General features: G+C 70.5%; 185 protein-coding genes, 3 tRNA genes, 1 pseudogene and 1 riboswitch (2 of these 190 only partly in view). Of the genes and pseudogenes, 88 read left to right on the plus strand and 101 right to left on the minus strand.

Annotated elements, in window-relative coordinates; all coding sequences use genetic code 11:
* Both AB0B96_RS06745 and AB0B96_RS06750 read left to right on the plus strand, forming a co-directional pair.
* Positions 1 to 647, plus strand: partial view of a phytanoyl-CoA dioxygenase family protein gene (locus AB0B96_RS06745; protein ID WP_362896936.1) — the 3' portion only. It extends 223 nt beyond the left edge of the window; the window shows 647 of its 870 coding nt (coding positions 224-870); its start codon lies off the left edge, out of view; the stop codon is at positions 645 to 647.
* Entirely contained in the window at positions 634 to 1,941 is a 1,308-nt protein-coding gene (locus AB0B96_RS06750) for an MFS transporter (RefSeq protein ID WP_362896937.1), read from the plus strand. Before AB0B96_RS06745 ends, AB0B96_RS06750 begins: the two co-directional genes overlap by 14 nt.
* Before the next feature lie 32 nt (positions 1,942 to 1,973).
* On the opposite strand, the gene AB0B96_RS06755 is transcribed toward AB0B96_RS06750, so the two are convergent.
* The gene (locus AB0B96_RS06755; protein WP_362896938.1) at positions 1,974 to 3,185 is read right to left on the minus strand and encodes an ROK family transcriptional regulator; all 1,212 of its coding nucleotides are present in this window, start codon (positions 3,183 to 3,185) and stop codon (positions 1,974 to 1,976) included.
* Between the two features lie 147 nt (positions 3,186 to 3,332).
* Between AB0B96_RS06755 and zwf the strand changes: the two genes are divergently transcribed.
* The 7 genes from zwf (at position 3,333) to AB0B96_RS06790 (ending at position 11,179) form a co-directional block, all read left to right on the plus strand.
* The gene (gene zwf, locus AB0B96_RS06760) at positions 3,333 to 4,808 is read left to right on the plus strand and encodes a glucose-6-phosphate dehydrogenase (RefSeq protein ID WP_362896939.1); all 1,476 of its coding nucleotides are present in this window, start codon (positions 3,333 to 3,335) and stop codon (positions 4,806 to 4,808) included.
* A 74-nt stretch (positions 4,809 to 4,882) separates the two neighbouring features.
* Positions 4,883 to 6,778 carry a phosphogluconate dehydratase gene (gene edd / locus AB0B96_RS06765; RefSeq protein ID WP_362896940.1) on the plus strand — a complete coding sequence of 632 codons (1,896 nt, stop codon included), beginning with the start codon at positions 4,883 to 4,885 and terminating at the stop codon, positions 6,776 to 6,778.
* A 43-nt stretch (positions 6,779 to 6,821) separates the two neighbouring features.
* Entirely contained in the window at positions 6,822 to 7,778 is a 957-nt protein-coding gene (locus tag AB0B96_RS06770) for a glucokinase (protein WP_362896941.1), read from the plus strand.
* Complete coding sequence (gene eda, locus AB0B96_RS06775; RefSeq protein ID WP_362896942.1) at positions 7,775 to 8,386, plus strand: bifunctional 4-hydroxy-2-oxoglutarate aldolase/2-dehydro-3-deoxy-phosphogluconate aldolase; 612 nt, start codon at positions 7,775 to 7,777, stop codon at positions 8,384 to 8,386. The genes AB0B96_RS06770 and eda overlap by 4 nt, the downstream gene beginning before the upstream one ends.
* Before the next feature lie 115 nt (positions 8,387 to 8,501).
* Positions 8,502 to 9,743 carry a TIGR03118 family protein gene (locus tag AB0B96_RS06780; RefSeq protein WP_362896943.1) on the plus strand — a complete coding sequence of 414 codons (1,242 nt, stop codon included), beginning with the start codon at positions 8,502 to 8,504 and terminating at the stop codon, positions 9,741 to 9,743.
* 385 nt (positions 9,744 to 10,128) lie between these two features.
* Positions 10,129 to 10,785: an AAA family ATPase gene (locus AB0B96_RS06785; RefSeq protein WP_362896944.1), complete on the plus strand. Its 657-nt coding sequence runs from the start codon at positions 10,129 to 10,131 to the stop codon at positions 10,783 to 10,785.
* A gap of 67 nt (positions 10,786 to 10,852) precedes the next feature.
* A complete protein-coding gene (locus AB0B96_RS06790; RefSeq protein WP_362896945.1) occupies positions 10,853 to 11,179 on the plus strand; it encodes a cupin in 327 nt (108 codons plus the stop codon).
* A 40-nt stretch (positions 11,180 to 11,219) separates the two neighbouring features.
* On the opposite strand, the gene AB0B96_RS06795 is transcribed toward AB0B96_RS06790, so the two are convergent.
* The 3 genes from AB0B96_RS06795 to AB0B96_RS06805 form a co-directional block, all read right to left on the minus strand.
* Entirely contained in the window at positions 11,220 to 11,921 is a 702-nt protein-coding gene (locus AB0B96_RS06795) for an NAD-dependent deacylase (RefSeq protein ID WP_362896946.1), read from the minus strand.
* 11 nt (positions 11,922 to 11,932) lie between these two features.
* Positions 11,933 to 12,463: a hemerythrin domain-containing protein gene (locus AB0B96_RS06800; RefSeq protein ID WP_362896947.1), complete on the minus strand. Its 531-nt coding sequence runs from the start codon at positions 12,461 to 12,463 to the stop codon at positions 11,933 to 11,935.
* Between the two features lie 83 nt (positions 12,464 to 12,546).
* The gene (locus AB0B96_RS06805) at positions 12,547 to 12,999 is read right to left on the minus strand and encodes an Lrp/AsnC family transcriptional regulator (protein WP_362896948.1); all 453 of its coding nucleotides are present in this window, start codon (positions 12,997 to 12,999) and stop codon (positions 12,547 to 12,549) included.
* A 112-nt stretch (positions 13,000 to 13,111) separates the two neighbouring features.
* Between AB0B96_RS06805 and AB0B96_RS06810 the strand changes: the two genes are divergently transcribed.
* A complete protein-coding gene (locus tag AB0B96_RS06810; RefSeq protein ID WP_362896949.1) occupies positions 13,112 to 16,600 on the plus strand; it encodes an indolepyruvate ferredoxin oxidoreductase family protein in 3,489 nt (1,162 codons plus the stop codon).
* 106 nt (positions 16,601 to 16,706) lie between these two features.
* Here the strand turns inward: AB0B96_RS06810 and AB0B96_RS06815 are convergent, their stop codons facing one another.
* On the minus strand, positions 16,707 to 17,717 hold the full coding sequence (locus tag AB0B96_RS06815; RefSeq protein ID WP_362896950.1) for a carbohydrate kinase family protein: 1,011 nt from the start codon (positions 17,715 to 17,717) through the stop codon (positions 16,707 to 16,709).
* Positions 17,718 to 17,731: 14 nt separating this feature from the next.
* A complete protein-coding gene (locus tag AB0B96_RS06820; RefSeq protein ID WP_362896951.1) occupies positions 17,732 to 18,802 on the minus strand; it encodes a LacI family DNA-binding transcriptional regulator in 1,071 nt (356 codons plus the stop codon).
* A gap of 294 nt (positions 18,803 to 19,096) precedes the next feature.
* Here AB0B96_RS06820 and AB0B96_RS06825 point away from each other — a divergent pair, with 294 nt between their 5' ends.
* Entirely contained in the window at positions 19,097 to 20,386 is a 1,290-nt protein-coding gene (locus AB0B96_RS06825; protein WP_350949274.1) for an ATP-binding cassette domain-containing protein, read from the plus strand.
* Positions 20,387 to 20,452: 66 nt separating this feature from the next.
* Here AB0B96_RS06825 and AB0B96_RS06830 read toward each other — a convergent pair whose 3' ends face one another.
* From AB0B96_RS06830 to AB0B96_RS06890, 13 genes are all read right to left on the minus strand, one after another.
* Positions 20,453 to 21,178, minus strand: a complete 726-nt coding sequence (locus tag AB0B96_RS06830; RefSeq protein WP_362896952.1) for a hypothetical protein — start codon at positions 21,176 to 21,178, stop codon at positions 20,453 to 20,455.
* 228 nt (positions 21,179 to 21,406) lie between these two features.
* Positions 21,407 to 22,045 (minus strand): amino acid-binding protein, encoded by a 639-nt coding sequence (locus tag AB0B96_RS06835; RefSeq protein WP_362896953.1) that lies wholly within the window; start codon positions 22,043 to 22,045, stop codon positions 21,407 to 21,409.
* 94 nt (positions 22,046 to 22,139) lie between these two features.
* On the minus strand, positions 22,140 to 23,360 hold the full coding sequence (locus AB0B96_RS06840) for a right-handed parallel beta-helix repeat-containing protein (RefSeq protein ID WP_362896954.1): 1,221 nt from the start codon (positions 23,358 to 23,360) through the stop codon (positions 22,140 to 22,142).
* A gap of 296 nt (positions 23,361 to 23,656) precedes the next feature.
* Positions 23,657 to 25,216, minus strand: a complete 1,560-nt coding sequence (locus AB0B96_RS06845; protein WP_362896955.1) for a condensation domain-containing protein — start codon at positions 25,214 to 25,216, stop codon at positions 23,657 to 23,659.
* 28 nt (positions 25,217 to 25,244) lie between these two features.
* Positions 25,245 to 26,225, minus strand: a complete 981-nt coding sequence (locus AB0B96_RS06850) for a DUF6734 family protein (RefSeq protein ID WP_362896956.1) — start codon at positions 26,223 to 26,225, stop codon at positions 25,245 to 25,247.
* On the minus strand, positions 26,216 to 31,723 hold the full coding sequence (locus tag AB0B96_RS06855; RefSeq protein WP_362896957.1) for an amino acid adenylation domain-containing protein: 5,508 nt from the start codon (positions 31,721 to 31,723) through the stop codon (positions 26,216 to 26,218). The genes AB0B96_RS06850 and AB0B96_RS06855 overlap by 10 nt, the downstream gene beginning before the upstream one ends.
* Positions 31,724 to 31,727: 4 nt before the next feature.
* Positions 31,728 to 34,823, minus strand: a complete 3,096-nt coding sequence (locus AB0B96_RS06860) for an amino acid adenylation domain-containing protein (protein ID WP_362896958.1) — start codon at positions 34,821 to 34,823, stop codon at positions 31,728 to 31,730.
* Positions 34,824 to 34,884: 61 nt separating this feature from the next.
* Positions 34,885 to 37,455 (minus strand): AMP-binding protein, encoded by a 2,571-nt coding sequence (locus AB0B96_RS06865; RefSeq protein WP_362896959.1) that lies wholly within the window; start codon positions 37,453 to 37,455, stop codon positions 34,885 to 34,887.
* A gap of 191 nt (positions 37,456 to 37,646) precedes the next feature.
* The gene (locus tag AB0B96_RS06870) at positions 37,647 to 38,702 is read right to left on the minus strand and encodes a LacI family DNA-binding transcriptional regulator (RefSeq protein WP_362896960.1); all 1,056 of its coding nucleotides are present in this window, start codon (positions 38,700 to 38,702) and stop codon (positions 37,647 to 37,649) included.
* Positions 38,692 to 40,308 carry a glycoside hydrolase family 13 protein gene (locus AB0B96_RS06875; protein ID WP_362896961.1) on the minus strand — a complete coding sequence of 539 codons (1,617 nt, stop codon included), beginning with the start codon at positions 40,306 to 40,308 and terminating at the stop codon, positions 38,692 to 38,694. Before AB0B96_RS06875 ends, AB0B96_RS06870 begins: the two co-directional genes overlap by 11 nt.
* Positions 40,309 to 40,358: 50 nt before the next feature.
* Positions 40,359 to 41,237: a carbohydrate ABC transporter permease gene (locus AB0B96_RS06880; RefSeq protein ID WP_362896962.1), complete on the minus strand. Its 879-nt coding sequence runs from the start codon at positions 41,235 to 41,237 to the stop codon at positions 40,359 to 40,361.
* Entirely contained in the window at positions 41,234 to 42,250 is a 1,017-nt protein-coding gene (locus tag AB0B96_RS06885) for a sugar ABC transporter permease (RefSeq protein WP_362896963.1), read from the minus strand. Before AB0B96_RS06885 ends, AB0B96_RS06880 begins: the two co-directional genes overlap by 4 nt.
* Positions 42,251 to 42,253: 3 nt before the next feature.
* Complete coding sequence (locus tag AB0B96_RS06890) at positions 42,254 to 43,546, minus strand: extracellular solute-binding protein (protein WP_362896964.1); 1,293 nt, start codon at positions 43,544 to 43,546, stop codon at positions 42,254 to 42,256.
* 365 nt (positions 43,547 to 43,911) lie between these two features.
* Here AB0B96_RS06890 and pulA point away from each other — a divergent pair, with 365 nt between their 5' ends.
* The 3 genes from pulA (at position 43,912) to AB0B96_RS06905 (ending at position 54,970) form a co-directional block, all read left to right on the plus strand.
* A complete protein-coding gene (gene pulA, locus AB0B96_RS06895) occupies positions 43,912 to 49,791 on the plus strand; it encodes a pullulanase-type alpha-1,6-glucosidase (protein ID WP_362896965.1) in 5,880 nt (1,959 codons plus the stop codon).
* A 90-nt stretch (positions 49,792 to 49,881) separates the two neighbouring features.
* A complete protein-coding gene (locus tag AB0B96_RS06900; RefSeq protein ID WP_362896966.1) occupies positions 49,882 to 51,918 on the plus strand; it encodes a carbohydrate-binding module family 20 domain-containing protein in 2,037 nt (678 codons plus the stop codon).
* A gap of 82 nt (positions 51,919 to 52,000) precedes the next feature.
* Entirely contained in the window at positions 52,001 to 54,970 is a 2,970-nt protein-coding gene (locus AB0B96_RS06905; protein WP_362896967.1) for a carbohydrate binding domain-containing protein, read from the plus strand.
* Positions 54,971 to 55,055: 85 nt separating this feature from the next.
* Here the strand turns inward: AB0B96_RS06905 and AB0B96_RS06910 are convergent, their stop codons facing one another.
* The 3 genes from AB0B96_RS06910 to AB0B96_RS06920 form a co-directional block, all read right to left on the minus strand.
* Positions 55,056 to 57,488: a serine/threonine-protein kinase gene (locus tag AB0B96_RS06910; protein ID WP_362896968.1), complete on the minus strand. Its 2,433-nt coding sequence runs from the start codon at positions 57,486 to 57,488 to the stop codon at positions 55,056 to 55,058.
* A gap of 135 nt (positions 57,489 to 57,623) precedes the next feature.
* Positions 57,624 to 58,271 (minus strand): response regulator transcription factor, encoded by a 648-nt coding sequence (locus AB0B96_RS06915; protein ID WP_362896969.1) that lies wholly within the window; start codon positions 58,269 to 58,271, stop codon positions 57,624 to 57,626.
* The gene (locus tag AB0B96_RS06920; protein ID WP_362896970.1) at positions 58,268 to 59,377 is read right to left on the minus strand and encodes a histidine kinase; all 1,110 of its coding nucleotides are present in this window, start codon (positions 59,375 to 59,377) and stop codon (positions 58,268 to 58,270) included. Before AB0B96_RS06920 ends, AB0B96_RS06915 begins: the two co-directional genes overlap by 4 nt.
* A 112-nt stretch (positions 59,378 to 59,489) precedes the next feature.
* Between AB0B96_RS06920 and AB0B96_RS06925 the strand changes: the two genes are divergently transcribed.
* The gene (locus tag AB0B96_RS06925) at positions 59,490 to 60,473 is read left to right on the plus strand and encodes an ABC transporter ATP-binding protein (protein ID WP_362896971.1); all 984 of its coding nucleotides are present in this window, start codon (positions 59,490 to 59,492) and stop codon (positions 60,471 to 60,473) included.
* Positions 60,470 to 61,234: an ABC transporter permease gene (locus AB0B96_RS06930; protein WP_350943600.1), complete on the plus strand. Its 765-nt coding sequence runs from the start codon at positions 60,470 to 60,472 to the stop codon at positions 61,232 to 61,234. The genes AB0B96_RS06925 and AB0B96_RS06930 overlap by 4 nt, the downstream gene beginning before the upstream one ends.
* Positions 61,235 to 61,672: 438 nt before the next feature.
* Here AB0B96_RS06930 and AB0B96_RS06935 read toward each other — a convergent pair whose 3' ends face one another.
* From AB0B96_RS06935 to AB0B96_RS06945, 3 genes are all read right to left on the minus strand, one after another.
* Entirely contained in the window at positions 61,673 to 62,470 is a 798-nt protein-coding gene (locus AB0B96_RS06935; RefSeq protein WP_362896972.1) for a metalloregulator ArsR/SmtB family transcription factor, read from the minus strand.
* Positions 62,471 to 62,632: 162 nt separating this feature from the next.
* Positions 62,633 to 63,346, minus strand: coding sequence for an MgtC/SapB family protein (locus AB0B96_RS06940; protein WP_362896973.1), 714 nt, complete (start codon positions 63,344 to 63,346; stop codon positions 62,633 to 62,635).
* Positions 63,347 to 63,394: 48 nt separating this feature from the next.
* Entirely contained in the window at positions 63,395 to 63,667 is a 273-nt protein-coding gene (locus AB0B96_RS06945; protein WP_362896974.1) for a hypothetical protein, read from the minus strand.
* A 271-nt stretch (positions 63,668 to 63,938) separates the two neighbouring features.
* Here AB0B96_RS06945 and AB0B96_RS06950 point away from each other — a divergent pair, with 271 nt between their 5' ends.
* From AB0B96_RS06950 to AB0B96_RS06965, 4 genes are all read left to right on the plus strand, one after another.
* The gene (locus tag AB0B96_RS06950; RefSeq protein WP_362896975.1) at positions 63,939 to 64,901 is read left to right on the plus strand and encodes an alpha/beta hydrolase family protein; all 963 of its coding nucleotides are present in this window, start codon (positions 63,939 to 63,941) and stop codon (positions 64,899 to 64,901) included.
* A gap of 213 nt (positions 64,902 to 65,114) precedes the next feature.
* Positions 65,115 to 67,172, plus strand: a complete 2,058-nt coding sequence (locus AB0B96_RS06955) for an N-acetylneuraminate synthase family protein (RefSeq protein ID WP_362896976.1) — start codon at positions 65,115 to 65,117, stop codon at positions 67,170 to 67,172.
* Positions 67,173 to 67,388: 216 nt separating this feature from the next.
* Positions 67,389 to 68,321 carry a glycosyltransferase family 2 protein gene (locus AB0B96_RS06960; RefSeq protein ID WP_362896977.1) on the plus strand — a complete coding sequence of 311 codons (933 nt, stop codon included), beginning with the start codon at positions 67,389 to 67,391 and terminating at the stop codon, positions 68,319 to 68,321.
* Positions 68,321 to 69,643, plus strand: a complete 1,323-nt coding sequence (locus AB0B96_RS06965; RefSeq protein WP_362896978.1) for a polysialyltransferase family glycosyltransferase — start codon at positions 68,321 to 68,323, stop codon at positions 69,641 to 69,643. Before AB0B96_RS06960 ends, AB0B96_RS06965 begins: the two co-directional genes overlap by 1 nt.
* A 90-nt stretch (positions 69,644 to 69,733) precedes the next feature.
* Here the strand turns inward: AB0B96_RS06965 and AB0B96_RS06970 are convergent, their stop codons facing one another.
* Both AB0B96_RS06970 and AB0B96_RS06975 read right to left on the minus strand, forming a co-directional pair.
* Complete coding sequence (locus AB0B96_RS06970) at positions 69,734 to 70,942, minus strand: DUF6716 putative glycosyltransferase (protein ID WP_362896979.1); 1,209 nt, start codon at positions 70,940 to 70,942, stop codon at positions 69,734 to 69,736.
* 91 nt (positions 70,943 to 71,033) lie between these two features.
* A complete protein-coding gene (locus tag AB0B96_RS06975; RefSeq protein ID WP_362896980.1) occupies positions 71,034 to 72,074 on the minus strand; it encodes a hypothetical protein in 1,041 nt (346 codons plus the stop codon).
* Positions 72,075 to 72,802: 728 nt separating this feature from the next.
* Positions 72,803 to 72,941, plus strand: a riboswitch (cyclic di-AMP (ydaO/yuaA leader).
* An 18-nt stretch (positions 72,942 to 72,959) separates the two neighbouring features.
* Here AB0B96_RS06975 and AB0B96_RS06980 point away from each other — a divergent pair.
* The 7 genes from AB0B96_RS06980 to AB0B96_RS07010 all read left to right on the plus strand — a co-directional run bounded on the left by AB0B96_RS06980 (position 72,960) and on the right by AB0B96_RS07010 (position 80,975).
* Positions 72,960 to 73,655, plus strand: a complete 696-nt coding sequence (locus tag AB0B96_RS06980) for a CHAP domain-containing protein (RefSeq protein WP_362896981.1) — start codon at positions 72,960 to 72,962, stop codon at positions 73,653 to 73,655.
* Positions 73,656 to 74,085: 430 nt separating this feature from the next.
* On the plus strand, positions 74,086 to 75,435 hold the full coding sequence (locus AB0B96_RS06985; RefSeq protein ID WP_350943619.1) for an extracellular solute-binding protein: 1,350 nt from the start codon (positions 74,086 to 74,088) through the stop codon (positions 75,433 to 75,435).
* Positions 75,436 to 75,518: 83 nt separating this feature from the next.
* On the plus strand, positions 75,519 to 76,496 hold the full coding sequence (locus AB0B96_RS06990) for a sugar ABC transporter permease (RefSeq protein WP_350943621.1): 978 nt from the start codon (positions 75,519 to 75,521) through the stop codon (positions 76,494 to 76,496).
* A gap of 74 nt (positions 76,497 to 76,570) precedes the next feature.
* On the plus strand, positions 76,571 to 77,395 hold the full coding sequence (locus AB0B96_RS06995; protein WP_350944235.1) for a carbohydrate ABC transporter permease: 825 nt from the start codon (positions 76,571 to 76,573) through the stop codon (positions 77,393 to 77,395).
* A 35-nt stretch (positions 77,396 to 77,430) separates the two neighbouring features.
* A complete protein-coding gene (locus AB0B96_RS07000) occupies positions 77,431 to 78,816 on the plus strand; it encodes a GH1 family beta-glucosidase (RefSeq protein ID WP_362897159.1) in 1,386 nt (461 codons plus the stop codon).
* Between the two features lie 34 nt (positions 78,817 to 78,850).
* The gene (locus AB0B96_RS07005; RefSeq protein ID WP_350943623.1) at positions 78,851 to 79,858 is read left to right on the plus strand and encodes a LacI family DNA-binding transcriptional regulator; all 1,008 of its coding nucleotides are present in this window, start codon (positions 78,851 to 78,853) and stop codon (positions 79,856 to 79,858) included.
* Positions 79,859 to 79,973: 115 nt separating this feature from the next.
* The gene (locus AB0B96_RS07010; RefSeq protein WP_362896982.1) at positions 79,974 to 80,975 is read left to right on the plus strand and encodes a phosphotransferase; all 1,002 of its coding nucleotides are present in this window, start codon (positions 79,974 to 79,976) and stop codon (positions 80,973 to 80,975) included.
* A 113-nt stretch (positions 80,976 to 81,088) separates the two neighbouring features.
* On the opposite strand, the gene AB0B96_RS07015 is transcribed toward AB0B96_RS07010, so the two are convergent.
* Positions 81,089 to 81,520, minus strand: a complete 432-nt coding sequence (locus AB0B96_RS07015; protein WP_362896983.1) for a YkvA family protein — start codon at positions 81,518 to 81,520, stop codon at positions 81,089 to 81,091.
* Between the two features lie 201 nt (positions 81,521 to 81,721).
* Here AB0B96_RS07015 and AB0B96_RS07020 point away from each other — a divergent pair, with 201 nt between their 5' ends.
* The gene (locus AB0B96_RS07020) at positions 81,722 to 82,939 is read left to right on the plus strand and encodes an FAD-dependent oxidoreductase (RefSeq protein WP_362896984.1); all 1,218 of its coding nucleotides are present in this window, start codon (positions 81,722 to 81,724) and stop codon (positions 82,937 to 82,939) included.
* A 65-nt stretch (positions 82,940 to 83,004) separates the two neighbouring features.
* Positions 83,005 to 84,336: a class II 3-deoxy-7-phosphoheptulonate synthase gene (locus tag AB0B96_RS07025; RefSeq protein ID WP_362896985.1), complete on the plus strand. Its 1,332-nt coding sequence runs from the start codon at positions 83,005 to 83,007 to the stop codon at positions 84,334 to 84,336.
* Between the two features lie 93 nt (positions 84,337 to 84,429).
* On the opposite strand, the gene trxA is transcribed toward AB0B96_RS07025, so the two are convergent.
* Together trxA and AB0B96_RS07035 are read right to left on the minus strand one after the other, a co-directional pair.
* The gene (trxA, locus tag AB0B96_RS07030) at positions 84,430 to 84,801 is read right to left on the minus strand and encodes a thioredoxin (RefSeq protein ID WP_344748620.1); all 372 of its coding nucleotides are present in this window, start codon (positions 84,799 to 84,801) and stop codon (positions 84,430 to 84,432) included.
* A gap of 306 nt (positions 84,802 to 85,107) precedes the next feature.
* Positions 85,108 to 87,489, minus strand: coding sequence for an ExeM/NucH family extracellular endonuclease (locus AB0B96_RS07035; RefSeq protein WP_362896986.1), 2,382 nt, complete (start codon positions 87,487 to 87,489; stop codon positions 85,108 to 85,110).
* A 163-nt stretch (positions 87,490 to 87,652) separates the two neighbouring features.
* Between AB0B96_RS07035 and AB0B96_RS07040 the strand changes: the two genes are divergently transcribed.
* Positions 87,653 to 88,702: a pentapeptide repeat-containing protein gene (locus AB0B96_RS07040; protein ID WP_362896987.1), complete on the plus strand. Its 1,050-nt coding sequence runs from the start codon at positions 87,653 to 87,655 to the stop codon at positions 88,700 to 88,702.
* A gap of 81 nt (positions 88,703 to 88,783) precedes the next feature.
* On the opposite strand, the gene AB0B96_RS07045 is transcribed toward AB0B96_RS07040, so the two are convergent.
* The gene (locus AB0B96_RS07045) at positions 88,784 to 89,620 is read right to left on the minus strand and encodes an alpha/beta hydrolase (RefSeq protein ID WP_362896988.1); all 837 of its coding nucleotides are present in this window, start codon (positions 89,618 to 89,620) and stop codon (positions 88,784 to 88,786) included.
* Positions 89,621 to 89,786: 166 nt separating this feature from the next.
* On the opposite strand from AB0B96_RS07045, the gene AB0B96_RS07050 reads away from it, so the two are divergent.
* Complete coding sequence (locus AB0B96_RS07050) at positions 89,787 to 90,473, plus strand: permease prefix domain 1-containing protein (RefSeq protein WP_362896989.1); 687 nt, start codon at positions 89,787 to 89,789, stop codon at positions 90,471 to 90,473.
* Positions 90,474 to 90,492: 19 nt separating this feature from the next.
* Here the strand turns inward: AB0B96_RS07050 and AB0B96_RS07055 are convergent, their stop codons facing one another.
* Complete coding sequence (locus tag AB0B96_RS07055; protein ID WP_329083327.1) at positions 90,493 to 90,822, minus strand: helix-turn-helix transcriptional regulator; 330 nt, start codon at positions 90,820 to 90,822, stop codon at positions 90,493 to 90,495.
* A gap of 166 nt (positions 90,823 to 90,988) precedes the next feature.
* On the opposite strand from AB0B96_RS07055, the gene AB0B96_RS07060 reads away from it, so the two are divergent.
* From AB0B96_RS07060 to menC, 8 genes are all read left to right on the plus strand, one after another.
* The gene (locus AB0B96_RS07060; RefSeq protein ID WP_362896990.1) at positions 90,989 to 92,173 is read left to right on the plus strand and encodes a cytochrome ubiquinol oxidase subunit I; all 1,185 of its coding nucleotides are present in this window, start codon (positions 90,989 to 90,991) and stop codon (positions 92,171 to 92,173) included.
* A gap of 11 nt (positions 92,174 to 92,184) precedes the next feature.
* Complete coding sequence (locus AB0B96_RS07065; RefSeq protein ID WP_362896991.1) at positions 92,185 to 92,955, plus strand: cytochrome d ubiquinol oxidase subunit II; 771 nt, start codon at positions 92,185 to 92,187, stop codon at positions 92,953 to 92,955.
* Between the two features lie 16 nt (positions 92,956 to 92,971).
* On the plus strand, positions 92,972 to 94,768 hold the full coding sequence (cydD, locus tag AB0B96_RS07070) for a thiol reductant ABC exporter subunit CydD (protein ID WP_362896992.1): 1,797 nt from the start codon (positions 92,972 to 92,974) through the stop codon (positions 94,766 to 94,768).
* Positions 94,765 to 96,531 carry a thiol reductant ABC exporter subunit CydC gene (gene cydC, locus AB0B96_RS07075; RefSeq protein WP_362896993.1) on the plus strand — a complete coding sequence of 589 codons (1,767 nt, stop codon included), beginning with the start codon at positions 94,765 to 94,767 and terminating at the stop codon, positions 96,529 to 96,531. The genes cydD and cydC overlap by 4 nt, the downstream gene beginning before the upstream one ends.
* Positions 96,532 to 96,690: 159 nt before the next feature.
* A complete protein-coding gene (locus AB0B96_RS07080) occupies positions 96,691 to 97,017 on the plus strand; it encodes a membrane dipeptidase (protein ID WP_362896994.1) in 327 nt (108 codons plus the stop codon).
* On the plus strand, positions 97,014 to 98,228 hold the full coding sequence (locus AB0B96_RS07085; protein WP_362896995.1) for a M20 family metallopeptidase: 1,215 nt from the start codon (positions 97,014 to 97,016) through the stop codon (positions 98,226 to 98,228). Before AB0B96_RS07080 ends, AB0B96_RS07085 begins: the two co-directional genes overlap by 4 nt.
* On the plus strand, positions 98,225 to 99,007 hold the full coding sequence (locus tag AB0B96_RS07090) for a GNAT family N-acetyltransferase (RefSeq protein WP_362896996.1): 783 nt from the start codon (positions 98,225 to 98,227) through the stop codon (positions 99,005 to 99,007). Before AB0B96_RS07085 ends, AB0B96_RS07090 begins: the two co-directional genes overlap by 4 nt.
* Positions 99,008 to 99,246: 239 nt before the next feature.
* A complete protein-coding gene (gene menC / locus AB0B96_RS07095) occupies positions 99,247 to 100,347 on the plus strand; it encodes an o-succinylbenzoate synthase (RefSeq protein WP_362896997.1) in 1,101 nt (366 codons plus the stop codon).
* Positions 100,348 to 100,491: 144 nt separating this feature from the next.
* Here menC and AB0B96_RS07100 read toward each other — a convergent pair whose 3' ends face one another.
* Together AB0B96_RS07100 and AB0B96_RS07105 are read right to left on the minus strand one after the other, a co-directional pair.
* On the minus strand, positions 100,492 to 100,638 hold the full coding sequence (locus tag AB0B96_RS07100; RefSeq protein ID WP_362896998.1) for a hypothetical protein: 147 nt from the start codon (positions 100,636 to 100,638) through the stop codon (positions 100,492 to 100,494).
* Between the two features lie 298 nt (positions 100,639 to 100,936).
* Entirely contained in the window at positions 100,937 to 102,178 is a 1,242-nt protein-coding gene (locus tag AB0B96_RS07105) for an RNA-guided endonuclease TnpB family protein (RefSeq protein ID WP_362896999.1), read from the minus strand.
* A gap of 27 nt (positions 102,179 to 102,205) precedes the next feature.
* On the opposite strand from AB0B96_RS07105, the gene AB0B96_RS07110 reads away from it, so the two are divergent.
* Positions 102,206 to 102,328, plus strand: a complete 123-nt coding sequence (locus AB0B96_RS07110) for a hypothetical protein (RefSeq protein ID WP_362897000.1) — start codon at positions 102,206 to 102,208, stop codon at positions 102,326 to 102,328.
* A gap of 53 nt (positions 102,329 to 102,381) precedes the next feature.
* Here AB0B96_RS07110 and AB0B96_RS07115 read toward each other — a convergent pair whose 3' ends face one another.
* Positions 102,382 to 102,924, minus strand: coding sequence for a GNAT family N-acetyltransferase (locus tag AB0B96_RS07115; protein ID WP_362897001.1), 543 nt, complete (start codon positions 102,922 to 102,924; stop codon positions 102,382 to 102,384).
* Between the two features lie 154 nt (positions 102,925 to 103,078).
* Between AB0B96_RS07115 and AB0B96_RS07120 the strand changes: the two are divergent.
* Positions 103,079 to 103,400 (plus strand): annotated as a pseudogene (locus tag AB0B96_RS07120) (IS982 family transposase); the annotation flags it as partial.
* On the opposite strand, the gene AB0B96_RS07125 reads toward AB0B96_RS07120, so the two are convergent.
* From AB0B96_RS07125 to AB0B96_RS07135, 3 genes are all read right to left on the minus strand, one after another.
* Complete coding sequence (locus AB0B96_RS07125) at positions 103,316 to 104,155, minus strand: serine hydrolase domain-containing protein (RefSeq protein ID WP_362897002.1); 840 nt, start codon at positions 104,153 to 104,155, stop codon at positions 103,316 to 103,318. The pseudogene AB0B96_RS07120 and the gene AB0B96_RS07125 sit on opposite strands and share 85 nt — an antisense overlap.
* Before the next feature lie 9 nt (positions 104,156 to 104,164).
* Complete coding sequence (locus AB0B96_RS07130; RefSeq protein ID WP_362897003.1) at positions 104,165 to 105,490, minus strand: serine hydrolase; 1,326 nt, start codon at positions 105,488 to 105,490, stop codon at positions 104,165 to 104,167.
* A gap of 327 nt (positions 105,491 to 105,817) precedes the next feature.
* Positions 105,818 to 107,179 carry a trypsin-like peptidase domain-containing protein gene (locus AB0B96_RS07135; RefSeq protein ID WP_362897004.1) on the minus strand — a complete coding sequence of 454 codons (1,362 nt, stop codon included), beginning with the start codon at positions 107,177 to 107,179 and terminating at the stop codon, positions 105,818 to 105,820.
* Between the two features lie 361 nt (positions 107,180 to 107,540).
* Here AB0B96_RS07135 and AB0B96_RS07140 point away from each other — a divergent pair, with 361 nt between their 5' ends.
* On the plus strand, positions 107,541 to 108,116 hold the full coding sequence (locus AB0B96_RS07140) for a PadR family transcriptional regulator (protein WP_362897005.1): 576 nt from the start codon (positions 107,541 to 107,543) through the stop codon (positions 108,114 to 108,116).
* Complete coding sequence (locus AB0B96_RS07145; protein WP_362897006.1) at positions 108,113 to 108,919, plus strand: SGNH/GDSL hydrolase family protein; 807 nt, start codon at positions 108,113 to 108,115, stop codon at positions 108,917 to 108,919. Before AB0B96_RS07140 ends, AB0B96_RS07145 begins: the two co-directional genes overlap by 4 nt.
* A 120-nt stretch (positions 108,920 to 109,039) precedes the next feature.
* Here AB0B96_RS07145 and AB0B96_RS07150 read toward each other — a convergent pair whose 3' ends face one another.
* The 9 genes from AB0B96_RS07150 to AB0B96_RS07190 form a co-directional block, all read right to left on the minus strand.
* Positions 109,040 to 109,645, minus strand: coding sequence for a hypothetical protein (locus AB0B96_RS07150; RefSeq protein ID WP_362897007.1), 606 nt, complete (start codon positions 109,643 to 109,645; stop codon positions 109,040 to 109,042).
* 168 nt (positions 109,646 to 109,813) lie between these two features.
* Positions 109,814 to 110,470, minus strand: a complete 657-nt coding sequence (locus AB0B96_RS07155; RefSeq protein WP_350943662.1) for a methionine ABC transporter permease — start codon at positions 110,468 to 110,470, stop codon at positions 109,814 to 109,816.
* Positions 110,467 to 111,429, minus strand: coding sequence for an ATP-binding cassette domain-containing protein (locus AB0B96_RS07160; protein ID WP_362897008.1), 963 nt, complete (start codon positions 111,427 to 111,429; stop codon positions 110,467 to 110,469). The genes AB0B96_RS07155 and AB0B96_RS07160 overlap by 4 nt, the downstream gene beginning before the upstream one ends.
* Before the next feature lie 331 nt (positions 111,430 to 111,760).
* Positions 111,761 to 112,903, minus strand: coding sequence for a Fic family protein (locus tag AB0B96_RS07165; protein ID WP_362897009.1), 1,143 nt, complete (start codon positions 112,901 to 112,903; stop codon positions 111,761 to 111,763).
* A gap of 136 nt (positions 112,904 to 113,039) precedes the next feature.
* Positions 113,040 to 115,409 (minus strand): endopeptidase La, encoded by a 2,370-nt coding sequence (gene lon, locus AB0B96_RS07170; RefSeq protein WP_362897010.1) that lies wholly within the window; start codon positions 115,407 to 115,409, stop codon positions 113,040 to 113,042.
* Positions 115,410 to 115,741: 332 nt separating this feature from the next.
* A complete protein-coding gene (locus tag AB0B96_RS07175; protein WP_362897011.1) occupies positions 115,742 to 116,467 on the minus strand; it encodes a GntR family transcriptional regulator in 726 nt (241 codons plus the stop codon).
* Between the two features lie 117 nt (positions 116,468 to 116,584).
* Complete coding sequence (locus AB0B96_RS07180) at positions 116,585 to 118,282, minus strand: dihydroxy-acid dehydratase (RefSeq protein WP_362897012.1); 1,698 nt, start codon at positions 118,280 to 118,282, stop codon at positions 116,585 to 116,587.
* 53 nt (positions 118,283 to 118,335) lie between these two features.
* On the minus strand, positions 118,336 to 119,310 hold the full coding sequence (locus tag AB0B96_RS07185; RefSeq protein ID WP_362897013.1) for a cyclase family protein: 975 nt from the start codon (positions 119,308 to 119,310) through the stop codon (positions 118,336 to 118,338).
* A 29-nt stretch (positions 119,311 to 119,339) separates the two neighbouring features.
* Positions 119,340 to 120,437: a carbon-nitrogen hydrolase family protein gene (locus tag AB0B96_RS07190; protein ID WP_362897014.1), complete on the minus strand. Its 1,098-nt coding sequence runs from the start codon at positions 120,435 to 120,437 to the stop codon at positions 119,340 to 119,342.
* On the opposite strand from AB0B96_RS07190, the gene AB0B96_RS07195 reads away from it, so the two are divergent.
* The 4 genes from AB0B96_RS07195 to AB0B96_RS07210 all read left to right on the plus strand — a co-directional run bounded on the left by AB0B96_RS07195 (position 120,358) and on the right by AB0B96_RS07210 (position 126,002).
* Complete coding sequence (locus AB0B96_RS07195) at positions 120,358 to 121,113, plus strand: SDR family oxidoreductase (RefSeq protein ID WP_362897015.1); 756 nt, start codon at positions 120,358 to 120,360, stop codon at positions 121,111 to 121,113. The genes AB0B96_RS07190 and AB0B96_RS07195 overlap by 80 nt on opposite strands.
* A gap of 59 nt (positions 121,114 to 121,172) precedes the next feature.
* Positions 121,173 to 122,219, plus strand: a complete 1,047-nt coding sequence (locus AB0B96_RS07200; RefSeq protein ID WP_350943672.1) for an ABC transporter permease — start codon at positions 121,173 to 121,175, stop codon at positions 122,217 to 122,219.
* A gap of 52 nt (positions 122,220 to 122,271) precedes the next feature.
* Positions 122,272 to 123,438 (plus strand): substrate-binding domain-containing protein, encoded by a 1,167-nt coding sequence (locus AB0B96_RS07205; RefSeq protein ID WP_362897016.1) that lies wholly within the window; start codon positions 122,272 to 122,274, stop codon positions 123,436 to 123,438.
* A 71-nt stretch (positions 123,439 to 123,509) separates the two neighbouring features.
* Positions 123,510 to 126,002, plus strand: coding sequence for an ATP-binding cassette domain-containing protein (locus AB0B96_RS07210; RefSeq protein ID WP_362897017.1), 2,493 nt, complete (start codon positions 123,510 to 123,512; stop codon positions 126,000 to 126,002).
* Positions 126,003 to 126,166: 164 nt separating this feature from the next.
* Here AB0B96_RS07210 and AB0B96_RS07215 read toward each other — a convergent pair whose 3' ends face one another.
* Positions 126,167 to 126,829, minus strand: coding sequence for a cellulose-binding domain-containing protein (locus AB0B96_RS07215; protein ID WP_362897018.1), 663 nt, complete (start codon positions 126,827 to 126,829; stop codon positions 126,167 to 126,169).
* Between the two features lie 514 nt (positions 126,830 to 127,343).
* On the opposite strand from AB0B96_RS07215, the gene AB0B96_RS07220 reads away from it, so the two are divergent.
* The 5 genes from AB0B96_RS07220 (at position 127,344) to AB0B96_RS07240 (ending at position 132,340) form a co-directional block, all read left to right on the plus strand.
* Positions 127,344 to 128,666, plus strand: coding sequence for a histidine kinase (locus AB0B96_RS07220; protein ID WP_362897019.1), 1,323 nt, complete (start codon positions 127,344 to 127,346; stop codon positions 128,664 to 128,666).
* Between the two features lie 37 nt (positions 128,667 to 128,703).
* The gene (locus AB0B96_RS07225; RefSeq protein WP_362897020.1) at positions 128,704 to 129,480 is read left to right on the plus strand and encodes a response regulator transcription factor; all 777 of its coding nucleotides are present in this window, start codon (positions 128,704 to 128,706) and stop codon (positions 129,478 to 129,480) included.
* 123 nt (positions 129,481 to 129,603) lie between these two features.
* Entirely contained in the window at positions 129,604 to 130,344 is a 741-nt protein-coding gene (locus AB0B96_RS07230) for an alpha/beta hydrolase (protein ID WP_362897021.1), read from the plus strand.
* On the plus strand, positions 130,337 to 131,626 hold the full coding sequence (locus AB0B96_RS07235; protein WP_362897022.1) for an acyltransferase: 1,290 nt from the start codon (positions 130,337 to 130,339) through the stop codon (positions 131,624 to 131,626). The genes AB0B96_RS07230 and AB0B96_RS07235 overlap by 8 nt, the downstream gene beginning before the upstream one ends.
* A 60-nt stretch (positions 131,627 to 131,686) precedes the next feature.
* A complete protein-coding gene (locus AB0B96_RS07240) occupies positions 131,687 to 132,340 on the plus strand; it encodes a biliverdin-producing heme oxygenase (protein WP_362897023.1) in 654 nt (217 codons plus the stop codon).
* A gap of 185 nt (positions 132,341 to 132,525) precedes the next feature.
* Here the strand turns inward: AB0B96_RS07240 and AB0B96_RS07245 are convergent, their stop codons facing one another.
* Positions 132,526 to 132,900 (minus strand): DoxX family protein, encoded by a 375-nt coding sequence (locus tag AB0B96_RS07245; RefSeq protein ID WP_362897024.1) that lies wholly within the window; start codon positions 132,898 to 132,900, stop codon positions 132,526 to 132,528.
* A gap of 293 nt (positions 132,901 to 133,193) precedes the next feature.
* On the opposite strand from AB0B96_RS07245, the gene AB0B96_RS07250 reads away from it, so the two are divergent.
* Positions 133,194 to 133,853, plus strand: a complete 660-nt coding sequence (locus AB0B96_RS07250; RefSeq protein WP_362897025.1) for a TetR/AcrR family transcriptional regulator — start codon at positions 133,194 to 133,196, stop codon at positions 133,851 to 133,853.
* Between the two features lie 146 nt (positions 133,854 to 133,999).
* On the opposite strand, the gene AB0B96_RS07255 is transcribed toward AB0B96_RS07250, so the two are convergent.
* From AB0B96_RS07255 to AB0B96_RS07275, 5 genes are all read right to left on the minus strand, one after another.
* The gene (locus AB0B96_RS07255; protein WP_362897026.1) at positions 134,000 to 134,863 is read right to left on the minus strand and encodes an STM4011 family radical SAM protein; all 864 of its coding nucleotides are present in this window, start codon (positions 134,861 to 134,863) and stop codon (positions 134,000 to 134,002) included.
* A 123-nt stretch (positions 134,864 to 134,986) separates the two neighbouring features.
* Positions 134,987 to 136,417 carry an STM4012 family radical SAM protein gene (locus AB0B96_RS07260; RefSeq protein WP_362897027.1) on the minus strand — a complete coding sequence of 477 codons (1,431 nt, stop codon included), beginning with the start codon at positions 136,415 to 136,417 and terminating at the stop codon, positions 134,987 to 134,989.
* Positions 136,408 to 137,214: an STM4013/SEN3800 family hydrolase gene (locus tag AB0B96_RS07265; RefSeq protein WP_362897160.1), complete on the minus strand. Its 807-nt coding sequence runs from the start codon at positions 137,212 to 137,214 to the stop codon at positions 136,408 to 136,410. Before AB0B96_RS07265 ends, AB0B96_RS07260 begins: the two co-directional genes overlap by 10 nt.
* A gap of 1 nt (position 137,215) precedes the next feature.
* On the minus strand, positions 137,216 to 138,370 hold the full coding sequence (locus AB0B96_RS07270) for an STM4014 family protein (protein ID WP_362897029.1): 1,155 nt from the start codon (positions 138,368 to 138,370) through the stop codon (positions 137,216 to 137,218).
* Positions 138,343 to 139,293, minus strand: coding sequence for an STM4015 family protein (locus AB0B96_RS07275; protein ID WP_362897031.1), 951 nt, complete (start codon positions 139,291 to 139,293; stop codon positions 138,343 to 138,345). Before AB0B96_RS07275 ends, AB0B96_RS07270 begins: the two co-directional genes overlap by 28 nt.
* A gap of 128 nt (positions 139,294 to 139,421) precedes the next feature.
* Between AB0B96_RS07275 and AB0B96_RS07280 the strand changes: the two genes are divergently transcribed.
* Positions 139,422 to 140,849, plus strand: a complete 1,428-nt coding sequence (locus tag AB0B96_RS07280; protein ID WP_362897032.1) for an MFS transporter — start codon at positions 139,422 to 139,424, stop codon at positions 140,847 to 140,849.
* An 18-nt stretch (positions 140,850 to 140,867) separates the two neighbouring features.
* On the opposite strand, the gene AB0B96_RS07285 is transcribed toward AB0B96_RS07280, so the two are convergent.
* Positions 140,868 to 142,097, minus strand: coding sequence for a cytochrome P450 (locus AB0B96_RS07285; RefSeq protein WP_362897034.1), 1,230 nt, complete (start codon positions 142,095 to 142,097; stop codon positions 140,868 to 140,870).
* A gap of 95 nt (positions 142,098 to 142,192) precedes the next feature.
* Between AB0B96_RS07285 and AB0B96_RS07290 the strand changes: the two genes are divergently transcribed.
* Positions 142,193 to 143,626 (plus strand): FG-GAP repeat protein, encoded by a 1,434-nt coding sequence (locus tag AB0B96_RS07290; RefSeq protein ID WP_362897035.1) that lies wholly within the window; start codon positions 142,193 to 142,195, stop codon positions 143,624 to 143,626.
* Between the two features lie 189 nt (positions 143,627 to 143,815).
* On the opposite strand, the gene AB0B96_RS07295 is transcribed toward AB0B96_RS07290, so the two are convergent.
* The 3 genes from AB0B96_RS07295 to AB0B96_RS07305 all read right to left on the minus strand — a co-directional run bounded on the left by AB0B96_RS07295 (position 143,816) and on the right by AB0B96_RS07305 (position 147,108).
* A complete protein-coding gene (locus tag AB0B96_RS07295) occupies positions 143,816 to 144,361 on the minus strand; it encodes a hypothetical protein (RefSeq protein WP_350943696.1) in 546 nt (181 codons plus the stop codon).
* Positions 144,362 to 144,404: 43 nt separating this feature from the next.
* A complete protein-coding gene (locus tag AB0B96_RS07300) occupies positions 144,405 to 145,940 on the minus strand; it encodes an alkaline phosphatase D family protein (protein ID WP_362897037.1) in 1,536 nt (511 codons plus the stop codon).
* A gap of 334 nt (positions 145,941 to 146,274) precedes the next feature.
* On the minus strand, positions 146,275 to 147,108 hold the full coding sequence (locus AB0B96_RS07305; RefSeq protein WP_362897038.1) for a hypothetical protein: 834 nt from the start codon (positions 147,106 to 147,108) through the stop codon (positions 146,275 to 146,277).
* A gap of 163 nt (positions 147,109 to 147,271) precedes the next feature.
* On the opposite strand from AB0B96_RS07305, the gene AB0B96_RS07310 reads away from it, so the two are divergent.
* Positions 147,272 to 148,096, plus strand: coding sequence for a PaaX family transcriptional regulator C-terminal domain-containing protein (locus tag AB0B96_RS07310; RefSeq protein WP_350943699.1), 825 nt, complete (start codon positions 147,272 to 147,274; stop codon positions 148,094 to 148,096).
* 24 nt (positions 148,097 to 148,120) lie between these two features.
* On the opposite strand, the gene AB0B96_RS07315 is transcribed toward AB0B96_RS07310, so the two are convergent.
* Entirely contained in the window at positions 148,121 to 148,630 is a 510-nt protein-coding gene (locus tag AB0B96_RS07315) for a flavin reductase family protein (protein ID WP_350943700.1), read from the minus strand.
* 95 nt (positions 148,631 to 148,725) lie between these two features.
* Between AB0B96_RS07315 and AB0B96_RS07320 the strand changes: the two genes are divergently transcribed.
* Entirely contained in the window at positions 148,726 to 149,223 is a 498-nt protein-coding gene (locus AB0B96_RS07320) for a hypothetical protein (protein WP_362897039.1), read from the plus strand.
* On the opposite strand, the gene AB0B96_RS07325 is transcribed toward AB0B96_RS07320, so the two are convergent.
* From AB0B96_RS07325 to AB0B96_RS07360, 8 genes are read right to left on the minus strand one after another with little or no spacing between them, the layout of a single operon-like run.
* Positions 149,213 to 149,974 (minus strand): SDR family oxidoreductase, encoded by a 762-nt coding sequence (locus AB0B96_RS07325; protein ID WP_362897040.1) that lies wholly within the window; start codon positions 149,972 to 149,974, stop codon positions 149,213 to 149,215. The genes AB0B96_RS07320 and AB0B96_RS07325 overlap by 11 nt on opposite strands.
* Positions 149,971 to 150,993: an LLM class flavin-dependent oxidoreductase gene (locus AB0B96_RS07330; protein WP_362897041.1), complete on the minus strand. Its 1,023-nt coding sequence runs from the start codon at positions 150,991 to 150,993 to the stop codon at positions 149,971 to 149,973. The genes AB0B96_RS07325 and AB0B96_RS07330 overlap by 4 nt, the downstream gene beginning before the upstream one ends.
* Positions 150,980 to 151,267: a TIGR04076 family protein gene (locus AB0B96_RS07335; RefSeq protein WP_362897042.1), complete on the minus strand. Its 288-nt coding sequence runs from the start codon at positions 151,265 to 151,267 to the stop codon at positions 150,980 to 150,982. The genes AB0B96_RS07330 and AB0B96_RS07335 overlap by 14 nt, the downstream gene beginning before the upstream one ends.
* Complete coding sequence (locus AB0B96_RS07340; RefSeq protein ID WP_350943705.1) at positions 151,264 to 151,563, minus strand: TIGR04076 family protein; 300 nt, start codon at positions 151,561 to 151,563, stop codon at positions 151,264 to 151,266. Before AB0B96_RS07340 ends, AB0B96_RS07335 begins: the two co-directional genes overlap by 4 nt.
* Positions 151,560 to 152,768 carry an acyl-CoA dehydrogenase family protein gene (locus tag AB0B96_RS07345; RefSeq protein ID WP_362897043.1) on the minus strand — a complete coding sequence of 403 codons (1,209 nt, stop codon included), beginning with the start codon at positions 152,766 to 152,768 and terminating at the stop codon, positions 151,560 to 151,562. The genes AB0B96_RS07340 and AB0B96_RS07345 overlap by 4 nt, the downstream gene beginning before the upstream one ends.
* Before the next feature lie 59 nt (positions 152,769 to 152,827).
* Entirely contained in the window at positions 152,828 to 153,619 is a 792-nt protein-coding gene (locus AB0B96_RS07350; RefSeq protein ID WP_362897044.1) for an amino acid ABC transporter ATP-binding protein, read from the minus strand.
* A complete protein-coding gene (locus AB0B96_RS07355; protein ID WP_350943708.1) occupies positions 153,616 to 154,488 on the minus strand; it encodes an amino acid ABC transporter permease in 873 nt (290 codons plus the stop codon). The genes AB0B96_RS07350 and AB0B96_RS07355 overlap by 4 nt, the downstream gene beginning before the upstream one ends.
* Before the next feature lie 9 nt (positions 154,489 to 154,497).
* Complete coding sequence (locus tag AB0B96_RS07360) at positions 154,498 to 155,487, minus strand: transporter substrate-binding domain-containing protein (protein WP_362897045.1); 990 nt, start codon at positions 155,485 to 155,487, stop codon at positions 154,498 to 154,500.
* Positions 155,488 to 155,960: 473 nt separating this feature from the next.
* On the opposite strand from AB0B96_RS07360, the gene arfB reads away from it, so the two are divergent.
* Together arfB and AB0B96_RS07370 are read left to right on the plus strand one after the other, a co-directional pair.
* Positions 155,961 to 156,383, plus strand: a complete 423-nt coding sequence (arfB, locus tag AB0B96_RS07365; RefSeq protein WP_350943712.1) for an alternative ribosome rescue aminoacyl-tRNA hydrolase ArfB — start codon at positions 155,961 to 155,963, stop codon at positions 156,381 to 156,383.
* Between the two features lie 202 nt (positions 156,384 to 156,585).
* Complete coding sequence (locus AB0B96_RS07370) at positions 156,586 to 157,029, plus strand: NUDIX hydrolase (RefSeq protein ID WP_350943714.1); 444 nt, start codon at positions 156,586 to 156,588, stop codon at positions 157,027 to 157,029.
* A 55-nt stretch (positions 157,030 to 157,084) separates the two neighbouring features.
* Here the strand turns inward: AB0B96_RS07370 and AB0B96_RS07375 are convergent, their stop codons facing one another.
* The 3 genes from AB0B96_RS07375 to AB0B96_RS07385 all read right to left on the minus strand — a co-directional run bounded on the left by AB0B96_RS07375 (position 157,085) and on the right by AB0B96_RS07385 (position 160,646).
* Positions 157,085 to 158,560 carry a glycosyltransferase family 39 protein gene (locus tag AB0B96_RS07375; protein WP_362897046.1) on the minus strand — a complete coding sequence of 492 codons (1,476 nt, stop codon included), beginning with the start codon at positions 158,558 to 158,560 and terminating at the stop codon, positions 157,085 to 157,087.
* A 167-nt stretch (positions 158,561 to 158,727) separates the two neighbouring features.
* A complete protein-coding gene (locus AB0B96_RS07380) occupies positions 158,728 to 159,471 on the minus strand; it encodes an HAD-IIA family hydrolase (RefSeq protein ID WP_350944241.1) in 744 nt (247 codons plus the stop codon).
* Positions 159,472 to 159,746: 275 nt separating this feature from the next.
* The gene (locus tag AB0B96_RS07385; protein WP_362897048.1) at positions 159,747 to 160,646 is read right to left on the minus strand and encodes a TIGR03619 family F420-dependent LLM class oxidoreductase; all 900 of its coding nucleotides are present in this window, start codon (positions 160,644 to 160,646) and stop codon (positions 159,747 to 159,749) included.
* Positions 160,647 to 160,703: 57 nt separating this feature from the next.
* Between AB0B96_RS07385 and AB0B96_RS07390 the strand changes: the two genes are divergently transcribed.
* Together AB0B96_RS07390 and AB0B96_RS07395 are read left to right on the plus strand one after the other, a co-directional pair.
* The gene (locus tag AB0B96_RS07390) at positions 160,704 to 161,618 is read left to right on the plus strand and encodes an aminoglycoside phosphotransferase family protein (RefSeq protein ID WP_362897049.1); all 915 of its coding nucleotides are present in this window, start codon (positions 160,704 to 160,706) and stop codon (positions 161,616 to 161,618) included.
* Positions 161,619 to 161,662: 44 nt separating this feature from the next.
* Complete coding sequence (locus tag AB0B96_RS07395; protein WP_350943721.1) at positions 161,663 to 161,953, plus strand: zf-TFIIB domain-containing protein; 291 nt, start codon at positions 161,663 to 161,665, stop codon at positions 161,951 to 161,953.
* Positions 161,954 to 162,098: 145 nt separating this feature from the next.
* Here AB0B96_RS07395 and AB0B96_RS07400 read toward each other — a convergent pair whose 3' ends face one another.
* The 14 genes from AB0B96_RS07400 to AB0B96_RS07465 form a co-directional block, all read right to left on the minus strand.
* Entirely contained in the window at positions 162,099 to 163,076 is a 978-nt protein-coding gene (locus tag AB0B96_RS07400; protein WP_362897050.1) for a hypothetical protein, read from the minus strand.
* Between the two features lie 174 nt (positions 163,077 to 163,250).
* The gene (locus tag AB0B96_RS07405) at positions 163,251 to 164,702 is read right to left on the minus strand and encodes a phosphatase PAP2 family protein (RefSeq protein ID WP_362897051.1); all 1,452 of its coding nucleotides are present in this window, start codon (positions 164,700 to 164,702) and stop codon (positions 163,251 to 163,253) included.
* A 167-nt stretch (positions 164,703 to 164,869) separates the two neighbouring features.
* Positions 164,870 to 165,655 carry a UDP-galactose-lipid carrier transferase gene (locus tag AB0B96_RS07410; RefSeq protein WP_362897052.1) on the minus strand — a complete coding sequence of 262 codons (786 nt, stop codon included), beginning with the start codon at positions 165,653 to 165,655 and terminating at the stop codon, positions 164,870 to 164,872.
* A 104-nt stretch (positions 165,656 to 165,759) separates the two neighbouring features.
* Entirely contained in the window at positions 165,760 to 166,401 is a 642-nt protein-coding gene (locus AB0B96_RS07415) for an ATP/GTP-binding protein (protein WP_350943728.1), read from the minus strand.
* Entirely contained in the window at positions 166,382 to 166,768 is a 387-nt protein-coding gene (locus tag AB0B96_RS07420) for a DUF742 domain-containing protein (protein WP_350943730.1), read from the minus strand. The genes AB0B96_RS07415 and AB0B96_RS07420 overlap by 20 nt, the downstream gene beginning before the upstream one ends.
* Entirely contained in the window at positions 166,765 to 167,208 is a 444-nt protein-coding gene (locus tag AB0B96_RS07425; RefSeq protein ID WP_350943732.1) for a roadblock/LC7 domain-containing protein, read from the minus strand. The genes AB0B96_RS07420 and AB0B96_RS07425 overlap by 4 nt, the downstream gene beginning before the upstream one ends.
* A 101-nt stretch (positions 167,209 to 167,309) precedes the next feature.
* Entirely contained in the window at positions 167,310 to 169,850 is a 2,541-nt protein-coding gene (locus AB0B96_RS07430; RefSeq protein WP_362897053.1) for a nitrate- and nitrite sensing domain-containing protein, read from the minus strand.
* Between the two features lie 210 nt (positions 169,851 to 170,060).
* Complete coding sequence (locus AB0B96_RS07435) at positions 170,061 to 171,710, minus strand: prenyltransferase/squalene oxidase repeat-containing protein (RefSeq protein WP_362897054.1); 1,650 nt, start codon at positions 171,708 to 171,710, stop codon at positions 170,061 to 170,063.
* A 2-nt stretch (positions 171,711 to 171,712) separates the two neighbouring features.
* The gene (locus AB0B96_RS07440) at positions 171,713 to 172,669 is read right to left on the minus strand and encodes a terpene synthase family protein (RefSeq protein ID WP_362897055.1); all 957 of its coding nucleotides are present in this window, start codon (positions 172,667 to 172,669) and stop codon (positions 171,713 to 171,715) included.
* Positions 172,666 to 174,054: a cytochrome P450 gene (locus tag AB0B96_RS07445; protein WP_362897056.1), complete on the minus strand. Its 1,389-nt coding sequence runs from the start codon at positions 174,052 to 174,054 to the stop codon at positions 172,666 to 172,668. Before AB0B96_RS07445 ends, AB0B96_RS07440 begins: the two co-directional genes overlap by 4 nt.
* Positions 174,055 to 174,520: 466 nt before the next feature.
* Positions 174,521 to 175,507 carry a methylmalonyl Co-A mutase-associated GTPase MeaB gene (gene meaB / locus AB0B96_RS07450; RefSeq protein WP_362897057.1) on the minus strand — a complete coding sequence of 329 codons (987 nt, stop codon included), beginning with the start codon at positions 175,505 to 175,507 and terminating at the stop codon, positions 174,521 to 174,523.
* The gene (gene scpA / locus AB0B96_RS07455; protein WP_362897058.1) at positions 175,491 to 177,704 is read right to left on the minus strand and encodes a methylmalonyl-CoA mutase; all 2,214 of its coding nucleotides are present in this window, start codon (positions 177,702 to 177,704) and stop codon (positions 175,491 to 175,493) included. The genes meaB and scpA overlap by 17 nt, the downstream gene beginning before the upstream one ends.
* Complete coding sequence (locus AB0B96_RS07460; protein WP_362897059.1) at positions 177,701 to 179,563, minus strand: methylmalonyl-CoA mutase family protein; 1,863 nt, start codon at positions 179,561 to 179,563, stop codon at positions 177,701 to 177,703. The genes scpA and AB0B96_RS07460 overlap by 4 nt, the downstream gene beginning before the upstream one ends.
* Before the next feature lie 227 nt (positions 179,564 to 179,790).
* Positions 179,791 to 180,558, minus strand: a complete 768-nt coding sequence (locus AB0B96_RS07465) for an N-acetylmuramoyl-L-alanine amidase (protein ID WP_362897060.1) — start codon at positions 180,556 to 180,558, stop codon at positions 179,791 to 179,793.
* Between the two features lie 394 nt (positions 180,559 to 180,952).
* On the opposite strand from AB0B96_RS07465, the gene AB0B96_RS07470 reads away from it, so the two are divergent.
* Positions 180,953 to 182,416, plus strand: a complete 1,464-nt coding sequence (locus tag AB0B96_RS07470; protein WP_362897061.1) for a serine/threonine-protein kinase — start codon at positions 180,953 to 180,955, stop codon at positions 182,414 to 182,416.
* Here AB0B96_RS07470 and AB0B96_RS07475 read toward each other — a convergent pair.
* The gene (locus AB0B96_RS07475; RefSeq protein ID WP_362897062.1) at positions 182,382 to 183,344 is read right to left on the minus strand and encodes a DMT family transporter; all 963 of its coding nucleotides are present in this window, start codon (positions 183,342 to 183,344) and stop codon (positions 182,382 to 182,384) included. The genes AB0B96_RS07470 and AB0B96_RS07475 overlap by 35 nt on opposite strands.
* 69 nt (positions 183,345 to 183,413) lie before the next feature.
* On the opposite strand from AB0B96_RS07475, the gene AB0B96_RS07480 reads away from it, so the two are divergent.
* The 4 genes from AB0B96_RS07480 (at position 183,414) to AB0B96_RS07495 (ending at position 186,407) form a co-directional block, all read left to right on the plus strand.
* Complete coding sequence (locus AB0B96_RS07480) at positions 183,414 to 184,298, plus strand: LysR family transcriptional regulator (protein WP_362897063.1); 885 nt, start codon at positions 183,414 to 183,416, stop codon at positions 184,296 to 184,298.
* Positions 184,299 to 184,352: 54 nt separating this feature from the next.
* A complete protein-coding gene (locus AB0B96_RS07485; protein ID WP_362897064.1) occupies positions 184,353 to 185,483 on the plus strand; it encodes a DUF5925 domain-containing protein in 1,131 nt (376 codons plus the stop codon).
* 167 nt (positions 185,484 to 185,650) lie between these two features.
* On the plus strand, positions 185,651 to 186,094 hold the full coding sequence (locus AB0B96_RS07490; RefSeq protein WP_362897065.1) for a DUF1622 domain-containing protein: 444 nt from the start codon (positions 185,651 to 185,653) through the stop codon (positions 186,092 to 186,094).
* On the plus strand, positions 186,087 to 186,407 hold the full coding sequence (locus tag AB0B96_RS07495; protein WP_362897066.1) for a hypothetical protein: 321 nt from the start codon (positions 186,087 to 186,089) through the stop codon (positions 186,405 to 186,407). Before AB0B96_RS07490 ends, AB0B96_RS07495 begins: the two co-directional genes overlap by 8 nt.
* On the opposite strand, the gene AB0B96_RS07500 is transcribed toward AB0B96_RS07495, so the two are convergent.
* Together AB0B96_RS07500 and AB0B96_RS07505 are read right to left on the minus strand one after the other, a co-directional pair.
* Positions 186,389 to 189,178, minus strand: coding sequence for a DUF6493 family protein (locus AB0B96_RS07500; RefSeq protein ID WP_362897067.1), 2,790 nt, complete (start codon positions 189,176 to 189,178; stop codon positions 186,389 to 186,391). The two genes, AB0B96_RS07495 and AB0B96_RS07500, sit on opposite strands and share 19 nt — an antisense overlap.
* A complete protein-coding gene (locus tag AB0B96_RS07505) occupies positions 189,175 to 190,542 on the minus strand; it encodes an SWIM zinc finger family protein (RefSeq protein WP_362897068.1) in 1,368 nt (455 codons plus the stop codon). The genes AB0B96_RS07500 and AB0B96_RS07505 overlap by 4 nt, the downstream gene beginning before the upstream one ends.
* 1,281 nt (positions 190,543 to 191,823) lie before the next feature.
* Here AB0B96_RS07505 and AB0B96_RS07510 point away from each other — a divergent pair.
* The 6 genes from AB0B96_RS07510 to AB0B96_RS07535 all read left to right on the plus strand — a co-directional run bounded on the left by AB0B96_RS07510 (position 191,824) and on the right by AB0B96_RS07535 (position 199,362).
* The gene (locus AB0B96_RS07510; protein ID WP_362897069.1) at positions 191,824 to 192,207 is read left to right on the plus strand and encodes an Lsr2 family protein; all 384 of its coding nucleotides are present in this window, start codon (positions 191,824 to 191,826) and stop codon (positions 192,205 to 192,207) included.
* A gap of 159 nt (positions 192,208 to 192,366) precedes the next feature.
* The gene (locus tag AB0B96_RS07515; RefSeq protein WP_362897070.1) at positions 192,367 to 193,635 is read left to right on the plus strand and encodes a M20/M25/M40 family metallo-hydrolase; all 1,269 of its coding nucleotides are present in this window, start codon (positions 192,367 to 192,369) and stop codon (positions 193,633 to 193,635) included.
* 302 nt (positions 193,636 to 193,937) lie between these two features.
* Positions 193,938 to 195,464, plus strand: a complete 1,527-nt coding sequence (locus tag AB0B96_RS07520) for a hypothetical protein (RefSeq protein ID WP_362897071.1) — start codon at positions 193,938 to 193,940, stop codon at positions 195,462 to 195,464.
* A 75-nt stretch (positions 195,465 to 195,539) separates the two neighbouring features.
* Positions 195,540 to 196,694: a DegT/DnrJ/EryC1/StrS family aminotransferase gene (locus tag AB0B96_RS07525; protein WP_362897072.1), complete on the plus strand. Its 1,155-nt coding sequence runs from the start codon at positions 195,540 to 195,542 to the stop codon at positions 196,692 to 196,694.
* A 345-nt stretch (positions 196,695 to 197,039) separates the two neighbouring features.
* Positions 197,040 to 198,131 (plus strand): GNAT family N-acetyltransferase, encoded by a 1,092-nt coding sequence (locus AB0B96_RS07530; protein ID WP_362897073.1) that lies wholly within the window; start codon positions 197,040 to 197,042, stop codon positions 198,129 to 198,131.
* 19 nt (positions 198,132 to 198,150) lie between these two features.
* Positions 198,151 to 199,362 carry a DegT/DnrJ/EryC1/StrS family aminotransferase gene (locus AB0B96_RS07535; protein ID WP_362897074.1) on the plus strand — a complete coding sequence of 404 codons (1,212 nt, stop codon included), beginning with the start codon at positions 198,151 to 198,153 and terminating at the stop codon, positions 199,360 to 199,362.
* 34 nt (positions 199,363 to 199,396) lie between these two features.
* Here the strand turns inward: AB0B96_RS07535 and AB0B96_RS07540 are convergent, their stop codons facing one another.
* The 4 genes from AB0B96_RS07540 to AB0B96_RS07555 all read right to left on the minus strand — a co-directional run bounded on the left by AB0B96_RS07540 (position 199,397) and on the right by AB0B96_RS07555 (position 202,514).
* Positions 199,397 to 199,831 carry an ATP-binding protein gene (locus AB0B96_RS07540; RefSeq protein ID WP_362897075.1) on the minus strand — a complete coding sequence of 145 codons (435 nt, stop codon included), beginning with the start codon at positions 199,829 to 199,831 and terminating at the stop codon, positions 199,397 to 199,399.
* Between the two features lie 165 nt (positions 199,832 to 199,996).
* Complete coding sequence (locus AB0B96_RS07545; RefSeq protein ID WP_362897076.1) at positions 199,997 to 200,815, minus strand: DUF1206 domain-containing protein; 819 nt, start codon at positions 200,813 to 200,815, stop codon at positions 199,997 to 199,999.
* 37 nt (positions 200,816 to 200,852) lie between these two features.
* On the minus strand, positions 200,853 to 201,785 hold the full coding sequence (locus AB0B96_RS07550) for a Ppx/GppA phosphatase family protein (RefSeq protein WP_362897077.1): 933 nt from the start codon (positions 201,783 to 201,785) through the stop codon (positions 200,853 to 200,855).
* Between the two features lie 12 nt (positions 201,786 to 201,797).
* Entirely contained in the window at positions 201,798 to 202,514 is a 717-nt protein-coding gene (locus AB0B96_RS07555) for a methyltransferase domain-containing protein (protein ID WP_362897078.1), read from the minus strand.
* Between the two features lie 456 nt (positions 202,515 to 202,970).
* On the opposite strand from AB0B96_RS07555, the gene AB0B96_RS07560 reads away from it, so the two are divergent.
* Positions 202,971 to 204,803 carry a tetratricopeptide repeat protein gene (locus AB0B96_RS07560; protein WP_362897079.1) on the plus strand — a complete coding sequence of 611 codons (1,833 nt, stop codon included), beginning with the start codon at positions 202,971 to 202,973 and terminating at the stop codon, positions 204,801 to 204,803.
* Between the two features lie 431 nt (positions 204,804 to 205,234).
* Here the strand turns inward: AB0B96_RS07560 and AB0B96_RS07565 are convergent, their stop codons facing one another.
* Positions 205,235 to 206,020 (minus strand): helix-turn-helix transcriptional regulator, encoded by a 786-nt coding sequence (locus tag AB0B96_RS07565; RefSeq protein ID WP_362897080.1) that lies wholly within the window; start codon positions 206,018 to 206,020, stop codon positions 205,235 to 205,237.
* An 86-nt stretch (positions 206,021 to 206,106) separates the two neighbouring features.
* Between AB0B96_RS07565 and AB0B96_RS07570 the strand changes: the two genes are divergently transcribed.
* Positions 206,107 to 206,964 (plus strand): NAD(P)H-binding protein, encoded by an 858-nt coding sequence (locus tag AB0B96_RS07570; RefSeq protein ID WP_362897081.1) that lies wholly within the window; start codon positions 206,107 to 206,109, stop codon positions 206,962 to 206,964.
* A 197-nt stretch (positions 206,965 to 207,161) separates the two neighbouring features.
* On the opposite strand, the gene AB0B96_RS07575 is transcribed toward AB0B96_RS07570, so the two are convergent.
* Positions 207,162 to 208,163, minus strand: a complete 1,002-nt coding sequence (locus tag AB0B96_RS07575) for a phosphotransferase (RefSeq protein ID WP_362897082.1) — start codon at positions 208,161 to 208,163, stop codon at positions 207,162 to 207,164.
* A gap of 243 nt (positions 208,164 to 208,406) precedes the next feature.
* On the opposite strand from AB0B96_RS07575, the gene AB0B96_RS07580 reads away from it, so the two are divergent.
* Together AB0B96_RS07580 and AB0B96_RS07585 are read left to right on the plus strand one after the other, a co-directional pair.
* Positions 208,407 to 208,826: a heme-binding protein gene (locus AB0B96_RS07580; RefSeq protein ID WP_350943779.1), complete on the plus strand. Its 420-nt coding sequence runs from the start codon at positions 208,407 to 208,409 to the stop codon at positions 208,824 to 208,826.
* Between the two features lie 142 nt (positions 208,827 to 208,968).
* Entirely contained in the window at positions 208,969 to 209,112 is a 144-nt protein-coding gene (locus tag AB0B96_RS07585; protein WP_350943780.1) for a hypothetical protein, read from the plus strand.
* On the opposite strand, the gene AB0B96_RS07590 is transcribed toward AB0B96_RS07585, so the two are convergent.
* Genes AB0B96_RS07590 through AB0B96_RS07600 form a run of 3 tightly spaced genes read right to left on the minus strand, consistent with a single transcriptional unit; the run spans position 209,086 to position 211,919 of the window.
* Positions 209,086 to 209,988, minus strand: a complete 903-nt coding sequence (locus tag AB0B96_RS07590) for a ribokinase (protein ID WP_362897083.1) — start codon at positions 209,986 to 209,988, stop codon at positions 209,086 to 209,088. The genes AB0B96_RS07585 and AB0B96_RS07590 overlap by 27 nt on opposite strands.
* A 42-nt stretch (positions 209,989 to 210,030) precedes the next feature.
* The gene (locus tag AB0B96_RS07595; RefSeq protein ID WP_350943783.1) at positions 210,031 to 210,678 is read right to left on the minus strand and encodes a response regulator transcription factor; all 648 of its coding nucleotides are present in this window, start codon (positions 210,676 to 210,678) and stop codon (positions 210,031 to 210,033) included.
* On the minus strand, positions 210,669 to 211,919 hold the full coding sequence (locus tag AB0B96_RS07600; protein WP_350943784.1) for a sensor domain-containing protein: 1,251 nt from the start codon (positions 211,917 to 211,919) through the stop codon (positions 210,669 to 210,671). Before AB0B96_RS07600 ends, AB0B96_RS07595 begins: the two co-directional genes overlap by 10 nt.
* A 335-nt stretch (positions 211,920 to 212,254) precedes the next feature.
* Here AB0B96_RS07600 and AB0B96_RS07605 point away from each other — a divergent pair, with 335 nt between their 5' ends.
* The 3 genes from AB0B96_RS07605 to AB0B96_RS07615 all read left to right on the plus strand — a co-directional run bounded on the left by AB0B96_RS07605 (position 212,255) and on the right by AB0B96_RS07615 (position 216,897).
* Positions 212,255 to 213,655, plus strand: coding sequence for an acyltransferase family protein (locus AB0B96_RS07605; protein ID WP_362897084.1), 1,401 nt, complete (start codon positions 212,255 to 212,257; stop codon positions 213,653 to 213,655).
* Between the two features lie 127 nt (positions 213,656 to 213,782).
* On the plus strand, positions 213,783 to 216,275 hold the full coding sequence (locus AB0B96_RS07610; RefSeq protein WP_362897085.1) for a DUF3516 domain-containing protein: 2,493 nt from the start codon (positions 213,783 to 213,785) through the stop codon (positions 216,273 to 216,275).
* A gap of 103 nt (positions 216,276 to 216,378) precedes the next feature.
* The gene (locus AB0B96_RS07615; protein WP_362897086.1) at positions 216,379 to 216,897 is read left to right on the plus strand and encodes a DUF2087 domain-containing protein; all 519 of its coding nucleotides are present in this window, start codon (positions 216,379 to 216,381) and stop codon (positions 216,895 to 216,897) included.
* Here AB0B96_RS07615 and AB0B96_RS07620 read toward each other — a convergent pair.
* Positions 216,864 to 217,826, minus strand: a complete 963-nt coding sequence (locus AB0B96_RS07620; RefSeq protein WP_362897087.1) for a YafY family protein — start codon at positions 217,824 to 217,826, stop codon at positions 216,864 to 216,866. The two genes, AB0B96_RS07615 and AB0B96_RS07620, sit on opposite strands and share 34 nt — an antisense overlap.
* 63 nt (positions 217,827 to 217,889) lie before the next feature.
* On the opposite strand from AB0B96_RS07620, the gene AB0B96_RS07625 reads away from it, so the two are divergent.
* Positions 217,890 to 220,142 carry an excinuclease ABC subunit UvrA gene (locus AB0B96_RS07625; RefSeq protein WP_362897088.1) on the plus strand — a complete coding sequence of 751 codons (2,253 nt, stop codon included), beginning with the start codon at positions 217,890 to 217,892 and terminating at the stop codon, positions 220,140 to 220,142.
* A 92-nt stretch (positions 220,143 to 220,234) separates the two neighbouring features.
* On the opposite strand, the gene AB0B96_RS07630 is transcribed toward AB0B96_RS07625, so the two are convergent.
* Entirely contained in the window at positions 220,235 to 221,299 is a 1,065-nt protein-coding gene (locus tag AB0B96_RS07630) for a sulfite oxidase (RefSeq protein WP_362897089.1), read from the minus strand.
* A gap of 269 nt (positions 221,300 to 221,568) precedes the next feature.
* Positions 221,569 to 222,690: a tRNA dihydrouridine synthase DusB gene (gene dusB, locus AB0B96_RS07635; protein ID WP_362897090.1), complete on the minus strand. Its 1,122-nt coding sequence runs from the start codon at positions 222,688 to 222,690 to the stop codon at positions 221,569 to 221,571.
* Between the two features lie 90 nt (positions 222,691 to 222,780).
* Here dusB and AB0B96_RS07640 point away from each other — a divergent pair, with 90 nt between their 5' ends.
* The 4 genes from AB0B96_RS07640 to AB0B96_RS07655 all read left to right on the plus strand — a co-directional run bounded on the left by AB0B96_RS07640 (position 222,781) and on the right by AB0B96_RS07655 (position 223,897).
* Positions 222,781 to 223,443 carry an amino acid-binding protein gene (locus AB0B96_RS07640; RefSeq protein ID WP_362897091.1) on the plus strand — a complete coding sequence of 221 codons (663 nt, stop codon included), beginning with the start codon at positions 222,781 to 222,783 and terminating at the stop codon, positions 223,441 to 223,443.
* Between the two features lie 195 nt (positions 223,444 to 223,638).
* A tRNA-Gly gene (locus AB0B96_RS07645) sits at positions 223,639 to 223,710 on the plus strand.
* Between the two features lie 25 nt (positions 223,711 to 223,735).
* Positions 223,736 to 223,806, plus strand: a tRNA-Cys gene (locus AB0B96_RS07650).
* 16 nt (positions 223,807 to 223,822) lie between these two features.
* A tRNA-Val gene (locus AB0B96_RS07655) sits at positions 223,823 to 223,897 on the plus strand.
* A gap of 108 nt (positions 223,898 to 224,005) precedes the next feature.
* Here AB0B96_RS07655 and AB0B96_RS07660 read toward each other — a convergent pair.
* The gene (locus AB0B96_RS07660; RefSeq protein ID WP_362897092.1) at positions 224,006 to 224,902 is read right to left on the minus strand and encodes a methyltransferase domain-containing protein; all 897 of its coding nucleotides are present in this window, start codon (positions 224,900 to 224,902) and stop codon (positions 224,006 to 224,008) included.
* A gap of 216 nt (positions 224,903 to 225,118) precedes the next feature.
* Positions 225,119 to 225,631, minus strand: a complete 513-nt coding sequence (locus AB0B96_RS07665; protein WP_362897093.1) for a hypothetical protein — start codon at positions 225,629 to 225,631, stop codon at positions 225,119 to 225,121.
* Positions 225,632 to 226,015: 384 nt separating this feature from the next.
* On the opposite strand from AB0B96_RS07665, the gene AB0B96_RS07670 reads away from it, so the two are divergent.
* From AB0B96_RS07670 to AB0B96_RS07685, 4 genes are all read left to right on the plus strand, one after another.
* Complete coding sequence (locus AB0B96_RS07670; RefSeq protein WP_362897094.1) at positions 226,016 to 227,689, plus strand: metallophosphoesterase family protein; 1,674 nt, start codon at positions 226,016 to 226,018, stop codon at positions 227,687 to 227,689.
* Between the two features lie 78 nt (positions 227,690 to 227,767).
* Positions 227,768 to 228,442: a hypothetical protein gene (locus AB0B96_RS07675; protein ID WP_362897095.1), complete on the plus strand. Its 675-nt coding sequence runs from the start codon at positions 227,768 to 227,770 to the stop codon at positions 228,440 to 228,442.
* Positions 228,439 to 229,230, plus strand: a complete 792-nt coding sequence (locus tag AB0B96_RS07680) for a hypothetical protein (protein WP_362897096.1) — start codon at positions 228,439 to 228,441, stop codon at positions 229,228 to 229,230. Before AB0B96_RS07675 ends, AB0B96_RS07680 begins: the two co-directional genes overlap by 4 nt.
* Before the next feature lie 407 nt (positions 229,231 to 229,637).
* A protein-coding gene (locus AB0B96_RS07685; RefSeq protein ID WP_362897097.1) for a Cmx/CmrA family chloramphenicol efflux MFS transporter crosses the window boundary here: on the plus strand, positions 229,638 to 230,686 show its 5' portion. It continues 130 nt past the right edge of the window; only the first 1,049 of its 1,179 coding nucleotides appear in the window; it begins with the start codon at positions 229,638 to 229,640; its stop codon lies beyond the right edge, outside the window.

Raw genomic sequence — 230,686 nt, forward strand, 5'->3', positions numbered from 1 at the left:
TCAAGCCGGGGACCACCCCCGAGGAGGGCGTCTTCTCGGGCCGCCCGCCGGAGGGGCTGCCCTCCCACGGGGTGAGGGACCACCCCGCCTACGACTTCGTGCGTACCGAGCGGTTCGCCTCGTTCGCCCGGCAACCGGCCCTGACGGAGCTCGCCTCGACCCTGCTCGGTGGCCCCGTCCGGCTGCTGCCCCGGGGCATCCTGCGCCACTTCTACGCGGGCTCGCTGCGGGCCTCCCGCGCCCACACCGATCACGCGTACATGTCCCAGGGCAGCGACCGCGTCCTGACGATGTGGATACCCGTCGGCGACTGCCCGATGGAGACCGGGGGCCTGGTCTACCTGGAGGGCTCGCACCGGGAGTCCGCGGAGCGGTTCGACCCGGCGCGGCTTCGAACCGATCGGGCCCACGACTCCCGGCCGATCAGCCACGACCTCCAGACGACGGCCCGCGTCGTCGACCGGCGATGGCTGTGGAGCGACTACGAGGCGGGCGACCTGACCGTGCACAACCCGTACGTGGTGCACGCCTCCCTCGACACCGTGACCGACGTCATGCGTGTCTCGGCCGACGTGCGGTTCATCCGCGAGGAGGACGAAGTGGACCCCAGGTGGATGAAGGAGTGGGCCGGCGATGACGGCGCCTGAGAACATGACCGAACCCGCCTCCGGAGGACGGCCTCCCAACGAGCCGCCCGGGGTGGACTCTCCCGCCGGTGAGCCGCCGGGGACGCCTCCCGAAGCGGTGATGTCGCGGGCCGCGGGCCTGACCCGCCTCGCCGCGATGTCGGCGTTCCTGATCGTGGGGATCTCCTACGCCAGCTTCCTGATCAGGGTCCCCTCGCTGAAGGTGGAGCACGGCCTCTCCGCCGGGCAGCTCGGTCTCCTGCTCGTCGTCCCCTCCGTCTCGGCCCTGATCGCCATGCAGCTCGCCGGTGGCCTGGTGGCCCGGTACGGCAGCGCGCCGATCGCCCGGGTGACCGGGGTGGCGCTGCCGCTCTCCCTGGTCGGCCTCGCGCTGGCCTCCGATCCGATCCAGCTCGCCGTCGCACTGGTGATCTTCGGTCTGATCGACGGGCTTCTCGACGTCTCCATGAACGCCCACGCCATCGCGGTCGAGCGCGCTCACAAACGGTCCGTCATGAACCGCTGCCACGCCGCCTGGAGCATCGGCGCGATGATCGCCTCCGTGCTGGGCGGCCTCGCCATCCAGGCCGGCCTCACCCCCATGTCGCACTTCCTGTGGCTGGGCGTGGCCGTGGCCCTCTTCTCGCTGGTCACCGGGCTGTGGATGCTGCCGGCCTCGGCCGACCGGCACACGAGCCGGGAGGGTGAGAAGAAGGTCCGGGTGAAGTGGCGGGACGGGTGGACCCCGCGGGTGCTGATGTTCGGCGCGATGGGCGCCGTCATCCTGATCCTGGAGGGCGCGGTCGGTAACTGGAGCGGTGTCTTCCTCCTGGAGGATCGCGGCGCCACCCTCGCCGTCGCCTCGCTGGGATACACGTTCTTCAACCTGTGCCAGACCGCGGGCCGCCTCGTCGGTGACCGCCTCCACGAGCGGTACGGCGCGCCCGCCCTGGTCAGGGTGAGCGGTGGCATCGCCCTCTGCGGCCTGCTGATGGTCGTGCTCAGCCCGGGGATCGTCGTCGCGATCGCGGGTTTCGCGGTGGTGGGGATCGGTCTCTCGGTCCTGCTCCCCCTCATCTTCAGCGCGGTGGGGCACGGCGGCGCGGAGGGCCTCGGGGCGGCCGCGGCACTGGCCAGGTTCACCACGCTGACCTACTCGGGACTGCTGCTGGGCCCCGTCCTGGTCGGCTGGTTCGCCGAGTTCGTGGGCCTGGCCGCGACCTTCGCCGGGTTGCTCGTCCTGCTGGCGCTGGTGGTGCTCAACGCCAGGTCCACGGGCACGGCGGATCGCAGGGAGAGCCCGCAGGAGGCGTAGCAGGCGACGAGACGGGCTCCAGACGAGAGGGCTCAGACGAGGGAGCGGACGGAGCGGACCGAGCGCGGCGGTTGCCAGCCGGCGGAGTCGACGGCCTCGGGCGACAGGATGTGGTCCAGGACCATGTGGGCGCAGCCGATGATCCCGGCGCTCGGGCCGAGCCGGCTGCGCTCTATCCGCAGGTTGCGGGTGGCCAGCGCCGTCGAGCGGCGGTAGATGACCTCGCGGACCCCCGAGACCATCGGCTGGAAGGTCTCCGCGACGTCTCCGCCGAGAACGACCACCGAGGGGTTGAGCAGGTTGACCGCGCTGGCGACGACCTCGCCGAGCATCCGGGCGGCGTCGCGGACCACGGTCATGGTCTCCGCGTCCCCTGCCCTGACCAGGCTCACCACGTCGGCGAGACTCGTGACCTCGTGCCCCCTGGCCCGGAGCTGACGCAGGATCGCGGTGCCGCTGGCGACGGAGTCGACGCAGTCGATGTTGCCGCAGCGGCACAGGACGCCCCCGCCGTCGCGGACCGGGATGTGCCCGATCTCCCCCGCGGCGCCCAGCGCCCCCCGCAGGATCTCGCCCCCGGCGATCACTCCGGAGCCGATCCTGGTGGACACCTTGATGAACAGCAGGTCGTCGGCCTCGCCCGCGTAGACCTCGCGGTGCTCACCGATCGCGATGACGTTCACGTCGTTGTCGAGGAAGACGGGGGCGGGGAAGCTCTCGGCGATGATCGGCGGGATGGCCACACCGGTCCAGCTGGCCATGATCCGGGCGCTCTCGGTGCGACCGGCCGCGAACTCCACCGTGGCGGGGACCCCCAGGCCGACGCCGCGGACCAGGGAGACGGGGCGGTCGCCGAGCAGCTCGCTCCAGCTCCGCATGACCAGCGGCAGGACGACGTCCGGCCCCTCCTCCACGTCCACCGAGAGGGCGGTGTCGGCCAGCACCTTGCCCGCGAGGTCGCAGACGGCGACCTGTGCGCGGCTCGCGCCGAGAGAGCCGACCAGGACGACCCCGCCTGAGGCGTTGAAGACCAGGCGGGTGGGCGGGCGGCCTCCGGTGGAGGGGCCCTCACTGTCCTCCACGACGAGGCGCCGCTCCAGCAGCTCGGTGACGCGCAGGGACACGGCGGGTCTGGACAGGCCGGTGACACGCCCTATGTCCGCTCGGGTGGCGGCCTCGCCCGAGCGGATGAGGCGCAACACCTCACCGCTGGTGGCCAGCGCGGCAGCGGGACGTCGAGGCATCCGCCAAGTGAATCACACCCACTTAGGAAATGAAAACTTCCTACTTTCTCATCTCAAATTACAAAACTCCGCTTGTGTAGAGCGCAAGATCTAGCTAGTGTCCGATCTATCCCCAAATTCGATAGATCATCACGGAGAGTTCCCCCGATGTCCGAGACCCCGCAACCCGCCGACCTCATCGTCTTCGGCGGCACCGGCGACCTCTCCATGCGGAAACTCCTCCCGGCGCTCTACCACTCCGACCGGGACGGACGTCTCGCCCCCGAGACCCGCGTGATCGCGATGTCCCGCGGCGGGCTCGACGACGCCGACTTCCGCGGCAAGGTGGACGCCGCGATGCGCGGCTCGGTGCCGCAGGACGACCTCGACACCTGGCGGCGCTTCCTCGGCCGCCTGCACCACGTCACCATCGACATCAGCGGCCAGGACCCCACGGGGTGGACGAGACTCGCCAGGACGCTCGACGGGCACGAGCGCCGCGACCGGGTGTTCTACCTGGCCAGCCCGCCCATGACATTCGGCCCGTTCTGCCGCGAGGCGCACCGCGCCGGCCTGGTCACCCCCGCCTCGCGGGTGGTGCTGGAGAAGCCGCTCGGACGCGACCTGCGCAGCGCGATGCGGATCAACGACGAGGTCGGCGCCATCTTCGACGAGCGGCAGATCTACCGCATCGACCACTACCTGGGCAAGGAGACGGTCCAGAACCTCCTCGTGCTCCGGTTCGCCAACGCGTTCCTGGAGCCGATCTGGAACTCCCTGTGGATCGACCACGTCCAGATCACCGTCGCCGAGACCGTCGGCACCCCCGGCCGTCGCGGCTACTACGACCACGCCGGCGCGCTGCGCGACATGGTGCAGAACCACCTGCTCCAACTGCTGTGCCTGGTGGCGATGGAGCCGCCGTCGCGCAACGACCGCGAGTCGATCCGCGACGAGAAGGTCAAGGTCCTCCAGGCGCTGCGGGCCATCACCGGCGGCGAGGTGGACCGTTTCACCGTGCGCGGCCAGTACACGGCGGGCGAGTCCGGCGGCGTCCCGGTACCCGGCTACCTCGACGAGCCCGACAACACCGCGCCCACCGACGACTCCCGCCGGGTGGAGACCTTCGCCGCGATCCGCGCCGAGGTGAGGAACTGGCGCTGGGCCGGGGTTCCGTTCTACCTGCGTACGGGCAAGCGCATGCCGCAGCGCTGCTCGGAGATCGTGGTGCAGTTCAAGGACGTGCCCCACTCGATCTTCCCCGGCAGCACGCCGAACCGGCTCGTGCTGCGGCTGCAGCCGAGCGAGGGCATCCAGCTGAACATCATGGCCAAGGAGCCCGGCGCGGGCGAGGTGGCGCTCAAGCCCGTCCCGCTGAGCCTCAGTTTCGCCGAGACCTTCACCGGCCGGGTGCCCGAGGCCTACGAGCGGCTGCTCATGGACGTCCTCGCCGGCAACCCGACCCTGTTCATGCGGCGCGACGAGGTCGAGGCCGCCTGGCGGTGGATCGACCCGATCCTCGACGAGTGGGAGTCCAGGGGAACCCCGCCCGAGCCGTATCCGGCGGGCAGCGCGGGACCCGCCACGGCCCACGAGCTCGTCGGCCGCAGCGGCCGCGTCTGGCACGAGGAGGGGGCGGAGTGAGCACGCGAGCCGACCGCCCTGCCCGAAGCGACCATCCCGGCAACGATGACGCCGACCACGATCGAGGAGTCCGGATGCACCCCGTGATCCAGGAGGTGACCGACCGTCTGGTCGAGCGCAGCCGCCCCAGCCGCACCGCCTACCTGAACCGGCTTCACGCCGAGGCCGAGGCGGCCCGCCTGCGCGGCCCCGCCAGGGCGAGCCTGGGCTGCGCGAACCTCGCGCACGGCTTCGCCGCCGTGGGCGAGAGCGACAAGCGGGACCTGCGCGCCAACGTCAAGCCCGGCGTGGCGATCGTGTCGAGCTACAACGACATGCTGTCGGCGCACCAGCCGTACGAGACCTACCCGGCGATCCTCAAGGCCGCCGTCAGGAAGGCCGGCGGCGTCGCGCAGTTCGCCGGGGGCGTGCCCGCGATGTGCGACGGCGTCACGCAGGGCCGGGCGGGTATGGAGCTCTCGCTCTACAGCCGCGAGGTCATCGCGATGGCCACCGCGATCGCGCTCTCGCACGACATGTTCGACGCCTCCCTCATGCTCGGCGTCTGCGACAAGATCGTTCCCGGCCTGCTGATCGGGGCGCTGCACTTCGGCCACCTGCCCGCGGTGTTCGTCCCCGCCGGACCGATGACCTCCGGCCTGCCCAACAAGGTCAAGGCCCGCACCCGGCAACTGTTCGCCGAGGGCAAGGTCGGCAAGGGCGAGCTGCTGGACGCCGAGGCGAAGTCGTACCACTCCCCCGGCACCTGCACCTTCTACGGCACCGCCAACTCCAACCAGGTCATGATCGAGGTCATGGGCCTGCACCTGCCGGGCTCGACGTTCGTCAACCCGCGCACCGAGCTGCGCGAGGCCCTGACGAAGGCCGCGGGCAGGCGGGCGGTCGAGCTGACCGCGCACGGCTCCGAGTACACCCCCGTCGGCGAGGTCGTCGACGAGAAGGCGATCGTCAACGCCTGCGTGGCACTGCTCGCGACCGGCGGCTCGACCAACCACACCATGCACATCGTCGCCATCGCCGCGGCGGCCGGCATCGAGCTCCTGTGGGACGACCTGGCCGCGCTGTCGAAGGCGGTGCCGCTGCTGACCCGCATGTACCCCAACGGCCACGCGGACGTGAACCACTTCCAGGCCGCGGGCGGCATGCAGGTGCTCATCGGCGACCTGCTGGACGCCGGACTGCTCCACCGCGACGTGCTCACGATCGCCGGGCGCGGGCTGGACCACTACCGCTCGGCCGCCGAACTCAAGGAGGGCGAGCTGGTCTGGCAGGAGCGCACCGAGGGCAGCACCGACCCCGACGTGCTGCGCCCGGTCTCCGAGGCGTTCTCCGCCGACGGCGGCATCCACATGCTCGACGGCAACCTGGGCCGCGCGGTCAGCAAGGTCTCCGCCGTCAAGGACGAGCACCTCGTCATCGAGGCCCCGGCCAAGGTCTTCGACGACCAGCTTCAGCTGCTGCGCGCCTTCGACGCGGGCGAGCTGGACGGGCAGGACTTCGTGGCGGTCATCCGCTACCAGGGGCCGAGCGCGAACGGCATGCCGGAGCTGCACAAGCTCACCCCGCCGATGGCGGTGCTGCTGGACAGGGGGCAGCGGGTGGCGATCGTCACCGACGGCCGCATGTCCGGCGCGTCCGGCAAGGTCCCCGCGGCCATCCACCTGTCGCCCGAGGCCGCCGACGGAGGCCCCATCGCGCTGGTGCGCGACGGTGACCCCATCCGCCTCGACGCCGCCGCGGGCACCCTGGAGCTGCTGGTCGACGCCGAGGAACTGGCCGCCAGACCCCTTCAGGGCGCGCCGCTCACCGACGCCCAGTGGGTCGGCACCGGCCGCGAGCTGTTCGGCGCCTTCCGCCGCGCGGCGGGCCCCGCCGAGCGCGGCGCGGGCGTCTTCGCGCTGAACGGCCACGCCGAGGCCGTCGCGAACGGCACCCGCCCGGCGACCGCCCAGAGCGGGATCCGGGCGTGAGCGCGCACATCGTCTCCTTCACACGGTCCGCGAAGGAGATCTCGTGAGCCTTCCCTGGCTCGTCGCCGACATCGGCGGCACCAACGCCCGGTTCGGGCTGGTCACCGAGCCCGGTGGACAGCCCGAGGCGGTGGCCGTGCTCGCGGGCGCGGAACACGATGGCCTTCCCGAAGCCGTAGCCGCCTATATCGCAGATCATGCGGGCGGAGTTCAGCCGGGAGCCGCGTGCGTCGCGATCGCGGGGCCCGTGGAGGGCGACTGCTATCGGCTCACCAACTCCGGGTGGACCGGGTCGGTACGCGACCTGGGCATCCCGAACGCCTGGCTGCTCAACGACTTCGAGGCCCTGGCCGCGTCCCTGCCGTACCTGCGGGGCGACGACCTGGTCTCGCTGGGCGGTCCCGAGCCCTCGCACGGCGTCAAGGCCGTGCTCGGGCCGGGGACGGGTCTCGGCGTGGGCGGTCTGGTGCCCTCGGCCGAGGGATGGGTGCCGATCCCCGGGGAGGGCGGGCACGTCACGGCGCCCGTCCTCGACAGGCGGGACCACGAGATCGTCCGGGCACTGCGCGGAGACGGCCTGGAGCACGTGGTGGCCGAGCACCTGCTGTCCGGGCCGGGGTTGTCACGTCTGCACCGGGCCCTCGCGCTCGTCCACGGAACGGACGCGCCGGCACTGTCCGCCTCCGACATCGTGGCCCGGATGGACGACTCACTGTGCGCGGAGACCGTCGAGGTCTTCTGCGCCATGCTCGGCACCTTCGCCGGGAACGTCGCCCTCACCCTCGGCGCGCGGGGTGGCGTCTACCTGGGCGGCGGCGTGCTGCCGCGTATCGTGGACCGGGTCCGCTCCAGCGACTTCCGCCGTCGCTTCGAGGCCACCCCGACCCTGAACGACTACCTTTCCGACATCGCCACGGTGCTGATCGTGGCCCCTCAACCCGCCCTCACCGGCGCGGCGGCCTGGCTGAGCCGGCGCCTGTCCACCATGGAGTTCGCATGAGTCTGCTCGACATCGCCCCGGTCGTCCCGGTCGTCGTGATCGACGATCCGGAGACCGCGGTCCCCCTGGCCCGAGCCCTGGTCGCGGGCGGCCTGCCGGTCATCGAGGTGACCCTCCGCACCACCGCCGCCCTGGACTCCATCACGCGCATCGCCGCCGAGGTCCCGGAGGCGGTGATCGGCGCTGGCACCATCCGCACCCCGGCCGACGTGGCGGCCTCCGTCGCGGCCGGTGCCAAGTTCCTGGTCAGCCCGGGAACCACCCCGGGGCTGGTCGACGCCATGGAGGTGAGCGGGGTGCCGTTCCTGCCCGGTGTGGCGACCGCCTCCGAGGTCATGGCGCTCGCCGACCGCGGGGTGACCGAGATGAAGTTCTTCCCCGCCGAGGCCGCCGGCGGTCTGCCGTACCTGAAGGCACTCGGCGGCCCGTTGCCGCAGGTCACGTTCTGCCCGACGGGTGGCATCAAGCTCGCGACGGCCCCCGACTATCTCGCGTTGCCGAACGTCGGGTGCGTGGGCGGCACCTGGCTCACCCCGGCCGACGCGCTCGCCGACGGCGACTACTCGCGCATCGAGAAACTGGCCGCCGAGGCGGCCGCCCTCCGCTGACTCCCCCGTCCCCGCGAATCCTCCCGGGTGCCGGCCCTGGAGAAGCGGACTGAACCGCGCACGGACCCCACGCGTATCTCGCGGCGAAAGGCACTCCCTCACAGAGGAGCCATGAATGCGAGTACGCACCGTCACGATCTGCGCCACGGTCCTGGTCATGGGCGTCGCCGGTACGGCGTCCGCCGGGACCCATCAGGCGCGGGCCGGAGCGAAACAGGCCGGGACCGCGAGCGGCCCCGAGAAGGCCGGTCAACAGAGCCTGCGAAAGCATTTCGCGGTCACCAACCTGGTCTCGGACGTCAGCGGACGGGCCGCGGTCACCGACCCCGCGCTGGTCAACCCGTGGGGACTGGCGATGGGCAAGACCCTCTGGGTCTCGGCCACGGGCACCGGCCTGGCCACCGTCTACTCCGGCGGCGCGGGCACCGTGAAGCAGGAGAAGACCCAGGTCCGCGTCCCCGGCGGCAGGCCCACCGGGCAGGTCGTCAACATGGGCGAGGAGTTCGTCGTGAAGGGGCCCGGTGGTTCCGGGCCGGCCACGTTCATCTTCGCCAGCCCCAGCGGGGCGATCACCGGCTGGAACGCCGAGGCCGACCCCGACGACGCGATCATCAGCGCGTTCGTCAAGGGCGCCGACTTCAAGGGCCTCGCCCTCGCCCAGACGAACCGGGGGCCGATGCTGCTCGCCGCCGACTTCGCCCGCAACCGGATCCACGTCTTCAACGGCGACTTCGACCGGATCTCGATGGGCCGCCGCGCGTTCCAGGACCCCGGCCTGCCGGAGAACTACGCGCCGTTCAACGTGGAGGTCGTGGGCAACTCCGTGCTCGTCGCGTATGCCAAGCGCGACCCCGAGACCGGCAAGTCCGTGGCCGGGCAGGGCAAGGGGTTCGTCAGCCAGTTCAACGGCTCCGGCCGGTTCCTCGGCCGCTTCGTCGCGCGCGGAGCCCTCAACGCCCCCTGGGCGATGACGCTGGCCCCGAAGAACTTCGGCAACCTCTCCGGCGCCCTGCTGGTCGGCAACTTCGGCGACGGCCGCATCAACGCCTACAACCCGCGCAACGGCCGCTCGCTCGGCCCGCTGCGCTCCTCCGACGGCAGGCCCATCACCCTCGGCGGCCTGTGGGACCTGGAGCCAGGTACCGAGACCGTCGGCGGCACGAACTCCCTGTGGTTCAGCGCGGGCAGCGACGGCGGTACGCACGGCCTGCTCGGCCTGATCAGGCCTGGCGGAGCGGCCACCTCGACGACCTCTCCCACGGGCGGTTCCTCCCCCACGCCCTCCTCGCACCCGAGTTCCCACAACTCCGGCAACTCGAACAACTCCGGCTCCAACAACTCCGGTTACAACTACTGACGGACCACCGACGGGCGTCAGGCCCAGGGCTTTCCCGGCGGCGCCGGCACCCCTGCACCAGCGGACCACGAGGCCGAGCCGGCAGATCGGCCCGTACGGATCGCGGGAGGGGTGCCGGCGCCGCGGCGCGTCCGGAAGAGTCACCCTCCATGAACGCGAGATCGCCCGCTTTCCTTTAACCTTGAACGAACGAGGGGAGTACTTCCCAAAGACCGACCCGGTCAGTACGGACGCCCTGTGGCGTCCCCGGACGGTCGCCCGCGAGCCGCGGGTGAAGGAGACCTCGAATGGCCGAGCGCATTCGAGGAGCGAGCATGCCCCCTGACACCCCCTCCCCCTCCGGGCGCCGTCCCACCGGTGTCTCCCCCGGAACGCGGGACACGGCATGAGTGAAGCCCCCCACACCAGCGAGGTGCACGTGATGGCCACCACACCGGCCAGCGGGCCCTCCGCCGGGGATCTGCGCTATCCGGCCGGATCGCTGGTGCTCCTCGCGGGGATCCCCGGCGCGGGCAAGAGCACCCTGCTCGACCGTCTGTACGGGCTGCGCGGCGACGAGAGGGAGCCGGTGCGCGCCGGTGACGCCTTCGTCATCGACTCACGCCAGTCCCGCAACTGGTGGGCCCCCTACCTGGGACCGATCCCGCAAAGAGCCCGCGTCCCGCTCGTGCACACCACCCACGCGGTGCGGATCGCCCGCGCCATGTGGAAGGGGCACGCCGTCGTCGCGCACACCCGCGGCACATGGCCGCACATCCTGTACGGGTTCGCCTGGCTGGCCCGCAGGGCCGGTAACGAGGTCCACCTGATCCTGCTCGACGTGGAGCCGAGGCTCGCCCGCGAGGGGCAGCTCTCGCGCGGCCGGGTCGTCACGAGCGCGACCTTCGCCCGGCACTGCCGCCGCTGGCGGGTGCTCGTCGAGCGTGCTCGCGGCGGCTCGCTCCCCCCCGCGGCGAGCGTCACGATCCTCGACCGTCCCGCCGCGGACCTGCTTCGGACCATCCGCTTCGACGGGCGGCCCTCCGCCCGGCGGGACGGATGACTTTACCTTCGCCTGGCTCTGCGCCTCGTCCGGCCAGGGCAGGTACACAGCGACCGGAAGGAAACCGATGACCGACGTACTGGCTCTCGCCCAGGAGCATCTCAGCCTCGCCAGGGCGAGCGCGCACGGCCGCAGCGCCCACACCTACCTCAACGAGGGCACCCTGCGCCAGGCGGTCATCGCGCTGACCGCCGGGACGGCCCTCGGTGACCACGAGGCCGCGCCGGCCGGTAGCCTGCACGTCCTGATGGGGCGGGTACGGCTCGTCGACGACGAGCGGACCGTCGAGCTCGGCGAGGGCCACACGGCCCCGATCCCGCAGCGGCGGCACTCGCTGGAGGCCGACGAGGAGTCGGTGGTCATCCTCACCAGCGTCGTCAACATCGGCGACTGAGGAGGTTCACGCCCGCCCTCCTCGGGTGGGCACAGCTCTCTCAGGTGAGGGACGAGCACAGGCGCGGGACGGCGGCGCCGATGGGGTCGTGGATCACCTCGTCGGCCAGGTGGTCGTACGGGGTCGGCTCGGCGTTGACGACGACCAGCCGGGCACCCGCGCGCACCGCCACCTCCACCAGTGAGGCCGCGGGCTGCACCCGCAGCGAGGAGCCGACGGCGAGGAACACCTCGCACTCCTCGGCCGCCTCGACCGCGCGGGTGAGGACGACCGGGTCGAGGGACTGGCCGAACATCACGGTGGCCGTCTTGACGACGCCCCCGCACTCGTGACAGGCGGGGTCGCTCTCGCCCGCGTCGATCCGGTCGATCGCCTCGCGTGTGGTGGAGCGAGCGCCGCAGGCGGTGCACAGTGCGCCGAACATGTTGCCGTGCAGTTCCAGCACCCGTTCGGGCGGCGACCCGGCCCGCTGGTGCAGGCCGTCGACGTTCTGCGTGACGATCCACGCGTCCGGCAGGGCGGCCAGGGCACGATGAGCCGCGTTCGGCTCGGCCTCCCACGCGGGGTTGTCGCGGCGCATCAGCCACGAGCGCCGCCGGATCTCGGGATCGGCCATGTAGTAGTCGTAGGTGACGAGTTTCTCGTGGTCAGGGTCCCTGCGCCACATGCCGTTCGGCCCGCGGTAGTCGGGGATCCCCGACTCGGTCGAGATCCCCGCACCCGTCAGCACCGTCACCCTCATGACGAGTGATCCTAGCCAGCCGCAGGCTCGTCCTCGTCGTCGATCAGCAGGAAGTCGGGCCGGTTCTCGCGCCACTCGGGCACGTCCATCGAGTTGAACACCGAGATGAGCTTCTTCTCCTCATAGATGAAGTGCGTCTGCATGATCGCCGACAGCGCCCCCACCTCCTCGCGGACCTTGGCGGCCGTGACCGGGTCCGGTTTCTCCGGGAGGGCTTCGAGGAGTTTCCGCAGATTCCCCAGCAGCCAGTCCAGCTGGTTGTGGTCCGCGCGCAGCTCGGAGAGCACCTTGCGCAGCTCGGGGAACTCCTCGGCGATCATCGGGAACGCGCCCCTGTCCTCACCGGTGTGGTGGCGCGTCAACGCGGTGCAGAAGGAAAGACAGTGGGCACGCAGGTCCCGTGGCGGGAGCCCTTTGCCGTCGAAGTAGTCGTCGACGCTGTCCTGGAGGTCCTCCAGCATCTCGCGAAGCCAGATGTGCACTTCGAGCAACTGGGTGCCCATGGCGGTGAGACGGTCGCCCGCCCCTGAACGTGCGTTCACACTCCTCCTTTTCTACGGGTACTTCCCCGGGAAGCCCTGGGGAGGATGGCGCATTCCGGGTGGTCCTGACGGCGGCCGGAAGCTCAAAGGGGCAGGATGCCGCCGGGCTTGAGGGCTTTCATGGCGATCTGGGAAGTGAGCTTGTCGAGACCGGGCAGGCGGCCGAGCTTCTCCAGGCACAGCTGGCTGTAGGCGTCCATGTCGGGCACCGCCACCCGCAGCACGTAGTCGGGGCGGCCGAACATGCGCAGGCACTCCACCACGTCGTCGATCTCCATCACGGCGGCCTCGAAGGCGGTGACCGTCTCGGCGTCCTGGCCCTCCAGCTCGACGTAGGCGACGACCTGGAAGCCCCGCCCCACGGCCACCGGGTCGATCACGGCACGGTAGCCGGTGATCACTCCGGTCTCCTCCAGGTTGCGGACCCGGCGCAGGCACGGCGAGGGGGTGAGCCGCACCCGTTCGGCCAGCTCCAGGTTGCTCAGCCGCCCCTCCACCTGCAGGAGACCGAGAATTGCGCGATCCGTCACATCCATGACATCGGATGCTAACGGGAGGTCCTCCCCCCGGAAAGTTTGACATCGAATTTTGTTCTACCTGGCATAACCTTGCGGCACTGCAGGAGCGCCGACGACGGGACGACAAACCATGACGATCTTCGCAGACGCCCGTGAGATCTCCCCCGACGACCGCTACCTGCTCGACGAGAGCCAGGTCTTCATGACCGGCACCCAGGCCCTGGTGCGGGTCATCCTCGACCAGATGCGCGCCGACAGGGCCGCGGGCCTGCGTACCGGCGCGATGGTGTCCGGCTACCCCGGCTCCCCGCTCGGTGGCTTCGACCAGGAGCTGGCCCGCTCCCACCGGCACGCCGAGCCGCTCGGCGTCGTGCACCGCCCGGGGCAGAACGAGGAACTCGGCGCCACCGCCGTCTGGGGCAGCCAGCTCGTGCCCGCGCTTCCCCGTCCGCGCACCTCCGGCGTGCTGGGCGTCTGGTACGGCAAGGCGCCCGGTGTCGACCGCGCGGCCGACGCGTTCCGGCACGGCAACTTCGTCGGCGCCCACCCCGAGGGCGGCCTGATCGCGCTCTGCGGCGACGACCCCACCTGCAAGTCCTCCACCCTCCCCTCGGCGACCGAGGGCACACTCGCCACGCTGGGCATGCCGATCGTCCATCCCGGCAGCGTCCAGGAGCTGCTCGACCTGGGACGCCACGCGATCGCGGCGTCCCGGGCCAGCGGCCTGTGGGTCGCGGTGAAGGCCGTCTCCAACGTCGTGGACGCCACCGGCACCGTGGACGTCGGGCGTGACCGGGTCGTCCCGGTCACGCCCGTCGTCGAGTACGAGGGCAGGCCGTACCGGCACGTGCCCGACGCCACCCTGCTCACCCCGTGGTCGCTGGAGATGGAGCGCACGCTCGTCGGCCCCCGCCTCGACCTGGCCCGCGCCTACGCCCGCGAGAACGGGCTCAACCGCGTCACCGCCGATCCCCGCGACGCCTGGCTGGGCATCGTCGCCTCCGGAACCGCCTACCACGACGTCCGCGAGGGCTTCCGCAAGCTCGGCGTCACACCGGAGGAGGCCGGTGTCCGCCTCCTGAAGATCGGCATGCTCTGGCCGCTGGACCCCGAGATCGTCCGGACCTTCGCCCGAGGACTGTCGGAGATCCTCGTCGTGGAGGAGAAGGCCCCGCTGCTGGAGACCTCGATCAAGGACATCCTGTACGGGACCGCCGACGCCCCGCGCGTGCTGGGCAAGCTCGACGAGAACGGCGCGCGGCTCATTCCCCCGCACGGCGCGGTCGACGCCGACCTGGCCGCCAAGGCCGTCGCCTTCCGGCTGCGCCGCAGGGGGCTGACCGACCTCGGCGAACGGGTGGCGAAGGGGCTCTCCGTCATCTCGCGCCCGGCACCGCTCACACTGCTCGCGCCCAAGCGCACCCCCTTCTTCTGCTCGGGCTGCCCGCACAACCGCTCCACCGCCGTCCCCGACGACGCGCCCGTCGGCGCCGGGATCGGCTGCCACACGATGGTGGTGCTCAACCGCGAGGGCAAGGGCACGCTCACCGGCCTGACCCAGATGGGCGGCGAGGGGGCGCAGTGGATCGGCCAGGCACCGTTCACCGACACCCCGCACATCTTCCAGAACCTCGGCGACGGCACCTTCCACCACAGCGGCTCGCTCGCGGTGCGGGCCGCGGTCGGAGCGGGCGTGAACATCACCTACAAGCTGCTCTACAACAGCGCGGTCGCGATGACCGGCGGCCAGACGATCACCCCGGCCCTGTCGGTGCCCGACCTGACCCGCTGGCTGGAGGCCGAGGGGGTGCGCAGGATCGTCGTCACCACCGACGAGCCGGAACGCTACCGGGGGGTCAGGCTCGCGGGCATCGCCGAGGTCCGCGACAGGACGGCACTGGAGGACGCCCAGCGCGAGCTGGCCGCGATCCCCGGGGTGACCGTCCTCGTCCACGACCAGCAGTGCGCGGCCGAGAAACGGCGGCTGCGCAAGAAGGGCGACCTGCCCGACCCCGTCAGGCGGGTCGCGATCAACCAGCGCGTCTGCGAGGGCTGCGGCGACTGCGGGCAGAAGTCCGAGTGCCTGTCCGTGCTGCCGGTGGAGACCGAGTTCGGCCGCAAGACCGAGATCCACCAGTCGTCCTGCAACAAGGACTACTCGTGCGTGGAGGGCGACTGCCCGTCCTTCCTGACCGTGCTGCCCGCCACGAGGAAGGCCGCCTCCCGCGGGCGCGCATCAGTGCCCGCGCCGCCGGACATGCCCCTCCCCGAGGCGCGCACCGGGGACGCCTCGATCAGGCTGGTCGGCATCGGCGGCACCGGCGTGGTGTCGGTCGCGCAGATCCTCGGCACCGCCGCGATGCTCGACGGCAGGCGCTCGCGAGGACTCGACCAGACCGGCCTCGCCCAGAAGGGCGGCACGGTCGTCTCCGACATCCTCATCTTCGACGGTGACGGTGAGCGCTCGGCGCGGGGCGGGGCGGCCAGCGTGGACGCCTACCTGGCGCTGGACCTGATCGGCGCCACCGACCCCGCCCACCTGGCCGCCGCCGATCGTGACCGTACCGTGGCGGTGGTCTCCACCAGCCTGGTGCCGACCGGTTCGATGGTGCTCGACCCGTCCACCCACCTGACCGACCCCGGCTCGCCGATCGCCGCGCTGGAGTCGCGGACCCGGCGCGAGCTGAACGTCTACCTCGACGCCGAGGAGCTGGCCCAGGCACTGTTCGGCGACCACATGCCGGCCAACACGATCATCGTCGGGGCCGCCTGGCAGCGCGGGCTCATCCCGCTCGGCCTGGAGTCGGTCGAGCGGGCCATCCGCGCGGGCGGAGGCAGGGCCGCCGAGCGGACCGTCGCCGCCTTCCACTGGGGCCGCGCGGTGGTCGCCGCCCCCGAGGCCGTGGCGGCGGTGACCCGCCCCGCCGTCCCCGCCGCGCCGCTCCCCGACAGGTCGGCGGCACAGCTGGTCGACGCGGTCGCCGAACCCGGCGGCGAGCTGCACCGGATCCTCACCGTCCGGGTCCCCGACCTCGTCGCGTACCAGAACGCGCGCTACGCCGCCGGGTACGTCGACGCCGTCCGCGCGGTCCTCGCCAGGGAGCGCGAGGTCTTTCCGGACGGCACCGCCGTCACCGAGGCCTACGCCAGGCAGCTGCACCGGCTGATGGCGTACAAGGACGAGTACGAGGTGGCGCGCCTGCACCTGGACCCGGCCGAGCGGGCGCGGATCGCCGCCGAGTTCGGAGAGGGCGCGAAGGTCTCCTACAACCTGCACCCGCCGTTCCTGCGCGCCCTGGGCATGAGGCGCAAGCTCCGCCTCGGCCCCTGGTTCGACCCGGCCTTCCGCCTGCTGTACGGCATGCGCGTGCTGCGCGGCACCCGGCTGGACCCGTTCGGCCTGGGCGGGGTTCGCGCGACGGAGCGGGAGCTCGTCGCCGAGTACACCCGCGACGTGCACCGGGCGCTGGACCACCTGCGCCCGGCGACCGAGGAGCGGGTCCGCGAGCTCGCGGAGCTGCCCGCCATGGTGAGGGGGTACGAGCACGTGAAGCTGCGCAACGTGGCCGCCTACCGTGAGCGCGTGACCGCGCTCCTCGACGACCTGCGCGAGGGCTGAACGTCAGGGCGTGGGGACGACTCCCGTGCCGCCGGCGGGGGGCGACTCCCCGCCGGGCCGCTCGCGCGGCCTCACGGGGACCGGCTTCCCTGTCCGGCCGAGGAGGTCAGCGAACTTGTCGCGACACCTGAGCTCCGTCACCGAGCGCTCCCGCGCGGCCGAGGAGGTCCGGCTCGGTGATGGGGTTCTCGTGGGTGCCCTCCGACGTGCAGGCGTGGGCTCCGGCGACGGCGCCGAGGGGGATGGAGTCGTCGAGGGAGCGGCCGGAGAGCAGCCCGTACAGGACCCCCGAGACGAACGCGTCCCCGGCGCCGTTGCTGTCGGCCACCGGGCCCGGCAGGGGTGCGGCGGGGAAGGCGCGCGGTCCGTCCGCGTCCAGGACGTGGCAGCCCTCGGCGCCCTCCGTGCAGACCACGGCCCTCGCCCTGCCGCGCGCCAGGATGTCGCGCATGACCTCGTCGCGGCGCGGGCCGAGTGCGGTGGCCGACAGGAAGACCAGGTCGGAGGAGTAGGCGAAGTCCCTGTGGTGGTCGTTCTCTCCGTCCCAGTCGTGCAGGTCGGTGGAGACCGACCCGGCGCCCAGGGCGATCCCCGCCGCCGGTCCGGCTCCCGTCCCGGTGCCGCGGACCGGCTCGGGAGCGGTACGCGGGCCGGACCCGTCGCACAGGTCGGGGTAGACGTGCCGGGAGAAGTCGGTGATCGACACGTGGACGTGCCGGGCCGCGCGGACCGCGTCCAGGTAGAGCTCCCTGGGCAGTCGCTCGCCCGCCGCGGCGCGCGGGTCGAACAGCGAGGTGCGCCGCCCGTCCGGGCCGACGAGCAGGACGCTGCGCCGGGTCCCCTGCGGGGCGAGCGCCCAGCCGGTGTCCACCCCCTTCTCCTCGAAGTGGGCCCGGATGAACCTGCCCTGCGGGTCGTCGCCGATCAGGTCGACCAGCTTCACCCTCAGCCCGAGCGCGTGACAGCCGAGGGCGACACCGCTGCCGGTGTTGCCGATCCGGTCGATCACCGGGGGGACCGGGTAGGTGTCGGCGTACGGCAGGGGGAGCGAGGGCACGTAGGCGGTGGTGTCGACGCCGGTACCGCCGATGACGACGACGTCGTGGACAGCGTTCACCGTGTTCACCGTGTTCACCGTGTTCCCTTGACCAGGGGGCCCGAGCCGGTGGAGCGGCGGACGACGAGTTCGGGCTGGAACATCAGCTCGACGTGTTTGGCGCGGACGCCGTTGATCTCCTCCAGGAGGGTCGCCACCGCCGCCGAGGCCATCGCGCCGATGGGCTTGCGCACGGTGGTGAGCGGCGGATCGGTGAACGCGATCAACGGCGAGTCGTCGAACCCCACCACCGACACCTCCCCCGGCACCGACAACCCCCGATCCCGGCACGCCCGGATCGCCCCCAACGCCATCAGATCCGACGCGCACACGATCCCCGTACACCCCCGCGCCAGCAACTGCGCCGCCGCCGCCTGACCACCCTCCACCGAGAACAACGAATGCGAGATCCACTCGTCGACCTCCGTCACCCCCAGCAACTGCGACATCGCCTGCCGATACCCCTCGATCTTCCTGATCACCGGCACGAACCTGCGCGGACCCACGGCGAGACCGATGCGCTCATGCCCGAGGTCGGCCAGATGCTGCACGGCCAGCCGGGCCGCGGCCCGGTCGTCCGGAGAGATGAACGGGGCCTCGACGCGCTCGCTGTAGCCGTCGAGCAGGACGATCGGCAGTCCGCGTTCGATCAGGCGGCTGTAACGGTCCATCTTCGCCGTGGTGTCGGCGTGCAGCCCGGAGACGAAGACGATGCCGCTCACCCCGCGGTCCATCAGGAGTTCGGTGAACTCGTCCTCGGGGGCTCCTCCGGGCAGCTGGGTGCACAGCACCGGGGTGTAGCCGTGCTGGGTGAGCGCCTTCTCGATGGCCTGGGCGAAGGCGGGGAAGATCGGGTTGTCCAGCTCGGGGGTGACCAGGCCGATCAGCCCGTTGCTGCGCTGACGCAGCCGCTGGGGGCGCTCGTACCCCATCAGGTCCAGAGCCGTCAGCACCGCCTGCCTGGTCGACTGCGAGACACTGGGTTTGCCGTTGAGCACCCGGCTGACCGTGGCCTCGCTCACCCCGGCCTGCGCGGCGATGTCGGCCAGCCGTATCGTCGTCCCGTCGGAGCGGGATCGCGAGTTCTGAGGGAGCTCATCGTCCATCAGGAAGTCACCCCACCATGCGGCTGAACCGGGCGCGAACCGATCGGCGTCCGGCACCCTCCATGAAATTCGTTTCTGCAACTTTTCGCAAACTGTAACATTTCAACCCTCGTCTGGCGGTCTGGTCAGGGCTCCCTGTCACTGCTGGTCGTCACGTCGGGGAGCGGAGAAGTAACTAACAGATGAGCGATTTCTAACGACATCTATGGACACGCGGGTAAGTGTCGCGATGTACTACCTCATCAATCACACAGCTGGGATCCGGGCGGGGGCGCCCGGGAGGAACGAGCGCGCATGAGTACCGTCGTTCTCGACAACGTGAGCAAGGTATACCCGGGCGGATACCTCGCGATCGACCGCATGAGCCTGCGGGCCGAGAACGGGGAGTTTCTCGTGCTGCTTGGCCCTTCGGGCTGCGGTAAATCCACCCTGCTCCGGATGATCGCGGGCCTGGAGGAGGTCACCGAGGGAGACCTGTGGCTGGGCGGCACGCTCGCCAACGATCTGGCTCCCCGCGACCGCGACGTGGCGATGGTGTTCCAGAACGGTGCGCTCTACCCGCACCGGACGGTACGCGGCAACCTCTCCTTCCCCCTGGAGATAGCCAAGGCCGACCCCTCGCTGGTGAAGGAGCGGGTGACGGAGCTGTCCAAGGCGTTGCACATCGACGAGACCCTGGAGCGGCGTCCTGGAACGCTCTCCGGCGGCCAGCGCCAGCGGGTGGCGATGGGCCGCGCGATCGTCCGTCAGCCCTCCCTCTTCCTGATGGACGAGCCGCTCTCCAACCTGGACACGGGCATGCGCACCGAGCTCCGGATGGAGATCTCGTCGCTGGTCCGCTCCCTCGGAGTGACCACGATCTACGTGACGCACGACCAGGTCGAGGCCCTCACCCTGGCCGACCGGATCGCCATCATGAACCGCGGCGTCCTGCAGGACGTCGGCACCCCCGCACAGGTCTACAACGACCCGGCGACCGCCTTCACCGCGGCCTTCCTCAGCTCCCAGCAGATCAACCTGCTCGCGGCCACCGTCCGCACCCCGCAGAACCAGTTCATCCTGCTGGACTTCGGCCCGCACCAGATCATGATCCCCTGGACCGATCCCAGGGCGTACGTCATCTCACAGCACGTGGGCCGCCAGATCATCGTCGGCCTGCGTCCCGACTGCCTGGCCCCGGTCCCCGACAGCTTCGAGGGACCGACCTTCCTCGGCCGCGTCCGCGCCCTGGAGTACCACGGCCACGAGTGGCTCGCCTACGTCGAGAGCGGGCTCACCTCCGTGACCGTCCCCGAGCCTCCCGACCCCCGGCAGAAGATGAACGGCATGGGCGTCCCCCTCGTCGGCGGGCGGGTCCGTTCGGTGTTGCGGAGGCTGATGCCCAGTGCCATGTTCGACGAGGACGAGCCCCAGCCGGAGCAGGAGCAGGAGCGCTCCGGCGGCCACCGCCGGGCCGACCTCATCGTCCGTCTGGGCTCCCGGCCGGTCTGGCGGGCGGGAGAGCCCGCCAGGGTGGGGGTCGACGTCACCCGCCTGATGCTCTTCACCATGGACGGCGCCCGCATCGACCCGCCGCAGCGCTGAGACGACACCCACCCCGGCACCACCCCGGCACCGTCGTGGCGGCGGTCGTACGGGCGGGGGCGCCGGTCAGACCGTCCTGATCGTCTCGCCGATCCGGTCGAACAGCGCCTGCTCGCCCTCGGTGTCGGTGCTGAGCGTGACGATGCAGGTCTTGTCCTCGGCGGGCACGTAGTACTGGGTGCCCCGGATGTGGACGCCGTTGGTCTCGAACGAGTAGACGAGCCGTGCCGCCTCCTTGGAGCCGATCGGCACCCTCCTCGCCTCGACGACCTTGGCGCCGAGCTGTTCGAGCTGGGTTCTGGTCTCCTTGATCAGCTGCTCCGTCGAGATCTGCCGGCCGGCCTGGCAGAAGGCGTTGAGGTTGGTGGGAAATCCGTTCGCGGAGGGCCCGGCCGAGGCGCCGCCCGAGGCCCAGAGGCCCTTGTTGTCGACCAGGGTCTGCAGGCTCTCCTTGGCCTGCTCCAGCATGGGCCCCGACAGGCCGCTGTTCCTCAGTCCTTTGTCGAGGTCGTCCTTGGCCAGGTCGAGCGCGACCCAGTCCTTGGGGACCGCGACGACGACGCCGTTGGCGGGCCCTCCGATCAGCTTGAATCCTTCGGGCACGGATGCGGGGCTTCGCGTGGCGGTGGCACCGGGGGTCGCGCCCTGCCCGGGACCGGGGCTTCGCACCGTCTCCAGGCCCCGCGCGGGGGCGGCGTCCACGGCGACCGGTCCCCCGCTCCCGCAGGCCGTACTCACCCCCAGACAGAGCCCGAGCAGGCTCGTCGTCACGACGTGATGGCGCTTAGGCATCAGGCTGCCCTCCTCCCGGACCCGCGAGGGCCCGGTACCGATACGACCTGCGGCGTCTGTCGGGGGGAGAGCTGATGCGGGTGTGGGCGGCGACCATCGCCTCGCCGGGGAGCCGGCCCGCGACGGGCGGGACGGGGCACGACGGGCGGGAATGCCCGGTCACGGGAGTGGCATCAGGCCACTCCTCGTCTTCCTACCCCATAACCGACATATCGGAAACGCTGGCACTCAAGGAGTACGTCCCATGATGGAGACGATCTCCAGGACACGCATGGCACGGTCCAGCTCCGCGCGGTGGAAGGGCGGGCCGTCGGCCCTGGCCAGGATCAGGTGCCGGCTCGTCCCAGGCACCGGCAGGCTCATCAGCTGGTGCCGCCCCGAGCCGAGGACGGCGGGCCTCAGCGTGGCGAGATCGGTCACCTTGACACCGACGAGACCGCTCCCCTCGTCGAACGCCTCGGGTGCCTGCCAGCTGCGGTGCAGGAGCTCTCCGCTCTCCGGCGACACGATCACCGCCCAATCGGCGCTCACCAGGTCGGGCACGGCGTCCACGAGGGTGGCGAAGGCTCTGCCCGGATCGGCGGCGACATGCTTCAGCAGGTCGTAGTCGGGGGCGGCGCCGGGAATCTCCCGGGTGGGCCAGACGCCCTCGACGCGCATCCCGGGGACGCCGGAGAGGCGGTCCCGCACCGTCTCCGCGTCCACGGTGCCGGGCCAGGAGACGGTGAAGTCGTCCATCGCCCGGCCGAGTTCACGTTCCAGCACCGTCACCTGGAGAATGTCCGCGCCCAGCGTGCCGAGCACCCGGGCCGCCTGCCCCAGGGCGCCTGGCCTGTCGGGGAAGGAAACGCGTAGCCGCAACATCATGCCGATCACCTCACTCTGCGCACCAGACTGTCCTAGCCAGGTTTCACGGAGGTTCCAGGGAGATGTCCAAAATAAGACCTGAAATGGGTATAAGTCAGGACTGATAGGCCCCGGCGGCGGGAGACGCGGACAGCGCGGCGCCGGAGAGGTCACGGGCGAGCCCCGTGCCCCCGTACCAGTCGGGGCCGAGCTTGACACCGCGGCCGAGCGCCGGGGAACCGGGGCGCAGGCGCAGGTCCGTCCGGCTCCTGAAACGCGGATCGGCCATGATCGACCGGGGGCCGAGCTTGAACTTGCGGGAGCGGCCCTTGTAGACGCCCGCGTCCTCGTCGGCCCCCTTGCCGTCCTCGAAGCCCACCTCGCCGCCGACCACGATGATGTTGTTGCGCAGCTTCAGGATTCCCGGGGAGCAGCCGTCGTGACAGATCCAGCCGAGGGTTTTACGTGCGGGCAGGTAGACCGAGTTGTGCACCGCGACGGTGCCCTTCACCGGCCCGACCACGTGGCGGGCGCCTCGGGTGACGAGGAAGGCGGCCCTGCGCGAGGAGGTGACCACATTGTGGGCGAAGACATTGTCCGCGGCGGTTTTGCCCTTCTGCGCGCCGAGCTCGACGAAGGTCTCGTTGTTCCTGGCGATGTTGTGGGTGACCCGGTTGCGGTCGCCGTTGAACACCTCGACGGCGGCTCCGTCGGTGCCGTAGTCCTTGCTGGCGGCGTAGCTACCGGTGATCACGTTTTCCGTGACGAGGTTGTCGTCGCCGTTGAGCAGCACCCCGAACGCGCCGGAGTCGTCGTCGCCGCCCTCGGTGTTGACGCTCATGCGGTTGTTCTCGCTCAGCAGGCTGTTCTTGACGACGTTGTACCTGCCCATGAGGTGGACGCCGGTGATGTTGCGTTCGGCGATCACGCGGTCGAGCTCGTTGCGGTTGCCGCTGACCTCGAAACCGGCCCACCGGCAGTTGACGGCCCTCACCCCGACGACCCGCACGTAGGAACCCGTGATCACCACGCAGTCCTCGTCCCTGCCGCTGATCCTCGGAGCCGTGCCCCTGCCGTAGGGCTCGACCACGATGGGGGCGGCGGCGGTGCCCCTGCCGGACAGCGTGAGCACTCCCGGCCAACTGCCGCCGCGCTTGAGACGCACGGTGTCACCGGCGCCCAGGGTGGCGGCGTTCACGTTGTCCAGGCTGCGCCAGGCCGTCGCGGCCGAGGTGCCTGCCGCGGCGTCGTCTCCCGCCCTGGAATCGACGTAGTAAACGGTACCCGCCGCCGCCACGGTGGCCTCGGGTAGTGCGACGAGTATGCCTCCCGCCAAGAAAGCCCCTGCCACCGGAGTGGCCCATCGTCTCGTCGATCTCATCCTGGTACGCTCCATCACCGTCACCACGGGGTGTGTCAGGCGCAGATCTTCGCACACCCGGGGTTTGGTCAGCGATCCCAAGGACGGACCCACAGCCAGCCGTTACTTTCGCTTCAACTGCGGGCTCCTGACAGGTCGGCGACGGTGTGGCTCCCGGCGGCCCAGCCGCCGGGAGGAGCGTCCGTCACGGTCGGGGCGGAGCCACCGGCCCGCCTACCGGCGGCTGCTGCCCGCGCAGCACGCGAGCGCCGCTAGGCCGCCCCCAGCGCGGGGAGGGGCTCGTCGGGGTGCTCGACCGCGATGCGGACATAGCGCTGGAAGGCCCCGGCGAGTTCGGCGGCTGTCCCGGGATCGTACCCGTAGTGGTTGTAGACCACGGCGGCGAACAAGGAGCCATCCCGCTGCTCCTCGACGATCAGCTCGGGAGCGCTGAGGTCGAGTTCGCCCGGGTTCGCCGCCCAGTCGAGCCCCTCCTGTTCGCGGGGGAAGGGGAACGCCTCCGACATCAGGCCGGGGAAGTGCGGGGCGCCGAAGCTCTCGTAGTGGATCCTCGAGGGGAACGGCACCCTCAGCCTGGTCTCCAGGTAGGAGTGGAACTGGTGCGTCACCGCCCCCACCGACACCTCCCTGACCCGGTCGAGCAGCTCGGAGTAGGCGGGCTCTCCCGAGGCGTCGAAGCGCAGGACGAGCGACTGCACCAGGCAGCCGATCAGCGCCTCATGTTCGGGCGCGGTACGGCCCGGCACGGGTGACATCACCACCAGATCCGTCATCCCCGTCCACTGACGAAGCAGCCAGGTCCAGCATGCCGCCACCGCCATGAACGTGGTCGCGCCCCGCGCCTGGGCGGTCTCCCGCAGACCGCGGGCCAGCCCCGCGTCGATCTCGAAGGCGTGCCTGCGCCGGGAGAACAGGGCGGTGTCCCGGCGACCGGGGAACGGCGTGAGGTCGCGGGGGGCGCCGTCCAGGACCCGGTCCCAGTAGGCCCGGTTGCGCGGCCATTGCTCCCGGGCGAAGACGCAGTGGTCGGCGTAGGTCATGGGCAGCGGGCGCAGCGGGCTGGGATGGCCGGTTCGCAACGCCGAGTAGACGACACCCAGTTCCCTGAGCATGACGCCCAGCGAGAACCCGTCGAAGGCGAAGTGGTGCACGGCGAGAACCAGCACGTGGTCGTCCTCGCTGACCCGCACCACCAGCGCCCGGACGAGCGGGCCGCGCAGCACGCTGTCCAGACGCATGCGCTCCTGCCAGACGATCCGCTCTGCGTCGCGCTCGCGCTCCGACGGCGTGTCACCGGAGGCCGCGACCTCGGCTACCTCGGGAGGCAGCTCGTCCGCGACCAGGACCTGCCCCGACGCGGTGACGACGGTGCGCAGCGGCTCGTGCCGGGCGATCACCGCCTCCAGTGCCCGGGTGAGGAGCGGCACGTCGAGGGCGTCACGGATACGGATCGCGGTGGCGCAGGATCCTATGTCGCGGACCGGATCGCCCTCGAACATCCAGTGCAGGAACTCCTCCTGCTGGGTGCTGAGCACCGTTCCTTCGCCCGTCTTCGGAGCGGCCGCGGCCGGGGTGGCCGAGGCGCGGGCGTCGTCGATCCAGCGGGCCTGTCCTCCCAGTTCAGGCCGGTCGAAGGCGAGGGCCGGGGTGACAAGCACCCCCAAACGGTCACCGATCAAGGAGGCCAGCTGGGCGGCCCTGAAGGAGTCGCCGCCCAGCTCGAAGAAGTTGTCGCCCGGGGCCACCTCGGAAACACGGAGCACCTGACGCCACAGGGCGCCCAGCTCCGTCTCTGTGCTCTGCGCGGTCATTCTTCCTCCAGCAGGTCTCGGCACGGGGTCATGGCCTCTTCCAATCGAGGACGGTGGGGCCGTGCGCGGCCAGGTCGCGCCGGACGGCCCGGATGAGGTCGGCGCACTCTTCGAGCGCGGGCACAGACAAGAGCAGTTCGGCGGCGGAGGGGTGGTTCCAGAGCAGATCCTCCAGCAGGTAGCGCCAGTAGGCCGGACGCAGCTCGGGGAACTGGCGCAGCAGGCGCTTCTGATTCCAGGTGTGGTGGAACCGGTCGGCGTAGGAGGGCCCGTCCCACTCCTCGGTCTCCACGATCCAGAAGCGCTCGGTGACCGGGCGCGGGTCCACGCCGAGGGAGCGGGCGACCGCGGGGGCGATGCGCTGCTCGGCGAAGGTCTGGCGGACGATCGGGTCGGTGCTCGAAGGGCCCGCGTTGCCGGTCATGAACGCCATCGCCGCCTCGGCGTACTCGGCGCGGTGCCGGTCGTCGAGAAAGACCGAGACGGCCATGTTCGCGGCCGGGGTGTCGAACGTCCAGCGGGACAGGTCCAGGCCCGCGGGATTGGGGATCTCCTCGATCGGCGGGTAGACGGAGTTGCCGACCGACTCCCAGTGCGCGAAGACGAACCCCCCGCGCTCCAGGTGGTCGATGGGTCGGCGCAGGTAGAAGTCGGTGTCGACCACGGCGAACGGCGCGGCTCGCGACAGGGCCGCATGGCTCTTGCCCGCCGCGAAGTACAGGAGCGGGTCGACGTCAAGGGCGTCCAACTCGTCCAGGTGGGTGTCGACCCGGTCGTAGAGCACGTCGAGCCCCTGCGCGGCGGTGTAGGAGGCTCCCAGCTCGTCGGTCACCAGTTCGACGCCTCCGTGGAAGGTACGCCAGGCATGGACGCTGTGCACGCAGGTGAGGATCTCCTCGACCGGCACCCCATAGGGGCCGTTCTCCAGCGCCCGGTCCCGATGGCGGCGGAGGCCGGCCCGGTACGGGCCGGTCCAGTTGACGTGGACTGCGGGGACGGTCAGGGACACTGGACCGGCTCCTTTCTCGTCGTTCTTGCGTCCGGTCCGGCCCTTCGGCTCAGGGCCTCGATACCGACGAGGTCGTCTGCCACGGCGTCCGGCACCTCGTCGTCGAAACGGGAAAGCGCCCGGCTGCGCAGCGCGCCGGCCACGATCAGTGCGACCAGCAGGCCGCATACGATGTACATGAACGCGATGCCGCGACCCGGCCCCACCCCGATGACCGCACCCGCCGTATCGGCCAGCAGGCCGCCCGGCAGGAACATCGGCTCCAGCAGGCGCTCGCCGAACGGCGCGATCAGGACCACGCCGAGCGGAATCGTCGACAGCGCGACCATCTGGTTGAGCGCGAAGACCCGGCCGTGAAACCGCTGGGGCACCTTGACCTGGACGATGGTGGCGTAGACGCCGTTGACGAGCGCGAGCGAGCAGGACACCCCGAACGCACCGGCTCCGACGAACAGCAGCGACTCGTGCGCACCGGTCACCAGGCAGCAGGCCGCCAGCGCCAGCGTCCCCATCAGCACGCCGAACATCCGGCGGCGCGCCGGTCCACCCCACACGCTCATGACCAGGCCGCCGGTCACCGCGCCCGCGCCGCCGAGCAGTGCTACGAACCCGGCGTCGCCGAGCGTCCCGAAGGAGAGCACCAGCGGTGAGAAGAGCAGGAACACCGGGGAGAGCACCAGGTTGAAGAGCGCGAAGAAGACCAGCATGGCCCGGAAGCCGGGCCGGCCCATCTGCAGCCGGAATCCCCCGGCGATCTCCGCCGCGACGGACTCGTGGCGCTCACCGGCCAGCCTCGCGGGAAAGGCGACGCAGAGCAACACGATCACCCCCGCGACGTACCCGGCGACGTCGAGCACCAGGATGCCTCCCAGCCCGGTGAGCGCGAGCAGTCCCACCGCGCCAAGCGGCGCGATGAACTGCGCCACGCCTGTGGTCGCTTGGACCACCCCGTTGGCATGCCCGAGATAGCGTTTGGGGACCAGTTGCGGGATGGCCGAGATGTAGGCCAGTCGCTGGAAGGTCAGCGCGACGGACAGGGCGGTGAGCAACGGGTACAGGTGCCAGACCTCCAGGCCGCCGCTCCACACCAGGATGCCGGTGATCAGCTGTACGACGAGCGCCGCGACGTTGCCGCCGAGCATGACGGCCCGCCTGCTCGATCGGTCCACGATCGCTCCGGCCAGCGGGGCGACCAGGATTCCGGGAATCAGCGCGAGCATCTGAAGCACGGCGAACCGGGTGAGCGATCCGCCGTCCAGGTAGGTGGAGATGGGAATCGCGAACTCGGTGAGCGTGGCGCCCACGATGGTGACCAACTGCCCGACCGCGATCGTCAGGAATCGCGCCAGGCTCGGTTCGGGCGCTTCCCCATCTCCCGCCCCGCTGGAGCGATCCAGGCCAACCGGGGCGTCCGGGGCGCCGGAGGTGGCGGCGAGGCGCCAGGTACCGCTGGTGGATTCCGGCGGCCCCGCCCCTGGCGCCGGAGGTTCCACGAGGGCCGGGTGGACCGTGGTGACGATCTCGGCCAGTTCCTCGGCCCGGTACTTGAGGAAGTAGTGGCCCCCCTCGTCGAGCACGGCGAGGGCGGTACGGGGCGACAGGAAACCCCACTCGGTGTAGCGCTCGCGGTGGAACTCGGTGCTGGGGTCGCGCTCGCCGACCACCGAGACGATCGGGGCCCTCAGCGGTTCCGCCCCCTCCTCGACCAGCCGGGTGAAGTAGTCCTCCGCCTCGCGGGAGTCGTGCCGCATGTTGCGCACGACGAACGCCAGCTGCTCCTCGGTCAGCCCGGTCAGGTCGGCCCCCATGCCGGTCAGCCAGTTCACCTGGCCCCGATCGGCGCGCAGCCGTTCCAGCCTGGTGAGACGTGCCCAGCGACCGAGCACGCCGCGGGTGGGCCGGGCGAACGGGAACAGCCCTCCGAGGTAGACCGCCTCAAGCGGACGCCCCGCGGCCTCCACCTGGCGGGCGATCTCGACGGTCAGCGCGCCGCCCACCCCGCAGTGACCGTAGAGCACCAGTGGCCCGGACACCTTGGCCAGGATCTCGGTCACGCACTCGGCGGCAACCTCGGCCAGCGGGCGTGGCTCCTCGGCCAGCCCCAGGTCGTGTCCGGGCACCGCCACCGCGTGCAGCGCGCACCCTGCGGGCAGGGCGTCGGCGAGCGGCTGGTAGACCACCGCACTGCCGCCGCCGTACGGCACGCACACCAGGGACAGCTCGGGGGTGGCGATCGAAGGTGTCAGCTCGTACAGCAGGCCGCGCGGCCCGCTGTCGTCCGACTCGACGAGGGCGGCCAGGGCTCGCGGGCTCGGATGGCCGAACAGGTCCATCACACTGATCGGCCGCATGCCGTCCAGGCTCCGGCGGAGCCTGGCGACCACCCGCACGGCGAGCAGCGAGTGCCCGCCCAGGTCGAAGAAGTCGTCCACGGCACCGACCCGTTCCACCTCGAGCACCTGCGCGAACGCCGCCGCGACGGCCTCCTCGACCATCCCGGAGGGCGGCTCGAACTCCCCGGTCCGATCCGGTCCGGTCGCCCCGGGGTCGGGGAGCGCGGCCCTGTCGACCTTTCCGTGCGACTTCAGCGGCAGCCGCTCCAGCCAGACGTAGCGGGTCGGCACCATGTAGTCGGGCAGCACGGTCCGCAGCCGCCCGCGCAGCTCGGCCACGCCCGATCCGGCGGGTGCCTGGCCGGCCCCCTCGGCCTCGGGTGTCCCGGATGTCCCGGATGTCCCCGCCGCGACCAGGTAGGCGACCAGTTCCAGTGCCCCGGGCCGGCCGCGGGCGTCCACCACCGCGTGAGCGACGCCGGGGAGGGCGCGGAGTGCCTCGTCGACCTCGGCCAGCTCGACCCGGTACCCGCGGATCTTGACCTGGAGGTCGCGGCGGCCCAGGAACTCCAGGTCGCCGCTGGGTAGCCTGCGTACCAGGTCACCGGTGCGGTAGAGCCTGCCCCCCGGCTCGCCGTAGGGATCGGGGACGAAGGCGGCGGCGGTCAGGTCCGGGCGGCCGAGATACCCGCGTGCCAGCCGGTCGCCGCCGAGGCAGAGCTCACCGACCACGCCGATAGGCACCGGCCTGAGGCCGGCGTCCAGGACGTAGGCCCGGACATGGCCGAGCGGTCGCCCGATCGGGGTGATCGGCCCCCGGACGTCGTCCTCGGCCCCTACCTCGTACGTGGTCACGCCGACGGTCGCCTCGGTGGGGCCGTAGTGGTTGACCACCCGGCAGACGCCGAGGGCAGCCAGCTCGCGGGTCCACTCCCAGGCCGAACCCTCGCCACCGAGGATGAGCATGCGGCGGGGCAGGATCCGGCGCGGGTCGACCTCGGCGGTGAGCGCCCCCAGGTGTGAGGGGGTGATTTTCAGGTAGTCGATCCCCACCCGGTCCGCGTAGTCGGCGAGGTCAGGGCCGGAGATCCGTGACGGGACGAGGTGCAGGCATCCTCCCGTAGCCAGGGCCAGGTAGAAGATCGTGACTCCGAAGTCGAAGGAGAGCGACTGCAGCAGGGCGTACTGGGCGCCGTCCACGATCTCGAATCGCTCGCGCACGTCGGCGAGGTAGTTGAGGACCTGCCTGTGCTGCACGGCGACGCCCTTGGGCAGGCCGGTCGAGCCCGAGGTGTAGATCACGTAGGCCAGGTCGTCCGGCCCCGTTCCCCCGGGCTCCCGAGGATCCGCGAGAGCCGCGGGATCTTTGGGGTCCACGACCTCGCCCCCATCGAGCAGAACCGTGACCTGGGCGCGGAGCGGATCCGTCAGCGCCGGAGCGGTCACCAGCACCGTCGCCCCCGAATCGGCAACCAGGTGGGCGAGCCGGTCCGCAGGCTGCTCCGGGTCGAGCGGCAGGTAGGCGCCCCCCGCCTTGAGCACGGCCAGCACGGCCACCGCCAGGTCAGGGGAATGCTCCAGGCAGACGGCGACGCGGGTGTCCCTGCCGACCCCGTGACCGCGCAGCACCCGGGCGAGCCGGTCGGCTCGGGAGTCGAGTTCACCGTAGGTCAGCTCGGTGGCGCCGAAGACGACCGCGACGGCCTCCGGTGAGCGGGCCGCGGCACGCTCCACGAGCCCGTGCAGGGTGGTGACCCCCTCGGCGGCGCCCCGGCCTGAGGCCCCGCCGTTCCATCGTTCCAGGATGAGCTCACGCTCGTCCTCATCGAGCAGTTCCAGCTCCGACAGCCGGGTGTCCGGGGCACCGGTCGCGCAGCGCAGGAGGTTCTCGAAGTGGGCGGCGAGCCGTTCGGCGGTGCCGGGTTCGAACAGGTCCGCGTTGTAGGAGAGGTGCGCCCGCAGCCCGTCGCCCTCGTGTCCGATCTCCAGGGAGAGGTCGAACTTGGACAGGGCGAAGCCGCCCTCGAACAGCTCGGTGGTGATCCCGGGCAGCGGTAGCCCCTCCTGGTGCCGGCCGTGCAGGACCAGCTGGGCCTGGAAGACCGGGGTTCGCGACAGGTCCCGGTCCACCCCGAGCTCGTTGACCAGGACGTCGAAGGGCGTGTCCTGGCGCTGGTACGCCTCCAGCGCCATCGCGCGGGTACGGCGCAGCAGGTCGCGGAAGGTCGGATCGCCCGACAGGTCGCCCCGCAGCACGAGCGTGTTGACGACGAAACCGATCATTCCCTCCAGCTCGGGCCGGTCCCTGGCCGCGACCGGGGTGCCCAGGCAGATGTCCTCCTGCCCGGTATGGCGGGCCAGCAGTGCCTGGAAGGCCGCGGTGAGCGTCATGAACAGCGTGCAGCGCTCGTGCCTGGCCAGCCCGGCCACCTCGGCCGCCAGCGGCCCCGAAATGATCCGCGAGACGTAGGCGCCGCGCGCGGTCCTGATCCGGGGACGCGGGCGGTCGGTGGGCAGCGCGAGAACCGGCGGATCGGCGAGCTTGGCCCGCCAGTAGCCCAGGTCCTCCTCGGCGAGGGCCTCGCGGCGGGCCACGGCGTACTCGGCGTACTCGGCGTACTGTAGTGCGGGCGGCGGAAGCGGGGAGGGCAGCCCCGCAGCGAACGCCTCGTACAGGGCGGTCAGCTCGCCGCGGAGTACGCCCAGTGACCAGCCGTCCACCGCGATGTGGTGGACGACGAGGCAGAACACGTGGTCGCCGGCGGCCAGCCGGAGAAGGACGGCGCGCAGCACCGGCCCTGCCGCCAGGTCGAACCCCCGGTTGGTCAGCTCGGCCACCAGCTCCCGCGCTCGAACGACCGGGTCCGGCACGGACTCACCGGACAGGTCGACCCGCTCCAGGCCGGGGCCGGACTCCTCGGCGACCTGGACCGGCCGGCCTTCCACGCTCGGGTAGCGGGTGCGCAGCACCTCGTGCCTGGCCACGACCTCGTCGAACGCGCCGGCCAGCGCCGCGGCGTCCAGCGGTCCGCGCAGCCGTTCCGAGACGTAGACGTTGTAGGCGGCGTCACCGGGGTTGAGCTGATCCAGGAACCAGAGCCGTTCCTGGCCTGGCGAGAGCGGGACGCCGTCGGAGCGGGCGGCGTCCCGCAAGTGGGTCAGCACGTGCTCAGCCCTCCCCGCGCAGGCGCTCGACCGCGGCGGCGACCGCCTGGATCGTGGAGTCGTCGTAGTAGACGTGGAGCGGCAGGTCGGCGCCCAGGCGCAGACGGACCCGTGAGGCGATCTGGGTGATGGTGAGCGAGTGCCCGCCCAGCTCGAACAGGTCCTCCTCAGGACCGACCTCCGCCACCCCCAGCACCTCGCACCAGATCTCGTGGAGCTCGGCGGCCACGCCGCTGTAGGTGACCGGTACCGCCGAGGCCGCTTTCGCCTCCCGCTCCCCTCCCGTGTCGAGGGCGGGTAGCGCGCTCCGGTCGAGCTTGCCGTTCGCGGTGAGCGGCAGCGGGGACAGGTGTACGAAGTCGCTCGGGACCATGTACGGCGGGAGCGTCCTCGCACAATGCTCCCGCAGGTCAGCGGGGACGGCCTCGGCCTCCAGATAGGCGACCAGCCGCCGCTCGCCCTTGTCGTCCTCCCTGGCGAGCACGGCCGCGCGGCGGATCTGAGAATGTTCGAGCAGCCGGGCCTCGATCTCGCCCGGCTCGATGCGATGGCCGCGGAGCTTGATCTGGTCGTCCAGTCTGCCGATGAACTCGATCAGGCCGTCGGCTCTCCTGAGCACCCGGTCGCCGGTGCGGTAGAGCCGTCCGGGGCCGAACGGATCGTCCGCGAACCGCTCCGCGGTCAGCTCGGGCCGGTTCCGGTAGCCGTCGGCGATGCCGTCGCCCGCGACGCACAGCTCACCCGGCACCCCGACGGGGAGCAGACCGAGCCGTTCGTCGAGCACGTGGACCCGAGTGTTGGCGAGCGGCTCGCCGATCGGCACCGTCGTGACAGGTTCGGTGATCTCCGCGCTCATCGACCAGATCGTCGTCTCGGTGGGACCGTAGACGTTGATCAGACGGCCGGTCCTGCGCAGGATCTCGCGAGCCAGCGGGGCGGGCAGTGCCTCCCCACCCGCCAGCGCCGTCACGTGCGGCAGGTCGAGCCCGGAGTCGAGCAGCATCCGCCAGCCGGACGGGGTGGCCTGCACGTGGGTCACCCCGCACCCGGCGATCCTGACGAGTTCGCGCCCGTCCCTGACGGCGTCGCCGGGGGCGATGATGACCCGGCCGCCGGTGATCAGCGGCAGGTAGAGCTCCAGCGCGGAGATGTCGAACGACAGCGAGGTCAGGGCGAGCCAGCCGTCCCCCCTGCGGGAACCGAGCCGGTCGCGCATGGCGAGCAGCAGGTTGGTCAGTGCCCGGTGCGGGATCTCCACGCCCTTCGGGCGTCCCGTGGAGCCGGAGGTGTAGATGACGTAGGCGAGATCCTCCGGCGATGGCCGGCCGAAACCGGCCGGCTCGGCCACCTCAACCGGGATGACCAGGTCTTCGAGGACAATGATGGGGAGCTCGAATCCGGCCAGCCGGTCTCGTGTCGCCGGATCGGTCAGGAGCAGTCCGGCGCCGGAGTCCTCCAGCACGAAACGGAGCCGCTCCTCGGGGTGTCCTGGATCGAGCGGCAGGTAGGCTCCCCCGGCTCGCGCCACGGCCAGCAGCCCGACCAGGGTCGCCTGCGAGCGCTCCGCGCAGATCGCCACCAGCCTCCCCCGGCCCACTCCCTCGGCGCGCAGCCGCAGGGCCAGGCGGTCGGTGGCCGCGCTGAGCTCCGCGTAGGTCATCGAGTCCGTGCCACACTCGACGGCCGTGGCGTCCGGGGTACGGGCCGCCTGCGCGGCCACCAGCTCGGGCAGGGTGAGCTCGGGGTAGTCGACCGATGTGTCGTTCCAGTCCGACAGCAGCAGCTCGGTCTCCTCGGCGCCGAGCAGCGGCAGCCCGGTCAGGGGCGCGTCCGGTTCGGCCGCCACCGCGGCGAGCAGCGTCCGCCAGTGGGCGGCGACCCGCTCGGCGTCGTCGCGGCCCATCGCCTCCGGGTTGTACTGGAGGGCGACACCGAAGCGGTCCGGCCCGTCCACGATGTGCATGCGCATGGCGCCGCGGACCGTGTGGTTGAAGAGTGCCCACTCCACATGGGCGTCCACGCCGAAGAAGGTGGGAGCGGCCTCGCGCCTGCGGTAGCCGAGCGAGACCGGCGCGAGCGAGACGCCGGGCCGTACGCCGCTGACCGCCCGTGACAGCGGCACCTCCCTGACCCGGTAGAGGCCACGCAGGTCGGAGCGGAGCCCGTGGACGAACCGCTGGTCGGCGACGAACCGGCGGAAACTCCAGTCCGGCTGGATCCTGGCCGTGACGGGCAATTCGTTGACGAAGGCGCCGAGGTGGTGGCGGGTCTCCGGCGATCGGGTCCCCAGATCGACCGCGACGGTCGGCTCGGCGTCGCCGTACCGGTACAGGAGCGCGTGCAGCGAGGCGAGCACGATCTCAAACCTGCTGGCACCGATCTCCTGCGACAACCGGGCCAGTGCCTGCCGTGCTTCCTCCGCCAGCGCGAACTCCACGGCCGCGCCCTCGGACGCGCCCCCTGCCGAGATGGCCGTCTCTCCCGACAGTCCCGGCAGGGTCACCTCTGCCGGCTGGCGCCACCGCGAGTGCCAGAACTCCCTGGCGAAGGAGAGCCCGGCTTCGACACGCCCGGCGTCCGGCTCCTCATGGTTCAGCTCGGGCAGGTCCGCGGCGGTTCCGGTGACCTCGGCCCGGTAGAGCTCGGCGAGGTCGCGCAGGAACACCGAGGTGGACTCGCCGTCGAAGACGATGTGGTGTGCCACGACCAGCAGCGTCGCCCTCCCCTCGCCCTCCCGGTACAGGACCGCCCGCGCCAGGGGTCCGGTGGACAGGTCGAAGGTGCGCAGGATCTCGGCCCGTACCGATTCCGCGAGCCGTTCCCGCGAGGTGTCCACCACCTGCAGTACGGGCTGGACCGCGGGTACCAGATAGGGCACGCCCTGCCGCTCCTCGACCGCGCGGGCCAGAACGGGATGGCGGGCGACGAGCCCTTTCCAGGCGGCGACCAGGGCAGCCTCGTCGAGGGGACCGTCGAAGGTGACGGAGAACGGCATCGTATAGACGGTTCCGATGCCGCCCAGTCGTTCGTTGAACCATATTCCCTGTTGGGCGAGCGAGGCCCGAACGGGTGTGGAGTCTATCTCGGACGTCACCGGCATCACTTCCGATCTCAGATGAGGGCTCGGCGAAGAGGGCTCATCAGGGGAGTCAAGGGGTCGATCAGGGAGCGAGGAGATCGCACAGGCGCTGGAACCCCCGGCCGAGGTCATCGGCGGCGGGCCCCGCGCAGACGCCGGACATGGATCCGTCCGGCTGTTCGACGAGGGTGAGGAACGGGCCGCCGTCGACGGGCGGAGCCACGGGCAGCGGGTACGGTTCGGCCTTCAGGCCGGGCAGGTACGGCTCAGGGCGGAAGCCTTCGAAACGGAACCGGCCGGCATGCTCCACCGCCTCCGGCACCGCTTCTGCGAGGCCGATCAGCGCAGCGGGATCGACGGGGTCGCCGGGGATCGTGATCCGGACGGGCACGTCCAGCGCGAGTGGGCCGACCAGCGTGGCGTGGGCGGGTTCCGAACGCCCCGGCTCGCGCACGAGCACCGTCGGCTCGGGCAGGCCGCCCCTCCGCGACAGCACGGCCGCCCAGCAGGCCAGGGCCACCTCGGCGGGCGCCACCCGGCGGGCCCGCGCCACCTGCCGCAGCCGCCCGGCCGTCTCGGGCGGCAGGCTGAAGCCGTATGCCCCGGAGACATCGGCAGGAGGGTGCGGGAGCGGCGACGGGAACCGAGCCGACGGGCCACCGGGGACCGGAGGACGGGTGGCGGCCCAGTCGGCGTAGCTCACGGTGGCCTGCGGGGCCGGCGCCGTACGCCCGGCGAGAGCCGCGGCGTAGGCGGTGCCGAGCTCGTACAGGACCGTCTCGAGTGACCAGTCGTCACAGGCCAGCGCGGAGGCGCAGAGCACCAGCAGGGACCCATCGGGGGTGAGATCGGTGAGGATCGTCCTGAGCAGCGGTCCCCTTTCGAGGTCGAACCCCCGGGACAGCTCGTACTCGACGGCGGCCTCCGCCGGGACGCGGACGAGTTCGGGCTCCGCCTCCGGCGCGATCTCGGCGACGCGGGTGCCGTCCAGCACGGGGAAGGTGAGCCTCAGTGCCTCGTGGGCGGCGGCGACCTCGCGGAGTGCCCTGCGCAGGAGCCCCGGGTCGACGGTGTCGCGCACCCGCATCGCCACCCGGACCGTCTCCCCGTGGGCCGGTGCTCCGGCCTGCCCCGCGGTCAGCGGGACCCGGCGGCCCCGCGCGGCGAACAGCTCGCGGACCTCGGACTTCAGGATCTTCCCGAGGTCGTTGCGGGGGAACTCCTCGACCGGCACGATCCTGGTCGGCAACTCTTGACGGGCCAGCCGCCCGGACAGGAAGTCGCGGATCTCGTCCATCGGCACCGAGTGCGCCAGCCGTACGGCGGCGGCGGGCAGCGCGCCCATCACGGGGTGGGGAACGCCGACGACGGCGGCCTCCGCCACTGCGGGGTGCTCATGCAGTACCGCCTCGATCCGCACGGTCGAGACCTTCAGGGCACCCGACTTGATGACGTCCGTCTCCCTGTCCGACAGGTAGAGGTAGCCGTCGGCGTCGAGGTGGCCGACATCACCCATCCGAACCCAGCCGTCGCGGAAGACCAGCGCGCTGCCCTCGGGGTCGCCCACGTAGGAGCGCGGCGGCGCCGGGGAGCGGAGCCAGACCTCACCCGTCTCACCCAGAGGCAGCCTCTCCCCGTTCTCACCGAGGACGCGCAGGTCATCGGAGTCGGTGGCGCGCCCCAGGGAGGTGGGCCTGGCGGGATCGACGATCATGGTGGTCTGGGCGGGGACCGCCTCGGTCGAGGTGTAGTAGTTGACCAGCGTCGCCCCGGGGAAGGCGACGGCCAGGTCCTGGGCGACGGAGGGGGGCAGCGCGGCGGCCGAGGAACTGAGCAGCAGCACCCCGGACAGGTCGTACCTGCGATGAGCGCCGGAACCGAGCAGTTCGATCGCCATGGACGGGACGAGGAAGACGGTGCCCGCACGGTGGGTCTCGATGAGGCGGCAGAACTCCTCGGGCTCGAATCCGGGGAGGGTGAGCGCGGCCGGGTGGGCGGTGAGGGCGTCCATCAGCATCATCTGCGCGGCGTTCGTCCCGATGGGAAAGGCGTGCAGGAAACGCTCGGAGTGCGCGTAGGCCCGGCGGCGAGGACGTAGCGGGCGGCCGTGGGTCAGGTTGGCGTGGGTGGCACCGACGCCCTTGGGGGTGTCGGTCGTGCCGGAGGTGTAGATGATCTGAGCGAGGTCGCCCGGCCGTACCTCGACGCCGTCGATCGGTGAGCCGTCGCCGTTGTCCGGCACCGGTGACCACCACCGGCCGGGATCCTTCTCGGCGAGTACGGGGGGCTGCCGCCCGTGCAGCACGCCCACGGCGGCGCAACGTCGCAGGCTGTCGCGTATCTCATGGCCGCCGAGGCGTGCGGAGAGCGGCACCGCCACGCCACCGACCTTGAGTACGGCGCAGAAGGCGACGGCGAAGGCGGGCCACTCGTCCCCGCCGAACAGCAGGCCGACGCGGTCTCCGGGACGGAGGCCGCGCGCGAGCAGACCACGGGCGGCGGCGTTGGAACGCCGTTCCCACTGACCGAAGGTCAGGTCGCCCGATCCGTCGGCGGGCTCACCGGCGACGAGGGCGGGGCGGTCGGGATCGGTCTCCGCCCGTGCCGCGAGCAGCCGGGGAACGGTGGGAGGAGCCGGGTCGTGCACACTCATGCCGACCTCCTGGGCGGGCGCGAGATCGATGGATCGAAAGAAAAAGAGGGAGATCCCGGACTGTGGGCGGTCCGGGTGGTGCACATGCCGGGAAGAGGGACCGGCGGTCGATGCCGGTCCCCACGCGGGGAAGGGAGGGGATGGATTCGAGCGAAGGGAAGGGGAGCGGGGAGGATCGAGGGATCAGGCCGTCACCGGATCACCTTGGGGCCGGATCCCGTCGATCCCCTGACGATGAACTCGGGCTGGAAGATCAGTTCGGAGTGCTGTCCTGGCGTGCCCGCGACGGCCTCCAGGAGGGTGTGCACGGCGGCGGTGACCATCGGCTGCACGGGCTGGCGCACGGTGGTGAGCGGCGGATCGGTGAACGCGATCAACGGCGAGTCGTCGAACCCCACCACCGACACCTCCCCCGGCACCGACAACCCCCGATCCCGGCACGCCCGGATCGCCCCCAACGCCATCAGATCCGACGCGCACACGATCCCCGTACACCCCCGCGCCAGCAACTGCGCCGCCGCCGCCTGACCACCCTCCACCGAGAACAACGAATGCGAGATCCACTCGTCGACCTCCGTCACCCCCAACAACTGCGACATCGCCTGCCGATACCCCTCGATCTTCCTGATCACCGGCACGAACCTGCCGGGGCCGACGGCCAGGCCGATGCGCTCATGCCCGAGGTCGGCCAGATGCTGCACGGCCAGCCGGGCCGCGGCCCGGTCGTCCGGGGAGATGAACGGGGCGGGCACGTCGGCGGCGTGTCCGTTGAGCAGGACGATCGGCACGCCCTGCCCGATCAGCTGGGTGTAGCGGTCCGAGCGCGCGGTGATGTCGGCGTGCAGTCCGGAGACGAAGATGATCCCGCTCACCCCGCGCTCCACGAGAACCTCGGTGAACTCGTCCTCGACCGCCCCGCCGGGCAGTTGGGTGCAGAGCACCGGGGTGTAGCCGTGCTGGGTGAGCGTCTTCTCGAAGGCCTGGGCGAAGGCGGGGAAGATCGGGTTGTCCAGCTCGGGGGTGACCAGGCCGATCAGCCCGTTGCTGCGCTGGCGCAGCCGCTGGGGGCGCTCGTACCCCATCAGGTCCAGAGCCGTCAGCACCGCCTGCCTGGTGAGGGCGGACACGCCCGGCTTGCCGTTGAGCACCCGGCTGACCGTGGCCTCGCTCACCCCGGCCTGCGCGGCGATGTCGGTCAGCCTGGCGGTTCCGTTGCCGGCGCCGAGTTGCCCGGTGCTATGCGACATCGGGTTCCCACCAGACGGCGGAGTCGGGGGCGAGCCGTACCACGCCGTCCTCGACGGCCGTCTCCGTGCTGGCCAGCAGGATCCGCCCGGGGGCGGGCAGTTCCACGGGCTCGCCGGTGAGGTTGAGCGTGCAGGCGAAGCCTTCGCCCCTGGAGAAGGCGAGGGTGCCCTCCGGGGAGTCGAGCCAGGTGAGCGGGGCGTCGTCGAAGGAGCGGCGCTCGCGTCTGATCCTCAGCGCCTCCCGGTAGAGGTTCAGCGTGGAGAGCGGGTCGTCGAGCTGGGAGGCGACGCTGAGCGGCCCCCAGGAGGGCGGCATGGGCAGCCAGGTCGCCTCGGCGCCGGGCAGGCTGAAGCCGAAGTGCGGCTCGTCGTCGGCCCACGGGAGCGGCACCCGGCAGCCGTCGCGGCCGTGGTCGGGGTTGCGCAGGCGCTGCGGGTCACGCTGGAACTCCTCCGGCAGGTCGAGGACCTCGGGCAGCCCGAGCTCCTCGCCCTGGTAGACGTAGGCCGAGCCGGGCAGGGAGAGCGTCAGCAGGGCGGCGGCGCGGGAGCGGCGCAGGCCGATCTCGCCGCCGCCGTACCTGGTGAGATGGCGTTTGACGTCGTGGTTGGAAAGCACCCAGGTGGACGGCGCGCCGACCATTCCCGCCGTCGTGAGCGACTCCTGGATGACCGCGCGGAACGGAGCGGCCTCCCAGGGAGTGACGAGGAAGTGGAAGTTGAACGCCTGGTGCATCTCGTCGGGGCGGACGTAGTTGGCCAGCCGCTGCGAGGACGGCGCCCACGCCTCGGCGACGCCGATCCGCTCTCCCGGGTAGGAGTCGAGCAGTTTGCGCCAGGCGCGATGGATCTCGTGCACGCCGTCCTGGTCGAAGAACGGCACCACCTCGGTGCCGATCATCCCGACCTGGTCGGCGTGGCCGACGTCGGGCAGGCCCTCGGCCTTGACCATGCCGTGGGCGACGTCGATACGGAAGCCGTCCACGCCCATGTCGAGCCAGAACCGCAGGATCGACTCGAACTCCGCGTGAACTTCGGGGTTCTCCCAGTTCAGGTCGGGCTGCTGCGGGGCGAACAGGTGAAGGTACCACTCGCCGTCGGGCAGCCGGGTCCACGCGGGGCCGCCGAAGACCGACTCCCAGTCGTTGGGCGGCAGTTCCCCGCCGACCCCCCGGCCCTCGCGGAAGATGTAGCGCTCACGCGCGGGGTCTCCCGGAGGCGCCGCCAGGGCCTCCAGGAACCACGCGTGCCGGTCGGAGGTGTGGTTGGGCACCACGTCCACGATGACCCGCAGGCCGTGCCGGTGCGCGTCGTCGATCAGTGCCCCGGCGTCGGCGAGCGACCCGAAGATCGGGTCGACGTCCCGGTAGTCGGCCACGTCGTAGCCGAAGTCGGCCATCGGCGAGGTGAAGAACGGGGTGAGCCAGATCGCGTCGACCCCGAGATCCGCCAGGTAGGGGAGCCTGCCGCGCACGCCGATCAGGTCTCCCACGCCGTCGCCGTTGCCGTCGGCGAAGCTGCGCACGTAGACCTGGTAGATCACCGCGTCGCGCCACCATCGGGTGACGGCCCCGGCAGCGAGGCCCGCCCGGACAAGCTCGGTCATATTAAATCCCCCGATCAGATGACATACCAGGATGTAGTAGCACGGTGGTGTTACGACTTCGTGGCGCCAGCGGTAAGTCCGGCGACCAGGTGCCGCTGGACGAGCAGGAAGACCACCGCCGCGGGCAACGCGATCAGCACCGCCGAGGCGGTGAGCAGGCCCCAATCGGCCCAGAACTGCCCGACGAACTGCTGCAGACCGGCGGCGAGGGTGCGCTTGTCGTCCCCCGTCATGAAGACCGAGGCGTAGGCGACCTCACCCCAGGCCGTCATGAAGGAGTAGAACGCGGTGACCGCGATGCTGGGCCGGGCCAGCGGCAGGATGACCCGCCAGAACACGCCGAACGGGGTCAGTCCGTCGATCATGCCGGCCTGGTCGATCTCGCGCGGGATGGAGTCGAAGTAGCCCTTCATCATCCACGCGCAGAACGGCACCGCCACGGTCATATAGGCGATGACCAGTCCCGGAATCTGGTTGAGCAGTCCGAGGCCCGCCATCAGGTTGTAGAGCGGCACGATCAGGATCGCCACCGGGAACATCTGGGTGATCAGCAGCATCCACATGACACCGCGGTAGCCGGGAAAACGGAAGCGGCTGATGGCATACCCGGTCGTGGAAGCCAGGAAAACACCGATGATCGTGGTCAGTCCCGCGATGATCACGGAGTTGAGCAACCAGGTCGGGAACTGTGTCTCGGTCAGCACGCGGACGTAGTTGTCCAGCGAGGAGTCGTCGAAGAACTTCAGTTCGCTGGAGAGCCAGCCGTCGCGTGGCTTGAGCGAGGTCAAGATCAGCCACACGATGGGGAACAGCGAGATGACGGACGCGATGATCAGCGTCCCGTGCAAAAGGATCGAGCTGCCGATGCCGCGATCCTCGCGGCCGCGGGCGCGCCCGCGCCTCGCGGAACCTGCCGTGACGGTGCTCACCAGACCTCCCCTTGCTTGCGCAGCGCGCGGCGGTAGACCAGGGCCATCACGACGAGAAGCAGAAGGATGATCACTCCCCATGCCGCCGAACCCGAGTAGTTGCGGATGCCGGTGAATGCCTCACGGTAAGCGTAGGTCACCAGGATCTCCGTGGAACTGCCCGGACCTCCGCCTGTGATCAGGAAGATCAACGGGAACATGTTGAACGTCCAGATCGTGCCCAGCAGGACGATGGTGCTGGAGACGGTTCGCAGGCCGGGGACCGTGATGTGGCGGAAGCGCTGCCACGGCGTGGCACCGTCCACCTCGGCCGCCTCATAAAGCTCACCGGGGATCGACTGGAGCCCGCCCAGCAGGGCCACCATCATGAACGGCACGCCTACCCAGACGTTGACCGCGATGACCGCGATCTTCGCCGTGGTCGGGTCGTCGAGCCAGCCGACCGCGCCCAGGCCCGTGGCCTTCAGCATCGCGTTGATGACGCCGAAGTCGCTGTTGTAGAGGTAGCGCCAGATGAAGGCGGCGACGAAGGGAGGGATCGCCCACGGCAGGATCAGCATCAACCGGTAGGCCGAGCGGAAGCGCAACTTCCGGTTGAGCAGCAGGGCCAGACCGAGGCCGAGGCCGTAGTGCAGCCCGACACAGGCGACGGTCCAGATGACCGTCCAGGTCAGCTTGTCCCAGAACAAGCCACCGGTGAGGATGTCGAGGTAGTTGCCGATCCCGATGAACTCGTAGGTCGAGGGGATGACGTTGACGCCGATCGTCCGCCCCATGGTGGCCTCGGTGGCGTCGGTCAGGGACAGATACACACCCCGGACCAGCGGCCAGCCGATCAGGATGGCGGTGACCACGACAACCGGGGCCACCATGGCCCAGGCGTACCAGTACTGCGACATCGACCGCCGGATCGGGCCGACCTTCTTGGGGCGGCCCCGGCCGCGGGCGCCGTCAGCGGCGCCCGCGGCCCGGTCCCTGGCCGTGCCGGTTACACGTCCAGTGGAAGTCGCCACGGATCAGCTCCAGTCCTTGAAGATGCCGCGATACTTCTCGTCCACCGTCTTGACCATGTCCTCGGGTGAGGTCTTACCGCCGACCAGGGACTGGTAGCTCTCCAGGAGCGGCTGGAAGAGCTGGCCTCCCTCGGGAATCCACGGACGCGCGACCGCGGTGTCGATGATCGGCTTGAAGGTGGCGACGTCCTTGTTGCCCTGGACGTCGGGGTTGTCGTAGGCGGAGGTACGGGTCGGCAGGAGACCGATCTCCTTGGCAATCTTGGCCTGGGCCTCGGGGGTGCTCATGAAACGGACGAACTCATAGGAGGCGTCCAGGTTCTTGGAGCCGGCGTAGATGGCGTAGTTCCAGCCGCCGGTGGGCGCGCCCGCCTTGACCGACCCCGCGGGGACGGGGGCGATACCGAGGTTCTCCTTGTCCGCGAACTCCTTGCCCTGGTAGACCTCCGCCAGCGCCCAGGGGCCGTTGTAGATCATCGCGGCCTTGCCGTCCTTGAGGGCGGTCATCGCGTTGGCGTAGCTGTCCTGGATGGCGGGCTTGGGCGCGGCCCCGGAGGTGATCAGGTCAGCGACCGAGGCCATGGCCTTCGCGTTCGCCGGGGAGTTGACGGTGATCTTCTTGTTCTGCACGTCGAGGAGGTCGCCGCCCTCGCCGTAGATGAAGGGCAGCAGGAAGTAGGCGTCGACGTTGAGCGCGAGGCCGTTGACGCCGGTCTTCTCCTTGACGTCGAGCGAGGCCTTCTTCAGCTCCTCGACCGTGGTGGGCGCCTTGTCCCAGCCGGCCTCCTTGAGCAGCCTCTTGTTGTACAGCAGCGCCAGGGTGTCGGTGACCTGCGGCACCGCGTAGGACTTGCCGTCGTACTTGGTACTGCTCAGCGGGCTGGCAAGGAAGTCGGACTCGTTCTCCACCGCGCGCGTGCCGTCCAGCGGCTGGAGGTAGCCGAGGGAGGCGAACTGGGAGGTCCAGGCGACCTCGGAGCGGACCACGTCGGGCGCCCCGGTACCGGCCTGCGCCGCGGTCTGGAATTTATTCTGCGCCTGGTCCGAGGGGACGTTGACGTAGTTGACCTTGATGTTGGGGTACTTCGCCTGGAACTCCTTGATGAGCGCCTGGAACGTCGGGCCCTCGCTGTCGGGCCTGACGGTGTCCCACCAGGTGATCTCACCGGTGATCTTCGACGGATCCGTCGCCGCGGGCTGGGCGGGGGCCGCCGTGCCGGCGTCACCGCCACCGCAGGCGGAGACCGCCAGGGCGAGGGCCGCGACAATCGTCGCGGCCGAGAAGGCTCGCCGCATGTTCTTCTCCTCGTGTTCAAGGGACGACCGGGACCGAAGAGCCGCCCGGCCGGGTCTGGAGTAAGCCGGACGTTACGCCTACGTGAACCCCATTGGAAGAAGTTTCTGCAAGAGTCTGCAAAGTCGTTACAAAGCCACCCCAAACCCAAGGAGCCAGGCCTTCCTCTGACGGGATTTCAAGTGGCGATATTCACCACTTAAGAGCTGAAAATCCCTTTTGTCGCGTTTTTTCCCCACGACCACCCCCCTCCTGGAGGCCTGAGAATTGCCAGGATTCAGAAATTTGCCGCAAGGGATTGCATAGAACACCGCTAGTGAGTAATTTCCGGGCAATACTCTCGAAACAACTCCCGTGGAGGCCCACCGTGGTCTGGCCGCTCCCCCCACGGCGCGCGAGAACGACCCTCCTGACGGGCGCCGCGCTCGCGGTAGCCCTGATCGCCACCCATCTCGCCGCCACCCCGCCCCCCGCCGCCGCGTCCACCTCCCTCGCGTCCGCGCCCCTCGCCGCACCGGTCCTCGCAGCGCCCTCCGCAGCGCCATCCCCAGGGCCCTCCGGCGCGTCCGCACGGGCGTCCGGCGATCCCGTGGTGTCCGCGCTCAGCCGCACCGCCGAACCCTCCGACAGGGATCTCGCCCGCGACGCGCTCCGCGCCGACCTGAGCCGCGAGCGCTTCTACTTCGCGATGACCGACCGGTTCGCCAACGGCGACACCCGCAACGACCGGGGCGGCCTGTCCGGCGACCGGCTCACCACCGGCTTCGACCCCACGCACAAGGGCTTCTACCAGGGCGGCGACCTCAAGGGCCTGCTCGGCAAGCTCGACTACGTCAAGAACCTGGGCAGCACCGCGATCTGGATCACCCCGGCGTTCGTGAACCGTCCCGTGCAGGGCACCGGCGCCAACGTCTCGGCCGGCTACCACGGCTACTGGATCACCGACTTCACCAGGATCGACCCGCACCTGGGGACCAACGCCCAGATGAAGGAGCTGGTGCGCGAGGCACATCGGCGCGGGATGAAGGTCTTCTTCGACATCATCACCAACCACACGGCCGACGTGGTCGACTACGCGGAGAAGACCTACTCGTATCGCTCCAAGGGCGCCTACCCCTACGTCGACACCCGCGGCACGCCGTTCGACGACCGCGACCACGCGGGCAAGGACACCTTCCCCAAGGTGGACGCCGACTCGTTCCCGTACACGCCGGTCGCGCCGAAGAACGCCAAGACCCCGTCCTGGCTGAACGACCCGACGATGTACCACAACCGGGGCGACTCCACCTTCAGCGGCGGTGAGAACGACGAGTACGGCGACTTCTTCGGCCTCGACGACCTGTGGACCGAGCGCCCGGAGGTCGTCAAAGGGATGATCGACATCTACAGGACGTGGGTGCGCGAGACCGGCCTCGACGGCTTCCGCATCGACACCGCCAAGCACGTGAACATGGAGTTCTGGGAGAGGTTCTCCCCCGCCCTGCGCGGCTACGCGGCCCAGCAGGGCAACAAGCGGTTCTTCATGTTCGGCGAGGTCTACTCCGGCGAGCCCTCCTTCACCAGCCGATACTCCACCCGGGGCGGTATGAACGCCACCCTGGACTTCCCGTTCCAGGAGGCCGCCCGTTCCTTCAGCGGCGGCACGGCGGACGCGTCCAGGCTGGCACGGCTGTACGCGGAAGACGACTATCACACCGACGCCGACAGTAACGCCTCGTCGCTGCCGACCTTCCTCGGCAACCACGACATGGGCCGCATCGGCCGTTTCATCTCCCAGGACAATCCCGGTGCCCCCGACTCCGAGCTGCTGCGCAGGTCGCTGCTCGCCCACGAGCTGATGTATCTCACCCGCGGCCAGCCTGTCGTCTACTACGGCGACGAGCAGGGCTTCACCGGCAAGGGCGGCGACCAGGACGCCCGCGCGTCCATGTTCGCCTCCAGGACCGAGAGCTACCTGAGCGACGACCTGATCGGCACCGACTCCACCCACGCCAGGGACAACTTCGTCCCCTCCCACCCGCTCTACCGGGGAATCTCCGCCCTGGCCGCGCTGCGCGACGCCCACCCGGCCCTCGCCGACGGCGCCCAGATCGAGCGGCTCGTCTCCGACGGCGTCTACGCCTTCTCCAGGATCGACGCCGCGCGACAGATCGAGTATCTGGTGGCGGTCAACAACGCCGAGCGGCCCGCGACCGTGAGCGCGCCCACCTTCTCGGCGGGCGCGGCCTTCACCAGGGTGTACGGCGAGGGTGCCGCCACGCTCACCACCGGCGCGGACACGAAGCTGGCGCTCACCGTCCCCGCCCTGTCGGCGGTGGTCTACAAGGCGCCCGCCAAACTCGCCGCCCCGGCCACGGCCCCGGCCGTCTCCATCTCCCTGCCGGGGGCCGAGATCAGGGGCACCGCCGAGGACGGCCGGATCCCGGTCGTCGCGACCGTGCCGGGCACCGGCTTCGACCAGGTCACCTTCGCCGCCAAGGTGGGCGAGGGCCCCTGGCGGGCGATCGGCACCGACGACGCGCCGAACACCTCCCCCGCGGGCCGTACCTTCCGGGTCTTCCACGACCTGCGCGGTATCGCGGCGGGTACGAAGATCTCCTACAAAGCGGTGGTGAAGGACTCCGCGGGCCGCTTCGCCTCGGCGAGCGCGGCGGCGACCGTCGGCGCCGCGCCCGCCCCCGAGGAGCCGGGCGCGGTCAAGCGCGACTGGCTGGTCGTGCACTACCAGCGCGAGAACTACGACGGCTGGGGCCTGCATGTCTGGGGCGACGTCGAGAATCCCACGGAATGGGCCGAGCCCCTCCGGCTCACCGGCGAGGACGCCTATGGCCGTTTCGCCTGGATCAAGCTCAAGCCCGGCGCGTCCAACGTCGGGATCATCGCCCACAAGGGTGACGAGAAGGACGGCGGCGACCGGGTCGTCAACCCCGCCAGGAACGGCGAGGTCTGGCTCGCGGAGGGGAAGGCGGAGACGCACCTGTCCCGCGCGGCCGCCCAGGGCTACGCGACGATCCGCTACAACCGGCCGGACAAGAACTACGACGGCTGGGGTCTGCATCTGTGGGGTGACGGACTCGCCGACGGAGTGCCCACCGAGTGGGCCACCCCGCGCCCGCCGGACGGCACCGACTCCTACGGCGCGTTCTGGAAGGTCCCGCTGAAGGACGCCTCGACACCGGTGAACTTCATCATCCACAAGGGCGACACCAAGGACCCCGGCCCCGACCAGTCGTTCACCCCGGCACTCCAACCGGAGGCCAACGTCGTCTCGGGCGTGGCGAAGACCCACCCGACCCGGGCCGCGGCCGAGAACGTGGCGATCCTGCGTTACCACCGCCCCGACGGGAAGTACGAAGGCTGGGGACTACACCTGTGGGGTGACGTGGCCCAGCCCACCGAGTGGGCCACCCCACTTCAGCCCGCGGGCGAAGACGCCTTCGGTGTCTACTTCCGCGTCCCCCTGACCGAGGGGGCCAAGAACGTGAACTACATCATCCACAAAGGTGACGAGAAAGACCTCCCCGACAACCAAACGCTGGACCTGACCGCGACCGGCCACGAAGCCTGGCGGATCGCGGCCACCGAGGGTTACCTGCTGCCCCAGCCGGCGGCCCGTGGCGCGGACGCCGACCTGTCGAAGTCCTCGGCGCACTGGATCGACCGCGGTACCGTCGCCTGGAAGGTCGAGCCGTCGTCCTCGCTCCGGCACTCGCTGGCCTTCTCCGAGAAAGGCGACATCACCTACGACAAGGGCGACCTGACCGGCGACCTCCGGATCATCCGCCTCCTTCCCGGAGTGCTCACCGAGGCGCAGAGAGCGAAGTGGCCGCACCTGGCCGGGCACGCCGCGTTCACGATCGATCCGCGTGACGCCGACCTTGTCAAGAAGGCGCTGCGCGGACAGGTCGTGGCCGTCGAGCGCGACGCCTCGGGCACGCTGCTGGCCGCCACCGGCGTGCAGTTGCCCGGCGTACTCGACGACCTGTACGCCAAGGCGGCGACCGCCGGCCTCGGCTCCTCCTGGAACGGCGGGACGCCCGGCCTGTCGGTCTGGGCGCCGACGGCGGGCAAGGTCGAACTGGCGCTCTACCGCACCCCCTCCGGCGGCGACCGCACCGTCCACGCCATGCGGCGCGACGACGGCACCGGCATCTGGTCGGTCCGCGGGCAACCGAGCTGGAAGAACCGCTACTACACCTTCCTGGTCACTGTCTACGTTCCCGCCGAGGGCAAGGTCGTCGTCAACGAGGTGACCGACCCCTACAGCCTGTCGCTGGCCGCCGGGTCGGGCCGCAGCCAGCTCGTCGACCTGTCCGACCGTTCCCTGCGGCCCGACGGCTGGTCGTCCCTCGCCAAGCCCGCGGCGGTGCCGCAGGAGAAGGCGTCGATCTACGAACTGCACGTGCGTGACTTCTCCGCCTCCGACGCCACGGTCCCCGCCTCCAGACGCGGCACCTACTCGGCCCTCACCGGCGACTCGGCGGGGATGAAGGAACTGCGCGGGCTGGCCAGGGACGGCCTGACCCACGTGCATCTGCTTCCCGTCTTCGACATCGCGACGGTCCCCGAGCGCAGGGCGGAGCGGACCGAACCCGACTGCGACCTGGCCTCGATGCCCCCCGACTCCGAGGAGCAGCAGGCCTGCGTCGCGCGCACCGCGGCGAAAGACTCCTTCAACTGGGGCTACGACCCGCTGCACTACACGGTGCCCGAAGGCTCCTACGCCGCCGACCCCGAGGGGACCTCGCGGATCAGGGAGTTCCGGAGCATGGTCGGCGGACTGAACGGGGCGGGACTGCGAGTGGTGATGGACGTGGTCTACAACCACACCCACGCCGCCGGCCAGGACTCCACCTCGGTGCTCGACCGGATCGTGCCCGGCTACTACCACCGGTTGCTCGACGACGGCACCGTGGCCACCTCCACCTGCTGCGCCAACACCGCCCCCGAGCACGCCATGATGGGCAGGCTCGTCGTCGACTCCGTCGTCACCTGGGCCCGCGAGTACAAGGTGGACGGCTTCAGGTTCGACCTGATGGGCCATCACCCCAAGGCGAACATGCTCGCGGTCCGCGCCGCCCTGGACAGGTTGAGCGTGGCCCACGACGGCGTGGACGGGAAGTCGATCATCCTGTACGGCGAGGGCTGGAACTTCGGCGAGGTCGCCGACAACGCCCGCTTCGAGCAGGCCACCCAGGCCAACATGGCGGGCACCGGGATCGGTACCTTCAGCGACCGGCTCCGTGACGCGGTCCGCGGCGGCAGCCCGTTCGACCCCGATCCGCGAATCCAGGGTTTCGGCTCGGGCCTGGCCGGGGCACCCAACGGGTCGCTCGCCAACGGCGACGAGGCGCAGCAGCGGGCCCGGCTGTTCGGCTACCAGGACCTGATCAAGGTCGGGCTCGCCGGTAACCTTCGTGACTACACTTTCACCGCCTCGAACGGCAAGGAGGTCAAGGGCTCGCAGGTCGACTACAACGGCTCCCCCGCCGGATACACCGCCTCGCCGGGCGAGGTCGTCACCTACGTCGATGCCCACGACAACGAGACGCTGTTCGACGCGCTGGCCTACAAGCTTCCGCAGACCACCACCATGGTCGACCGGGTGCGCATGCAGTCGCTCTCGCTGGCCACGGCCGTGCTCGGGCAGGGCACCTCGTTCGTGCACGCCGGCAGCGAGCGGCTCCGTTCCAAGTCGCTGGACCGCAACTCCTACGACTCCGGCGACTGGTTCAACCGTCTGCTCTGGGACTGCTCCGCGGGCAACGGCTTCGGCGCGGGCCTCCCCCCAAAGGCCGACAACGAGGACAAGTGGCAGTACGCCAAACCGCTGCTCGCCGACCCGGCGCTGAAGCCGGACTGCGCGGCGATCGGCACGGCCCGTGCCCGTTACGGCGACCTGCTGAAAATCCGCTCGTCGTCCCCGGTCTTCGCCCTCGGCAGCCTGGCCGAGGTGCAGAAGCGCCTCACCTTCCCGACCAGCGGCGTCTCGGAGATTCCGGGCGTCGTGACCATGCACCTGGACGCTTCGGGGATCGACCCCCGCTGGAAGTCGGTCACCGTCGTCTTCAACGCGACCCCCGAGGCGCGGGCGCAGACCGTCGCCGCGCTGAAGGGCACCCAGGTGACGCTCCACCCCGTCCAGACGGCCGGCGACGACGCCGTCGTGAAGCAGTCGACGTTCGATTCCGCCACGGGCACGCTGACGGTCCCGGCACGCACGGTCGCCGTCTTCGTCCAGCCCTGACCCCACATACCCCGGAAAGACGGCCGGGCCGGGTGTTGCAGCACCCGGCCCGGCCAGGGAACCCGTCCATCGATCCTGGAGGACCCACTCATGAAACCCTACAGAGCCATGGTTGCCACAGCGTTAAGCGCGCTGGCAGCCGCCACGGTCGTGGTGCCCGTCGCGCTGAGCGCCCCTGCCCAGGCTGCGCCACCCACCCCAGGCCCGATCGTCAAGCTGTGGAACTGGAACTGGAACTCCGTCGCCAGGGAGTGCACCGACGTCCTCGGCCCCGCCGGGTACGGCGCCGTACAGGTCTCCCCTCCGAGCGACTCGATGTCCAAGGGCGGGTCGGTCTGGTGGGACATCTACCAGCCCGCCCGCTACACACTCACCAGCAAGTTCGGTGACGAGAACGCGTTCAAGAACATGATCAACGCCTGCCACGCGGCGGGCGTCAAGGTCCACACCGACGCCGTCATCAACCACATGACCGGCCAGGGCAGCACCAGCTACGGTGGCTACAGCTTCGGCAAGTACAACTATCCAGGCCTCTACTCGTCCGCCGACTTCCACTCCCCCACCTGCGGGATCAACAGCTCCGACTACAAGAACGACGGCTGGCGGGTACAGAACTGCGAGCTCGTCGGCCTGTCCGACCTCAACACCGGCTCCGAGTACGTTCGCAACCAGATCGCCGGCTACCTCAACAACCTGACCTCCCTGGGCGTGGACGGCTTCCGCATCGACGCCGCCAAGCACATCAACCCGAGCGACCTGGCCGCGATCAAGGGCAAGCTGACCGGCTCGCCCTACATTCACCAGGAGGTCATCGAGGGCGATCAGGAGGCGATCACGCCGAGCCAGTACACCGGGATCGGCGACGTGCACGAGTTCGTGTACGGGCGCAAACTCAAGGAGCAGTTCGGCGGCGGCCAGATCAAGAACCTGCAGTCGTTCGGGCAGAGCTGGGGTCTGTCGGTGCCCAGCGACAAGGCCGTGGTCTTCATCGACAACCACGACACCGAGCGTAACGGCTCGACCATGAACTACAAGTACGGCGACGCCTACAAGCTGGCCAACGTCTTCATGCTCGCCTGGCCGTACGGTACGCAGCGCGTTTACTCCGGATTCACCTGGAGCGACGCCGAGGGCGGTCCGCCCTCGGCGGGCGGCGGCTTCGTCACCGACGCCAACTGCGGCAACGGCCAGTGGACCTGCTTCCACCGCCAGATGAGCGGGATGGTCGGCTTCAACCGCGCCGTAGCCGGCACCTCGGTCGGCAACTGGTACGACAACGGCAACAACGTGATCGCCTTCAGCCGCGGCGACAAGGGCTGGGTCGCGATCAACAACGAGGGCGGGAGCGTCACCCGTACCTTCTCCACCGGCCTGCCCGCCGGAACCTACGCCAACGACGTGGGCGGCGGCACGGTGACCGTCGGCTCGAACGGCTCCGCCTCAGTGACCGTCCCCGGCAAGAGCGCGGTCGCCATCCACGTGGGCGGCGTACGGCCCACCGACCCGCCGCCCGGTGAGGCGACCGTCTACTACTCCACCACCTGGACGGCCGCCAACATCCACTACCAGCCCACCGGCGGCGCCTGGACCACCGTCCCCGGCACCCCCATGAACGAGACCGCCTGCACCGGCTGGAAAAAGAAGACCATCGACCTCGGCACCGCCACCGGACTCAAAGCCGCCTTCAACAACGGAAACGGCACCTGGGACAACAACAACGGCACCGACTACACCATCGGCCGCGGTGTGAGCACGATCAAGAACGGCGTCGTGACCGCCAACGCCACCTCCCCCTGCGGCCCCGAACCCAGCCCCACCCCGACGGTGAACCCCGGTAAGGTCGCCATCTCCTTCAACGCGAACGTGACGACCTCCTACGGCCAGAACGTCTTCGTGGTCGGCAACATCGCCGAACTGGGCGCCTGGAACCCCGCCAACGCGGTGGCGCTCTCCTCGGCCGACTACCCGGTCTGGAAGGTCACGGCCAATCTGCCGGCCAACACCGCGGTCTCCTACAAGTACATCAGGAAGAATCCCAACGGCTCGGTGACGTGGGAGAGCGACCCCAACCGGTCCTTCACCACCCCGGCGAGCGGCACCGCGACGCGCGACGACGCCTGGCGCTGACCTTCGGGCCGCCCCGGCCCACCCCCTCCCGGGCGTCCACCGGCGCCCGGGTTCCCCCTTCACCTCGCACAGAGGAACCTTCATGCGCTCGTCTCTCAAACGCGCCCTCAGACTGCTCGCCGCAGCGGCCATCGGCCTGACCTCCGCCGTCGTCCCGCTGTCCGCGGCGCTGGGCGCCAACAGCGTCACCGTCTACTACTCCACCACCTGGTCGAACGCGAACATCCACTACCAGCCCACCGGCGGCGCCTGGACCACCGTCCCCGGCACCCCCATGAACGAGACCGCCTGCACCGGCTGGAAAAAGAAGACCATCGACCTCGGCACCGCCACCGGACTCAAAGCCGCCTTCAACAACGGAAACGGCACCTGGGACAACAACAACGGCTCCGACTACACCATCGGCACCGGAGTCGTGACCGTCTCCGGCCGCACGATCGGCTCCGGTAACCCCTGTGACCCGGGCTCCGGCAACACCGCGACCGTCTACTACTCCACCACCTGGTCAGACGCGAACATCCACTACCAGCCCACCGGCGGCGCCTGGACCACCGTCCCCGGCACCCCCATGAACGAGACCGCCTGCACCGGCTGGAAAAAGAAGACCGTCAACCTCGGCACCGCCACCGGACTCAAAGCCGCCTTCAACAACGGAAACGGCACCTGGGACAACAAAGGCGGCTCCGACTACACCATCGGCACCGGGGTCAGCACGGTCAAGAACGGCGTCGTGACCGGCAACGCCGCCGGCCCCTGCGTCCCCGAGATTCCGGACACCGAGAAGCCCAGCACGCCGACCGGCGTGACGGCGACCGCGAACGGCGTCTCGATCGCACTGGCCTGGAGCGCCTCCACCGACAACGTCAAAGTAACCGGCTACAAGGTGACCCGCACCGGCGGCACCGGGGGAACCAAGGTCGTCGACGTGACGGCCACCACGCACTCCGACACCGGCCTGGCGGAGAACACCCTCTATCGCTACACCGTCCAGGCCAGGGACGCCGCCGGCAACCTCTCCGGGGCGAGCGAGGAGGCCACCGCCACCACCGGGGAGAAGCCCGAGGCGCCCGAGGGCGGCACCCCGCTCGGCGGCGACCCGCGTGAGGACTCCATCTACTTCGTGATGACCGCCCGTTTCGCCGACGGCGACACCTCCAACAACCGGGGTGGCAGCCAGCACGCGAAGTCGGGCAACGCCGCGAACAACGACCCGATGTTCCGCGGTGACTTCAAGGGCCTGGTCGACAAGCTCGACTACATCAAGGGCCTCGGCTTCTCCGCCCTGTGGATCACCCCGGTCGTGCTCAACCGCTCCGACTACGACTTCCACGGCTACCACGGCTGGGACTTCTACCGGGTCGACCCCCGCCTGGAGTCCGCGGGCACGTCGTACCAGGACCTGATCAACGCCGCCCATGCCAAGGGCATCAAGATCTACCAGGACGTCGTCTACAACCACAGCTCCCGCTGGGGCGCCAAGGGCCTGTTCACCCCCACCGTGTGGGGTGCGCGCGACGATCAGTGGAAGTGGCTCTACAACGAGAAGGAGGCGGGCCGGGAGTACGACCCGATGCGGGAGCATCAGGGGAACGACCCGAGCCTGACAGCCGCGCAGAACGCGATGGCCAAGGGCAGGCCGTACAACGGCGACCAGTGGTCGACCACCGAGCCGGCGGGCAACACCTGCCGTAACTGGGGCACTCCCACCCAGTGGAGCAGCCCCGAGGGGTTCCGCATCCACAACTGCCAGTGGCCGAACCCGACCTCCGGCATGTTCCCCGCGAACTACTATCACCAGTGCTGGATCGGCAACTGGGAGGGCGAAGACTCTCGTAGCTGCTGGCTTCACGACGACCTGGCCGACTTCAACACGGAGAGCAAGGTCGTCCAGGACTACCTGATCGACGTCTACAACAAGTACATCGACATGGGCGTGGACGGCTTCCGCGTCGACACCGCCGTGCACATCCCCAGGGTCACCTGGAACCGCCGGTTCCTGCCCGCGATCCGCGAGCACGCGACCGCGAAGTTCGGCGCGGAGAAGGCCAAGGACTTCTACGTCTTCGGCGAGGTCGCCGCGTTCGTGCACGACAAGTGGAACCGCGGTTCGGTGAACCACTCCGCCCAGTTCTTCACCTGGAAGGAGCGCAAGGAGTACAGTCCCGACGACGTCAGGGCGGCGATCGAGCAGTACGACTACGAGAACCTGATGGGCTCGGGCAATCAGCCCACCAGCACCAACGCCACGCTGAACGGCAACACCTACCACGCGCCCGACCACAGCAGGTTCTCCGGCATGAACGTCATCGACATGCGCATGCACATGAACTTCGGCGAGGCGTCCAACGCGTTCCACAGCGGCAAGGACTCCGACGACAGCTACAACGACGCCACCTACAACACCGTCTACGTCGACTCCCACGACTACGGCCCGAACAAGTCCTCGGTCCGCTACGACGGCGGCACCGACGCCTGGGCGGAGAACATGAGCCTGATGTGGACCTTCCGCGGCATCCCGACGCTCTACTACGGCTCGGAGATCGAGTTCCAGGCGGGCAAGCGGATCGACTGCGGGCCGACCTGCCCGCTGGCCACGACGGGACGCGCCTATTTCGGTGACCACCTGGCGGGATCGGTCACCGCCTCGGGCTTCGGCACGGTCTCCAACGCCTCGGGCACGGTGGCGCAGACCTTCGACAAGCCGCTGGTCAAGCACGTGCAACGGCTCAACCGGATTCGCCGGGCCATCCCGGCGCTGCAGAAGGGCCAGTACTCGACCGAGGGCGTCACGGGCCAGATGGCTTACAAGCGCCGCTTCACCCAGGGGACCGTGGACAGCTTCGTGCTGGTCTCGGTCACCGGGGGCGCCACCTTCACCGGAATCCCGAACGGCACCTACGTCGACGCGGTCACCGGCGACAGCAGAACGGTGACCAACGGGACACTGTCGATCGCCGCGAGCGGCAAGGGCAACATGCGCGCCTACGTGCTGTCCCTGCCGGGCAACCCGGCCCCCGGCAAGATCGGCGACGCGGGGCCGTACCTGAAGTAACCCATGTCTGGCTCCGTCCGGAGTGGTGACCCGACCCCTCCGCTCCGGACGGAGCCTTCCACCGGCCCCGCGGGCCACCTTCCAATCAGCCCAGGCGCCAGACGCGGACGGTGTCGTCGCCGCCGCCGGTGACCGCGACGGGACGCCCGTCGAGTTCGGTCACCGCGGCGGCGAACACGTTGTGGTCGTGGGCCTTGAACGGCCGTCCCGCCCGCTTCCCGGTGTCGAGGTCGTGGACCTGCGCGGTGGCGTCGTTGCTGCCGGAGACGACGACGGTGAGCGACCCCACCCGGCCGACCGCGAGGGAGTAGATCCAGCCGCTGTGGCTCTGGATGGGCGGGCGGGCCTCACCAGCACCGGCGGCGTCGTCGATGTGGATGTCCTGCGCGCCGCCGGCGGAGAGCACCACGAGCCTGCCGTCCAGTTCGGCCGTGGTGACGGCGGTGACCTGGGCGCGCTGGGTGAGGAGCGTCTCGCCCGCCCCCGAGCGGAGCGGCCAGCGACGCACCGTACCGTCGCCGCCGCCGGTGAACACGACGGGCTCACCGTCGAGGGTGGCCGTGGCGAGGCCGAACACGGCGCCCTCGGAGGCGCGACGGGCCTTGCCGATCGCGGCGCCCGTCCTCAGGTCCCACACGCGCAGGCTCCCGTCGCGGCCTCCGGTCACCACGACGGGCTCGCCGTCGAGGGTGGCGAGGGCAAGGGAGAAGACGGGCACAGCGGCGTCGAAGGGCTTGCCGACCGGCTTGCGGGTGGCGAGGTCCCAGCGGCGTACGGTGCCGTCGTCGCCGCCCGACACCGCGATCGTCCTGCCGTCCAGCTCGGTGACCGCGACGGAGCGCACCCAGTTGGTGTGCCCGGTGAGGGTGGCCAGCGGCTTGCGGGTCGCGAGATCCCACAGGCGGACGGTGCGGTCGTTGGCACCGGAGACGATCACGGACCTGCCGCCGACCTGGGCGATCGCCACCGACTGCAGATCGTCGCGATGGCCGCGCAGCGGTCCGCCGACCGGTGCGCTCTTCCAGTTCCCGGTGACCGCGGTGGGGGTGGCGGCGGGGGACGGCGATCCACTGGAAGAGGGTGAGGCGCTGGGAGACGGTGAGGCGCTGGGCTGCGTGGACTCGCCGGGTGAGGGGGAGCCGCCGGAGATCGAAGGGGAGCCGGTCATCGCGACGGGAGTGGGGTCAGCGCCCTCCTCCCCGGTCCCCGCCAGCAGTGGCGGAAGCACGAAGACGCCCGCGGAGACCGCGACGGCGCAGACGGCGACGGCGGCCCCGATCCGCCACGGGCGCGATCGTCCTGACCCGCCCGGCGCGGTCGCGCCACCGGCCCCCTCCCATGGGGCACCAGGAGAGGTGGAGACCCCGTGGCCCTGCCGGTGCCACTGCCCGGGCTCGGTGCTCGGACCCGTCGGTGACCACCCGGCGTACGGCGGCAGCGAAGGTGCCGCGCCCGGCTCGAACGGCGGCGACGGCCGGGATGGCGGCCGCTGAGGGTCGGCCTCCCACCCGGGTGACGGCTGTCGTTGCGACGAGGGCGGCCGGTCGTGGAGCGGTGATTGCGAAGACTGTGGCTGAGAAGACTCGGGCTGCGAAGGCTGCGGGGACGGGGACGGCTGCTCGGTCCGCGACGGCCGCTGGGACGGAGAGGGCTGGACCTCGGCCGACTGACCGGTCTGCGGCGACTCCGCGGGCGGCATGGCGGTGCCGGCCGACGGCTGGCGGATCAGCCGGAACAGCAGGTCGGAGGCGACCGGCCGATCGGCGGGATCCTTCGCCAGGCAGGCGCGCAGCAACGGGCGCAACCCCTCGGGAACCCCCGACAGGTCGGGCTCGGTGGTGAGGATGCGGTGGAGCACGGCCGGGATGGTGTCCCGGCCGAACGCGGGGCTGCCGGTGGCCGCGAACACCATCGTCACGGCCCAGCTGAACACGTCCGAGGGGGCGGCGGCGGGCTGGCCGTGGATCTGCTCGGGCGACATGTACGTCGGGGTCCCGACGGCGCCGCTGGTCTGGGCGAACCCGGCGTCGAGTGCCTTGGAGATGCCGAAGTCGATGACGCGCGGGCCGTCGAAGCCGAGGAGCACGTTGGCAGGTTTGAAGTCGCGGTGCGCGATGCCCGCCTGGTGGATGGCGACGAGCGCGGTGGCCGTGCTGATCGCGATGCGCTGCAGGGCGGCGCCGTCGCGCGGCCCCTCCCTCTCGACGGCCTGCTGCAGCGAAGGCCCGTCGATGAACTCGCTCACCACGTAGAGATGGTCGCCGCTCTCCCCCGCGTCGAGCACCCGGGCGGTGCAGAACTCGGCGATCTGCCGGGCGACGGCGATCTCCCGCTCGAAGCGCGTCCTCGCGACCTGGTCGGCGGCGAACCTGGGATGCAGCACCTTGACCGCGACACGCTCACCGGCCGGATCACGACCGAGGTAGACCGTCCCCTGCCCACCCTCGCCGAGCCTCGCCTCGATCACGTACGGCCCGAAGGCGGTGGGGTCGCCGGATCTGAGCTCCGTACCGGCCATCGTGTTCCTCCCCCGCCGCGAGCCCGCCCGAGTGGTCCGGCGGCCACGCCCTGCCGCACGCGCCGGGTTCCGGGCAGTCTGGTCCCGGAAAAGAGCATGCCAGCATCGGCAAATTTGACCAAATGCCCGCAGTTATCAGTCGAGAAGGTTGGCGTGCAGGGCGCGCAACACCGCGTTGGTCCGGTCCCGCGCCCCGAGTTTGAGCAGCATGGTCGAGACGTGGTTCTTCACCGTGCCCTCGGCCAGGAAGAGAGCCTGGGCGATCTCGCGGTTGCTGTAGCCCTCCGCGACGAGCCGAAGCACCTCCACCTCTCGTTCGGTGAGCCGCTGGATCGCGGGCAGGTCGTCGTCCGCCGGTCGGCGGCGCCGCACCGCGCGCAGCAGCCGGTCGGTGATCGACGGCGAGATCAGTGTCCCCCCGGCGGCCAGGACGCGGATGGCCCGGGTCAGCCGTTCGAGCGTCACGTCCTTCAGCAGGTAGCCGCACGCCCCCGCCCGCATCGCGTCCAGCACCAGGGTGTCGTTGTCGAACGTGGTCAGCACGAGCACCGGCGGCGAGCCGTCCGCGCGCTCCCGCAACGCCCTGAGCACCCAGATGCCGTCGTGGCGGGGCATGCGCAGGTCGAGCAGGACGACGTCGGGGGCGTGCTCCTCGATCGCCGCCAGCGCGGCCATGCCGTCGTCGGCCTCCCCCACCACCTCGATGTCGTCGGTCAGGTCGAGCAGGCTGCGGATGCCCTGCCGGACCAGGGTCTGGTCGTCGACCACGATCACCCGGATCATCGCGCGGGCACCGTGGCGGTGACCCGGAAACCGTCGCTGCCGTCGAGCCGTACGTCGCCGCCGATCGCCTCGATCCGCTCGCTCAGGCCGCGCAGCCCGTTGCCGGGCCGCAGCTCGGGGCTGCCTCGCCCGTCGTCGACGGAGGTGAACCTCACGTCCCGCTCCGGTGTGCTCTCGATCCGGATGCGCAACGAGGTCGCGTCCGCGTGCCGGATGGTGTTGGTGACGATCTCCTGGACGACACGGATGAGCGCCAGGGTCACCTCCTCGGTGGGGCACACGTCGTCGTCGATCCACACGCCGATGTCGAGGCCGGGAATGTCGCGTACCACGGCGGCGAGGGCCTCGCGCAGGTCGGGCGCGTCGGTGCGCAGCTGTCCGACGGTCGCGCGCACGTCGCGAAGCAGGTCCCGCGCCACCCGGTCGGCACGCTCGATGTGCACGCGCGCGCCCGCCCCGTCGCGGTGCCGCGCGACCTCCAGTTCCAGGGTGAGCGCGGTGAGCTGGTGCCCCATCAGGTCGTGCAGTTCCCTGGCGATGCGCAGGCGTTCGTGAGCGCGTGCGGTGTCGGCCAGGATCACACTCGCCGCCCGCAGCTCCAGATGAGCCTCGCTCAGCTCGCGGCGCATCCGCTGCTCCCTGATGGTCACCAGCACGCTCAGCAGCGTCGCGATCTGGATCAGCAGGTACAGCAGCGCACTGAGGCCGATCTCGGCGACGGTGGAACCGGTGAGACCCACGGTCACGGCGATCACGACGACGTTGAGCACGATCACCACCGGGCCCGCCCACGGCGGCGCGACGTACGCGCTCAGGGCGGCGGTGAAGACCAGCAGGATCGGCAGCCATCCGGCGCCGGGCGCCGTCAGGATCGTGAACCATCCCAGCACGACGGCCGCGCCATAGCAGACCCACGCCTGCCTCGGCCGGCATTCCTCCCAGAGCGCGGCGATCAGCGCGGTGACCAGCAGCGCCACGAAGAGCGCGCCCCACACCGGCCGGGGGACCTGTGTCTCGGCCACGCCGAGCAATATCGGGGTGCCCACCGCGAGGCACACCAGCAGTGCCGCCAGCCCCGCCCACACGTCCGGCTCGATTCGCCGCATGCCGTTCACCCTAACGTGCGCTCGTGCCCCCGCTGAGGTGCCGAAAGTCATGGGTGCCGATACTGACCATCGGCACAGGCGCCGGCGGCTCGCCCTTCCTAACGTCGACGGCATGCATGCGACAACGTCATCTCCCGCCGTCGAAGCGGACGGCCTGCACAAGCGCTACCGCTCCAAGGTCGCCGTCGAGGAGGTCGGCCTTTCCGTCGCCGCCGGTGAGATCTTCGGCATCCTGGGACGCAACGGAGCCGGTAAGACGACCACCGTCGAGCTGATCGCCGGGCTCAGGCGGCCCGACCGCGGCACCGTCCGCGTGCTCGGCCTGGACCCCCAGCGGGACCGGGCCCGGCTGCGCCAGGTCCTCGGGGTCCAGCTGCAGGAGGCCGTCCTGCACTCCGCGCTCACGGTCACCGAGCTGGTCCACCTGTACGGGACCTTCTACCGCGACCCGCTGCCGTCCGACGACCTGATCGAGTCGGTCGGCCTGACCGCCTCCCGGCGCACCCGCTTCGAGAAGCTCTCCGGCGGCCAGCAGCAGCGACTGTCGATCGCGCTCGCGCTCGTCGGACGGCCCCGGGTGGTGATCCTCGACGAGCTCACCACCGGCCTCGACCCCGAGGCACGCCGTCAGATGTGGTCGACCCTTGAGCGGTTGCGCGAGTCCGGTGTGACCATCCTGCTCGTCAGCCACACCATGGAGGAGGTCGAACGACTGTGCGACCGGGTCGCACTGCTCGACGAGGGCCGGGTCGTCGCCCTCGACTCTCCCTCGGGGCTCGTGCGAAGGGCCGGGTTCGCCCAGCGGGTCACCTTCCGCGCGATCACCCCTGTGCCGGGCGGGCTGCTCGAAGGACTCGACGGGGTCGACCGGGTGCACGCCGACGGCGACCGCGTCGTCGTCGAGGGCCGCGGTGAGCTGCTCCAGGCCGTCAGCGTCGCGCTCGTGCACGCGGGCGTCGCGGCGGCCGAGACGCGCAGCGAACAGGCCGGCCTCGACGACGCCTTCCTCGCGCTGACCGGGCACCGGCTCGGCAGCACCAAGCTCGACGCAGAGTTCGACACCGTACCCGACACGAGGGAGAAGACGATCCGATGACGGACATCACCGTCCACCGCCCAGGCCCGCGGGCCTGGGCCGCACTGCTGATCTGCGAGCTCAAGATGGTCACCCGCGACACCGCCGGGCTGATCGTGCCGATCGGCCTGCCCATGCTCATCCTGGTGATGAACGCCTCGTCCGCCGGCCGGGAGACGATCGCGCACGGTCGCACGGCGTTCGACGTCTACGTGCTGCCGCTGGTGTTCACGATGGTCGTGGCCACGACCGGCATCGTCAACATGCCGAGCTTTCTGGCCTACTACCGTCGCAGCGGCATCCTGCGACGCCTGGGGGTGACTCCCGCCTCGCCCGCGCTGGTCCTCGTCGCCCAGGCCGCGGCCGGTGTGCTGCAGATGGCCCTTGGTATCGCGGCCGCCTGGATCCTCGCCCTGCTGGCGTTCGGCGCCCATCCCCCGGTGCGCGTCGGCGCGGCGCTCGGTGTGCTGGCGTTGACGGTGGCCGCCATGTACGCCCTGGGGCTGACCGTCGCCGCGCTCTCGCCCACCCCGAACTCCTCCGTCGCGATCGGCCTGGTCGTCTTCTTCGTGCTGGGCGCCACCGGCGGCATGTTCGGCGGGCGCGGCAACCTCCCGGAGGTGATCGCGACGATCGGGCAGTGGCTGCCGTTCGGTGCCGGGAGCCAGGCCCTGTCGGCCGCCTGGATCGGCGCGCCCATCGAGGCCTCCAACCTGATCGGCCTCGCCGCGGCCATCGTGCTCGGCGGCGTCGTCGCGGCCGTGTTCTTCCGCTGGGAGTAGCCCGCCGTACGTCCCCCGGGGCGACCGGCGCTCGGGCACGGTCCGAGGGGACGGCCCGATGGGAAGGTCCGCGAGCCGGCCCCCGCCAGGCTCGCGGCTTTCCCGGCACCCGGTACGACACCCACGAGGAGCGGCGCCGACGGCATCGAAAACGACGGGTACGGATCCAGCCCTTGCACGCCCGCCCCGTGGATCGGCCGGGACGGGTCTTTCCGAACGCTAGGCGCCGGGACGGGTCTTTCCGAACGCTAGGCGGGGGCACGGCGGAAAGCATGAGTATCCCCTACTCATGCCCTGCGGTTCTCGGTTAACAAATCACGCAGATGCTCATATATCCATGTCAGAGGTCATCGATGGGGGGCGCAGGATGCGCAGGAACGTTGCCCGCTGAGCGGGGGACCGGGGCAGGCCGGACGTCCGCGAAGACCGCTCCGGCGCCTAGCCGAGCGGCAGCGTCTCGCCCGATTCCAGCAGGGTCTTCAGGTTCGACAGGATCTCGGGCCAGCCCTCGCTGACGCCCTTGATCATCTCACTGCCCGCGACGAGGCCCTCATGGGTGACGATCAGCTTGACCGTGGCCCCACCGGCGGGTTCGATCTCGAAGGTGATCTTCGAGATCGGCTCCTTCCTGAGCTCGGCGAGCTTCTCGTCGCTCCAGCCGAACATGTCGGCCACCTCCTGCTCGTAGTTGTGCCAGGTGTACGACAGGCGCTTGCCGGGGTCGGCCTCGAGTACCCGCTGGCCCCAGTCGTGGTACTCGCCGTCCGCGGTGACCTTCCACTCGACCGGGGCACCCGGCGTCCAGTCGGATCGCGGGCCCCCGCCACCGAAGTAACGGGTGATGAAGGCCGTGCCGGTCAAGGCCTCCCACAGCCGCTCCGGCGTGGTTTTGATGTAGCTGACGTAGACGAAGCTGGTCTCGGACACGTCCGTACCCTCCAGGGCTCGTTTCAGGTCGGCGAGCGCGCGTGCCCGCTCGCGGTCGTAGCGGCCGATCCACCGGTCGGCGATCTCGTTGATGGGCGCGGCGTTGAGGTGGTGGAGCTTCTCCCTGCCGCGCCTCACCGTCTCCACCAGGCCGGCCGCCTCCAGGACGGACAGATGCTTGGTCACGGCCTGCCGGGTCATGTCCAGCCCCGCGCACAGCTCGCGCAGGGTCTGGCCGTTGTGCCGGTTGAGACTGTCCAGCAGCCTCCGGCGACTGGCGTCGGCGAGTGCTTTGAATACCGCGTCCATGCTGTCTCACAGAGTTAGGCAACCGTTTGGATGCATGTCTGAATATAGGCAACCTTTTAGTTGCCTGTCAATGCGGACCTTCGCGCCTTCACGATCTCCCGTCGGGCGACGAGCGCGGCGGGCGCGACCACAGCGGGACCCCCGAGGGCGTGCGACCGCGGTTCAGGAAGCCGTGCCGGGGTCCCGGCTCAACACGGCGAGCACTCCGTCGATCTCGGAGAGCGCCGTGGTCAGCTCCGTTATCGACCCGACGCCGTGCACGGTGAGCCAGAGCGAGACGACGGCCGGGCTCTGGCCCTCGCTGCGCCGGTCGACCGACAGCTCGTCCACACCGAACCCTCGCTCCGTGCATTCGGCCAGTGCCGACCGCAGCACGCCCCGGCCGCCGAGGTAGGTCAACCGGAACCGCGAGGGTGCGTACTTGGACCCGGGAAGCCGGTCGGCCAGCGGCGTGAGGACGAACACCGTCACGAGGTATCCGGCGGTCACGATGACCGCCAGCAGCCACAGCCCCGCCCCGGCCGCCATCCCCACCCCGGCGGTGAGCCAGACCGCCGCGGCGGTGGTGAGGCCCCGGACCACGTCACCACGGACGAATATCAGGCCCGCGCCGATGAAACCGATGCCGGACACGATCTGGGCGGCCACCCGGGACGGATCGACCGTGACGTGATCCCGCAGAACATCGGAGAAGCCGTACTTCGACACCAGCATGATCAGCGCTGCGGCGAAGCCGACCAGGGTGTGGGTGCGCAGGCCCGCGCTCTTCTGGCGGGCCTCCCGCTCAAGGCCGATCAGGGCCGAGAGCACGAAGGCGAGGAGCAGCATCCCCACCTGCGCCCAGCCCTGTCCGGTGAGTTCACCGAGAGGCGCCATCGCCGTCACCCCGGTCTCGTGTCCAGGAAAGGGCGTCCGCGTTCCCGGCTACGCCGCCTCCGCGGCCTCCCCCGCCTGCCGCAGCATCGGGAACCGCCGCTGTTCCGACAGGTAGTGGCCGAACCCGACGACGAGCGCGACGGGCCAATCGATGACTCCCAACGCTCCCAACGCCCCCAGCACCCCGTAGAAGACCAGCCGGTCAGGCGTCGGCAGGGTCAACGTCCCGATCACCGGCACGGTGATGTGCGGCGACGACAGTTCCCCCTTCGCCCTGCCACGCGCCCTGCCGTTCGAAGCGGTGGTGGTTGTCCTCGCCATGGCGGCCTCCACAAATCACGACATATCCCGCCAATCCCCTGCCTCACTCAAGCCGTAACGCCGTTTGACCAGGACTTTGCCCCTTCGACCGGCTCTCGGACCACCGGCTCGCGAAACCCTGCGCGTCGCCGGAATCGATACGAACGGACGATCCGGATCAGCCGAACCGCATCGACCATGAGCTCCGGTGCCTCCGCGAAAAGACACCGCTTCGTGGCCGGTACGGCAAGTGGGCTTCACGCGATCAGTGGGAGGCGGCAGGATTGGCGGCGTGAACCGCACCGCTGTACGTCTGGGAGTGCTCCTGCTGGCCGCCGTCGCGGTCGGGGCGGTGCTGCTCGCACTGCTGCCACCGTCCTCGACAGGCACGCACGGCAAGGAGGGCATCCACGTCTCCACCGTCGCGGTGAAGAAGCTGGGCGAGCGCGACCACGAGCTCACCGTCACCTCCGCCGCGCTCGGCCGCGAGGGCAGGGTGAGGGTCCTGCTGCCCGAGGGATGGGCGCCGGGCTCGGGTCCGTGGCCGGTGCTGTACCTGCTGAACGGCTGCTGCCAGTCCGGCTACGACACCTGGATCACCAAGGGCGGCGCCGCGGAGCTCACCTCCGGCTACCGCGCGCTCGTGGTCGTCCCCGAGGGAGGCACCGTCGGTTTCTACTCCGACTGGCGCGAGGGCCCCGGCTGGGAGACCTTCCACCTCGCCGAGGTACGGACCATCCTGGAGCGCGACTACGGCGCCGGAGACCGGCGGGCGGTGGCGGGGCTGTCCATGGGCGGGTTCGGGGCGATGTCGTACGCGGCCCGCCACCCCGGCATGTTCCAGGCCGCGGCTTCCTTCTCCGGGGTGCTGCACACCCGCGACGGCAACGGCGGCGTCGACTGGCTGCTCGGGCAGTACGGCGAGAAGTCCGTGAAGCTCTGGGGTCCCCCCGAGGATCCGCGGTGGGCCGCCCACAACCCGGCCGACCTCACCGGCGCGCTGCGCGGGATACGGCTCTTCGTCTCCAGCGGCGACGGCGCCCCCGGACCGCTGGACGACGTCTCCGAGGCCCGGGACGAGGGCGAGGCCTCCCTTCTCCTCCAGGCCGCGACCTTCGTCGAGCGGGCCAGGGCGAACGGCGTCGACGTGGCGGTCGACTTCTACGGCCCCGGTACCCACTCCTGGCCCTACTGGCGCCGCGGCCTCGAACGCTCGCTTCCTCTGCTCATGGGCTCCATCGGCGCGGCGGCCTGAGGACCCCCGACTCGTCCTCGTCCAGCGCCACGAGCAGCAGGCCCTCGTCCTTCTTCTCCGCCCGCTCCCGGCTGGGGCTCCCGGCGGCGCGGAAAGTTAAGACTGGCGACTCTGGACGTTCAGCTCAGACACCCCTTTTCGGTCTATCCCCGTAGCTAGGTTCCTATGACACCCCAGCTCAGGGGCGTTCGCCGTATGTCATGAGGAGCCACCTTGCGAGTCCTGGCCGTTGTCCCCGCCCGTGGAGGTTCGGTGGGGGTCCCCCTGAAGAACCTGGCCGCGGTGGGCGGCACTCCCCTGGTCGCCCGTGCGGTACGAGCCTGCGTGCGCGCCGAGTTGGTCGACGAGGTCGTGGTCAGCACCGATCACGAGGGAATCGCCGAAGTCGCCCGCGCCGCGGGCGCGACCGTGATCGACAGGCCGGGAGAGCTGAGCGGCTCGACCGCCTCCAGCGAGTCCGCCGTGCTCCACGCGCTCGACCACGTCCCCGACGTTCCCGACGTGGTCATCCTGGTGCAGTGCACCAGCGCGTTCATCGACCCCGCCGACCTGGACGGCGCGATCGCGAAGGTCCTGGACGGCAGCGCCGACGTGGTGTTCTCCGGGCTGGAGACCCACGAGTTCCTCTGGGACGCCGCCGGCGCGGGCGTGAACCACGACCCGTCCTACCGTCCCCGCCGCCAGGATCGCGAGCCGCACTTCCGCGAGACCGGCGCGTTCTACGTGATGCGCACCGAGGGTCTGCGCGAGCACGGCCACCGCTTCTTCGGCTCCGTCGCCGTGCAGCAGGTGCCCTCGCGCCACGCCATCGAGATCGACACCCCCGAGGACCTGGAGATCGTACGGGCGCTCGCCCCCTTCGTCGACGAGCCCGAGCCGATCGACGTGGACGCGGTGATCACCGACTTCGACGGCGTGCACACCGACGACCGCGCCTACGTCGACCAGGACGGCCGCGAGACGGTCGCGGTGAGCCGTTCCGACGGCATGGGCATCTCGCTGCTGCGCCGCTCGGGCGTCAAGCTGATGATCATGTCCACCGAGCACAACCCGGTGGTCGCGGCCCGTGCCCGCAAGCTGGGCGTGCCCGTGCTGCAGGGCCTCACCGACAAGCAGACCGTGCTGCGCGACTGGCTCGCCATCGAGGGGATCGACCCGGCCCGCGTCGCGTACGTCGGCAACGACGTCAACGATCTGGGCCCGATGAGCGACGTCGGCTGGCCCGTCACGGTCCCCGACGCCCACCCCAGGGTCCGCGCCGCCGCCAGGACCGTACTGACCAGGCCAGGAGGCGCCGGGGCCGTACGGGAACTGTGTGACCGCGTCCTCGCGGCCCGCCCGGTGGACGAGGTCGCCGTCGCCCCCGCGCCGCGCGCCGAGCTGCGGCTCACCCCGACCGCCAGGCCCGTCCAGATCGGCGACGCGCTCGTCGGCGCCGGGCAGCCGGTCTACGTGATCGGCGAGATCGGCATCAACCACAACGGCGACCTGGACATCGCGCGCAGGCTCATCGACGTGGCGGCCGAGGCAGGCTGCCAGGCGGTCAAGTTCCAGAAGCGCACGCCGGAGATCTGCGTGCCGCTTGAGCAGCGCGACCAGATCCGGCAGACGCCCTGGGGCGAGATGACCTACATGGAGTACAAGATCAGGACCGAGTTCGGCCTGGACGAGTACACCCAGATCGCCAAGTACTGCCAGGAGCGCGGGCTGCACTGGTTCGCCTCGCCGTGGGACGTGCCGTCGGTGGAGTTCCTGGAGTCCATGAACGTCGTCACCCACAAGGTCGCCTCGGCGAGCGTGACCGACCTGGAACTGCTCCGCGCGCTCGCCGCGACCGGCAAACCGATCATCCTGTCCACCGGCATGTCCACGCTGGAGGAGATCGACCGGGCGGTGGAGATCATCGGCACCTCCAAGCTGGTCCTGATGCACGCCACCTCCACCTACCCCCTGCCTCCCGAGGAGGCCAACCTCCGCGCGATCATCACCCTCCAGGAGCGGTACGGCGTGCCGGTCGGCTACTCGGGCCACGAGCGCGGCCTGCAGATCTCGCTCGCGGCGGTGACCCTGGGCGCGGTGACCGTGGAACGACACATCACGCTCGACCGCACCATGTGGGGCTCCGACCACGCCGCCTCCCTGGAGCCGGCCGGGCTGGAGCACCTGGTCCGCGACATCCGGATCATCGAGACCGCCCTGGGCGACGGCGTCAAGCGCGTCTTCCCCGGTGAAGAGGCTCCCAAGTCGCGGTTGCGCCGAGTCACTGTATGAATTGCGACGCTGTTACATGGCGACGCTAACGCGTCGCGGTTCGGCCGCTCTTGTCCGGCTCCTTCCCTCGTCGAGGGAGGTCGCTCGTTCCTCACGACCTCCCTCTCCTCAGTCCAGTCGCCGGCGCGGCCTCACGGGTAGTCCCGTCGGGGGCGTCATGGGGGTGGTCCCGTGGGGAGGGAGGTGAAGGGGTCGATATGAGGTGGGGATGGGAGGGTGGAGTTGATCAAGTTGTCGGTGGTGGTTCCGGTGCGGGACGCGGAGGGCTACATCGGTGACGCGCTGACCTCGCTGACCAGGAACGCGCGCAGGGACTTCGAGTTCATCGTGGTGGACGACGGCTCCGCGGACGCGACCGGGCAGATCATCGAGGACTTCCGCGACGACCTGCCGGGGCTGGTCGTGCTGCGCAACGAGGCGCCGGTCGGGCTGGCCGACGCGCGCAACCTCGGGGTCTCCCTGGCCTCCGGCCGCTATCTGACCTTCATGGATGGCGACGACTGGCTCGCGCCCGGATACCTGGAGAGCCTGGTCGGGGCGATCGAGCGGCTCGGCTGCGACTTCGTCCGGGTCGACCACGTCCAGGTGGAGGGCAGGAAACGGACGATTCACCGGGCGCCGCTCGCCACCCGGGAGGTGGTGGTGAAGCCGCGCGACCACATCCTGCCCGCCGAGTCGAAGACCATGGTCGACTACCCGTACGCGTGGGCGGGCATCTACCGCCGCGACCTCGGCGAGTTGCTGACCTTCCCGGGGCACCTGCACACCGCCGAGGACAGGCCGTGGATCTGGCGGCTGCACCGTGAGGCGGGTTCCTTCGCGGTGGTGTCGCTGGCCGGGCTGTTCTACCGGCGGATGGTGGCGGGCTCGCTGACACGGATCGGCGACGCGAGGCAGCTGCACTTCTTCGACGCCTTCGACCTGGTCTTCGAGGGCCTGGAGGAGGAGTTCACCCCCAAGGCGGTGCGGATGTTCCTCGCGCTCCTCGCCCACCACCTGGAGACGGGCGAGCGGTTCTCCCCCGAGCTGCGCGCCCGCTTCGAGGAGCGCGGCGCCGCGGCTCTGAGACGCTTCCCCCCGGATCTGCTCGCCGAGATCCGTCTGGACCCGGAACGCGACCAGATCCTGCAGAGACTCCTGGAGGAGTGATGACGCAGCTGTTCTACGCCTCGACCCTGTTCGGCGCGATGACGCTGGCGGCGGCGATCGACGACGGCCGCTTCGGTCCCCGCGAAGGGCGCCGGATCCTGCTGGTGTCCAACAACGCGGCCATCCCGGAGATCACCCCGCCCCTGGACGAGGCGGCCGGTTTTGCCGCGCTGCGCCCGCGCTTCGACGAACTCCACTCGTGGAACGAGATCATCGCCCCGCTGCATCCCTCGGACTGGAGGGCCCGCGTCGTCGAGGTGCCGATGCTGAGCCGCCTGGTCGCCTCGCGTCTGGCACTGGGTGACGGTCCCGCCGAGCTGATCCTGGAGTCCGTCGCGGTTCCCCCGGCCAGGACCCTGGGAGGGCTGGTCAGGGACTGTCCGATCACGGTCTACTCCGACGGCCTGATGAGCTACGGCCCGACCCGCGACCCGCTGCCGTCGGAGATCTCCGGGCGGATCACGCGCCTGCTCCACCTCGACCTGGTGCCCGGCCTCACGCCGTTGCTGCTGTCGGAGTACGGGGTTCCCGCCGAGTCCCTTCCCTGCCGGGCCTTCCTCGACGTGATCGGGAAGGTCGGCGGGGAGACCGGGGACGCGCGTTCGGGTCGGGCGATGATTCTCGGACAGTACCTGTCCGCCCTCGGCATCATCACCCCCGAGGAGGAGGCGCGACTGCACGCCGACATGCTGTGCGGCCTCGTCGCCCGGGGATTTCGCGGTGTGCTGTTCAAGCCCCACCCGGCCGCCGGGCGCAGGCATGCCCAGCGGCTGCGCGAGACGGGCGCCGAGCTGGGCGTCGAGCTCGACGTGGTGGCGGAGACCGTACCCGCCGAGTCGTGCTTCGCCGGGCTGAGGCCCGAGCTCGTGGTCGGCTGTTTCTCCACCGCCCTGATCACCGCGAGCCGGTACTTCGGGCTCCCGGTGGCGACGTCGGGCGTCGAATCGGTCCTGGAGCGGCTCACCCCGTACGAGAACAGCAACCGGATCCCGGCCACCATCGCCGACGCCCTGCTGCCGCGCCTGTCGGCGGACGGCTCGCTGGAGGAACCGCCGCCGGTGGATCTTCCCGCCCTGGTGAGCGCGGTCGGCTACTGCATGCGGGCCGAGGTGTATCCGGGGCTTCGCGAGAGCGCCACCGCCTACCTGGAGGCGCACGGCACCGCCCGCTACTTCAAGCGCCAGCGTCTCGGCGCCCTGGATCTGATCACCGCTCCCCCGGCCGCCGCCCCCAGGGAGCGAAGCCCGCTGGGCAGGCTCCGCGACCGCCTGTCGAAGGCGCTCCCCCAGGGAGACGGTCGGGTAACCGCGCAGGAGCGTTGATCGACATGGGACGCGGCCAGGCCGATCCGTTGCGAACCGCGGTTTTACCCGGTGGCCGGACATCGCCCGGCCCTTACCCCGACCGGTGCTCTAGAGTCGGCCGAACCCCTTGAGGTAGCGGCGCATCCGGCGCTTGGCGCGGTAGCCGACGCGCAGCATGTTCGGCGGCACCTCCACGCGCATGCGGGCGCGGCGGCGGGCGGTGGCGTACTCGGGACCTTCGAGCAGGGACATCGCCGGGGCGAGGCGGCCGGAGCGAGCCTTTCCCACCAGAGAGACCATCCGCGACACCCAGTCGCTCTCGCCACCGGGGTGGAAGTAGTTGACCTTGCACCAGGCGTCGTCCGGGTGCAGGAAGCGCCCGGCGGAGAGGTCGTCGAGGGTGCCGAGCAGGCCGCTGTCCTCGAAGACCAGATTGATCATCTCGGCGCCGACCCCGAAGTCCGACAGCACCAGGAGCGGTACCTTCTGGGCGATCGCCTCCAGCGCGGCGGTCGAGCTGACGGTGACGAAGCCCACCGCGTGGGCCAGGTGCTCGTGCATGGGCCCCACCGCGAAGCGCACGGCCTCGGCGCGCACCCGGCCCTCCTCGGCGAGCGACTGCCACAGGCGCTGGTAGTGGTAGCGCTCGTTGTGGGTCTGACGCTCGGTGTCCAGGGCCCGAAGCTTGACGACGACGTCCAGGTCGGGCCGCCTTCCGGCCAGCTCGGCCAGGGCGAGCAGGACGCGTTCGCGCTCCTCCCTGCGTTTGGGCACCTTGGCCTGGGTGGCGAACACCACCCGGTCGCGCGGCCCGGTGGCGGCGATCTCCGCGTCACCGCGCAGGAACGGCAACCTGGCCAGCCCGATCTGGCCGCCCCCGCCCAGTCTGGCGCCGATCTCGGAGAACTCCTCGACCTCCCGGCCGCTGTGCAGCACGAACAGGTCGCATCCGCTGCGGAACAGCCACGCCTTCTCGGTGGCGGGGACGGAGATGCCCGGCAGCCCCGAGACGAACACCGGCCGGGGCCGCAGCCCGGTCAGCACGTCTGCGGTCAGCACGTCCACCACCGGTCCCGTACAGGCGACGAGCACCACGTCGGGTCTGAATCGTTCGGCGGCCCGGCGCAGCGCGCGGGCCGACAGCACCGGCGGGTCTGCCGCCGAGCCCGCCACGGCGGCGTGGATCTGCGCCGGCGAAGGGGTGATGGGGGTGCGGACGACCACCAGTTCCGACTCACAGCCTGCGGGCAGGTCCCGCAGCAGGCAGGCCGCCCACTTCAGGTAGGAGTCGGAGTCGGCCACGGCCAGGACCTTCAAAGAAAACCTCCGGCGGGGAATTCCCCGGTTTCGTGTACGGGCACGGTGTGCGTGGCGCGAGCGGCGAGCCCGCCCGGCCTCGGCCGTCGGGTCATGACCCGGTGACTCCCGTGTCGTGATGGGCGAACCTCGACAGGTGGGAGCGCAGTGACGGCGCCGCCTCGGCCGTCCACCACTCGTCGGGAACGTCCACCGTCTCCACGGCGACCCCCCGGGCCGAGAGCAGGACCCGCAGGGAGGTGACCGCGGTGGACGGCAGGCTCAGCACCCGCTGCTCGGCGGCCAGGCCGCGCAGGGTCATCTCGGCGGGGATCCCGCCGTCGTAGACGGTGATTCCCGGCTGCTCCCCGACCCGGGCCAGGTCGCCGGGGTCCTCGCGGCGGTGCGGGAAGTAGGCCACCGGCTCGGCCGATCCGAGCCCGGCCAGCCAGCCGAAGTAGCGTTCGCGGTGGATCAGGCCGTTGCGGACCAGCGAGGTGCCGAGGACGACGGTGCGCTCGGCGGGGCGGGGCCTTCGCAGCGGCTGGGACCGCAACCAGGCGAAGTCGTGGGTGACCAGCTCGACTCCCCTGGCACGTACGGCCTTCGCCAGGTCGGAGGGCACCGGCAGCGCGGTGAAGATCGACAACCGCCCCGCGCGGGCGGCGGCGCGCAGCCTGAGCCCGGCCGCCGTGGCGAGGACGGTCCTGAGCCTCCCCGCCTTCCCCCTCGCCCTCAGCAGGGGCGTTCCCGTCCTGCCGGTGAGCAGTTCCAGGAGCCTGATGGTGGCGAGCCCGTCGTCGACGATCACGATCCGGCCGGGGGACGCGGTGAGCCAGCGGAACTGGACCTTGCCGGAGAAGGCGTCGCCCACCGCCCAGGTCTCCCCCCGGCGCGGCCGGGGCATGTCCGGGCGCGCCGGGGTGAGCTCAAGCCCTCTCGGCAGGGTGAGGCGGCCGAGTTCGCGGCCTGTCACGGCCAGCGGGCGGAGTTTCGCCCGGGGGACGAGATGGCTGCGGGCGCCGAGCAGCCCGGCATGGTGGGCCTCCACCGCGCAGAGCATCTGCAGCGGGGACTCCACCCAGGCGATGGTCGAATCCTGCTCCCGCGCGTGGTCTCGACCGTCCTCCACGCCGGGCGATGACCCGTTCACGACTGGCACAACCTAACCCGGTGGCCTTAAGGAGCAGGGAACTGCGGGTGAACAACCGACCACGCGAGATTGCAGATGATCTCTCTGGTCTTTACCTCTCCGCCGCCACCGTCCGAGATCGGATACGACCGGATGTCCGTCGGGCGGGCCGGCGTCGGCGGGGCCACGACGATTCATCGTCGCGGGCCGGGCGGGGAGGCGCCGGCCGTGGACCCCGATCACCTGGAGGCCGCGAGAACCTCCTCGGGCATGGTCGTGAGCCGCCGGGCCCCGTGTGCGCTCTCCGGCACTTCCATGGGAGAACTCCTACCATCCGCATACTTTTTACCATCGAATACTTGTTCTAAAAAATGGTGATTATATGATCTTCGGCGGAAGGGCTCCCCACGCGCGGTAGCACACCCTGGCCGACACCTCTCGGGCGGGTCGGGAAAACCCGGATCGCCGTGAACGCGGGGGATCCCGGACGCCCCTCCACCCCCGGAGGAAGGTGCGCCCGGCGCCGGAGGGGCGTGATCGACTCCCCCCTCCCTCGCCAGGCGGCACCCCGCCGTACCCCTTCATTTGGGACGTATTACCAAGTCAGAGCAATGTGTCCCACTTGTAATCGTCTGCCGGGTTGTCGTACGTTCGTCCTGTTCATGGCAATTGTCTAGGTCTATACAGATCTGTGCATTGCCGTCACATTGCCCGACCGCGCTCCACCCGGCGGAACCTTCCGCCGTCGGTGAGCACGGCCGCCGAATCCGCGAAGTCTGCGGAACCGGGGAACCACGTTCCTGGGGTGAATCAACGCACTCATGCGTCGTAGGGCACTTCCCAGCCCGAACCCGTCAGCTAACCCGGTAGGCGGTATGGAAGCGAAGCAAGGAGTCGAACCCCCGCATGACCAAGCATCGCCTCACCTCCACCCCCCGCGCCGTCTGCGCCGTCCTGGGCGCCTGCGCCGTCCTCGCGACGGGCACCACCGGCGCGGCTCTGGCCGACGGCCACGGCGTCGTGAACGCACCGCCCGCCGACACCCGCGCGCAGGACGCCGGGGCCGCGAAGACCTCCCTGCAGGTCATCGCCGAGGGCCTTCCCAAGGTCTCCGCCGCACAGATCCTGGACATCGCTTCCAAGCAGATCGGTGTCCGCGAGAACGCCCAGGGTGGTGGAACCAAGTTCCAGTCCTGGTACGTTTCGAGCCCTCGCGCCAAGGAGACCATGGCCCGCGACGGCGGCAAGAGCGTGTACGAGTACGCCAACGCCCCCTGGTGCGCGATGTTCGTCTCCTGGGTCGGCGAGACGGCCGGCATCCGCCCCACGATGGGCTGGGACGCCTACACCGTCGCCCACGCCAAGTGGTTCAAGAACAACGGACACTGGGGCACCGCCCCCACTCCCGGCGCCGTCGTCTACTTCGACTGGGCCGGCGGCAAGAGCATCGAGGGCATCGACCACGTCGGCTTCGTGAAGAAGGACAACGGGAACGGCACGATCACCACGATCGAGGGCAACACCGGCAACGGCGCCGTCGAGGAGCGCGTCAGGCCCGTCTCCCAGGTCGTCGGTTACGGCTACCCGGTCTACTCGGACTGACCTCCGGCCGCCCCGGCCCCCCGCCGGTGAACGCGGACCGGTCATCACACTCCCAGGGGCACCGCTCGTTCGAGCGGTGCCCCTGACGATATTCCATATTCCACCCCGCCCGCCCCTCTCTCTCCCCTCCGCGAGCCCCGCACGGCCACGAAATGCCCCAACTGGTATGCCCGTGAGATGGGAGCGCTCCCAATCACCCTTGTGGGAGGTATGTCGACTTTTCACACCAAAAGTCCCACCTAAAGCGGCTGGATGTAACGGTTGAGTTTCGGCATATTGACGTCCTGGTTGCCCATCGTCCACTCTTCGTGGGAGCGCTCCCAAAAGCACATTGAGGAACGATCTCGTCGCGACGACCGCGTTTGTCGGGGACCGGTCCGCGATGTCGCCTCCCAATGAAGTTCGGGCGACCACCTGAGAGGGGTCCGGAATGTTGAACAACAAGCGACACGGCAAGCTCGCCGCCGTCGCGGTCATGGCGGCCACCGCCCTGGCCATCACGTCATGTAGCTCCAGCGAGCCGGCGGCACCCGCCGCGGAGGGCGGTTCCTCCGCCCCGGCCGAGCCGGTAACCATCACCGTGCACACCTTCGGTGGCGGTGAGAACTTCGGCTACGACAAGGCCGTGGAGACGTGGAACGCGGCGAACCCGAACATCCAGGTCAAGTACCAGAACCTGACCGACCGTTTCGAGGACGTCTATCTTCCGCAACTGCTCCAGCGCCTGCAGGCGGGCAGCGGCGCGGCCGACATCATCGCCCTGGACGAGGGCGCGATGGGTCTCATGAAGGCCCGCCCGCAGTTCTTCACCGACCTCGCCGAGTACGGGCTGGACAGCCGTAAGGCCGACTTCCCCGCAGCGAAGTGGGACAACGGCATCAACGCCGACAACAAGCTCTTCGCCCTGGGCACCGACATCGGTGGCATGACCATGTGCTACCGCAAGGACCTGTTCGAGAAGGCGGGCCTGCCCACCGACCGCGAGGAGGTCGGCAAGCTCTGGCCGGACTGGAACGCCTTCAAGGCGATCGGTGAGAAGTTCAAGGCCGCCAACCCCGGCAAGACCGATCCCAAGTTCCTCGACGGCCCGAACACGCTCTACAACGTGATCCTGTCGCAGGAGGCGCCGAAGAACGGCAACGTCGCCTACTTCGACAAGAACAACCAGCTCATCATCGAGAGCAACCCGGCCATCAAGACCTCCTTCGACACGGTGAAGGACTTCAGCGAGGCCGGTCTGACCGCCAAGCTCGCCTCGTTCACCCCGCCGTGGAACGCCGCGATCAAGAAGGGCGCCTTCGCGACCATGGGCTGCCCTGCCTGGATGCTCGGCGTGGTCTCCGGTGCGGCCGGTGACGACAACAAGGGCAAGTGGGACGTCGCGGCCGTGCCCGGCGGCGCGGGCAACTGGGGTGGCTCCTACCTCGCGGTTCCCAAGCAGAGCAAGCACCCCAAGGAGGCCGCCGAGGTTCTGAACTACCTCACCGGCAAGGAGGGCCACGTCATGGCCTTCCAGGAGGCCGCGGCCTTCCCGAGCTCCATCCCCGCCCAGCAGGACCCGGCGGTCGCCGACCTGAAGAACCCGTTCTTCAACGACGCGCCGACCGGCCAGATCTTCGGTGCCTCGGTCAAGGACCTGCTGCCCGTCTTCCTCGGCGAGAAGCACGCCCAGGTCAAGACCGCGGTGGAGAAGGTCCTCGAGGGCATGGACCAGGGTTCGGTCCCCTACGACCAGGCCTGGACCAAGTTCCTTGAGGCCGGCGTCAAGGCAGCGGGCTGATCCCCGTACCGCCCCGCATCGGCCCGGCTGTGGCGATCCCGCAGCCGGGCCGGTCGCCTGCCCCCGCTGAAAGGCTCTGACCGATGACACTGCACGTCGACTCCCCGGCCGCGCCGCCACGGCCCGGCCCCCGCCGGTCCGGCGGGCGCCGCGGACCGAAGCAGGGCGGTGGGTGGTCTCGCTTCGACCTCCGGGCGACCCCCTACTTCCTCGTATCCCCGTACTTCCTGCTTTTCGCCGTCTTCGGCGTCTTCCCCCTCGGCTACACCCTCTGGGTCTCCCTGCACGACTGGGAGCTCGCCGGAGACAAGACTCTCGTCGGCCTCGACAACTACATCGAGCTGATCACCGACGAGGCCTTCTGGAACGCGGTGATCAACACCCTCGGCATGTTCGTCATGTCGACGATCCCGCAGCTCGTCCTGGCCCTCCTGCTGGCCAACGCGCTCAACAAGCGCATCCGGGGACGGCTCTTCTTCCGCCTCGGCGTACTGCTGCCGCTGATCACCTCCGTCGTCGCCGTCGCCGTCGTCTTCACCCAGCTCTACGGGCGCGACTACGGCATGATCAACTGGTTCCTGAGCTTCTTCGGGGTCGACGCGATCAACTGGCAGAACGAGAAGTGGTCCGCGTGGATCGCGATCTCCACGATGATCGACTGGCGCTGGACCGGCTACAACTCGATCATCCTGCTCGCCGCCATGCAGACCATCCCCAAGGACCTCTACGAGGCCGCCGCCATCGACGGCGCCACGCCCAGGCGGCAGTTCTGGCAGATCACCATCCCGATGCTCCGCCCGACGATCATCTTCGTCGTCTTCATCTCCACCATCGGCGGCCTGACGCTGTTCACCGAGCCGGTCATGTTCGACGGCAACCCGACGATGAGCGGTGGCGCCACCGGCCAGTACCAGACCGTGGCGATGTTCATCGTCAAGGAGGCGTTCCGCGACTTCGACTTCGGCTACGCCGCCGCGGCCTCGTGGCTGCTGTTCGCACTGATCCTCATCGGGACACTCATCAACTACTCCTTCACCCGCCGTATCGGGGGTTCCAAGTGACGGCCACCCAGCTCCGGCGGCCCCCCGCGCAGCACTCCCGACGCCCCTCGGGCCAGTCGGCCGCGCGAAACCGCATCTGGGACGCGGGCCCGCTGACGAAGGTCGTCCTGGCCTTCGCCCTCGTGCTGTCGGCGTTCCCCATCTACTACATGTTCATCATGGCCACCCGGACCAACGAGGAGGCCATCGACGTACCCCCGCCGCTGTTCCCCGGCGGCCACCTCGGTGAGAACATCGCGCGACTGCTGTCCACCGAGGACGCCTACTTCATGACCGGCCTGATCAACTCGGCCATCGTCTCGGTCACCGTGACGGTCTCGGTCGTGCTGATCTCCACCCTCGCCGGCTTCGCCTTCGCGAAGCTGCGCTTCAGGGGCAGCAAGATCCTGCTGGGCCTGATCCTGGTGACGATGATGGTCCCGCTCCAGCAGATGGGCGTCGTGCCACTGTACGAGCTCATGGTCACGCTCGGCTGGACCGGTCAGCTGAAGGCGGTGATCCTGCCCTTCCTGGTCAACGGCTTCGGGGTCTTCATGATGACCCAGTACGCCACCCAGGCGGTGCCGGACGAACTGGTCGAGGCGGCCCGTGTCGACGGCGCCTCCACCATGCGCATCTATCTCAACGTCATCCTCCCGGCGCTCCGGCCGGGAATGGCGGTGCTCACGCTCCTGGTCTTCATGCAGACCTGGAACGAGTTCATGTGGCCGTTGATCGTGCTGAACCCGGACAACCCGGTGGTCCAGACCTCGATCGCGGCGCTCAACCAGGCCCACGGAACCGACTACGTGATGCTGTTCACCGGCACCGCGGCATCGGTCCTGCCGCTGTTCATCGTTTTCATCGCGTTCGGCCGCCAGATCGTCGGCGGACTCATGGAAGGTGCGGTCAAGGCGTGACCACGCAAGAGACGCGGATCAAGAGCCCGGATCTAATGTTTCCGACGAACTTCGTCTGGGGTGCGGCCACCTCCGCCTACCAGATCGAGGGCGCTGTCTCGGAGGGCGGCCGAGGCCGCTCCATCTGGGACACCTTCGTCAAGCAGCCGGGAAAGGTGGTGAACGGCGAGCACGCCGACATCGCCATCGACCATTACAACCGCTACCGGGACGACGTGCGGATGATGGCCGAACTCGGCCTCAGCGCGTATCGGTTCTCCGTCTCCTGGCCCCGGATCCAGCCCGAGGGGCGCGGGGCCGTCAACCCCGCGGGCATCGACTTCTACAGCCGTCTGGTCGACGAGCTCCTCTCCCGGGGCGTCGACCCGTGGGTGACGCTCTACCACTGGGACCTGCCCCAGCCCCTGGAAGACGCGGGCGGCTGGCCGGCACGGGACACGTCGAAGCGCTTCGCCGACTACGCGATGGCCGTGCACGACGCGCTGAGCGACCGGGTCCGCAACTGGAGCACGGTCAACGAGCCCTGGTGCTCGGCGTACCTCGGGTACGCCTCGGGAGAGCACGCCCCCGGGCGGCGTGAGCCGGAAAAGGCGGTGTACGCCGCCCACCACCTCCTGCTCGCGCACGGCCTGGCCGCGCAGGCGATCCGTGCCCAGCGGCCGGAAAGCATGATCGGCGGCTGCGTCAACCTGTACGCGATCTCGCCCCAGACCTCCTCGGAGGCCGACCAGGACGCCGCCCGCCGCATCGACGGGCTGCAGAACCGTTTCTTCCTGGACGCCCTGCTCAAGGGCGAGTACCCCGACGACGTCCTGGTGGACCTCGGCCGGCCCGAAGGGCTCGTCCACGACGGCGACATGGAGATCATCTCGACGCCGCTGGACAAGCTGCTGATCAACTACTACAGCCGCTTCACCGTCTCGGGAACCCCCGGCGGCGCCGCGTCGGCCGCGGCGGCACCCACCGACAGCGGGTCGCCCTGGGTGGGCAGCGAGCACGTGTCGTTCGTCGAGGGCGGGCGCCCCGTGACGGCCATGGGCTGGGAGATCGACCAGGCGGGACTGCTGGAGATCCTGCACCGGCTGGCCGCCGAGTACCCGCGCGTCCCGCTGGTCATCTCCGAGAACGGTGCGGCCTTCGACGACGTCGTGGGCCCCGACGGGGTCGTCCACGACCGCGACCGAGTCGACTACTTCGACGCCCACCTGCGCACCTGCCACGCCGCCATCGAGGCCGGGATCCCGCTGGAGGGCTACTTCGCCTGGTCGCTGATGGACAACTTCGAGTGGGCGTGGGGGTACGGCAAGCGGTTCGGGCTGGTACACGTCGATTATGAAACCCAGATTAGAGTTCCCAAAGAGAGCGCTCTCTGGTATGCCGGGACCATCAGGCGTGGAGGCCTGAGCGGTCCGGCAGAATAGGGGCCGGGAAATTCATCACTGGGGGCACAATCACATGAACGGCGACCGTCGTCCGACGCTTGAGGCGGTCGCGGCCCTGGCAGGTGTCGGCCGGGGCACGGTGTCGCGGGTCATCAACGGCTCGCCGAAGGTGAGCGAGAGGGCTCGCGACGCCGTGCTGCGGGCGATCCAGGAGCTGGGTTACGTGCCCAACCGGGCGGCCCGCGCGCTGGTCACCCGGCGCACCGACACCGTGGCACTGGTCGTCTCGGAGTCGGAGCTGAGGGTCTTCGACGAGCCGTACTTCGCCGGGACCATCCGCGGCATCGGCTCGGCCCTGTCGGAGACCGGCCTGCAACTGATCCTCGCGATGGCGCAGTCGGCGCAGGAGCACGAGCGGCTGGAGCACTATCTGACCGGGCAGCACGTCGACGGGGTGCTGCTGATCTCCCTGCACGGCGCCGACCCGCTGCCGGGGCGGCTGGAGGCGATGGGCGTGCCGACCGTCATCGGCGGTCGGCCGGTCGGCCTCACCCCCTACAGCTACGTCGACGTCGACAACCGGGCCGGGGCCAGGCAGGCGGTCAAATACCTGCTGAGCAAGGGCCGCCGCCGGATCGCCACCATCGCGGGCACCCAGGACATGGGCGTGGGCGTCGACCGGCTCGCGGGCTACCGCGACGCGCTGATCGCGACCGGCGTGAGCGAGATGGTGACGTACGGCGACTTCAGCGAGGAGAGCGGCATGGCGGCGATGCACAGGCTGCTCGCCGAACACCAGGACCTCGACGCCGTCTTCACCGCCTCCGACCCGATGGCGCTGGGTGCGATGCGTGTGCTGCGCGAGGCGGGGAAGTCGATTCCCGGTGACGTGGCGGTGATCGGCTTCGACGACTCCCCCGCGGGGGCGCACTCCTCACCCGCTCTGACCACCGTGCACCAGCCCACCGAGTCGATGGGCCGGCAGATGGCCCATCTGCTCGTCGCCCGCATCAACGGCGAGCAGCTGGAGCAGCCGGTGGTCATACTGGACACCCACCTGATCGAGCGCGACTCCGCCTGACCTGCCCTTCAAGGGTCGGCGCCAACCTTCCTCCCCTGCCCGGCGCGCCGTGTTCAGGCCGTACCACCGTTCCCCAGCCGCGCCGAGGCAGGACGAGGTAGGACGAGGTAGGACAATGGACAGCAGGACGAAACGCCCGCTCACGCTCGCCCAGCTCGACGCGCTGGCGCGGCGGGCCCTGGGGGTCGGCCTCTCCTCCGGCACCGAGTCCGCCACCGAGCTCACCGGCGGCTTCGCCAACGCCGTGTGGCGGCTCACCCTGCTGGACGGGCGGGAGGTGGTCATGAAACTGGCACCGCCGCCCGAGCTGGAGCAGCTGCGCTACGAGCGCAACCTGTTGCGTACCGAGGCCACGGTCTACGGCCTGGCCGCTCAAGCGGGGATTCCGGTCCCCGAGCTGCTGCGCGCCGGGTTCGACGATCCGGTGCTGGGCGGCGACTACCTGGTCCTGTCCGTCCTCGACGGGGTGCCCTGGAGCCGGGCGAAACCGGCGGAGGCCGACCGGCGGGCCCTGCGCAGAGAGCTCGGCGGCCACCTGGCCAGGCTGCACGCGATCACCGGCGACGTCTACGGCTATCCGTACGCGGGCCTGACCGGGAGCACGTGGCGGGAGGCGTTCCTGGTGATGACCGATGCGATCCTGGCCGACGCGGGCCGCTACGCCACCCCGCTGCCGAGGCCGGTGTCCGAGATCGCGGCGGCGATCGAGGCGGGTGCGAGCGCGTTGGAGGAGGTCGTGACCCCCTGCCTCGTCCACTTCGACCTGGGGTCGGGCAACGTCTTCCTGACCCGCGACGAGACACCGCGCATCCAGGCGATCATCGACCACGAGCGGGCCTTCTGGGGTGACCCGCTCGCCGACTTCGTCGTCCCGACGATCTTCGGCGAGCTGGAGGAGTCCGATCCGATCGTCGCCGGATACCGCGACGCGGGCGGCGTCGTGGAGTTCACCGGCCCCGCCCGTACCCGGATGGTCCTCTACCGTCTCTACCTGGCGCTGATGATCCTGATCGAGAACGGCCCCCGCCGGTATCCGGAGAAGGAGTACGCCCCCCTGCGCGACCGCTGCGCCGCCGACGTGCTCGAAGCCCTCGACAAGCTCTCGGCGGCGCCGTGACCCGCGTCACTCGGGTGACCTGAACCGCTCGTCGCCGCCGACACGGGAAGGCACGGAGGGCATGGAAAGGCACGGACGGACACGGGAAGGCACGGACGGGCGGCGACTCGCGATCATCCGGGCCCTCCGACGAGGCGTCGTACGACGGCGAGCCCTTCGGGCGTACCGGGCCAGTGTCCTGCCAGCGCGTCCGGGCCCGCACGCCTGACGACCGACCGCAGGACGAAGGCGACGACGATCGCGTCGTCGGCGTAGCCGAGCACCGGGATGAAGTCGGGGATCAGGTCGATGGGCAGTGCCAGGTAGCCCAGCAGCAGCCACAGCCGGACCCGTACCCCGCGAGGCAGGCCGTCGTCGCGCGCGAGCCTGGCGACCAGGCGGAGCAGGTCGGGCAGCAGGCGCAACGCCTCCCCCAGGGCGCCGCCCCTGGGGCGCGCCATCACCAGGAAGACGGCGAGCACGAGCCAGAGCAACAGCATGCCCCCCGCGATCGCCGCGGCCACCTGCCAGACCTCGGCCACCTTGCTCACCTTCCTCGCTCTCACCGGTTCTCGCCGCCCGCGAACGCCTTCGCGCCGACGGCTCCGGGGCAGAGAGGCGGATATGACGGATATGGCCGAACCGGAGATCAGGATACGCGTGCCGGGAAGACGGGCCGAGGCGGAGAGCCCTGCTTCACCACTGTCGCCCCCGAACCTGTTTCCTTCTCCCGGATCCTGTGTCAGAATTTCACTAGGTGATGAATTATGCGGAGAAACACATGCGTGATCGCCGGGGGCGGCCCGGCGGGGGTGATGCTGGCGCTGCTGCTGGCCAGGGCCGGCGTCGAGGTGACGCTCCTGGAGAAACACGAAGACTTCCTGCGGGACTTCAGGGGTGACACCATCCACCCCTCGACCCTGCAGATCCTCGACGAGCTGGGGCTGGCCGAGGAGTTCCACCGGCTTCCGCACCGCAAGGCGTACACGATGGAGATCCGCACCGACGACGCCACGGTGCCGGTCGCCGACCTGAGGCGGCTCAAAGGCAGATATCAGTACATCGCCTTCGTGCCGCAGTGGGACTTCCTCGACCTGCTGACCACCGCCGCCGAGCGCTATCCGAACTTCCGCCTCATCATGAAGGCCGAGGTGTACGGGGTGATCCGCGAGGGTGACGCGGTGCGCGGGGTCCGCTACCGAGACCCCTCGGGCGAGCACGAACTGCGCGCGACCCTCACCGTGGCCGCCGACGGCCGCCACTCCGACGTACGCCGGGCCGCAGGCCTCGTCCCCGTCGAGCACAGCGCCCCCATGGACGTGGTCTGGTTCCGGCTGCCGCGCGAGCCCTCCGACCCCGACGAGACGTTCCTGCGGGTGTCCAACGGCCACATGATGGTGTCGATCAACCGCGAGACCTACTGGCAGCTCGCCTACCTGATCCCCAAGGGCGGCTTCGAAACCCTGCGCTCGGAGGGGATCGAGGCGCTGCGCGGGCCGGTCGCCAGGCTCCTGCCCTTCCTCGACGACCGGGCCGGACGGCTGCGGGACTTCGGGGAGGTCAGCGTGCTCTCGGTCGCGCTCAACCGGCTGCGCCGCTGGCACCGCCCCGGCCTGCTGGTCATCGGCGACGCCGCGCACGCCATGTCGCCGATCTTCGGCGTCGGCATCAATCTGGCCGTACAGGACGCGGTCGCCGCCGCGAACCTGCTGGCCGGGCCGCTCGCCTCCGGGGCCGAGATTCCCGAATCCCTGCTCGCCAAGATCCAGCGGCGGCGCACCCCGCCCACCATGATCACTCAGTTCGCCCAGCGCGTCGTCCAGAGCCGGCTCATCCGCCCGACGCTGAGCGAGCGCGGCCGGCCGGTGCGGCTACCGCGCGACATCTCCCGCCTTCCGCTCATCGGCTCGCTGGCCAGGCGTTTTGTCGGATTTGGCGTCCTCCAGGAGCATGTTTCCAGCCCCGAGGAATCTCACCAGGTATAAAGTCCTTCTCACTACGTGGACGATCGGGTCTGTTCCGACACCCGGTTGCAATAGCCTGGTATGTCGTGAGCATCAACCTCGAATCCTGGCGGCGGCTGCCCGCGGCACAGCAGCCCGAGTGGCCCGACCGTGGCGAGCTGGAGAAGGTCGTCACCGAGCTGAAGAGCCTCCCGCCCCTCGTCTTCGCGGGCGAGTGCGACAACCTCAAAGCCGACCTCGCGGCGGTGGCGCGGGGAGAGGCCTTCGTCCTCCAGGGCGGAGACTGCGCCGAGACCTTCGCCGGCGCCACCGCCGACGACGTGCGCAACAAGCTCAAGACGCTGCTCCAGATGGCCATCGTGCTGACCTACGCGGCGAAGGTCCCCGTGGTGAAGATCGGCCGGATGGCCGGGCAGTTCGCCAAGCCGCGCTCGAAGAACACCGAGATCCGCGACGGTGTCGAGCTGCCCGCATACCGGGGCGACATGGTCAACGGCTTCGAGTTCACCGCCGAGTCCCGCGTTCCCGACCCGTGGCGGCTGCTGCGGGCCTACCACTCCTCGGCGGTGACGCTCAACCTGGTCCGCGCCTTCACCAAGGGCGGTTACGCCGACCTGCGCCAGGTGCACGCCTGGAACCAGGACTTCGTGATCGAGTCCCCGGCCGGCAAGCGCTACGAGCAGCTCGCCCGCGAGATCGACCAGGCGCTCGCCTTCATGCGCGCCTGCGGGGCGGAGCCCGAGGAGTTCCACACCGTCGAGTTCTACTCCTCGCACGAGGCGCTGATCCTCGACTACGATCAGGCGCTCACCCGGATCGACTCGCGGACCGGCCGGCCGTACGACGTCTCGGCGCACATGGTCTGGATCGGCGAGCGCACCCGCCAGCTCGACGGCGCCCACCTGGAGTTCTTCGCCAGCATCCGCAACCCGATCGGCGTCAAGCTCGGCCCGACGACCAGCTCCGAGGACGCCCTCGCGCTGATCGAGAAGCTCAACCCCGACAACGAGGCCGGACGGCTCACCTTCATCACCCGGATGGGCGCGTCGAAGATCCGCGAGCACCTCCCCGAGCTGGTGGAGAAGGTGACCGCGAGCGGCGCCCAGGTGGCGTGGATCTGCGACCCCATGCACGGCAACACCTTCGAGGCACCCAGCGGTCACAAGACCCGCCGCCTGGACGACGTCCTGAACGAGGTGGCGGGCTTCTTCGAGGTGCACCGCGCGCTCGGCACCCACCCGGGCGGCGTCCACATCGAGTTCACCGGCGACGACGTCACCGAGTGCGTGGGCGGCGGCGCCGAGATCGTCGAGAACGACCTCGCCAGGCGCTACGAGACGGCCTGTGACCCGCGTCTCAACCGCGGCCAGTCACTCGACCTCGCCTTCCGGGTGGCCGAGCTCTACCGTTCGGTCTGATCTCACCGGCAGGTTCTGCCATCACGCGAAAGCCCCGCGCCATCGGTCTTCCTCCGGTGGCGCGGGGCTTTTCACGTGATCGGGAGCCGGGCATCAGCCCTTCTGCGCGCCCAGCTCGTTGGCGAGCTCGGCGCGGATCGCGTCCATGTCGAGCGCGCGAACCTGGCCGATGAGGTCCTCAAGGGCGGGCTCGGGCAGCGCGCCCGGCTGGGCGAAGACGACGATGCCATCGCGAATGGCCATGATCGTCGGAATCGAGGTGATCTCGAACCCCTGTGCGAGCGCCTGCTCGGCCTCAGTGTCGATCTTGCCGAACTTGATGTCGGTGTGCTTCGCCGACGACTTCTCGAAAATCGGCCCGAAGGTGCGGCACGGTCCGCACCAGGCCGCCCAGAAGTCCAGCAGGACGATCCCCTCGTCGGCGATGTCGTTGAAGTTCTTCTCGGTTACCTCGATGGTGGCCACCGGTGGCTCCTTCTGTCGTTCACGTCTGTATGGCTGGCATAACCACTTCCCCTCCCCGCGCATTCCATCCCGCCATCCCGCCGGGCATGCTCCTCGCACGGCCCGCACGGCCCGCACGCCTCCCGCCCGGCGTCGCGCGTCGCACCGGATCTCTCCTTTTCCCCGGAGTCGGAACCGGGGGCCGAGGGCGGGGGTCGGTCCCACGCCCCTCACCGGCCGGGCCGGGCCTGGCCTGGCCGGGTCATACGGCGAGACCTCCGCGGGGCGGCCCCGCGGAGGTCTCGCGTCAATGTGCCGTGGTCGCGATCAGTGCTTTCCACCGGTCAGCGTCAGTCCGATGATCACGGGGTCGTGGTCGGAGGAGCGGAACGCGTCGGGCTGGTAGAGGCTCGGCGGGTTGAACTCGGTGTTGTAGTCGAGGATCCGGCTCTCGTCGGCGTTGATGTGCCAGATCGTCGCGCTGGTCACGCGCTTGAGCAGGTCCTTGCCGACCAGGGCGTGGTCCAGCTCGCCGACCAGTCCGTCGAAGAGGTAGCTGTAGCGCAGCGGCGCCGGGACGAACCTCTTGGTCACGCTGGTCAGGCCCGCCGCCTCCAGGGTGTCGATCGGGTCCTCCTCGCCGTAGGCGTTGAGGTCGCCGAGGACGAGCGGGTTGGTCAGCTTCAGGCTGTCGATCAGGCCCAGCGTCGCCTGCGCCTGGCGGACGCGCTCGCCGTTGTAGCAGCTCTGCCCGTCACCCTGGTCGGCGTCGGGACCCACCGCCTGCGCGTCGCAGCCCTTGGACTTGAAGTGGTTGACCAGCACGGTGAAGGACTGGCCGCCCTGGACCCTGCGGAAGGTCTGGATCAGCGGAGGCCTGCGGAAGACCGGGTCGGTGGAGGAGCGCGCGGCCCCCACCGGCTCGACCCTGCCCGGCTTGTAGATGGCGGTCACGTGGATCAGGTCGGTGCCGGGATAGGGGTGGGTGATCGCCGCGTAGGTGCCGGCGCCGACCTCGGCGTTGAGCGCGTCGACCAGGGCCTGCACCGCGGTCTGGCCGTTGTTCTGGACCTCCATGAGACCGACGACGTCGGCGTTCATGCCCTTCAGCGCGGCGACGAGCTTGGCCAGCTGGCGCTGCTGCTCAGGGGCGTTGCTCGCACCGCGCGAGCCGAGGGTGGTGAACCAGTTGAGCGTGTTGAGGCTGGCCACCTTGACGTTGCCGATGACCGGGAACGGCGCGGGCAGGCGCGGGTTGGTCCGCAGGAAGTTGACCTGCTTGGTCGGCTGGAGGCGGTACTTGCCGAAGCCGTACCCCATCACACCGGTGACGCCGAGCGCGGTGTCACCAAGACGAACGGTGCGCGGGTCGGTGTAGGGGATCGTCGCCGGGTTCTCCACCGTGGAGCCGTCGTCCAGCAGCAGGGTGCGCCGCGCGTTCTTGGCGGCGTCCACTCCCGCCCGGTCGGTCGGCTGGAACACCCGCCCCCCGGAGGCGACGGTGACCTCGCCGTAGCGGCCCAGGTTGTAGTGGTCGTTGACGGTGAGCAGCTCGGGGAAGGCGACGAGCATGCTCTCGACGGGCTCGAAGGTCGCGCCCTCGGCGAGCGGCAGCTTCTGCTTGAGCGGGGTGATGGTGCCCTTTCCACAGACGTCCACCGCGGTGACCGGCGACAGCTCGGTCCAGCCGTTGAACTCGATGACCCTGCCGGTGACCAGGACACGGTCGCCGACCTTGACGTCCTTGAAGGTGTCGCGGGCGAAGGCGAACAGCCCCTCGGAGGTGGCCGGGTCGGAGTCGGGGGTCGGGTCCTGCAGGAAGAAGCCGCTGAGCTGCGTGCTCTTCTGGAGGTCGGCGGTCACGACGCCCTCGACGCGGACGGTCTGGCCCGCCAGCGGGCTGACGTCACCGCTCCCCTGCACCTGGGCGATCTGGTGGGTGACCGGAATCTCGCACGGCTCCCCCGTCGGCGTGGGCGTCGGGGTGGGGGTCGGCGTGGGCTCCACCGTCGGGGTCGGCGTGGGGGTGGGGGTCGGCTCGACGTCACCGCAGGGCGCGGGGGTGGTCGCCCGGTTGCGCGGCGCCGGGTCCCCTGTCTCCACGTCGTCACCGTTGACGTCGCTGTCGGCGCAGCCGTGGTCCTTGCGCAGGCCCGCCAGGGCGACCGCGAGGGCGGGGGCGGCGGTGCCCTCGAAGTAGTTGGCGCCGCCGTACCCGATCAGGTCGGCGATGAGTGCCGTCTGCTCCGGTGCGCAGGGAGCGGAGCCGCCGTTGCACGCCAGACCCGTGGCCGAGCGGACCAGGGCCACCTTGCCCGCGGTGCCGCTCAGGTTGATCGTTCCTGTGGTGTCCGCGGCGGGCAGCGGGGAGCCGTTGGCGCCTCCGGCCAGCTGGACCAGGTGGTACTGGCCGGGCGCGAGGGTGCCCGCCAGAGGGACGACCGGGTTGGCGCCGAAGTTGCCCGTACCGGTGGCGCTCGCGTACTGGACGGACCAGCCGTCCAGGGCGACGGGCGCGGCGCTGCGGTTGAACAGCTCGACGTAGTCGTTGGCGAGCGGCGCTCCGGCGTTGCCGCCACCGCCGTAGACCTGGCTGATGACGACGGTGCCCGGTTCCGCCAGGGCCGGGGATGAGGCGAGGGCCGCGACGCCGGTGGTGGCGAGGCCGACGGCCACGAGGGCGGCGAACGCCCGGGTTGAAGCACGCATGAACCGGAGCGTAAGGCTCCATGCATTGCTTATCACTCACATATAAGTGGATAGATAGTGAAATCCCGAATATTGACACTTCATGTCTATCCGACCCGGTCAGATATGGCTTTCCTTGACCTAGAAGTCGCTTGTCCCGGCGTTGACGGGTATCACTGGAATTATGAGAACTCTGGACGTGGGTTGGGTCACCTGCGCCGCCTCCCCCGAGTGTGCCGGATCCGCGCGGCAACCGTACGGGCGGTGCCTGGCACATCTGGACACCGCCGAGCTCGACGAGGTCGCCCGCGGCCTCTCCCCCGGTTCCGCCGTCGACCTGCGGGCCACCGTCGTCGGCAGGGATCTGCTGGAACGGATCCTCACCGCCACCCGAGGGCGCCTGGGCCGGGCCCGGTTCGACTGGGCGACCTTTCCCGAGAGCGTACGGTTCGGCGACATCACGTTCGGCGGGGACGTCTCCTTCGACCACGCGCACTTCCGGCGTCTCGCCTCGTTCTTCAACGCCCGTTTCGCACGCAACGCCTCCTTCAGGGAGGCGAGGTTCGACCGGGGGTTGTCCCTGCACGGCGTCGCCGTCACCGGGCACGCGGCCTTCGACCGGGTCTCCATCGACGGTGACGCCCTGTTCGGGGCCGCCCTCTTCGACCGGACCGCGTCCTTCGAGTGCGCCGACTTCCATGGCTTCGTCACCTTCGACGGCACCGGCTTCGCGGGTGATGCGACCCTGCGAGGATGCAGGTTCCGCCGTACGGTGTCCTTCCGCAAGACGAGCTTCGGCGGGCTGGCCGGGTTCGACGGCGCGCGTTTCTCCGCGGGCGGCTACCTGGCCCCGATCTCGGTCGGCCGCCACCTCACCCTCGCCGGGGCGTGGGCGGGCAAGGGGCTCGACGTGACCACGGGCGGGTGCTCGGTGGACCTGCGGCGCCTGGAGGTGGGCGGGCGGTTGAACGTCCGGCTCGACGACGCCGAGGCCGACCTGGAGGGGGCGACCCTGCGCGGCCCCGCCACGGTGCGGGGCCGGGACGGCGCCAGGGTGACCTCGCTGCACGAGGTGGACGCCGAGGAGCTGGAACTCGCCGACCTGGATCTCAGCACCTGCCTCTTCACCGGCATCCGCCATCCGGAAGGACTCAGGATGAGCGGCTGCGCGCTCGCCGTCGTCCCGCGCGGGACGCGCTGGTGGTCCCTGTGGCGCTCCCCCGACCACGGGTGAGAGCTTTTCGCGCGGCCGGACGGCCCACCGGGGTCCGGCCGTGCGGACCCGGGAGCGGGAAAGGGCGGGGAGCCGTGACGGTCAGCAGGTCGTTCGGGGGCTCTCACCCGGATCGGCTCCCGTCAGGAAGGCCGTGACGTCCTCCGCGAACCGCCCGCTGCGGAAGGCTCCCAGGTGGCCGAGGCCCGGATAGGTGATCAGGCGGCCGTCACGGACCCCCTCGGCGGTCCGCCTGAAGAGTTCGACCGGGTAGTCCAGATCTCTCTCACCGCCGATGACCAGGGTGGGGGCGGCGACGTCGGCGAGACGGCCGGTCAGATCGAACCTCTCCTCGGCGCGGGCGAAGGCGAGCATGTCGCGAGGGTCGTCGGGGCGCGCCAGCGGGTCCAGCAGCCACAGCAGCGCCCCGGCGAGGGCCTGTCCCGCGGGCGAGGCGGCGGCCGTGACCGCCTGGTGCTGCAGGCCGCGCCGCCCGGCGGCGACCGCCTCGGTGTAACGGCGCTGGAGCCGTCGGACGCGTGGCGTGAGCCTGCAGGCCGCCCCCGCCACGACCAGCGTGCGGACCGCGTCCGGACGGTCGGCCGCCATTTGCAGCGCCACCGAACCTCCCGACGACAGGCCCATCACGTCGACGGGTCCGCCGAACCGCGCGTGCAGGGCATCGGCGTGCCGGGCGGCGATGTCGGCCATGGTGGTTCCCTCGGCCATGCCGGGAGCACGGCCGACGGCGTACAGCCGGAAGTGGCGGGCCAGCGGGGCCAGCACCCGCAGTTCCAGGCCGCGCGCCAGTCCGGTCGGGTTGGCGTGGGCGGGGGTGAACCAGCGCAGCACGACGAGCGGCGCGCCATCGCCGAGGGCGTAGTACGGCAGGCCGCCCGCCAGCGTGCCCTCACGCACCTCAAGATCCTTGATCCTCACGACGAGCCCCTCCCTCCCACCGGTGCCGCTGGGTTCGAGCGTATTCGCAGGTGGGCGTGGGCCGCCTCGGGGTCTTCTCAGGGGCCTCCCCGATGCGCGGGTTCCGGACGGGAGACCAGGATGGGAGACGCGTACCCTGGATGGAAATCGGGCGACTGGAGAGCACATGGCAGGCACCGGGGTCATCGAGGATTACGTGACCGGGCTCAGCCGCACTCTCAGGGGTCCTCGGAGACCGAAGCTCGACATGATCGCCGAGGCGCGCGACAGCCTGCTCGACACCGCCGAGGCACTGGAGGGCGAGGGCCTGAGGCGTGAGGAGGCCGAGCGGGCCGCGGTCGAGGAGTTCGGGACGATCCGCGAGATCGCGCCCGGCTACCAGGAGGAGCTGTCCAACTCGGCGGGCCGGAGGCTCGCGGCCCTGCTGTTCGTCACCGTGCCGCTCACCACGGTCATGTGGAGCGTGATCTGGAAGATCTTTCCCGCCGCCCCGGCGTACGAGACCATGCCTGACTGGTTCGTCCCGGTCGCCCGTGGCGTGGACCTGCTCCAGATGCTCACCGGCGTGATCGGCGGGGTCGCACTGTTCGCGCTGGGCAGAGGGCTGCGCAGGATCAGGCGGCCCCGGCTCGTCACCCGGGCCCTGGCCGTGTTCGTCTGGGCCATGCTGCCGGTCATGCTCGTGCTGTGCGGGGCGCTGATGTTCGGCTCACGCGGCTCGGCCGGGTTCGGCGACTATCCGCCGGGGATCGTCGCGTCGCTGATGAGCTACGTGTTCTGGCTCACGCAGCTGTACTGCGCCTCCCGCTGCCTGAGTGTCACCCGGCGCGGCCCCGTCCCCGTGACCGCCTGAGAGCCGGCTCGGGAGGGCGTCAGCGGGTGGTGCGCGGTTCCAGGACGCTGCCGATCACCCCGGCGAACTCCCGCCAGGCGGAGCGCTCGCCGGCGAGGGCCGTACGCCCCGAGGAGGTGAGCCGGTAGGTGCGCCGCTTGCGCCCGCCCACCGTGGCCCACTCACTGGCCAGGTATCCGGCCTGCTCCAGCCGCCGCAGCGCCGGGTAGACCGTGCCCGTCGGCACGTTCAGCGCGCCGCCGCTGCGCGCCTGGAGCGCCTCGATGATCGCGTAACCGTGCAGCGGCTCGTGCTCCAGCACGGAGAGCAGCAGGGCGTCCATGTGACCGCGGAGCGCGTCGGTGTTCATCCGGTCGCCTCCGCCCACCGGGCGGATCCCGTCTCACCGCACCCGGCGGTTCGTTCACTTCGCTGGCTCACGTCGTCAGCCTACCTCTCGTATAGGCATGCTACATGTAGGCGTTCTACATGTAGCATGCCTATAGGTAGACAGACATAACAATGGAGGTGAGACCGTGGACGTGCTCGACCTGGCCCGGACGCAGTTCGCCGTGACAGGAAGCCTCCACTTCCTGTTCGTCGTGCTGACCCTGGGCCTGGCCCCCCTGATCGCGATCATGCACACCCGCTACGCCGTCACCGGAAAGCCGGTCCACGAAAGGGCGACCCGCTTCTGGGGCCAGATCTACGTGATCAACTACGCGCTCGGCATCCTCACCGGACTGGTGATGGAGTTCCAGTTCGGCATGAACTGGAGCGGCCTGTCGCACTACGCCGGGGACGTCTTCGGCGCGCCGCTCGCGATCGAGACACTCGGCGCCTTCTTCCTGGAGTCCACCTTCCTGGGGCTGTGGATCTTCGGCTGGCACCGGCTACCGAAATGGCTCCACGTGGCGTGCATCTGGGTGGTGACGCTGACCGCCTACGCCTCCGCCTTCTGGATCATGGTGGCCAACTCGTTCCTGCAGAACCCGGCGGGAGCCGTGGAAGGGGACGGCCACCTCGTCCTGACCGACTTCGGCGCGCTGCTCACCAACCCGACGCTCACCATGGCGCTGCCGCACGTGCTCGGCGCGGGCCTGTGGACCGGCGGTTTCGTGCTGATGGGTGCGAGCGCGTACCAGCTGTTCCGGCGCACCGCCGAGCGGGAGTTCTTCACGAGCTCGCTCCGCACCGGAGTGATCACCTCCCTCGTCGGCTCGCTGATCACGGTCGGCTTCGGCTACGCCCAGTTCGGCCCGCTCTCCCTGTTCCAGCCGGACAAGTTCGACGACGGGGGCCTGGCCGCATGGGCGCTCGGCCTCATGATCGCGATCGGCCAACTGCTCCAGTTCTTCGTCATGCTGGTGCTGGCGCCGACCGTGTACTGGCTGCCGCGCTGGCGCTGGGCACACCCCCTGCTGATCGCGATCACCCCGCTGCCGTTCGTGGCGGCGATCCTGGGCTGGCTGGCGCGGGAGTCCGGCAGGCAGCCCTGGATGATCAACGGCAGGCTGACCGTCGCCGACGCCATGTCCCCCGGCCTCACCTCCCAGATGGTCAGCGTCTCGCTCATCGCCTTCGGCGGCGTGCTCGCCCTGCTCGCGGTGATCGACTACGTGCTGATCGCCCGCACCGTACGGCGCGGACCCGCCGCCACCACCCTCGGCGCGGACGCACCGGCCGACCCCACCGAGCGCGCGCACGCGCTCAGCCACTAGGGAGACAGACCGTGGACATCCTCTGGCTCGGCGTGTTCGCCCTCCTGCTGATCGGCTACTTCGCCCTGGAGGGCTTCGACATCGGCCTGGGCATGCTGTTGCCCGTACTCGGCAGGACGAGGAGGGACCGGGACGAGATCGTCGCCGCCATGGCGCCGTTCGTCCTGGCCAACGAGGTGTGGCTGGTGGCCGTGGCGGGCGTGCTGTTCGGCGTCTTCCCCTCGATCGAGGGAGACGTGCTGTTCGGCCTCTACCCGCTGGTGGTCTCCCTGCTGGTGTCGTGGATCGTGCGCGACGCCGGGCTCTGGTTCCGCCGCCGCGCCGACGGGGGCGCGTGGCGGACGACCTGGGACTGGGCGATCGTCGCCGGCTCGTACGGTCTCGCGCTGAGCTGGGGCATGGCCCTGGTCGCGGTGGCCGGCGGCCTGACGGGGTCCCCGATCAGCCTGCCGGGACTGGTCGGCGGGCTGGTGGTCGCCGCGCTGCTCGCCTTCCACGGCTGGACGTTCGCCTCGTGGCGGCTGCCCGGACAGGTGACCGGCGCGCGCCGCACCGGACGGGCGCTCCTGCTCTCCGCGTGCGCCGCCGCGGCGCCCGTCGCGGTGCTGCTCGCCGTACTCGCCCCCTGGCTGCTCGACCGCACCGCGCCCGCCGGGACGCTGAGTGTGTTGAGTGTCATGATTCTGCCCTTCGCACCGGTCATGGTGGCTGCGCAAGTATGGGTATGGCGGACGTTCGGTCCCGGGCGCGCCGCCTCCGATCGGGTTCCCTCGTTCTTCTGAGCTCTCTAGGGTTGGCATGCACAAGGATCTTGTACGGCTGGCACTGGGCGAGCGGGCCGTCCGCCGCCACCTGGCCCTGTGCCTGGCCGCCGCCGTCCTGACCGGGCTGCTCGTCCTCGTCCAGGCGGAGCTGCTCGCCGGGGTGCTGTCCGGACGGTTCACGGCCCCGGCCCTGATCCTGCTGGCGCTCGTCGCCGGCATCCGGGCGCTGCTCACCCTGGGGCAGGGGATCGCCGCCGGGCGCATGACCACCGGGGTGAAGTCCGCCCTGCGACACCGCCTGCTGGCGCGGCTGCGGGATCTGGGTCCCGTCAGGCCCGCCTCGCAGCGCTCGGGCGAACTGGTGACCCTGACCGGCCGGGGCCTGGACGCCCTCGACCCCTACCTGTCGGGCTACCTGCCGGCGGTGGCGGTCGCGGGTGTCGTGCCGATCGCGGTGCTCGTCCGGCTGTTCACCGCCGACCTGGCCAGTGCGGTGATCGTACTGGTCACGCTGCCGCTCATCCCGATCTTCGGGGCACTGGTCGGCATGCACACCAAGGCCGTGACGGAGCGCCAGTGGAAGGCCCTGTCCCGCCTCGGCGGGCACTTCCTGGACGTGGTCAGGGGCCTTCCCACGCTGCGGGCCTTCGGCAGGGCCCGCTACCAGGCCGAGGTGATCCGGCGGGTGGCCGACGCCCACCGGGCCGCGACGATGCGCACGCTGCGGGTGGCGTTCCTGTCCTCGCTCGTCCTTGAGCTGGCCGCGTCCCTGTCGCTCGCCCTGGTCGCCGTCCCGGTGGGCCTGCGGCTGCTTTCCGGCTCCCTGGACCTGTCGACCGCGCTGCTGGTCCTGCTCCTGGCCCCGGAGGCGTACCTGCCGCTGCGCACCATGGGCGGCAGGTTCCACGCGGCGATGGAGGGCGTCGCCGCCGCCGACGAGGCGTTCGCCGTCCTCGACGGCGAGGCGGGAGCCCCGAGGGCGACGGGGGCCGCGGGAGCCACGGCGGTCTCGGCGGTCACGGCGGTCACGGCGGTCACGGCGGTCACGGCGGTGGGGCCCGCGCGCGGCGGGCGGGCGGGAACGCGTCCGGCGGAGGAATCCCCGCCGGAGGCGGAGTCCGCAGCGGGGAGGGCGCCGGAGATCCGGCTGGAGCATGTCACGGTGCGCTACCCCGACCGCGAGGAGGCCGCGCTGCGGGACGTGTCGCTGGTGATCGCCCCCGGCGAGCGGGTGGCCCTGGTCGGCGAGAGCGGTGCGGGCAAGAGCACCCTGCTCCACCTGCTGCTCGGCTTCGTCACCCCCACCGAGGGCCGGGTGCTCGTCGACGGCGCCGAGATCGGCGACCACGACTCCTGGCGGGCGCGCCTGGCGTTCGTCCCCCAGCGCCCGCACCTCTTCGCCACCTCGGTGGCCGACAACATCAGGCTCGGTGCCCCCGGTGCGACGATCGAGGAGGTCGGGGTCGCGGCGCGGGCCGCGCAGGCGGAGGAGTTCATCCTGGCGCTGCCCGAGGGCTACCACACGGTGCTCGGCGAGCGCGGGACGAACCTGTCGGCCGGGCAGCGGCAGCGGGTCGCGCTCGCCCGCGCGTTCTGCCGCCCGGAGGCCGACCTGCTCCTGCTGGACGAGCCGACCGCGCGGCTCGACGGCCGCAGCGAGGGCGCGGTCGTGAACGCGACCCGCGAGCTCGCCGAAGGCCGCACCGCCGTGATCGTCGCCCACCGGCCCGCGATGATCGACCTGGCCGACCGGGTGATCCGGATCGCCGACGGCCGGGTGGTGGCCGGGGAGAGACCTCCGGCGGGGACACGAGAGGAGGTCTCTCCGTGACCGATGTCAGCCAGATCCCGACGGGCCGGACGGACGGGGAGCGGACGGAGGCGCGACCGGTGGACCGGGCGGGCGGACGACCGGTGGGCCGGTCCGGCGGGCGGCTCGCCCTCGCCGCGGCTGCGGGGGCGGCGGCCGAGCTGGCCGGGCTCGGGCTGATCGGGTCCGCCGCGTGGCTTATCACCAGGGCCGCCGAGCAGCCGCCGCTCGCGGCGCTGAGCGTGGCGATCGTCGGGGTCAGGGCGTTCGCGACGACCAAGGGCGTCTTCCGCTACGGGGAGCGGCTGGCCGGTCACGACGTGGCGCTGCGGGCCCAGGCGACGACCAGGGAGCGGCTCTACCGGGCGCTCATCCCCACAGGATCGCCGAAGCAGCGGGGGGCCGACCTGCTCAGCCGCATGGTCGACGACACCGACGCGGTACAGGACCTGCTCGTACGCTGCCTGCTGCCGGCGCTGGCGGCGCTGGTCACCGGCGTGGCCGCGGTGGTGATCGGCCTGTTCCTGCTCCCGGTGGCGGCATTGGCGCTCCTCGCCGGGCTGCTGGTGGCCGGGGTGCTGATCCCGGCGGGCACGGCCGCCGCCGCGCGGCGCTGGTCGGCGCGGATCGCCCCGGCACGGGCCGACCTGGCCACCCGGGTCGCCGATCTGGTGCACGGGGCCGCAGACCTCGCCGCCTACGGGGCGGACGAGCGGGCACTCGCCGCCGCCGCCGAGACCGACGCCCGGCTGGCGGCGCTGGAGCGCAGGCAGGCGCGGGCGAACGCGGTGGCCTCGGCCCTGGGCATGCTCACCCAGGGACTGACCGTGACGGCCGTCGTGCTGCTGGCGGGAAGCTCGGGGGCGGGTTCGGTGACCACCGCGGTGCTCGCGCTGGTCTCGCTGGTGTCCTTCGAGCCGGTACTGCCGATGGCCGCGGCCGGGGAGCGGCTGACCGGGGTGCTCGCCGCCCTGCGCCGCCTGCGGGAGGTGGGCGCGACCCCTCCGGCGGTGACCGAGCCGTCCGTCCCGCTCCCTGTCCCCGGCGGGCCTCCGACCGTCGAGATCGAGAACCTGGTGGTCCGGCACGACACCGGCCTCGCCCCCGCCCTGGACGGCGTCAGCCTCACCCTCACCCCCGGCAGGCGCGTCGCCCTGGTCGGCCCCAGCGGTGCCGGCAAGAGCAGCCTGCTGTCGGCCCTGATGCGCCTGGTCGAACCCGAGTCGGGGACGATCAAGGTTGGCGGGGTGGACGTCCGGGAGCTCGCCTCCGACGACGTGCGGCGGGTGATGACCGGGCTGACGCAGGATCCGTACGTGTTCCAGACCTCGCTGAGGGACAACCTGCGGCTCGCGGGCCCGGAGGCCGGCGAGGAGGAGCTGGCCGAGGCGGTGCGGCGGGCACGCCTGGACCGGTGGGTGGAGCGCACCGGCTGGGACGCGACGCTCGGAGAGGACGGGCGTACGGTGTCCGGTGGCCAGTTGCAGCGGCTGGCGCTGGCGCGGGCGCTGCTGCACGACCCGCCGGTGCTGCTGCTCGACGAGCCCGCCGAGGCCCTGGACGAGACGACGGCGGACGCGCTCATGGCCGACCTCCTGGACGCCACCCACGGCCACACGACGCTGCTCGTCACGCACCGGCTGCGCGGGCTGGAGCGGGTGGACGAGATCGTCGTACTGGAGAACGGGTCGGTGACGCAGCGGGGCACCCACCGGGAGCTGGTCTCCTCTCCCGGCTACTACCGTGACCTGTGGCGCTCGGAGGCGCTCACCGCCGGCCGGTGACGCCTGCCCACCCGCCGCCCGTTTCTCCTCTCCGGCCGGAGCGAAACAAGTGATCTTGGCCGATTGGACGAACAATTCACCACTCTTAGGAAAACCAGACGAATTACATCTCCCTCAACCTGTCGTACCGTCGCGGTAACCACGCAGGAGGGCTGGCCCGTGTCCGTTGAGCTCCACCACCGCGCCGTCGTCGCGGACACCCACAATGATCTGCTGATGGCGGTCACCGCGCGTCCGCCGGACCGCTGGGCGTCGTTCTTCGTGCGCGAGGCGCTGCGGAACGTGACTCCCCCGTGCTGCGAGCAGGACTACGGCGCCGATCCCTTCGCGGCCCTGCCGGGACTGTCGGGACTGTCGGGCACCAGCGGGCTGCCCCTGGTCACCGACGCCCTGCTCAAGCACGGCTTCGCCGACGAGGAGATCACGAAGATCATCGGCGGCAACGTACACCGGCTGTTCCGCGCCGAACTGGGACGAGCACGATGAACCTGGACGTCATGCTCGAGGACCTGGAGGAGCTCGTCGCGTGCGAGTCGTTCTCCGCCGACCACGAGGCGGTTGCCCGTAGCGCCCGGGTGGTCGCCGACCAGGGGTTCAGGAGGCTCGGCGCACGCGCCGAGACGATCGTGATCGACGGGGTCACCCACCTGCGGTGGACCTTCGGCACACCTCGGGTCCTGCTGGTCGGCCACCACGACACGGTCTGGCCGCTCGGGACGCTCGCCGAGCGCCCCTGGTCGGTGAGCGGCGGGATCGCCCGGGGCCCCGGGGTGTTCGACATGAAGGCCGGGCTGGTGCAGGCGTTTCACGCACTCGCCGCGCTGCCCTCGCCGGACGGGGTGTGCGTGCTGGTCACCGGCGACGAGGAGGTCGGTTCACCGTCCTCACGCGCGCTGATCGAGGAGTCGGCACGCGGCCTCGCGGCCGCGTTCGTGCTGGAGGCGAGCGCCGACGGCGGAGCGCTCAAGACGGCACGCAAGGGAACGTCGCTCTACGAGCTCGTGGTGCGCGGAACGGCCTCGCACGCCGGCCTGGAACCGGAGAAGGGGGTGAACGCGGGGATCGAGCTGGCCCACCAGATCCTCGCCGTCACCGGGATCGCCGACCGGGTGAACGGTGCTCCCCATGCCGTGACGACGGCGGAGACGTCGCCCGCCGCGACGCGCGGGCTGCCCCTGCTCCACGATCCGCGGCCGGGCTCCACGGCACCGGGGACGCCATCCGGCGGGCCCGGCGGCCTGGGCCGGACCACCGTCACGCCCACGGTGCTGTCGGCGGGGACCACGGTCAACACCGTGCCCGCGCTGGCCCGCCTGTCGGTGGACGTGCGGGTGCCCACACTCGCCGCGCAGGAGCGGGTGGACGAGCTGATGAGGGCACTGTCCCCCCGGCTCGCCGGGACCCGGCTGGAGGTGACGGGCGGCCCGAACCGCCCTCCCCTGGAGGAGGCCTCGTCGGCCGGACTGTTCGCCGTCGCCCAGCGGATCGCCGACGGCCTCGGGCTCGCCCCGCTCATCGGTGTCGGAGTGGGCGGAGCCTCCGACGGCAACTACACCGCCGGAGCCGGCTGTCCCACCCTCGACGGGCTGGGCGCGGTGGGCGGCGGCGCCCACGCCGACGGTGAGCACGTGGTCGTGGCCGAGATGCCCGGCCGTACGGCGCTGCTGGCCGGCCTGCTCCGGGCGACGCTCGGATGAACGGCGTGATACTGCGCGAGCTGCGCTCCATCGAGGAGATGGAGGAGGTCTTCCGGCTGTTCGACGGCATCTGGCACCCCGATCCCGGCGGGGAGCCCATCACCGTCGAGCTGATGCGGGCGCTGTCACACGCGGGCAACTACGTCACCGGCGCCTACCAGGGCGATCGGCTGGTGGGCGCCTCGGTCGGCTTCCTCGCCGCCCCGGCCGGGCAGGTGCTGCACTCGCACGTCACCGGCGCCGCCGTCGGGCGCGGCATCGGATTCGCGCTCAAGTCGCACCAGCGCCGCTGGGCACTCGACCGGGGCCTGGATCGCATCACCTGGACCTACGATCCGCTGGTGCGCCGCAACGCCCACTTCAACCTGGTCAAGCTCGGTGCCCGTCCCGAGGAGTACCTGCCGTCCTTCTACGGCGTGATGGAGGACGCGATCAACGCGGGCGACGAGTCCGACCGGATGCTCACCGTCTGGCGGCTGGCCGAGCCGCAGGTGCTCGCCGCCGTACGGGGCGAGCCGCACCGGCCGAAGATCCCGTCGGACGTGGTGACCGCACTGGCCGAACGCGACGGCCGACCGGTCCCGGGAAGGACCGACGCCCGGGCGCTGCTGGTCGCGATACCGGCCGACATCGAGGCGCTGCGCCGCACCGATCCCGGCGCGGCCAAGTCATGGCGCCACGCCGTGCGCGACGTGCTCGGCTCACTGATGGGAGAAGGCGCCCGGGTGACCGGGTTCACCACCAAGGGCGACTACCTCGTGGAAAGGGCGCCCGGGTGACCGGGTTCACCACCAAGGGCGATTGCCTCGTGGAGCTGACCGGGTTCATCGCGAGGGCCGCCACCCGGTGGAGCTGCGCCGCTGAGTGTCCCGATCTGCGAGGCTCGCGGCGGAGGCTCCGGAGACGTCCGGCGGGGCGCGCGGAGAAGGACGCGGCGCGAGCCGCGCGACAATCGTGGAACGGGTCGCCTGACCGGCGGCGCTAGAGGAGGGAGACGCGGCGGAGGCCGCACATCGTCATGAAGATCACTGGAATCGAACTGCGGCGGATCAAAATGCCGCTGGTCGCCCCCTTCCGCACCTCGTTCGGCACCGAGACCGAACGCGACGTCCTGCTGCTGCGCGTCGTCACCCCCGACGCCGAGGGCTGGGGCGAGTGCGTGGCCATGTCCGACCCGCTCTACTCCTCCGAATACGTCGACGGCGCCGCCGACGTCCTGCGCCGTTTCCTCATCCCCGCCCTGCCCGCCCACGTCGACGCCCACGGCGTGAACCGCGCCCTGCGCCCTTTCAAGGGCCATCGCATGGCCAAGGCGGCCCTGGAGACCGCCGTCCTGGACGCCGGGCTCCGCACCTCCGGCGAGTCCTTCGCCTCCTTCCTCGGCGCGGAGGCCGACCGTGTGCCCTGCGGAGTGTCGGTCGGCATCATGGACTCCGTCCCCCGGCTCCTCGACGCCGTCGCCGGCTACCTCGACGAGGGCTACGCCCGGATCAAACTGAAGATCGAACCGGGCTGGGACCTCGCCCCCGTCCGCGCCGTCCGCGAACGCTTCGGCGACGACCTTCTCCTGCAGGTCGACGCCAACGCCGCCTACACCCTCGCCGACGCCCCCCACCTGGCCAAACTCGACCCCCTGAACCTGCTGCTCATCGAGCAGCCCCTCGCGAACGACGACATGGTCCAGCACGCCCGGCTCGCCACGAAGATCACCACTCCCGTCTGCCTGGACGAGTCCATCGAGTCGGCCGAGCACGCGGCCGCCGCCATCACCCTGGGCGCCTGCTCGATCATCAACGTCAAGCCCGGCCGCGTCGGCGGCTACCTCGAGGCGCGACGCATCCACGACCTCGCCCGCGCCCACGGCGTCGCCCTGTGGTGCGGCGGCATGCTGGAGACCGGGATCGGCCGCGCGGCCAACCTCGCCCTCGCCGCGATGCCCGGCTTCACGCTGCCCGGCGACACCTCCGCCTCGCGCCGCTACTACGCCACCGACATCACCGCCCCCTTCGAGCTGGACGAAGGGCATCTGGAGGTCCCCACCGGGCCCGGCATCGGTGTCGCCCCCGTCCCCGCGATCCTGGACGAGGTCACCGTCTCCACCGAATGGATCACCGTCTGAAGCGTTCCCCACCTCGGCGAGAACCCAGGTGGAGCCGGTCGTGGCGAGCGCCGCGGCCGGTTCCCCCTTCTCGTCGCCTTCCACGGCGCGGCCGGTCTTCGGCCTCGCCCGTCCGGAACGGGAGAGGCGGAGGACCGGCCTCTCTCAGCCGCGCCTGAGGCGGGGCACCGCCTCAGGCAGGGACCGGGTGTAGTCGTCCCTGGGCGACCCCACCACGTCCTCGGTCGCCCCCATCTCGACCAGCCTGCCCCGGTGCATCACCGCGACGATGTCGGAGACGTACCGGACCACGGCGAGGTTGTGCGAGATGAACAGGGGCGCCGAGTACGGCCACCGCTCCTGCTTTTCTCATCGGGACTCAAGAGAGGTGGGGTGATGCCCCACAGTTGCCTTTTCCCGGCGCTCCTTCTTCGTCCTCTGTCACGAAAAGACCGGGATACATCGTGCTATAGCCCGAAGAGCCGCATCTGGAGCACCACGGTGGGCCTGCGTCGGAATCGGCCAGATCCAGGCCACTGATCTCGACGAGTCGCTTCAACCGTTGACGCGCTCTCCGGCCTGAAGGGCCGGGGATTCAGTCCATGCCGTGTCATGCGGCACCTCTGTGGCTTCCTGCTTCATCGGCATCCGCCACCGCGAGCGGTGGTCTTACGTCACCTCCACAGGCGTTTAACGTCTCCGCCTCCCGCCGCCTCCCGGCGGCGGGTTTCCGTCCAGCGGCGACGGTCCGTCGGCCCTCGGCCAGGATGTTGCGTGCGGCGTTGACGTCACGGTCATGGACCGCCCCGCACGGGCACATCCACGATCGGACGTTCAGCGGTAGGGCGGTGGCGACGGTGCCGCACTGTGAACACATCTTGGAGGAGGGGAACCATCGGTCGATCTTGGCGAAGGTGCGGCCGTAGCGTTTCGCCTTGTACTCCAGCATCCCGACGAAGGCCGACCAGCCCGCGTCATGGACACTCTTGGCCAGCCGGGTGCGGGCCAGGCCCTTCACCGACAGGTCCTCCACGTAGATCGCTTGGTTGTCACCGATCAACTGGGTGGAGAGCTTGTGGGCGAAGTCCCGGCGCGCATCGGTCACCCGGGCATGCGCGCGGGCGACCTTGACGACGGCCTTGGCGCGGTTGTTCGACCCCTTCGCCTTACGGCCGAGGGCTTTCTGCGCCTTGCGGAGCTTCTTCGCCGCGCGCCGCAGGAATCGAGGGTTGTCGATCTTCCGGCCGTCGGACAGTACCGCGAAGTGGGTGAGCCCCAGGTCGACGCCGACCTCGGACGCCGTCTCGGGCAGCGGCTCCTCAGTGGTCTCGACCGCGAACGAGGCGAAGTACCGCCCGGCCGCGTCCTTGATCACCGTCACCGACGAGGGCTCGGCGGGCAGCGAACGCGACCAGCGCACCACCACCTCGCCGATCTTCGGCAGGCGCAACCTCCCGCCCGCCGTGACCGCGAACCGGGCATTGCGGGTGAACCGGATCGCCTGGCGGTTGTCCTTGCGCGACCGGAACCGGGGCAAGCCGACCTTGGGCCCCTGGCGCTTACCGGTGATCGAGGCGAAGAAGTTGCGGTACGCGGTGTTCAGATCGGCCAGCGCCTGCTGAAGAACCACGCTGGAAACCTCGCCCAGCCATGCCCGCTGCGGCGTCGCCTTCGCGGCGGTCAGACGCCGGGACAGCTCCGCGTCGCCCAGGTAGGCCAAACCTGCCCGGTGGGCGTCCTGGCGGGCGCGCAGCCCGTCGTTGAACACCACCCGCGCGCACCCGAACGCCCGCGCCAGCGCCTGACACTGAGCGGCGTCCGGGTAGAGCCGGTAACGGTAACGAAGCTGCACGGCACCGATGGTTCCATGACGGAACGTATGAGTGTTCGAGAACTCCGCGACCAGTTGGGACACCAGATCGGCGCCGCTCCCTTCACCGGCGAACCCACCATCGTGGAGCGGCACGGAGAGCCCCGCGTCGTCCTGGTGTCCTACACCTAGACGAGTAAGTCCGAAGTGCGGGGACCGTGTTTCGCCGAGCATCGACCCGCAGATCAACTGCCGTGGATGGCGTCGAATTCACCGCGGGTGATCGCCAGGACCCGCACTGACTGCCCGTAGGCCGGGACTACCGTCTCCCGCTCCTGGCGCATGCCCAGCTTCGTCATAACGCGGGCGGACGCGTGGTGATCGGCGTGGCAGATACTAATGATCCGATCCAGGCCCGCCTCGGCGAATCCGAAGCGCAGTACCTCTCCGGCCGCCTCAGTGGCGATACCCCGGCCCCAGAAACGCCGTCCCAGACGCCAACCGATCTCCACAGCCGGCAGAACTTCGGGAAGGAAGCCAGGGACCGTCAGCCCCACCCAGCCGACCAGTTCCCCGGTCTCGCGCAGCTCCACGGCGAATATTCCGAAGCCACGCTCGTCCCACTCCCGTTCCATGAACGCGAGTGCGGCGGCGGTCTGCTCCTTGCTGCGGACCGAGCCATCACCGATGAAGCGCATGACCTCCGGATCTCCGTCGATCGCGGCCAGCGGCTCCAGATCCTCCTCACGCCAGCGGCGCAGCACCAGCCGCTCGGTTCTCACTCCCATCACGATCGATTTCCCCTCAGTCGGACTGCCTTCAGGCATCCGGTCCCGCAGACACAGCGAGGGCGCCCAGGATCCTGTTGTGACGCAAGATCTGAACACCCTCTTGACCGCACTATATGTGAAGATCGACGACGGGATCGGAGGAAGCCGGTGGATGGGCAGACCGCCCTTGCTCAGCGACTCCGAACTCGTTTGCCTGGCGGTGGCCCAGGCTCTGCCTGGGCCACCGCTCCGAGGCCCGCTGGCTACGCTTCGCCCGCACGCACCTGTCCGGCATGTTCCCGTACCTGCCGCAGCAGTCGGGATACAACAAACGCCTGCGCGCGGCGTTTCCCCTGGTCAAGCGGATGATCCGGAAACTGGCCATGGACAGCGACTTCTGGTTCGACAATCACTGGATCACCGATTCCACGCCGGTGCCGTGCGGGATGTCGCGCCCGACGGTGCAGCGCTCCGCCCTGGCCGGCTGGGCCGGCTGCAGCCGGGTGCCGTCTTGGGTGAGTCCTCCGGCGACGAGCATCCGGCCGAAGCGGACCAGTTCGCGCGGGGCCAGGCACATGGTCGAGCCCGCGGGGGCGTTGGAGCGCGGCATGTGCCAGGTGGGGTGGACCGTCCCCTCTGGACCGACGTGACCGGCCGCCACCCTGAACAGGACGGCCTCCTCGGGCAGCAGCGCCGAGTGCGCGGCACCGAGCGGGTCCAGCAGGCGTTCGCGCATCGCCTGTTCCCAGGTGGTGCCGCGTACCCGTGCGACCAGGGCACCGAGCACGCAGTATCCGGCGTTGCAGTAGGAGAAGAGGGCTCCGGGCTCGTGCACGTGACCCGCGCCGCGCAGAAAGTCCACGTACCTGTCCAGGCAGTCGTCTCCGCGCCCGGTGTCCTCGAACACGTCGCCGTCGAAGCCGCCGGTGTGGGTGAGCAGGTGCCTGACGGTGATGACCTTCTCCGCGCCGTCGGCGACGGCGAACTCCGGCAGGTATTCGCGGACCGGCCGGTCCAGCTCGATCAGCCCTTCGTCGACGAGCTGCATCACCAGGGCCGCGGTCCAGACCTTGGTGGTGGAACCGACCTGGAAGACGCTGTCGGCCGTGGTCCGCACGCCGGTGTTCCTGTTCACCACCCCGGTGGCGGCCTCCACGAGTTCGCCGCCCGCCCAGATCGCGAGCGCCGCACCGGGCACGCCGTGCCGCCGCGCCGCCTCGTCGAGGCGCTCTCGCAGGTTCTCGGACATCCCGGCTCCTCAGGCGATCTTGGGCGTGGCACGCACACCCAGGTGGATGTACGGCGAGCCGTCGGGGAGTTCGTAGAACACCGCCGACAGCCACTGCGGCTCTCCTTCGGGACGGCCGACGAAGGTGACGTCGTCCACCGCGACGAGACCGAACTCCATGGGCTGCTTCAGCCCGGCGAGGGCTCCGGTGGCCTCGATGTGCAGCGAGAGCCTGCCGTCGCGGACCGTGAGCGTCATCCGGCTGCCCGCCCGCTCGTACACGCCGGCGTACCGCTCGATGTCGGTCTCGAACGGCACGGCCGGCGGTCCCAGCACGGGCGGCACGGCCAGGCCGAGCAGTTCGTCGAAGAGTTCGGTGGCGAGGGCGTGGTGGAACGCGGCGGTGTGGCCGCCGTTCGCCAGCACGCACACCACGGTCTCGCTGTCGGGTACGGCCCAGAGCATGGCCGCCTGGCCGATGGTGTTGCCGCCGTGGGAGATGATCCGGTGCCCCTGCCACTCGTCCAGGATCCAGCCCAGCCCCCACTGCCTCCCCAGGGTGTACGGGTTGGGGATGTCGACCTGCGGCTCCCACATCGCCCGCGGGTCGGCGAGCAGGCCGGTGCCCAGGTGCGCGCGGGCGAAGGCCACGACGTCGGCGGGACGCGCGCAGATCAACCCCGCCGGGCCGCAGGAGCGCATCAGGCCCCAGACGGGTGCGGGTGCGCCGTCGATGTGGCCCATCGCGCCGCGGAAGCGCAGCACGTCCTCCGGCAGGGTCCAGGTGTGGGTCAGGCCGAGCGGCTCGATGATCTGCTCGCGCAGCGCGGCGTCCCACGCCTTGCCGGTGAGACGTTCGACGACGCGCCCGGCGATGACGAACCCCGAGTTGCAGTACGACTGGGTGGCGCCCAGGGGGTGGTTCTGCGCGAGGTCCGCGCAGGCCTCGACGTACTTCTCGACGCAGTCGTCGCCGCGGCCGGTGTCGAGGAAGAGGTCCCCGTCGATGCCGGAGGTGTGCGAGAGCAGGTGCCGGATGGTGACGGTCTTGGTCACCTCGGGGTCGGCGACCCGGAACTCCGGCAGGACCTCGGCGACCGGGGTGTCGAGCGTGAGCGCGCCCCGCTCGACGAGGAGCATGATCTGGGTGGCGGTCCAGACCTTGGTGACCGAGCCGATCTGGAAGAGCGAGTCGGTGGTCGCCTCCACCCCGGTCTCCACGTTGAGCACGCCCGCGGCGAACTCGTGCACCTCCCCCTCGTGCAGGAAGGCCAGGCCCGCGCCGGGTACCTCGTACTCGGTGATCAGCTCGGCGAGACGGGCGTGCCGACGACCGGGATCCGCTGCTCCAGCCATTCGACGATCCTTTCTTCGTGGTCCACCCGAAGGCGAGGCATGTCCGAACGTTAAGCCCACCCGGGCGGCGCTTCTTCGGCCTTCACGACGAACCGGGCCCGATCCGTTGTGTCGTTCTCCAACCGCCTCGCGGGAGCGCCCGTTCTCCGGCCCCGTGCAAGGGGCGCCTCCGGCGAGGGCTCGAGACCAGCGGGACCCGGCGGCGGCCCACGGCCCACGGCCCACGGCCCACGGCCCACGGCCCACGACGAGGATGTGCCGTGAACGACGAAAACGGATGTGCCGCCGGAGCCGTGGTGGCTCCGGCGGCACATCCGTCGGGGAACCTTACTCGCCGGTCTTCTCCGCGAGGGTCACCGTGACGCTGTGGGGCTGCCCGTCCCGGACGTAGGTGATGCTCACCTGCTGGCCGGGCTTGAAGCCGCGGACGGCTCCGACCACGGTGGCGGCCTCGTCCACCGCCGTGTCGTTGATCTTGGTGATCAGATCGCCCTGCTGGATGCCCGCCTTGGCCGCGGGGCTTCCCTCGGTGACCTGGCCGACCAGGGCTCCGCCCGCGTCCCCGGTGGCGTCGGTCATGCTCACGCCCAGGAAGGCGTGGGAGACCTTGCCGCTCTCGATGAGCTGCTGGGCGACCTGGTTGGCGGTGGTGATGGGAATCGCGAAGCCGACGCCGATGCTGCCCTCCCCGCCGTTGGTGGCGATGGCGGTGTTGATGCCCACCACCTGGCCGGCCGCGTTGACCAGCGCACCTCCCGAGTTGCCGGGGTTGATCGCCGCGTCGGTCTGGATGGCGCCGCCGATGGTGGTGCCCGCGCTGCCGCTCTGCTGCTCCCTGCCCCAGCCGGGCGGGAGCTGCTGCCGGCCCTGGTCGCCGCCGACGGTCAGGGTACGGTTCAGCGCGCTGACGATCCCGGCGGTGACCGAGCCGGACAGGCCGAGCGGGCTGCCGATCGCGAGAACGGAGTCACCCACCTTCAGCCGGTCGCTGTCGCCGAGCGAGGCCTTGGTCAGGCCGGAGACGCCCTCCGCCTTGATGACCGCGAGGTCGGTGGCCGGGTCGGTACCGACGATCTTCGCGGTGGCGGACTTCCCGTCGCTGAACTTGACGGTCACCTGGCTGCCCGGACCCCCCTGGCCTCCGGCCTCCACCACGTGGTTGTTGGTCAGGATAAGTCCGTCCTCCGACAGCACCACCCCGGACCCCTCGCCCCCGCCGGCGGCGGTCCTGATCTCGATCGACACCACGGAGGGCTGGACGGCCTGGGCGATGTCGGCGACCGTGGTCACGTTGCCGACCTGGCTCACCACCGGGCCCGCCGACGAGACCTGGGCAACGGCGCCGCCGTTGAGACTCGTCGCGGCGAAGGCCCCCGCGACCCCACCTCCGACGGCCATGGCCGCCAGAGCGAGACCGGCGCCTACCTTCTGCCCGACGCTGAGTCTTCCTCGCTGCGGGGGGACCGCCCCCGATCCCCCGTACCCCCCGGCTCCTACCGGCGCCTCGGCGGCGAGCTGTTCCGGCACCGGGTGGATCAGCGTCGGCTGCGGTCCGGTGTCGGCGTCGGTGCGGTAGGCGCCGACGCGTGGCGGCACCTTGCCGAACTGGGTCCAGCCGTCGTTCCCGGGGGTCGCCTCGGCCGGTGTGCCCTGCTGCTCATTCCTGTTCGGGTCCATGTCTTCCCCCAAGTCCTACATCCCCCACGATTCGACGGGGCGGAGGCCGGTACTCACCGGTTAGGGAAAACAATGCCCGACCGCACGTAAGACCAGGTTAAGAGCCTGATCGCGTCGAGCGGGATCCTCTGACAACGGCTTTATCCGCCGTGCTCAGCGGGTGCCCCACGGCCCGGAGACCACCGTGAAGATCTTTTCCGGACTCGGCGCGCGGACGGGGATGCCGAGGACCACCCGCCTCTCCGGCCGGGGAATGCGGCGATCGTCCGCGAGGACACCACCGGCATTTCGCCTCGCTCTCTTGTTCTCAGCCCATCTCAGCTCCATACTCATAAATATGAGTATTAATCACCATGACTGTGGTGGCTAGCCGATGGCCTTGCGACACGCGGTGCTGGCCGCGCTGCTGGACGGCGAGTACAGCGGTTACCAACTGACCAAGATCTTCGATGTGGGGGTCTCCAACTTCTGGTACGCCGCCCCCCAGCAGCTCTACGCCGAGCTGGCCAAGCTGGAGTCCGACGCTCTGGTGACGGGCCGCGAGGTCGTGCAACGAGGACGTCCCAACAAGCGGGTGTTCACCGTGACCGAGGCCGGGATGAGCGAGCTCGCCGCCTTCGCCGCGAGCCCGGTCAAGCCCCTGCTCATCCGCGACGACCTGGCCGTGAAGGTCCACTCGTCCGACCTGCTCGACCCCGAGATTCTGATCGCCCAGCTCCACGAGCGCGCGGAGGCGGCGGCGGCCAAGCTCGCGCTGTTCGGCAAGATGCTGGTGCGCCTGCGCGGCGACATGGACGAGGAGTCGTTCCTGCGCGGGGGGGAGCGTGTCGGCCCGTACCTCACCTGCCTGGGAGGGCTCCGGCTGGAGCGGGAGATGCGCGACTGGTGCCTGCAGACCGCCAGGACGCTGGGTGAACGCGCCGTACACAACGAGGGAAAGCCGACGTGAAGACCTACCACCGCTACGTCGCGCTCGGCGACAGCCAGACCGAGGGCCTCGGCGACGGCGACGACGTGAGCGGGTACCGCGGCTGGGCCGACCGGCTCGCCGAGCACCTGGCCGCCGCCAACCCGGACCTGCTCTACGCCAACCTCGCCGTACGCGGCCGCCAGGCCGCCCGGATCCGCGACGAGCAACTGCCGGTCGCCCTGGAACTGCGCCCCGACCTGGCCACGGTCGTGGCCGGCATGAACGACGTCATCCGGCCCGGATACCGGGCCGCCGAGGTCGCCGGCGCCCTGGAGGACATGTTCGCGGGCCTGACCGCCATCGGGGCGCACGTGGTCACCGCGACCTTCCCCGACATCACCAGGGTCGCGCCGCTCACCCGCCCGCTCCTGCCCAGGGTGGTCGACCTCAACGAGCGCATCCGCGAGGCCGCCGCCCGCCACGGCGTCACCGTGGTCGACATGTACCCGCTCGCGTTCGTCACGGATGCCCGGATGTGGCACGAGGACCGCCTGCACATCAGTTCCGTGGGGCACGCCAGGCTCGCCGCCGCCATGGCGCAGGCTCTGAGCCTTCCGGGTAGCGATTCCACCTGGATGTCTCCGCTCCCCACGCTGCCCGTCCCCGCCGCCTGGCGGACCGCGGCGACGGAGCTGCGCTGGCTGGTCACCTTCGCCAGGCCGTGGATCGGCCGTCGTCTACGTGGCCGATCCTCGGGTGACGGCCGCACGGCCAAGCGTCCCCTTCTCACTCCACCGGCGATGAACGATCAGCCGATGCCCGGCAAATCAGGCATCGGCTGATCGACGAGCTCGCCCCGCGGGTTCGGCGGGAGGTGCCCGTACGCGACCGGGCCGCGATCTCACGGACGAGATCGCGGCCCGGCGGACGGTCAGGCCCCGCGCGGGGCCCGGCCGGATGGATCAGGCGTGGCTGTAGATGTTCTCCCAGCCACTCTGGTAACCGTTGAAGTGGCCGTGGTTGCCCCGCCCCACCTTGACGTAGATGTGCTCGGCGTCCTTACCGGAGAAGGAGTAGAAGCCGGGCCGCTTGGAGCAGTTCTTGAAGCTCTTGAAAGTGGTCGAGCCGTCGAAGCCCACGACCTTGAAGGTCTCCCACGCGCAGAAGTGCCTGGGCTTGCCCCACCACTTGTGGTTGGTGAGCTTACTGTCGACGGTGTAGTGGTATGTGTCCTCCCACTTCCACGCGCGCTTCTTGAACCACTGCTTCACCCACTTGCACTTCTTCTCACCCTTGTACCAGGTGCACTTCTTGACGATCTTGTGATACTTCTTCCAGTACCACTTCTTCTCCGACTTCTTCTCCACGGTGACCTTGCCTTCGGCCTCCGCCTTCTTGTCACCGGAGTAGTACGGTCCCCAGCTGTCGGCGTAGAAGGGGTCCGCGGAGGTGGTCGTGGCGACGGTCTGGACGGGGGTCACGGTCTCGGCGTTGGCCATCGCCGGAGTAGCCGTGGCGAGCAGGGCGGCGACACCGGCGCCCAGGAGGATTCGGCTGGCGAATCGCATTTCGAGGGTTCCTCTCGGGAGTGAGGATTTTGACACCCACGTTGTACGATGCGCCGATTGCCCGTAACTTTCACTTCACTTAAAAGGCGAGGCCACATCAATGATCAAATAAAATTACTTGCCGGACAAATCATAAAACAGGGGTAAATGATCAGTGTGACAATCCGGTCAGTTACGTGCGAGACGGCGGGCGACGGTGTCCCCCAGGGTCTGCACGAGTTGCACCACGACGACCAGCACGACAACGGTGACGATCATGAGCGTGGTCTCGAAGCGCTGGTAGCCGTAGCGGATGGCCAGGTCCCCCAGTCCTCCCCCGCCGATCGCCCCGGCCATCGCCGAGTACGAGATCAGCGCGACCACGGTCACCGTGAGCCCCGCGACCAGGCCCGGCATCGCCTCCGGCAGCAGGACCTTGCCGACGATGGTCACCCGTCCCGCCCCCATGGCCTGGGCCGCCTGCACCCTGTCCCTGCCGACCTCGCGCAGCGCGGTCTCCACCAGCCGAGCGAAGAACGGCGCCGCGCCGAGGGTCAGCGGGACCACCGAGGCGATGGTGCCGATGGTCGTGCCGACGATGAGCCTGGTCAGCGGGAGGATCGCGATCATCAGCACGATGAAGGGCAGCGAGCGGCCGATGTTCACGATCAGCCCGAGCACCCGGTTGAGCGCGGGCGAGGGGAACAGCCCGCCCCGGTCGGTGGCGACCAGCGCCACCCCGAGCGGGAGGCCGAGGATCACCGTGAACAGGGTCGACCACAGGACCATCTGGACGGTCTGGCCGGTCGACTCCAGCAGCAGCGGGAGCATCTCTTCCCAGGTCATCGGGCCTCCTCGACGAGCAGGCCGCGTCCGGCCAGGTAGGTGAGCGCGGCGGCGCGCTCGTCACCGGTGACGAGCAGGCGCAGCCGTCCCGTCGAGAGGCCCGCCACCTCCTCCAGCGCCCCGCCGAGGATGTTGACGTCGACGTCGAACTTGCGGACCACCTGCGAGACCACCGGCTCACCGGCCTGCCCGGTGAAGGTGATCGTGACCTGGCCCGGCTCCGGCTCGGGGAGAGGGAACAACTCGGCGGCGAGCCTGGAGCCGGGCCTGGAGATCAGCTCGGGGATGGTCCCCGACTCCTCGACCACGCCGTCCCGCATGATCGCGACCGAGTCGCAGATCGACTTCACGACGTGCATCTCGTGGGTGATCAGCAGGATCGTCAGGCCGAGCTCGCGGTTGAGGCGCTTGAGCAGGGCGAGGATCGACTGTGTGGTGCCCGGGTCGAGCGCCGAGGTGGCCTCGTCCGACAGCAGGACCGGAGGGCTTCCCGCCAGCGCGCGGGCGATGCCGACCCGCTGCTTCTGCCCGCCCGACAGCTGCGCGGGGTGCGCCCCCGCCTTGTCGGCCAGCCCGACCAGCTCCAGCAGCTCGGCCGTACGCCTGGCACGCTCGGCCTTGGCCATCCCCATCACCTCCAGCGGGAAGGCGACGTTCCCGGCGACCGTGCGGGAGGAGAGCAGGGCGAAGTGCTGGTGGATCATCCCGATCCGCTGCCGGGCCCTGCGCAGCTCACCCTCCTTCAGGCCGGTCAGCTCCTGTCCGGCCACCGAGACGGTGCCGGAGGTCGGCCGCTCCAAGAGGTTCACGCAGCGCAGCAGGGTGCTCTTACCGGCGCCGCTCTGCCCGAGCACGCCGAAGATCTCGCCCTCGCGGACGTGGAGATCCACCCCGTCGACGGCGACCACCTCTCGGCCCCGATCCTGATAGACCTTCCGCAGGCCCGACACATCGATCACAACCGGTTCCCAACGCGCCCGCTATTTACCCTCATTCCCGACATGTTAGGTGAGATCAATCACTTGTCAGAAATATCGGCACATGGTGCCCTCGACCACGACCGTACCCGGTCACGCCGAGGTCCGGCCGGGGCCGGTCATGCCGATACGGGTCCCGAAGGATCGTCTCGGTGAACGGCCCCGTGTCCGACCACCGGCTGGAGCACCGGTCAAGACCGGTCAAGCAAGGACCAGGCGGTGTCCGGCCTTCGGGTGAACCGCGGGTCGCAACAGGTCGACCTGACCGTATCTGGTGTTGATCAACACTTTGTGCGGTTACCTGACCGGCTCCCTAGTCATGCCGGTACGGGTCCCGCAGGGGGGTGATCCGCTGGGCGAAGTCCTCCTTGATCACCCGCATCCTCTCCCCGGGCGCGTAGAAGCGGCCCTTGGTCTCCCCGTACGGCGTCAGCCAGCCCTTCGCCGCCAGATCGCGCAGGTCCCTGACCGCCTGCCCCTGGCTGAGCGACTCGTCCAGCTGGTATCTGCTCCGGCGCAGCCGCCGGTTGACGAACACCTCGTACAGCGCCGAGACCGTGCGGGGGTTGAGCCCGTCGGCGTCGATCCGCTCCTCCAGGAGCATCCACACCTCCCCCGCCTCCGAGAGTCTCCGCCGGACCTGCTGGGCCTGGAGGTGGTGGGCGCGCAGGCAGAAACGCACCCAGTTCAGCGTGTCTCCATGCGGACTCCAGCTCCGCTTCTGCATCCCCGCCAGGGCGTCGTAGTAGTCATAGGTGTTCCTGGACTGCCCCAGCCACTCCTCGATGGAGGAGAACTCCGGGGTCGTGATCCGGTCCCTGCCGAGCACGAGCGTCTGGAGCGCCCGCGACATGCGGCCGTTGCCGTCGCGCCAGGGGTGGATGCTCACCAGGTTGAAGTGGGCCATCGCCGCCCGCACGTAGCTCGGCGCCTCCAGGTCGCCCTCGTTGAGCCAGGTGACCAGCTCGGCCATCAGCTCCGGCACCCGCTCGGCGTCGGGCCCCTCGTAGACGACCTCTCCGGTGGCGGAGTCGCGGACGTAGATGCCACCGGACCGCACCGTGCCCGGGGTCTTGTCATGGTGATGACCGATCATCATGAAGTTGAGTGCGTGGAGCAGTCCGGCGTCGAACGCGAACACCGGGGCGCGGGAGAGCATCTGGATGTAGGTGAGTGCCTGCTGGTAGCCGGAGATCTCCCTGGCGACCGCACCGGAGGTCTCCAGCGGCTCCTCACCGGCCATGATCGACTCGATGTCCTCGACGCTGGCTCGATAGCCTTCGATCGAGTTGGATCCCTGGATGGCCCGCGCCTGGAGCTGGCGCCGGAGCTGGCCGTCCCAGCGGTGACTCTCCGCGAGACGGTATTTCAGGTCGCGGCGCATCTCCTCGATCTCGCCGAGCACCGCTTCGTCGACGGCCTCCAGGAAAGGCGTTCCGTACAGCATGGATCCCATGCCACCATGATCAAATCATTTGGTCAATCGACTTGATGATTCGTTCATTTATATTCGCTACGTCCGTTTCATCCGGGAATGACGCGGACGGCCCGCCCTCTCGTCGGAGAGAGCGGGCCGTCTCGGGGAGCGCCGGTCAGGCGGCGGCGTGCTCGGCCACCTTGGCCGGGGTGAGCGCGATCTCCAGGACCTCGCGCACGTCGCTCACCGTGTGCACGGTGAGCTCGTCGCGGACGGCCTGCGGGACGTCGTCCAGGTCGGGCTCGTTGCGCGCCGGGATCAGCACGGTCGTGATGCCCGCCCGGTGGGCGGCGAGCAGCTTCTGCTTCACCCCGCCGATCGGGAGCACCCGGCCGGTGAGGGAGACCTCGCCGGTCATCGCCACATCGGCGCGGACCTGACGGCCCGACAGCAGCGAGGCGAGGGCCGTGATCAGGGTGACGCCCGCGGACGGGCCGTCCTTGGGAACGGCTCCGGCCGGGAAGTGGACGTGCACCGAACGGTCCTTGAGGGAACCGACGGGCAGCTCCAGCTCCGCGCCCCGCGAGCGCAGGTAGGAGAGCGCGATCCGAGCCGACTCCTTCATGACGTCGCCGAGCTGACCGGTGAGGGTCAGACCGGTGTCGCCGGTCTCGGGGTCGGCCAGGGACGCCTCCACGTAGAGGACGTCGCCTCCCGCTCCGGTGACCGCGAGGCCGGTGGCCACGCCGGGCACCGCCGTACGCTGGCTGGACTCCGGAAGCGAGGACTCCGGCACGTTGCGCGGGCGGCCCAGGTAGGGGACCAGATCCTCCACCGCCACGGGCAGCTCGCTCTCGCCGAGCGCGACGTTCGCCGTCACCTTGCGCAGGATCCTGGCGATCGAGCGCTCCAGGGAGCGGACCCCGGCCTCCCTGGTGTACTCACCGGCGAGCTTGCGCAGCGCGTCCTCGCCGACGATGACGTCCTCCGCGGTGAGACCGGCCTTGTCGAGCTGGCGCGGAAGCAGGTGGTCGCGGGCGATGGCGACCTTCTCGTCCTCGGTGTAGCCGTCGAGCGTCACGATCTCCATGCGGTCCAGCAGCGGGCCGGGGATCGCCTCCAGCACGTTCGCGGTCGCCAGGAAGAGCACGTCGCTGAGGTCGAGCTCCACCTCCAGGTAGTGGTCGCGGAAGGTGTGGTTCTGCGCCGGGTCGAGCACTTCGAGGAGCGCGGCGGTGGGGTCGCCCCGGTAGTCGGAGCCGACCTTGTCGACCTCGTCGAGCAGCACGACCGGGTTCATCGAACCGGCCTCGCGGACGGCCCGGACGATCCGGCCGGACTGTGCCCCCACGTAGGTGCGCCGGTGACCGCGGATCTCGGCCTCGTCGCGCACGCCGCCGAGGGCGACCCGGACGAACTTCCTGCCCATCGCGCGGGCCACGGACTCGCCGAGGGAGGTCTTGCCGACCCCGGGAGGGCCGGCCAGCGCGAGCACGGCGCCGCTGCGGCGTCCGCCGACCACGCCGAGGCCCTTCTCCGCCCTGCGTCCGCGGACGGCCAGGTATTCGATGATGCGGTCCTTGACGTCGTCGAGGCCGGTGTGGTCGGCGTCGAGGACGGCGCGGGCCGCGGCGATGTCGTAGGAGTCCTCGGTCCGCTCGTTCCACGGGATGTCGAGGACGGTGTCGAGCCAGGTGCGGATCCAGCCGGTCTCCGGAGACTGGTCGGAGGTCCGCTCCAGCTTGTCGACCTCCTTGAGCGCGGCCTCGCGCACCTTCTCGGGCAGGTCGGCGGCCTCGACGCGGGAGCGGTAGTCCTCCTCCTCGGAGGCGGAGGTGTCACCGTTCAGCTCGGCGAGCTCCTTGCGGACCGCGGCGAGCTGCTGGCGGAGCAGGAACTCGCGCTGCTGCTTCTCCATGCCCTCCTGGACGTCCTTGCGGATCGTCTCGGCCACGTCGAGCTCGGCCAGGTGCTCGCGCGACCACTCGACCAGCTTCTCCAAGCGGTCGGCGGGGTCGGCGGTCTGGAGGATCTCGGCCTTGCGCGGGACGCTCAGCCAGGGGGCGTACCCCGAGTTGTCGGCGAGGATCGAGGGGTCGTCCATCTGGTTGACCGCGTCGACGACCTGCCAGGCGCCCCGCTTCTGCAGGATCGTGGTGGCCAGCGCCTTGTACTCCTTGGCGAGCTCGTGCGCGCGCTCGCCCGCCGCGACGGCGGGGATGCGGGTGGCCTGCACCCACAGGGCCGCGCCGGGGCCGGTCGTGCCGGTGCCCACGCGCACCCGGTCGACACCGCGCACCACGGCCGCCGGCTCGCCTCCGGGGAGCCTGCCCACCTGCTCGACGATCGCCCGCACGCCCACCGAGCCGTATCTGCCGTCGATCCGGGGAACGAGAAGGACCTCCGGCTTGTTGTCAGCGAGAGCCTGCGCCGCGTCGATCGCGGCCCGGACCTCGGTCTCCGACAGGTCAAGCGGGACCACCATGCCCGGCAGCACGACCTCGTCGTCGAGCGGCAGGACCGGGAGGATCAAGCTCTCACTCATGTGAACTCCAAGGGTTGAGTTATACACACTCAATTAATGGGAGTCCGATAATGTTCCCGGCGTTGAGCCTGTTCGCTGTGAGCGATCGTAATTGTGTAATCACGGCTGCTCGGACAACCCGACCGCTTCAGGAGTACGTGTACGCCGGACCACGTCGGCGAAGGGGTGAGGAAGATCGCGCCTCAGGGGCGGAGGACGGCCGATACGCCGCCGGGCGCCCCTCGCGAGGGGCGCCCGGCGGCGAGACGTCCGGCGCTGAGGCGCGGAGCCGTCTCACCGTCATCGAGCACGAGGCCGACGCGGGGCACGTCCGGTGCCCGCGCGCGGAGCCGTCAGGGGTGCGAGGGGTTCTGGGGCGAGACGACGGGGAAGACCGGAGGTTCGAAGCCGGCCCCGGTGAGCGGATCCCCGGTCGACTGGGTCAGCAGCAGGCGCGTGGTCTCCAGCAGATGATCGTGCATGGCCTGTGCGGCACCCTGGTTGTCACGGGCCTGAATGCGCTCCAGGATGCGCTCGTGAACTCGCCAGATGTCGGCGAGCGTCCTGGTCTGGGTCGTGGACAGACCTCGGGCGGACATCTGGGCGCGTGTCGTCGCGACGCTCTGGGTCACCCGCTCGTTGCCCGCTCCTTCCAGGATCAGCTGATGGAACTTCACATCCTCCTCCTGGAAGAGGCGCTCGTCCCCGATCTCGACCGCCTTGCCCATCTTCTCCAGTGCCTCCGAGACCGATGCGATCTGGTCGTCGTTCATCGTGGTCGCGGCGCGATAGACCGAGGGAACCTCGAGCAGGAAGCGGATCGAGTAGATCTCCTCGATGTCACGCGTCGTCATCTGGAGGATCCTGACACCGCGGCTGCGTTCGAAACTGACGACCCCATGGGTGGCGAGCTGGAGGAGAGCCTCCCGGACCGGCGTCCGGGACACTCCCAACTGGGCGGCGATCCCCACCACGGAGTGCAACGTGCCAGGTGCCAGCTCGCCCGTGAGGATGGCCCGGCGGATGACTTCGAACGTCTGAGTCGTCAGCGTTGTCTTATCCGTCGAAATCTGTTCCATCCGGCATGGCTCCTGGTGTTTTTGATCTACAGCGTCTGACGTGACGCTCAATGATGCCCCTGCTGATTCAGGGACGCATCCAGAGAGCGACATGCGGCGTGTGGCATGGCAGCCGTTTCAGAGAAATGATAGATCGGCTCCCTCGGTGGCCGGGAGCACCGTCTGCGCGTACAGTCGCCGCCAGCCGCGTGCCGGCAGCTCGGGCGGGACGAAGTCCGCACGGCGCCGCTCCAGTTCGTCCTCGTCCACGAGCAGGTCGAGTCGCCGGGCCGCGACGTCCAGTCTGATGAGATCACCGTCACGGACCAGCGCGATCGGTCCCCCTGCCGCGCCCTCCGGGGTGCAGTGCAGCACCACGGTGCCGTAGGAGGTGCCGCTCATCCGCGCGTCGGAGACCCTGACCATGTCCCGGATCCCGGCGCGGGCCAGCTTGGCGGGGATGGGCAGGGCACCGGCCTCCGGCATCCCCGCGGCGACGGGTCCCGCGTTGCGCAGCACCAGCACGTGATCCGGCGTGACGTCCAGATCCGGGTCGTCCAGGATCCGGGCCGCGTCCTCCGCCGAGTCGACGACCAGCGCGGGTCCGGTGTGGTCCATCAGGTGAGGGCTCGCGGCGGCGGTCTTGATGACCGCGCCGCCCGGGGCCAGCGTGCCGTGCAGCACCGCCAGACTCCCCGCCGCTCCCAGAGGGTCCTTCAGCGGGCGGATCGTGGTCTGCCAGTCCTGCCGGGCGGGGGTCCCCTCGATCAGCGATCCCAGGGTGTTCCCCGAGACCCCGACCGTCTCCGGTTCGAGCATGGGCTCCAGGACCTTCAGCAGCGCCGGCAGTCCTCCGGAACGGTGGAAGTCCTCCAGGTAACCCGATCCGGCGGGCTTGCAGTCGACCAGGAGCGGCACCTCGGCGCCGATCGCGTCGAAGTCCCTGAGGTCGAGCGGCACCCCGGCCCTTCGTGCCACGGCGGTCAGGTGGATCAGCGCGTTCGTCGATCCGCTCAACGCCGAGAGCACGCGGATGGCGTTGCGGAACGCCGCGGGGGTCATGATCTCCCTCGGCAGCGGGCCTCCCGACCGGCCGAGTTCGACGGCGCGGCGGCCGGTCTCGACACCGTGCCGGAGGCGGGCGCCGGTGGCGGCGGGGGGCGTCGCGCCTCCCGGCAGCATCATGCCGAGGGTCTCGGTGATGCAGGCCATGGTGGAGGCGGTTCCCATGACCGCGCATGTTCCCGCGGTCGACACCAGTTCGTCGCGGACACCGGTGATCTCCGCCTCGTCGAGTTCGCCGCCGCGGTGCCTGCCCCAGAAACGTCGGCAGTCGGTGCAGGCCCCGAGCCGCTCGCCCTGCCAGCTGCCCGTCATCATCGGCCCGACGACCTCGAGGAGCACCGGCTTGTCCGACGAGGCCGCGGCCATCAGCTGGGCCGGCACGGTCTTGTCGCATCCGCCGAGCAGGACCGCGGCGTCCATCGGAAGCGCGCGGATCATCTCCTCGGTGTCCATCGCGAGCAGGTTGCGGAACAACATCGTCGTCGGGGAGGTCAGGATCTCCCCGAGCGAGATGGTGGGGAACTCCATGGGAAGGCCGCCGGCCTCCAGGACCCCGCGCCTGACCGCCGCCAGCAGGGCGGGCATGTCGCGGTGGCAGGTGTTGTAGTCGGACTTCGTCACCGCGATCCCGACGATCGGCCGGTCCAGCGCCACGTCGTCGTACCCGCTGGAGGCCAGGAAGGCACGCCGGAGGTACTTGCTGAAACCGTCGTCACCGTATGACGTGCGAGCCCGGTCGATGACCGATTCGGTCGGGGGCGTCGTATTCATGGTGGGTGGACCTCCGGGGGTCAAACCGATCGGGGGGAAGGGAAAAGGGGGCGTCAGTGTCGGAGAGGCATGGCGAGCGGACGCGTGGGAGCACCGGTCGCGCCACGGAGCTTCAGGGAGGCGGCGACGAAGGCGAATTCGTGGAGCCCGTCCGCCGAGAGCCGCTCGCAGTCGACCACCTCCATGATGGGGACGCCCGCCTCTCCCATGAGATAGGTGTGGACGACCTGCCAGTTCTCCTCGTCCGCGGCCGGCATCTGCTCCAGGGCGAGGGTGTCGCCGCCGATGACCGAGGCGCCGAGCCGGGCGAGGAACCGGGCCCCCTCCAGGTTCAGGCCGGGACTGTTGTCGATGTAGGCGTCGATCTTCGGCCAGGCACGCATCCGGCCCGTGCGCACCAGCGCCACGTCACCGGGCCGGAACTCGACGTTCTGACGTCGCAGCGCCTGGCGGAGGTCCTCCTCGCCGATCCCGTGGTTGTCGGGAAGCATGTCGACGTCGTGCAGCGCGGCGACGTCGAAGAGCACGCCGCGGGCGATGATGGGAGGGATCTTGTCCGCACCACACCTGGTCCAGTGCCGGGAGCTGATGTGGTCCTGCGCGGAGAAGCCGTTCCAGATCCGGCCGTTGTACCCGAAGTGGTTCAACGTGTCGATGTGGGTTCCGCAGTGCGTGTACATCGAGATGGCGTCGCCGGAGTAGGAGACCAGTTCGTTCTGCTCGCGCCCCATTCCGGTGATGTCGTCCAGGACCGTACCGGCCGGGGTGTGCGTCATCCACTGCTGGAAGCCGGGGTCGCCCGCCTTCGTCCACGAGGGCATTCCGACGAAGTAGTCCACCGACAGGTCGATGGCACTGCCGCCGTCCGCCCGTCGCAGCACCTCGCGCGAGGCCTCGGGGGTGAGCAGGTTCAGCATGCCGATCTCGTCGTCGGGGCCGAATGGGCTACGGGTGACCTCTCGGAACGTGGCACAGTACGCCGCGATCTTGTCCCTGGTCGCCTCACTGATGAGCGCGGGCCCGCACATGGTGGTGTCCGCCTTCCTGTTCGCTTCGCTTACCGGCCCGGGGGCACCGGGCGGGTGATCTCGCCGTACATCTCGGGGCGGCGTCCGGAGAACACCGGGAGTTCGAACCGGCCGGGCTCGATGATCAGTCTCTTCGTCCGGGCGTTCCGCACGTCGATCTCCGCTCCGAACAACCCCTCCTCCTGCCCGGCGTCCACCAGCACCGCTCCTGAGGGCGCGATGATCTGGCTTCTGCCGATGAAGGGGGTGCCGGCCTCGGAGTCGGGGCGGTCGGCCACCGCGAGATAGGTGAGGTTCTCCAGCGCGCGCACCCGTGTCACGTGGTCGGCGAGGAAGTCCGACCCCGCGGGCCAGTTGGTGGGCATCGCGATGACGTCGGCGCCCTGGAGCGCGAGCTCGCGAGCGGACTCGGGGAACCTCAGGTCGAAGCAGATCATCACACCGACCCTGCCGAAGGGGGTGTCGACCACCCGGGGCTCGGTGCCGTCGCCCTGTTCGACGAAACGGTCCGCACCGAGGTAGGGCAGGTGTTGTTTACGGTAACGGCCGATGATCCCGGAGGGCCCGATCACCAGGGCCGAGTTGTGGACCACCCCGTCCGTCTCCTCCAGGAGACCGACCACCGCGTGGATGGAGTTCGCACGGCAGGCGTCCACCACGCGGCCGATCCTCGGATCCGCGACGTTGAGCGCGGCGGCGTAGGTGTCGGCACGGGAGTCGAACAGGTAGCCGGTGAGCACGCATTCGGGGAAGACCACCAGCCGGTGCCCGGCCGTGGCGCCTGCCCGCAGGATCTCAACGACTCGATCGACGTTCGCCGCCGCATCCGTTCGGTCGACGCTCATCTGAGCCACGCCGATCGGGATGCCGGACCCCGTATCCAAACCGGGCAATGTGCACCTCTGATGTCCATGAGGGAGTGAACACGGCTCAGAGTTGCATGCAGCATGCTGCACGTCAAGCGCAGCATTCACCATTGACATGCAAAGTGCTGCATGCAATGGTGGCCCGACCTGATTCGGACATTGCACCTGAGAGGTAACGGTCATGCCAGAAGTAGTTGTCCTCGCCGGTGCCGTGGGCGGGATCGGCGCCGCGACGGCCCGCGAATGCGCGGCGGCCGGCATGTCCGTCCTACTGACGGATCAACGGGCCGAGCTCGCGGAGCGGCTCGCCGCCGAACTCCGCTCGAACGGCGCGGACGCGGTGGCACACGGACTGGACGTCACCGACGAGGAGGCCGTCGCCGGGACCGTACGGATCGCTCTCGACCGGTGGGGCCGGATCGACGGTCTGGTGAACTGCGCCGCCACCATCGTGGCGAAACCACTGGTCGACACCACACTCGCCGACTGGGAGCGGGTCATCACGATCAACGCGACCGGCACCTTCCTGCTGAACAAGCACGTGGTGCGCGCGATGCTCGCCCAGGGGTCACCGGGCTCCATCGTCAACCTCTCCTCGATCTCGGGGACGGTCGGCCTGGCCAACCAGGCCGCGTACTGCGCCTCCAAGGGTGCGGTGTCGCAGCTGTCCCGCCAGATCGCCGTCGACTACGCCGCCGCCGGGATCCGGTGCAACGTGGTCAGCCCCGGGTCCGTGGTCACCGAGCAGCTGGAGACCTACCTCGGCTCCCAGCCCGATCCCGAATCGGCTCGGCGGCGCCTCATCGAAGGCCATCCGATCGCGCGTCTCGCGGAACCGCGGGAGGTGGCCAAGGTGATCCTTTTCCTGCTGAGCCCCGCCGCCGGCTTCATGACCGGGGCGGACGTGGCCGTAGACGGCGGCTACACCGCCGTCTGAGAGCACCGGCGTACCTCCCCCATCCCCGGCTCGCGCAGTTTCCAGAAAGGGAATCGGAAATGTCTCGGCATACGACCTTGCCGCCGACGAGGCGCACCGCTCCCGGTGGACCGATCGACCCGCGCCGCCTCCTGACAGGCCGGTTCTCCTCGATCTGGCTGATCACGCTGCTGCTCTTCGCCGCCAGCCCGCTGATCTCCCCCGGCAGCCTGTCCGGCTCCGCCGTCCTGTCGATGCTCCCGTTCGCCGCCGTGATGGCGATCGCCGCGCTCGGCCAGACCCTCGTCGTCTCCCAGGGCGGCATCGATCTGTCGGTGCCGGGGGTGATGGCGCTGGCCGCGGTCCTGGCGACCAAACTGCCGACGGTCACGAGTGTGCCGGTCTGGGCGGCGGTCGCGATGGGGATCGCGGTGGGCGCGGTGAGCGGTCTGGTCATCGGCATCGCCGTGGTACGGCTGTCCATCGCCGCGTTCGTCGCCTCCCTCGCGGTGAACTCCATCCTCATCGGCGTCGTCCTGCAGGTCTCCAAGGGGTTCCCCGCCTCCGCCGCACCCGGCCTGAGCGCCTTCGCCGTCGGATCCGTGTGGGGCGTCCCCAACCTGCTGCTGGTCGCCGTCGTGGTGGTCACCTTCGCGCACTGGGGGGTCCGGCACACGGTACTCGGCCGCCGCTTCGTCGCGGTCGGCGCCGGGCGGCCCGCGGCGCGGCTGCTCGGTCTGCCCACCGGCTCCTACGAGGCGGGTGCCTACGTGACGGCGGGTATCTGCTACTCGCTGGCCGGCGTCCTGCTCGCGGGTTACCTGCGGACTCCGGACATCCTGCTCGGGAACACCTACCTGCTCCCCACGATCGCGGCCGTCGTCCTGGGCGGAAGCCTGCTGTCCGGCGGCATCACCAGCCTGGCCGCCACCGCCGTCGCCGCCCTGTTCCTCACCCAGCTGGACCAGGTGGTCCTCGCCGCCGGCGCCTCCACCGCCACCCAGCTGCTCGTCCAGGCAGGCGTGCTCGCGCTGAGCGTGGTGTTCCGCGGAGTGCCCTGGGGCACCGTCCGCACGCGGCTGAGAACCCGTTCCCCCGCTACCCGATCCATGCCGTCATCACCGTGAACGGCGAGCTTCCTCCCTCCCCAAGAAGTGTCACCCCCGACAGGAGATCGCAATGCCTCCCACCAAACCTCGATTCCGGGCCCGCCACTCGGCCGCCGTTCTGGCACTCGCGCTCCTCGGCGCGGCGGGCTGCGCCGGCGGCCCGGGCGAGACGAAGGCCGCCGGCGGTGTCCAGGACGTCTACAGCGACGTGGCCCGGACCGGAGACGTCTCCCAGCTCCGCCCCATGACGGACTTCTGCGGCACCAAACCGGTGAAGGTCGCGCTCGCCGACGGTACCGGCGACAACGCCTTCAGGAAGACGGCCCGCGCCGAGTTCGAGGACGAGGCGAGCAAGTGTCCCAACATCACCGTGCTGCCGTACGCCGACGGTCAGAACAACCCGCAGAAGGCGATCAGTGACATCAAGGCCCTGGTCGCCCAGGGTGTCGAGGCCCTGGTCGTCTTCCCCGACGCGGGCGAGGCACTGCTGCCGACCCTGCGCGAGGCCTACAAGGCGGGCGTGCAGGTGGTGCCGTGGACGGCGAACCCGGGAGGCAAACCGGGTCAGGACTACACCACGTTCGTCGGCCACAACACGGTCAACGACGGCGTGACGTGGACGCGCTGGATGTGCGAGAACCTCGGGAGCAAGGGCGGGAACGTCGTCTTCCTCGGCGGTACCCCGGGCAACACCCAGAGCATCACCGAGATGGTCGGTATCGAGAAGGAACTCAAGGAGAACACCGCCTGCGCGAGCGTCAAGCTGCTGAACGAGCCCGGCAAGCCGATCGACACGAACTGGAACCCGGCCCAGCTGCAGAAGGTCGTGTCCGGACTGCTCACCAAATACCCGACGATCGACGGTGTGATCACCGACTCCGGTGACGCGTCGCTGGGTGGCATCCGCGCCTTCCTCCAGGCCGGTCGGCCCCTGCCGCTGTGGACCGCCAACGACCTCAACGGCTTCGCCTGCGCCTGGAAGGAGAACTCGGCCAAGCAACCGACCTTCCAGACCGTGACCGTGTCCTCGCGTACCTGGATCATCCGCCTCGCACTGCGCAAGGCCGTCGCCGCTCACCAGGGCATCAAGAACGACGAGCCCGAGATCATCAACATCCCGATCTTCGAGAACACCCTGGACGAGACGAAGCCCCCCAAGTGCGACCCCGACCTTCCCGCCAGCGCGATCCTGTCCTCCGAGCTCACGCCGGAGCAGCTCAAGCAGGCCTACAACTGATCACTCGTTGTGCTCCGCCGGGCGCGCGCCCGGCGGAGCGCATTGAGCCTGAGTGAGGAGTGATCCTTCGCATGGCCGATTCGAACGCTGGACTGGTTCTCCGCGGGGTGACCAAACGCTTCCCCGGCGTCGTCGCGCTCGACGGCGTCGAGTTCCAGGCCCGTCCGGGCGAGGTGCACGCCCTGGTCGGAGGGAACGGCGCCGGGAAGTCCACGCTCATGGCCGTGGCCTCCGGCGCACTGGCACCCGACGCCGGCACCGTCGAGATCGCGGGCTCGCCGATGCGGCAGCGGTCCCCGATCGCCGCCCGGGAGCAGGGCCTGGCCATCGCCTTCCAGCATCCGGCGCTTCTCCCCGACCTCACGGTCACCGAGAACCTCCTGCTGAGCGTGCCGAAGCGGCTGCGGCCGTCATTCGGCGACGCCCAGGACTGGGCTCGGAAACAGCTGCTCGTCATGGGGATGGACATCGACCCGGCCGCCGCGGCCGGGCGGTTGACCCTGGCCGAGAAGCAGGCGGTCGAGATCTGCGGTGCCTTCGCCTGCGAGCCCGGCGTCCTGATTCTCGACGAACCGACCGAGCCCTTCATGGCGGCCGAGATCGAGAGACTCTTCGAGCAGGTCAGGCTCGCCGCGGCCCGCGGCATGACGGTGATCTACATCAGTCATCGGCTGCCCGACGTGATGGCACTGTCCGACCGGCTCACGGTACTGCGCGACGGGCAGGTGCGCGGAACCTTCCTCTCCTCCGAGGTATCCGAGCAGGAGGTCATCACCCGCATCGCGGGACGCGAGATCGAGGCGCTGTTCCCACCGCGCCCCTCGTCCGTCGGCGACGTCGTGATGGAGGTCAGGGACCTGCGCTCGGACCGGCTCCGGGGGATCACCACCACGCTGGCCCGCAACGAGGTTCTCGGCCTCGCCGGCGTGGAGGGCAACGGACAGCGCGACTTCATCCGGTCACTCGGCGGCGCCGACCCGGTGACCGGCGGCGACGTCATCGTCTCCGGTCGTCCCGTCGATCTCGGCAGCCCACGTCGTGCCCGGCGTGCCGGCGTCGTGCTCATGCCCCAGGAACGGCACGTCGAGGGCGTCGCGACCGTACTGTCGGTCAAGGAGAACCTGGGCGTCGCCGCCACGGGTGAGACGGCGGTCGCCGGTGTGGTGCGAGGCTCGGCGGAAAATTCGATCGTGGCCGAGGAGATCAGCCGGCTCGGCATCAAGGTGGCCTCGCCCGACTCCGCCGTGGAGCACCTGTCGGGAGGAAACCAGCAGAAAGTCGTGCTCGGCCGGGCCCTGCTCTCCGCGCCCAAGGTGCTGCTCTGCGACGAGCCCACCCAGGGCATCGACGTCGGTGTCCGCTCCGACATCTACCACCGGCTCCGCTCCACCGCCGAGTCGGGAACACCCGTCGTGGTGCTCAGCTCGGACAACGTCGAACTGGCCGGGTTGTGCGACCGGGTACTGGTCTTCTCCCAGGGACGGGTCGTCCGCGAACTGACCGGCGACGAGATCTCCGACCACTCCCTCACCGAGGCGTCCCTGACGGCCGCGACCTCGGCGCGGACGGCGGAGTCCTCGGTACGGACACGAGGCACGGGCCTGTTCGGCGGAGTGCGGCGCCTGCTCTCCAGCGAGCAGGCACCCAGCGCGTTCCTCGCGATCGCGATCGTGCTGCTCGCCGTGGTGAGCGCGACCCGTAGCGACCGCTTCCTGTCCGAGTTCAACATCGCGAGCATGCTGGGACTGCTGGCACCGGTACTCTTCCTCGCCGCCGGCCAGCTCGTCGTCATCCTCACCGGGGGGATCGACCTCTCCGTCGGCCCCCTGAGCGGGGCCCTCGTGGTCATCGCGTCGTTCTACGTCCTCGACGGGTACGGGGCCGGCTGGTGGATCCTGGGCTTCCTGCTGATGATCCTCATGGCGACCGGTGTGGGTCTGGCCAACGGAGCGATGGTCAGATTCGCCAGGGTGACACCGGTGGTCGCCACTTTGGTCACCTACACCGCGCTCCAGGGATTCTCCCTGTTCATGCGGGACTCGCCCGGAGGCTCCATCGCCACCTCCGTCACCGAGGCGCTCAGCGCGCGCATCGGCCCGATTCCCTGGGCTGTGATCGTCGGTGCCGTTCTCCTCGTCCTGCTGGAAGTGATGTCCAGGCGCTCCATGACGGGGCTCAGGTTGCGGGGGGCCGGCTCGTCGGAACACGCGGCACGGAACCGGGGCATCCCGGTGGAACGCGTTCACCTGGTCGTCTATCTGGCCAGCGCGCTCTTCACCGTGTGCGGTGCCCTGCTGCTGATGGCGCAGATCGGCGTGGGCGACCCGACGGCGGGCATCAGTTACACGATGGCCGCCATCACCGCGGTCGTCCTCGGTGGGGCCTCGATCTTCGGGGGCAGGGGAAGCTTCGTCGGCGTCCTGTTCGGAGTCGTGCTCCTGCAGCTCATCCAGAACACCACGGTGTTCCTCGGTCTGTCGCAGTCGTGGCAGTACTGGATGCTGGGTCTCATGGCACTGGGCGCGACGGCGATCTACTCACAGGTCCGCACCGCGCGAGCGTGACAGGCGGACGGTCACGCGCCTCCCGGCGGGCAGCCCGGATCACGGGTGCCCGACATCGCGACCGGCTGCCACCGGGACCACCGGGGCCCTCTTCGGCTTCCGGTCACGCTGTCGGGCACACCTTGACCGTTCAGAACGGACGTGTCATCAGACCGTTCTCTCCCTCACCCCCGGCTACACACGATCCCGTTGATCTGGAAGGCCGCCGGGGTGGGGTTGGCTCCGCCATGGGTTCCCTGGAAGCCGATGAGCCGGGACTGCCCGGGAGACAGGTCCTTGTTCCAGGCCAGGCTCTTGGCCGTCACCGCGGTCCCGGTCTGCGACCAGGTGGCCTCCCAGCCTGAGGTCACCCGCTGACCTGAGTCGGCGAAGGTGAACGTGAGCCGCCAGTCGGTGAGGGGGGTGGAGCCGGTGTTGGAGATCTTGATGTGCGTGCTCATTCCGGTGCTCCACGGCCAGGAGGTGTACTCCACCTCGCAACTGCCGGTGGGTACCGGCGGGAGGTCGTTGTAGATCTTGACGGCCACCGTTCCGGACGGAGGGCTCACCTCGTTCAGGGGGTCGACGGCCACGACGTACAGGTGGTACGTCACCGACTCGACGCCGCGCGGGGGAAACGGAAGGTAGACCGTCCCCTCGGTCGCCGCGGACTGGAAGGTGGCCACCCTGACGGCCGTGCCGTTCCTGTCCTCGTACACGTAGTAGCAGGCGATGCCCTGCGGGTCGCTGGAGGCGGCCCAGCTCAGGCGTGCCGAGTTGAGCACGACGCTCAGGACCGTCGGCGTTCCCGGCGCGGTCGGCGGGCTGCTGGAGGGCGCCGGGGTCACCGGGCCCGTATGGCACGGAGGGGCACCGGACGGAGCGGGCGACGGCGCCGGTGCCGGTGCGGCCGTGGCGCTCCCTGCCGCCATGAGGACGAGAGCCGCGGCCGTCAATCCTCCGGTGACCCAACCGGCCAACCATGTCCTTACTCGCATCGACCTACCTCCCCGTACCGATCAGTCTTTTCCACGAAAATCACCCTCAGGATGGGAATGGTCAACGCCGCGCGACCACCACGCCCGGCTGTCCCTGATGAACGAGGTCGGCCGATGAAACGTTCAGCGAAGACGGGTACCGACGGAGAGCCGGAGAAGGTCCTCGGCCCACGGTGAGGACACGGGAGGTACCAAGGCAAGGCCACCGCTCCGGGTGGACCGCTCTTCCGAAAGACCCCGGGTGGTTCCTGCGGGTGATGCCGGGGTCTCGCCCCACGGTGGCCGAGTGGCTCCTGCGGGTGATGCCGAGGTCTCACCCCACGGTGGGACGCGGAGTGGGCCCCACCCTGCCTAGGCTGTTCCGGTGATCTCCAGCTCCGCCCGGCGGTTCCTCTCGCGACGTACGTGGCGGGTGCGGGAGATCGCCGTACCGCTGGTCCGCCCGCTCACCGAGGCGCTGGTGACCGGGGTGTCCGACCCGGCCCGTCCTCGGTCGCGCCGCCTCGCTCCCCGGATGCCGGGAGTGCTGGGACTGCTGCCCTTCCGCAGGGTGGACCTGGTCCTGCTGGGTGACCTGCTGCTCGCCTTCCTGTTGTTCAATCTGGCCCTGTCCGACCTCCAGGACCGGGTGGTCGCGACGCGCTCTCCCCTCGATCCCCAGGGGATCGTGTTCGCGGCCCTCGCCTTCTCCCTGCCGCTCGCGCTGCGCGACCGGTGGCCGCTGGCGGCCTGGCGGTCGGCCTTCCTTCTCATCCCGTTGGGAACGGTCGTCTCGCGGCAACTCCTCATCGGCATCCCCTACACCACGTCCACCACGTTCATGTACACGCTCGTGGTCTACGCGGTCGCGGTCCGCTGCGAGCGGCACATCACCATCGGTGTGTGGATCGCCTCGGTCCTGGGCTCCTGGATGATCCATCCCGACTCGGTGACCGTCATCACCGGCATGGTCACGGTGACCGTCCTGTTCGGCCACAACGTGCGCGCCCGGCGGCTGGCCGCCGGACTGCTGGCCAGGGAGGAACGACGCAGCGAGCGCGCCCTCGCGGCCCAGGCCGCCCTTGAGGAACGGGCCAGGATCGCCAGGGAGCTCCACGACGTCGTCGCCCACCACATGTCGGTGATCGCCATCCAGGCCGAGGCCGTCCCGATGCAGGCTGCCGGGGACGCGCGGCGCCTGGAGGACGGGCTGAGGGAGATCCGGGCGCTGTCCCTCTCGGCGATGACCGAGATGCGCCGCGTGCTCGGCGTCCTGCGGGAGGGGGACGAGCACGCCGACACCGCGCCGCAGCCGGGCCTCGGCCGCCTGGAGGAACTCGTCGACACCGCGCGCTCCGCCGGGCTCGACGTGACGCTCAAACTGGCCGGCAACCTGATCGAGCTGCCCACGGCGGTGAGTCTGTCCGCCTACCGGATCGCCCAGGAGTCTCTCAGCAACGCCATGCGGCACGCCCCCGGCTCCAACGTCTCGCTGCGCATCGCCCGGTACCGCTCCGAACTGCACGTCAACGTGACGAACAACACCGGGCACCGCTTCCCCCAGAAGCGAGAGGCCAAGGGACATATGGGACACGGCCTGATCGGGATGCGGGAGCGGGTGTCCATGCTCGGCGGGAGGCTCTGGGCCGGTCCGACCGGGACCGGCTTCGCGGTCACCGCCATACTGCCGATCACCGAGGACGCATGACCCCCTCCCCCGAAAACTCCCCGCTCAAGGAGATGCGATGACGATCCGGGTGCTCATCGCCGACGACCAGGGCATGGTACGGACCGGTTTCACCGTGTTCCTGAGCTCACAACCCGACATCGAGGTCGTCGGCGAGGCCGCCAACGGCGCCGAGGCCGTGGCACGGGTGGCCGAGTTGCGGCCCGACGTGGTGCTGATGGACGTGCGCATGCCGGTGATGGACGGCCTCACCGCCACCCGCCACATCCTCACCCCCGGCACCTCTTCTCCTCCCGCCCCTTCCTTACGGGCGAGCTCCGGACCCGCCGCACCCACGCACTCCTCCGTACGACCGGACTCCCCCGCCTCCCCCGGCCCGCCCGACGATCCCGGCGCGCGTCCTTCCCTGCCGAAGGTGCTGATCCTGACCACGTTCGACCTCGACGACTACGTGTACGAGGCGCTGCGCGCGGGGGCGAGTGGCTTCCTGCTCAAGGACGCCTCCGCGCAACAACTCGCCGAGGCGGTCCGGGTGGTGGCGGCCGGGGAGGCGCTGCTGGCGCCCTCGGTGACCCGGCGGCTGATCGCGGAGTTCGCCCGCGTCGGCCCGAGCCGCCCGCGCGGGCGGCTGGACGACATCACCGAGCGGGAGACCGAAGTGCTCGCGCTCATCGCGCGCGGCAGGTCCAACCAGGAGATCGCCGAGGAGCTCATGCTCTCGGAACAGACGGTCAAGACCCATGTGGGCCGGATCCTCGCGAAGCTGAACCTGCGCGACCGCGCCCAGGCGATCGTCCACGCCTACGAGACGGGCCTGGTCCGCCCCGGCGAGTGACCCCGGGATCGGTCCCTTCGTGCCCAAGGGGGACGGGGAAGGTGACCGCCTCGGGGTGACGCGGGTTAGGGGGTGTGATTCCTAGCGTTCTGTCTGGTTCTTCAGACCGGACAGGAGGCTCGCATGTTCCGCCGTACGCTCGCCGTGGTCGCCGCCGCGGCGTTCGCCTACGTGACGGTTCCGCCGCCGGCGGGCGACCGGGTGGTGCGGGTCTACGGCGACCTCGGCACGGCCGAGCACGTCGCGGTCATCGTTCCCGGCACCGACACCACGGCCGCCACCTTCGACGGCGGCCGGGCGAGGCCGTACAGCACACCGGGGGGCGGGGCACGGGCGTTGCTGGCCGAGGCGCGGGCGTTGGATCCGGGGGCGCGGCTCGCGGTGGTCGCCTGGCTCGGTTACGACAGCCCGGCGATGCTCAGCCTGCGCGCGGTGACCGGCGAGGCTGCGGAGCGGGGCGCGGTGGAGTTGCGGCGGTACGTCACCGGAGCGCTCGGGGGGAAACGGGTCAGCCTGCTGTGTCACAGCTACGGATCGGTGGTGTGCGCCGGGGCCGTGCCCGGTTCCGGGGTCGCGGACACGGTCGTGTTCGGCAGCCCTGGGCTGGGCGTCTCGTCGGCCGCCGAACTGGGCGGCACCCGGTTGTGGGCGGGCAGCGGCACCCGCGACTGGATACGTGAGGCGCCCAAGCTCAGGATCGGGCCGCTCGGATTCGGCCCCGACCCCGCCGGCCCGGCCTTCGGCGCCCGCCTGTTCGGTACCGGTTCCGCAGATCACAGCGAGTATCTCCGGCCGGGTGGCGAGTCTCTGCGCAACCTGGCCCTGATCGCGCTCGGCCGGGCCGGCGAGGTGTCCCGTGGCTAGCCTCGCGGCCCGGATCGGGGCGACCACCCCCGAGGGCAGGGATCGTGGGGTGGACGCGCTGCGGGCGCTCGCGATCGTGGGCGTGGTGCTGGGGCACTGGCTGGTGACGGCGTGGGATCGGGGCGCGGCGGGGGCCGTTCACCTGTCCAGCCCGCTCGCCCACCTGCCGGAGTTCACACCGATGTCCTGGGTGTTGCAGACGCTGGCGGTGTTCTTCCTAGTCGGCGGCTACGCGGCGGCCCGCGGCCTCCGCTCGGCGGCCCGCGTCCCGGGGAGCCGCCCCCGAAAGGCGCATGGACCGGTGCCCCCCGAACCGGAGATCCGCAGACCGGAGAACCACGAGATGGAGACCCGCGGACCGGACTCCCCGTCGCACGCTGCGGGTCCCGTGGCGGCGCGCGGTCCACGTCGGGGGACGGCGAGCGGTGCGTACCCGTCGGGGATCTGGGTGCGGGCCCGGATGGGAAGACTGCTGGGGCCGGTGGTGCCGCTGGCCCTGGTCTGGGCGGGGATCGCGGTGGGGATGGCGCTGCGCGGGTCCTCGGCGGGAACGATCAGGGTGATGGTGCTCCCGGCGATCGGGCCGCTGTGGTTCCTCGCCGTCTTCGCCGTGCTGACCGCGGCCACCCCGCTTCTCCTGCGCGCGCATCCGGTCGTCATCGCCGCCGTGGCGTTCGCGGTCGTGCTCGGGGTGGACCTGGCCAGGTTCCGGTTCGGCGCCCCGGCCTGGACGGGATGGGCGAACCTGACGGCCGGGTGGCTGGTGCCGTACGCGCTGGGGATCGCCTGGGCGGGCGGGCTGCTCGCCTCGCGGCGGGTGGCCGCGGCGCTGCTGATCGGCGGCGTGGCCGGGGCCGCGCTGCTGGTCGGCGCGTTCGGGTATCCGGCGAGCATGGTGGGCGTGACCGGGGACGCGGCCTCCAACCTCAGCCCGCCCAGCCTGGCCGTGGTCTGCTTCGGACTCGCCCAGGTGGGGGTGGCGCTGCTCGTACGCGCGCCGCTGGCCCGGTTGATGCGGCGTCCCCGGTTGTGGGCGGTGGTCGCGTTGGCGAACCTGTCGGCGATGACGCTTTTCCTGTGGCATCAGAGCGCGGTGAGCGCGATCGCCGTCGCCGCCCTGCGTTTCGGCGACGTACCCGGCCTGCTGGCCACGCCCGACGAGCCTGTCTGGTTGCTGCATCGGCTGGCCTGGATACCGGTGTTCGCGGCCGTTCTCGCGCTCGCCTGCCTTCCCGGATCAACTCGGGGGCGATTTAATGACAGGGTGTCGTCATCGGCTTGACGATGTGGCGCGATTTTTGTGACACTGTGTCATGAAAGTGTCCCTCGTCGCGGAGTGATCATGAGCGATTCGCCCTTCTCCGAAGTTCTCAGGAACGCCACCTGGGGTGACCACGAATCCGCCGAGGACGAGAGCTACCTCAAGGCCCTGATGGCGGGCCGCCTCAGCCCCGAGGCGTACGGTGAGATGGTCGCCCAGCACTACTTCGCCTACGTCGCCCTGGACGGCGCCTCGCGTTCGCTCGCCGAGGACCCCGTCGCGGCACCGTTCGTCCTCCCCGAGCTCTACCGGGAGGAGGCCCTGGTCCGCGACCTGGAGACGATCTACGGATCCGGCTGGCGCTCCAGGATCGAGCCCTCCAAGCCGACCCTCACCCTGGTCGCCCGGATCAACCAGGTCGCCACCTGGCCCGCCGGCTACATCGCCCACCACTACACCCGCTACATGGGCGACCTGTCCGGCGGACAGTTCATCCGGATGGAGCTGCAGAAGATCTACGGCTACCAGCCGGGGGGCGGCGTCGACTTCTACCTGTTCGACGAGATCGGCAGCCTGCCCCGGTTCAAGAACGAGTATCGGGCCCGGCTGGACGCGCTGCCTCTGGACGAGGCGGAGAAGCAGCGTCTGATCCGCGAGACCAAGCTCGCCTACCTGCTCAACACCGAGGTCCTGAGCGAGCTCGGCCGGGTGGCCAGGGCAGAGGTCGCCGCCTGAACCCGGTCCCTCCACGACATGGGTGAACGCTCCGGCACAGGTGTATCCGTGCCGGAGCGTTTCGCGGGTCGATGACCAGCTGATACCTGCTCTTGCCTGGAGTACGGATGTCCTCGCGCCGGAGCGTTCACCCGTCCGGCGTCAATCCTCCGGTCCCGGAGAAAGCCCCGAGGGGCCTACGGTACTCAGAAGGCGTACGGCCCGAAACGTCCCCAGGCCACGAAGCCGGCCAGCAGGAGAAGGATCACGTTCATCACAAGCGCCGAATACTCCTTGCGCCTGACGTGCACGACGATGGCGCCGATCATCGTGATCACCAGGCCGGCGGCGGCGAGCGGGGTCAGCACGGGCAGGATGCCGGAGACGGCGGGCAGGACCAGCCCGATCCCGGCCAGCACCTCAAGAACGCCGATGCCCTTGATCTGAGCGGCGGAGAAATCCTCCACCCATCCCCCCAGTTTGGGGATGAGTTCCTCGCGCGGCTGGGTGGCCTTGGTGAGACCCGCGATGAGGAACATCCCGGCGAGCAGGATCTGCACGGCCCAGAGGGCAATATTCATGAGGAACTCCGAAAACAGGTAAAGGCACGGCTTCGTTCGCCGCCACCGTAGCGCGGGCGCTGAAGGCGCCCGACCGGGGATCGGCCCAACCCTCGACGCCCGCCGCGCCTACCACGCCGGCCCCACGTTCCCGCCCACTCCCGCCCTGCTCCACGGGGTTCCGATTCCGCCCCTGCCAGAAGGCGGGGTCTCCTCGGAGATATTCGATGACCCGTGTCTCGCCATGGACCCGGGCAACGCCCGACCCCGAAACGACCTGACAGCCCGGGACGGCATTGTGCGACCATGGGGCCATGCCCCGGATTTCGGCCGCGACCATCGGCGAGCACCGCGCCCAGACTCAGGATCGCATCCTGCGGGCCGTCTCGCGTCTCTCGCGTGACCAGGGCATCGACGCCATCTCCATGACCGACGTGGCGAGCGAGGCCGAGATCACCCGCACCGTGCTGTACAACTACTTCCCGGACAAGGCCGCGCTGCTGCTCGCCTTCACCGAGCGGGTGACGCACTACTTCATCGACAGCTACGAGCGGGAACTGCCCGACCGGGCCTCACCCGCCGAGCGCCTGCGGGTCTTCGTCAGGCTCCAGCTCGACGGGTTGCTCGCCCACCCGCACCCCGGCCCCGCCGACCTGTCCGCGGCGCTCGGCCCCGACGCCTACCAGCGCCTGGCCGACCACGTCGAGCCGATGCAGCGCATCCTGACGGGCATCATCGAGAGCGGCGTGTCATCGGGGGACTTCCAGGCCCCCGACGTGGCCGCCGCCGCCCGGATCATCCTCGCCGTCATCGGCGCCGAGCGGGTCCCGCTGCTCAGCGGTGAGGTGACGCCCGAGGAGGCCGAGAGGATCGTCTCGGGTTTCGTGCTCCGCGGCCTCGGTTGCCCGAGCGCCTCCGCCCCCGCCCCCGCCCCCGCCCCCGCCCCCGCCCCCGCCCCCGAGGACGGTATCTGAGTCGCGGAGTCCCCGGGCTCCCCGGGCTCCCCGGGCTCCCCGGGCTCCCCGGGCTCCCCGGGCTCCCCGGGCTCCCCGGGCTCCCCGGGCTCCCCGGGCTCCCCGGAACGGTATCCGAGCTTCCCGGAGTCGGCCGGACCCTCCGCTCAGCCCGGTGGCAGAAGTGCGGGGATGCGTTCAAGGACTCCCCCGGCGAAGACGTCGTACAGGCCGGTCGTCTCCAGGTGCACGTAGCCGATGTGGCAGTCGCACACCGCCACCGGGCACACCGCGGCCCTCGGGGCGAACGTGCCGTCGTAGAGGTTGCCGAGCACGGCCGGGACGAAGTGGCAGCGCCGCACGGTGCCGTCGCCGTCGACGGAGACCACGCTGTCTCCGGTACGGCAGGGCAGGCCCGCGCTCCGGTGCGGGGTCCTGCTGTACTGGAACAGCGGGTCGATCTCCGTCCAGGCGTCCGCCTCGTCGTCGGTGTAGACGGTGCCCTCCGCGGCGTTCACCCAGAGGTACACCTCCGGCGGCAGGTCGGCCCGGAGGCGGCGAGCCTGGCCGAGGTGCTCGGGCAGGCCGACGACGCCGACGCTGAAGCGGACCCCCCGCTCGAGGAGGTCACGGCAGCGGCCGAGGAAACGCTGGTAGGTGACCTGTCCGGGGTGGTAGGTGACCCAGAGGGCGAGCGTGTCCAGGTCGGCCTCGGCCAGCCAGCCGGACCGGCAGCTGAAGTTGGTCTGGATGGCGACCCGCCGCACGTGGGGAAGGTGGCTCAGCTCGACCATCGCCCGGCGGTACCACGAGCGGACCAGGCCCTCGCCCCAGGGGGTGAACAGCACCGAGACCGGATGGTCTCGCCCGGCCACCCACGCGGTGAAGCGCTCCAACGCCACCCGGTCCCGGCTCAGCTGCTCCGGGTTGTCACGCCGCTTGGCGAACGGGCAGTAGGGGCAGTCGTAGTCGCAGCTCGCCAGCGGCCCCCGGTAGAGGATCGTCAACTCACCCTGCGACCGGCCGGGCATCGCTGGACGGTCGCGCTCCCGGTCGAGGATCGTCAGATGATCGCGCTTCCGGCCGCCGACGCGTGTCTCCCCCGCGCCTTCACGCGATGCGCTCGATTCGCCCGGCTGTGTCCTCATCAGTCATCACCGATTCTCGTATCGGGCCATCAGCGCGCGGACCCTGCCGGAGAACAGGGCGGGGCCGATCGCGTCGGAGTGGGCCAGGCCCTCCGCGGTGAGCCGGAGCCATCCGGGCCCGGCACCCCCGGGCGGCGGGGCGTCGCGCTCCAGCAGGCCCAGCTCCGCCAGACGCTCCAACTCCTCGCCGAAGTGGGTCTCCACCTCGGCACCGAAGCGGTCTCGGTAGACGGCGCGATCGAGACCCTCCGCCTGGAGGAGCGACTGGATGAGGTGGCGGCGACGGCGATCGTCGTCGTCCAGCCGGAATCCCACGTTGGCGACCGCGAACTCCTCCGGGGCGAGACGCACGTAGTCGTCGATGATCGCACGCACCTGACCGGCGCCGACCGCGTACTCGTAGGAGTAGTGCAGGCCGGAGGTGTAGGAGCGGGCGCCGCAGCCGAGGCCGACCATGCCGTCGCTCTGGCAGGTGTATTCGGCCGGGCCGGCTCGTCCCGGCAGCCGGAACATCCGCATCGAGACCTGCTCGTACCCGGCGGCGAGCAGGTGGTCGCGGCCCTGACGGTAGAGGGTGAGGCGGTGGTCGTCCCAGTCGCGGGCGCGGCGCCCGAGGCCGGTGAGCGGGCGGACGTACAGGGGGTAGAGGTAGATCTCCTCCGGCTTCCAGGCGAGCGCGGCGTCCAGTGAGTAACGCCAGGACTCCTCCGTCTGCCCGTCGATGCCGTAGATCAGGTCGATGTTGAGCGCCTCGAACCCGGCCTCGCGAATCCGGCCGAGCGCCGTCTCGACCTCCCGCCGCCGCTGTGGCCGCACCGCCGCGCGCGCCTCGGCGTCGATGAAGCTCTGCACGCCGATCGAGACACGGGTCGCCCCCCGCTCGGCGAGGACGGCGAGCCGCTCGGCCGTCGCGGTCGCCGGGGAGGTCTCCACCGACATCGGGACGGCCCGCAGGTCGGCGCCCATGATCCGCTCGGTGAGGTCGAACATCCGGGTGAGCTCGGCGGCACTCAGGTAGGTCGGCGTGCCGCCGCCGACGGCGGCCGCCGTGAAGCGGGGGTCGTCCAGCGCGTCCCGTACGGCGCCCGCCTGGCGTTCCAGCGCGTCGAGGTAGGCGGCGACGAGCTCCTCGGGGGCACCGGTCCTGGTGAACAGGTTGCAGAATCCGCAACGCATCTCGCAGAACGGGATGTGCAGGTAGAGGAAGAGGCGCCCGGTGGGCTCACCCGCCCACACCTCCGCCAGCGACGGCCGCGGCTCCAGCGGCCGGTAGGCCGTCTTGTGCGGGTACGCGTAGACGTAGCCCTGGTACGGTCCCGCGCCGGTGGACGGGGACGAGGGCCGGGGCGACGCCGAGGGCACAGGAAGCAGGGGGAGCACAGTCCGTCCGCCGTCCGCCGTCTCCGGCACCCGGCCGGAATCCGGAGTCACCGCCATCGCCCCCGCTCCATCGTGAACTCCCCGTAGGGCACGGTCCAGACGACCTCGTGGCCGATCCGGTGCCCGATATATCCGTCTTCACCGTAAGCGGTGCCGTGATCGGAACAGACGATCGCGAACCCCGGCCGCCGCTCGCTCATCAGCGCGAACAGCCTGCCGATGTGCCGGTCGACGTATTCGAGGGCGGCGGCGTGGCTTTCGCGGCTGTCGCCGTGCTCGCGGGTGCCCCCCGGCAGGTGGAACCAGTTGGGCTGGTGCAGCGCCGAGACGTTGACGAACAGGAAAACCGGCCGGGCGGCTCCCGCCACCGCCCGCTCCGCGCGGGCGATCTGCGCCTCGAACGAGGCGGGCGCGGTGACCCCGAACCCCGGCTCCCAGTGGCTCTCGGCGAACATCCCCGGCAGTGCGGACCCGAGCGGTGTCAGCTTGTTGAAGAACCCGACTCCCCCGACGCAGACCGTGTGATATCCCGCCTTCGCCAGTCCTGAAGGCAGGTCGGGGGCGTCGAACACCCAGGTGCCGGGGGTCGTGGTCTCGCTGCCGGGGAACGCGGCGGCGAACGGGCGCGGATGCGGTCCCGGCTCGGCGGGGGTCGGCAGGAAACCGGCGAGGATCGCGGCGTGCGCGGCGTAGGTGAAGCTGCCGGGGCTGTGCCGGCGCTCCCAGCGCCCGCCGGGAAGCGCCCGCGCCAGGGTGGGCAGCCGCCCGGCCGCCATCAGCTCCTCCGCCACGTCGTATCGGAGGGTGTCGAGCGTGACCAGCAGCAGGTCGTGGCTGCCCACGATCTCGTTCATGTCACGCACCGGGCCCCCTTCCCCCGCTCCCCACCGGAACTCTCGCTCTCCCGATCGGGGCGTGCCTGGCGAGAATCGCGCGGACCTGGGCGCCGTAGGTGTCGAGCCCCTCGGCTCCGCCACCCGGCAGCCCCTCCAGCCCGGGAAGCAGGTCTCCAAACGCGTTCACCTCGGCCACCGCGAACTCCCGCCAGTCGACCCCGATCATCAGGTCGACCCCGACGGCGAGGCTCCCTGGGAAGCGGGCCGCCGTCCGCGCGCATATCTCCAGGACCGTCTCCCACCCCCGAGGGCCGAGAGCGGCCTCGACGGCGCCCAGATCACCCCGTATGCCGCCGAGGTGGAGGTTCGTCATCGGGCTGCGGCTCGCGCGGACGACCGCGTGGGTGGGGGTGCCGTCCACGACGACCACCCTCAGGTCGATCGCGCGCCCTTGGAGGCTCGCCTTGGGAAACCAGCGCTCGACGTGCAGGCCGTCGGTGGCCAGCAGGTCGACGATCGCCGCCACCTCGGTCTCGTCCTCGTAACACCTGACCCGCAGCGAGTTGCGCAGCCCGCCGGAGACCGGCTCCGCCGAGGTCACCGCTCTCACCCGGCGCCCAGAGGCGTGCAGGGCGACGACGCCGGAGGCCGACGAGCCGTGGGCCGGTTTGACGAACACCCGGCCCCAGCGGGCCTCGCCCATCCGCTCGCGCAACTCGGCGTAGCCGCCGACCGGCCCGGAGAGTGCCGGAGGCACCGGCACCCCGGCCTCCGACAGCCTGGCGTGACAGCGCCGCTTGTCGAACATCACCGAGACGTCCTCCACGTCGGCGAGCAGCGCGGCTCCCGGCGTCGCGGCCACCGCCCGAAGGACCCTGGTGATCCCGGCGACGAACCCGGCGTACCAGCGGGCGCCCCCGCCGACCCTGGACGGCTCGCCGGGGCCGCGCAGCAGCGCGTCCGCCTCGGCGTCCTCCCCCGGCGAGTCGATCCTCACGAGCGTCTCCGGCGCGATCCGGATCTCCTCGCCGCGCAGCACGGACGTCCACGGCACGACGGCGGGCTCGTCCAGCCCCTGCCGGACGCAGGCGTCGGCGAACATGGCCACCCGCCGGTCGCCCGGCGTGCCGACGACGGCGAGCGCCCTCACTCGGCGACCGCGACGTAGCGCCACTCGTCGTCGGGCTCCTGCTGGTCGGACACGTCGAGATGAATGCCGGAGAACGTCGCGGTGAGGCGCTCGACCATGGCGTCGGTGAGGTAGTGGTGGTGCAGGTCCAGGCGCTTGAGGTGGGTGAGGGAGACCCCGGAGAGCAGGGCCTCGGCGCCCTCGTCGGTGAGCACCCCCATCGACAGGGAGAGCGACTCCAGCCGGGCCACGACGGGGGCGGAGGCGACGAGAGCCGCGACCTGGTCCTGGATCTCGCTGTCCTGCAGCCCCAGGTGCCTGAGGGCGGGCAGTCGCTCACCGGACAGGATGTTCTCCAGGTCGGCCCCGGTGGTCTCACCGCCGTACTCACTCGTGCCGAGCCAGAGTTCCAGGTATTCGAGCGCGGGGAACTCGCTCATGCCGACCGCCCTGACCACGGAGGCGGGCAGCCCGCCGGTCTCGAAGCGCAGTATCTTGAGGTGCTCGTGCCTGACCGGCCGCAACTCCAGCCCCGTCCCGCCCCGGACCTCCAGCCGCTCCAGCAGCGGGAAGGACTCCAGCAGCGGGGTGACGTCGCTCTGCTGGATCCAGGAGATCTCGCACTCCTCCTGCGGCATCGCGGCGAAGAAGAGCGAGCGCAAGGCGGGGAAACGCTCCGCGTTCTCCGCCAGCAGCCGGATGGGCTCCGAGGCGTCCTTTTCGTAGGCGTCGGCCCAGCCACCGATGATGAGCGCCCTCACCTCGGTGGTGTCGACGGTCTCGGTGAAGCGCGCGAAGTGCTCCTCGAAGGTCTCCTTGGCGTCGTAGACGCGGACCGAGACACGCCACGCGGCCTCCCCCGCGGCAGGCATGGGCGCTCCCGGGGGGCGCAGGCCCACGATGGGCAGGCCCGCGTAGTCTCCTCGGTAAAGACCGTCGACGTCGTCGTTGAACTCGCTGTAGTCCATCGGAGGCTCCCCGTCAGGCTCGGCTGTGACAAGGACCGTCCTATCAGAGGCGCGCGACACTTCGGACCTCGCTCCCGGGGTCGAGGACGCGGTCGGACAGGTGGGAAAGGTCGGCGATGATGAGCGGCATGGACAACGGTCACATTCGCTTCACCTCGGCGACGGGTCGCTGGGTCCTCCTGACCACCGTACTCGGCTCCGGCATGGCCATGCTGGACGGCACGGTCGTCAACGTGGCCCTGCCCGCCCTCGGCGCCGATCTCGGCGCCGACATGGCGGGCCTGCAGTGGACGGTCAACGCCTACACCCTCACACTGGCGGGCCTGATCCTGCTGGGCGGATCGCTCGGCGACCGGTACGGCAGGCGCAAGGTCTTCCTGATCGGCGTCGTCTGGTTCGCCCTCGCCTCCGCCCTGTGCGGCCTCGCGCCCAACGTGGAGACGCTGATCGCCGCCCGTGCCCTGCAGGGCGCCGGCGGGGCACTGCTCACCCCGGGATCCCTCGCCATCATCCAGGCGTCCTTCGACCGCGACGACCGGCCCAGGGCGATCGGAGCGTGGTCGGGCCTGGGCGGGGTGGCCGCGGCCATCGGCCCGCTGCTGGGCGGCTGGCTGGTGGAGACGGCCGGGTGGCGCTGGGTGTTCCTGATCAACCTGCCGCTCGCGGTCCTCGTCGTGGCGGTCGCCCTACGGCACGTCCCCGAGAGCAGAAACCCCTCTGCCACCGGAAGGTTCGACGTCCTGGGCGCGGCGCTCGCGGCGTTCGCGCTCGCCGGGATCACCTACGGCCTGATCGACCTCGCGATCGTCCCGATCGCGGTGGGCGTGCTGCTGGGCGCGGCATTCGTCTGGCTGGAGATCAGGCGCTCGCCCGAGGCGCTCGTACCGGTCGAGGTCTTCTCCTCAAAGGTGTTCAGCGCGGTCAACGTCGTCACCTTCATCATGTACGCCGCGATGGGCGTGGTGTTCTTCCTCCTCGTCGTCCAGTTGCAGGTGTCGGCGGGCTTCTCCCCGCTGGTGGCCGGGACCGCGATGATCCCGGTGACGATCCTGATGCTGCTGCTGTCGGCGCGCGCGGGTGAGCTGGCCAGGCGCCTGGGGCCCCGGCTGCCGATGACGACCGGCATCCTGGTCTGCGCCGGCGCCCTGCTGCTGATGTCGCGGATCGGCCCCGGCTCGTCGTACGTGGTGGACGTGCTGCTTCCGGCGACCCTGTTCGGGCTGGGCCTGTCGGCCGCGGTCGCGCCGCTCACCGCGACGGTGCTCGCCACCGCCGCCGAACGCCACGCGGGGGTGGCGAGCGGGGTGAACAACGCCGTCGCCAGGACCGGCGGGCTGCTCGCGGTGGCCGCGATCCCCCCGCTCGCCGGGCTGACCGGCGACGCCTTCGCCTCCCCCGTGATCTTCACCTCGGGATTCCACACCACGATGCTGGTGAGCGCGGTGATGATGGGATTCGCGGCGCTGATCACCTTCCTCACCATCAGGGAGAACGTCCTCGTCCCGGACGAGCCGAAGCTGAGCTGCCCGGTGACGACCCCCCAGCCCGGCAAGTGACCGTGACTCAGGAGGGCCTCAGAAGGTGAACGCCTGGCTGCGGACGCTGTTGTCGAAGTTGGACACCAGCAGCTCGGGCTCGCCGACCGAGCGGATCTCCGGCAGCCGGGTGAACAGCTCGCGGAACATCGCCCTGATCTCCTGCCTGGCGAGGTTCGCGCCCAGGCAGAAGTGCGGCCCCGGACCGCCGAAGCCCACGTGGGGCTTGGTGTCACGGGTGATGTCGAACCGGTCGGCGTCGGGGAAGACCGTCTCGTCGCGGTTCGCCGAACCGTAGAAGAGCACGACCTTGTCACCGGCCTTCAGGTGCAGGCCGCGCAGGTCGTAGTCCTCGGTGACGGTGCGGCGGAACTGCATGATGGGTGAGACGTAACGGACCATCTCCTCGATCGCGCCGCCGATGTGGGCGTCGAAGTCGTCCGCCAGCAGGCGCCGCTGCTCGGGGTTGTCGGTCAGCAGCTTGATGCCGTGCGCCATGGTGTTGCGGGCCGTCTCGTTGCCCGCCACGAGCAGCAGCGTGAAGAACGATCCCAGCTCGCGGTCGGTCAGCCTCTCACCGTCGACGTTCGCGGTGACGAGCGCCGAGACGAGGTCGCCGCGCGGCGTCTGGGCACGCTCCTTGCCCAGGTTGATCACCAGCCGCTGCAGGGCGAGCAGCGCGAGCGTGTTCTGGGCGGCCATCCTCACGGTGTGCGCCAGGCTGGGCCGCACGCCGGAGTAGGCGGTGGAGATGTCGACGTGCTGGTGGACCTTGGCCCGCACGTCGTCGGGGACGCCCATCATGTCGCAGATGACGTGGATGGGAAGCTTGGCGGCCACCTGACCGACGAAGTCACCGGGTCCTGCGGCCGTCACGTCGTCGACGATGCGCGCGCACGCGGCGTCGATGTCGCCCTGCAGACCGGCCAGCATCTTCGGGCTGAACGCGCGGGAGACGATGCGGCGCAGCCTGGCGTGCCTGGGGTCGTCCATGTTGACCATGGACTCGCCGAACACGTGCTTGACCCAGCCGGGCGGCTCGGGGCTGGTCACGCCGGGCTCGCTGGAGAACACCTTGGCGTTGCGGCTCGCCTCCACCACGTCGGCGTGGCGGACCAGTGCGTAGAAACCCTTGCCCGAGCGGAGCAGCGGGACCCGCTTCTCCTCGAAGAACACCGGCTTGTCGAGATCCCGAAGCCGCGCGAACGCCTCATGCCGCTCCTTGAGCGGCCGCCGCCAGAATCCCAGGTCGGCCAGGTCGATTTCCATGGCGTCAATCCTGGCATGTTCTTTACGCGTACCGGCCACGTGAATTTCATGTCCCGGTGGGCCGCGTGTCCGAATCACCGGAAACCATCACAGGTATGAGAGCCGCGCTCCTCACCTCCGCAGTCCTCACCTCCCTGCTGGTCCCCCTGTTGGTCTCCGCCTCCCCTCCCCCCGTCCACGCCTCGGCCGCCGCCTGCTCCGGCGTACCCTCCGACTTCGACGGCGACGGACGGGCCGATCTCGCGGTCGCCGCGCCCTACACCCGCTCCGGCGGCCACGCCCGCGCGGGATCGGTCACCGTCCTGTACGACCTGCGCGACCCCGTGGAACTCACCCAGGACACGCCCGGGGTGCCCGGCGAGAGCCAGACCGGGGACTCGTTCGGCTCGGCGCTCGCGACCGGTGACCTCGACGGCGACGGCTGCGCCGACCTCGCCGTGGGCGTCTCCGAGAAGAACCGCTCCCGGCCGGGAGAGGAGGGCCACGGTGTCGTGCAACTGTTCCACGGCTCGCCTGACGGCCTGCGGCCCGGCAAGGCGATCGACGCCGACGACCTGGGCCGCGAAGGTGATCCCGGCCGGTTCGGTGCCGCGCTCGCGGCGGGGGACCTGGACGGCGACGGCGACGACGAACTGGTGATCGGCGCCCCCGGGCTGGGCGGTGGCGCGGTCGGGGTGTACGGCCTCAAGGGCCGCAAACCGTACATGATCACGCAGGAGACCCGCTGGGTGGGGCAGCGTGAGCGGGAGACCGACCAGTTCGGCGCGGCGCTCGCCACCGGCGACTTCGACGGCGACGGCCGGGCCGAGATCGCCGTGGGCGCGCCCGCGGACACGGTGCTGAAGAACGGCCAGGGCTCGGTCACCGTCCTCGACGTCCGGCGCCGGAAGGCGACCATGCTCACCCAGGACAGTCCCTGGATCAGCGGCCTCGCCGAGGCCTGGGACTTCTTCGGCAGCGCCCTCGCCGCCGGTGACTTCAACGCCGACGGACGCGACGACCTGGCGATCGGGGTGCCCGGCGAGGGACTGAGCGAGAACCAGCGGGCGATGGACTACGGCGACGGCACCGTGCACGTCGTCTACGGTTCCCGCTCAGGACTGCGGACGGCGGTCTCCGAGGCCTGGTCGCAGCGCTCCCTGAAGGGCGAGCCGCGCTACTTCGACCGCTTCGGCGCCGCCCTCGCCGCCGGGGACCTCAACGGCGACGGCGACGACGAGCTGGTGATCGGGGCGCCGGGTGAGAACGCCGTCCACGTGCTCGCGGGAACCCGTTCAGGCGGCCTCACCAGGAACCACAACCTGTTGATCACCGGTGCGGGCGGCGACTTCGGCGCGGCCCTGGCCACGGTCGCCGGGCGCCGCCTCGTCGTCGCCGCCCCGGGCAGCGGCAGGCTCACCCTGCTGCGCGGAAGCGTGCGGAAGGGCTCCTACCCGGGCATCCGCCCGTCGACGGCGAAACCCCTCGTCGGCGCCCCCAAGGACACCCTGTTCGGCTACACCTTCGCGAGCCCGTCCTCCTCGCGGTAGACGCCTGCGAGGGAGCGGGCCGCACGGGTGGTGGCGGGCCCCCGATCGTCGGCGAGACCGTCACCCACCTGGGTGGCGGACCGGCCGGCCTGACGGCCGAGACCGATCGTGAGGCCGAAAGGAGTCCGCGCGTCTTCTGCGCCGGACCGGGGGTGCCCCCGCGCCCGGCGCCGGAAAGAGGACGCGGGTTCAGCGGATGCGCGTGCTGGCCTTGATCTTGCGGCCGATCTCCTTGCGGAGCTTGCGGATGTCGGCGTCCGCGTTGGATGTGGCGATAACGCCGAACGCGGCGGTGGCGACGCCCCGGCGTGAGCCGGCCCAGGCGCGGATCCGCACGGTCGTCGAGTCGCCCTTGTCCAGGGAGGTGATCCAGCACGACAGGCTACGGCCCTTGACGGAGCATTTGACGCTGCGCGGCTTGGAGACCACCCGGATCTTACGGAAACGTTTGGAGAAGTCTCCGGTGAGTGCCACGTAGTGCTGGCCCTTGGCCTTCCTGTTGCGGACCTTGACGGAGTAGACGAGGGATCCGCCCCGTTTGACGTGCTTGGGGAAGGTGATCACGTACCCGAAGGCGGAGGGCGCCGCGGCGGCGGGCGCGACCGCGGGCGCGGCTGGTAACGCGGGTAACGCTGACAGGGCTGATGAGGCTGTGGCGGGGGTCGGGGACAGGAGGGCGCCGCCCACCGCTGCGGCGAGAGCCGCGGCGGTGAGCCTCGTGGTGAGGGGACTCATAAGCGGCATCATCCAATAAATCAGTCCGAATTCCTCTCACGTTTCAGGTTAGTGCCGACTGTCCTGACGGCACGGTGAACCGTGCGCCGGTCTTCGCGGGGGCGCCACGCCTGCTGATGTAGTCGAGCGTGCGGAAGTCCGCCTGCAGTTCCTCCGGGGTGACCCGGCAGACGATGTAGCCGCGCCGCTGGTCAAGGTAGGAGATATGCGGATTTTCCGCGATCGTCCCGGAGATCCGGCCCTCGTCGCGGTAGCCGTCGCCGTCACTCGCGATCGAGGAGGTGACGAGTTCCACCGCCACGCGGGGAGAGTCGGGGTCGTCGAAGTCGAGCTTCAGGTCCGCCGCGTGGTGCATGTGCGCGTCGCCGGTCAGCACGACCGGGTTGGACGCGCCCGAGTCGCGAAACCCGGTGAGCAGGCGGGTGCGCTCTGCGGCATAGCCGTCCCAGGAGTCCATGTTGACCTCGACTCCCGGCCCGACCTTGGAGTCGCGCTGGGCCATCAGGATCTGCTGGCCGACCAGGTTCCAGCGGGCGCCGGAACTCGCGAGACCGTCCAGCAGCCAGCGCCGCTGGTCCTCGCCGAGCAGGGTGCGTCCGGTCGCGAGCCGCTCGTCGCAGCCGGACCTGAGCCCGTCCTCGCACGCCTGGTCGTCACGGAACTGCCGGGTGTCGAGCAGGTGGAAACGGGCGAGCGGCCCCCAGTCCACCCGGCGGTGGACCCGCATCGACGCGCCTCCCGGCACGCTCGTCCTGCGCAGCGGCATGTTCTCGTAGTACGCCTGGAAGGCGTTCGCCCTGCGCCGGGCGAAGGCCGGGGCGCCGGTGCTGGAGACGTCCCCCGCCCAGTTGTTCTCGATCTCGTGATCGTCGAAGGCGACCAGCCACGGCGCGACCGCGTGCGCCGCCTGCAGGTCGGTGTCGCTCTTGTACTGCGCGTGGCGCATCCGGTAGTCGGCCAGCGTGGCGCACTTGCCCCAGGTGTGCTGCCGGACGCTCCCGCCCAGCGTCGTGTATCCCCTGGGGGCGTACTCGTACATGTAGTCGCCCAGATGCACGACCAGCTCGGGGTCCTGCTCGGCCAGCCTTCTGTACGCCGTGTAGAAACCGTGCTCGTAGTGGGCGCAGGCGGCGACGGCGAAGGTGAGCGGGGACGACGAGGACGACGAGGGCACCGCGGACGGTGCCGTACGGGTGCGGCCGGTCGGCGACAGGTGGCCCTCGGCGCGGAAGCGGTAGAAATACTCCCGCCCCGGCTCCAGGCCGTCGACCTCGACATGGACGCTGTGCGCCTGCTTCCAGCGCGCGGTCTCGGTGCCCTCGCGGACCACCTTGGAGAACCGCTCGTCGGTGGCGAGCTGCCATTCGACGTCCACGTCCCTCACCGGCATGCCGCCCCGGCCGTTCAGGCCGAGCGGGTCGAGGGCGAGCCTGGTCCACAGCACGATCCCGTCCTTGGACGGGTCGCCGGAGGCGATGCCGAGGGTGAAGGGATCACCGGCGAGGGCCCGGGAGGGGCCGAGCCCCGCCCCGGTCAGCAACAGGCCGCCCGCACCCGCGGCGGCGAAGGAAAGAAACACTCTGCGTGACGGCTTCTGCTCCACCCCACCAGTGCAGCCTTTTCGGCTTTCTCCGCTGTGACCTGCGAATCAAGGCGAGATGAACAGCCGTCGCACAGAAAGACGCCTTACCCACCGTGATTGAACGACGGCCGACCTTGGGACGACATCACGGCGAAGAGCCGACCTCGCGCCGGTGGCCGCGCGGCACGGACGGCGACGACGGCCCGTGACCGCGAAGGATCGGAACCCACGGTGACCGACGCGTCCGGTGAGCGCGGGCGAACGCCTTCAGAACGGAGCCGACGGATCCCGTCAAAGGCACCGCGGCCGGTCAGAGCGGGGATGCCCGCCGTCAGTGCAGGTAGGGCTTGAGGTGGGGGGTGAGGGCACCGCAGCCCAGGTATTTCTCCACGGTGTGGAAGTCGATCCAGTCGAGGTTGACGATGACCTCCTGGTCGACCCCGGTGAAGCAGGTCCGCAGCGCTGGAGGGATCGCCGCGATGTCGTCCTTGTCGGCGATGTTGACCCACCGCTTGACCTTGCGGGGTCGCTCGCCCCAGTTGTTGACCGGGGCGGGCACCAGGCGCTCGAAGATCACGTTGCGCATGCCGAGCGGGCTGCCGAGGGTGATGAGCAGGTCGACCTCCAGGTCGGGGTTGGCCCAGAGCGTCTCGTACGTCACCACACTGCCCAGCGAGTGGGCGATCACCACCTTGGGGCGGTTGCGCCTGATCACCTCGGCCACGGCCGCCCGGGCCTTCGCCCTGGCCTCGCCCCCGGCGGCCATGTAGGCGGCGACCTCGGGGCAGAACAGCCTGGCGAACTCGGCGGCGTTGACCTCCAGCCGGTCCAGCAGCCAGCCGGTCATCCGGTACAGGGCGCCGGTCAGCCCCTCCCCCACCGCGTCGATCTGCCTGGCCCAGGCGACGAAGACCTCCTGGGCGCCGACGTCCATGGTCCGCACCGCGCGTACGGACTCGTCCTTGCTCTCGCCCAGCAGGTGGGCGTAGTAGGCGATCTCGGTGACGTAGCGCTCCTTGGCGTGCGGCTTGCCGCCGGTGAGGCCCTTGTGCAGGTAACGGTCCCACTTGTCGCGCATCGCGACGGCCGCGCCGCTGACCGAGTTACCCGCGTCACGGTAGTAGCGGTACTTGCCGATACCGTGCACGCCGACGATCGTGTCCATGCTCCCCGCCCTCTGAAGCCCTGTTTCCCGGGTGTCGTACGCCCCCGGGCAACTGTGGCGGAAGCGAGCACCGCGCCACAAGGCCGCGGCGGCACCCGCCGGAGGAGGCCGTGATCGCTCGCGTCGCCCCGGGGAGAGAGGGAGCGCATGCTAGCATCAAAGCTTGCGTACAGACGGTGATGATCTCTTCGACGTGCAGCCGCAGAGCCTGCTGATGACGACTTTCGGGGCCTTCCTGGAGCCCCGCACGGCGCCGGTGTGGTCGGGCGGCCTGGTCACTTTGCTCGACTATTTCGGGATCACCACCGCGGCGGCCCGCATCGCGTTGGCGCGCCTCGTCCAGCGCGAGCTCGCCGAGCGGCACCGTAAGGGGCGGCACGTCTACTACACGCTGACCAGGCGGAGCGTGCATCTGCTGGAGGACGGCGACGAGCGGATCTCCTCGCTCGGTAAGCGCCCCGGCGCTGCCTCGACCTGGACGCTCGTCTGGCACACGCTGCCCGACAGCCGCAAGGCCGAGCGGTCCAACTTCGTGCGCCAGCTCCGCTTCCACGGTTTCGGGCTTCTGCAGGACGGTATGTGGGTCTCGCCACGCGACTACGTGGCGGAGGTGACCGACCTGGTCGACAAGCTCGGCATCGCCGACGCCGTCACGATCTTCCGGGCCTCGCCCTCGGGAGACGTCGCCTCGGGGCCGCTGCTCGGGCATCTGTGGCAGCTCGACCAGGTCGCCGAGCGCTATCGCCACTTCGCCTCCAGATACGCCCCGCTGACCCGGCCGCCGCGGATGTCGCCGCGGGAGGCGTTCGTCACCTGCACCGAGATGATGCAGTCCTTCCGCTCGTTCGCCGACATCGACCCCGAGCTGCCCGAGGAGTGGGCGACCCACGCGGGGGCGCGCGAGGAGGCGATCGCGGTCTACTGGGAGGCGCTGGGCCGGCTCAGGGAGCCGGCCGCGACCCACTTTCGCGAGCTGACCCGCACCTGAGGCGGGCGGACCGGGCGTGTCCGCTCAGGCGGGCTCGCCGGACGCCAGCCGGTGGTAGCGGCTGTTGAAGAACAGCAGCGGCGTGTCGTGCTCGTGGTGGGTGCGCACGACCTGGCCGATGACGATCACATGGTCGCCCTTGCGCTGGGTGGACTCGACCTCGCACAGCATGCCCGCGAGCGCGCCGCGGATCACGGGCAGGCCGTCCACCAGCTCGAAGGCGGGGTCGTCCATGGTCGGCTGCGATCCGGCGAAGCGCCGGGAGTGCTCCTCGTGCTGCTCGGCGAGCACGCACACGCTGAACCGGCCGTTGCGCTCGATGGCCGCGCAGGTGTTCGAGCCGATCTTGAGGCAGACGAGGATCAGTGGCGGTTCCAGCGACACCGACGTCAGCGAGTTGACCGACGCGGCATAGGGCCGCCCCTGGTCCACCGTGGCCACGATCGCCACACCGGTGGCGAAGCGGCGCATCACCTCGCGCAGCAGGGCCGAATCGACGGGGACGGAGCCGAGCCCGGGGGGCGGCATGCCCATCCGCGCCTCCTTTCGCAGTGGCCCCTCGGGGGGCGCGTCAATAGATTACAAGTCAGCATTGTGCACTGTCTACCATCGTGGCTAGGCTGCGGAATGTGCCAGATCCCCGCATCGCCTCGCTACGACGGCTGCTCGCGGCGTACTACCGGCCGGAAGGACTCCGCCTGGGCATCGTGCTGTCGAGCGGGTGCGCCGACGAGGACGTCACCGCCGCCGCCGACACCCTCGCCGCACACGGCCAGCCACCCCCGCGCCGGCTCGCGCGGTTGCACCCGCGCCCGGGAGAGCCCGACACCCGCCCGGCCGACATCGCGGACTTCCTGCGCAGGTACGGCCACGAGTACGCCACCGTGTGGCTGCCCGCGCCCGCCGACGAGGCCGACCTCGCCTCCGTCACGGTCGCGGCCAGGGGCGCCGGCTGCGCGATCGGCTGGGACCTGACAGGCGGCGCGCATCCCGGCCCCGGCCTCGCGGACGGCGAGGCCCGGCTGCGCACGTGGGGGGTGGACTTCGCGCTCTGGTCGGCTCCGGCAGACCCGGCGGGCGAGACACGCGTCTACACCCGCGGGCCCTCCGCGTGGCTCAGCCGGTGAACTCGCCGCCGGTCATCCAGACCGTCTGCCCGGTGACCTGGTCGAACTCCGGTGAGACCAGCGCCACGACGGTACGCGCGACCTCACGCGGCGCCGGAAAGCGCGGCAGCGCCATCCGCCGGCGCAACGCCTCCGACAGCTCCCGCAGCGCGGGATCGTCCGGTTCCCCGGCGTCCGGCTCGGCCACCCGGCCCGGGGCCACCACGTTGGCCGTGATCCCGTACCGTCCCTCCTCGGCGGCGACGTAGCGCGTCAGCACCGACGCCGCCGCCTTCGCCGCCGCGTACGCCCCCATGCCCGGCATGGGGCGGGCCATCAGTGCCCCGGAGACGAACACGATGCGGCCGAAACCCGCCGCCCGCATACCGGGCAGGACCCGCCGGCACAGTTCGTGGTGGGCGCGCACGCCGTCGAGATGACGTTCCAGCGTGCCCGGCTCGATGTCGGCCACCGCCGCGACGCCCGCCGCTCCGGCCGGTTCCGCGGCGTTGACGAGGATCGTCACCGGTCCCAGTTCGGCCTCCACGGTGGACACAAGCCGGTCGGCGGATCGCGGCCCCGGCAGTGCCGCGCACACGGCCAGGCCACCGCCGCACTCCCGCACGATCTCGGCGGCCTGGCCCGCGGAGCGGTGGCAGTGCACGGCCACCGCCGCGCCCGCCGCGGCGAGCCCGGTGGCGACGTGTCTCCCGATCGCACCGGTCCCTCCCGCGACGAGCGCCACCCGTCCCGCCAGCGGCCCCGCGGTCATCCCGCCCCCCGGGCGCGCAGGGTGGGCAGCACGCTCTCACCGAAGATCCGCATCGCGTGGGTGAGGTCGGGGCCGAGCGGCGGCCCGAAGGAGATGTGCCGGGCTCCCGCGGCGAGCAGCGCCTCGCACTGCTCCAGCACGTCACGGGCCCCGCCGACGATGCCCAGGCTGAGCATCGACGACGAGGAGAGCACCGCCCCGGCCGCCTCGTCCAGGCGCCCGTCGTCCACGAGCGCCTGGGTCCGGGCGAACTCCTCGGGGTCCAGACCGTGGGCGGCGAGCGCGTCGGCCGACAGCGAGCCGCTGTAACGGGCGATGAACCTGGCCAGGGCGTGGCGGGCCTGTTCACGATCCTCGTCGAGCGAGCACCAGACACACGCGGCGATGTCCAGTGCGGCCACATCGCGGCCCTGCGCCTGTGCCCCGCGTCCGATCTGCTCCATCGCGTCGAGGACCTGGCCCGGCGGCAGGCACAGCGGCAGCGCGCCGTCCGCGTGCCGCCCGGCCAGCTCCAGCATCTTCGGACCCATCGCGCCGATGTAGATCGGCACCGGTCGCGGCGACTCGATGCGGGCCTGCTCGTGCCAGCCCTCGCCCGCGCCCGGCAGTCCGGCGGGGCTGTGGCCCTCGGTGAGCGCGCGGATCGCCACGATCGCCGTACGCGTGCGCGGCACCGGACGCGGCGCCACGATTCCGGCGCGGCGGAAGAAGACGTCGGAGCCGGCGCCCAGGCCGAGGATGAACCGGCCACCCGACAGCTCCTGATAGCCGGAGGCGAGCTGGGCGAGCTGGACGGGATGGATCGACACCGGGTCGAGCACCGCGGAGCCGACCTTGATCCGGTTCGTCGCCCCGAGCATCGCGGCCAGAGTCGCGATCCCCGGTCCGCCGAACAGATCGTTGCCGGTCCACACCTGGTCGAAGCCCATCGCCTCGGCGCGCACCGCGTGCTCGGTGATCTCCGCGATGCCACCCCCGCCGACCCGTACGCTGAAGATCGGTCCCTCATGCTCGGTCATCGTCGTCCACCTTTTCCAGACGCATGATCAGGTTCTCCGGCGGGTCGGGGCACGCGGCGAGCGGGCGCCCGGCCAGCCAGGCGTCCCCGCCCGGCGCGGCGAGCCGCCCGTTGAGCAGTGAGGTGGCCGAGGCGATGGCGTAGAAGCAGAAGTGCCCGCCCAGCGGCAGCGACACCCCCTCGGGGCCGACCTCGAAGTAGTCGCCGACGCGCAGCCCGCACGCCGAGTAGTTCATGAACTCAACGGTGCAGCGCACCCCGCGGCCCGCGCTCACTGTGCTCCTTCCGTCCCTGCCGCCCGGTCCACCCGCTCCAGACGCATGACGACGGCGTCGGCCGGGTCGGGACAGCAGATGAAGGGCTTGCGCTCCAGCCAGTGGTCGGCGGGCAGGTCCGACAGCCGGGACTCCAGGATCGGGAAGACCGCGGCCATGGCCTGCAGGCAGAAGGGCCTGCCCTGGGGCAGGGTCAGCGCGGTGCCCTCGACCTCGAAGTGATCACCGATGGCCAGGCCGCACCGCGGAGAGTCCGCCCGCTCGACCACGACCCGCACCCGCGGCGGCGCGGTCACGGCGCGGCGCCGAACAGGGTCGGCCCGCCGGCCGGGTCGTGCAGCACCTTCTCCGCCAGGGAGCCCCAGTGCACGCGCTTGGCCCCGACGTGCGCGAGCGCGCTCCAGGCGTCGCGCAGCACGCGCTGCATGGGATCGTCGTCGAAGAGATAGTGCGATCCGTACAGCTCCAGGCACAGATCGAGCACGCGGCGCAGCGTCTCGGCGGCCATGGTGTTGGTCGCGATCAGCCGGTGCTCCTGCGTCGGGGTGAGCACCCTGCCGGGGGTGAAGACGATCTCGTCGGTGCGCTTGGCGATGTCGGTGATCCCGGCGAGCAGCATGTCCACCTCGGCGCACGCCTGGCCGAGCACGCGCCTGGTCGTCACGTCGGCCACGCCCGCGGGCCCGAGCCTGCGGCGTACGGCCGTCAGCGCCAGGTCCAGCGCGTGCTGCGCCACACCGACGCAGACCCCGGTCAGGCCGAAGAACGCGAGCGTGACGTGCTTGTTGAGCGGGTCGGCGTCGGGGTTGGCGAGCGCCTCCCTGTCGAAGGAGTACCGCTCGGGAACGAACACCGGCTCGGTGATCGAGTAGGACGAGCTCCCCGAGCCGCGCACGCCGAGCGTGTGCCAGTTGTGGGCGTGCACCACCGCCTCGCGCGGCAGCCACAGGCCGAGAGTGAGCTGCTTGCCGTTCGGCCCGATCACCGGCTCGTCGCCGTCGAAGACCAGGCAGCCGCCGATGATGTGCTCGGCGACGTAGCTGCCGCTGCCCCAGTCCCACCGCCCGGTGACCAGGTAGCCGCCTTCGGTCACCTGCGCCCGGCCCTTGGGATGGAACGCGCCACTGGTGGGCATGTCGCGGGTCGGGTACAGCTCGTGGTACGCCTCGTCGCCGAGCCGCCCGGCGTAGAAACCGGTGGCGTTGAGCACCGCGACGTTCCAGGCCGTGCCCGCGTCCACCCTGGCGATTTTGGCGACGACGGCCACCTGGTCGGCGAGGGGCACCTCCATTCCGCCGAGGCGCGCGGGAAAGCCCATCTCGAACAGGCCCGCCCGGCGCAGCGCCAGCGCCGCCCGCTCGCTGAGCCGCCCCTTGGCGTCGCCGTCGGCGGCCTCCTCCGCGACGAGGTCGAGCACCGCGTCCGCGTTGGCCGACACCGCCTCCGCGGCCACCGGCGCACGCAACACACTCCCGGCGGGCAGTTCGTTGGTGGTGGTCATGATTCTCCTATCGGCCCCATCGGCCTTCTTCTTCGGTTCTCGGCGGTCAGGACGCGCGGTCATCGCAGCACGGCCGACAGGAACGCGCGGCTGCGTTCGTGCCGGGGGTTGCGCAGCACCTCGTGCGGCGGGCCCTGCTCGACGATCCGGCCGCCGTCCATGAACACCACGCGGCTCGCGACCTCGCGGGCGAAACCCATCTCGTGCGTCACGACGATCATCGTCATCCCGCGCGTCGCGAGATCTCGCATCACGTTGAGCACCTCGCCGACCAGTTCCGGATCGAGCGCGCTGGTCGGCTCGTCGAACAGCATCACCTTCGGGCGCATCGCCAGCGCCCGCGCGATGGCCACGCGCTGCTGCTGACCGCCGGACAGGCGCGAGGGATAGTCGCCGGCCTTGTCGGCCAGCCCGACGCTCTCCAGCAGCTCCAGCGCGTGGGTACGGGCGGCGGCCTTGTCCTCGCCGCGTACCCGCACGGGCGCGAAGGCGACGTTCTCCAGCGCGGTGAGGTGCGGGAACAGGTTGAAGTGCTGGAACACCATGCCGACCTGCGTACGCTGGCGGCAGGCCGCGTTCTCCCGCAGCTCGCGCAGCCTGCCGCGGTGCACGCGGTAGCCGACGAGCGAGCCGTCCACCAGCACCAGGCCGCGGTCGATGTCCTCCAGGTTGTTGACGCAGCGCAGCAGGGTGCTCTTGCCGCATCCCGAGGGCCCGATCAGGCACACCGTCTCGCCCGCGGCGACGGTGAGGTCGATGTCGAACAGGACCTGGCGGTGCCCGTACGACTTGCTGATGTTCTCGATCGAGACCATCGGCCGCGCGTCGCGCGGCTCCGGTTCGGCGGTCATCGTTCCGCGATCCTTCGTTCGAGGATGTACTGACCGGCCGTGAGCAGGGCGATCACGGCGAAGTACCAGACGGTCGCGACCAGCAGCATCTCGATCGTGCGGTAGTTGGAGCCGGAGATGGCCTGCGCGACGGTGAGCAGGTCGCCGCCGCCGATCACCGACACGATCGCGGTCGCCTTGAGCATGCTGATCAGCTCGTTTCCCATCGGGGGCACGATCACCCGCAGCGCCTGCGGCAGGACGATGAAGCGGGTGGTCCTCAGCGAGTTGAGCCCGAGCGCCTTGGCGGCCTCGCGCTGGCCTCGGCCGATCGCGAGCAGGCCGCCGCGTACGATCTCGGCCATGTAGCCGGAACCCGCGAGCGTCAGCCCGATGACCGAGGCCGCGAACGGCGTCAGCACCTCCTGCACCGGGCGGCTGAACACCTGCAGGTCGGTGAACGGGATACCGACGGTGATCCGGTCCACGAACAGTCCGAGGTTGCCGACGAAGATGAGCAGCAGGATCAGCGGGATACCGCGGAAGACGAAGATGTACGCCGCCGCGGTCGCGCTGATGATCCTGCTCGGTGACATCCGCATCAGCGCGACCACCACCGCGCCGATCACGGAGAACGCCATGCCCATCGCGGTCATCAGCAGCGTGCGCGTCAGGCCGGCCATGATGTCGGGGTGGAAGAGGTACTCGCCGACGACCGGCCACTCGATCTTGGGGTTCGCGGCGAAGGCGTAGGCCGTCATCGCGACGACCGCCACCACCAGCACGGCGACCGCGCCGCGCCCGTAGTGCCGCACCGGCACGGCGTCCTGGCGGGCGAGCGGCGAGACGCCGTCCGCGAGGCCGGGAGCCCGGGATGCCTGCTCTGTCATCACGACCGCTCAGGACGCGGGGGTGGCCGAGGCGCCCTGCCCGGCGGGCAGGCCGGTGTAGCTGTTCACCTTGATGTCCTCGGCGGGCAGCGCGGCGTCACCGGAGTCCCACCTGTCCATCACCTTCCGGTACTCCCCTGATCGCGCGAGTTCGCCGAGCGCTCCGGCCAGCGCGTTCGACAACCCGGGTTGCTCCTTGGAGATCGCGATCGCCACGTCGCGCTCCATGTACGGGTCGATCTGGTCGTCCGGCAGGGACACGTTCTCGAAGGCGGTGCCCGACTCCTTGGCGATGACCCGGACGGAGACCGTCACATCCATCCAGGCGTCCACGGTGCCACCCTTGATCGCGACGATCGCGCCCTGCGCGCCCGGGTAGCCGATCGGTGTGATCGCGGGTTTGCCCTGCCCGACGCAGAACTTCTCGCTGTTGCCCTTGACCACGGCCTCCTGCTGGCTGCCGCTCGGCACGCCGATCTTCAGGCCGCAGGCGTCCGAGAGGCTCTTGATCCCGTGCGGGTTGCCCTCCTTGACGAGCACGGACATCGGGGAGCGGTAGAAGCCAACGAGGTCGATCACCTGCTCGCGTTCCTTGCCGTCGCTGACCTGCCCGAACAGTGCGTCGACGTTGCCGCTCTGCAGTCCGGGCAGCTGCGCCGGCCACTGCAGGTTCTTCCACACCGGCGTCACGCCCAGGATCTCGCCGAGCGCGACCGCGAGGTCCGGGGTGATCCCGACCGGCTTGGAGGTGTCACCGGGCTCGATCCCGATGATCGGCGGTGTCTCCCACAGCGCGCCGAACACGATCTGCTTGCTCTGCTTGATCCGGTCGGGCAACTGATCGTGCAGCGCCTGGTCGAACGCCGAGGCCGCGGACGACTCCGGGGTCGTGGACGACGCCGAGGCCTGTGCCGGTCCGCCCTCGGATGAGTCGCTCCCGCAACCCCCGGCGCCCACTGCCAGGGCGACCGTGGCGGAACACGCCACCAGGGCGCGCACCGAACCACGTTTTGCGATTTGCACTGTTTTAGCGACCGGCACGGCTCACTCCTTCCTAAAGGTGACCTTTCGGGCACCGAGAGCTGAGACATTACATAGGAGTCAGCTGCACTGACAAGCATTTGCGGCGGAACGTTCCCGGCGAAAAAGAACGGCCGCTCGTGCCACGTCGCCCTCACATTCGAAGCAGGCCGGTGTGAGGGCGGCCAGGGCGATGCCGGACGAGAATCTCCAGGCCACGGTCATCGACGTCCGCGCCCACCTGCGCCTTCCCCGTCCGAAAACCCTCGTCCCGGCAGCGGCGAGCCGAGCCAGGCCAGGACGAAGGACCGGAAGATCACCGGCCGCAGGGACCGTGCACCGCTTCACGACTCATCGACCATCGAGAAACGGGGCATAAAAGCAGTTGATCCATGCTTGTCACTCCTCGGTACCCTGAGATCACGCCCCACCATGAGAAGGAAGTCACCGTCATGCCCGGTCCGCTCCAGATCAGCGGCTCGGTCTCGGTCCCCGAGGCCGAGCTCGGCTGGCGGTTCTCCCGTTCCTCCGGCCCCGGCGGCCAGGGGGTCAACACCACCGACAGCCGGGTCGAGCTCAGCTTCGACCTCGCCGCCACCGAGGCGCTGGGGCCCGTCTTCAAGGCCCGCGCCCTCGAACGCCTCGCTCCCCGCCTGGTGAACGGGGTGATCACCGTCGCCGCCTCGGAGTTCCGCTCCCAGCTGCGCAACCGCGAGGCCGCCGAGATGCGTCTGGCCCAGATCCTGCGCGAGGCGATCGCCCCGCCGCCCAAGAAGCGCCGCCCGACCAAGCCGAGCAGGGGCGCGATCGAGCGGCGGATCACCGCCAAGAAGCAACGTTCCGACCTCAAGCGCCTGCGTGGGGACCGCTACTGACCCGCTCTTCGCACACGCCGCGGGCGGCCATGTCCGATCCGACGCGGTGAGCGATCGCCCCAGGCAGGTCGGGGGCGGGTGCGGAACACAGGATCGGCCGACCCCGTTTTCAGGAGGTGGTCGGCCACCCGGGTCGTGAAGAAATCCCACCTCCCCGGCTCGGATGCGGACCGTGTCGCCGGGGCGGTGACAGAATGGCCGCATGTCCGTCGTGCCGAGCGTCCGCGCCGTACTTCTCGACGAGGACCGTCTGGTGGTGTTCCGGCGCACGGTTCCCGGCAGGGAGCCGTACTGGTCCGTTCCGGGCGGCCACGTCGAGCCCGAGGACGCCTCCCTTGAGCACACCCTGCACCGCGAGGTCATGGAGGAACTGGGCGCCGTGGTCTCCGCTGTCACCCCGCTCACGACCCTGGAGTGCCTTCGCGACGGGGGGATCAAGACCCAGCACGTCTACGGCTGCCGCCTCGTCTCCATGGACCCCGCGCTGCGCTGCGGCCCGGAGTTCGACGATCCCGCCCGCGGCGAGTACGAGGTGGTGCGGCTCCCGCTGGATCCGGCCGAGATCTCCGCCATCAATCTCGTCCCCCCGGAGCTCGGCGTCTACCTCACCGGCACCGTCACCCACCTGCCCGCCCTGATCGCCTGACCTTCCGCGTCCTCCGCGCACGAGGGCCTCACGCGCTTTCGCCGGGCTCGCGTGGTCAGCGCCGTTCGCGGACGTACAGGGCGAACCAGGAATACCCGAAGTCGTCGGTGGACTTCAGGGTGAAGTCGCGGTCGGCCATGAGGGCCAGATAGCGCTCGTCGTCCTCCACGAAGGACCTGTCCTTGCGCTTCCTGCCGCCGCTGACCAGCCAGACACGCTCGACCCCCTCCAGCGCGGCCGTGAACTGCGCGGCGGTCCTGGGCTCGCGTCGGCCGGGAGCGTAGGTGAGGTCGCGCAGGTCACGGTAGGCGTCCTCGTAGACGGCGACGAACAGGCGCCTGTTTTTCGTCACGTAGAGCACGGCGTCGCCGGGACGCTGCCTGGCCAGCAGCGTGGCCGCCATGTCACGCAGATCGTCCGGCCGTGTGTCCGGCTCGCGGATCGTGAGGTGCGTCGGAACGGTCAGCGCCGCGACCAGGAGCACTCCGATCCAGCCCAGCGCCCGGGGCCGCAGGGCGTTCAGGCCGGCCCCGGCGAGCAGCGCCGTCGCGGGGACGGCGAAAAGCACGTATCTGGGCTGGAAGACGGGGTAGACCACGGAGATCGCCATGGACACGAACGGCAGCAGCGCCCAGGGCAGCGCGACCGCCGTCAGCCGCCCACCGGAGAACGCGCCGATGAGCATGAGGGCGATCAGGAGCAGCGCGGCCCATCCGGTGCCCGCCACCTCCTCCCCGAACCAGACGACGTCGGTGAGCTTCGACGGCTTCAACCACGACAGCTGAGCCTCGCGCTGACCTGCCGCCAGGAGCGCGAGCGGGACGATCCCGGCCGCGGCCACGGCGAGCGCACCGGCGAACCTCGCGATCTCGGACCGGGACACCGGCACCGACGCGGACGGGGACTCCGACGCGGACAGGGACGGGGAGGAGGGCGCCGACCGGGGCGCCTGACGCCACCACAGCACCGTCACCGCGTGCGCGACGACCAGGAGGAGGGCGTAGACGTGAAACCAGCCGAGCAACACCAGGCAGGCCCCGTAGGCCGCGTACCATCGGCGGCTCGACCGCCTCGCCGCCTCGATGAGCACCCAGGTGGCCAGGACGGCGACCGCCGTCACGATCGCGTAGCTGCGCGCCTCCTGGGCGTACCGGCTCACCATCGGCAGCACGGCGTAGAGCGATCCCGCGAGAAGACCGGCCCCCGGGGTGGCGAGCCTCCTGCCCAGGACCGCGATGCCGTACGCGGCGGCGGCCGTGGCGATGGCCGAGGGCAGGCGCATGGCCAGCTCGCCGGTCGAGAACGCGGCGAACGGCCGGAGCAGGAGATAGTAGAGCGCGTGCACCCGGTCGATGCTGCCGAGCAGGTGCCACAGGTCGTCGATGGGCATCGAGGCGGCCAGGACGCTGACCGACTCGTCGCGCCAGAACGAGGGCGTGGTGATGCCCCACAGCCCGATCAGCATCGCCGCCACCGCGGGGATCGCCTCCGGCAGACGACGCCGGACCCTGCCCTTCTCCGCAACACCCATCACATCGCGCTATTTCACACCATGAAGGCGATCAACGCGACGGTACGGCCGGACCCGGCCGCGGGTGGGGGCACCAAGCCTAACGACGATCCCCCTTATACCGATATTTCCGGCATTGCGGATGAGGTGGGCACTGCCGTGTCGGCCCGGCGGCTCCCGGTCGATCCCTAGTCGATCAGGTCGATCAGGTCGGCGACCGAGTCGACCACCATGGACGGACGGAACGGGTAACGATCGATCTGGTCCCTGCTGACGACCCCGCTGAGCACCAGGATCGTGTGCAGCCCCGCCTCCATGCCGGAGACGATGTCGGTGTCCATCCGATCGCCGATCATGGCGGTGCTCTCGCTGTGGCCGTCGATGGCCCGCAGCGCGCTGCGCATCATCATCGGGTTGGGCTTGCCCACGAAGTAGGGCTCCACCCCCGTCGCCTTGGTGATCATCGCGGCGACCGCGCCGCACGCGGGCAGCGACCCCTCGTTCGAGGGACCGACCGGGTCGGGGTTGGTGGCGATGAACCGGGCACCGCCCTCGATGAGGCGGATCGCCCGGGTGATCTGGGTGAAGCTGTACGTGCGGGTCTCGCCGAGGACCACGTAGTCGGGGGCGATGTCGGTCAGGACGTAGCCGACCTCGTGCAGGGCGGTGGTCAGCCCCGCCTCCCCCACCACGTACGCCGAGCCGCCGGGACGCTGGCCGTCCAGGAACCTCGCCGTGGCCAGCGCGGAGGTCCAGATCGACTCCGGCGGGATCTCCAGACCGGCCGCGCGCAGCCGTACGGCCAGGTCGCGCGGGGTGTATATCGAGTTGTTGGTCAGCACGAGAAACCGCTTGCCCGACTCGCGCAGGCGTCGGATGAACTCGTCGGCGCCGGGCACCGGATGTCCCTCGTGGACAAGGACCCCGTCCATGTCCGACAGCCAGCACTCGATCTGCTTGCGCTCGTCCACCGTTCTCCTCTGTTCCCGTGTTCCCGCCGGGTACGTATCGGAACCAAGGATGACAGGACCGGGCCGATCCCGCGTCACCAGACCCGTACATCCGGGCATCTCGGAGGTGAAAAGACCGGCCATGCGAGACCTCCGGCCGCCACGCGGCCCACCGCGGCCGTCGCGACCCGGCCCACCGGCTCCGTTCGCCACCCGGCTCCCCGTACACGAGACCGGCCCGGCTCCCCGCCTTCCGCTCAGGGTGCGAGTGCCTCCAGCGCCTCCAGCGCCCTGCGCATCGACTCCTCGGGGTCGGCGTCGGGCGATCCGATCTCCGGATCGAAGTTGAGATCGTGGAAGACCTCGGTGACCCCCTTGGCCTCGAGTTCCTCGACGTCCCGCCTGATCTCCTCGAACGAGCCGGTCAGCGGCTCACGGCCGGACGCTCCCGCGGGACGGACCCGGGTGACGCCCCGGGTGACGAAGCGCAGCGCCTCGGGATCGCGCCCGGCGGCACGCGCCGCCTCCTTGACGACGGCGATCCTCTCCCCGATGCCGCCGAGGTCCTCGCGGCTCGAACTGATCCAGCCGTCCGCCAGCCGCCCCGCACGCCTCAGCGCCACCTCCGCGGAACCGCCCAGCAGGATCGGCGGCACCACGGGCGGTTTCGGATCCTGGTGCGCCGGGGGCACCTCGTAGAACTCGCCCCTGTGCGCCACGGTCTCCTCCGTCCACAGGCGCCGCAGCAGCGGGACGTACTCCTCCGCGCGACGGCCGCGCCGTTCCATCGACACCCCCGAGGCGGCGAACTCCTCGGGCAGCCACCCCAGGCCGAACCCCGCGTCCAGCCGCCCGCCGGAGACCGCCTGCAGGCTCGCCAGCTGCTTCGCCATCAGCGCGGGCGAGGCGAACGGCAGGTTGAGCACCGCCACCCCCAGCCGGACGCGGCTCGTCAGGCCCGCCAGGTAGGCGAGTGTGACCACCGGGTCGTGCACGCTGCGATAGGTCGGGCCCATGGTGTGACCCCGCGGGTAGAGCAGGCGCTGGAAGGTCCACAGCTCGTGATAGCCGAGCCCCTCGGCCTCCCCGGCGACCCGCGCCATGTTGTCCGGCGTCGCCCAGGACCCCGAGACCGGCACCGCGAAACCAATCCTCATGCCTCGCACTTTATTCCGCCGGTGCGCGGGACCGTTGACCGGTGGTTCACTTGCCGGGTGGACAGCGAGGATCCGATCGACGAACTACTCGGGATCGCCGCCGGATACGGCGGTGTGCCCGGCACGGTCCTGCCGACCAGACCGGACGTGGTCATCGTGCGGGCCGGTTCCGTCGTGGTCAAGGCGCACGCGCCGGGCGCGGAGCGGGAACCGCTGGTGGAACGGATGCGGGCCACCGCGCACCCGGCACTGCGCGGGATCGTCCTCCAACCGGTGACCGAGGAGGTCATGACCGCCGGGGACCGGCTGGTCACCGTCTGGCCGGCCGGTACGCCGGTGGACCACACGGATCCGGACGCGGCCCCCTGGGAGGCCGCCGCCCGGCTGCTGGCGCGGCTGCACGCCGTACCGGCGCGGGCGCTGCCCCCGCTGCGGGCCGCGGGCGGACCGGCGCGGGTGGCCTCGACCGTCGCCCGACTGGGCGACCGCTCGGCCGCCGAGCTGGCGGTGCGCCGCGCCTTCACCTGCCTGCCCTCTCTCCCCTCACCCGGCGCGTACCTCCCCGATACGACGGCTCCCGGTCTGACCCACGGCGACTGGCACATGGGCCAGATGGTCCGCGCGCCGGACGAGTGGATCCTCATCGACATCGACGACCTCGGCCTCGGTGACCAGGCCTGGGATCTGTCCAGGCCCGCCGCCTGGTTCGCGGCCGGACTGCTGGAGCCCGACGTGTGGCATCGCTTTCTCGGGGCCTACCGCGCCGCGGGCGGGGTCGCCGCCGGACCGGACGGCGACCCGTGGGAACGGCTGGAGACACCGGCGCAGGCGATGACCGTGCAACTCGCGGCCACCGCGGTGGCCGCCGCGGGGCGGGCGGGGCGTCCGCTGGACGAGGTGGAGGAGGTGCTCGTCGAGTCCTGCCTGAGGATTGTCCGGCATCGAAGCGCCTGCAATAGTGTGCCGCAGTAGGTTGTGGTTACTCGTTACCACGCCAGAACAAGGAGACCAGCCAGATGCAGTGCCCCAAGTGTCGGGGCGCCATGCGCACCTATGAGCGCAACGGCGTCCACATCGACCAGTGTGAGAGCTGTCGCGGAATCTTCCTGGACTACGGCGAGCTCGAGACGCTGACCCGGATGGAAAGCCAGTGGTCGCAGTCTCACGCGGCTCCGCCGCCGCCCCCGCCGCCTCCCATGCACGGTGCTCCCCCCGGCTACGGCGCTCCCGCCTGGGGCGCACAGCGTCACGGCCACTACGGCCACCACCGCCAGCGCAGCTGGGTCGGGATGCTCTTCTCGACCTGATCCGCCGAGGCGACACCGCGACCTCGTCACGAGGTCGCGGTCTTCACGGCTCCGGGCTCTCGGTTCCCTGAGTTCTCGCGTCCCGTGGAGAAGGACGCCGCCGGCCGCCGAAGCAAGACGCGTCGGGGCGGTGAGGGGAAGCGCGTCAGGAGGGGAAGTCGCCCGGCTTGACCTTCTTGGGCTTCACGGTGCCCCCGGTCACGGCGTGCAGGGTGATCGTCCAGTTGGTCCAGCGGATCTGGGTCCCGGTGTTGACGGTCCTGAACCGCACGGACTTGCCGAACTGCTCGAAGTCGCACGACCGGGTGAAGGTCTTGGCCTTCGCGTCCCAGTCCTCGCCGAGGGTGTAGTAGATCTTGTAGCTGCCGTCCCGCACACCCTGGATCTTGAAGTTGGACTTCCTGCGGACGTACACGGTGACGGCCTTCTTCTTCCCGCGTACCAGGACCACGACGGCGTCCTGCCTGGTGCCGTTGCGCAGTTCGAGGTAGGCGCGGCCAGGACGTCCCTCTGAGGCGATGAACCTGCCGTTGGACAGCCGGCGGTTACGCTTCTTGGCCGCCTTGACCGGGATGACGCTCGCCGGATACCCGCTCAGCTCCTTGGCGACGTCTTCCACGTCGGACAGCTGGTTCGCCTGGGCCATGCCGGTCAGCACGGCAGGGCCGGTGCACACCCGCTGGTCCTCCGCATCCTGGCGGGCGGTGTCGAAGGAGGCGCGCAGCCGGCCCAGGGCTTCGACATAGCTGTCGTGCTGGGCCTTCACCTCGGCGGGAGGGGCGAGGGCGGAGAGCCGGGTCACCGCGGCCTCCACCGCTCCGGAGGTCTTCTGCAACTGCTTGCCGAGGGTCTTCAGCCCGCCGGTCGCGGCGAGCTTCTTCACCGCGTCACGCACCGGGCCGCGCGCCTGCTCCAGCTCGGCCCGGTATTCGTCGGGCGTGAGCGTCACGGCGGCGGGCGGGGAGGTCTGGCCGCCGGCTCCCTGTCCCGTTTCCGCCGTTCCCGCTCCCACGGTGCCACCCGCGGTGGCCGGGCCGACCACGGGATCATCCGAGGGCGAAGTGCAGGCGGTGAGGGTCAGCACGGTGACCACGGCACAGGCGAGCAAACGGGGGGAAGTCACCCGCACAACTATTGCCGGATCGATCACTGTGCGTCAAACGGTGTCCGGGAATCGGCGATCCCCGACGGGGGCACCTCCCGGTTCGCCACCGGCCATCGGCTGAGGAGGGTCGATCCCGGCGACGGCGGATCACGGCCGAGGCCGTCCCGCCCCCGAGCCGGTACGTCACGGAGATCAGCCGGACGGCCGGATCACGAGAAGCGACCGCGGGCGCTTGGTGAACTCCACCTCGCCCGTGACCGTGAACGTCTCGCCGTCGCACGCCAGCGGCAGCCGTCCGGAGGGGGCGGAGACGCGCAGCGTGTCGGCCTGCCACTGCTGGTAGTGGCGCGACAGCTTCACCCGCCCCGCCAGCAGGCTGAGGAACACCCGCAGCCTGGGCAGCCGGTCGGCGGCGGCGAGCACGCGGATGTCCAGCAGGCCGTCCTCCAGACGCTGCCGTCTGGAGGGGGCTCCGCCGCGCTCCTCGTAGCGGCAGTTGCCCACGAACACCATCCAGACGCGCCGGGGCACCCCGTCCACGACGAGTTCGACGGGGCGCGCGCCCCCCGGCCCGAGTGCCTCGGCCATCGCCCAGAACAGCGCGGGCCACTTACCGATCCGGCTCTGCCTTCGCTCCCCGCGCTCCACCAGCGCCGGGTAGACGCCCACGCTCGCGGTGTTGACGAACGTCCGGCCCGCGACCTCGCCGACGTCGACGGCGACGAGGTCGCCGCTGTGGTAGGCCATCACGGCCTCCTCCGAACTCTCCACCCCGAGCGCGCGGGCGAAGTGACCGTGCGCGCTCGCGGGGACGACCAGCAGCGGGGTCGCCCCGCCCACCGCCTCCTGGGCCGCCAGGTTGACCACGGTGTCTCCCCCGGCCACCGCGAGCACCTTGGCCCGCGAGGCGGCGTCCCGCACGGCGGCCCCGAGGTCGTCGCCCGGCGCCACCTCGACGACCTCGGCCCGGGGGAAGGCCACGCGCAACGCCTCGGCCGTTCCCGCGACGGCGTCGGCGGAACCGTCGACCACGGCGATCGCCCCCTCACCGTCGGGGTCGAGCCGCGCGGACGGCGCCGTGAGGGCGGCGCGCGCCTGCCCCGCCTCACCGGCGTCGGGCCAGATGCGGCGGGTGAGCAGCCCCGCCGCCACGCCGATCCCGGCTCCGGCGAGCACGTCGCCGGGGTAGTGCACTCCGGTGTAGACGCGGGAGAAGCAGACGGCCGCCGCGAGGAGCGCGACAGGGACCGCGACCACGCGGGGTGCCTCCAGCGCCACGGCCGCGGCGAAGGCGCCGGCCGTGGCGGAGTGACCCGAGGGGAACGACGCCGACGCGGGCATCTTGATCAGCCGGGCGAGCGGGAGCCCTTCCGCCGACGGCCGGTTCCTGCCGAAGGCCTGCTTGCCGACCAGGTTGACCAACGGACTGGCGAGGCTGACCGCGAGCAGTCCCCTGGTCGCGGCCCGGCGCAGTGGCCGTCGCCCGCTGACCGCCAGCGCACCTGCCACGCCGGCCCACAGGAGCGAGTTGTCGGCCGCGCGCGACAACGCGGGGACGACGCGTTCGAGACCGGGCAACCTCGCGCCCGCCACCATGGCGAACACCCGCCGGTCCAGCCTGCTCAGCCGCGACCCCAACCGCATGCGCCGCCCCCTCCTGCGATGACGAAAACCATGACGAACCGCCACGACCCACCCGTCACGACGAACCGCTCACGACGAGCGGCGATGACGAACGAGCGGACGGCCATTCGATTCTGCCCGGTGTCCGGGGTCCGGGGCGTCTACGCCGCTCCCGTACTTCTCGCACGTCATTCGTCCGCGGCTACCCCCACCGCGGAGGAGATCACCGGCTTGTGGCCTCTGGCGGCGAGTTCGGCCTCGATCGCGGCGCAGACGGTCTCCACGACCGTGACACGGGCCAGGCGCTTGTCGTCGCCGGGGACCACGTGCCACGGCGCCTTGGGGTGGTCGGTGCGGGCGAGCATCTCCTCCACCGCGGCCTCGTACTGCGGGCGCTTCTCGCGGTTGCGCCAGTCCTCGTCGGTGAGTTTCCACGCCCGCAACGGGTCGTCGGCCCGGTCCTGGAAACGCCTGAGCTGCTCCTCCTCGGAGACGTGCATCCAGAACTTGACCATGATCATGCCTTCGGCGGCGAGGGTCCGCTCGAACTCCACGATCTCCCCGTACGCGCGGGACCACTGCTCCTCGGTCGCGAAACCCTCGACGCGTTCCACCAGCACCCGGCCGTACCAGGAGCGGTCGAGCACCGCCATCCCGCCCCAGCCGGGCAGGACCGGCCAGAACCGCCACAAGAAGTGGTGGCGCTTCTCGTCGTACGTCGGCGCGGCGAACTGGGCGACGCGAACGTGGCGCGGGTCGAGTGGGCGCACCAGCCGTTTGATCGCCCCTCCCTTGCCCGAGGCGTCCCACCCCTCGAAGACCACGCACAGCGGCGGGCCGATGCGCTGTTCGCCGACCTGGCCGCCGAGTGTGAGGCGCAGACGGAGCAGGTGGTCCAGAGCGGCGTCGAGGCGCTCGGAGGCGTCCTTCTTGGAGAGCTTCTGGGACAGGTCGACCTGGGAGAGGCGGTTCATGCCGACAAGCCTCGCATGTTCCCGCCGACCCACGATCCGGGGAGGCCGCCCGGGTCCCGCCGCCTGTCGTCAGGCCAGGCGGTCCCCGGAAGGATCCGCCGCTGTCAGCGGGCCGCCGCCTGACCCGTGGCGGGTTCGGCGTCCGCCGGTGAGGAGACCGCGCCCAGCCGCATCCGCATCGCGTGCTCGACAAGGGTGATGAGCACTTTCTTGCCCGACTCGCGCTGCCTGGCGTCGCACAGCACGATCGGGATGTCCTGGTGGAGGGTGAGCCCGAGCCTGACCTCGTCGAGTTCGTACTTGCGGGCCCCGTCGAAGCAGTTGACCGCGACGATGAAGGGCGTCTCGCGCCGCTCGAAGTAGTCGAGCGAGGGAAAGCAGTCGGCGAGCCTGCGGGTGTCGGCGAGCACCACCGCGCCCAGCGCGCCCAGCGCGAGCTCGTCCCAGAGGAACCAGAAACGCTCCTGGCCGGGCGTGCCGAACAGGTAGAGGCGGTAGTCGTCACCGATGGTGATGCGGCCGAAGTCCATCGCGACCGTGGTGGTCTGCTTGGCCTCCACGCCCAGCAGGTCGTCGACACCGATACCCCGGTTGCTCAGGGTCTCCTCGGTGCGCAGCGGCTCTATCTCGGAGACCGCGCCGACCAGCGTCGTCTTGCCGGCGCCGAATCCACCGGCGACCAGGATCTTGATCGCCTTGGGCAGCTTCACGCGCCCGGCGTCACGGCTAGAGCGCACGGAGTCCATCGAGCACCGCCCTGTACAGCCTCTCGTCGTGCATGTCCGTCTCCGAATGCGGTTCTTGCATGGCGATGAATCCCTGATCGAGCAGGTCGCTGAGCAGGACACGGACCGTGCCTGCCGGAAGGTTCATATGGGCCGCGATCTCCGCGACCGACTGGGCCTGCAGGCAGAGCCGGACGATGGCCTGACTTTCCGGTTCCAGGCCCGGCTCCCTCGACGAGACCTGCCGAATGGTCACCACCAGGGTGATGAGGTCGAACCTGCCGCGACTCGGTTCGGTCCTGCCGCGCGTCAGGACGTACGGCCTGACGATCGGCCCCGCCTCGTCGCCGACCCACTGGGACTCTGGCTGCTCGTCGAAGATGCTCATCGTAGGCCGTCGCCCCTGAAGGAGTCGGCCCTGGAGGAGTCGGCCGTTCTGGTCGGCGAGGTGAGGTACTGGCCGACGCGGGTGACGAGCATGGCCATCTCGTAGGCCACCAGGCCGACGTCGGCCTCGGCGCTGCAGAACACCGCGAGGCAGGCTCCCTGCCCCGCGGCGGTGACGATCAGGTACGCCGTCCGCATCTCGATGATGGTCTGGCGCATCGGCCCGCCACCGACCCGGTCGCTGACTCCCCTGCCCAGGCTCTGGATCGCCGATCCGACGGCGGCCAGATGCTCGGCGTCGGCCGGGGAGAAGCCCGCCGAGGCGGCCAGCAGCAGGCCGTCGGTGGAGAACACGATGCCGTGCTGAGCTTCCTCCACCCGCGAGACCAGGTCGTCCAGCAACCAGGCCAGGTCCGTGAAAGACCCTGTTCCCTGCACCACTTCGTTGTCCTCTCCTTCCGCCCGCCGGCGTTCTCTCGCCGGTTCGGGGCAGCTCGTCGGCGCCTGCCCGGCACCCGCGACCTGATGATCGTTCACTGGGGTCACACGGCGGACCCGCCTTCGCCCACGGGATCGCCTTCGCGATCGAGCAGGTGGGCGGCGTCGTCGCGGCCTCGTCGCGTACCCGCCTGGAAGGACGACATGGCCGCGCGGATCATCTCCGGCGAGCGCTCGTCGTCGGCCTCGTCGGCCGGAGACGGCGGGACCACGGGCTCGTCCTCCTGCAGGGGTGCGGCGAGGTGGGTCTGGGGAACGCGCCTCGGGAGACCGCCCGGCGTGTGGCTGCTGTCGGGCGGGGGCAGCACGGGAGGCAGCGGGGTCCCGGAGCCGCCGGGACGCGCGTGGGCGCCGGAGTCGTCGGGGCCTTCGCCCGTGGAGGCGCCCTGCGAGACCGGAGTTCCGGGGTCGGCGAAGTCGGGCAGACGCCCGGGCGTTCCGGTCTCCGGCGCCCGCCTCAGTGCCGAGGGATCGGCGAAGCGGCCGGGAAACGTCGGGTCGGCGAGGTCCTCCCCGGGCGTGGGTCCCGCGGAATGCCGTCCGGAAGGCGCCTGCTCGGCCTGCGCGGGGACTCCGGCGATGCCCAGGGGGTCGCCCACCCGGCCGCGGACCGCGGCGACCGCGGAGGTGGTGCCGTTCATCTCGGCGCTGCTCGCCGGGCGCGCCTGCGGCACGCCGACGCCGACGGAGGTCCCCTGGTCCTCCTCGTTGATCAGGTCCTGCGGGATGAGGACGACGACGGTGGTGCCGCCGTACGGGGAGGACTTGAAGGTCACCCGGATGTCGTGCCGTTCGGCCAGGCGGCTGACGACGTACAGGCCCAGGCGGGCGTTGCCGGAGAGCTTGAGCTCCGGCGGGTTCGCGATCCGCTCGTTCGCCTCCGCGATGTCCGCGGCGCTCATGCCCAGGCCCCGGTCCTCGATCTCCAGCGCGTAGCCGTGGGCGACGAGGTATCCGCCGACCTGCACCGTCGTGTAGGGCGGAGAGAAGGAGGCCGCGTTCTCGACGAGCTCGGCGATCAGGTGGATGACGTCGCTCACGGCCCTGCCGTCCAGCGAGACCTCGCCCAGGGGCATCACGTCGACCCGGGTGTAGTCCTCGATCTCGGCGAGGGAGCCGCGGACCACGTCGATCATCGGGACCGCGTCGCGCCAGGCACGGCCCGGAGCCGCGCCGGAGAGCACGAGGAGGTTCTCCGCGTAGCGCCGCATCCGGGTCGCCAGGTGGTCGAGCCTGAACAGGTCGCGCAGTTCCTGAGGATCGTTCTCGCGCCGTTCCATCACGTCGAGCACACTCAGCTGACGGTGCACCAGCGACTGGGTGCGGCGGGCGAGGTTGCGCAGGATGTCGGCGATGTCGCGGCGCAGCTGGGCCTGCTCCGCGGCGACCTTGATGGCGGTCCGCTGCACGGCGTTGAACGCCTGGCCGACCTGCCCGATCTGGTCGTCTCCGAACTTGAGGGGGGGCGCCTCCGCCGCGACGTCCACCATCTGGCCGTGGCCGATCCGCTCGACCACGGCGGGCAGCCGCTCGTTGGCGAGTTCCCAGGCGGCGGCCCGCAGCTTCTCCAGCTGCTGTACCAGGGCGCGGGCCGTGGTGATCGCCAGGACGACCGAGGCGATGACCGCCACCAGGCCCAGGCCGCCGGCGAGCGCGAGCCGCACGATGACGCCGACGGCGACCGGCCCCGACCGCTCGACCACTCCGCTGCCGGCCGTGAGCACGGCCTGCGTGAACTTGACCTGTGCGGGCTGGGCGTCGGAGCTCCACCGCGTGACGTCGATCACTCCGGCCGCCACCACGTTCGGGTCCTCGATCAGCTGGTTCTCCATGGCGCGCAGCCGGACGAACTGCTCGCCGGAGACCATCCGCTTGTGGGCCTCCTGGTCGGCCGGGGGCAGCTCGGCCACCGCCTGGTCGGTGAGGAAGCGCCGCGTGCCGACCAGCTGCGTGAACCTGACCTGCTCCCCTTCGGAGAACCTGCCCCCGGTCAGGGCGCCCATCACCAGGGCGTCCTCCTGGGAGAGCAGGTCCCTGGCCCGGTTCATCGCGATGAGCGTGCGGGTGTCGTTGGCGAGTTCCTCGTCGTCCAGCGTGGCCAGCGAGTCGTAGACACGGAAGATCGAGTCGATGATGCCGGTGATCTCCGCGGCCGCCCAGGTCCGGTTGACCCGGCCGGCGTCGATCGCCTTGCGCGCGGCGGGCAACCCGTCCAGCAACCGCTGGGTCTCGCCGATGCGTCGGTGCAGGGCGGGACTTCCCAGCAGTTCCACTCCGCTGCCGCCGGTGAGTTGCCGGAAGTTCGCGTCGGCGGCGTCGGTGCGCTTTCGCTGGGCGGCCATCGCCTCGCGCCGTTGGCGTTCCGCGCTGACCGAGCCCAGGGTGATCGCGATCAGCCGCCGCTCGGCCTGCAGTTCGACGATGAGCCGCTCACTCGGGTCGGCCACCTCGGTGTTGAGGGTCGCCACGCCCAGCATGTTCAAACCGTCACGGACCGTCACCCATGCCGTGAACGCCCAGAGCGCGGTGAGCGACACCAGAAGTGCCGTGACCTTGGTCCGCAAGCTCGCGTTACGCAAGCGCATGGTATCCACCCCGGGAAACAGAAAAAATAGACGGCATTTTTCGTGGCAGTTGACACATCCTGGTCAAACAGGTCAAACGGTCGCCACATCGCTGGGATCAGCGGGGCATCCCGCATCACACCCGCCGAACCTTAGCAATGTCCCTAAAAACCCTCAAGACGGACAGAGTGGATGCGCCCTTGTGTCCTGTTTTGAATTCACGGTCAATTCTCAATACGAGTCGTCCTCGGGAATGGCGAGCGCACGTCGCGCCAGGTGAAGCGCGCCCAGAACTGCCGCCCTGACGATCGCCATCGGCAGATACAGGTCCTTGTCGACCCAGAGCGACGGCGCCTCGCCGCCACGGGCGGCCAGCAGGTGCCGGTATCCACGTTCCACGGCCTGTCTCCATCGCCCGTCCCGCGTGGCGTCGGTCAGCAGCAGGATCTGCAGCGCGTAGGCGGTCTCCTCCGCGGTGCCCTCCCATCGGCCCCACGACCCGTCCCCGCGCTGGGTGGCGAGCACCCAGTCCACGGCACCGCCCACCGCGCCCGCCGACTCCCCGCCGCCGAACTCGCGCAGCGCGATCGCGCAGCAGGCCGTGGCGTAGTACGGAGAGACGTGCCAGCGGTCCGTCCAGCTGCCGTCCGCCTCCTGGCGGTCACGCAGCCATGCCGACAGCTTCGCGACGACGGCCGCGTGGCGGGGCTCTCCCCCACGGCGGCGCAGGTATTCACCGAAGGCGTCGAGCACATGCGCGTTGGTCGTCGGGGACATCCCCTCCTCCCCCCGCCAGGTGCAGAAGTGGGTCTCCAGCTCGAACGGCCACAGCCCCTCCGGCTCGCGCGGCTCGTCGAGCAGCGCGAGCGCGTACAGGGCGACGGAGGTGGTGTCGGCGTCCGCGGGCAGACCCGGCCCCGTGGCGATCCCTTCGGGGCCGAGGCCGTCCCGCAGGCTCGCGACCAGTCGCGGCGGCACGTCCAGCGGGATCCCCGCACGCCGCAGCCAGCTCAGCGTCCAGCCGCGCTCGAACACGGCGATGGGGAGGGTGCACGGCATGGGACCGCCGGAGGAGGCCACGACGGCCTCCAGATACCGCCGGACGGCCGTCTCGTCACGCGTCCTGCGTGCCGCGCGATCCTCGGCTCCGGGTCCGGCCTCGGGCGGCGAGGCCAGCCAGGCCGCGCTCGCCCCGGGCGAGGCTCCCACGGCCGCCATCCCGCCGGGCATCGGCGTGGGAAGGATTCCCGAGGCGGCTATCGCCTCCGGGCCCGCGACCTCGAGGGCATGGACCAGTTTCTGCGGGATCGGCGCGCCCGACATCAGCCACGCCCTGACGGCCGTCAGTTTGGCGCCGCCCGTGCCCAGGGGCGGTTGCGGCCCCTCCCCGTCGAGGTGACCGTCGATCAGGGCGAACAGGGAGGCGACGATGAGTTCGACCGCGGGCGTGTCCGGTGGCCAGCCGACCTGGAAGGACCGGTCCCCGATGGCCTCCAGCCCGCGTTCCACGGCCTTGGCGAGGAGGGCGCGGTCGGAGGAGCCTTCGCGCCCGAGTTCGACCAGGAGCGCCTCGACCGCGCTCAGCGTGGGGACGAGGGCGTGGTCGCCGGAACACCCCCAGCCACCGTCCGGCCGCTGGGTGTCGAGCAGGAACTCGACCCGTGCGGTGTGCCCTGCCAGCCACGGCGCCAGGCTCACCACCCGGCCGGTCTCGTACGGGGAGGCGGACACCTGCCCCCAGGGCTCGGCCGACAGTCCGGCGACCAGCTCGCGCGCCTCGGCGACCACGTCGATCCCGGCGTGATCCTCCGTACGGATCCCGGTGCCCGCCTTCGTGCCTGGTTCCGTGCCCGATTCCGTGATGGTCAGCAGGCCGTCCACGCTCACAACGTCCCCCAGTAGTCGCCGACCTGGTAGAAACCCGCGCAGAAGTCCATCTGGCGTTCCATGTAGCCCGCCAGCTCCGGATGGGCGGTCCGTAGCGGGGCGATGAGCTCCCGGCTGCGGGCGGCGAGCCCGGCGATCCGCTGTTCCACCTCGGCGCGGCCGACACCGAGCAGCAGGACGTTGAGATCTCCCCAGGCGACGTCCCGCTCGTAGGTGCCCAGGTCGTTGAGAAGGCGGATGACCCGTTGCACCGCCCAGCCCGCCTCGCGCAGCGCGTCGACGTCCGCGACCGCGCCGGGGCCCGTGACGTGGATCCAGTGGGCCGCGAACGCGTAGGAGAAGCCGAGGTTGTCGGCGTTGCCGAGGTACTCCTCGTAGGTCGGCGTGACCTTGTCGGTCTTCCAGCGCCACTCCGTGAGCATCCCGTCCAGCATGCGCTCCAGCTCGTCGCGCCAGACCGGCCCGAGTTCGGGGAACGCGGGCGAGGCCGCGAGCTCGTCGCGGATGTCGCCGAGCATGCGGGTCAGGTCGTCGTCGGGGACCGGCGAGGCCCCGTCCGCCACGTCCAGGCACCTCCTGGCGATGGCCCGCACCTCGGGCAGCGAGGTGGCGACGTAGTCGACGAGCCAGTCCAGGCCGAACGCCCAGAGGGAGACCTTGTTCGCCATCCGCAACTGCTCGGCGCCGAACCAGGGGCCGCCGAACGCCATGGCCAGTGAGAGCGTGCTGTACAGGGCCGCGTCGAACGGCTTGGCGGAGAACAGGCCGGGATAGGTCTCCGCCCACTCGCGCATGTCCCGCTGCGACCGCCCGGCGCGGGCGCAGATCGCCCCCGCCTCCCTGGCGTTCCCCAGGACGCCGGAATCGGGCCGTGCACCGGGGACGGGCCGGACGTCCGGATCGGAGCGGAGCCCGGAATCGGGCCGGACAGCCGGATCGGGCGGGAGCGTCATCGCAGGGCCCCGCTCCGGTCACGTCCGTTGAAGGACACGCCCAGCGAGACCTTCTTCCGGGGACGCAGCGAGGCGGCCCAGCCGGTGTCGAACGGGCCCGGGGTGCGCACCGACATGCGGAACCGGCTGAGGATGCTCGCGACGAGGAGCGGTGCCTCGACGTAGAACAGGGGCTCGCCCAGGCACCTGTGCGGTCCGCCCCCGAAGGGGAAGTAGGAGTATCTGTGCCTGCGCTCCTCGCCCCCGGACCTGCTGGGCGCGAACCGCTCGGGGTCGAACTCGTCCGGGCGCTCCCAGAACTCCTCCAGTCGCTGCGTGGCGTACGGGGTGACCAGCACCGACGATCCGGCCTTGATCCGGATGCCGCCGATCTCCGTGTCCTCCATGACCCTGCGGGGGAGAAACCAGCCCGCCGGGTACAGGCGGAGTGTCTCCTGCAGGACCATGCGCGTGTAGACGAGATGGGGGATGTCCTCGGGGACGGCCGGCCCCTCGCCCACCACCTCGTCGATCTCCGCCCGGAGCCTGGCCTCCACGTCCGGGTGCTCCTCGAGGAGGAGCCACAGCCAGGTGAGGACCATCGCGGTGGTCTCCGACGAGGCGGCGTACACGCTGACCAGCGCGTCGCGGATCTGCTTCTCGGTGAGTCTGTCACCGTTCTCGTCGACGGACCGGCAGAGCACGGAGATGACGTCGACGCTGTCGTCGGGTCGGGCCATCGCCTTTCTCACCACGGGAAACACCACGTCGTCGATCGACTGGACGGCCCGCAGAAAGGTCCTGTCGCCGGGGATCCGCATGAAATACGGCATGAAAGGCATGAGAATCCGGTAGACGAGCGAATAGGACGCCTGTTCGAAAGCGGGGATGATGCGTTCCCCGTCCTCCCGGTTCAGCTTGTCCCCGAACAGCACCCGGTTGACGATGTAGCTGAGGATGCTGGACATCTCCGTGGCCGCGTCGAAGTCCTGCCCCGACCGCACGTACTCGTCCCATTCCTCGACGCGCCCCGCGACGCGCCTGGACACCTCATCGGCGATCGTGGCGATGTACCGCGTGGTGAACAGGGGTTGCAGGACCTTCCTACTGTTCTGCCAGTGCTCGCCGTCGCTCATGATGCTGTGCCCGAAAAGCCGCTCCAGCGGGCGCCAGAACATTCCCAGGCGCTGGTGCTTCGTCCATTCGACGCGCATCACCTGCTGGACGTGGTCGGGGTGCGTGATCAGATAGGGGCGAAAGGGCCCCAACTCCAGCCGGACGATCTCACCTCGCGCCTCCCGTGCGAACCCGGCGAGCGCCCCCGCCGGTTCGCGGAGAAGCTTGGGCAGGGCTCGGCGCATCGGAACGGATCTCGCCCGGCGACCGGCACGGACGTGCACGTCCATGGACATAGGCAAACATCTCCCACCTCGCGTGACGTGAATTCGCGCAGCACGAGACAACCGCCCGCGCGGGTGAGCGCGGCGGTGTTCGAAAACGGGGACACCCCACGTGTCCCGTTCCCACCCGGGGCGCGAATCAGGACTGGTCAGCCAACGGAACAGGACCGCTCGGCCGACAATCCACCTGGGACGCTCCGAGCCTCCTCGCCTGTCTCATTCTGTGTTTTACACGCTAAAGCGCATCACATCACAACATTAGTTAATCTTCGCACAAAGTATCACATGACTCACCAGAAGTGATCAAGGGTGTATAGCATATAAAGCCCACCACTTTCCGGCATGATCCTCGTTAACATGCGCTTAACATGAGCGCCTTAATTAGTGGATCAGCCGCTAATCATGCGATGACCTGGCATTACTCAGTGTGACCGCGGGTCCTCAGCTCCGAGCTGTCAGGCTCCCCGAGCGCTCAGGCGCCCTTGGCGAAGGCCGCGAGGATGCGGTCGGCGGCCAGCGACGGGGTGAGGACACCCTCCTGGACGTCGCGCTCCACCTGGCCGACGATCGCCGCGACCTCGGGGTGCTCGCGGAGCCGGGTGAGCAACCTGTCGGTGATCAGTGCCCAGGTCCATCGGACCTGCTGGCGGCGACGGCGCTCGGCGAGCTCCCCCGAGGCCTCCAGGGCGTCGCGATGGTGGACGACCTGCCGCCACAGCTCGTCCAGCCCCTTGCCGGTCAGCCCGCTGCAGGTGAGCACCGGGGGCGTCCGCCCCGCGCCCAGCAGGCGGAGCGCTCCCGCGAGCTCTCTGGCGGCCTTGCGCGCGTCCAGCTCGTGGGAGCTGCCCTCGGTGCCGTCGGCCTTGTTGATCGCGATCACGTCGGCCAGCTCCAGCACCCCCTTCTTGATGCCCTGGAGCTGGTCGCCCGTCCTGGCCAGGGTGAGCAGCAGGAAGGTGTCGACCATGTCGGCCACGGCGGTCTCCGACTGGCCGACGCCGACGGTCTCCACGAGAACGATGTCGTATCCGGCGGCCTCGACCACGACCATCGCCTCGCGGGTCGCCCTGGTGACCCCGCCCAGGGTGCCCGAGGTGGGCGAAGGGCGGATGAAGGCGGCCGGGTCGACCGCCAGGCGGGACATCCTTGTCTTGTCGCCCAGGATGCTCCCCCCCGTACGCGTCGAGGACGGGTCGACGGCGAGCACCGCCACCCGATGCCCCTCCCCGGTCAGCCGGGTGCCGAGCGCGTCGATGAACGTGGACTTGCCGACACCGGGCACGCCGGTGATGCCGACCCTGCGCGCGGCGCCGGAGAGCGGCGTCAGCTCGGCGAGCAGCCGCTGGGCCAGGTCCCTGTGATCGGCCCTGGAGGACTCCACCAGCGTGATCGCCCGCGCGATCCAGACCCTGGACCCCTCCTTCACTCCCTGAACGTAGTCGTCAAGCGTCCGCGTCATGGCCCAGCCGGGTGAGCAGGTCCGCCAGCAGTCCCCGGGCGGCGTCGGCGATCACGGTGCCGGGCGGGAAGATCGCGCTCGCCCCCGCCGCGCGCAGCGCGTCGAAGTCACCGGGCGGGATGACCCCGCCGACCACGATCATGACGTCCTCCGCGCCCAGCGCGGCCAGCGCCTCGCGGAGTGCGGGCACGAGCGTGAGGTGCCCGGCGGCGAGCGAGTTCACGCCGACCACGTGCACGTCGGCCTCGACCGCCTGACGGGCGACCTCGTCGGGCGTCTGGAACAGCGGGCCGACGTCCACGTCGAAGCCGAGGTCGGCGAAGGCCGTCGCGATCACCTTCTGGCCCCGGTCGTGACCGTCCTGGCCCATCTTCGCCACCAGGATGCGGGGACGGCGGCCCTCCAGCCGCTCGAACTCGGCGCAGGCCGCGCGAACTCCGTCCACGCCGGATCCCACCTCCTCGCGATAGACCCCGGTGATCGTACGGATCTGCGCCGCGTGCCGCCCGAAGACCCGCTCCAGCGCGTCGGAGATCTCCCCGACCGTGGCCATGGCGCGGGCCGCCTCGATCGACAGCGCGAGGAGGTTCCCGTCGCTCGCCGCGCCCTTGGTCAGCGCGGTGAGAGCCTCCTCCACCCGGATGGGATCGCGCTCCTCGCGCAGGCGGCGCAGCTTCTCCAGCTGCTGGGCGCGTACCGAGGTGTTGTCGACCTTGAGCACCTCGATGGGCTCGTCGGCGTCCGGCCGGTACTTGTTCACGCCGATGACCGGCTGGCGCCCGGAGTCGATGCGCGCCTGGGTGCGGGCGGCGGCCTCCTCGATGCGCAGCTTCGGCAGGCCCTGGTCGATCGCCCTCGCCATGCCCCCGGCGGCCTCGACCTCCTCGATGTGGCCCCACGCCCTGGTGGCCAGCTCGTGGGTGAGCCGCTCGACGTAGTAGGAGCCGCCCCAGGGGTCGATCACCCGGCAGGTGCCCGACTCCTGCTGGAGCAGCAGCTGGGTGTTGCGGGCGATCCTGGCGGAGAAGTCGGTGGGCAGGGCGAGCGCCTCGTCGAGGGCGTTGGTGTGCAGCGACTGGGTGTGCCCCTGGGTGGCGGCCATCGCCTCCACGCAGGTGCGGACGACGTTGTTGTAGACGTCCTGGGCGGTGAGCGACCAGCCGGAGGTCTGCGAGTGGGTCCGCAGCGAGAGCGACCTGGGATTCTTCGCCCCGAACCCGGACACCAGCCGCGCCCAGAGCAGCCGCGCCGCCCGCAGCTTGGCGACCTCCATGAAGAAGTTCATGCCGATGCACCAGAAGAACGAGAGGCGCGGCGCGAACCTGTCGATGTCCAGGCCCGCCTCGACGCCGGCCCGGAGATACTCCACCCCGTCGGCGAGGGTGTAGGCGAGCTCCAGGTCACACGTGGCCCCGGCCTCCTGGATGTGGTATCCGGAGATCGAGATCGAGTTGAACTTCGGCATCTTCTCGCTGGTGTACGCGAAGATGTCGGAGATGATCCGCATCGAGGGGCCCGGCGGGTAGATGTAGGTGTTGCGGACCATGAACTCCTTGAGGATGTCGTTCTGGATGGTCCCCGCGAGCTGCTCGGGGGCCACCCCCTGCTCCTCGGCGGCCACGACGTAGAGCGCGAGCACGGGGAGCACCGCGCCGTTCATGGTCATCGACACGCTCATCCTGTCGAGGGGGATCCCGTCGAACAGCTGCCGCATGTCGTAGATGGAGTCGATGGCCACGCCCGCCATGCCGACGTCCCCCGCCACCCGGGGGTGGTCGGAGTCGTAGCCCCGGTGGGTGGCCAGGTCGAAGGCGACCGACAGGCCCTTCTGCCCGGCGGCCAGGTTGCGCCGGTAGAAGGCGTTGGACTCGGCCGCGGTGGAGAATCCGGCGTACTGGCGGATGGTCCACGGCTGGTTGACGTACATGGTCGGGTACGGGCCGCGCAGGTAGGGGACCGCGCCGGGGTAGGTCTCCAGGAAGTCGAGCCCGGTCAGGTCGGCGGCGGTGTAGAGGGGCTTGACGCCGATGCCCTCCGGCGTCTCCCACAGCAGGTCCCCCGGATCGCTCCCGGTGGCCTCCCGAACGGATCGCGCCCAGTCCTCCAGGCCGGGATCAGGAGCCGCGGGGTCCGCCGGGTGCTCGCCGGGGGCCGCCGGTCGCGCACCGAGCTCAATGCCGGAGAAGTCGGGAATCATCGAGCCACCCCCAGATCGTCGAAGGTCGTCCGGAGCACGCCGAGCGCGTCACATCCCGCGTAGAGACAGCCGTCCACACCCTCGTAATCTCCCTTCCCCGCCAGCCACACCTTTACCGCCCCCGCGCCCCTCAGCGCGGCGGCCACCGCCTCGGCGTGCCCGGCGTACAGCCGGTCACTGGAGCACAGGCAGGCGATCCTCGCCCCGGAGGCGGCGAACGCGGCGGCGATCTCGCCGGGATCCGTGACGGCGCCGCCGGTCACGGTGGCGATACCGCCCGCCTGGAAGAGGTTGGCCGCGAACGACGCCCTCGCGGTGTGCGAGGCCACCGGACCGATGGTCGCCAGGAAGACCTTGGGCCGGGTCTCCTGGGCGTCCGCCAGGTCGCGCAGCGCCTCGAACTCCTGCGCGTAGTGCACCCCGGTGCTTTCGCCGGGCCTGGCCTGCCTGCTGAGAGGCCGCTCGGCCAGGTCGGGGAACTCGCTGACGCCGGTGATCGGGTCGCGGCGCCTCGCGATTCCGGCCGCGCGCCGCTCCCAGGTGGCCGCGAGCCGTCCCGCGACGAACCCGGAGGCGAGCGCGTCGGCCATCCCCCCGGCGCGCTCGATCTCCTGGAACCACTCCCAGGCCCTGACCGCGAGGTCCTCGGTGAGCCGCTCGACGTACCAGGAGCCCCCGGCCGGGTCGATCACCCGGGCCACCCCGGCCTCCTCCACGAGCAGCGACTGGGTGTTGCGCGCGATGCGGCGGGCGAAGGCGTCCGGCAGGCCGAGGCGGGCGTCGAAGGGCTGCACCGTCACCGCGTCGGCCCCGCCGGTACCGGCCGCGAAGCAGGCGAGCGTGGTGCGGAGCATGTTCACCCACGGGTCGCGGGCGGTCATCATCGCCGAACCGGTCACCGCGTGCTGCCGCTGCGCCGCGCCGGAGACACCGGAGACGCCGGAGACGCCGGAGACGCCGCACACCTCGGCGACGCGCGCCCAGAGCCTGCGGGCGGCCCTGAGCTTGGCGATGGTGAGGAACTGGTCGGCGGTGGCGGCGTAGCGGAACTCCAGCTGCCCGAACGCCTGCTCCATCGTCAGACCCACGCCGGTCAGGGCACGCAGCGCGGCGACCCCCGCCGCGACGGAGCAGCCGAGCTCCTCTGCGTCGCCGCCCCCCGCGTCGTGGTACGGCGTGGCGTCCACGACCACCGCCCGAAGGCCCGGATGGTCCGCGACGCAGCGGCGGGCCAGCTCGATCGCCGTGTCCGCGTCGGCGAGGACGTCGGCGCCCAGGTTCCCGGTGAGCCTCCCCGGTCCGTCATCGGCCGCGCGGCCGGTGGCACCGGAGGTAGCACCCGGTCCGTCGCCGGACACCGGCGTTCCCGGCCCGCCGCCGGGCGCCGCGGCCTCCCGCTCCCCGGCCAGCGCGAAAAGCGCCGCTGCCGCCTCGCGGGTCCGCTTGCCCGCGTCGAGCGTGACCGAGATCAGGTTCAGGTGGACCCGCTCCAGCGCGCGTGGCAGATCCTCCGGGTCGAGGGCGAGCCACAGCGAGTCGACGCCGTTCTCCAGATCCGCGAGGATCGCCTCGGGATCGGGTATCTCGTGGCGTTGCCGTACCTCCCAGCCGCCCTCGGGACGGGAGCCGCGGACGTAGGGCGCGGCTCCGGGAAGGCCGGGATCACCTGGCAGGTCGGACGCGTCGTAGATCGGCGCGATCGTCACGCCGTCGTAGGTGGTGAAGGCCAGCGCCTCCTCCGGGGAGTCGGTCTCGACCCCGGACTTGCGCAGCACCCCGAGCGCGAGCTCCCGCCACCGGTCACGGGTGACCGGTGGGAACTCGGCGGCCGATCGAGACTCCTCAGGCGGCACGGTCATGCACCGGATCCTAAGCGTCGCGCCACCGAGAACTTCCCCCGCCCCCCGGACGAATACCAACACTGGGGTCAACAGGGGGTTCGGGCAGGGGGTTCGGCGTGACTCGTGACCGGCGTGATCCGCGCCGGTGTGGCGTCGACAGGGGGTGCGGGCAAGGAGGCCGATCTCGGGATCCGCCCCCGGTGGCGACGGCGAGGCGCGCCACCGGGGAGCCGGTCACGCGACGGTCAGGTGACGGGCTCCTGCCAGGCGGCGTCCCAGGTGGTCCGGTCGACGGCGCCGGTGACGGCGAGGCCCTTCTCCTTCTGGAACTTCCTGCAGACCTCACTGGAGGCGGGGCCGTACAGGCCGTCGACGTCGATCGCCCAGCCCCGGTCGCGCATCCGCCGCTGCCAGGTGCGGACGTCCTCCCCCTGCATGACCGGCGGCTGCTTGAGTATGCGGCCGGGGAAGGAGGGGTGAGGTTCGGGCGGGTTGGGAGCCCCGCCGGGGCGTGGGGCGCCGCGCTTGACCCACGCGTACAGGGGCTCGCCGGGGCAACTGGTCGAGTAGCCGTCGCGGTGCCCCTTGATCTCCCTGCCCGCCCCGCCCTTGTCCCTGAGGTATTCGATGGCGTCGAGGATGCCGTGCAGGATGTCGTCGGTCGGCTTGGTGAATCCCGAGGAGCCGACCAGCCCGAGCACCGCGTAGTGGTCGCTGTTGAGCCCGGCGCCGTTGGCGGCCGGGACGTTGCGCACGCCGCGCCCCTCGAAGACCTTCCGATGCGGACAGACCAGCATGGAGTATCCGACATCGATCCAGCCGTTGCCGTCCATGTGGTGGCTCTGGATGGACTTCACCAACGCGACACACTTGGCGTGGTCGTTCACGATGTCCGGGCTGACCTGGCCACCCGTGTAATGGACCTTCACTCCCTTGGTGGAGTTGAGCTTGCTGTAGGAACCGCGCGGCTGGCGGGCGCCCCACTCACGGCGAGTAACGAGATCGATGGCCACGAAACGTCTCCACTGTCTGAGTGATATTGCCCTACCGGAGCGTAATGGCTGACACGGCACCAATAAGGCCGTTAAAGCAATTGGTCCCTTGCCGCGGTGTGATGGGGGAAGCACTCCGGATGGTCGTCGGGTAGCGAAACAGCCGTTCTCCTAACCCCTGCCGGGCCCTCTAAACCGCACCCTCCCCCGGTCCGCGAGGCTCGGCGAGCCCCGTCGAGGTGGGAGCGCGCTTCCCCTTTTCCAGGTTCCTCTCCCCTCGGCGCGAACGCCGTGGGGCACCGGCGAGCCAGGCATCCGGCACGCCGCCCCGAACCGGGTGGTTCTCCTTTCTCCTCCGTGTCCCCCGTTCACCCATCACACTTCACATCACCGACAAGACGGATAGCCTTCCCCCATGGTCGTGACCCCCCTCACCCCTGACGACCCGGCTCGGCTCGGCGCGTTCCAGCTCGCCGGGAGAGTCGGTGAGGGCGGCCAGGGCGTCGTCTACCTCGCGCACGCTCCCAGCGGCGAGCGGGTTGCGGTGAAGGTGCTGTTCCGCGGCGACACCGCGTCGCGGGCGCGACTCGCCCGCGAACTGTCCGCCCTGGAGAGCGTCGCGCCCTTCTGCACGGCGCGCGTGCTGACCGCCTCCGTGGACGGCCCCCTCCCGTACGTGGTCAGCGAGTTCGTCGACGGCCCCTCGCTGGAGGAGAGGATCCGCGAGCGGGGCCCACTGCGGGGCGGCGAACTGGAACGCCTGGTGGTCGGTACGGCGACCGCGCTGACGGCCATCCACGCCGCCGGGGTGGTGCACCGCGACTTCAAGCCCGCCAACGTGCTGCTCGGCCCCGACGGCCCCAGGGTGGTCGACTTCGGCATCGCGAGGGCGGAGGGCGCGGCCACGACCGCCTCCGGCCTGATCGGCACCCCCGCCTACCTGTCCCCCGAGCAGATCGGCGGGGCTCCCGCCTCACCCGCCTCCGACGTGTTCGGCTGGGCGGCCACCATGCTCTGCGCGGCGAGCGGCAGCCCTCCCTTCGGCGCCGACACCGTGCCGGCCGTGCTGAACCGGATCCTCAACCACCACCCGGACCTGTCGCCCCTGCCCCCCGCCTTCGCCGGGTTGATCGCCTCCTGCCTGGACAAGGATCCCGCCCGCCGTCCGACGGCCCGCGCGCTGATGGTCGGCCTCGTCGACCCGGTCGCCGCCGACCCCTCCGCCGAGTCCACCGAGGATCTGGCCAGGATCGGCAGCCGGATCGCCGCCCCTCCGGGACGGTCGGCGCTCACGACCCGGGAATCCCGCCGTGGCCGGCGGGGCGCCGTCACCGGCGCGGCCCTCGTCACGGTGTCGCTGCTGATCGCCGCGGGGGTCGCCGCCTGGCTCATTCCGGGCATCCCCGAGACCGGCGTCAACGGTTCCGGCCGGGCGACACCGTCCCCCCCGCCGTCCCCGTCGTCGCCGTCGTCGCCGTCCGGAGGCGAGGCCCCGTCCACTCCGGAACCCTCCGGCACCGAGAGGTCGGCCCCGCCGGGGAACGGGGTCGAGATCCCCGCCTCCTTCGCCGGAGCGTGGGCCGGTGACGGCGTCACCTCCACCAACCCGTTCTCCCCCGGCGAGAAGCGGATCGAGGTCACGCTCAGAAAGGGCGACGACGGAGCCGAATGGGCGGAACCGGTCAACGGCTGCAAGGGGCGGATCACCCTGGCCAAGGTCACCGCCGAGGAGTTGACCTTCACCCTCGGCTCCGGCACCGGCTGCGTCCCCGGGACGGTGTGGCTCAGGCGCAAAGGTGACGCCCTGACCTACACCTGGAAGGACGTTCCCGGCCCCGAGCTGGTCACCGAGACCGGCGACCTGACCAGGAACCGATGAGGCCCTGACCGGTCATGATGCCGATGACGACGATCACCGCGCCGAGCGGCTGGTTCCACGTCAGCGTCTCACCCAGGACGAGCACCCCGAGGACGACCCCCACCAGCGGGGTCAGGTACGTCACCGTCGAGGCGGCCGTCGCCCCCCAACGGGCGATGACCGTGGTGTTCCAGATGTAGGCGAGCCCCGTACCCAGGACGCCCAGGGCGGCCATGCTCGCCACGACGGGCAGGTCCAGGCGCACCGGACCGCCTGCCAGCAGCGGGCTCAGCGCGAGCATGACCAGGGCCGCCACGCTGATCTGGGCGGCGGCGATCGTGGGGGCGTCGTAGCCGTAGGAGACCACGAAGCGCCGCGTGTAGGCGAAGGCCAGGCCGTAGCAGAACGTCGCCCCCAGGCAGGCCGCCTGCGCCCATCCGGGGCCGGCCTCGCTCAGGTTCCACGGGGCGAGGACGACGACGACACCGGCCGCGCCCAGCAGCAGGCCGAGCACCCCCGCCGCGTCCAGGCGTTCCTGGCGGAGCGCGGCCAGGGTCACGAACATCGTCATCAGCGGCGTCGTGGCGTTGTAGATGCTGGAGAGCCCCGAGGGGATGTGCTGCCCGGCCCAGGCGAACAGCAGGAACGGCACCACGCACAGCAGCAGCGCGACCACCCCCAGGTGCGCCCAGAGTCTCGGCTGCCTCGGCCAGCTCCGGCGGGTGACCAGCATGATCGCGTTGAGGGTGAGCGCTCCCAGCGTGAGACGGCCCAGCACCGTCTGGACGGGAGACAGGCCGGTGAGAGCGACCTTGATGAACAGGAAGCTCGCCCCCCAGGTCAGGGCGAGCGCGAGATATCGGGCGAGCACCGACCTGCTCGCCGGGAGCGGCGCGGCGTCGGCCGCCCGCACCCGCGGAGCTGCCGGGAAGGTTCTTTCACGGGTCACCGGAGCAGTCTCATCAGGCGCTGAGCATGTGTCCAATGAGTTGCCCCGGCGGTGTGATGAGATGTCCTCATGAGGGCCACGGTCGCGCAACTCCGAGTCTTCGCCGCCGTGATCGCGAACGGCGGCTTCGGCGCGGCCGCCGAGGAGCTGGGCATGTCCCAGTCGGCGGTCTCCCACGCGCTCGCCGCACTTGAGCGCGCTCTCGGCGCACCGCTGGTGCTGCGGCACGGAGGCGTGGGACCCACCGCCCTGGGGACGACGATCCTGCCGCACGCCCAGGCGGCGCTCGCCTCGGTGTCCGCCATCGACGAGGCCGTCTCCGCACACCTGGGACAGCACACCGGAGTCGTCCGCGTCGCCGCCCCGCCCACGGTCTGCTGCGGGCTGCTCCCCCAGCTCATGCGGACGTGGCGCGCGGAACTCCCCGGTGTCGAGGTGCAGGTCTTCGAGGGTGACGACGACGAGCTGTCTCCCTGGCTGGAGACCGGGGTCGTCGACGCCGCCGTCCTCGTCGATCCGCTGCCCCCTCCTCCCGCGCATGTGGTGGTGGGCCGCGACGCCTTCCACGCCGTGGTCCGCACCGATCACCCCCTCGCCGGTCAGGAACACATCACGATGGCCGAGTTGACGGAGGATCCGCTGCTCGTCTCCAAGGGGGGCTGCGAGCCGCAGACCCGACTGCTGTGCTCCATGGCGGGTGTCCCCTACGCCCCTGCCCAGCATGTGCGCGAGCTCGGCACACTCATCGGAATGATCGCCGCCGGTATCGGCGTCTCGACGGTTCCCGACCTCGGCCGCGGCCTCCTCACCCCCGGGCTCGTCATGATCCCGCTGAAGCCGTCCCTGACCCGCGCCCTCGTCCTCACCGGTCCGCTCACCCGCCCGCCGAGCCCTCTGGTCGACGCCCTGCTCCGCACCGCCCCCGAGGTCCCCGCTTCCTCGGCGGCCTCCTGAGTCCGGCGCGAAAACCCTTCGACCGCAGAGCGTCCCGCGAGGATCATTGGCGCCATGTCCGTACTCAAGGAGGTCGACTTCCAGCCGGAGCCGCGCCCGGTCGAGCTGCCGATGAAGATCTGGCTCGACGACGGCGACGCGGCGGTGGACGTGATCGACGCCCTCGCGTTGTCCCCCTTCGCGACCGGGGCCCAGCCCTGGTCGCGCACCGCGAACCTGGAGCGGGTCCGTCCCGACGCCTCTCTCGCCCCCGCCTCGGGAAGGCTCGTCAGGGCGGCCTCGGAGAAGGACGGCCGCGACTCGCGGCTGCTGTGCGGAGAGGGCTGGACCCTGCGCGTGATCCGCTACCGCAACCGCGCCGCCACGGTCAGCGTGACCGCGGTCGACGAGGGCCTGGCCCGCTCGGTGATCGAGGAGATCACGAGGGACGCAGAGGAGCCCGCCCCCGAGAGCGACCACGTCACGATGGGCTTCTGGTGGCAGGGTCCCCGGGGCAGCCGCCGCTCGGAGAAGCCGATCACCGCCGCTCCCTGGGCGGAGGTCGCCGGCAACTACGCCAGGTCCGTGAGCGAACCGCTGTCTCGGCTGATGTCCGTCACCCCCTCGGAGGCACACGGCCGGCTGATCCTGCTGCACGGGCCGCCGGGCACCGGCAAGACGACGCTGCTGCGCACGCTCGCCCACGAGTGGCGGTCGTGGTGCCAGGTCGACTGCGTGCTGGACCCCGAGCAGCTGTTCCACTCCCCCGGATACCTCATGGAGGTCGCTGTCGGCTCCGACGACCATGACCACGACGGCGGAGGCGACAGCGGAGATCGGTGGCGGCTCCTGGTGCTGGAGGACTGTGACGAACTGATCAGGTCCGGCGCCAAGGAGGCCACCGGACAGGGCCTGTCGCGCCTTCTCAACCTGACCGACGGGCTCCTCGGCCAGGGCCGCGACGTCCTGGTGGCCATCACCACCAACGAGGACCTCGCCCACCTCCACCCTGCCGTCACCCGTCCCGGCCGCTGCCTCGCCCAGATCGAGGTCGGCGCCTTCCCCCACGACGAGGCCGCCCGCTGGCTCGGCACCGGCGAAGGACTCTCCCCCTCCGGTGCGACCCTCGCCGAGCTCTTCGCCCTCCGCGACGGCGTCATCAACCACGCACCGGCCCCCCAGGAGAACACCGGCCTCTACCTCTGACGGGCACTCGACGGACACGGCGGGCCGAGCGCCGCCGATCGGCCGGAGGGAGTCTGGGGGAGGGCGACGCGAGCGTCCGGTTCGCGCCACTCTCCGCCTCCGGGCGGCGCGAACCGGGCGGCGACCGCGGGTGCATGGGCCGGGATCCGGCGGGGTACCAGCAGCGCATGCCCGATCTTCTACCGGAGGAGACCCTCCGGCGGCTCGTCGACCTGCTGGTACGCCTCGTCGAGGCGGCCGGGGCGGCCGTCATCTTCGTCGGCGCCGCGATCGCGTTCGTGCGGTTCGTGCTGGTGGCCGTACGGCGGCACGAGGACGGGTTCATCGCGGTGCGGCTGTTCCTGGGACGCTTCCTCGCGCTCGGCCTGGAGTTCCAACTGGCGAGCGACGTGCTGCGCACGGCGATCGCGCCGAGTTTCCCGCAGATCGGACAGCTCGCGGCGATCGCGGCCATCCGCACCGCCCTGAACTTCTTCCTGAACAAGGAGATCCAGCGGGAGGGACGCACGATGAGCGAGGCACGCGGGGGCGCCTCGCAGGCCGTCCCCGGCGGGCGGGATTCGCCGGACGACCCCGGCGGGCGCGTCCCGCCCGGTGCGGGGAATGACTGACCTCGCCCGCACGCTCGTCCCCCTCATCGTCGTCATGGGACTGGCCGCGGCGCTCGCCGTCCTCCTCTCCGGAGCCGCCGCCGGCACCGCTCTGGGAGTGCTGCTCGACTTCCTCCTCGCGGCCGGGCTCCTGCGCCTCTCCCAGGCCCAGACCTGGGCGGCGATCATCACCGCGGCGCTCACGGTGCTGATCCGCAAGCTCGTCGCCACGGCGTTCTCGGCGTTCTCCGCACACGCGACGGGACGGCGTCCGCCCGGCCACCGTCCCGCCACCCCCGCCCCGAGCGGACGGACTCAGGACCGTACGAGATAGTCGTGCAGGCGGCGGCACTGGCGGCCGAACCCCGACGAGGAACGGCGTGACGACGGGGCGAGCCCGGTGATCTCTCCTCGCGCCCCGGCCCGGCCTGCCACCTCCACGCCCAGGGCGACGAGCTCGGTCGCGCCCGAGCGCGGCCGCTCCCCCTCCCCCGGCAACACGTGCGGCAGTGCCGCCCGGATCACCTGCCAGACCTCTCGGTGGGCTCCCTGCCCGGCCGCCCGCCCAAGCCCGGCCACCGCGTGCGGCAGCTTCACCCAGGTCCGCTCCGTGAGCAGGGCGAGCTGCCTGCCGAGCGCGTCCGCGGGCAGGTCCCCCCTCGCCGCCATCCGCAGTACCAGCCGCACGCCACGGTCCGGATCCCGTTGGGCGAGGAAGAAGGCGAGCAGCAGCGCGATCGGCTCACCGGCCGGCCCCTCACCGGCGGTGAGCGCCTCGACGTCTTCCGACTGGACCCCGGGCCGGTACCAGGAGTGGAGCAGATGAGGGAGATAGCCGGCGGCGACCACGTCGCGGTGCGAGGGCAGGACGGCGGGCCACCAGCCCAGGCACTGGCCATGCATCTCCCCGTGGCTGCTCGGCACCTCGCCGAGCAGCTCGTCGACGAAGGGCAGGCCGGTCGTTTCGGCCCGCACCCGGGGGACCGGATTCAGGCGGGCGCCCGGAGGCGGCTCGTGTTCGTCGGTGTAGCGAACCCCGTTCTCGCTGAACGTCCAGCGGACGCGCGTCTCCACCTCGACCGGCCCCTCCGCCAGCCACCGCGCCGCCCGGCGCCCGGCCTCGGAGGTGAGCCCTCCGGCCCGGACGACCGCCTCGGGCTCCACGGTCGCCGGCAACCGCAGCAGCGCCTGCTGGAAGTCGGCGGGCAGCGGCTCGGCCCCGGTGGCCTCGATCGCCTCCAGCCGGGTGAGGAAGACGGCGGGATCGAGGTGACCGGTGGCGGCGGTCGGGGTCGCGAGCAGGACCGGCGGCAGCGTTCCCGCCCTGAGCGCGGCGAGCACCTCCGCGCACCGCCGGAGCACGAACCGGTGCGGCGCGGAGACGTCGTGCTCACCGGGGAGCCGGTCGGGTCTGAGCTCCCGGGCGGCGCCGTACGCCTCCCCCGGTCCTGCCGCCCCGCCGCCCTCGCCGACTCCGGCGAGGACCCGCATGATCTGGTCGCGCGCTCCGGCGAGAAAATCACCGAGGAACATCTCCCAGCCGCCCAGGCTCCCCGAACCGGTCGTGACGTTCCCGAAGGTCCACCCCTCGGAAACCTCGGGATCCTCCCGAACCGCCGGTCCGGGGTCGGCGCCGGGGATGACGAGTTCGGCGGCGATCGCAGTGAACCAGTCGTGCGGCGCGTACCAGTCCTCCCTCCGGTAGAGCTCGTGAATCCGGTCGACGCTCTCGCTGAGCGCGGCGCGCAGCGCCTCGCGGTCCTCCGCCGCGAGCAGGACGAAGCCCGCGAGCCACCGCTCGGCCTCCTGCCAGTCGCGAGACGAGCCCGCGCGGACCAGTTCGGCGACCGTGCCCGGCGGGTCGGGGAAGGCTCCTACCGGATCGGGTGGGATGAGCGGCGGCGGGACGAGGACCTCCGGCTCGGCCTCGGGCTCCGGCTCTCCCCCGACCGTCTCGGCGAGGAGCCGTCTCAGGTCGGGTGGGAGCGCGTCCAGCGCCGAGCGCAGCGTCTCCGCGCCGAGCGGGGTGAGGTGTGCCGCGTGCTTGGCCGCGAGACGCGTGGCGCGTTCCTGTACGGCGTACGCCTCGTGTCCGAACGCGGACGCGAGAGCCGGAGCCAGCTCGTCGGCCCGTTCCGGCGACCGCCGCAGAGTCTGGTCGAGCCAGGTCAGCCCGGTGCGCACCAGCCCGCTCTCGGCGCGGAACAGCACGCCCTCCAGCGCCTCGGTCACGTCGGCCGGGTCGAGGTGGTCGAGGCGGCGCAGGTGCCTGAGCGCGAGTTCCGCGACCGGCCCCGGCGCGGCCGGCAGCAGGCGCAGGTAGTCGCGGGCGCGGGCCTCCACCTCCGCGTACGTGGGATCGAGCAGCTCGTGGAGGCGGACGAAGAACCGCAGGTCGACGGCGTCCCCTCCGCGCAGGAACCGGCTCACGCAGCCGTTCACGAGCATCTCGCGGCTCGCCCGCCCTTCGCCGCCCAGCATGGCCAGGGCACCGAGCCAGGAGTCGGAGCGCAGCGGGGTGCTTCGCTCCTCGCGCAGGGCGCGGCCCACGCCCTGCGCCTCGAAGATCCTCGGCAGCAGGGTGTCGAAGAGCGGATCCCTGCGGAGCCTGCTCGCACTGGGCGGCGTGGCGAGCCAGCCGAGCACGAGCGGGTCGTGCTCGGGCGGGGTCACGCCGGTACGGCGGAGCAGGTTCAGCGCCAGCGGCACCCCCGGTGAGGTCCGGTCGCGGATCCGGAGCGTGAGCCGGGTGACCAGATCGGCCTGCCACTCGGGCTCCCGTGCGGAGATCACCGTCATGAGGGCGTCGGTGTCGCCCGGCCTCTCCCAGCTGAAGAACGCGAATTCGCGGCGGTTCAGCCAGGTGGCCACGGCCGCCGCGCCACCGAGCGAGCCCGCGCCCGCCACCCGCAGGCGTTCTCTCCGCGCGCCCCGGCTTTCCCACCGCTCGAAGTCGTCCGTCCCGAGACGCACCGACCTGAGGTGTCCCGGCAGTTCCTTCGCGACCTCCTTGCGCCCGGCGGCGTCGAGCCCCGCCATCCGGGCCGCGAGTTCGTCGAGGCCACCGTTGTCGATGAGGTCGCGGACCTCGTCCCAGACCGTCATCGGGAGTCCTCCCCGACGTGGGAGAGCGGCGCCACCGGAGAGGCGTCCGGGGTGCCGGCGGCCATCCGGGCGGCGAGCACGTGCTTGCAGGGGCCTCGCGAGCCCCGGTGGTCGTACCACCACGGGCAGGTGCACGACCCCTCCGCCATCCGCACCAGGCGGACACCGCCTCCGGTGGTCACCTCGGCCGAATCGGCACCGGTGAGGCGGACGGCGCCGGAGGCCACCAGGGCGCGGGCGGAGCCGAGCCTGGGGTTCAGCGCCGCGACGTGGTCGCGGTCGTAGGGCAGCTCGCGGTGGAAGTGCGCGGCCTCGAAGAGGTCGTAGCCGACCCGGCCCGCCGTGCCGAGCTGGGTGAGCGCGGCCCGGACCCGCTCCGGCGCGAGCCCGGAGCGTTCGGCGAGCAGGCCGAGTTCCAGGGTGGGCTCGAAGTCGAGCAGGACGCCGACCAGGTCGGCGTCGCCGGCCACCACGTCCGAGGAAAGATCGTCCAGGACGGCTCCCTCCCCGGAGAAACCGCGCCAAGCCTGCGGAGAAAGCACCAGCGTGTACCGCATACCGGGCAGTTCCAGCTCCCAGGCGCTCGCCCCCGAGCCGTCCGTCGGCCCGTACACCCGCAGAGCCTTGGCGAAGCGCAACAACGGCATCATCGTCGCCAGCCTGCCGGCCCCGGCCAGATGGACCCCACCGGGTACGGCCCGCTCCGAAAGTCTCAGTTCCCTGCCCGCGGGGACCGCCCACACCTCGGCCGTCGCCCGCTTCGGCAGGCCGCGCAGGAACCTGACGGCCTGCGGCCCGGCGAGTTCGGCACGCAGGTCGAATCCGGAGGCGATCACCTGGACCTCCGCGAAACCGCGCAGCCACCGGTCGGGCAGCGGCACCTTCTTCTCCACGACCGCGCCGTCCAGGGTGGTCACGGTGAGCTCGTCGGGGCCGACCCCGACGTGCAGCGGGTCACGGGCGCCGACCCTGGCCAGTGCCTCACGCAGCGGGTTGTTGACGTCCACGTTGGTGGTGCCCCGGTCGAAGATCTCACCGTCGAGGGCGGGGCCGAGCACGTCCAGCCGGGCGTAGACGCCACCGCAGGCGGAGAAGGACTCGAATCGAAGACGGTCGCCACCACAGGTCACGACCGGATCGCGGGTGAATCCCGGCTGCGGCCGGTGGTAGCGGGCCAATGCCACGTCGGCGACCGCGAGCAGGCCGGTCGCGGCCGGTGCGGCCTGGGTGAGCACTCCGCTGAAGAAGCGGGGATGGTCGAGAAACCCCGACGTGGTCCGGCCACCGGATGTCGACAGGCCCAGATGTCCGTCGGCGAGTGTGGAGGGGCCGGCATAGGCGTAGGCCTGCACTGCGTTCGTCATGAGCCGGACGGTAGAGATCGCTACCGACAAATCCGCTCTCGTCCGCACGGCAGGCGACGGCCACCGACGCCGAGGACTCCTGCCGAAGCCGCCGGGACTGTTCGGGCTCCTGGAGTTCCCGGGACTCCGGAGCGAAGGGCCGAGGGTTCGGGAGCCCGTCCGAGGCCCGGGACCGGCGGACCTCCCGGCCGCCGGGCGGGCCGGAGGGGAGTCCCCGGTGAGCACGTCCGGGCGATCCGGTGATCGGGCCGGACGGCCGGGCCCCGGACCCCGGAGGTCCGGCCGAACCGGGAACGCCGGGATCCGGTCAATACGCCTATCCGATCTCCGATCGGTTCGCGAACAATTCGGGGAAGGCCGCGCGATTGATCCGGGTGATGGAACGGGCCAATGTCGGCCAAGGAGCAAACGACCACCGCCGTCCCCCCTCTCCCGCAATGCGAGACGCCCGGAATCATACGGTCCGCAAGGCGAGTCTTGCCTTACCGGAGAGTGTCGAGATCACACCTCAATGTGATCGGCAACGTACCGGCGGCGCCTTCGAAGGCGCCCGATACCGGACACCTGAAACCCGTGCACGGGCGGCGCGCATTCCGGGGGGCGGGGAAGCCATTTGTCCTCCGGAATCCCGGAACGCGCTCGGTTACGAACTTCCGGCGTGCGCGAATTGTCCGCCGAGCGTCCGGCGCGACCCGCGCGAAGCCTCTCCTTCCACCTCTCCCGACCTGGCCCACCCCTCGTCCCTTCCGTACGGTCTCGGTGTGACAAGTACCGTGAGCAGCGAAAAGGGAGCGAAAGAACCTGTCTGCCGGCCGAGAGGACCGCCGCGGCAGGCCGGCGCCTCCGGCGCCACGGAGCCAGGGAAACGAACCGCGGCCGAACGACGCACCGGAGTGCCCGAAGTGGTGGAAGTCGATTTTTTTCCGGGCGGCCAGGATGGAAACCACCCGGAGGTCACGAAACTCCAAAGCGCCCCGGCCCTCCTTCGGTAAAGCCCGCCGGGGCAGCCGACAGAGCCCGGCATACAAGCCGCCAAGGGGTCCCGGTGTCGTCGTCGTTTTTAATGCCCCGCGAACGGGAAGCATTTACCAATGACGTGGAGACGCCGGAGTTCGACCTCGAGTAATTAACCTGAGAGAGTGGATCTCCGGCGAACAGGGGTTTCCTGGGCGCGACAACGAAAGGAGGGACTAGAGTTTTACGCGCGGGGAAGAGACGCGGGACCATCGTCGGCCGGGTTCACGGCCGCACGCTCCGGCGCCAAGATTAAGGAGTCACACAATGGCACGTCAGCAAGTCGTCACGTTCACCGATGACATCACCGGTAAGAAGGCCGACGAGACCGTCTCGTTCGGCCTCGACGGCACCGCCTACGAGATCGACCTGAGCTCGAAGAACGCCACGAAACTTCGCGAGGCCCTCAGACCGTTCCAGTCCGCCGCCCGCAAGGCGAGCACCTCCATGGGCCGCAAGGGCAGGTCGAAGGGTTCCGGCGGCAACCGTGAGCGGAGCGCCGAGATCCGGGCGTGGGCGAAGTCCCACGGGATCGAGGTGAGCGAGCGCGGACGCATCGGAGGAAAGGTCGCCGAGGCGTTCGCCGCGGGCGACCCCAGCGTGGCGAAGGGCTCGACCAAAAAAACCCCGCAGACCACGCACAGCGAGTGAGGCCGGGCTCCCGGACCCTGCAGGGGTGGCGGCGTCATAGCCGACCGGGAGTGCTCAAAACGACCACATAATGACCACATGGGGTGCTACTTCCAACCCGGAGGGGTATGCACCTTTTGATGAAAAGCTTTGGGAATCTGGCTCCGGGGGCGTTCTTTGATGAGCGAGGTCGCACAGATCTGTTCGGATCTGATCAGATTCGACACCACCAATCCCGGCACCGGTGAACGTCCGGCGGCCGAGCACGTCGCCACCCTGCTGTCCGACGCCGGGATCGAGCCCGTGGTGTTCGAGTCGGCCAGCCGCAGGACCAGCGTGATCGCCAGGATCCCCGGCGACTCGCCCGAGGCCCTGCTGATCCACGGCCACCTCGACGTGGTCCCCGCGAGGCCGTCCGACTGGCGGATCCCCCCCTTCTCCGGCGAGGTCTTCGGCGGATGCGTCTGGGGCCGGGGCGCGATCGACATGAAGGGCACCCTCGCCATGACGCTCACCCTGGTCCGCGACTGGGCCCGGCGCGGGGTGCGGCCGGATCGGGACATCGTCCTCGCCTTCCTCGCCGACGAGGAGGCCACCGGCGAGTACGGAGCGCGTTACGCGGTACGGCGCCACCGCGAGCTGTTCGACGGCTGCACCGACGCGATCAGCGAGTCCGGCGGCTACAGCGTCGAGGCCGGGGGCGCGCGGATCTACCCCGTCGCGGTGGGCGAGCGCGGTACCGCCTGGATGCGGCTCACCGCGACCGGCGTCGCGGGCCACGGCTCCCGCCCGCCGGTGGACAACGCGGTGGCCGAACTCTGCCACGCCATGTCCAGGATCGCCTCCCACCGCTGGCCGGTGCGGCTGACGCCCGGAGTGGCGGCGCTGATCGAGGACCTGTCGGCCGTTCTCGGCGAGCGCATCGATCTCGACCGGCTGGAGGAGGAGGCTCGGCGGCTCGGCAGGATCGGCGACCTGTTCGGGGCGCAGATCCGCAACTCGGCGAACCCGACGATGCTCCAGGCGGGCTACAAGGTCAACGTGGTCCCCGGCACCGCCGAGGGACACGTGGACGGGCGGTTCCTGCCAGGGCATCGGGAGGAGTTCCTGGAGACGATCGACCGTCTGCTCGGCCCCCGGGTGACCCGGGAGTTCGTCAACATCGAGGACGCCCCCTCCGCCCCGATGGACTCGCCGTTCTTCGACCGGCTCCGCGCCGCCCTGGTGGCCGAGGACCCGTCGGCGCGACCGGTGCCGTACGTGATGTCGGGCGGCACCGACGCGAAGTCCTTCGCCGGGCTCGGCATCAGGGGCTATGGCTTCGCCCCGCTGATGCTCACCCCGGACCTCGACTACTTCGGCATGTTCCACGGGGTGGACGAGCGTGTCCCCGTCGAGGGCCTGGAGTTCGGCGTCCGCGTCCTGGACCGCCTCCTCACCTCCCGCTGAGGTGATCTCGGCCACTCCCGCTCATCCCAATCCCCATGAAAACGGGGCAGCCTCTATCACAATCAAGCCCTGCCTGGGACTTCCGTATACATGCCGGACACGGCCCGCCGGAAACTGGGGCATCATGACTCACGTGCCGATTCTCATGTACCCCCCGGTGACCGGCAGATCTCGCGACGAGACGCGAAGGCCGGTGACGCGCCCTTCCGACACCGTCGACGAGACCACCGCCCCACCCCGCCCGAGCGATCCGCGGCGCTCCCGCGCCGCCTTCGGGGACGGCGCGGATCGGAGAGACCGGCGTGAGTGAGCACGGCACCGGCCGGCACGCCAGGCCGGGGAGCGGCGCCCCCACGCCGGGCAGCGGGCCGGACATTCTCCGCCCCGGCGCGAACACGGCCTCCGGTCTCCGTACAGCCGGCGGCAAGGTCGATGCAAGCGGCCCGGCCGACGATGGCGGCGTGACGCGCGACGGAGGCGAGCGGGCGACGGGCGGGACGGCCACCGAGGCACGCGGGACCGGCCTGATGGACCGCCTCCGCAAGGACCTCAGGAACCCACTGTTCCTGCAGGGCTACGCGCTGATGATCAACACGGGGATCACCGCCGTGCTGGGGCTCGGCTACTGGTTCCTCGCCACGCACCTGTACAGCGCCACCGCGTTCGGTGAGGGACAGGCCCAGATCAGCGCGATGCGGCTGTTCTCCTCCCTGACCGGGCTCGCCTTCGCGGGCGCCATGGCCAGGTTCATCCCGGTGGCCGGGCGCCGCACCGCCGAGTTCATCCTGCGCGGCTACGCGGTCGCCGGAGCCACCGGCCTGGTGGCGGCGCTGGGGTTCCTGCTGACCTTACCGCTGTGGGGATCGGTCTACGCCGACCTCGGCGGGCTCGGTCCCGGCCTGTTCTTCCTCGCCTCGGTGCTCGTGTGGACGATCTTCACCCTCCAGGACGTGACGCTGGCCGGGCTACGCAACGCCGTCTGGGTGCCGGTCAACAGCCTGGCGTTCGGCCTGGTCAAGATGGGCCTGCTCATCGCGCTGGCGCACGCGCTGCCGCAGGGCGGCGTCTTCGGCGGCATCTTCGTCTCGTGGATCGTGCCGACGGCCATAGCGCTGATCCCGATCAGCTGGCTCATCTTCGGGGTCATCATCCCCAAGCACGTCAAGAACACCGAGGTGACCGCGGCGAACCCGCCGCGCCTGCGCGAGGTGGGGCGTTTCCTCGCCGGAGACTTCCCCGGCGCGTTCTCCATCCTGCTGATCCTCTATCTCGTCCCGGTCATCGTCGCGGGCTGGCTCGACGACGCCCCGACGTTCGGCTATTTCTCGATAGCGCACACCCTGGGCTCCATGGTCGGGCTGCTCGCGGCCAACATGGCGGTCTCGCTCACCGTCGAGGGCTCCTTCAACGCCGCCCAGCTGGGACAGAGCGTGCGCAACGCGCTGCGGCGCACCTTCCTGATCGTCGGGCCGGTCGTCGCGGTGGTCGTGATCGGCGCGCCGCTGATCCTGGGCGTGTTCGGCCCGGGGTTCGCCGAGGCGGGCACGCCGCTGCTGCGCCTGATGGCGATCGCCGTGCTCCCCCAGACGGTGATCGAGATCTGCCTCAGCATGCTGCGCGCCCAGAGCGAGGCACGCAAGCTCGCCCTCGTCCAGATCGGGATGGCCGTCCTGGTCCTCACCTCGATAGCGGTGCTCTTCCCCCACTTCGGAATCGCCGCGGTGGGCTACGCCATGCTCGGCAGCCAGCTCCTGGTCGCGCTGCTGATCTTCCCAAACATGCGCAGAGTGATGAAACATGGCAAAACATCCCAGGTGGCGACCGGTTAGGGCGACACGGCCCTTCCGGTTTGCGGTCGCGATGTCGTACGTGATATCTGGTCTCCGGTGACTCCTGAGCACATAGTGGCGAAGCGGACTCATCGCCTCTGTCTTCCGCTGCCTTCCAACCGCCTTGGCCTGTATCTGGCCCTGCGGCACTGGTGCAGCCCCGGTCAGCGGCTGCTGATGTCACCGCTGTCGGCGGACGAGATCCTCTTCCTCGTGCTCGCGGCCGGGCTGCGCCCGGTCATCGCCCCCCTCTCCCTCGACGACGGCAACATCGACGTCGACGCCGTCGACCTCGACACGGTCGACGCGGTGCTCACCACCAACCTGTACGGCCTGCCGGACCGGGTGGCCGCGTTCGGCGGCAAGATCCTGATCGAGGACGTCGCACACGCGATCGAGACGAGCGTGAACGGCAGGCCGATCGGCACCTTCGGGGTGGCCGGCGTGTTCAGCCTGTCCAAGCACGCGGGAGCGGGCTCCGGCGGAGTGATCGCGGTCGAGCACCTCTCGGATCTGCGCGCCCTGGAGCGTGACCGCGACCGGCTGCTGCAGCCCGGTGTCTTCAAGAAAGAGATCCACAGTGTGCTGACCTCCGCGGGCCGGCACGCCGCGCTGCGCCTGAACATGGTCCGCCCGGCGCTGAAGGCGATGCGTGCCCTCGGTATGGAGGAGGAGCGCGAGGGATACCGCATCGCGCCACGCCCCGAGGATCTGCTCAAGGCGATGGAGTACGCACCCCAGCAGTTGCCGGCGTTCGACTCCTGGGTCCGGGCCGACCTGCACGACTACCGGGCCAGGCGGGGCCACCTTTCTCGCTGGTACCAGTCGAGGCGCCTGCACGCGCTGCCCCGCCAGCGGTCGCGGCGGATCGCCGGTGTCTCGACGCTGGCCGCGCTGCCCACCGTCGCCCCGGCCGTACGCCGCCACCTGGACCAGCCGCTTTTCCGGGTTCCGCTGCTGGTCTACGGCCGCGACGCGGCCATCGCCGAGCTGGAGCGGCACGGGGTCGCCACCGGATACCTCTACGACCCGCCGTACGACGGTTACCTGCCCGAGTTCACCGACCCCTCACCCGAGCCCGAGGTGGCGCGCTGGTGGGCCCGGCACGTGCTGCCGATCGACCCGCTGTACGCCCATCGCGCCCTGCCGGTCATCGAGCGGCTCATCCCCGCGGTCCCTCCGCTGCCACCCAGGACGCCCTCGGGACCGGCCTCCTTCGACGTCGCGTAGCGAGCCTGCCGTATTACCAAGCGAACTATCTCGTTACTAAGCGAATAGGGCGATATCCCGATAGATTCAGCGCATCGGGTGGCGATTCGAGGGAAGAGCGGATCGGGGGATTCGCCACCCGGGAAGTCGGGGGATCGGCGGTTCGTGATCGGGGGATCAGCCGCCGCCTGGTTCTGGGACGGTTTCCACGTGCCGTGACGCACGTCCCCATGCCCACCGTCCGGACCTCCCCTGCTCCAACGACGTCCGATTGCCTGGTCCCAGGCTTCGAGAAAGGACCATCGGCCTCGTGAACGGTAGGTTCGCGCACACCGCCGGTCGCCCCGGCGCGACGGGGGACGGCGCATGAGAATCAGCGTCATCCGGCCCGCGGAGTTGGGCCCGGCCGAGATCTCGGCATGGCGCGGAATGCAATGTTCCACCTCACACCTGGACAATCCCTTCCTCAGTCCGGACTTCACGATCGCGATGGGCGAGGTCCGCCCGGAAGCGCGGGTAGCGGTGATCAGCGAGTCCGACGGGCCCGTGGGGTTCTTCCCCTTCGAACTGCACGGCGGCGGGGTGAGTGCCGCTCTGGGCGGGTGGGTGTCGCTCTCCCAGGGGGTCGTCCACCGGCCGGGCGCCGAGTTCGACTCCGACGCCCTGCTTCGGGCGTGCGGGCTGAGCGTGTGGGAGTTCGGCTGTCTGGTCGACCACCAGCCGTGGTTCAAGCCGTTCGAGACGCTCAGGCAGGAGGCCGTGGTCCTCGACTTCTCCGACGGCTACCACGCCTTCCTCGACGAGCTGCGCGGACGCTCCCCGAAGTTCCTCAAGTCCACCCTGTACAAGGAGCGGAAGCTGAGCCGCGACGTGGGCGAGGTCACCTCCGAGTTCACGGTGGACGACCCCGAGAGCTTCCGGCTGCTGCGCCGGTGGAAGTCCGCCCAGTACCAGCGGATGGGCCGCGCCGACCGCTTCGGCAAGGCGTGGGTCGTGGAGCTGGTCGAACGCCTGCACGCCGTCGACACCGACGACTTCGCGGGGCCGCTGTCGATGCTGTACGCCGACGGCAGGCCTGTCGCGGGTCATTTCGGGCTGCGCACCGGCACGACGATGATCGGCTGGTTCCCCGCGTACGATCCCGAGTACGCCAGATACTCCCCCGGCCTGATCCAGCACCTGCGCATGGTCGAGTCCGCCGCGAAGCTCGGGATCACCTCGCTGGACCTGGGCATCAGCAACGGCTCGGAGTACAAGGACGCGCTGTGCAGCAGGACCGTCCCGGTCACCGAGGGCATCGTGCGCCGCCGGTCGATGGGCGCGGCGGCGCACTGGCTGCGTACCGAGCCGGTCCGCCGGGTGCGGCGGTTCATCCTCGACAGCCCGGTCCTGTACGGCGCCGCCGACCGGGCCATGAAGCGATACGGTCGGCTGCGCACCGGCAGGAAGAGTCGATGAGCCCTCGGAAGGAGGCCCGATGAGCGCCCGCCTTGCCACCTCCGGCCCCGCGGACGGCCGCCGCGCGCTTGAGGCGGTCATGCGTGACCGGATCGGCCAGGAGTGCCTCCACGTGCCGTCCGCCAGGTTCGGCCTGCTCCTCGCGCTGCGCCACTGGTTCAAGCGCGGCGACAGGGTGCTGATCTCGCCGACCAACTGTGAGACGGTGCTGTTCGTCGTGCTGGCCGCCGGACTTGAGCCGGTGATGGCGCCGGTCTCCTGGCGCGACGGCAACATCGACGTCCCCGCCGTCGACTGGGCCGGACTCGCCGGTGTCGTCACCACCCACCTGTACGGTCAGCCCGACCGGGTGACCGAGCTGCGCGCAGAGTGCGACCGGCGCGGCGTGATCCTCCTCGACGACGCGGCGCACGCCATGCAGACGACCGTGGAGGGCCGCCCCGCGGGCACGTTCGGTACGGCCGGGGTGTTCAGCCTCGCCAAGCACGGGCGGGCGATGTCCGGCGGGTTCCTCACCGCGGAGGACCCGGCCGTGCTGCCCGAGCTGGCGCGTGCCAGGGACGAGCTGCTGCTCCCCGGAGGGGCGCGCGCCCAGTTGCTCGGCACGCTGCGGCCCGTGCTGCGCGAGACGATCTACCGCACCGGGCTGGTCAGGCCGATGTGGCACGCCCTCAAGGCGCTGGGTCTCGTGCGCTGGACCGGCCACCGCTGCCCGCCCCGCGAGGAGGAGTTGCGCGCGGTCGTCGCCGCCGACCCGGTCGACCCGCGCGCCATGGACCACTGGCTACGGATCGACCTCGACGACTGGCGGATGCGCCAGGGGGCGCTGCTCCGCGGATACCACCGCTCCCGGTTCCGGGTGATCGACCGCGAACGGGAGCGCCGGGTGGCCGGGGTCGAGCTGCTCCGCGCCCTGCCCTGGGCGGCCGACGGCGTCCGCGAGGCGGCGCCGCTGCCGCTGCTGCGGGTGCCCCTGCTGGTCGAGAACCGCGACGAGGTCGTCGCCCGGCTGGAGAGCCGCGGCGTGGTGCCCGGCTTCATCTACGACCCGCCGCTGGACGACTATCTGGACCGGGTTCCCTCGGGGCCGACCCCACAGGTCGCCCGCTGGTGGACCGGTCACGTCCTGCCCGTCGACCCGCTCCGCGCCGCCCGCATCGCCGGGCTGCTGGCCGACCTGGACGTCCGCCCGGCCACGCGGCCCTTCACGACGCCGCGTCGGCCCGGCTGAGCGAGGAGGCGCTCCCGCCCGGTACGCGGCGGGTCTACCGGGCGGCGGCGAGGTCGCCCGTGCGCAGGTCGGCCATCTCCAGCTCGAACCAGACCCTGTTGGAGCCCGCCTCCCTGATCATGCCCCAGCGGTGGGCCAGCGTCTCCAGCATGGGCAGGCCCCGGCCCCCTGTCGCGTCGGCCGAGGCTCGGCTCGCGGTGGGGGCCTGGCAGGAGCCTTCGTCCTGGACCGAGACGCGCACTCCCGCCGGTGAGTGGACCACCGTGACGGTGAACGCCCCGCCGTCCCCCGACCTGGAGTGGATCACCGCGTTGGTGGCGATCTCACTCGTCAGCAGGACGCAGTCGTCGTGGAGGGGGTGGTCTCGCCCCAGAATCACCGAGACCAGGCGGCGCGCTCTCGCCACCTGGTCCGGGGACCCCGCCAGGCGGAGAACCCATTCACTGCCGTCGTACTCCGACGAGTCCATACCGCCCCCTCCGATGACGTTTCACTTCTGGGAAGACGCGGAGGTCGGCGGGGAAGATGTCGCGGAAAAGTAGGAATGTGATCACTTACCGGATAGCCAGGTGAGGCTTGCCAAAGCGGCTTTCACCTGCGTGTCCGCACCTGGCGTACCGTGCGGTTCCATCCGTCACAGACGGCGCCAGCGAGCCTCGAAGAAACAGTAGGCCGCGAACAGCAGCAGACCGATCGCGATGAGACCGAGCAGCCACGGACCGACAGGGGTGTCGGCGAGCGAGCGCAGCGTGGAGTCGACGCCCTTGGCCTTGTCGGGGTCGTAGGTGATCGCGGCCTGGATGATGAAGACACCTGCGGCCACGGCGATCGCGCCTCGGGCGATGAAACCGGCCATGCCGAACTTCTCGGCGAGGTTCCGCGCCTTCGCGGGCATCTCTCCGGTGCGCAGGTCCTCAAGGAACTTCTTCTTCCAGCCCTTGTGGATCCAGTAGCCTCCCAGAGCGATCAGCCCCAGCCCCATCAGGCCCACCAGGAACTGCCCGGCGGGCAGGTCCATCAGCATCGCCGTGATGTCCTTCGACTGGCTGTCCGACGAGGAGCCCGAGTCCCCGCGCAGCAGCACGTTGAGCAGCGTCGCCACCACCAGCGAGTAGACGACCACCCGTGCGGCGGCCTCCACCCTGTCCTTGGTCTGGCCGCGGCCGATGACGGCCTCCGACAGCTGCCAGGCGACCAGCGCGACGAACCCGATCACCATGAGCCAGAGCAGGAACGTCCCGAACGGCTGCTCGGCCACCGTCTCGATCGCGCCGCTGTTGTCGGCTTCCTTGCCTCCGCTGCCACCGCCGAAGGCGATCTGCAGGGCGAGGAAACCGATCAAGCCGTAGAGGACACCGCGGCCCGCTATGCCGACGCGCGCCAGCCTGTCCAGTGTCTGACTGTTGGCCGCTTTACGAGCGGCACCTTCCACATGAGCCTGAGGGGTGTTCATAACCACCCGCTCTTACCTGTGAGCGCCCCGGCAAACCTTACCGTTCGGGCATCGCGTCCAACCGCCGCAGGATCACTCCCTCGCGCAGCGCCCAGGGGCACACCTCCAGCTGGCTCACCCCGAACAGGTCCATCGCGGCGTCGGCGACGATCGCCCCGGCCGGCAGTTGCGGCGCCCGCGCCTCGGAGACCCCGGGCAGCTCGGCACGCTGCCCGGTGGTCATCTTGACGAGCCGGTCGGTCCACCCGACGAGGTCGGTGTGCCTGAGCACCCGGCGCACGGACGGCCCCTCGTTCGAGGGCGCGGCCCCGGCGATCCTGGCGAGCTGTCTGAACGTCTTGGACGTCGCCACCGCGTGGTCGGCCTGACCGTATCGGGACACGTTGCCCACCGTGCGGGCGATCTCGGTCCGTACGTGCCTGCGCAGCGCCCGCACCTCCTCGGCGGGTGGCGGGTCGGCGGTGAAGCAGTTACGGGTGAGCCGGCCCGCCCCCAGCGGGAGCGACACCGCCACATCGGGCTGTTCGTCGATGCCCGAGGCGATCTCCAGTGATCCCCCGCCGATGTCCAGCACCAGCAGCCGCCCGGACGACCACCCGAACCAGCGGCGCACGGCCAGGAACGTCAGCCTCGCCTCGTCCTGGCCGGACAGCACCTCGATGTCGACCTGCGTGTCGGCCTTGATCCTGGCGAGGACCTCCTCGCCGTTCACCGACTCCCTGACCGCGGAGGTCGCGAAGGCCATGAGGTCCTCGACCCCCTTGTCCTCGGCGAGCCGCAGCGCCTCCTCGACGAACCCCTGAAGCCGCGCGGCCCCTCGCGCGGACAGGCGATCGCCGTCCTCCATGTGCTCGGCGAGCCTCAGGTCCACCTTGTGGGAGTACGCCGGCAGCGGCCGGGCCCCCCGGTGCGCGTCCATCACCAGCAGATGGACCGTGTTGGAACCGATGTCGAGAACGCCCAGTCGCATGGGACGAAGTTACTACCCCCGCGGGCCCCGTCGGTCCGGGGTGCGCGTGTGAACGCTCACCGCGTATCCGCCGCCGTCGTAGGGCGCGCCCTCCCACGTGGCGAGGCGCCTCAGCGGGGAGAGCCCCGAGTCGCGGCACCAGCCGTCGTAGTCGGCCAGGGTGACCGTCGCCGAGGCGAGCGGGAGGTGGGCGGCGTCCAGCCCGAACCCGCTCACCAGCAGCCCGCCGGGCCGCAGCAGCGCCGCGAGGCCCGCGACGGTCCGCGCCTCGGTCCCTGGGGCGAGCAGGGGGATGACGTTTCCCGCGGCGACGACCATGTCGAAGCTCCCGCCCTTCTCGCCGCTCTGAATGTAATTACCCCGTTCATCCCGTACGATCCGGTTCTCCTGACCCGTACGGTCCGCGAGCGCCACGGGATCGCCGAGGTCGGCGAGGTCGGCCAGTATCCAGGGCAGGCGCGGCGCGACCCTCCGGGCGACGGCGAGCATGGACGCGTCGAGATCGACGCCCACGCAGTCGTATCCCAGCTCGGCGAGCCGGATCGCCACCCGCCCGGTGCCGCACCCGGCGTCCAGCACCCGGGCCGGCGGCGGCAGCAACTCCGCGCACAGCCGCGCCTCACCGTGCATGTCCGCTCCCGACTCGGCCAGCCGGGCGAACCTCTCCGCGTACCGCTCCCCGGCGTCGCCCCCGGCGATGTCCGTCCAGCGACTCCTCGGTTCTCTCATCGCACCAGGGTCTCACCCGCGGGGGGAGCCCGCCGCGACGGCCGGACCCGGAGGGCGTCGCGGCTCTCCACGGTCCCCCGTCACGCGTACGAGACCACGAGGCGAGCCGATGCGGCACGTCAGCGGCTCCCTGCGCGGATCGCGGACAGGCCGGTCTCAGCGAGACCACCACGCGGCACCTGTCCATAGGACTGTCCGGATCAGGCCACGATAAGAAATACTTCTTGTCAATATGGGCGATTACTGCGAATACTTGCAATTTGTTATTATTCGTGAGGAAGGCCCGCAATGAAGCGTGTTATTGTTCACAAGCCTGGCACCATCGCACTCAGTGGCACCGCCAGCCCTAAACACATCGGCTGAGGCGGAATCGCAGAACCGGCGTCCAGCGATGGGCGCCGGCTCCCCGGTAGAGTCATATCACCAAATATCGACTAATCGAGTTAAAGGAGTCCGGTGAGTCGGGGACAGCAACCGCAAGGAGACCCGCCGCCCCCCACCGTGGACACGGTGGACGCGGATCGGCGCCTGCGCGGGCCGTACACCGCCGGGAGCGCGATCGTCTCCGCCCTGCTACCCGCCGCCCGGCCCGAACTCGTCTCCCGCTACGACATCGAGTTACGCGCCGTCGCGCCCGACCTGCGCGATCGGATCCCCGCCCGGCGCCGGTCGGTGGCCGCGAGCCTGCCGGCCGCGGAACGGATCCTGGTGCACGCCCCGCGCCGCACGCTGCGCCTGGCCAACGGTCTGGCCGAGTTCGTCCGTGAGCACCTGTCGGAAACCGGCGCCCGCACGTTCGTCGTCGAGAACATCGACCTGGCCGACCCCACCGACCTCGAGCTCCTGACGGTGCTGCGGCGCCGTGTCCCCGGGAAGCTGCTCACCGTGCTGACCCGGGAACGTGCCGTTCCCGAGGAGAGCCTCGACGCGGAGCGGCACGACGCCCTCGCCGACGAACTGGAGAGGAAGGGGACACTCGGCGCGCGACTCGGAGCGATCCCGTACCACCGCGAGCGCGGCGGTGACCCGTCGAAGGCGGTGGAGGCGTTCCTGTTCGCGGTGCAGTGGTGCTTGGACGAGGGCTACCACGACGCCGTGGTGGATCTCGGCGAGCGTGCCCTGCGCCTCGCCCACCCCGACGACGACCCCGCGACGTGGTGGCGGCTCCTGCACAGCACGGCGACCGCGCTGGCCGCACTCGGCCGCGAGGACGACTCGGAGGCCCTGTTCGATGTGGCCAGGCGCGAGAGCCTCTCCCCCGTCGTCCACGCCTCCGCCGCCTACGCCACCGGAATGCTGAAGGTCCGCCGTCGCGACCCGGCACAGCGCGACCCCGACGCCGCGCTGGCGCTGGTGAACCAGGCGATCGCCATCTCCTCGCTGCTGCCCGATCCTCGCGAGCGGGCGTTCAAACTGGGGTTCGACCTCAACGGCCGGGCGCTGGTGGAGGTGCGGCGCGGCCGTCCCGCCAAGGCCCTGGAGCTGGTCCAGGAGGCCGTCGCCCTGGCCGATCGAGACCTGCTGCCCGGCGAGCACCCGATACACCGGCTGGTGCTGCTGGCCAACAGGGCGCAACTCGCCGTGATGCTGGGCCGTCCCGAGGACGCGCTCGGCGACCTGAACGCGGTGATCGCGGCCGACCCCGGCTATCCCGACTACTACATCGACCGGGGCAACCTGCTGCACCGCCTGGGCCGGATGGACGAGGCGGTCGCCGACTACGAGACGGCGATGCGGGTCGGCCCTCCTTTCCCCGAGCCCTACTACAACCGGGCCGAGATCCGCTTCTCTGCGGGTGACCATCGAGGCTCGCTCACCGACCTGAACCACGCGCTGGAGCTGGACCCGGAGTTCGTGGACGGCCTGGCCAACCGGGCGGGGCTGCTGGCCGCGCTCGGCGAGTACGCCGCGGCCAGGGCTGACACCGAGACCGGGCTCGCCATCGATCCCGCCAACCCGTACCTGTTGTGCGCGCTGGGCCAGGTGGAGACCGCCGAGGGCCGCTACGACAGGGCACGCACCGCCTTCGACCGTGCTCTGGAACTCGCCCCCTCGCTCGCCGCCGCCTGGGCGAACCGAGGACTGCTGGCGTTCGAGACCGGCGATCCCGAGGGGGCCGTCGCGGACTTCACCCGGGCGCTCGACGCCGGTGACGATCCCGCCCTGCTGTTCAACCGGGCGATGGCGCTGCGCGCCGCCGGACGCGACCGGGAGGCGGTCGCCGATCTCACCCGCGCGCTGGAACTCGCCCCGGACGACGAGGACATCAGGCGCGAACTGAAGTCCTGACCCCGTACGGCCCCTGACCGAGGCACGGCGAAGGCGCCGGAAAACATTCCGGATTCGGAGACTGGAAGCAGAAAGTCACGTTCGGTAAGGTGTCGTGCCCGTACGGGAGAATCCCGCTATCCGAATATCCATCGCACACACGGTGATGTGCGTGTGCCGTCTCGTATTCACCTCCGGTATTCCCGGGATCGGCGGCGGGTAGGGGCGATTTCCCGATTCCGGACGCGCGGTCACCGTGCGCCACGCCGCCGGACACCCCGTGCGCGAGTGCCGCGTCCGCGAGGGACGGGTGATGACGGATTCGAGGGCCGGACGAGCGCGGGCGGTGGACGACGAGCGGACCGGGCGACCGGGGGTCGTGTCAGGTGGCACGAGAGTGTCAGCGGGCCGCAAACCGGACGGCGCAGCCCAAGTCCTACGCAGCGAGCATGTCAGCAGGGCTGGGGGGCGGGCAGGCGGCCCTCGAAGAAGGCGCCAGGGGTGACGCCCATCAGCGTACGGAACTCGGCTGTCATGTGGGACTGATCGTAGTAGCCGGCGGCCACGGCCAGGTCGGCCCAACGGGGGCCGCCGACACGGGCGAGGGTGAGGATCTCGCGGACGCGTTCGATGCGTTCGAAGCGTTTGGGCGGCAAGCCGACGGCCTCGGCGAACACGGTGCGCAGGTGGCGTTCGCTGACGGCGAGGTGGCGGGCGATGGCGGGCAGCGGTTTGCGCCGCTTTCCCGTGCGACCGCGCAGCGCCTGGACGGCGGCCTGGACCAGTTCGCCTCGCGCCCCGTCCGATGAGGACCTGGCCGACAGCGCCGCCTCCAGATGTTCGAGTATCAGGCCGTCGTCCCCGCCCGCCTGCCTCAGCATGGCTTTCAGCCGGTCGTAGGAGGAGCCCCACAGTTCCTCGAGGCGGACCACCCGGTCGGTGAGCTCGCTCACCGGGACGCCGAGCAACGGTCGGGCGGCGCCGGAACGCAACCGCAGCCGCAGGCAGAGCGGGATGTCCTTGCCGACGTGGTACGAGGCGCGCGTGCGCGGGCCGATCACGAGCAGGTCGCTCTGCCCCGCAGCGGCCGCACGGAAGACGAGGGACGTGTCGGCGTCGGGGACGTGCACGAGCGGCTGCCGCCCACCCGCCGCGGGATCGTCCGCCCTGAGCACGCTCACCGCCTTGATCAGCGGCCGCAGGCCGTCCGGCACGGCCATCGGGACCTCGATGCTCATGACCACAACGTTAGCCGGACCGCAGGCTGCGCATGCGTGCCGAAAATTCCTATAAGGGCTGGTGGGCGGGCTGACAGGGTGAGCGCATGATTCTGGTCACGGGTGCCACGGGCACGGTCGGCGGTGAGGTGGTCCGGTTGCTGGCGGACCTGGGTGAGCGTGTTCGGGCGATGACCCGGGAACCGTCGAAGGGCGCGACGTCGCCGGGTGTGGAAGTCGTACGGGGGGATTTCGACGATCCAGGGTCGTTGGCCGAGGCGGCCCGCGGTGCCGACGCCCTGTTCCTGCTGAGTGCCCCGGGCCCGTGGCTCGCCCGGCACGACGAGGCGATGGTCGCGACGGCGCGGGCCGCGGGAGTGCGGAGGGTGGTGAAGGTCTCGGCGATCGGCACGGGGGAGGATCACGAGGACGCCGAGGTCGGGGACTGGCATCTGGCCGGAGAGCGGGCGCTGAGCTCGAGTGAGCTGGAATGGACGGTGTTGCGACCGTCCAGCTTCGCCTCCAACACCTTGAGGTGGGCTCCCCAGGTTCGGCAGGGGCGACCGGTGCCGAACACGACGGGCAACGGCAGGCAGGGGGTCGTCGATCCGCGTGACGTGGCCGAGGTGGCGGTGACGGCGCTGACGTCCGGCGAGCACGTACGAACCGTCCTCACACTGACCGGACCCGAGTTGCTCAGCGTCCCGGACATGGCGAAGGCGCTGGGCGAGACGCTCGGGCGGGCCGTCGAGACGGTGGACGTGCCGCTGGAGGTCTACCACGAGCGGATGATCGCCGCCGGGGTGGATCCCGAGTTCGCCGCCTTCGCGGTCGACGGCTCCCGGAAGGTGGCGCGGGACGGCAACGCGCGGCTCACCCGGGACGTCGAGCGGGTGCTGGGGCGTACTCCCCGTACGTTCCTCACCTGGGCGGCCGATCACAGCGCCGCTTTCGTCTCGGGCTGAAACCGGCACCTGGACCTCAGGCCGGGCGGCGACACAGGTCAGATGCCGCCCGGTCGATTCCCTGCCTGGACTCCGCCGGGCAGGGCGGCTTCGCGCCGGGCCGGGCTTCCGGCGTCACCGACGTCTCATGACGCACGGACCGACGCTCTCGCGTCGCCCGGCGAGTCGCACAGCCGACGGGCAGCCGGCAAGCAGGGTCAGCGGAGCGAGCCGCCGAGATGGCGTTCCGCCAGCTCGCAGGTGCCCTCGGTGTAGCCGGCGCCGAGTTCAGCGGCGATGTCGGCACCGGTGTGGGTGCCGATCCAGGCGACGAGCAGCAGGCGGCGGAACATCACGAACGTCCAGATCTCCGCCTCGTCCTCGGCCGGGAGGTCCAGGACGGTCCGGTAGCCCCGCACCCACGCGTCGATCAGCTCGGGGACCTCGGGGCGGTGCTCGACGAAGCTGACCGCGGCGGCCAGGTCGTAGAGATACCAGCCGAAGCCGCAGTCGTCGAAGTCGATGACGCCGGGCGGGTTCTCACCCTCCACGAGCAGGTTGGCGGCGCGCAGGTCGGCGTGGATCAGGCCGTAGCGTCCGAGGCCGCGGCCGAAGCGGTGGAGCCGCTCGCGCAACTCCTTGTCCAACCGCCCCAGCACGGCCCGCGCCTCGGTGTCCATCCCCAGGCCGTCCTGCCAGCGGCCCCACCGCGACTCGGCGCCGAGGGCGGCCTCGTAGTCCCAGTGGAAACGGGTGAACCCCTCGGGCGGGGACCACCCGCGCGCGTGCCGGTGCATCCGCGCCGTGAGGGCGCCGAGCCGCTCGAAGCCGGGCAGTGGATCGTCCTGGGACGGCTCTGTGCCGGGCAGGAACTCGAACATCACGCAGTCGCGCGGCTCGGGGCCCGGGACGGTCAGCACCCTGGAACCGTCGGGAGCCGGGATCACCCGGGGGGTGCGGATCCCCGCCTGCTCACGAAGCGCCTCCAGCCAGGACAGCTCCGACAGGATCGCCGGGGTGGAGTGATAGCCGAGCCGGTGCACCCGCAGGATGGAACGCGTGCCCGAGACCGGATCATCCACCCGGTAGGTGGCGTTCTCCGACACGTTGACCAGGGTGACCTCGGCGTCGGGCAGGCCGTGGATCCGCGTCGCCACGCGGGCCACATCGTGCACGCGGGCCAGCACGTCACCCCCGGCGGACAGGTCGTGGACCCGCATCGGCTCCTCCATCGTCGGTCGGATCGGGCGCACGAGACGCCAGATCCTATCCGAGATTCCGGTGTCGCCCCGCGGTGCCGTTTCCCTTACGGGACGACGGTCCCGGCCCGCTCCGGTCCTCCGAAAGGCCCTCGCGGGCGTCGCATCGTTATGACACCTCACATCACCAGAACGGCGGCGCACGCGCACCCGGCCGTCCACGCCGACGACCTTCGAGACGGTTTGGAGACGGTGGGGAGACCGGTGAACCTGGAACTCGCACTGCGCATGTGTGAGGCCGCGGTGCGGCAGGCCGCGCGGGAGGGGGCGCTCGTCTCGGTCGCCGTGGTCGACGCGGGCGGGGACCTGGTCGCGTTCCAGCGGATGGACGGCGCGCGGATCACCGGATCCGTCCTCGCCCCCGGCAAGGCGTACACCGCTCTCGCCCACCGCATGCCGACCGCCGACCTCGCGCCGCTGGTCCTGCCGGGAGGCGAGTTGTACGGTCTGGCGGGTGATCGGTACGTGTGCTTCGGCGGGGGTGTGCCGCTCGGAGGGTCAGGCGACGGGTACGGGGCGGGCCGGGCGAGCCGGGTGGTGGGCGCGGTCGGCGTGAGTGGCGGCACCGTTGCCCAGGACATCGTCTGCGCGGAGACCGCCGCAGCCCTCTGGGAAAGCGCATAAACGGATATATGAATAAAAAAGGGGCGACGGAAATCGTCATTCCGGTGAAACAGAAGCGCGGTGTGTTACCTCCGCCGACCGCGGGGCAGTGAGGGCTTGCCCCGGACGATGATCGTCTGGGATGACCCTTTGGAGGATTCTCGTGGACGTTCTCGTGCTGCTCGCCCTGGTCTGTTTCCTGGCCGCCACGATCTGGTCCGCCATCAGCCGCTCCTGGCCGATCGCGCTGCTCGCCGCGGGGGCGTTCCTGCTCACGCTGTCAGAGACCTCCCTCATCAGCGGCTAGGCTTCCGTCGATCTCGGCGCGGGTGGGCATCGAGGTGCTGGCACCCGCGCGCTGGACGGACAGGCCCGCGGCCGCGGTGGCGAAGCGGACGGCCCGCTCGACGGGCTGCCGCTCGACGCGAGCCGCGGCGAGGGCTCCCACGAAGGTGTCGCCCGCGGCCGTGGTGTCCACCACGGCCACCGTGGGGGCCTCGACGCGCACCGCGGGCCCGTCGCCCGAGGCGGTGAGCGCGCCGCGCGCCCCCAGGGTGATGATCACCCATCCGACCTCGCCCCTCAGTTTCTCCAGGGCTGCCTCGTGGTCGGCCAGGCCGGTGATCGCCGAGGCCTCGTGCTCGTTCGCCACCAGGATGTCCACGGCCTCCAGCAGCTCCGCGGGGAGCGGCTGGACGGGCGCGGGGGTGAGGACGACGGTGGTTCCGGCCGCGCGAGCGGCTCTGGCGGCCGCGGTGACGGCCTCGATGGGGAGCTCCAGCTGCAGAAGCAGCATGTCGGAGCGGGAGATGACCTCGATCTCGGCCTCCGAGGGAGCGGTCACGGTCCCGTTGGCGCCGGGGACCACGATGATCGAGTTGCCGCCGTCGCCGTCCACCACGATCTGGGCGATGCCGGAGGGGCCGGGGACCGTGCGCAGGTGGGTCGCGTCGACCCCCGCCTCGGTGAGCGTACGCCGCATCTCAATCCCGAAGGCGTCGTCGCCCACCGCGCCGAGAAAGGCGACCGCGGCTCCCGCCCGCGCGGCGGCGACGGCCTGGTTGGCGCCCTTGCCACCGGGCACCGTGCGGAAGGCACGGCCGGTCACGGTCTCGCCGAGCGCGGGGGCGACGTCGACGTAGGCCACGAGATCCATGTTGGCACTGCCGAAGACCGAGATCACTTTTCCTCCTCGCGGTCGGGAGCACGGGTGCGGGAAGGTGTGTCAGGAACGCAGGTAGGCCAGGACCGCGAGGACACGGCGGTGCTGGTCACCGTCCTCGGCGTACAGACCGAGCTTCGCGAAGATGCTGCGGATGTGCTTCTCCACGGCCCCGTCGCTGACCACCAGCTGACGGCCGATGGCCGGGTTGGACCTGCCCTCGGCCATCAGGCCGAGCACCTCGCGCTCTCGCGGGGTGAGCTGGGCGAGAGGATCGTCGCGGCGGCGTCGCACCATCAGCTGTGCCACCACCTGGGGGTCGAAGACCGTACCTCCGGCCGCGACCGTGCGCAGCCCTCCCATGAAGTCGTCCACGTCCACGACGCGGTCCTTGAGCAGGTATCCCACCGCGCCCCTGGCGTCGGCGAGCAGATCGTCGGCATAGGACACCTCCACGTACTGGGACAGGATCAGCACCGGCGCGCCGGGAACCCTCCGGCGCGCCTCCACCGCCGCCCGCAGCCCCTCGTCGGTGAAGCCGGGCGGCATTCGTACGTCCACCACCGAGACGTCGGGCCGGTGCTCCGCGACGGCCTCCACCAGGCGGTCGCCGTCGCCCACCGCCGCGACCACCTGGCAGCCGAACTCCTCCAGGAGCCTGATCAGGCCTTCCCTGATGAGCACCGCGTCATCGGCCACAACTACCCGCACGGAACCTCCGCCACTATGACCGTCGGCCCTCCGACGGGTGAGTCGACCGCCAGCTCGCCGTCCACCGCCTTCAGACGGTCCCCGAGCCCCGACAGGCCATGTCCCTTGGCGACATGGGCGCCGCCGACCCCATCATCCCCGATTGTCAGCATGAGGAAGTCCCCCGTCCTGCTCAGCGTCACGGTACAGATCGTGGCCTGGCTGTGCTTGGCGACGTTGGTGAGGGACTCGGCGACGACGAAGTAGACGGTGTTCTCCACGGCCGCGGGGAAGCGCCCCACGACCTGGACGTCCAGCTCGACGGGGACGGTGCACCGGCCGGCGAGCGCGGCGAGCGCCGGGGCCAGGCCGCGGTCGCTGAGGATCGGCGGGGCGATGCCGCGCGACAGGGCGCGTAGCTCGTCCAGGGTGTCGCGGGTGGAGGTGATGGCCTCGCCGAGCATCCGTTCGACGGCCCCCGGGTCGCGCCTGAGCTGGCGCTGGGCCCGCGACAGGTCCATCGCCAGGGAGACCAGGCGCTGCTGCGGCCCGTCGTGGATGTCGCGCTCCAGCCGGCGCAGCGCGTTGGCCTCGGCCGACACCGCGGCGGCCCGGCCCTCGGCCAGGTCGTCGATGCGCTCGTGCAGCTCGGCCACCCCGGTCAGCATCGCCCTGCCGAGCCCGGCCTGGACGAGCGCGGCGCCCCGCACGATCGCCGGGAGGGTGAGGGCGAAGAGCACGCCGATGGTGGTGTTGATGATCACATCGACCCACAGGCTGTCACCCAGGCCGAGGAGCCTGCCCAGTCCCCCGTCGTTGCCGGGGATGGCGTAGATGATCCACCCGTAGAGCGGGTAGGCGAGACCGGCGATCGTCCCGGCCCACCAGACCGTCGCCAGCACGAAGGTGACGATGGAGATCGGGAAGACCACGACGCCGTAGAGCAGGTCGAGCCACGACTGGCCGTTGGTGAGCGGGTTGATCATCCTGCGGAACCATCCGGCGCTCTCCGGGGCGGGCAGATATCTCGGCCGGGCCACGGGACGGCCGAGCACCTCGGGCAGCCAGCGCCGCTCGACGTCGGCGAACCCCCTGGCCACCAGGAGGGTCGTCGCGAGGATGGGCAACCCCACGAACACGACGGTCGTGCCGATCCCCGCGGCGAAGCCGGCCACCATCAGGACGAACCAGATGACGGAGAGCGGGAAACCCACGATCAGGTAGCGGGTGTCGGTGCCGATGCGGCCGAGAAGGGTTCTCATGGCGCCAACGCTACGAGGGCCGGCCCCGTCGATCGACCCTGTGTGCCCGCGTACCGGGGTGGGGCCAGCACTACCCGGGACGGTGGGGAGATCGGGCGAGAAGACTGCTGCGCGCGTCACTGTGCCGCCGGGCTCCTGGCGGGAGGCTTTTCCCATCGTCACACCTGCTCGTCACACCCGCTCGTCACACCCGCGATTTTCGCCCTCCCTCCCCGAGATCCTCCTTTCGGAGATCTTCCTCCCTGAGAATCGAGATCCCCTTGACCGCCGTGATCCCTGGTTCGGCAGCGCCTCCCGCAGCGCCTACGTCGGTGTCTCCGACGGCGCCGCGACCCGTGACCGCGGCGGCGACCGCGGCGTCGGCTCCCGCGAACTCGGTGGCGACCGCGCCCGTGACAGCCGTCCCGCTCCCCCGTACGGCGCCTCGCCCGGCCTCCGCGCGCGCCGCGCGCGACCCGTTCATCGACGTGCTCCGCGTGTTCGGCATGGTCCTGGTGGTGCTCCAGCACTGGAGCATGCCGCTGCTCTCCTTCGCCGACGGCCGGATCTCCACCGGTAACGCGCTGGCCGTGGGGAACGGATGGATGATCACGTGGTTCAGCCAGGTGATGCCGCTGGTGTTCTTCGCGGGGGGCGCGGCCAACGCGATCAGCCGGCGGAGCGCGGCGAGGCGCGGCGAGGCGACCCCCGCGTGGCTGGCGGGACGCCTGCGCCGCCTGGCCTGGCCGGTGGTCCCGCTGGCGGCGGTCTGGCTGCCGTTGCCCCACCTGCTCCTCGCGCTCGGCGTTCCCGAGCAGCCGGTCATGACGGCCTCACGGCTGGCCGGGCAGCTGCTCTGGTTCCTCGCGATCTATCTCGTCGCGGTGGCGGCGACGACGCCGATGCTCAGGCTCAACATGGTGTACGGCTGGCGGGTGCCGGTCGCGCTGGCGGCGGGGGCCGTGGCGGTGGACGTCCTGCGCTTCACCAGCGGCCTGGACATCGCCGGTCTCCCCAACATCGTGCTGGTCTGGCTGGCGGTGCACCAGCTCGGCTTCCTCTATGTCGACGGCCGGCTGCGCCGTCCCTGGGTCCTGGCCCTGGCCGGGTACGGTCTGGGCGCGGCGCTCACGGCCTTCGGCCCCTACCCGCTCAGCATGATCGGGATGCCGGGGGCCTCCGTCTCCAACATGGCGCCCCCCACGGTCGCGCTGCTCTCGGTCGGGGTGGGCCAGATCGGGCTCGCGTTGGCGCTGCGCCGGTGGATCGTCTCCTTCGCGGAGTGGCCGGGGGTCTCTCGGGCTCTGGACTGGGCCGGCTGCCGGATGATGACCCTCTACCTGTGGCACATGAGCGCGCTGTTCGTCATCGTCTCGGTGGTCGTGGTGGGTCTGGGCATCTCCACTCCCGAGCCGGGGACGTCGGCCTGGCTGTCCGGCTGGCCCCACTGGCTGCTCATGCTCGCCCTGGCGATGTGGCCGCTGCTCCGGGGGTTCGCCAGGTTCGAGACGCCTCCCGCGACGGGGCCGTACACCGGCGGGACGGTCAGGATCCTGCTGGCCACCGCGCTGGTGGGGCTGGGCCTGCTCACGTTCACGGTGAACGGTTTCGTGCCGGGGACGGCGTCCCTGCTCGGGGCGGGCGCGATCGTGGCGGGTCTGGCGCTCACCGGCTCCTCCCGCCGCGCCCTCCCCTCTCGTGGGCGCCGGGGCGTACCGAGTGTGCCGGGCCGACGAGCCGACGGCGTGGTCATCTAATTTGATCAGCATTCATGTCGGGAAAAGCAGCCATAACTACACAAAGTTACGCACTTTACCTGGAATGTAAGGCGATCCGCGACCGCCTCCGGTCCGACCACCTCAAGTTCTTCGGCAGTATTGAACCGTGAGCCTTGTAGACCGCCTGCCAGAAGAGATCGACGCCGACCCCGACACCATCTTCGACGCCTTCGTCGAATGGAACTCCGAGCGAGGGCTGACCCTCTACCCGGCGCAGGAGGAGGCTCTTATCGAGGTGGTGTCGGGAAACAACCTGATCCTGGCCACCCCGACCGGCTCGGGCAAGAGCCTGGTCGCCGCCGGAGCCCATTTCACCGCGCTCACCAGGGACGTGCGCACCTTCTACACCGCGCCGATCAAGGCGCTGGTGTCGGAGAAGTTCTTCGACCTGTGCGCGGTGTTCGGCACCGAGAACGTCGGGATGATGACCGGCGACGCGAGCGTGAACCCCGGGGCGCCGATCATCTGCTGCACCGCGGAGATCCTCGCCAACGTCGCGCTGCGCGACGGCGCCGCGGCCGACATCGGCCAGGTGGTGATGGACGAGTTCCACTTCTACTCCGAGCCGGACCGCGGCTGGGCCTGGCAGGTGCCGCTCCTGGAGTTGCCGAACGTCCAGTTCATTCTGATGTCGGCGACCCTCGGAGACGTCACCAGGTTCGAGGAGGACCTGACCCGGCGCACCGGCAGGCCCACCGCGGTGGTGAAGAACGCCGAGCGCCCGGTCCCGCTCGTCTACTCCTACCGGCTCACCCCTCTCCACGAGACGCTGGAGGAGATGCTCACCACCAACCAATATCCCGTCTACGTCGTCCACTTCACCCAGGCCGCGGCCATGGAGCGGGCGCAGGCGCTGATGAGCATCAACATGTCGACCAAGGCCGAGAAGGAGGCGATCGCCTCCATGATCGGCCACTTCCGGTTCACCACCCGGTTCGGCAAGGCGCTCTCCCGGCTGGTGCGGCACGGCATCGGCGTGCACCACGCCGGGATGCTCCCGAAGTACCGCCGCCTGGTGGAACGCCTCGCCCAGGCGGGCCTGCTCAAGGTCATCTGCGGCACCGACACGCTCGGCGTCGGCGTCAACGTCCCGATCAGGACCGTGCTGTTCACCGCGCTGTCGAAGTACGACGGCACCAAGGTGCGGCGACTGCGCGCCCGCGAGTTCCACCAGATCGCCGGGCGGGCCGGGCGCGCCGGATTCGACACCATCGGCTACGTCGTCTGCCAGGCCCCCGACCACGTCGTGGAGAACGAGAAGGCCCTGGCCAAGATCGGCGACGATCCCAAACGGCGGCGCGGTTTCGCCCGCAAGAAGCCGCCGGAGGGCTTCGTCGGCTGGAGCGAGGAGACCTTCGAGAAGCTGCAGGCCGCCGAGCCCGAGCCGCTGAACTCCCGGTTCAAGGTCAGCAACGCCATGCTCCTCGCGGTGATCAACCGGCCGGGCGACTGCTACGCGGCCATGCGCCACCTGCTCACCGACAACCACGAGGACCGCAAGTGGCAACGGCGGCACATCAGCCAGGCCATCGCGATCTACCGGTCGCTGCTGGCCGGAGGCGTGGTGGAGCAGCTGAGCGAGCCCGACGAGCACGGCCGGATGGCCCGTCTCACCGTCGACCTGCAGGAGGACTTCGCGCTGAACCAGGCGCTGTCCACCTTCGCGCTCGCCACCCTCGAACTCCTCGACATGGAGTCGCCGAACTACGCCCTGGACATGGTCTCGATCATCGAGTCCATCCTCGACGACCCCCGCCAGATCCTGTCCGCGCAGCTCAACAAGGCGCGCGGCGAGGCGGTGGCGCTGATGAAGGCCGACGGCATCGAGTACGAGGAGCGGATGGAGCGCCTGGCCGAGGTCACCTATCCGATGCCGCTCGCCGACCTGCTGCTCGGCGCGTACGAGACCTACCGGCGCGGCCACCCCTGGGTGGGCGACTACACGGTGAGCCCCAAGGGCGTCGTCCGCGACATGTACGAGCGGGCGATGACCTTCGCGGACTACGTGCAGTTCTACGAGCTGAACCGCTCGGAGGGCACCGTGCTTCGCTATCTCGCCGACGCCTACCGCACCCTGTCGCGGACCATCCCCGAGCACCTCAAGACCGAGGACCTGGTCGACCTCATCGAGTGGCTCGGCGAGCTGGTCCGCCAGGTCGACTCCAGCCTCCTGGACGAGTGGGAGCAGCTGCAGAACCCGACCGGGGAGGTGGAGGCGCCCTCGCTGGAGGAGAGCACCAAGCCCGTCACCGCCAACACCCGCGCGTTCCGCGTGCTGGTCCGCAACGCGATGTTCCGCCTCATCGAGCTCGCCGCCCTGGAGAACGAGGAGGAGCTGGCGCAGCTGGCACCCGACGTCGACTGGGGCGCCGCGCTCGACGCCTACTACGACGACCACGAGGAGATCGGCACCGGCCCGGACGCCCGCGGCCCCGGCCTGCTCCGCATCGAGGAGGAGAAGGAGTTCTGGCGTGTCCGCCAGGTCGTCTCCGACCCCGCGGGCGACGGCGACTGGGGCATCGACGCGCAGGTGGACCTCGCCGCCTCCGACGAGGAGGGCCGCGCGGTGGTCCACGTCATCGGCCTGAACCGCCTCTGAACCGTCCCTCGCCACGTCCCTGCCGGCGCAGGCAGGGGCGCTCGGCGGAGGAAGACCGTCCGTGCGCGCAGAAATATCAGACGGGACCGAGAAGAATGACCGGATGAGCGACGAAGCGATCAGGCAGGTGCTGGGCCTGCTGTACCAGGAAGACACGTTGAAGGTGCTGGCCGCCCTGGTGCTGGGCGGCAAGCCGGAAGAGGAGTCCGGACTCGACAGGGAGGCGGTCAGGCGCGCGCTGGACCGCCTGGAACGCGGCGGGCTGGCCGTACGGGGAGAGGACGGCGAGTGGGAGGTACGGCGCGAGCGCTTCCGTGAGCTGCTGCACGCCACGGCGAGACCCGCCACCCCGGCCTCCCCGGAGGAGAGGGTCCTGCAGTCCTTCCTCGTCGAGGGACGACTGCGGGCGATCCCCACCAAGCGCGACAAGCAACTGGTCGTGCTCGACTACGTGGTCCAGGTCTTCGAGCCGGGCGTCCGCTACCCGGAGAAGGAGGTCAACGTCGCGCTGCGCGCCTTCCACGACGACTACGCGGCCCTGCGCCGCTACCTGGTCGACGAGGGCATGCTCAGCAGGGAGAGCAACGTCTACTGGCGCAGCGGCGGCTCCGTCGAGGCCTGAAGGCGGGCGGCCAGCGTCCGGATGTGGTCGATCAGCTCCGGCGGCTCCCGTACGGTGAAGTCCAGGCCGAGCTGCCCGACGGTGAGCGCCAGCCACTCCAGCGAGTCGCCGCCGGTGCGCAGCAGGCAGCTGTGCTCGTCCAGTTCCTCCAGCACCCAGCCGGGTCCGGAGAAGCGCTCGGCGACCACGGCCGCCGGTGCGTGCACGACGACCACCGCCCGGTGGCGGCTGATGGGGGCGACGATCGACTCCTCGACATAGCCGGGGGGCGGCTCGCGCGGCGGGAAGCGCACGCCGGTGCCCAGCGGTGAGGTGAGCCGGTCCACCCGGTAGGTCCGCCAGTCCTGTCTGCCGATGTCCCACGCCACGAGATACCAGCGCCGCCCAGTGGAGGCGAGCCGGTACGGGTCGGCGATCCGGCCGCCCTGCTGCCCGTCGCGGCGGCGGTAGCCGAAGCGGATCCGCTCCCGGTCCCGGCAGGTCCTGGCCAGCAGCGCGAGGGTGTCCGCCTCCACCGTGGGCACCGCCCAGATCGGCGCGACCGGATGCGTCTGCGTCTGCAGCGTGTGCACGCGCAGGCGCAGCCGGGAGGGCAGGACCTGTTCCAGCTTGGCCAGGGCGCGGGCCGAGGTCTCCCCGATCCCGGCGACCGTGCCGCTCGCCGCCGTACGCAGGCCCACCGCGATCGCGACGGCCTCCTCGTCGTCGAGAAGCAGCGGCGGCATGGCGGTGCCCGCCTCCAGCCGGTATCCCCCCGCGGGACCGGTGGTCGCGTGCACCGGATAGCCCAGCTCGCGCAGGCGGTCGATGTCGCGTCTGAGCGTGCGCGGGCTGACCTCCAGCCGCTCGGCCAGCTCGGGGCCCGGCCACTCCCGATGCGCCTGCAGCAGCGAGAGCAGTCTCAGCACCCGTCCCGTGGTGTCCGCCATGTCGTTCACGATGCCACCGATCGCGGCCAGGATCTGACCTAAACCGTGGATAGCGTGCTTGAAATGAGCCACATCGAGATAACGGGAGCCCGGGAGAACAACCTCAAGAACGTCTCCTTGAGGATCCCCAAGAAGCAGATCACGGTCTTCACCGGCGTCTCGGGATCGGGCAAGTCCTCCATCGTCTTCGACACGATCGCCGCCGAGTCGCAGCGCCAGCTCAACGAGACCTTCACCTCCTTCGCCCGCAACCGCCTGCCCCACCACGGCCAACCGGACGCCGACGCCATCGGCAACCTCTCGGCCGCCGTCGTCGTCGGCCAGCGGCGACTGGGCGGCAACTCCCGCTCCACCGTCGGCACCGTCACCGACATCCACCCGCTGCTGAGGCTGCTCTACTCGCGCGCCGGCACGCCGTTCACCGGCTACTCCAACGCGTTCTCCTTCAACGACCCCGCCGGGATGTGCCCGGAGTGCGAAGGCGTGGGCCGGAAGATCGCCCTGGACGTGGACCTCGCCTTCGACCGGACGAAGTCGCTCAACGAGGGAGCGATCCTGCTGCCGGGTTTCCGGGCCGGCAACTGGCAGTGGAAGATCTACGCCCACTCGGGGCTGTTCGACAACGACAGGCCGCTGGCGGACTACACCGAGGCCGAGTGGGACACGCTGCTGTACGGGAGCGAGGCCGACGTCACCTTCGAGGAGCGGGGCGGTACGCCCCCGCAGAGATACGAGGGCGTGGTCGAGAGGTTCGACCGGCTCCATGTCAGGCGGGACGTCGAGGGCAGGGCGAGCCGGGACGCGATGGCGGCGTTCGCCTCGGTGCGCACCTGCCCGCTGTGCGCGGGGGCGAGGCTCAACCAGGCCGCGCTCGCCTGCAGGATCGGCGGGCGCAACATCGCCGAGCTGGCCGCGATGGAGGTCCGGCACCTGGTCGGCGTGATCGCGGAGATCGACGCCCCGGTCGCGGCGACGATGGTCCCGGCGATCCTGAAGCGGCTGCGGCACCTGGTCACCATCGGCCTGGGCTACCTCAGCCTGGACCGGCCGACGCCCACCCTCTCCGGCGGGGAGTCGCAACGGATCAAGATGGTCAAGCACCTGGGCAGCAGCCTGACCGACATGACGTACATCTTCGACGAGCCGACCATCGGACTGCACCCGCGCGACGTGACGCGCATGAACGAGTTGCTGCGCGAACTGCGGGACAAGGGCAACACCGTACTCGTCGTCGAGCACGACCGCGACGTGATCGAGGTCGCCGACCACGTGGTGGACGTCGGGCCACGCGCCGGGACGCACGGCGGTGAGATCGTCTACCAGGGCGGCGTCGAGGGCCTGCGGCGCGCCCGCACCCTCACCGGACGGCATCTGCGCCGCAATCCGCCGCTCAAGGCGTCGTTCAGGGAGCCGACCGGCGCGCTCACCGTCACCGGGGCCACCGCGCGCAACCTCAAAGACGTCACGGTGTCCTTTCCCACCGGGGTGCTCACCGTGGTCACCGGGGTCGCGGGATCGGGCAAGAGCACCCTGGTCAACGAGGTGTTCCTCGCCGAGCATCCGAAGGCGGTGGTGATCGACCAGGCCGCGGTCGGCACCTCGATCCGCTCCAACCCGGCCACCTACACCGGGCTGATGGACGAGATCCGCGGGCTCTTCGCCGCCGCGGGCGGAGTCAGCCCCGCGCTGTTCAGCTTCAACTCCAAAGGCGCCTGCCCCGAATGCCAGGGGCTCGGGGTCATCCACACCGACCTGGCGTTCATGGACGCGATCACATCCGTGTGCGAGGTGTGCCGGGGACGGCGGTTCCGGCCCGAGATCCTGAGGCACACGCTGCGCGGCAGGTCCGTCTCCGACGTGCTGGAGATGACGATCGGCGAGGCCGCGGAGTTCTTCACCGAGCCGAGACCGCTGCGCGTCCTGGAGACGCTGAACGAGGTGGGCCTGGGCTACCTCAGGCTCGGTCAGCCGCTCAGCAGCCTGTCAGGGGGCGAGTGCCAGCGGATCAAGCTGGCGGGGGAACTCCACAAGAAGGGCAGCGTCTACGTGATGGACGAGCCGACGACCGGGCTGCACATGTCGGACGTCGAGCACCTGATCAAAATCATGGACAGCCTGGTGGACGGCGGCAACACGGTCATCGTCATCGAGCACAACCTCGACGTGATCAAGAAGGCGGACTGGGTCGTCGACCTCGGCCCCGACGGCGGCGACCAGGGCGGCACCGTGATCTTCGAGGGCACGCCGTCCCGCCTCCTCGACGAGCCCGGCTCCTTCACCGCCGAACACCTCCGCCGCGACCTGGCCCGCCCTTGACACGTGCCGCCCGATCGCCCCGGGCCGATCATCGGCCGCGTTCGCCCACGGCGACGCGGCGCGTGCGGCCCGACACATCCCCGTGTGTCCCCTCAGGGAGCGCAGGTGACGCGGACGCGGGACCAGGAGGTGTTGGCGTACCCCTTGGGATTCCACACGTGCCGGGGCGATTCCGGCTGGGTGGCACCGGCACTGTCCCACGCGCGGGCGACGATCACGGTCTCGCCCTCCCCCAGTTCGGCGACGGCGTGCCAGTGCCGCCACGCCCAGGGGCCCACCTGCTCCCCGAGGTCCGCCTGCGTCCAGGTCTCGCCCCCGTCGAGGGAGACGTCGACGCGGGCGACGGTACGGCCGTCCCCCGCGTAGGCGTAGCCGGTGATCCGGGTGAGGCCCGGCCGCGTGCGGGCGCCGTCGCCGGGGCTCAGGATCGCGGTGTTGAGGACGACGGGCCCCAGGGAGATACCGTCACCGGGCCCCGCCTTCGCGGGATCGGCCCCGGAGGGCAGCAGGCGATAGGCGACGGCCTGGAAGTAGTTGTCGGAGGGCTCCTCCCGCGCGGTGACACGCTGGAGCCACTTGACGCTGCGGGCGCCGATCCAGCCCGGGACCACGACGCGGAGCGGGGCGCCGTGGGCCCTGGGCAGCGGCCGGTCGTTCATGGCCCAGGCCAGCAGGACGTCTCCGCCGATGGCCTTGGACACCGGGATGGAGGCACCGTAGGGCTGGGCGGGATCGGCGAGTTCGGAGACGTCGGGGGCGGCGAAGGCGATGTGCGCGGCCCTCGGAAGCAGCCCGGCGCGGGCGAGGACCTCGGCCAGGCCGACACCGCTCCAGCGCGCGGTCGAGGTGGCTCCTGGCCCCCACGGATCCTCACCGGGAATGTCGCGGACCTCGACCAGATCGGCACGGCGGTTGCCCGCGCACTGCAGGGTCGCCACCAGCGTGACCTCGGAGAACTCGGAACGCAGCTCCTCCAGCGACAGCGTCAGCGGGCGCTCGACCAGACCGTCCACGGTGAGACGCCAGGAGGTCGGATCCAGGTCGGGGACGGGGCCGTGGTTGCGGCTGTAGAAGGTGTCGAGCGGGGTGAGGATGTGATCGGCGAGGGCGCCCGGCGGCGCCTCGGCGTTGTACGGCTCGCTGCCGTGGACCACCATGTCATCTCTTTTGCCCCACACGTTCACACGACTCGGAGTACCCGGGAACGAGGGCGTGACACGGCTCGCGGCCCAAGCGGAATCTCCCGGTGCCGTCCGAGCGCCGCCCCGACGCCTCCGAGCACGGCCCCGTGACGACCGGAGTTCCGCCCCGGCCCCCGGTGTGACGGGCCGCGCCGACACCGAGGAGCACCGAGGGCCACCGAGGACCGCGCAGGACCGCAGAGGACCGCAGATGACTCTGTCGGAGACCCGGCTCGCCGTCGGCGTCAGCCGCCCGAGGTGTCGCTCTCGGCGTCGGCGCTGGGAACCGCGAGATCATAGGGGTCGTCCAGCCACCCGGCGGGCAGCTGGACGCGGTCGCGCGGGTTGGTCTTGCCCCGAGGGGTGTCCACGCCGTCGGGCCACGGCTGGGCGGCGTCGAGTTCGGCGAGCCCCTCGCGCAGGTCCGACAGGCTCTCCGAGGTGGCCAGGCGGCGGCGGAGGGCGGCACCGACGGTGAAGCCCTTGAGATACCAGCCGACGTGCTTGCGGAAGTCGACCACCGCGTGCCGCTCGCTCTCGAAGCAGTCGACCATCAGGGTCGCGTGCCGGTCCATCGTCGCGGCGACCTCGCCCAGCAGGGGCCTGCGCCGCCCCTCCCCGCCCTCGCACATGGTCGCCAGGTCCGCGAACAGCCACGGGCGGCCCAGGCAGCCCCGGCCCACGACGACGCCGTCACAGCCGGTCTCGTCCATCATGCGGCGCGCGTCGGCGGCGCTCCAGATGTCGCCGTTTCCGAGCACGGGGATCTCCGTCACGCTCTCCTTGAGCCGCGCGATCGCCTCCCAGTCGGCGGTGCCGCCGTAGTGCTGGATCGCGGTGCGGCCGTGCAGCGCGATCGCGGAGACGCCCTCCTCGACGGCGATCCGCCCGGCGTCCAGGTAGGTCAGATGGTCGTCGTCGATGCCCTTGCGCATCTTCACGGTCACCGGCAGCGTCCCCGCGTTGCCCACGGCCTCGCGCAGAATCGACCGGAACAGGTTCCGCTTGTACGGCAGCGCGGAGCCGCCACCCTTGCGGGTCACCTTGGGCACCGGGCAGCCGAAGTTGAGGTCGACGTGATCGGCGAGGTCCTCCTGCACGATCATGCGGACGGCCCTGCCGACGGTCACCGGGTCGATCCCGTACAGCTGGAGGCTGCGGGGGCTCTCCTCGGGCTCGAACCGGATCATCTTCAAGGTCTTGGGGTTGCGTTCCACCAGCGCCCGCGTCGTGATCATCTCGCAGACGAACAATCCGCCGCCCTGCTCCCGGCACAGGGTGCGGAAGGGCGCGTTGGTGATCCCTGCCATCGGGGCGAGGACGACCGGCGGCCACACCTCCAGTGATCCCAGCTTCAACGACTCCACCTGGCTTTTCTACCGCACCGCGACGAGCGGGACGAATCGTCGCTGGGTATTGTGTCCATGCGTGGACCAACGTGACATGGGAGGCCGCGGATGCTGCTGCGACTGCGGATCGCGCTGCCCGACCAGCCGGGCTCGCTGGGGAAGGTGACCCGTGTCCTCGGTGTCGCGGGCGCCGACATCACCCAGGTGGTCGTCCTCGAACGGGGCGAGGGCCAGGCGCTGGACGACATCACCGTCTACTGGCCCGACTCAGCCCCCAGGGAAAGCCTGGTCGAAGGGCTGGAGAGCGTTCCGGGAGTGAGGATCGAGGGCATCTGGGGCACGCGCGAGGCGCCGGGGACCTATCCGGAGCTGGAGATCCTCAAATACATCACCACCGCGGGCGACCGCGCCCTCGCCACCCTGATCGACTCCATGCCCGTGCTGTTCAGCGCCGACTGGGCGGCCGCGGCGACCGAGAAGAGCCCGCGCACGGTCGTCCACTCCAGCTGGCGCGCCCCCGAGCAGGTGCCCTTCCCCGACGACACCCCCGCCCGTCCGAGGGCCTTCACCCTCGACTCCGGCCTGCATGTGATCGCCGCCCCGCTGCCCCCGCTCGCCCTCACCTTCCTGCTGGCCCGCGCCGACGGTCCCGCCTTCCACCGCATCGAGGTGCACCGTCTCACCCGCATCCTGGAGATCTTCCTCACCCTGCCCGCCGTGGAGCGCGTGGTCACGCGCCAGCTGCGCCGCCCGGCCGAGCAGGACGGCTGAACGAGGGGGCTGAACGCCCACCTGGCCGGATGCCCGGCCTGGATCCGCACCGTGTGGGAGTCCGCGGACGGGTGCCGGCCGGCGGATTCGCGCGACGGCCACGGGGCCGGCGGCTGAACGCGCGGTTACACAACCGCCGGGAAAACCCGCTAGAGTTCTCTCGTCGCCACCGGGTACGAAACCCGGAGGAAACACGCGGAAGTGGCTCAGTGGTAGAGCATCACCTTGCCAAGGTGAGGGTCGCGGGTTCGAATCCCGTCTTCCGCTCGAAGGGTCTTCGGGCTCTCACTCCGGTGGAGTGGCCGAGAGGCGAGGCAACGGCCTGCAAAGCCGTCTACACGGGTTCAAATCCCGTCTCCACCTCTGGTCCTTCCCATGCGGACGATTAGCTCAGCGGGAGAGCGCTTCCCTGACACGGAAGAGGTCACAGGTTCAATCCCTGTATCGTCCACCATCGCCCATGACATCTATGGGCCGATCACGGCAAACGGCCGCCAAAGTCCCAGCTCGGGAGCCTTGGCGGCCTTCTGGCTTCTCGGGCCGACATCCGGTGTTCCGGCCCTCACATCGACTTCTCGGCGACGACGATGACGTAGTCCAAGCCGGCGAACTTCTGCCGCATACGCGTGTCGTCGGCCAGCTCGCGATGCAACCAGCGGCGGTAGACCCAGGTGACCTTCTGCTGAAATGCCTGGTCGTCCAGCTTCCGTTCCGCCCATTTGCACCACGGTTCGTAAACGTGGTCACGGATGGAGGTCAACTGGACATGGGCGAATCCGGCGGCCCGGAGGCGGGCGACATACTCATTGCCGTCGTACAGGTTTTCTTCGGGGACCGAAGTGGAGAAAAGCTCTCGGCGGCCGCCGTTGTCGACTTTCAACGGCACGACATCCGCCGTCGCGAGCACCCCGCCCGGTCGAAGGATGTGGTGAGCCTGGCGGAAGAATTCGTCCCTGGTCCGGAAATGCAGGGCCGACTCCAGGGCGACCACCCGGTCGAAGCTGCCGGGCTCGAACGTCATCGCGGTCGCCGACCCCTCCTGGAAGATCAGCCGATCATCCAGACCACGGGCGCGGGCCTTCTCCTGAGCGATCCGCACATGCGTCGGCGTCACGTTCAATCCGACGATCTTCGCTGGATTGTGCCGCTCCAACCACATGAAGTCCTGGTCGCCGTATCCGAACCCGGCATCGAGAATGCGATCGCCCTCCCGAAAGCCCGCGGCGTCCCCCAGCTTCTCCGCCAGCGCCTCGCACGCGTCGTCGAGCGTGTCGGGCCCATCACGCCAGTAGCCGAAATTGAGGTACGAACTGTGCTCGTTCAGCGCGGTCCAGGTGCTCGGCGGAAAGATCTCGTAGGCACGTTTGGCACGGGTCTCCGGCGACGCCATGCTGAGCCTGATGCTTCGGCTAACGGCGAGCACGTCATGCCAGAGTGAGATCCGCTGCGGGGTGGTCATGGGGGACCTCCTGGGTGTGCTCATGCTTCAGGTACGACAGGGCGACAGCCTTGATACTGGGTACACCGGCGCTAAGGATTTCCACAGATATCGAGTTGTCCCGCACATCGGTGGGCTGATTTACCGACCTTTATCCGGCAGTGCGGCTTTATCCGGCGGTGCGGCGAGGCCAGGAAGTTCGCAGTGCGCCGGGGAGCCTCACGGACGCCCCCTCGGTCACCAACTCGCCATGGGGAGCGCCGAGCCGTCCATCGGCCCCTGCGGGCTGTAGACCACGCACATGACGTCGCGGTCGCCGCCCGCCCAGGTCTTCCTGGTCGGCATGACCGGGTAGAAGTCCAGACCCGAGGCCGACGCGCCGCTCCAGTTGCCGTCGAACCCCCGCCTGCAACTCTCCCTGGCGAACACGGTCAGCGCGGCCGGATCCCATTCACCGTCGGGGGCGTGCACGAAGCCGTACGACTGGTTGGCCGCCCGCTCCTTGCAGGGCGTGTAGAGGACGACGACCTCGCCCGCCTCCGGGGAGTAGGCCGGGTCGGTGAAACACTCCCCCGCCTCGATGTGCAGAAGCCCGCCGGTCTCCGCGGTGACGAAGGTCTCGTCCTTGATCGTCGGTCCCGCCGAACCCGCCGTGGACGACGGCAGGAAGAGCACGCCGAGCACCACGAGGCCGGGGAGCAATGTCCGGCGGGCTGACCGCCGGTCACCCGCCTGCCGAGGGCCGATCATCGAACACCTCTCGTTCGGGAACGTCGATCTCGCCCGCTCCCGGGGAAACGGGGCACGACGCCGCGTACCGGACCCGTCGAAACCCGGGCGAGGCCACCTGCCGTGTGACGCGGGTCGTGAAGCGGGCGCACGCGTTCCGCCTCCAGCCGAGCCCGCTCGCCCGAGGTTAGGGGTGTTCCAGCGAACGCGAGGGCAACGGAAGGCGTCGAGCGCACGACCTTCTGACGACATCAATGGGGTTTTTGGGGCTAGAGATACATAAGAGGAGGTGTTCATCCTGATGTAACCCCCTATATGAGCTTTTGTCCTTCTTTTTTGGATCAATACCGACGTCCACCGCACTCCCTCGGTGGAATGCGATCCCTCCCTGGAGAAGAGCTCATGATGGGCGAAGCCAAACTGCCCCGATCCGCCGGATCCCGGCGTACCAGGCTGACGGCGGTGAGCGCGGGCGTGCTGATCGCCGGCGGCCTCGCGTTCAGCCCGGTGGCGTTCGGCGCGGCCGCGCCGCCGAAGTACCCCGCCGCCGATATCCACAAGCCCTCCCCCATGCCCGACCGGGTCATCCTCACCCCGACCACCACGCCGGCGGCCAGCCAGAAGGTCACCTGGCGGGCCGTGACCGACGCCGAGTCGGCTCAGGCCCAGATCCTCGAGGCCCCGCGCGCGCTCGGCGACGTCGCGCCGTCCGCGGGCGCGGTCGCCACCGTCAAGGCGCTCAGCACCACCCCGGTCAACACCACGCTGGGGTACGCCTCCGTCTACCACACCGTCGAGTTCACCGGCCTGAAGCCGAACACCCGCTACAGCTACCGGGTCGGCGACGGCACCAACTGGAACGAGTGGAGCGACTTCACCACCGCGGCGGCCGACCTGCAGCCGTTCTCGTTCATCTACTACGGCGACGCGCAGAACTACATCGACTCCGCGGTGCCGCGCGTCTTCCGCCAGGCGTTCGCCGACCGCCCGCAGGCGAAGGTGATCGTCAACGCCGGCGACCTCATCGACAACGCGAACAACGAGGAGCAGTGGGGCCAGTGGTACAAGGCCGCCGGCTTCATCGACAGCCAGGTCAACAACATCTCGATCCCCGGAAACCACGAGTACAGCGGCGGCCTGTCCACCTTCTGGCGTCCGCAGTTCCCCTATCCGGACAACGGACCGGGTAACCCGGAGCTGAAGCAGACCGCCTACACCGTCGACTACCAGGGCGTGCGCTTCATCGGCCTGGACACCAACGTGCAGAGCAACGCCACCCTGATGGCCGCGCAGACCACCTGGCTGGAGGGGCTGCTCAAGGACAACCCGAACAAGTGGACCGTGGTGACCTTCCACCACCCCGTCTACTCCACCACCGGCACCCGCAACAACCCCGCCGTACGCGGCCAGTGGGGCCCGCTGTTCGAGAAGTACGGCGTGGACCTGGTCCTCCAGGGCCACGACCACTCCTACGGCCGAGGCAACGTGGCGACCGCCCGCAAGTCCGTCACCGTCAACAACGGTGTCGCCTACGTCGTGTCCGTCTCCGGCGGCAAGATGTACGCGCTCAACAACGGCGAGAACTGGACCGGCAACGGCGCCGAGGTCGTCAGCAAGAGCCAGAACACCCAGCTCTACCAGCTGATCGACATCGAGGCCGACAAGATCACGTTCGAGGCCCGTTACGCCAACGGCGAGCACCACGACGGCTTCGTCGTCCGGAAGAACGCCAAGGGCGAGCGCACCGTCAACGAGGTCCGCACCGCGGAGAACACCGTCGGTGAGCAGGTCGTCGTCGACAAGACCGCCGTCGAGCACCGCGGCAAGCTCACGATCTCCGCGTACGGCTACGACCCCGCCGAGCAGGTGTCCGTCGTCATGAGGAAGGCGGGCGACGACGAGCGCGGAAAGGGGAAGGACACCGTCCCCGTCGGCACGCGGGAGGCCGATGAGCTGGGCCGTCTCACCTACACCTTCAAGGTGCCGAGCAGCCTGAAGAAGGACGAGTCCTACGTGATCCACCTGGACAGCGCGAACCAGAAGATCACCAGCCCAGCCGTCACGGTCACCAAGAAGTAGCCCCTCCCGGGGACGGGGCCGCCGCCACGGCGGCCCCGTCCCCCGGACGTACCGGAGCCCCGTCGGACAGGAAACGCATTGAAAATCCACGCCCGTACGCTGGCGGGCGCGCTGCTCGTCGGCGCCCTGGTCGGCTGGGCCGCCCCAGCCTCCGCCCATCCCTTCGGACCGCCGTCCACCGCACGGATCGGGGCCGACGGCTCACAGGTGACCATCTCGTGGCTCCCCGCCGAGGATGACTGGGTCGCGCTCGGCCAGTCGCTCGGCGCGTTCGAGGACCCCTCCACAGGCACGGTCTCGACGGAGCTGACCGGTGAGCAGAAACTGGAGCGCTCAACGGCCCTCCGCGACTACCTGCTGGAGAAGATCACCGTCGCCCAGGCAGGCCGGCCGTGCCGGAGCCGGCTGGAGGAACTGCGGGCGCTGCTCGTCGACGGCGCCCGGTTCGTCTTCGACTGCCGGAGTCCGGTGACCGAGGTGGAGGTGACCGTCGCCGCCCTCACCGATCTCAACACGGCGTACCGGACGGTGCTCATCGCGGACACACCCGCCACCCCCGAACGGATCCTCTTCACCGAGGCGGCCGGCACCCAGCGCCTGAGCTTCTCCGGCACGGCGGTGGCCGGCACGTCCTGGCAGACGACGGGTGTCGCCGTCGGCGCCGCGGTGCTGCTGGCCGGATCGGGCGCGTTCACCATGCTGCGGACCCGGCGCAGGACGGGCACGACGAGTACGACAGGTAGGCGACCATGACGGAGCTCAGCGGCTTCGAGAGCCGGTTCATCTCGCTCTTCGACAACAGGGGCGTCTTCTGGGCGGTCCTCGCCGTCGCCCTCGTCGCCGGAGCGATGCACGCGGTCGCCCCCGGGCACGGCAAGAGCGTCACCGCGGCCTACCTGGTCGGCACCCGGGGCACCTACCGTGACGCGCTGCGCCTGGGAGTCATCGTCGCCCTGATGCACACCTTCTCGGTGCTGGTGCTGGCGTTCGCCTGGGTGGGGCTGAGCAGCGCCGCGAGTTTCGGCACGAAGAGCGTCACCGCCTGGATGCAGGTGCTGGCCGGCGTGATCACGATCTGCGTCGGCATCCACCTGACCTACCGCCACCTGCGAGGGCGTCGGCTTCGGGCGCAGGCCCAGTACGGCCACGGGCACGGGCATGGGCACGGCCACGGGCACGGCCACGGGCATCAGTTCGAGGACGGGCCGGATCCCTGGTCGCGGCGTGGCCTCGTCGCCCTCGCCCTCTCCGGTGGGCTGCTGCCCTCGCCGTCGGCGTTCGTCGTCCTGATGAGCGGGCTGCTCACCGGCCGGGCCTTCGACGCCGTCACCCTCGTCGCCGCCTTCGGCGTGGGGATGGCCCTCACCCTGACCGGCGTGGGCATCGTGACGATCCGCGGCCTCACCCTGCTGACCCACGGAACCCACCGGTGGTCACTCGCCTCCACGGCGATGGCCTGGGCTCCGGCCGCCGCCGGCCTCGCGGTCTCCTCCGCCGGAGGCCTCTACCTCGTCGCGGCCCTCGGCACCATCACCGGCTGACAGCCCGGCCGCCCATCAGGGTGCCCTCGGAACCGGACCGCGGCGAAAAAGATCGTTCTTGATGAGCTCGCGGCAAACGGCTGGACATGACGCGTTCGGCGTTGCTAACTTGCGCCTATGTCCAGCCCCGAGGCATCCAGACGCTAGCCACCGGTCATCCGGTGGCCGGCCACCGTCGTCGCGTCGAGGCTTCGCGGCCAATGAGGCCGCGCTCACTGCCGTCCGCGACCACTGCCACCGGATCGCCATAGCGCAGGCTGTGCTCGACCTGGACCGAACGTCACCTCCGTGACGGCGGCAGGGTCTCCCGCGCGATGGCCGCGCCCCGATCGGACGGTTCCTCTCTCCGACGCCGGCGCGGCCCATCGCCTCCTTATCGATCCACAGTGTGGTCGCGGAGTTTTGTCATGCCATTCGTTGTTCACCTGCTCGGACTGGCGGTCTTCGCCCAGGCCACGTCCGAGTTCATGCTGTCCGGCCTCGTGCCGGGCATCGCACGGGACCTGCACGTGTCCATCCCCGCCGCGGGATTTCTGACCTCGGCGTTCGCGGTGGGGATGGTCGTCGGCGCGCCGCTGATGGCGATCCTGAGCCTGCGCCGGTCGCGACGTCGCTCGCTCCTCACCTTCCTCGTCACCTTCCTGCTCGTCCATGTCCTGGGCGCGGTCACCACCAGTTACGGGGTGCTGCTGCTCTCCCGGGTCGTCGGGGCGCTGGCGTGCGCCGGGTTCCTCGCGGTGGCCCTGGCGACCGCGATGAGCCTGGTCGCGCCGAACGCCAAAGGACGCGCCACCTCCATCCTGCTCGGTGGGGTCACCGTCGCCTGTGTCGTGGGTGTTCCCGGCGGCGCGTTGCTGGGTCAGCTGTGGGGGTGGCGCTCGGCGTTCTGGGCGGTGGCCATCCTGTCGGTGCCGGCCATCGTCGCGATCCTGCGGTCGGTACCGGCCGACGGCCCCGAATCCGACCACACGAGCGCGCGCGACGAACTGCGCTCGCTGCGCGATCGGCGGCTTGTGGTGATCCTGCTGCTGGGATGCCTCGTGAACGGCGCGACGTTCTGCTCGTTCACCTACCTCGCGCCGCTGGTCACCACCGTCACCGGAATCGAATCCGCATGGGTGCCCGCCATGCTGGCCCTCTTCGGGCTGGGGTCGTTTCTCGGTGTCACCGTCGGTGGCCGGATGGCCGACGTACGACCCGTCGCGCTCCTGGTGAGCGGTGGGGTGGCCCTGCTCGTCGGCTGGACGGTGTTCGCGGTGGCCGCCGGGAGTCCGGTGGCGACGACGGTGCTCGTCTTCGTCCAGGGAACCCTCTCGTTCGCCGTCGGGTCGACGTTGATCTCGCAGGCACTCTACGCGGCGGCCGGGGCACCGGCCCTGGCCGGTGGGTTCGCCACGGCGGCGCTCAACGTGGGCGCCGCGCTCGGTCCCTGGTTCGGCGGGATCTCGATCGGCGC

It is taken from the genome of Streptosporangium sp. NPDC049046 (assembly GCF_040649155.1).
Taxonomy (GTDB): Bacteria; Actinomycetota; Actinomycetes; order Streptosporangiales; family Streptosporangiaceae; genus Streptosporangium.

Excerpts from the sequence above, each read along its gene's own strand:
- AB0B96_RS06825 (WP_350949274.1), top strand. The coding sequence starts at position 19,097 with ATGAGTACCGTCGTTCTCGACAACGTGAGCAAGGTATACCCGGGCGGA.
- AB0B96_RS06915 (WP_362896969.1), bottom strand. The coding sequence starts at position 58,271 with ATGATCCGGGTGATCGTGGTCGACGACCAGACCCTGGTCCGGCAGGGC.
- AB0B96_RS07575 (WP_362897082.1), bottom strand. The coding sequence starts at position 208,163 with ATGCGGGTCCACGACCTGTCCGCCGGGGGTGACGTGCTGGCCCGCGTG.
- AB0B96_RS06935 (WP_362896972.1), bottom strand. The coding sequence starts at position 62,470 with ATGGACGCGGTATTCAAAGCACTCGCCGACGCCAGTCGCCGGAGGCTG.
- AB0B96_RS07660 (WP_362897092.1), bottom strand. The coding sequence starts at position 224,902 with ATGACCACCCCGCAGCGGATCTCACTCTGGCATGACGTGCTCGCCGTT.
- AB0B96_RS07010 (WP_362896982.1), top strand. The coding sequence starts at position 79,974 with ATGGACAGCAGGACGAAACGCCCGCTCACGCTCGCCCAGCTCGACGCG.
- cydD (WP_362896992.1), top strand. The coding sequence starts at position 92,972 with ATGCACAAGGATCTTGTACGGCTGGCACTGGGCGAGCGGGCCGTCCGC.
- scpA (WP_362897058.1), bottom strand. The coding sequence starts at position 177,704 with ATGATTCCCGACTTCTCCGGCATTGAGCTCGGTGCGCGACCGGCGGCC.
- AB0B96_RS07275 (WP_362897031.1), bottom strand. The coding sequence starts at position 139,293 with ATGGACTACAGCGAGTTCAACGACGACGTCGACGGTCTTTACCGAGGA.
- AB0B96_RS07205 (WP_362897016.1), top strand. The coding sequence starts at position 122,272 with ATGCCTCCCACCAAACCTCGATTCCGGGCCCGCCACTCGGCCGCCGTT.
- AB0B96_RS07325 (WP_362897040.1), bottom strand. The coding sequence starts at position 149,974 with ATGACCGCGGGGCCGCTGGCGGGACGGGTGGCGCTCGTCGCGGGAGGG.
- meaB (WP_362897057.1), bottom strand. The coding sequence starts at position 175,507 with ATGACGCGGACGCTTGACGACTACGTTCAGGGAGTGAAGGAGGGGTCC.
- AB0B96_RS07395 (WP_350943721.1), top strand. The coding sequence starts at position 161,663 with ATGCAGTGCCCCAAGTGTCGGGGCGCCATGCGCACCTATGAGCGCAAC.
- AB0B96_RS07515 (WP_362897070.1), top strand. The coding sequence starts at position 192,367 with ATGAGCGAGGTCGCACAGATCTGTTCGGATCTGATCAGATTCGACACC.
- AB0B96_RS07175 (WP_362897011.1), bottom strand. The coding sequence starts at position 116,467 with ATGGAACAGATTTCGACGGATAAGACAACGCTGACGACTCAGACGTTC.
- AB0B96_RS07495 (WP_362897066.1), top strand. The coding sequence starts at position 186,087 with ATGACTGACCTCGCCCGCACGCTCGTCCCCCTCATCGTCGTCATGGGA.
- AB0B96_RS07195 (WP_362897015.1), top strand. The coding sequence starts at position 120,358 with ATGCCAGAAGTAGTTGTCCTCGCCGGTGCCGTGGGCGGGATCGGCGCC.
- AB0B96_RS06980 (WP_362896981.1), top strand. The coding sequence starts at position 72,960 with ATGACCAAGCATCGCCTCACCTCCACCCCCCGCGCCGTCTGCGCCGTC.
- AB0B96_RS07540 (WP_362897075.1), bottom strand. The coding sequence starts at position 199,831 with ATGGACTCGTCGGAGTACGACGGCAGTGAATGGGTTCTCCGCCTGGCG.
- AB0B96_RS07665 (WP_362897093.1), bottom strand. The coding sequence starts at position 225,631 with ATGATCGGCCCTCGGCAGGCGGGTGACCGGCGGTCAGCCCGCCGGACA.
- AB0B96_RS06835 (WP_362896953.1), bottom strand. The coding sequence starts at position 22,045 with ATGATGTTGCGGCTACGCGTTTCCTTCCCCGACAGGCCAGGCGCCCTG.
- menC (WP_362896997.1), top strand. The coding sequence starts at position 99,247 with ATGAAGATCACTGGAATCGAACTGCGGCGGATCAAAATGCCGCTGGTC.
- arfB (WP_350943712.1), top strand. The coding sequence starts at position 155,961 with ATGCCCGGTCCGCTCCAGATCAGCGGCTCGGTCTCGGTCCCCGAGGCC.
- AB0B96_RS06830 (WP_362896952.1), bottom strand. The coding sequence starts at position 21,178 with ATGCCTAAGCGCCATCACGTCGTGACGACGAGCCTGCTCGGGCTCTGT.
- AB0B96_RS07265 (WP_362897160.1), bottom strand. The coding sequence starts at position 137,214 with ATGAACGAGATCGTGGGCAGCCACGACCTGCTGCTGGTCACGCTCGAC.
- lon (WP_362897010.1), bottom strand. The coding sequence starts at position 115,409 with ATGAGTGAGAGCTTGATCCTCCCGGTCCTGCCGCTCGACGACGAGGTC.
- AB0B96_RS07510 (WP_362897069.1), top strand. The coding sequence starts at position 191,824 with ATGGCACGTCAGCAAGTCGTCACGTTCACCGATGACATCACCGGTAAG.
- AB0B96_RS07480 (WP_362897063.1), top strand. The coding sequence starts at position 183,414 with ATGAGGGCCACGGTCGCGCAACTCCGAGTCTTCGCCGCCGTGATCGCG.
- AB0B96_RS06945 (WP_362896974.1), bottom strand. The coding sequence starts at position 63,667 with ATGGCGAGGACAACCACCACCGCTTCGAACGGCAGGGCGCGTGGCAGG.
- AB0B96_RS06790 (WP_362896945.1), top strand. The coding sequence starts at position 10,853 with ATGACCGACGTACTGGCTCTCGCCCAGGAGCATCTCAGCCTCGCCAGG.
- AB0B96_RS07565 (WP_362897080.1), bottom strand. The coding sequence starts at position 206,020 with ATGAGCATCGAGGTCCCGATGGCCGTGCCGGACGGCCTGCGGCCGCTG.
- AB0B96_RS07545 (WP_362897076.1), bottom strand. The coding sequence starts at position 200,815 with ATGAACACCCCTCAGGCTCATGTGGAAGGTGCCGCTCGTAAAGCGGCC.
- AB0B96_RS06785 (WP_362896944.1), top strand. The coding sequence starts at position 10,129 with ATGAGTGAAGCCCCCCACACCAGCGAGGTGCACGTGATGGCCACCACA.
- AB0B96_RS07280 (WP_362897032.1), top strand. The coding sequence starts at position 139,422 with ATGGACAACGGTCACATTCGCTTCACCTCGGCGACGGGTCGCTGGGTC.
- AB0B96_RS06985 (WP_350943619.1), top strand. The coding sequence starts at position 74,086 with ATGTTGAACAACAAGCGACACGGCAAGCTCGCCGCCGTCGCGGTCATG.
- AB0B96_RS07210 (WP_362897017.1), top strand. The coding sequence starts at position 123,510 with ATGGCCGATTCGAACGCTGGACTGGTTCTCCGCGGGGTGACCAAACGC.
- AB0B96_RS06795 (WP_362896946.1), bottom strand. The coding sequence starts at position 11,921 with ATGAGGGTGACGGTGCTGACGGGTGCGGGGATCTCGACCGAGTCGGGG.
- AB0B96_RS07315 (WP_350943700.1), bottom strand. The coding sequence starts at position 148,630 with ATGGGCATGCCGCCCCCCGGGCTCGGCTCCGTCCCCGTCGATTCGGCC.
- AB0B96_RS07085 (WP_362896995.1), top strand. The coding sequence starts at position 97,014 with ATGAACCTGGACGTCATGCTCGAGGACCTGGAGGAGCTCGTCGCGTGC.
- AB0B96_RS06930 (WP_350943600.1), top strand. The coding sequence starts at position 60,470 with ATGACGGACATCACCGTCCACCGCCCAGGCCCGCGGGCCTGGGCCGCA.
- AB0B96_RS07555 (WP_362897078.1), bottom strand. The coding sequence starts at position 202,514 with ATGAGAGAACCGAGGAGTCGCTGGACGGACATCGCCGGGGGCGACGCC.
- AB0B96_RS07430 (WP_362897053.1), bottom strand. The coding sequence starts at position 169,850 with ATGCGCTTGCGTAACGCGAGCTTGCGGACCAAGGTCACGGCACTTCTG.
- AB0B96_RS06780 (WP_362896943.1), top strand. The coding sequence starts at position 8,502 with ATGCGAGTACGCACCGTCACGATCTGCGCCACGGTCCTGGTCATGGGC.
- AB0B96_RS07090 (WP_362896996.1), top strand. The coding sequence starts at position 98,225 with ATGAACGGCGTGATACTGCGCGAGCTGCGCTCCATCGAGGAGATGGAG.
- AB0B96_RS07500 (WP_362897067.1), bottom strand. The coding sequence starts at position 189,178 with ATGACGGTCTGGGACGAGGTCCGCGACCTCATCGACAACGGTGGCCTC.
- AB0B96_RS07185 (WP_362897013.1), bottom strand. The coding sequence starts at position 119,310 with ATGTGCGGGCCCGCGCTCATCAGTGAGGCGACCAGGGACAAGATCGCG.
- zwf (WP_362896939.1), top strand. The coding sequence starts at position 3,333 with ATGTCCGAGACCCCGCAACCCGCCGACCTCATCGTCTTCGGCGGCACC.
- AB0B96_RS07155 (WP_350943662.1), bottom strand. The coding sequence starts at position 110,470 with ATGACCTGGGAAGAGATGCTCCCGCTGCTGCTGGAGTCGACCGGCCAG.
- AB0B96_RS07000 (WP_362897159.1), top strand. The coding sequence starts at position 77,431 with ATGTTTCCGACGAACTTCGTCTGGGGTGCGGCCACCTCCGCCTACCAG.
- AB0B96_RS07115 (WP_362897001.1), bottom strand. The coding sequence starts at position 102,924 with ATGGGAGTGAGAACCGAGCGGCTGGTGCTGCGCCGCTGGCGTGAGGAG.
- AB0B96_RS06920 (WP_362896970.1), bottom strand. The coding sequence starts at position 59,377 with ATGCGGCGAATCGAGCCGGACGTGTGGGCGGGGCTGGCGGCACTGCTG.
- AB0B96_RS07225 (WP_362897020.1), top strand. The coding sequence starts at position 128,704 with ATGACGATCCGGGTGCTCATCGCCGACGACCAGGGCATGGTACGGACC.
- AB0B96_RS07125 (WP_362897002.1), bottom strand. The coding sequence starts at position 104,155 with ATGTCCGAGAACCTGCGAGAGCGCCTCGACGAGGCGGCGCGGCGGCAC.
- AB0B96_RS07130 (WP_362897003.1), bottom strand. The coding sequence starts at position 105,490 with ATGGCTGGAGCAGCGGATCCCGGTCGTCGGCACGCCCGTCTCGCCGAG.
- AB0B96_RS07305 (WP_362897038.1), bottom strand. The coding sequence starts at position 147,108 with ATGGACACGATCGTCGGCGTGCACGGTATCGGCAAGTACCGCTACTAC.
- AB0B96_RS07165 (WP_362897009.1), bottom strand. The coding sequence starts at position 112,903 with ATGGGATCCATGCTGTACGGAACGCCTTTCCTGGAGGCCGTCGACGAA.
- AB0B96_RS06750 (WP_362896937.1), top strand. The coding sequence starts at position 634 with ATGACGGCGCCTGAGAACATGACCGAACCCGCCTCCGGAGGACGGCCT.
- AB0B96_RS07250 (WP_362897025.1), top strand. The coding sequence starts at position 133,194 with ATGCCCCGGATTTCGGCCGCGACCATCGGCGAGCACCGCGCCCAGACT.
- AB0B96_RS07630 (WP_362897089.1), bottom strand. The coding sequence starts at position 221,299 with ATGGTGGTCCACGGCAGCGAGCCGTACAACGCCGAGGCGCCGCCGGGC.
- AB0B96_RS07550 (WP_362897077.1), bottom strand. The coding sequence starts at position 201,785 with ATGCGACTGGGCGTTCTCGACATCGGTTCCAACACGGTCCATCTGCTG.
- AB0B96_RS06925 (WP_362896971.1), top strand. The coding sequence starts at position 59,490 with ATGCATGCGACAACGTCATCTCCCGCCGTCGAAGCGGACGGCCTGCAC.
- AB0B96_RS06820 (WP_362896951.1), bottom strand. The coding sequence starts at position 18,802 with ATGGACGATGAGCTCCCTCAGAACTCGCGATCCCGCTCCGACGGGACG.
- AB0B96_RS07200 (WP_350943672.1), top strand. The coding sequence starts at position 121,173 with ATGTCTCGGCATACGACCTTGCCGCCGACGAGGCGCACCGCTCCCGGT.
- AB0B96_RS07255 (WP_362897026.1), bottom strand. The coding sequence starts at position 134,863 with ATGCCCGGCCGGTCGCAGGGTGAGTTGACGATCCTCTACCGGGGGCCG.
- AB0B96_RS07350 (WP_362897044.1), bottom strand. The coding sequence starts at position 153,619 with ATGACCGCCGAACCGGAGCCGCGCGACGCGCGGCCGATGGTCTCGATC.
- AB0B96_RS07380 (WP_350944241.1), bottom strand. The coding sequence starts at position 159,471 with ATGGACGGGGTCCTTGTCCACGAGGGACATCCGGTGCCCGGCGCCGAC.
- AB0B96_RS06870 (WP_362896960.1), bottom strand. The coding sequence starts at position 38,702 with ATGTCGCATAGCACCGGGCAACTCGGCGCCGGCAACGGAACCGCCAGG.
- AB0B96_RS07445 (WP_362897056.1), bottom strand. The coding sequence starts at position 174,054 with ATGGACGTGCACGTCCGTGCCGGTCGCCGGGCGAGATCCGTTCCGATG.
- AB0B96_RS07180 (WP_362897012.1), bottom strand. The coding sequence starts at position 118,282 with ATGAATACGACGCCCCCGACCGAATCGGTCATCGACCGGGCTCGCACG.
- AB0B96_RS07005 (WP_350943623.1), top strand. The coding sequence starts at position 78,851 with ATGAACGGCGACCGTCGTCCGACGCTTGAGGCGGTCGCGGCCCTGGCA.
- AB0B96_RS07670 (WP_362897094.1), top strand. The coding sequence starts at position 226,016 with ATGGGCGAAGCCAAACTGCCCCGATCCGCCGGATCCCGGCGTACCAGG.
- AB0B96_RS07415 (WP_350943728.1), bottom strand. The coding sequence starts at position 166,401 with ATGGACTCCGTGCGCTCTAGCCGTGACGCCGGGCGCGTGAAGCTGCCC.
- AB0B96_RS07460 (WP_362897059.1), bottom strand. The coding sequence starts at position 179,563 with ATGACCGTGCCGCCTGAGGAGTCTCGATCGGCCGCCGAGTTCCCACCG.
- AB0B96_RS07295 (WP_350943696.1), bottom strand. The coding sequence starts at position 144,361 with ATGAGTCCCCTCACCACGAGGCTCACCGCCGCGGCTCTCGCCGCAGCG.
- AB0B96_RS07110 (WP_362897000.1), top strand. The coding sequence starts at position 102,206 with ATGAGTGTTCGAGAACTCCGCGACCAGTTGGGACACCAGATCGGCGCC.
- AB0B96_RS07040 (WP_362896987.1), top strand. The coding sequence starts at position 87,653 with ATGAGAACTCTGGACGTGGGTTGGGTCACCTGCGCCGCCTCCCCCGAG.
- AB0B96_RS06875 (WP_362896961.1), bottom strand. The coding sequence starts at position 40,308 with ATGACCGAGCTTGTCCGGGCGGGCCTCGCTGCCGGGGCCGTCACCCGA.
- AB0B96_RS06890 (WP_362896964.1), bottom strand. The coding sequence starts at position 43,546 with ATGCGGCGAGCCTTCTCGGCCGCGACGATTGTCGCGGCCCTCGCCCTG.
- AB0B96_RS07370 (WP_350943714.1), top strand. The coding sequence starts at position 156,586 with ATGTCCGTCGTGCCGAGCGTCCGCGCCGTACTTCTCGACGAGGACCGT.
- AB0B96_RS07505 (WP_362897068.1), bottom strand. The coding sequence starts at position 190,542 with ATGACGAACGCAGTGCAGGCCTACGCCTATGCCGGCCCCTCCACACTC.
- AB0B96_RS07625 (WP_362897088.1), top strand. The coding sequence starts at position 217,890 with ATGAGCCACATCGAGATAACGGGAGCCCGGGAGAACAACCTCAAGAAC.
- AB0B96_RS07345 (WP_362897043.1), bottom strand. The coding sequence starts at position 152,768 with ATGACCACCACCAACGAACTGCCCGCCGGGAGTGTGTTGCGTGCGCCG.
- AB0B96_RS06755 (WP_362896938.1), bottom strand. The coding sequence starts at position 3,185 with ATGCCTCGACGTCCCGCTGCCGCGCTGGCCACCAGCGGTGAGGTGTTG.
- AB0B96_RS07600 (WP_350943784.1), bottom strand. The coding sequence starts at position 211,919 with ATGAGAACCCTTCTCGGCCGCATCGGCACCGACACCCGCTACCTGATC.
- AB0B96_RS07240 (WP_362897023.1), top strand. The coding sequence starts at position 131,687 with ATGAGCGATTCGCCCTTCTCCGAAGTTCTCAGGAACGCCACCTGGGGT.
- AB0B96_RS06845 (WP_362896955.1), bottom strand. The coding sequence starts at position 25,216 with ATGACCGCGCAGAGCACAGAGACGGAGCTGGGCGCCCTGTGGCGTCAG.
- AB0B96_RS06965 (WP_362896978.1), top strand. The coding sequence starts at position 68,321 with ATGACGCAGCTGTTCTACGCCTCGACCCTGTTCGGCGCGATGACGCTG.
- AB0B96_RS07640 (WP_362897091.1), top strand. The coding sequence starts at position 222,781 with ATGCTGCTGCGACTGCGGATCGCGCTGCCCGACCAGCCGGGCTCGCTG.
- AB0B96_RS07260 (WP_362897027.1), bottom strand. The coding sequence starts at position 136,417 with ATGGCGGTGACTCCGGATTCCGGCCGGGTGCCGGAGACGGCGGACGGC.
- AB0B96_RS07535 (WP_362897074.1), top strand. The coding sequence starts at position 198,151 with ATGAGCGCCCGCCTTGCCACCTCCGGCCCCGCGGACGGCCGCCGCGCG.
- edd (WP_362896940.1), top strand. The coding sequence starts at position 4,883 with ATGCACCCCGTGATCCAGGAGGTGACCGACCGTCTGGTCGAGCGCAGC.
- AB0B96_RS07420 (WP_350943730.1), bottom strand. The coding sequence starts at position 166,768 with ATGAGCATCTTCGACGAGCAGCCAGAGTCCCAGTGGGTCGGCGACGAG.
- AB0B96_RS07680 (WP_362897096.1), top strand. The coding sequence starts at position 228,439 with ATGACGGAGCTCAGCGGCTTCGAGAGCCGGTTCATCTCGCTCTTCGAC.
- AB0B96_RS07375 (WP_362897046.1), bottom strand. The coding sequence starts at position 158,560 with ATGGGTGTTGCGGAGAAGGGCAGGGTCCGGCGTCGTCTGCCGGAGGCG.
- AB0B96_RS07020 (WP_362896984.1), top strand. The coding sequence starts at position 81,722 with ATGCGGAGAAACACATGCGTGATCGCCGGGGGCGGCCCGGCGGGGGTG.
- AB0B96_RS06865 (WP_362896959.1), bottom strand. The coding sequence starts at position 37,455 with ATGAGTGTGCACGACCCGGCTCCTCCCACCGTTCCCCGGCTGCTCGCG.
- AB0B96_RS07620 (WP_362897087.1), bottom strand. The coding sequence starts at position 217,826 with ATGGCGGACACCACGGGACGGGTGCTGAGACTGCTCTCGCTGCTGCAG.
- AB0B96_RS07230 (WP_362897021.1), top strand. The coding sequence starts at position 129,604 with ATGTTCCGCCGTACGCTCGCCGTGGTCGCCGCCGCGGCGTTCGCCTAC.
- AB0B96_RS07140 (WP_362897005.1), top strand. The coding sequence starts at position 107,541 with ATGGCCTTGCGACACGCGGTGCTGGCCGCGCTGCTGGACGGCGAGTAC.
- AB0B96_RS07190 (WP_362897014.1), bottom strand. The coding sequence starts at position 120,437 with ATGCCGGCCGCCGCGCATTCGCGGGCCGTCGCGGCGCCGATCCCGCCC.
- AB0B96_RS07405 (WP_362897051.1), bottom strand. The coding sequence starts at position 164,702 with ATGCGGTTGGGGTCGCGGCTGAGCAGGCTGGACCGGCGGGTGTTCGCC.
- AB0B96_RS06860 (WP_362896958.1), bottom strand. The coding sequence starts at position 34,823 with ATGCCGGTGACGTCCGAGATAGACTCCACACCCGTTCGGGCCTCGCTC.
- AB0B96_RS06910 (WP_362896968.1), bottom strand. The coding sequence starts at position 57,488 with ATGGCCGGTACGGAGCTCAGATCCGGCGACCCCACCGCCTTCGGGCCG.
- AB0B96_RS07245 (WP_362897024.1), bottom strand. The coding sequence starts at position 132,900 with ATGAATATTGCCCTCTGGGCCGTGCAGATCCTGCTCGCCGGGATGTTC.
- AB0B96_RS07330 (WP_362897041.1), bottom strand. The coding sequence starts at position 150,993 with ATGACCGAGCATGAGGGACCGATCTTCAGCGTACGGGTCGGCGGGGGT.
- AB0B96_RS07055 (WP_329083327.1), bottom strand. The coding sequence starts at position 90,822 with ATGAACACCGACGCGCTCCGCGGTCACATGGACGCCCTGCTGCTCTCC.
- AB0B96_RS07035 (WP_362896986.1), bottom strand. The coding sequence starts at position 87,489 with ATGCGTGCTTCAACCCGGGCGTTCGCCGCCCTCGTGGCCGTCGGCCTC.
- AB0B96_RS07570 (WP_362897081.1), top strand. The coding sequence starts at position 206,107 with ATGATTCTGGTCACGGGTGCCACGGGCACGGTCGGCGGTGAGGTGGTC.
- eda (WP_362896942.1), top strand. The coding sequence starts at position 7,775 with ATGAGTCTGCTCGACATCGCCCCGGTCGTCCCGGTCGTCGTGATCGAC.
- AB0B96_RS06990 (WP_350943621.1), top strand. The coding sequence starts at position 75,519 with ATGACACTGCACGTCGACTCCCCGGCCGCGCCGCCACGGCCCGGCCCC.
- AB0B96_RS06810 (WP_362896949.1), top strand. The coding sequence starts at position 13,112 with ATGACGATCTTCGCAGACGCCCGTGAGATCTCCCCCGACGACCGCTAC.
- AB0B96_RS07470 (WP_362897061.1), top strand. The coding sequence starts at position 180,953 with ATGGTCGTGACCCCCCTCACCCCTGACGACCCGGCTCGGCTCGGCGCG.
- AB0B96_RS06940 (WP_362896973.1), bottom strand. The coding sequence starts at position 63,346 with ATGGCGCCTCTCGGTGAACTCACCGGACAGGGCTGGGCGCAGGTGGGG.
- AB0B96_RS06900 (WP_362896966.1), top strand. The coding sequence starts at position 49,882 with ATGAAACCCTACAGAGCCATGGTTGCCACAGCGTTAAGCGCGCTGGCA.
- AB0B96_RS06905 (WP_362896967.1), top strand. The coding sequence starts at position 52,001 with ATGCGCTCGTCTCTCAAACGCGCCCTCAGACTGCTCGCCGCAGCGGCC.
- AB0B96_RS07050 (WP_362896989.1), top strand. The coding sequence starts at position 89,787 with ATGGCAGGCACCGGGGTCATCGAGGATTACGTGACCGGGCTCAGCCGC.
- AB0B96_RS07355 (WP_350943708.1), bottom strand. The coding sequence starts at position 154,488 with ATGACAGAGCAGGCATCCCGGGCTCCCGGCCTCGCGGACGGCGTCTCG.
- AB0B96_RS07615 (WP_362897086.1), top strand. The coding sequence starts at position 216,379 with ATGAGCGACGAAGCGATCAGGCAGGTGCTGGGCCTGCTGTACCAGGAA.
- AB0B96_RS07290 (WP_362897035.1), top strand. The coding sequence starts at position 142,193 with ATGAGAGCCGCGCTCCTCACCTCCGCAGTCCTCACCTCCCTGCTGGTC.
- AB0B96_RS07530 (WP_362897073.1), top strand. The coding sequence starts at position 197,040 with ATGAGAATCAGCGTCATCCGGCCCGCGGAGTTGGGCCCGGCCGAGATC.
- AB0B96_RS06805 (WP_362896948.1), bottom strand. The coding sequence starts at position 12,999 with ATGGATGTGACGGATCGCGCAATTCTCGGTCTCCTGCAGGTGGAGGGG.
- AB0B96_RS07490 (WP_362897065.1), top strand. The coding sequence starts at position 185,651 with ATGCCCGATCTTCTACCGGAGGAGACCCTCCGGCGGCTCGTCGACCTG.
- AB0B96_RS07385 (WP_362897048.1), bottom strand. The coding sequence starts at position 160,646 with ATGAGGATTGGTTTCGCGGTGCCGGTCTCGGGGTCCTGGGCGACGCCG.
- AB0B96_RS07485 (WP_362897064.1), top strand. The coding sequence starts at position 184,353 with ATGTCCGTACTCAAGGAGGTCGACTTCCAGCCGGAGCCGCGCCCGGTC.
- AB0B96_RS07440 (WP_362897055.1), bottom strand. The coding sequence starts at position 172,669 with ATGACGCTCCCGCCCGATCCGGCTGTCCGGCCCGATTCCGGGCTCCGC.
- AB0B96_RS07410 (WP_362897052.1), bottom strand. The coding sequence starts at position 165,655 with ATGAACCGCCTCTCCCAGGTCGACCTGTCCCAGAAGCTCTCCAAGAAG.
- AB0B96_RS07150 (WP_362897007.1), bottom strand. The coding sequence starts at position 109,645 with ATGCGATTCGCCAGCCGAATCCTCCTGGGCGCCGGTGTCGCCGCCCTG.
- AB0B96_RS07285 (WP_362897034.1), bottom strand. The coding sequence starts at position 142,097 with ATGGAAATCGACCTGGCCGACCTGGGATTCTGGCGGCGGCCGCTCAAG.